Origin of the sequence: Lichenicoccus roseus (genome assembly GCF_005844085.1) — a bacterium.
In the GTDB taxonomy this organism is placed as follows: Bacteria; Pseudomonadota; Alphaproteobacteria; order Acetobacterales; family Acetobacteraceae; genus Lichenicoccus; species Lichenicoccus roseus.
On record NZ_VCDI01000001.1, the window covers coordinates 685,045 to 913,425 of the forward strand.

Genomic DNA, 228,381 nt, shown 5'->3' on the forward strand with positions numbered 1-228,381 from the left:
CATGGTCGAGGAGCCGACCTCGCCCGCCACCAGGCGCTGCCTGAAATAGCCGATGCTGATATACAGCCACGCGTCGACGCAGAGATCGGTGCAGATCGTGTGCACGCGCTGCATGACGTGGAACGCTTCCGCCATGAAGTCGTGCGGCTCGATCTGCGTGGTCAGCGGGTTGTGCACCAGCCCGAAACTCTCGACGAACTCGCGCGAGCGCGCCTCCCAGTCCACGTCCGGATAGGCCAGTACGTGTGCGCTGAAGGTGCCGGTGGCGCCATTGATCTTGGCGAGATATTCGAGCCCCGCCACGGCGCGCAACTGGCGCTGCAGCCGGTAGGCGAACACCGCGATCTCCTTGCCCAAAGTCGACGGCGTCGCCGCCTGCCCGTGCGTGCGCGTCAGCATGGCGACGTCGCGCCACTGCACCGCCATGCCGGCGAGCCTCTCCTGCACCGCCTGCACCTGCGGTTGCCAGACCTCGCGCACCGCGTCGCGCAGCATCAGGGCGTAGGCGATGTTGTTGATGTCCTCGGAGGTGCAGGCGAAATGCACGAACTCGCGGTGCTGCTGCAGGGGCGTGCCGTCGAGCTGCTCCTTCACGAAATACTCGACCGCCTTCATGTCGTGGTTGGTGCGGCGCTCGATCTCCTTGATGCGGGCGAACGCGCCGGCGTCGAAGCTCTCGTACAGCGCGCGCAGCCGGGATGCCGTCGCCGCGTCCGCCGGCGGCAGTTGCGCGATGGCCTCGATGCCGGCCAGGAACAGGAACCACTCCACCTCGACGCGCACCCGGTTGCGCATCAGCGCGAACTCCGAGATCCGCTCCGCGAGTGGCCGGGTCGCCGAGCGGTAGCGGCCGTCGAGGGACGTGAGCGCGGTGGCGGCGAACTCGTCCTGTGCCGTCGCGTCCTGCACCGTCGATTTCACCATGACCCTGGCCCTCCTGTGCGCCGGGCGCAGCAGTAGCGCATCGCCGGCAGCCAACCAAGGCACCCGGGCCCTTGCCAGGACTCCGAAGAAGATACACAAGATTCCAACAGGTTAGTTGGAGCACAATGGTTCCATCGCCGCCCGCCGCGGAGGTCCAGGCGGTCGCCCTCGCCGCCGTCGCCGCCATCTCGACCGGCGTCCTGGTCCGGCTCGCCTACTGGCGGCGCCTGCTGCGCCGGAAATGGCTTGCCCGGGCATTCCGGCAGGACGTCGCGCAGCCACCGGGCGGGACCGGCCGGCAGTCCGGCGCCGATTACGAACAGCACTGCGCGGTGCTGCTGCGCAAGGCCGGCTGGCAGACCGTGCTGACCGCCGGCAGCGGCGACCAGGGCTCCGACATCCTGGCGCGGCGGCGGCGGCGGGTGCTGGTGGTGCAGTGCAAGCACCACGCCCGTCCGGTCGGCAACCGCGCCGTGCAGGAGGTCTTCGCGGCGCAGCGGCATCACGACGCGCACCTCGCCGCGGTGGTCTCGAATGCCGGCTTCACCCGCGCCGCCCAGGCGCTCGCGGCGACCACCGGCGTGCGCCTGCTTCACCATCGCGACCTCGGCACCCTCTGACCGAGGCCATGCAAACCTTCTTGCACCCTGAACGAAACAGGAACAAAGTGCGCTGGCCCGAACGTAGGGTTCTTGCGTTGCCGGGGCGCCGGAGGGATTGGATCATGGTCGACAATGTCATCGCCTTCCCGGCGCCGGTGGTGCCGTTGCGCATCGCCACGTCCCCGCGGATGGGAACGCCACGGGAGGAACCGCCCCTGCTCGCCGTCGAGCATGACGGGCGGGTCTATTCGCTGGCGACCCTGCTGGCGCGCCTGCCGGACGCGCTGCTCGACGAGCTCGACGAGCTGGTGCCGCAATCGGCCCAGCAGGCCTGGGATCTCGTGGTCAGGCGGTGGCCGAGGATCGCCCAGGCTGCGGTGGACCGCGGATAGACTTCGCATACAAAGCCTGTGGGTCGGGGCATCATCGCAGGCGGGGCCGGCGGAGACGGGGACAGCGGAGACGGGGCGCATGTTCGGCAGTACCATCCTCGACGTGCTGCTGGCGGTGGTGTTCACCTTCCTGGGCGTGAGCCTCGCCGCCAGCGCGGTGACCGAGGCGATCGCCTCGATGTTGCGGCTGCGGCAGAGCACGCTGCTGGACGGCATCTCCCGCCTGCTGAACGACCCCGATTTCGACGGGCTCGCGCGGGACGTCTACGATCACGCGCTGGTCGATCCGCTCGCCTGCGTGCGCACGCGACAGGCCTCGCTCACGAACCGGCCTGCGTTCATCCACCCGCGCGACTTCGCGGTGGCCCTCACCGACGTGCTGCGGGATCGGCACCCTGGCGGGCCCGGCGGGGCTGACCTCGCCGGCTGCATCGCCACCGTGCCCGACGACAAGCTGCGCGGCGCCCTGCAGACGCTGCTGCGGCAGGCCGACGGCGACCGGCTGCTGTTCCAGGCGGCGCTCGCCACCTGGTTCGACGGCTCGATGATCCGGCTCAGCGGCTGGTATCGGCGGCGCACCCAGATGATCTCGTTCCTGGCCGCGTTCGCCATCGCGGCGATGCTCAACGCCGACGTGCTGCACGTCACCGCCGAGGTCTGGCAGCGGCCGGCCATGGTCAACCTGCTCAATGCCGGCCTCAGCCACGACACCATCACGCTGCAGAACGCCCTCGCCCGGCTGGATGCGAGCAGCCTGATCGGCTGGGACGGCTGGAGCGGCGATCCGCGCGATGGCTGGCCCGGCGTGCTGACCATGCTGTCCGGCTGGGGGATCGCGGCGGCGGCTTCGCTGTTCGGCGCGCCGTTCTGGTTCGACACGCTGCAGCGGCTGAGCTGGATACGCGGCGCCGTGCCGGTGGCGGCGCGGGCGGACGGGCTGCCCTATGGCTCCCTGGCGTTGCCGCATGCCAAGCTGTCGCCTGGATCGGAGTAGGAGCGCAGGCATGGCGGGACGGTTCGGACTGGATGGGCTGCGCGTGCCGCCGACGCCGCCGATCGCGCGGCGCGGCTTCGTGATGACCTCGCTGATGACCGGCCTGACGCTGGCCGCCCGGCACGCCGAGGCGGAGACCATCCATACCAGCCCGGCCGGGCTACTTGCGGGCGAGGTGCAGGTGCCGGTCGCTGACGGCAGGCTGCCCGCCTATGCGGCCCGACCCGATGGCGCCGGACCATTTCCGACCGTGCTGGTGATCGAGGAGATCTTCGGCGTCCACGAATACATAAAGGACGTCTGCCGGCGGCTGGCAAAGGCCGGCTATCTCGCGGTCGCGCCCGAGCTGTACGCCCGCCTAGGCGACCTCTCGAAGATGACCGACCCGCACCAGATCGTGCGCGACGTCATCAGCCGGGCGCCGGACGCCACCCTGCTGGCCGATCTCGACGCCACCGCCAGCTGGGCTTCCGGCAACGGCGATGGCGATGCGCGGCGGCTCGCGGTGGTCGGGTTCTGCCGCGGCGGGCGCGACACCTGGCTGTATGCCGCGCATAATCCGCGCCTGAAGGCGGCAATTGCCTGGTACGGCCCCCTCGGCGGCGAGACCAGCGCGATCCAGCCGCACAACGCCGGCGAGATGGCCGGAAAGTTGAACTGCCCGCTGCTTGGCCTGTACGGCGGCGCCGACCCGAGCAGCACGCCGGCGCAGATCCACGATGCCGAGCAGCAGGCGCATGCCGCCGGGCGCACCGTCGAGATCGTGGTGTATCCCGACACCCCGCACGGCTTCCACGCCGACTACCGGCCGAGCTACCGGCAGGGTCCGGCGGAGGATGGCTGGCGCCGCATGCTGGCCTGGCTGCACCGATACGGCGTCGGCTGAAGCGGCCCGGCATGCCGCTTGCCGATCTCTACCGCGCCTACATCGGATGCCTGAACCGGCAGGACTGGCCCGGCCTCGGACGCTTCGTGGCCGAGGATGTCGAGCATAACGGGCGGCGGCTCGGACTGCCCGGCTATCGCGACATGCTCGTGCGGGATTTCACCGACATTGCCGACCTGCGCTTCGAGATCGGGATGCTGGTCTGCGAACCCCCGAACGTGGCGGCCCGCCTGCTGTTCGACTGCACACCGGAGGGACAATTCCTCGGCCTGGCCGTCGACAGGCGCAGGATCACCTTCGCGGAGAACGTGTTCTACGTCTTCCGCAACGACAGGATCGCCTCGGTCTGGTCGGTGATCGACAAGGCGGCGATCGAGGCCCAGCTCCCCAGGCGCTGACCTGCCCGGACAAGCCTAGATCGCCATGCCGCCGAACTTGCGCAGCGACTCGGCAAGCTCTCGATGGTCGCGTGCGTAGGTCGCCAGCGGGATATCCGCCACGGTTGCTTCCCAGGCCTGCCGGATCGCCCGCACGCCGGCGCCCGGCCCGCCCGGATGCGCGATGATGCCGCCGCCGCCGAGATACATCAGGTCGACGGTGCGGCCGGTGCGCGCATAGGTTTCCGGCGCCTGGCCGCCCCATTGCCCGGAACAAACCACCGGTAGCGCCCGGTCGCTCGTCGACAGCAGCGGCGTCGAGCAATCCCTGAACGACTGCACGAAGCTGTCGTCCGGCTCCCAGTATTTCGCCCCGATGCCGTTGATCTGGAACTGGTCGATACCGAGCAGGCGCCACAGTGTCTGGTAGACGCTGAAATCCATGCCGAGGCCGGGATGCCGGGTCAGGATGTCCCAGCCGGCACGGTGCGCATGCAGCACCAGCCGCGAGCGGCGGCGCAGGAAGGCGAGGCCGCCATAGCCGACCGAGTTGATGTTGATCACCGCGGCAGTGCCGCCGGCATCGGCCACCAGGTCGTGGTGCCGCAGCATCCGTTCCGGATCGGCCGACGAGATGCCGAACGCATACATCACCCGGCGCCCGGTGCGCTGCTCATGGTCGCGCAGCACCGGCATCACCGCCCTCACCCGCGCCTCGAGCGGCGAATAGGCCGGGCTCATCAGCTTCTCGTCGTCCTTGATGAAATCGACGCCGGCCTCGACAAGCTGCCGGGTTATCGCCGCACCCTCCTCCGGCGACAGGCCGAGATTCGGCTTGATGATGGTGCCGATCAGCGGCCGCCCGTGGACGCCGGAAACCGTGCGGGTGCCCTCGATGCCGAATTGCGGGCCCGGATGCGCCCGGATGAAGGCAGGCGGCAGGCGCAGGCCGACGATGCGTATGCCGGTCAGTCCCTTGACCGAGAACACCCCGCCGAGCGCGATCGTCACCAGCGCAGCGATGTCGGTGCCTACCACGTCGAGCGGGAACTCGATGTCGACGTCGGCGCGCCGATACGGACCCGCCACCCCGTCCGGCTGCGGGAAGCTGGGCGCCCCCGCGTCCGGCAACGCGCGAACAGCCGCGACCCGCGCTGCACATCGCACCTTGAGGTCGGCGGTTTCCCCCGGCAGATCCACGAAGGTGCCGGTGGACTGGTCGCTGGCGATCTTGGAGGCCAGGGCAAGCGGGTCCCCCGCCGTCTCGATCCGGTAGGTCACGGTAATGCTGGCATCGTCGCGCATCACGGGCGCTCCTGTTCGAGCCGAGGAATTGACGATCTGGTATAATGAGCATACATCAGAAGGAGAAGCCCCAGGTCCTCGATGGACGGTTCCTTGCCGATGCCCCTGCCACTGCCGTCCCAGGCGCGATGAGCGAGACCGAACGCATCACCCGGCGGCGTCTCTCCGACGAGGTATTCGACCGCCTGCGCGCGATGATCGTCAGCGGCGAGCTTGGTGTCGGTGATGCGGTGCCGTCCGAGCGCGAGCTGATGGACCGCTTCGGGGTCGGCCGGCCGGCGATACGCCAGGCGATGCAGGCGCTCAGCAACATGGGCCTGATCACCATCTCGCATGGCGAGCGCGCCCGCGTCTGCGACCTGACCGCGGAGAAACTGTTCCAGCAGATCGACCTGCCGGCGCAGATGATGCTGTCCTCGTCGCCGAGATCGCTCGAGCAGCTGCTCGAGGTGCGCGTGTTCTTCGAACGGGGCATGGCGCGGATTGCCGCCGAACGTGCCACGGCGGAGGATCTGCACTGTCTGCGCGGCTGGCTGGAGCGGCAGCGCGCCTCCCTCGACGACATCACCGTCTTCGTGCGGCACGACATGCGGCTGCATATCGAGATCGCCCGCATTTCCGGCAATCCGATCTTCCTCGCCACCTGCCAGGCCCTGCTCGGCTGGGTGCGGCACTACCACATCGAATTGCTGCACTGGTCGGGCAAGGAGAACGTGACGCTCGCCGAGCATGACGAGATCCTGTCGGCGATCGCGGCCCACGATCCGGCCCGGGCGGAGGCGGCGATGGTGCGTCACCTGCAGCGATCGAGCACGCTGTATGTGCATGCGCATCCGGATGCGGTGTCGCCCGCCCGTCAGCCGAGCTGAACCGCCGCTCCGGACGCCGCACTCTCATAGGCGGCATGCACCAGCGCCAGCGTCTTCAGGTTGTCGCGCCCGCTGGTATCCGGCGTCGTGCGTGCCCGGAGCGTCCGCACCCAGTGGCGCTGGATGTTCAGCACGCTCTCCTGGATGTTGTGCCAGGGCCGCGAGGCCCAGGGCAGCAACGGCGGCGAGACATCCTGCTCGGAGGTCCCGTCCGATCCGGTGACGCCCAGCCGGTAGTCCTGGGTCAGCCGCAGCGAGCCCTCGGTGCCGTCGATCTCGATGAAGGTCTCGGGAAACGGCTCGCGCGCCAGCCGCGAGGCGTAGGAGCAGTCGACCACCGAGACGGCGCCATCGGCATGGTCGAGCAGCATGGTGGCGACGTCCTCGCCGCGGATCGCCGGATTGATGCGCTGGGTGCGCGCCGTCAGCCGCGTGGCATCACCAAGCAGGCAGCGCGCCACATCCAGTATGTGGATGCCGAGATCCTCGATGATGAAGCGTGCGCCGGTGGCGAGATAGGGCTGCCCGCTGAACACGTCGTAGCCGGAACGGAACGAGATCCTTCCCCAGAACGGCCGCCCGATGCTACCGCTCGCCAGCACGTCGCGCACAGCCAGGATCGGCGTCTGCCAGCGGAAATTCTCGTGCACCATCAGGGCAATGCCGGCAGCCTCGGCGGCGTCCACCATCGCGCGGGCGTCTTCCATCGATGGCGCGAACGGCTTCTGGCATACCACCGGCACGCGGTGTCGCGCGGCCTGCTCGACCAGATAGCGATGACTGGGCGGCGTGGTCGCGATGTCGACGAAATCCAGCGCCTGCGCGGCGAACATGGCCTCGGCATCGGTGTATCGGGCGGCGATGCCGAACTGCTCGCCGACCAGGGCCAGCCGGGCCGGATCGCGATCGCAGAGCGCGACGATCGCGACGTCGTCGATGTCCGCCCAGGCATGCAACTGGTTCACGGCAAAGAAGCCGCACCCGATCAGCGCACCGCGCAGCCTCGTCCCGCCGGCGCCCTGCCCGCTTACCGGCACGGCTTCAGGTGATGCGCTGGATGCTGGCGGCGAGTTCGGCGGGCTCGAATACCCGCTTCCAGTCGGGCTGCATCAAGGCCGGCTTGCCGAAGGTGATCGCCTTGTTGCAGGCGTCCGAGAACACGCCGTCAACTTCCTTGAAGATGACTGCGCCGAGCACGTTGATATGGCCAAGCAGGAAGTCGCGCGCCGCCTCGTGCGGTACGCCACGGGCGACCACCTCGTCCATCGCCTCGCGCATGACGTCGAGCAGCGTCGCCGCCACCGTTTCCGAAAGGCCGGGTTCCAGCAGCGCCATCTGCTCCACCGTGACACGGTGCGAGCGCATCACCGGCGCCCAGATCGCGCGCGCGACCTCCTCGCCGATGGCGTAGTGCGCCTCCGGACCCTGCATCAGCGCATTTACGATATGCTGCTTCGCATGCAGGCCACCGAAATGATCGTGCCGTGCGGCAGGCTCGCTCTCGTCGTTGAAGATCGGCGGGTGGCACGGGTGGGTGACGAAGTACGTCAGGTCGTCGCGCTTTGGCAGGTGGCCGGCGAACGGGGCGGCGGCGTCCAGCACGACGACGATGGTGCCGGCCTTGAGCTTCGTCTCGATCGAGGCCGCGACCTTGCCGATTGCGGTATCCGGCACCGCGAGCACGACCATGCCGGCGCCATCGAGCGCGGCATCGACATCCAGGCAGTCGAGGCCGAGACCGGACTTCAGACGCTCGCGGCCAAGCTCGCTGACCTCGACATGGCGCACATCGAAGGTGGTGGCCTTGAGATTGTGGGACAGCCGGTAGCCCATCTTGCCGCCGGCACCGAAGAGCGCGATCGAGGTCATGGAGGTCCTGCACGAAAAAGCGGTCCTACTGTCTCCCGCAACTGGTATAATGAGTCAATGGCATGATGACAGGCGTTACCTGCCTGGCTGGTATTGTCATTGGCCGAGAGCCCGGTGCAGGCGCATCCTTCTGGAAGTAAATCATCTCCGTCATAGAGGAAGTCTGCCAGTGTCCAGTCCCCGCCTCCTGAGTTATGCAGCGTTCACCCTCACGGCCTGCCTGTTGCTGTCGCCTGCCCTGGCCCGGGCGCAGACGCTCGATAGCGGCGTCGGCATCGGCCCGAGCCAGCAACTCTCCACGCCGCCGGACTCCGACCCGATCAATCGGCCGGGCGCGATGCAGCGCGCGGTGAAGCAGCGGCGCGCGAATGCCATGCAGTCGCGGAGCCGCCAGAGCACGCCGGCGACGACCGGATCGACGACGGCGCCACGCTGAGGATCTCGCCGGCGAGGCCTTGACCGAAGCAGGCCGCCGCCGGACAAACCGCCATGCAGCGCATCTTCTCCGGCATCCAGCCCACCGGCGTCCCGCACCTCGGCAACTACCTCGGCGCGATACGGAACTGGGTATCGCTGCAGGATGGCCACGAGTGCCTGTTCTGCCTGGTGGACCTGCATGCGATCACAGTATGGCAGGAGCCGTCCCTGCTGCGTGAGCAGACCCGCCTGCAGGCAGCCGTCCTGATCGCCGCCGGCATCGACCCTGACCGCCACATCCTGTTCAACCAGTCGGCGGTCAGCGCCCATGCCCGGCTTGCCTGGATCTTCAACTGCATCTCGCGCATCGGCTGGCTGAACCGCATGACGCAGTTCAAGGATAAGGCCGGCCGCGATCGCGAGGCAGTGTCATCCGGACTGTATGTGTATCCGAACCTGATGGCAGCCGACATCCTGACCTACCATGCGACCCGGGTTCCGGTGGGCGACGACCAGCGCCAGCATCTCGAACTGGCGAACGACATCGCGCAGAAGTTCAACCACGACTACGAGGTAGCGTTCTTCCCCGCCATCGAGGCGCTGGTGCCTCCGGGTGCGGCGCGGGTCATGAGTCTGCGTGACGGCACCCGCAAGATGTCGAAGTCGGATCCTTCCGAGCAGAGCCGGATCACGCTGGTCGACGATGCCGATGCCGTCGCGCAGAAGCTACGCCGGGCCAAGACCGATCCGGCCCCGCTGCCCGATACGGTGGAAGGCCTCGCCGACCGCCCCGAGGCACGCAACCTAGTCGAGATTTATTCGGCACTTGCCGGCACGACGCCCGGACAGGTGCTGGCCGAACACGGCGGCAGCGGCTTCGGGCCGTTCAAGGAGGCGCTGACCGCCATCGTGGTCGCGGCAGTGTCACCGATAGCGAACGAGACGCGCCGGTTGCTCGACGACACCACCCATCTCGATCAGGTGTTGCGCGGCGGTGCGGAGCGCGCGAATGCCATCGCCGAACCGATCGTCGCCGCGGCCGAACGCATCGTCGGATTTCTCAAATGAGGCAGGCGGTGCACTATGTCGTGGTGGAGACGCGCGGAAAGGGGTTGCGCGACATCACGGCGCCGATCGCGGACTGGGTGGCCATGCAGGCGATGCAGACGGCGCTGCTGACGATCTGGTGCAGGCACACATCGGCATCGCTGACTGTGCAGGAGAATGCCGATCCCACCGTGCGCGAGGATATCAATCGATTCTTCGATGCGCTCGTGCCGGAAGGCAACGGACGCTACGTCCATGACGACGAGGGCCTGGACGACATGCCTGCCCACCTGAGAAGCATGCTGACCCAGACGCAGCTGAGCGTGCCGGTTGCCGACGGTGCGATGGTGCTCGGCACCTGGCAGGGGATCTATCTCTTCGAGCACCGGAAGCGGCCGCACCGTCGCGAACTGGTGCTGCACCTGCTCGGGGACTGAAGCGACCGGGGCAAGGCGGATGCCAAGCCCCGGTGTCAGACCTAGCGGCTCTTCTTGTACAGCTTGCTGGCGATCTCGAAGATCTCCTCCGGAGCGTAGTCCGGCGCGAAAGCTCCATAGTTGCCGTCAAGCTCGGGGATCTTGCCACCCTCCGGCATTCCGTCGACGATCTCGAGGTTGCCGGGCGGATCGCCGGGCAGTGCGACCTCGTCGTTGGACCAGACGCCGGCGGCTTCCTTGTAGTCGTCCGGGCTGAAGCTGTAGAGGCGACGGTGGCTGCCTTCCTGCAGGTACTTCTGGCACTCCGGCACGCGGTCGAGATTGATGTTCGGCGTCGGCAGCATCTTCTCGATCGACACGCCGGTAATCTTCTTCAGCGCCAGGGCGTAGGCATGGGCGTGCACCGAACCGCGCACCAGCAGGTAGCCACAGACCTCACGGCCAGTCGGCTCGGTCATCGTCTCGTACACGCGCAGCTTGTGGATGCGAGCGCCGCACTCGAGATGGAAATTATGCAGCAGATCGATGATCAGGTTACCGGTCGTCGTCACCATGTCCATGTTCCAGGACGCGGCGTTGCTGTTCATCGGCATGGCGCCGCCGCCGTTGGCGAGGAAGCTGCCGGCAAGGCGGACATCCTGCATCTCGGCAAACGGAGCCTTGGAGATGTCCACGTTCGGGGTGTCGTCTCCAGGACCGTTGTTCAGCATCGAGACGCCGGTGCTGACCAGCTCCACATGGCCGAGTTCCTCGGCGAAGATGCTCGAGACCAGGCTGTAGAACGGCCGCAGCTTGCTCTTGTTGCGGAAGTTGAAGCTCTGGAACATGTAGTTCCCGAGCGTCGACATCTCGCCATACTTGCCGCCGAGCAGTTCCTGAAGGGCGGCCGCCGCGTTGGGCTCCGGCTTCTTGGGCTCCGGCAGGGCAGCCTGAAGCTTGTCGATGCGCATGAACATGAGCGTAATCCTGTCGCGGTTTCGACAGGGCTACGGTTCGAGGCGGAGCGGGTTGCCCGGTGGACCGGACACGATCTGCAAGGCGCACGCACCATTGCGTGACACAGTCACGCCTGCGAGCGGGATCCGGTCAGGATCCGCGCGTGATGCGCGACATGGTCCTCGATCACACCCTGGATGAACCAGTACGAGTGGTCGTAGCCGGGATGCATCCGCAGGTTGAGCGCCTGTCCGGCACCCTCCGCCGCCGCTCGCAGCGCCTCCGGGTGAAGCTGCGGCGCCAGCCACTGGTCCGCCTCCCCCTGGTCGACCAGGATCGTCGTCGGATGGGTGTGGCCGGCTTGCAGCAGAAGGGTCGCGTCATGCCGGGCCCATGTCGCGCGATCCGGCCCAAGATACCGGCTGAACGCCTTCTCGCCCCAGGGTGCCGCGGCGGGATGGGCGATCGGCGCCAGCGCCGACACCGACTGCCAGCGTGTCGGATTGGCGAGCGCCAGCGTGAGCGCGCCATGCCCGCCCATCGAGTGGCCGACGATGCCACGCCGCGCCGGCTCGATCGGGAACGCCTCCTCGACCCATCCCGGCAGCTCGTAGGCGACGTGGCTGGCCATCCTGTAGTGGTTCGACCAGGGTGCCTCGGTGGCGTCGAGATAGAAGCCGGCGCCGGTGCCGAAATCCCAGCTCTCGTCCTCGCCCGCGATGCCGGCGCCGCGCGGGCTGGTGTCCGGCGCCACCACGGCGAGGTTGTGGCGGGCGGCAAAGCGCAGGATGCCGGCCTTGGTGACGAAGGTCTCCTCGTTGCAGGTCAGGCCACCGAGGGCATAGAGCGCCGCGACCTTCGCGCCATCGAGCGCCGCTTGCGGAAGGAACGCGGCGAACCGGGCGGGCAACCCGAGGGCAGCCGACGGTGCCTCATAGAAGCCGATCCGCCCGCCATGGCAGGCATGCTCGGAACGGGTGGTGATGGCGGACATCAGAATACCACCACGGAGCGGATGCTCTCGCCGCGTGTCATCAGGTCGAAGCCCTCGTTGATCTGCTCCAGCTTCAGGCGGTGGGTGATCAGCGGATCGATCTCGATGCGGTTGTCCATGTACCAGTCGACGATCTTCGGTACGTCGGTGCGGCCGCGGGCGCCGCCGAAGGCCGAGCCGATCCAGCGCCGGCCGGTAACCAGCTGGAACGGCCGGGTCGAGATCTCCTGCCCGGACGAGGCCACGCCGATGATGGTGGAGACCCCCCAGCCGCGATGGCTGCATTCCAGCGCCTGGCGCATCAGGGTCGGGGTGCCGACGCACTCGAAGGAGAAATCCGCACCACCGCCGGTGAGCTCGACCAGATGACCGACCACGTCGCCATCAGGGCCAAGATCCTTCGGATTGACGAAATGCGTCATGCCGAAGCGGCGGGCCATCTCCTCGCGTGCGGGGTTGATGTCGACGCCGACGATCATTCCGGCGCCGACCATGCGGGCGCCCTGGATGACGTTCAGCCCGATGCCGCCAAGGCCGAACACCACCACCGTGCTGCCGGTCTCGACGCGGGCGGTGAACAGCACCGCGCCGATGCCGGTGGTCACCCCGCAGCCGATATAGCAGATGGTGTCGAACGGCGCGTCCGAGCGCACCTTGGCGAGGGCGATCTCCGGCAGCACGGTATAGTTCGCGAACGTCGAGCAGCCCATGTAGTGCAGGATCGGCTGGCCCTTGAACGAGAAGCGAGAGGTGCCGTCCGGCATCAGGCCGCGCCCCTGCGTGGAGCGGATCGAGGTGCACAGGTTGGTCTTGCGGCTGAGGCAGCTTTTGCACTGCCGGCATTCCGGCGTGTACAGCGGTATCACATGGTCGCCCGGCGTGAGCGAGGTGACGCCGGGGCCGACCTCGACCACCACGCCGGCACCCTCATGGCCGAGGATCGCGGGAAACAGGCCCTCGGGATCGGCGCCCGACAGGGTGTATTTGTCGGTATGGCATAGGCCGGTCGCCTTGATCTCGACCATCACCTCGCCCTCGCGCGGGCCTTCGAGTTGCACGGTCTCGATCCGCAGCGGAGCCCCCGCCTCGAACGCAACTGCCGCACGCACATCCATCGCTTCCGCTCCCGGCCAGACCCTGCGGCGGAGCAGACGCCGAGGCTGGCCCCGCCGTCAACGCACGCACGCGAGAAAGCCAGCTTCTTGCCCGCGGCGATCGGTCCGGGCCACCATCGCCGCATGATCGTCGAGCGAAACGCCGGTGCCCTGCAACTGCTGCGCGAGAGCGTGCGGCCACTGCTGATCCTGTTCGCCTGGGACCTGTTCGTCGTCGGCGCGTTCCAGCTGGCGCACCGGTCCTGGATGGACCAGCCGGCGCTGCCGGTGACGCTGATCGGCTCGGCGCTGATCCTGTTCATGAGCGTGCGCAACAATGTCGCCTATGCGCGCTGGTGGGAGGCGCGCACGCTCTGGGGCGCCATCGTCAACAACACCCGCTCGTTCGCGCGCCAGGCCGAGACCCTGGCCGAGGGCCGTCCCGACCTGACCCGTGCGATGATCGCCTATGCGAAGGCGCTGCGCGGCGCGCTGCGTGGTGCCGATGCGAGTGCCGAGATCTCGCCGCTGCTGACACCGGCGATGGCGGAGCTTGTCCTGGCCCGCAACAACAAGCCGAACGCCATCCTCTACGAGATCGGCCGCGAGATCAGCCGCAGCGTGCGCGTGCAGCATCTCGACGGGGCGGTGCATGCCGGGATCGACCGCATCCTGTCGGATCTCGCCAACGCGCAGGGCGGGCTGGAGCGCATCCGCAACACCCCGCTGGCGATCCAGTTCTCGATCTTCCCCGGCCTGATCGCCCGCGTGTTCTGCGTGCTGCTGCCGATGTCGATGGTGCAGGAGCTTGGCTGGATCACCCCGTTCGGCTCGACCCTGGCCGGGTTCCTCTACATCGCGCTCGACAAGATCGGCGCCGACCTGGAGAACCCGTTCCAGGAGAGCGTGCACGCGGTGCCGATGGCCGCGATCAGCCGGACCATCGAGATCGACCTGCTGCAATCGATCGGCGAGCCTGCGCCGGCGCCTGTCGTGCCGGAGCACGGGGTGCTGCGTTAGTCATTCAGGCCATGGAGCAACACCGGATTTCACTACCGGCATAGGCACTGGATGATATCGAGCCGCTGATCCTCGCCCGGGTGTTTCCGTGAACGAAGACCGGACCATGCTCCGCAGCAGTATGCCCGGACCGCCAGCCCGACAGGTCACCTCTCAAGCTTGGCGCATCACCACGGCCGGTGCCCGGCCCTCGACTGCCTCATCCAGGTAGCGGGACAGGTTCTGCCGCAGGTCGGAGTAGGAACACGGATCGGCTCTGGGCCAACCCTGCCACGTTCCATACCGAAGTCGATACTGCGTCTCGAAGCCGACGGAGACCCCGGTGCTACTCCGGCTCCAGGTCGCGCTGCACCACCGGCTGGCGCAGCAGCGTGTCGATCTCCATCGCGTAGTCGAGCGCGGTATCCGCCTGGAAATGCAGTTCCGGCACGCCGCGCAACCGCAGTTCGTGGCTGAGCTGCGAACGCAGGAACGGCGACGCGCGCTTCAGTGCGGGGATCACCGCATCGACGTCGCTGCGCCCGAGCCGCGTGACGAACGCGGTCGCCTGCTTCAGGTCCGGACTGATCCGCACCTCGGTCACCGTGATCTGCACGCCGGTCAATTCCGGATCGCGGAACTCGACGCGCCGGAACAGGTCGGCCAGCACGTGGCGGATTTCCTCGCCGACCCGCAACTGCCGCTGCGTCGGACCGGCCGCCGCCCGGCTCTTGCCGCGCTTCGCCGGAGCCTGAGACGAAGCAGGGGCCGGCCTGCCGGCCGGCCCCTTGGTTTCCGTACGACCGCGCGACGCCTTGCTCATCAGGCCGGAACGAGCTCCATCTCGTAGCACTCGACCACGTCGCCCTCGCGCAGGTCGTTGAACCCCGCGAACGACAGGCCGCACTCGTAGCCACGCGCCACTTCGCGGACATCGTCCTTGAAGCGCTTGAGCTGGCTGAGCTCGCCCTGGTGGACGACCACGTTCTCGCGCAGCAGACGAACGCCGCAACCGCGCTTGACCAGGCCCTCGGTGATGTAGCAGCCCGCCACCTTGCCGGTCTTGGTGATGTCGAACACGCGACGGATCTCGGCGTAGCCGAGGAACTTCTCGCGATGCTTCGGCGCGATCTTGCCGCGCACCAGTTGCTCGATGTCGTCCGACACCTGGTAGATGATCGAGTAGTAGCGGATATCCACGCCCTCGCGCTGGGCGAGATCGCGCGCCTGGCTGGTCGCGCGCACGTTGAACGCCACGATCACCGCGTCCGATGCCTTGGCAAGCTGGATGTCGCTTTCGGTGATCTGGCCGACGCTCGCGATCAGCACGCGAACCTTGACCTCCTCGTGCTCGAGCTTGAGCACGGTGGCCTGGATCGCCTCGGCCGAGCCCTGCACGTCCGCCTTGACCAGGACGGCGACTTCCTTCTGCGCACCCGCCTGGATACGCGCCAGCATCTGGTCGAGGGTGCCGCGCGCCGCCACGTGTCCAGCCGCCTGCTTCTCCTTGATCTTGCGCTGGCGGAACTCGCTGATCTCGCGCGCCCGCGCCTCGTTCTCGACCACCACGAACGGCTCGCCGGCACCCGGCACGCCGGTCAGGCCGAGCAGCTCTGCGGGCACCGACGGCCCCGCCTCCTTGATCGGCTTGTTCCGGTCGTCGAGCATGGCGCGTACCCGGCCCCACTCGGCGCCGGCCACCACGATGTCGCCCTGGCGCAGGGTGCCGTTCTGCACCAGCACCGTCGCCACCGGGCCACGGCCGCGATCAAGCCTGCTTTCCACCACCGAGCCTTCACCCGGCCGCGCCGGGTTGGCGCGCAGCTGCAGGATCTCGGCCTGCAGCAGGATGGCCTCCTCGAGATCGGCGAGACCTTCACGCTTGGTGGCGGATACCTCGACATCCTGGGTGTCGCCGCCCATCGCCTCGACCACGATGTCGTGGCTGAGGAGTTCCTGGCGCACCCGGTCCGGGTTGGCGCCGGGCTTGTCCATCTTGTTGATGGCCACGATGATCGGCGCGTTCGCCGCCTTGGCATGGCGGATCGCCTCGATGGTCTGCGGCATCACGCCGTCGTCGGCCGCCACCACCAGCACCACCACGTCGGTCACCGAAGCGCCACGCGCACGCATCGAGGTGAACGCCTCGTGGCCCGGGGTGTCGATGTAGGTGATGTAGGCGCCGGTCTCCAGCTCGACCATGTAGGCGCCGATATGCTGGGTGATGCCGCCCGCCTCGCCCGCCGCCACGTCGGTCGCCCGCAGGGCATCGAGCAGCGAGGTCTTGCCGTGATCGACATGGCCCATGATGGTGACCACCGGGGCACGCGGCGCAAGATCGGTGTCCACGTCGACCACGCCCTCGATGCCGATCTCGACATCGCTGTCGGCGACACGACGCACGCGGTGGCCGAACTCCTGGACTACCAGCTCGGCGGTGTCGGCATCGATCGACTGTGTGACGGTCGCCATCACACCCATGCGCATCAGCGACTTGATGACGTCGCCGGTCCGCTGCGCCATGCGGTTGGCAAGGTCCTGCACGGTGATGGTCTCGGGCAGGATCACGTCGCGCACCACGCGGACCTGGTCCGAGCGCAGCCGCTCGAGCTCAGCCTGGCGACGCTCGCGATCGCGCTGGCGACGCACCGAGGCAAGCGAACGGGTCTTCTCGTCCTCGCCCTCGATGGCGGCCTGCACGTCGATGCGTCCGGTACGGCGTCCGTCGCCGACCTTCTTGGGCGCGACCACCGGAACCTTGCGCGCCGGCAGCGCGGCACCCGGACGACGGGGCGCCCCGAAGCGACGGCTCTCCTCGTCCTCGGGACGACCCGGCTTCAGGCGGAGCGTCTCGGCGGGCGCGCTGGTGGTGTCGGCGCCGCTGCGGGAGACGGACGCCGGCACCGGCGCCATGGTGGCGCGCTCGGCGAGCGGACGAACGCCCTCGACGCCCTGGCCGCGGGGAATGATCTGCACGCCGGTGCGGGCGGGCGCGGGACGCGGCGTTGCGGCCGGGGTGCCCGTCGCTTCGCTGGCCGCAGCCTGCTCTGCCGCTTCCTGGTCGGCGGCCTCGTGCGCGGCAAGGCGCTTCGCCTCGGCCGCCTCGTCACGCTGCCGCGCCTCGGCGTCGGCTGCCTCGCGAGCCTGTTCCTCCGCCAGACGACGCGCCTCGTCCTCGCGGCGACGCGCTGCCTCGGCAGCAGAGAGCACCGAGATCTTTTCCTGCTCGCGCTTCTGCTCGGCCTCGCGGCGCGCGGCTTCCCGCTGCTGCTCCTCCAGGACGCGCTGGCGGGTGGCAAGCTCGGAGGCGGTCAGGGCACGACCGGCACCTGCCGGACGTGCAGCCGGAGCGCCCGCACCGCGCGAAGAGGCCGGGGTCTGTCCCGGGGTGCCAGGGGCCGGGGCAGGTCCGGGGCCGCGCTTCTTGCGCACCTCGACCTGCACGACCTTCGAACGGCCATGGCTGAAGGACTGCCTGACCGATCCGGCATCCACCGTGCGTCCCAGCTCCAAGCGGCTGGCCGGCCGAAGCGAGAGACGCCCCTTGGCCTGATCCTGATCGTTGCCTTCGCTCATAGTCCCGCCTGTTCCAACCTGTCCGTGGGATCGTCCCGCCGGACCGGGGCAGCCTCGCCGGCCAACCCCGCATAACGTCCATTCTCTGCAACCAGCCGCTGGGCCAGAGCCCCGGCTGCCACAGCCACATGTCCTACATGGTCACGGCCGAACACCGCTCCCAGCCTCTGTCCGGTCATGATCGCCACGACCGGCAGATCGCGTGCGCCGGAAAGAAGGCGCGCGCGCTCGTCCGCGCTGCCGTCCGACGCCTGGACGACAAGGCCGGCCTTGCGGGCCGTTATCCACTCGCGAGCCTTCGTGTAGCCGCTCACAGCCTGGCCCGCACGCCGTGCAAAGCCGAGGAGATCGGCGATGCGGTGCAGCAAACCATCCTGCAGCATGATGGCAAGATCGGGAGGGATCGTCACCGGGCCGCGTGCGGCACGTGCGAACGCCCCTCGCTTGCGGGCGGTTTCTAGCACATCCCCCCTGGCACTCAACCACATTCCCCGTCCGGGCAGACGTGCGGCGAGGTCGGGGGTCAGCACCCGGTCAGGCGACAGCACGAAGCGGATCATTCCGTCCGGGCTACCCCGATCGCGTGTGACGATGCAGCGGCGCAGCGGGCCGCGCTCGCTGTCGTTCTCCGGCCCGGTATCCGGCTCCGGGCCCGCATCGTTCCGATCGGCCTCAGACGTGATGCTGCTCCCCGCTCTCGGTCGCCGCGGCATCGGTCCCTTCGGTCCCGGCTTCGGCTTCTGCCGATGCCGCGCCCTCTTCTCCGTCGAACCAGTGGGCCCGCGCCGCCATGATGATCTCGTTGGCCGCCGCCTCGTCGATGGCATCGGCGCCGAGGATTTCGACCAGCTCGTCGCCGGCGAGATCGGCCAAGTCGTCGAGCGTCTTCACACCCTTCTCGCCCAGCATCACCAGTGCCTGCACCGAGAAGCCGCCCATCTCGGCGACCTCGTCGGTCACGCCCAGCTCGACCCGCTTCTCGTTCAGGGTCTCGTCCCGACGGGCCAGGAAGCCCTCGGCGCGACGGATCAGCTCCTCGGCCACGGTCTCGTCGAAGCCCTCGATCTCCGCCAATTCCTCCGGTGCGACGAAGGCCAGTTCCTCGACCGTGTTGAAGCCTTCGGTCACCAGCAGCCCGGCGATCACGTCGTCCACATCGAGCGCCTCGACGAATTGCCCGGAACGACGGCGGAACTCCTCCTGGCGGCGCTCGCTCTCCTCTGCCTCGGTCAGGATGTCGATGTCCCAGCGGGTAAGCTGGCTGGCGAGGCGCACGTTCTGGCCGCGACGGCCGATGGCGAGGCTGAGCTGCTCGTCCGGCACCACCACCTCGACGCGCCCGGCCTCCTCGTCCATCACCACCTTGGTGACCTCGGCGGGCGCAAGCGCATTCACCACGAAGGTGGCCGCCTGCGGGCTCCACGGAATGATGTCGATCTTCTCGCCCTGCAGCTCCTGCACCACCGCCTGCACGCGCGAGCCGCGCATGCCGACGCAGGCGCCGACCGGATCGATCGAGCTGTCGCGCGAGATCACCGCCATCTTGGCGCGTGAACCCGGGTCGCGCGACACCGCCTTGATCTCGATGATGCCGTCGTAGATCTCCGGCACCTCCTGGGCGAACAGCTTGGCGAGGAACGCCGGGTGCGTGCGGCTCAGGAAGATCTGCGGGCCACGCGGCTCGTCGCGCACGTCGTAGATGTAGGCGCGCACCCGGTCGCTGTTGCGGAAACTCTCGCGCGGGATCAGCTCGTCGCGACGCAGCAGCGCCTCCGCGTGGCCGATCTCGACCATCAGGTTGCCGTACTCGGTGCGCTTGACGGTGCCGTTGACGATCTCGCCGACACGGTCCTTGAACTCGTCGTACTGCCGCTTGCGCTCGTACTCGCGCACACGCTGCACGATCACCTGCTTGGCGGTCTGCGCCGCGATGCGCCCGAAATCGATCGGCGGCAGCGGGTCGACGATATGCTCGCCGACCTGGATCTCCGGCTTGAACTTGCGCGCGATATGCACCGGGATCTGCGTCTCGTCGTTCTCGACCGTCTCCACCGCCTCGGTCCAGCGCGTCAGGCGCACATCGCCGGAGCGCCGGTCGATGGTGGCGCGGATATCCTTCTCATGGCCATACTTGGCGCGACCGGCCTTCTGGATGGCCTGCTCCATCGCCTCGAGCACTTCCTCGCGGTCGATCGACTTCTCGCGTGCGACCGCATCGGCGACCAGCAGCAGTTCGGGACGTGAGACGGCGGTGTCCATGGGATTTTCCCTCTCGTATCGTCTGGTGCGTATCGGCTAGTGCGTCTTGGGCAGCCGGGACGGCGATTTGCGGCCCGGCTTTCCGGCAGGCGCCGGTTCGGCATCGGCCTCGACATCAGGTCCCGCGACCTTGTTCATCCGCGCCGAAGCCTCGATCAGCGCATCCGTCAGCACCAGCCGGGCGCGGCGCAGTTCACTGAGCGGCAGCGCAACCTCGGTGCCATCGTCGAGACGCATCCGCCCGACACCATCCTCGCCACCCAGCACGATGCCGGCGAAGCGCTTGCGCCCGTTGATCGGGATGTTGACCTCGGCACGTGCCTGATGACCGGCGTACCGGTTCCAGTCCTTCAGGCGGGTCAACGGCCGATCGATCCCGGCGGAGCTTACCTCGAGTTCCCATTCCCCGGGGATCGGATCCTCGACATCCAGCACCGCGCCCACCGCACGGCTGATCGCCTCGCAATCGCCGACGCCGATCAGGGTGCCGTCGGCGCGATCGGCCATGATCTGCACGGTCGGCCGATCCCGTCCGAGCACGGCAACGCGCACCAGCTCGAAACCCATGTCGGTGATCGCCGGCGTGATCAGCTCGGCGATGCGAGCTTCCAGTCCGACGAGATGAGGCGGTTCATGATCCAAGGGTGCGCGATTATCCGGGGCAGTAGGGTTGGCCAAAGCAAAAAAGGCGGCCTTTTCAGGGCCACCCTCCGGGAGATACGGAAGATCAGGATTGCGGGTTATCTAGTCCCGTGGGCCCGGCGTGGCAAGAGCCTGATCAAGACCCCGGTAGCGGTAGGCCAGCACGGCCACGATCCAGGCCGCGATGAACACGCCGATCACGATGAAGCCGATGCTGCCGAAATTGTCGTTCATCCGGTCCATCCCCTGCCAGAACCAGCCGGACAGGCCGAACTCGTTGCCGATCAGGCCGAGTGCCTCGATGCCGCCGATCAGCACCGCCACCACCACCGATACCAGCGTGATCACCAGGTTGTAGTACAGCTTGCGGATCGGCTTGATGAAGGCCCAGTCGTAGGCGCCCAGCATCAGCACGCCGTCGGTGGTATCGACCAGGGACATGCCGGCGGTGAACAGCGCGGGCAGCACCATGATCGACCAGACCGGGATCCCCTGTGCCGCCTGCGTCGCAGAGATGCCGAGCAGCGCCACCTCGGTCGCGGTGTCGAAACCCAGGCCGAACAGGAAGCCCAGCGGGTACATGTGCCAGGAGCGGGTGACCAGGCGGAACAGCGGCCGGAACAGCCGTGCCAGCAGGCCGCGGCTGTTGAGCAGGATGTCGAAATCCTCCTCCACGAAGTGCCCGCCCGCGCGCACGTGTCGCCAGGTGCGCCACACCGACGCCAGGATCACCAGGTTCGCCGCCGCGATGGCAAACAGGAAGAGGGCGGAGACGCAGGTGCCCACGATGCCGCCCACCGCCTTGAACCGGTCGAGATGATGCCCGAGCGCGGTGGCGGTCGCGGCGACGCCGGCAGCCGCCAGGACCACCACGGTGGAATGCCCCAGCGAGAAGAACAACCCGACGCTGACCGGCCGCCTGCCCTCCTGCATCAGCTTGCGGGTGACGTTGTCGATGGCCGCGATATGATCGGCGTCCACCGCATGACGCAGGCCGAAACCGTAGGCCAGCAGGGCGGTCCCGAGCAGCAGCGGATGGTGCCAGAACACCAGCAGCGCCCAGCCCCAGACGGCGAGGTTGACCAGCGCGAGCAGGCTGTAGAGGCCGATGATGGACGCGCGCAGCGAATGCTGCGGCTGCCGCCGCTCGTCGAACACGGACCTGATCAGGGTCAACATCAGCGTCTCCAAGCCAGCCGGGCCCGGACGGAGCTACCGTCCAGCCCGGCCAACGCCACGCGCCAGCCGCCGTTCGGCAAGGCGCGCAAGGTGCACGAACGGCAGCCCGAGCAGCAGGTAAGCCGCGCCGATCAGCAGCCCGGTGCCGAAATAGTCGAAATAGGTGGTCGACAGCCGGACGTAGGTCGAGCTCAACTCGGTGAGGGTGATCACGCTGACCAGCGAGCTGTCCTTCAGCAGGGATATGAAGTCGTTGGTCATCACCGGCACCACCAGCCGGAACGCCTGCGGCACCACCACGTATCGCAGCGCCTGCATCTGCGTCATGTTCAGCGCCACCGCGGCCTCGACCTGGCCGTGCGGCACCGACTGCAGGCCGGCGCGATAGTTCTCCGCCTCGTAGGCGCCGTAGTTCAGGCCGAGCGCCACCACCCCGGCCACGAACGGTTCGAGCCGGATGCCGAGCCCGGGCAGCCCGTAGAAGATGAACAGGATCTGGATCAGCAGCGGCGTGCCGCGCACGATCTCGACATAGAGCATCGCGAGGATGGCGAGGGGACGCGGGCCGTAGCGCCGCGCGATCGCCAGCACAAGGCCTACCGCCACCGCGAGGACCATGGCGCAGGCCGAGACCAGCAGGGTCAGGCCGGCGGCGCGCGCCACCAGCGGCAGGAAGCTCGCATAGCGGCGCAGCCGGTCGCCGAGGCCGGGGATCGGTGCGGTCGCCTCGAGATAATGCCGCCACGCGGTTGGCGGCTCGACAGGTCCCGGACCGTTGGCAGGCGCGAGGTTCCAGCGCCGCAGGATGCGCTGCAGGGCGCCGTCGTTCTGCATGTCGCGCAGCGCCTGGTCGACCTCGCCGCGCAAGGCGTCGCTGCCGCGTGCGAAAGCGATGCCGTAGGCCAGGGTGCCGACCGGCGCGCCGACCAGCTTCAGCCTGGGATCCGGGGCGGCGTAGTAGAGCGCGATCGGCCAGTCGAGCAGCACCGCGTCGAGGCGGTGCGCGACCAGATCCGAATAGGCATTGGTCTCCTCGTCGTAGTAGCGCACCGCGATCTGCGGCTCGCCCTGCAGGATGCGGTCGGCGAGGCTCGCCTTCAGCGTGCCGACGACATGGCCATGCAGCGCATCGAGGCTGTCGAGGCCCGACTGGCCGCGACGCACCACGATCTGCTCGAAGGTCCGGTAATAGGGGATCGAGAAATCCACCGCCTGCCGGTGTTCCGGGGTGATCTCGATGCCGTCCATGGCGGCGTCGTACAGGCCGCGCTGCAGGCCCGGGATCAGCCCGTCCCAGTCGTTCTGCACCATCACCGGATCGCGCCCGATGCGGTGCGCGATCTCCGCCATGATGTCGGTCTCGAAGCCGGTGAGACGCGACGGCGCCGCCGGATCGTGGAATACGTACGGCGCGCCGGACTGCGCGTCGGCGCCCCAGTGCAGGTCCGTGGCGTCGGCCGGGAGGGTTGCCAGCAGCAACAGGCAGCAGGCTGCCAGCAGCGTCCTCACAGGAAATGCTTCAGGAAACGACGCGTGTCGGCATGCGCGGGCGCGGCGAACAACGCGGCCGGCGTCGCGATCTCGACGATGCGGCCCTGCTGCATGAACGCGATGCGATCCGACACCGCGCGGGCGAAGCGCATCTCGTGCGTCACCACGATCTGCGTCATGCCGTCGCGATCGAGCTGGCGCATGACCTCCAGCACCTCGTCGGTCAGCTCGGGGTCCAGCGCCGAGGTCGGCTCGTCGTACAGCATCACCCGCGGCTCGGAGGCCAGGGCACGCGCGATCGCGGCGCGCTGCTGCTGCCCGCCGGAGAGGGTCGCCGGATAGCGGGCCGCCATGTCCGCGAGGCCTACCTTGTCGAGCAGCGCCCGGGCCCGCGTCTGGGCCTGCTCGCGCGGCAAGCGCTGCACCACCCGGGGCGCCAGCATGACGTTGTCGAGCACGGTGCGGTGGGCGAACAGGTTGAACCCCTGGAACACCATGCCGACACCGGCGCGCAGCCGGTGCGCCTGCTCCTCGTCGGCGCGGCTCCAGCGTCCACGCTGCCGGTCGATGCCGATCCCGGCCACGCTGACGCTGCCCGCATCCGGGATCTCGAGCAGGTTCAGACAGCGCAGGAAGGTCGACTTGCCGCAGCCGGACGGGCCGATCAGCGAGACCAGTTCCCCCTCGGCCACGTCAAGCGAGATGCCTTGCAGCACCGCGGTGCCGTTGAAAGCTTTGTGTATGTCGTGTGCCCGAACGATGGCCGGCCCGGATCCCTCCAGGCCGGCGGCATCGCTCAAGTCAGTCTGCCAAGAGCGGCCGGATCAGGCCGCCTGCGCCATGCCGCGCAGCACGTACTGCAGGATGCCGCCATGCCGGTAGTACTCGACCTCGTCGAGCGTATCGACCCGGCAGACCACCGGCACGTCCTGCCGGCTGCCGTCGGCACGGGTGATGGCGAGCGTCAGCGTCATGCGCGGGGTGATGGCGCGAAGCCCCTCGATCGAGACGGTCTCGTCGCCGCGCAGACCAAGCGTCTCGCGTGTGGTGCCCTCCTGGAACAGCAGCGGCAGCACGCCCATGCCGACCAGGTTGGAGCGGTGGATGCGCTCGAAGCTTTCGGCGATCACCGCGCGGATGCCGAGCAGCACGGTACCCTTCGCCGCCCAGTCGCGTGACGATCCCATGCCGTATTCCTTGCCGCCGAACACCACCAGCGGTACGCCTTCCGCCTTGTAGCGCTCGGCCACGTCGTAGATCGCGCCCTGCTCGCCGGACGGGTAGTGCTTCGAGATGCCGCCCTCGACCCCCGGCACCATCTCGTTCTTGATGCGGATGTTGGCGAACGTGCCGCGCATCATCACCTCGTGGTTGCCACGACGCGACCCGTACGAGTTGAAGTCGTGCTGCAAGACCTGGTGCTCGCCGAGATAGCGCCCGGCGGGCGAACTCTTCTTGATCGAGCCGGCCGGCGAGATGTGGTCGGTGGTGATGTTGTCGCCGAGCAGCGCCAGCACCCGCGCGTTGTGGATGTCGTTGATCGGCGCCGGCTCCATGGTGATGCCCTCGAAGTAGGGCGGGTTCTGCACGTAGGTGGAGCCGCCGTCCCAGAGATAGGTCTCCGAGCCGGTCGCCACCTTCAGCGCCTGCCACTCCTTGGTGCCACGCCCGACCTGGCCGTAGCGCTCGATGAACTGCTCGCGCGATATGGAGGTCGCCATCAGGTCGGCGATCTCCTTGTTGGAGGGCCAGATGTCACGCAGGTACACCGGCTTGCCGTCGGACGAGGTGCCGAGCGACACCGTGGTGATATCCTCGCGGATGTTGCCGAGCAGCGAGTAGGCCACCACCAGCGGCGGGCTGGCGAGATAGTTGGCGCGCACGTTCGGGCTGATGCGGCCCTCGAAGTTGCGGTTGCCGGACAGCACCGATACCGCGACCAGCTTGTTGTTCTCGATGGCATCCACGATGGCGTCCGGCAGCGGACCCGAGTTGCCGATGCAGGTGGTGCAGCCATAGCCCACGGTGTTGAAGCCGAGCGCGTCGAGTTCCGCCGACAGGCCGGCGCGGTCGAGATATTCGGTCACCACCTGCGAGCCGGGTGCCAGCGACGTCTTCACCCACGGCTTCGGATGCAGCCCCAGCGCACGAGCCTTGCGCGCCACCAGTCCCGCCGCGATCAGCACCGCCGGATTGGAGGTGTTGGTGCATGAGGTGATCGCCGCGATCACCACGTCGCCGTGGGTGATCTCGTAGTTGGAGCCGGCGACGGCGGCCCTGGTGGACACGTCGTTGGCGGCGACCCCGAGGCTCCTGGTCAGCTCGGCGTTGAATGCGGTGGCGGCATCCTTCAGCGCCACCCGGTCCTGCGGACGCTTGGGTCCGGCCAGCGACGGCTCGATGCTGCCGAGATCGAGTTCCAGCGTGTCGGTGAACACCGGATCGGGCGTGGCGGCGGTGCGATACATGCCCTGCGCCTCGAGATAGGCGCGGGTCAGCTTGATGCGATGCTCGTCGCGGCCGGTCTGGTGCAGATACTCGATGGTAAGATCATCCACCGGGAAGAAGCCGCAGGTCGCGCCGTATTCCGGCGCCATGTTGCCGATGGTGGCGCGGTCGGCGACCGGCAGGTGGTCCAGTGCCGGGCCGTAGAACTCCACGAACTTGCCGACGACGCCCTTCTTGCGGAGCATCTGCGTCACCGTCAGCACCAGGTCGGTGGCGGTGGCGCCCTCCGGCATGCGGCCGGTCAGCTTGAAGCCGATCACGTCGGGGATCAGCATGGCGATCGGCTGCCCGAGCATGGCGGCCTCCGCCTCGATGCCGCCGACGCCCCAACCGAGCACGCCCATGCCGTTCACCATCGTGGTGTGGCTGTCGGTGCCATAGAGGGTGTCCGGATAGGCGAAGGTCTCGCCGCCGACGCTGCCGGTCCATACCGCCTGGGCGATGTATTCCAGGTTCACCTGGTGGCAGATGCCCGCACCCGGCGGCACCACCGAGAAGTTCTCGAACGCCTCCTGGCCCCAGCGCAGGAACGCATAGCGCTCGCCGTTGCGCTCGAACTCGGTCTCGACGTTGCGCTGCAGGCTGTCGGCGGTGCCCGAGTAGTCCACCATCACCGAGTGGTCGATGACCAGATCGACCGGCACCAGCGGGTTGACCTTCTGCGGATCGCCGTTGAGGCGGGTGATGCCGTCGCGCATGGCGGCGAGGTCGACCACTGCCGGCACGCCGGTGAAATCCTGCATCAGGATGCGGGCCGGCTTGAACGGAACCTCTTTCGTGGAGCTTCCCGCCTTCAGCCAGTCGGCCACGGCGTGCGCGTCGGCTACCGAGTAGGAACGGCCGTCCTCGAAGCGCAGCACGTTCTCGAGCAGGACCTTCAGGCTGACCGGCAGCCGGGTGACATCGCCGATGGTGGCCTGGGCTTCGGGAATGGAGAAATAGTGGTAGGTCTTGCCCTCCACTTCGAGCGTCTTGCGCGTGTGCAGGCTGTCGTGACCGACCGACTTCATTCTGTTCCCCTCCGAGGGCGTGCGACGCCTGCAGTGGGGCGTCATGGGCTGCGGCCCGTTGCCGGGTCTCGAACCGCTTGAACATAAACCTACCGGCAGGCGAGACAAGCGCTGCGGCCGGACTGCCACCGTCGGGACTGCAGGCATCCGGGCTGGTCGTGTTCCGGGGCGAGCGACTGGTGCTCGACGGGGTCGACCTGCAGTGCGCCCCCGGCGGGGCGGTGCTGCTCACCGGGCCGAACGGCGCCGGCAAGTCGACCCTGCTTCGCGTGCTGGCCGGATTGCGCGCCGCCGATGCCGGCAGCCTGTCCTGGAACGGCATCCCGGTGGCCGATGACCTGCTCGCCCATGCCGGCCGGGTCGCCTATCTAGGCCACCAGGACGCACTCAAGCCCGGCCTCACCCTGGAGGAGAACCTGCAGCTGGCGTGCATCCTCGGCGGCGGCGATCTCGAGGCCGCGCTGGCCGCGGTCGACCTCGTGCCGCTGCGGCAGGTGCCGGCCCGCCTGCTGTCGGCCGGCCAGAAGCGGCGCGCCGCCCTCGCCCGCGTGCTGCTGCTGCAGGCGGCGATCTGGCTGCTGGACGAGCCCAGCCTCGGCCTCGACCGGCACGCCGTCGGGCTGCTCGGCGAGCTGCTGTCGCGGCATCGCGCCGCCGGCGGCCTGGCGGTGGCGACCACCCATGTGCCGTTGCCGCTACCGGACGCCGCCATCCTGGCCCTCGAGACGGTCGTCACCCAGGATGTGCTGGAACCGCTGGCTTGACCTCCCCCGTGCGTCGATTCCGCGCGCTGGTGGCGCGCGACCTCCGCCTCGCGTTGCGGCACGGCGCCGATACGCTGGGCGCGGTGCTGTTCTTCCTGCTGGCCGGCAGCCTGTTCCCGCTTGCCCTCGGCCCGTCGCCCGAGCTGCTGCGACGCATGGCCCCGGGCATCGTGTGGGTCTGCGCCCTGCTCGCCGCCCTGCTGCCGCTGGACCGGCTGTTCGGCGCCGAACTGGAGGATGGCGCGCTCGACCAGCTCATGCTCAGCGGCCTGCCGGCGCCGGCGATCGCACTCGCCAAGATGGCGGCGCACTGGCTGACCACCGGCCTGCCGCTGCTGCTGGCGGCCGGACCGCTGGGGCTCATGCTCGGCATGCGCCTTGCAGTGCTGCCGCTGCTGCTGGCCGGCCTTGGCCTCGGAACGCTGGTGCTGTCGCTGATCGGCGGGATGGCGGCCGCCATCGTGCTGGGTGCGCGACGGGGCGGCGTACTGCTGCCGCTGCTGGTGCTGCCGCTGGCGACCCCTGCCCTGATCTTCGGCGCCGCAGCCGTCGATTCCGCACAGGCCGGGTTGAACTGGAGGCCCGACCTGCTGTTGCTTGCGGCGTTCCTCGCCGGCGGCCTGCCACTCTGTCCGCTCGCGGCCGGGGCGGGACTACGGGCGGCGGTCGAGTGAGCCAGGGTCGCATGCTGCTCGCGGGACGAGAACAAAAAGGGATCGAAACGGATCATGGATCGGGTTTCATTAACCTCGCTCCTGTATCCATCATGACCGTGACCAAATGCCTTAGCCAAACGACCTCAACCTAACCCAACAGCTTCAGGAGCCTTCGCCATGCTGATCGAGACAATCCTGGACCAGAAAGGTCGCGACTGCGCGACGATCCGGCCGGACGCGCCGGTCTCCGCCGCCGTCGCCATCCTGTCCTCGCGCCGCGTCGGCGCGGTCGTGGTCGAGGATCTGAAGGGCGCCATCGTCGGTATCTTCTCGGAGCGCGACCTGGTCCGCCTGCTCGCCAAGCGCGGCCGCGACGCCCTGGACCTCAAGCTGCGCGAGGCCATGACTTCGCCGGTGATCACCTGCAAGCCGTCCGACCGGATCGACCAGGCGCTGGCGATCATGAACAACCGCAAGGTGCGGCATCTCCCGGTGGTCAGCAACGGCAGCCTGGCCGGCATGATCAGCATCCGCGACATCGCCCGCGTGCAGCTCTCCGAGAAGGAGAACGAGGCCGCCGTGCTACTGGACATCGCGCGCCTGCACGGCTGAACTGAAGGCTCCCACGCAGCAAGGAGCCAGATGATGTCCGGATCAGCCCCGGAGCCGTCGCAACTGACCCCGGATCAGGCGCTCGACCTGCTGCGCGAGGGGAACCGCCGATACCGCGCCGGTTCGCCAATCCAGCCGGAAGCAATCAGCCCGGAACAGCGGCTGGCCCTGGCCAAGGCACAGCAGCCGTTCTGCGTGCTGGTCGGCTGCTCCGACAGCCGGGTCCCGCCGGAACTGCTGTTCGGCCGCGGCCTTGGCGAGCTGTTCATTGTCCGCAACGCGGGCAACGTGGTCGATCTCGCGGCGATGGGCAGCATCGAGTACGGCGTCCTGGTGCTGGGGGTGCCCCTGATCGTGGTGCTCGGTCACGAGCGCTGCGGCGCGGTCAAGGCGGCGCTCGACGTGGTCGAGAACGACACCATCTACCCGGGCAGCATCGGTCAGATGATCGAGCCGATCATCCCGGCGGTGCTGCAGGCGAGCCGCCCCGGCGTCACCGAGGGGGACGACCTGCTCGACCGGTCGGTGCGTGCCAACGTGCGACGCATCGTGCAGCGCCTGCGCACCACCGAGCAGATGCTGATCGAGCCGCAGCGCGAGGGCCGGCTCAAGATCGTGGGCGCCCGCTACGACCTGGACGACGGCAACGTGGAATTCTTCGACTAGGCCGGCGCGCCGGATGCCGATCCCCACGGCAAGCCTCCGGGGGGATCGCATCTGCATCATCGGGTTCGGGGCAGCGTTCCTCGCCTTGCCCAAAACAGTCGACGGATCGCCTCGCCTCTGCAAGAAGCAGCCTGCCACCAGGCCTCGTGCAGCCGTTCCGGAGACGTCCCCTGTTCCAGCTTGATCCGCACGCAGCTCCCTCGCCGTGCGACCACGTGGCCTCCGAGAAGCCGCTACGCATCCTCGTCACCGGCGCCGCCGGCCTGCTCGGCGCCGAACTGGTCGGCCTGCTCGCCGATCGCGGCCACTCGGTGGTCGGGCTGGTACGCCGTAATCGGGAGTTGGCGCGAAACGACCGCACCCCGCTTGCCGTCGGGCAATGGTCCGGCGCCGCCCCGGCCGACGGCTGCATCGCGGTGCTGTCCGGCGATGTCAGCCAGGACCGCCTCGGCCTGTCTCACGACGAGTACGAGGCGCTCGCCGGCTCGCTCGACCTGATCATCCATTGTGCCGCGGTGGTCGGGTTCAGCCTGGATCCGGACGCATACCGATCGGTCAACGTAGGCGGCGCCCGCACCGTGATCGCGCTGGCCGAGCATGGCACCCGGACGGCAGGGGTCGAGGCGATCCCGCTGCTGCATGTGAGCACCGCCTATGTCTGCGGCGAGCGCAGCGGCGCCATCGGCGAGGACGATCTGGACGTCGGGCAGCACTTCGCCAACGGCTACGAGTCGAGCAAGGTCGAGGCCGAGCAGCTGATGCACCAGGCCCGCGCGCGCGGTGTTCCGGTGGCGATTGCCCGGCCCTCGATCGTGGTGGGCGCCTGGAGCGATGGCGCCATACGCAGCTTCGAGAACATCTATGCGATGATTAGGCTGTTCGCGCAGGGCCAGGTCCGCACCCTGGTCGCGACCGAGGATGCCACCCTCGACCTGGTGCCGATCGATCATGTCTGCGCCGGGCTGGTCGACATCGCCGAGCGGATGCCCGACGCCGCCGGGCAGACCTTCCACCTGGTGGCCGAGCGCCCGATACCGGTGGCGTTGCTGACCCGGCTGGCCGGGCATTATCCGCAATACGAGGTTCCGCGTCTGGTCTCGCCGGCGGAGTTCCGCCCGGACATGATCGGCGAGGCCGAACGCTGGCTGCACGACCAGGTCAGGCTGTCTTTCGGCAGCTACCTGTGCCGGGACCCGCGCTTCGCCGCCGCCAACCTCGAAGCCCTGTCGGGACGGCGTTGCCCGCCGACCGATGCGCTGTTCCTTCGCCGCCTGGTGGATCACTGCATCCTGGCCGGCTTCCTGCGCAGCGGCGGCAACCGCCGGTCACGCAGCAACCGCAGCGAAGCCGCACTGGCCTGAAGGCTGCCTGCTCAGGCCTCGCGGTACCAGAGCAGGATCACGCCGACCAGGACGAAGCAGAGCGGCCACGTCCAGCCGGCGATGCGGCTGCCCTTGCCCGGCAGCCGCAGCTCGAGCCAGCGGGCCCAGCCTGCTGCGATGCCGGCGATGGCCAATGGCGTATGGGTCAGCTCGATCAGCATGGCGTCCTTGACGTTGGCGATCTGGTGGCTGTGGGTGAGAAGCAGCGCACCGCCGGCCGCGACCATGAGCGGGAACACCAGCGCTGCTCGCTGGCTGCGCAGCCGGCCCGTGCGCACCGCCCACTCGAACAGGGCGAACACCAGGATCAGCACCACGAAGATGCGGTGCTGCAGCACCTCGACGTCGCGGAATGCCGCCATGAAGTCCTCGTCGCCAAGCGGCCAGACCTCGGGATCCGAGCGCAGCAGCAGGAACAGCGCGAGGCCGATGAACACCAGCGGCCAGTGCCGTGCCCAGCGCAGCCAGGGACGCCGCGCGCTCGCCTGGCTGAGGAGCGCCAGTCCGCCGATCAGGATCACGAACAGGCCGGCCCAGTGGTGGTTGTATTCCGACCAGGCGATGTCCTCGGCGTTGCGCGGCGGCAGCACGCCGTCGCCCGGCACACTCGCTGGCGACACCGCCTGGTGATGCTGCTGCGCCTCGCGGTCCAGTTGCGCCTGCAGTTCGGGGATCGCCAGCGCGTCATGGTCGGGCGAGGCAAGGCGTGGCCAGACCGGGGCGTTGCGCTGCAGGATCTCCTGCCAGGTGACACGGTCCTGGGTGAGATCGACCGCCGGCGGCACCGAGGTCAGCGAGGCTGCTGCAAAGAAGATCGAGAAGCCGATGCCGATCTCGACCTCGGCGAACCGCTTCATGCGCACCACCGAGGCCCGTGGATCGCGGCGCAGGCGCTCGGTCACCAGGAAGTTGGCCGCGCCAAGGGCCAGCAGCATGCCGAACATGGCGATCTTGGCGCCGACCATGACGCCGAAGGCGGTGCCGTAGAAGGCCGGCAGCGAGCCGATATAGACGATGAACATGGTCGTGCCGGACAGCAGGATGCAGCCGACGCCTGCCATCGACAGCCGCGAAAAGCGGGCACCCACCAGGCGCCAGCCAGCGCCGTCCTGCACACGCGCCAGCGCCAGCACGAAGCAGGGGATACCGCCGATCCAGATCGCGGCGCCGAGCTGGTGCAGCCATTCCACCGCAAGCAGCAGCAGGCTCGGCTGCAGCCGGGCGGCGGCATGCGTGGTCATCGTCGCAGCAGCCAGCTCGACCGCGCCGAGCGCCAGCAACACCAGTCCCGTCGCGCGGTCCGGCGCGCCGCGCGTTGCCAGCAGCAGGACGATCAGCGCGGCGCAGGCGACCTTCACCAGGGCGGCAACCGCGAAATTTGCCTGCATGACGTCAAGGAACGGCAGGTCCACGGTCTGCATCAGCACCGCGACCTGCAGCCCGTTGCCGAGGATCTCGACCACCGTCATGGCAACGGCGCTGTACAGGGTGATCCGGGTGGCGCCGCGCAGGATCGCATCACCCTCGGCGAGACGGTGCGCGAACGGTCGTGCCAGCAGCACCAGGAACAGCACGCCGCCCAGGGTCATCGACTGCGCGACGATGGTCAGCCCGTGCAGGACGATGCTCAGGTAGCCGAAAAGATCGACCAGCAGCGACATCTGGCGGCTTCCGTCGGCTCAGTGGGCGCCGGCTGCGACGCTGAACGGCACGTCGCCACGGGTGATGTGGCCATCGAGCGCCAGCGCCTGCCAGCGCAGCGTGTAGTGGCCGGGCGCAAGATCGACCTCAGCATCGAGCGCGTTGGCCTCCGCATGCGTCGATTGCCGGAGCACCATCGGCTTGGCGGACGGCCCGACCAGGGTCAGACGCGATCGCTTGTGGTCGATGCGCGAATTGTAGTGGAAGCTGAGGGTCTGGTGGCCAGCCGGCATCGTGCCGTCCGGCTTCGGCGTGCTGTCGATCAGGATCGCATGGGCGGCCGCCTGCAGCGACAGGCCGGAGACGAGCATCGCGACCAGAGCCGCGAGACGAACGAGACGCAGAGTCATGCAGATAATCCCGGGCTGTCGAGGAGAGCGGCCGGCATGTGCCGTGGCGACGCGTCTAGGACAGATGCTCTGCCGTTGGAACAGCCGCCCGTCGGCCCGGCTTGGTTTCCTCCTCGTGTGTGGCCCGATCCTGGCGAATCCAACCGGGGCCGCCGCCCAGGGCCTGGTGGCGCCGGTCGCCGCGCGCTGCATCAGTTCGCCGTTCGGATGGCGCCACGCGGTCGGGCCGCACGCGCCGGCCGGGATGCATGACGGCATCGACTTGCCGGCCCCGGCCGGGGAATGGGTGCATGCGGTAGCAGACGGTACCGTAAGCCACATCAGGCGACGCGGCATCGGCGGGCTGCAGGTGTTCATCGTGCACCCGGGCGGCCTTACATCGCTCTACGCCCATCTCGGCAGCGTCACGCCGGCGCTCGCGGAAGGCCGCACACGTGTCCGGGCGGGCGACGCGATCGGCAGGGTCGGACGCTCCGGCGTGACCTACGGGACGCATCTGTTCCTGGCGCTGTTCGCGGCGGGCCGGGCGGTCGACCCGAACCTGCTGCTGCGGCTGCCGCGCTGCTAGACCAGCGCGGTGCCGGAGGCGCTAGATGTAGTGCTCCGCCAGCGGCGCGAAGCCGTTGAAGCGGGTCGAGCAGTAGGTCGAGACATAGGCGCCGGTCGACAGCAGCTCGACGCGCTCGCCGCTGGCAAGATCCAGCGGCAGACGGTAGTCGCTGCGCTCGTACAGGATATCGGCGCCGTCGCAGGTCGGGCCGGCAATCGCCACCGGGCCGGTGCGGCCGCCATCATGCGGCGTGCGCATCTGGTAGCGGATAGACTCGCCCTCGGTCTCCGCGAGACCACCGAACCGGCCGATATCCAGGTAAACCCAGCGCTTGCCGCCGTTGGCCTGGCTGCTGTCGCCGCGACGGCTGACAAGCACCACCTCGGACGACACCACGCCGGCATCGCCGACGATGTACCGCCCCGGCTCGACCAGAAGCTCCGGCAGCGCGTTGCCGAACGCCGCCGTCAGCGCACGGGTGATCGCGAAGGCGAACTCGTCGATCTCCGGCACGTCCTCGCGGTAGCGGGTCGGAAAACCACCGCCGAGATTGACCATGCGGATGTCGAGCCCGGCCTGCACCAGGTCGGTGAACAGCATGCCCACCCGGCCGATCGCCGCCTCGTAGGCGTCGGTGGTGGTCTGCTGGCTGCCGACATGAAAGGACAGGCCGAACGGATCGAGGCCAAGCTCGCGCGCCTGCAGCATGAGGGCGTGCGCGTGCTCGACGGTGGTGCCGAATTTCCGCGACAGCGGCCACTCGGCGCCGGCGTTCTCGACCAGAATGCGGCAATAGACCCGACTGCCGGGCGCATGACGCGCCAGCTTGTCGAGTTCCTCGGCGCTGTCGAAGGCGAACATCGGCACGCCGGCTGCGTGCGCCCGGACGATCGACGACACCTTCTTGATGGTGTTGCCGAACGAGATGTCGGAGGCACGGGCACCGGCCTGCAGGCAGAGCTCGATCTCCTCCCACGACGCGGCGTCGAACGACGAGCCGAGCGAGGTCAGGCGCTCCAGCACCGGCATCGCCGGGTTGGCCTTCACGGCGTAGTAGATGCGGGCCAGCGGAAGTGCGGCATGCAGCTCGCGATAGCGCTCTTCGACGCGATCGACATCGACCACCAGGCACGGCGTCGCCGGAGCCTGGACAGCAAGATATTGGGCGATTTTCGGAGTCATCGCGCCCTAGCTCCCATCTGTGTCATCCACCTTTTTCAAAGGCGATGGACGAGTTGCGAAACGGTCGAACGGACCAGCGAACCAAGACTGGGGCCCATGACGGGGTCCCGATTGCCAGAACGCTTGACGTCGTTGCGTAACCTCAGAGGGCCAGTGGCACGTGCGTTGCTGCGTGAGGGTCGATATGGGACCAGTTGCCCCTCGATGCAACCGGAAATCGTGCTCGCGACTTCATACCTTACAAGCGCATAGCGCATCCTCGAGGGGCGCCAGCACGGGAGGCCGCTTTTGCAGACCACCGGAAGTCTTCAGCCCGATCGCACGCGGGTCGATCAACAGCAGGGAGATGCCGGGCACGACGCCCAGGCCCACGCCCCGACCGCCCGTGAGCAGCAGCTCGGCCGCCACGCCAGCGTCCCGACGCAGATCCCGTGGAGCGGGTGGAAGATGGTGCTGAAGCGCACTTTCTCCGAGATGATCTCCGACCGCATCGGCCTCGCTGCCGCCGGTTGCGCCTTCTACGCGACGCTCGCCCTGTTCCCGGCGATCAGCATGCTGGTCTCGATCTACGGCCTTGCCTTCGATCCGCAGACCGTCGAGCCGCAGATGCAGGTGCTGAAGCACCTCCTGCCGGGTCCCGCCTACGAGCTGATCGGCGACCGTATCCACACGCTGGTGAGCAAGCCGCATACCACGCTGACCATCAGCCTGATCATCAGCGTCATGATCACGCTGTGGTCGTCATCGGCCGGCACCAAATCGATGCTGGCGGCGCTCAACATCGCCTACGAGGAGAAGGAGAGCCGGTCCTTCATCCGCTACCAGCTGACTGCGCTCGGCATGACCCTGGGTGCGATCATCGGCGCGGTGCTTGCACTCGCACTGGTGGTATTCCTGCCGGCGGCACTCGACTTCATCCCGGCGCAGTTGGGCCTTGCGGTGATCGAGGCCCAGACGCAGTTCCTGATCCGGATCGGCAGCCCGCTGGTGATGGTGATCTTCGTCGCCGCCGCCTTCTCGACCCTCTATAAATTCGGGCCGTCCCGGCAGGAAGCGCGCTGGCACTGGATCACGCCCGGCTCCGTGGTCGCCACCGTGCTCTGGCTGATCGCCTCGGCGGGATTCTCCTACTATGTCGGCCACGTGGCCAGCTACGACGCCACCTATGGACCGCTGGGCGCGGTGATCGGCATCATGATGTGGTTCTTCGTGACCGCCTACGTCGTCCTGCTCGGTGCCGAGTTGAACGCCGAACTCGAGATGCAGACCGCGCAGGACAGCACGACCGGGGCCGCCAAGCCGATGGGACGGCGCGGCGCCTACGTCGCCGACCACGTGGCCGACGGCTAGGAGAACGGCTTCCGGCGGGTCAGCGTCCGGAGTTCGCGATCGCCTGGCTGCTGGTGTCGCCGTCGGGTGCCTGGGCAACCTCGACCGGCAGTTCGGACGGCAGGATGCGCTTCACCGTGACGGTATTGACCCCGTCCTCGACCATGCCGATGCGCTGCGCCGCCGCCCGCGACAGGTCGATGATACGGTCGGGACCGGCATACGGGCCTCGGTCATTCACCACCACCACGACCGAGCGGCCGGTGTTCTCGGAGGTCACCAGGACATGGGTGCCGAGCGGCAGGGTACGGTGGGCGCAGGTGAGCTGCGCCGAATCGAAGCGGTCGCCGCTTGAAGTCCGGCGGCCCTGAAAGCCGCGCCCGTACCAGCTCGCAAGACCGCTCTCGGTGAAGGCGTTGCGCGCCACCGCCGCTGCCAGCCGGGCCTGGCGGGCCAGGGCGGCATGCACGGAACCGGTCCAACTGGTCGCATGGAACGGAGAGGCAGCCGCCGCGATCGGAGCGGTCGTCACCTCCGGCAGGGCCGCATGGGCGCCTGCCGGGCCCAGGGCACTCAGCGCGAGCGCCCCGCAGGTGGAGAGGAACATGGCGCGCCCGACCCGAAGGGCGCGGCTGATACGGGTCTCGACGGTCACGGTCCGGTGATCTCCTGCAGTGTTGGAGTATTAGACAAGCACCTAATCCAGAAGATCAAGCTTAAATCGGCACAGACCTGATCGCCGGCGGTGTCCGGCACAGCATCGGTGCCGTGCTCCAGACCCTGCGGCGGCCAGAAAATTCGCCAATGCCCACGACATGATCCTGGCAGGCAAACATTACTCATGCGCTGACAGCATGTATTTTGTGCAGCGCAAGAAGCTTAGTTTCCCAGGTGTCACACTGTGACAAATCGGCATGCATAGCCCTGGAGGCCATGCCGGCACGCTGTGGCTGCGGCGCATCCCTCCCCTGCATCACCGGGCTCGCCGCTTGGACAGCGGGACGCGACATGCTAACCGCCCCGTGATGGGCCCGCCTCTTATCGCCGTCCTGAACGGACCGAACCTGAACATGCTCGGCCTGCGCCAGCCTGCCATCTATGGCCGGGCGACGATGGACGATCTGGAGCAGGTCTGTATCCAGGCGGCTGAGCGCCTGGATGTCGCCATCGACTTCCGCCAGACCAACGGCGAGGGTGAATTGATTTCTTGGGTGCACGAATGCCGGGGCCGGGCGCGGGGAATAGTGATCAATCCGGGGGGCTACAGCCACACGTCGATCGCGCTGATGGACGCGCTGATGGCGGTGGAGCTGCCGGTGATCGAGGTCCACATCTCGAACATCCACCGGCGGGAGGAATTCCGCCGGCACTCCTACGTTTCGCAGGCAGCGCTGGGCGTGATCTGCGGGCTTGGGGTTCGTGGCTACGCGCTGGCGCTGACGGCAATGGCGGACACAATACTGGACGAGGACGATCGATGAGCCGCCTGCTGCTGGACGCGGAAACCATCCGTGCCCTGGCCGACATCTTGACCGAAACCGGCCTGACCGAGATCGAGATCGCCGAGAAGGACAGTCGCATCCGGGTTGCCCGCGCGCCGGCCACCGTGCAGGCGTTCGCGCCGGCACCGGTCGCCGCGACGCCCGCCACCGCACCGACGGAGCCTGTCCAGGCAGCGGCCACCGACCCGGCGCGGCATCCCGGCGCAGTCAAGAGCCCGATGGTCGGCATCGCCTACCTGTCGCCGGAGCCGTCGGCGCCTGCCTTCGTGGTCGAGGGCCAGCAGGTCGCGGCTGGCCAGACCCTGATGCTGATCGAGGCGATGAAGACCTTCAACCAGATCAAGGCGCCCAGGGCCGGCACCCTGCGGCTGCTGCTGGTGGCGTCCGGCGCGCCGGTCGAGTTCGACGAAGTCCTCGCGGTGATCGACTGATCTTGGCCCCGGTCATGTTCGAGAAGATCCTGATCGCCAATCGCGGCGAGATCGCTCTGCGTATCCTGCGCGCCTGCCGCGAACTTGGCATACGCACGGTGGCGGTACATTCGACCGCTGACGCGGACTCGATGCATGTCCGGCTCGCCGACGAGAGCGTCTGCATCGGGCCGCCGGCCTCGCGCGACAGCTATCTGAACGTTGCCGCCATCCTGACCGCAGCCACCATCACCGGGGCCGATGCGATCCATCCCGGCTACGGGTTCCTGTCCGAGAATGCCGACTTCGCGGAGACGGTGGAGGCGCACGGCCTGACGTTCATCGGCCCCTCACCCGCGCACATCCGCATGATGGGCGACAAGATCACCGCCAAGGCGGCGATGCGCTCGCTCGGCGTGCCGCTGGTGCCGGGATCGGACGGCGCGTTGCCGGATCTCGAGACGGCACGTACGGTCGCGGCCGAGGTCGGCTATCCGGTGCTGATCAAGGCCGCAGCCGGCGGCGGCGGGCGCGGCATGAAGGTCGCGGCCTCCGAGGCCGAGCTGGAGGAGGCCTGGCGCGTGGCGCGCACCGAGGCCAAGGCCGCGTTCGGCAACGACGAGGTCTATCTGGAGAAGTACCTGGACAAGCCGCGCCATATCGAGCTGCAGATCCTGGCCGACATGCATGGCGCCGTGGTGCATCTCGGCGAACGCGACTGCTCGCTGCAGCGGCGGCACCAGAAGCTGCTGGAGGAGGCCGGCTCACCGGCACTCTCGCCCGCCGAGCGGGATGCCATCGGGGAGACCGCGACGGCGGCGCTGCGCACGCTCGGCTACCGGAATGCCGGCACGCTGGAGTTTCTCTACCAGGACGGCCAGTTCGCCTTCATCGAGATGAACACCCGGCTTCAGGTCGAGCATCCGGTCACCGAGATGGTCTGCGACATCGACCTGGTGCGCGAGCAGATCCGCATCGCCGCCGGCGCCCCGCTCGGCTACGGCCAGTCGGACGTCCGCTTCAGCGGCCACGCCATCGAGTGCCGCATCAATGCGGAGGATCCGGAAACCTTCATGCCGACCCCGGGCCGGGTCGAGATGTTCCACCCGCCGGGCGGCCTCGGGGTACGCATCGACAGTGCGCTTTATGCCGGCTACGTCGTGCCGCCCTACTACGACAGCATGGTGGCGAAGCTGATCGTGCACGCTCCGACCCGCGAACAGGCGATCAGCCGTATGGAGCGCGCGCTGGACGAGTTCGTGATCACCGGCATCCGGACGGTCATTCCGCTGCACAAGCGGATCCTGGCCGATCCCGGCTTCCGCTCGGGCGACTACACCATCCACTGGCTCGAGCAGTTCGTGGCCCGGCAGAACACCTGAGCGTTCTGCCTCCCGGCAGCCGGAGCCGGGGCCATTAAGGGAAAATCAATCCGTCGCCGCTAGGCTTCCTGACGACGCCATCCGGCGCTGGCGACCGTTGCCTGCGATCGTGGCGATCACCAGCAGGTGCCCGCGCATGTTCGGCTTGTTCTCCTCCAAGACTGCCCGCGACAATGCCAGCAAGGCGGAGTGGCTTACCTCGCTCTCGAACCATGCCGGCGTAGGCCTGTGGGACGCGGTGCTTTTCGCCGGCGATGCCATGCATGCGAAATCGTGCTGGACCTGGTCCGCCGAGTTCCGCCGGCTTTGCGGCTTTGGATCCGTCGCGGAGTTTCCGGATGTCGTGCAGTCCTGGTCGGACAAGCTGCACCCCGACGACTCCGCCCGCGTATTCGGCCTCTTCGGCGCTGCGCTGGCGAAGGGCAGCCTCTACGAGGCGACCTACCGGCTGCGCGTGCGCGATGGCTCGTATCGCTGGTTCCTCGCCACCGGCGGCGTGCTCCTGGGTTCCGACGGCAAGGCGCGCCGCGCCTCCGGCTCGCTGGTCGACATCCACGAGCTCACCGTGTCGCAATCGACGCAGCGCGCGGCCCGCGGTGCCATGGCCGGCAGCTTCCAGACCAGGGTCAGCAGCCTTGTGGCCGCGCTGTCGTCGGCGGCGACCGGCCTGGAGGCCAGCGCGCGGACCATGACCGCAAGTGCCGACCAGGGCAATGCGCAGGCGGCGACCATGGCCACCGCCTCCGCGGCCGCAAGCGTCGGCGTCTCCACGGTAGCCGCTGCCGCCGAGGAACTGGCCGCGTCGATCGGCGAGATCAGCCAGCAGGTGGCGCACTCGGCGCGCATCACCACGCGCGCCGTAAACGACGCCCAGCGTACCGACGTGATCGTACGCGCACTGTCGGACGGCGCGCAGAAGATCGGCCATGTCGTCGGCCTGATCACCAACATCGCCGCCCAGACCAACCTGCTGGCACTCAACGCCACCATCGAGGCGGCGCGCGCCGGAGATGCCGGCAAGGGCTTTGCGGTCGTCGCCTCCGAGGTAAAGAACCTGGCCAGCCAGACCGCCAGGGCCACCGACGAGATCGGCACCCAGATCGCCCAGATCCAGGCTGCTACCGAGGAGGCCGTCGTTGCCATCCGCGGCATCCTGGCGACCATCGAGGAGGTGAGCGCGATTGCGGTGAATATTTCCGCCGCGGTCGAGGAACAGGGTTCGGCCACCGCCGAGATCGCACGCAACGTGCAGCACACCGCGCAGGCGGCGCGCGAGGTGACCACCAACATCGATGGCGTCACCGCGACGGCAACCCGTAGCGGCAGCGCCGCGAACGAGGTGCTCGCCTCGGCTGCCAACTTCTCGCGTCAGACCGAGCGGCTCAGCTCCGAGATCGAGAGCTTCGTGGCTGAGATCAGGGCCGCCTGACCGCGGTCAGGCGGCGGCGCGTCCTATTCCTCGTCGTACCGGACCAGGGCGGTGACCGGGATGCCGAGCTTGCTGCGGCCGTTCAGGAAGCCGAGTTCGATCAGCACGGCCGATGCGACGACATCGGCGCCGACCTTCTGCAGCAGCTTGATCGCTGCGGCCAGGGTGCCACCGGTGGCGAGCAGGTCGTCGACCACGACCACGCGCTGACCCGGCTCGATGGCGTCCTCCTGGATGTGCAGGCTGTCGCTGCCATACTCCAGCTCATAGGTGAGCGAGACGGTGCGGCCGGGCAGCTTGCCCGGCTTGCGCAGCATCACGAAGCCGCAGCCCAGCTTGCTCGCCAGCGGCGCCGCGAGCAGGAAGCCACGGCTCTCGACGCCGGCCAGCAGGTCGGGCCGCCCAGGCGCCACCGCCCTCGCCAGACGTCCGAGCGCCACCTGCCAGGCATCCGCATCGCGCAGCAGGGTCGAGATGTCGCGAAACATCACGCCCGGCTTCGGGAAGTCCGGAATGCTGCGGATGTGCTGCTTGAGGTCCATCATGGGCTGGGATCCGTGCGTCCGTGCGTGTGCGGGCCTCTACAGACAACGCCCGTCGGCGGCAAGTTCCGCCGCCGACGGGCGTCCGGTCAGGCCGCCTCGCCGGTAAAGCTGGTGATGCCGACCTTCTCGGCCACCAGGGCCGCAAGCTGGGCGCGCCGAAACGGCTTGCCGAGCAGGGTGGCGGTGTCGGCAAGCGCCCCGTCGGGCGCCCCTTCGGCATCCGAGTAGCCGGACATGAAGATGACCTGCAGGTGTGGATGGATCTGCCGGGCCTGCTCCGCCAGGGCGCGGCCGTCCATGCTGCCGGGCAGCACGATGTCGGTCAGCAGCAGGTCTAGCGGCCGATCGCGCAATCCGATGACGCGCAGCGCCGCATCCGGGTCCGCCGCCTCGCTGACCCGGTAGCCGAGCTCACGCAGGATCTCGGCCGCGATCTCGCGTACCGCCGGATCGTCCTCGACCACCATGATGCTCGGACGGGTGCTGGCCGGCGGTGCCGACGGACGCCTGGCCGCCAGCCGCACCGGATCGGAAGCCGCCGGGATCGCTGTCGCGGGCGGAAGGTAGAGCGCCACGGTGGTGCCCTCGCCGGGCCGGGACCGGATCACGACGGCACCGCGGGACTGCCGGGCGAAGCCGAACACCATGGCCAGGCCGAGTCCGGTACCACGCCCCTCCGGCTTGGTGGTGAAGAATGGCTCGCAGGCACGTGAGAGCACCTCGCTGCTCATGCCCTGCCCGGTATCCGACACGGCGACCCGAACGTAGTCGCCCGGCTCCAGGTCGAGCGACCGCGCCTGCAGCATATCCAGTGCCTCATCCGCCGCCTCGATGGACAGCACGCCGCCGGCAGGCATCGCGTCACGGGCATTCAAGGAGAGGTTCAGCAACGCGCTTTCGAGCTGGGCGATGTCGACCGCCGCCGGACGCAGCTGCGGCGTCACGGCGACATTGATGGCGATCGCCTCCCCGATGACCGGACGGAGCAGCGACTCCAGCCTTGGCAACGCCACCGAGAGCTCGACCGCCGTCGGTGCATGCGGCTCACGCCGAGCGAAGCCGAGCAGCTGCCGGGTCAGCGCCGCACCGTTTTCCGCCGCCTGGACCGCACGCCGGACCTGCTCGGCAGCCGCCTGCGACCGCTCGCTGCCGGCGCCGAGCAGATCGCCCGGCAGCATCTCCAGGCTGCCAAGAATGACGGTGAGCAGGTTGTTGAAGTCGTGCGCGATGCCACCGGTGAGCTGTCCGACCGCCTGCATCTTCTGCGCGACGCCCAGCATGCGCTCGGCCTGGATGCGCTCCGTCATGTCGGTCAGCGCCAGCACGAAGCCGCCGCCCTGCATCAGCGTGCGGCGGATTTCGATGTTGCGCTCGATGAGGCTGCCGATTGCGACGCCCGCCGATGCGCGTGCTCCGGCGGGCTGCCCACGGCGCTGCGGCACCGCACGCTCGTATACGACCGGGGTCCGCCCCGGATCGGGCAGGTCGCGGCGGATTTCCGCCAGCGGCTCGAGAAAGGCACCGTTGCCGGCACAGAGATGGCTCTCCAGCGCGTCGTAGCTCAGGCCCTGCTGCAGCAGGGCGGCCGGCAGATCCAGCATCTGCCGCAGCCGCATGTTCCAGTTCAACAGCCGGCCGTCGGCGCTGAACACCGCGACCCCCTGGCTCAGGCTGTCCAGGCTGCCGCGCAGCTGTAGCGCCAGGGTGCGCTGCTCGCTTTCCGCCCGCTTCAAACCGCCCCAAGCACGGCGCAGCATGAGCCAGGCGACAAGAAGTCCGCCCACTCCGGCCACCGCGACCGCGGCGGCAATCCAGCGGACCATCAGGAAGCCCCGCGAGATCGCGTCGACCAGGCGCTGGCGATGACCCTCCAGCTGATCGCGCAAGGTCGCGACCTGATCCGCGACCTCGCGCACCAGTGGCATGCCGTGCCGGATATGCTGTTCGAGAAGCAGTGATGGGGCCATCCCGGAGCCGCGCAGCGACACCTCCTGCGCCAGCACCGCCTGCCGTTGGCCGATGAGCAGGATCAGCGTGGCGACCTGCGGATAATCCTGGTCCCTGCCGCGAGTCGCATCGTCCCAGCCGCGTGGTGCCTGGGTGGACGCGAGGTCCGACAGCCGTGCCAGCAGGACCGTGGTCCTGAGGTCGGCAGCCCGGTAGGCGAGCATGTCCGGGCCGGCGCCATCGAGCAGGTAGGCCTGCTGGCTGCGCTCGGCATCCCGTAGCGACACGCCGAGCCGCTCGACCAGGTGAATGCGATCGGAGGCACGAAAGGCGGCCAGGCGCATCTGCTGCGATACGACCGATACGTGCCAGCCCCAGATGCCGAGCGACACCATCAACAGGATCAGGGCGACCGGGCTGAACCATCTCAGGCTCTGCATAATCGATCCACGCATCCGCCCTCCTGAGCGCCGAGGTAGGAACAGACCCGTCCGGTATCTCGATGGCGGCAGGCTAGCCTATAACAAAACGGACAGCACCTCGAAAGTTGTCTTGACTGATCTAGAGCAGTTGGAACGTCCGCCGGCTGATCCGCGGCCCGAGTCCAACCGGGCGCGGGCGGTAGCGGCTGGCGAACAGCATGCCGAGGCAGCCCAGCAGCATCATCGCTGCCATCGGCAACATGGTGCGGTCGCTCATCACCCCGATCACCAGGCCCGCCGCGGCGCCGAGGGCGTACTGCAATGTCCCGATCAGCGCCGAGGCGGCGCCGGCATGGTGGGCGTGCCGGGCGAGCGCGCCCACCGTGCTGGTAGGGCCGGTCAGGCCGAGGGCGCCAAGGCAAAGCATGACGCACAACAGCACCGGCAGCGCGCGGGTCTCGTGCAGCAGGCCGAGCAGCAGCAGCATCAGGCTGCCGGCGATCGCGACCAGGATGGCGCCGCTCAGCACCCGGCGGGCGCCGTAGCGCTGCACCAGCGGGCCATTCAACTGCGAGGCCGAGATCATCGCCATCGCGTTGACCCCGAACAGCATGCCGAACTGCGGCGGCGTCAGGCCGAACAGGCGGATGAACACCACCGGGGCGGCGCCAAGATAGGTGAAGGTGACAAAGGCGCCGGCGGCGTTGACCATCGCGTGGCTGATGAAGCTGCGCTCCCGGACCAGCTCGAGCGTGTGGCTGAACATCGAGATCGGCGACAGCGAGATGCGCCGTTCGCGCGGCAGCGTCTCTGGCAGCGTGCGATGCACCAGCAGCATGCAGAACAGGCCGTAGAGCGCGGAGGCCCAGAAGATCGAGCGCCAGGAGGCGACGCTGAGCACCAGCCCACCGAGGGTCGGCGCCAGCACCGGCACCACGCCCATGATCAGGATCAGCCGCGAGATCATGCGGGCCGCGAGATGCCCGTCCGAGAGGTCGCGCACGCAGGCGCCGGGCACCACGAGGCTGGCAGAGGCGCCAAGGGCGGCAAGCAGGCGGAAGGCGGAGAAGCTCCAGATCCCCGGCGCCAGCGCGCAGCCGACCGAGGCGAGCGTGTAGATCGCGGTGCCGACCAGCAGCGGCCCGCGCCGGCCGAAGCGGTCGGACAACGCACCTTGCCAGAACTGGCCGAAGGCGAGGCCGACGAACCAGATCGCCAGCGTCGCCTGCGCCGATCCGGCGCCGCCGCCTAGTTCGGCCTGCATGATCGGAAAGGCCGGCAGGTAGATGTCGGTGGAGACCGGGCCTACCGCGACCAGGATGCCGAGCAGGGCGGCGACGAGGCTGGTGCGACCGTTGGCGGTGTCGAGCGGCCGGGCCTGGGCAAGGCGCATGAGGAGCGGCGAGGCCGCTGCGGAAGAGTTGGCCATGGCAACATCCGGAAGAGGACGGCGCCGACTATGCCATGCCCGGCGAGAGCGATGCTAGCGAAATGCTGCAGTGCGGAAAAACAGCACGAGGCCTAGAAATCCAGACGCCACGAACAGTCCGAGCCCAAGCAGCACCTGGGTGCCGTGGCCGATGCCGATGCCGGTACCGAGCAGCCCGAAGATGATGGTCTGCGGCAGGCTACCGAGCAGGGTGGCCCCCAGGAACGGCAACACACGCACGCCGAGGAAGCCGGAGAACAGGCTGACCATCAGACTGCTGCCGACCGGAAGCAGCCGCAGGGTGAGGATCGCGCTGAACGGGTTGGCGGCGATGAAGCCGTCGAGCCGCGCCAGCCGGCCACGCAGCAGGCGCCGCCGGACCCAGTCGCGTCCGATCGCGCGGGCCCAGAACAGGTCGGCAAGGCATCCGGCCAGGGTGGCGAGGGTGGTCAGCACGGTGCCCCACACCAGGCCGTAGGCGAAGCCGCCGGCGAAGCCCACCGCCTGGCGCGGCAGGCCGACCGCACACACCATGGTTCCGACCGCCAGGAAGATCAGCCTGCCCTCGAGGCCGCGCTGCAGTACGCCACCTTGCAGCAACGCGTGGTTCAGGCCCGGCAGGGATCGCAGCAGGATGCCGGCGAGCAGCAATCCGCACAGCAGCATGGCAGCCTTGAAGAGCGATCGCCCGACCCCGGCGCCGGACTGCAGCCCAGGTACCCCGGCGAGGCTGCTGCTGCCGGCTCCACTATTCGTGCTCTCGAAATTCGGCATGGGGCGCGGTAGCATCTCGGTGTTCGAGGCGACAAGACGCCCACTGCCGCGCTTACATTATGGCACGCGTATGACGAAGTGTGCACGAGGTGGGCGGCAGCAGGCTGAATGCCGGTACCGCCCGGTGTGATGACCCGATCCGTTGCGACAACGAGGAACCGGAATGCCTTCAGACGCGGTGCTGCTCCAAGGCGGCCTCGAACTCGGCGGTGGCGACCGTCCCGCCACGCTGGCGACCCGCAACGCCCATCTGGTGTCGCTCTGGCTGTTCACGCTGTGCGGCATGCTGCTGGTGATGATCGCGCTCGGCGGCGCCACCCGGCTGACCGGCTCCGGGCTTTCCATCATGGAATGGCGGCCGGTGACCGGCATCATCCCGCCGCTGACCCATGCGCAATGGGAGCATGAGTTCGCCCTCTACCAGACCATCCCGCAGTATCGCATCCTGCATGACGGCTTCGGCCTCGCCGGCTTCCAGCGCATCTTCTGGCTGGAGTGGATCCACCGGTTCTGCGGCCGCCTGATCGGTCTCATGCTGTTCGTCCCGCTGCTGGTGTTCAGCCTCAACGGCACCATCGGCACGCGCCTCGCCATCCGCCTCGCGCTGCTGTTCGTGCTGGGAGGGCTGCAGGGCGGCATCGGTTGGTTCATGGTCGCCTCCGGCTTCGATCCGGACAGCACGCGGGTGGAGCCGGTCCGGCTGGTGCTGCACCTGTGCTTCGCCTTCTCTCTCTATGCCGCGATCCTGTGGACCGCGCTCGGAGTTCGGACACCCAGGCCGGCTGGACTGGACGCTGGACGCGGCGTCGCCTGGACGCGCGGGCTGGCCATCGCCTCGGCGGTGCTGATCGCGCTGGCCATCGTCGCCGGCGGCTTCACCGCGGGCACCCATGCCGGCTTCACCTACAACACCTACCCTGACATGGACGGCCACCTGCTGCCGCCGCACTACGCCAGGCTGGTGCCGTTCTGGCGCAACCTGGTCGAGAACCTGGGGACGGTGCAGTTCGACCATCGCGCGCTCGCCAGCCTGTCGGTGGTGGCGGTCGCCCTCACCCTGCTGGTCGGGCTGCGCTCGACGCTGCACAAGCCCGCGCGCGACGCGCTGATGCTGCTTGGCTGGGGGGTACTCGCGCAATATGCGCTTGGCGTCACCACGCTGCTGCTGGTGGTCCCGGTCTGGGCCGGTACCCTGCACCAGACTTTCGCAGCCGTGCTGCTGACGCTGCTGATCGTCCTGCTGCACCGGTTGCGCCGCCCCGCCGCCTTCTGACCAGGCCGCCATGACGGCGACCAGCCGCGGCGGTTTCGCTGCCCTGTTCTGGTGCCAGCTGCTTGCCGCCTTCAACGACAACGTGCTGCGCAACGCGCTGATGGTGACCGCCGTCTGGGGCGAGGGTGCCCGGCACGGCCACGGCGGGCTGCTGGTGACGCTCGCTGGCGGGTGCTTCGTGCTGCCGTCGCTGGTGCTGTCCGGTCTCGGCGGCGCGCTTGCCGACCGGCTCGACAAGGCCCTGCTGGCCGAGCGGCTGAAGCGCTGGGAACTGCCGGTGGCCGCACTTGCCGGTATCGGCTTGCTGCTGCACAGCCTGCCGTTGCTGTTCCTGGCACTGCTGGGGTTCGGCGCCGTCGCCGCCCTGTTCGCGCCCGTGAAATACGCCATCCTGCCCGAACTGCTCACCCTGCCCCGGCTGCCGCTCGGCAATGCGCTGGTCGAGGGCGCCACCTTCCTGGCAATCCTGGCCGGCGGCCTGTGCGGGACCCTGCTGATTGCGCCGCAGGATGGCAGCTTCTCAGGCGCGATGCCGGTCACCGGCGCACTGCTCACCGCCGCAGTGCTCTGCTGGCTGTCGGCACGCCTGCTTCCCGCCCTGCCCGCCGCCCAGCCGGACCTGATGCTGCCGCGCCGCCCGATACACAGTTCATTCGCTCTGCTGGGTCGGTTGCGGGAGCACCCGCCGCTGTGGCGTGCCAGCCTGTACGGCGCCTGGTTCTGGCTGACCGGCACGCTGGTGCTGGCGATGCTGCCGGTGGTCGTACATGACCGGCTCGGTGGCGGCACCGGGATGGCGGCCGGCGCGCTGCTGGCATTCTCGCTCGGCATCGCTGGCGGCAGCCTGCTTGCGGCACGGCTGGTCCGCCGCCATCCCGGATTGTCGCCGTGCCGGCCCGCCACCGTCGCGATGGGTCTGCTGTTGCTGGACCTCGGGCGCCGGGCCGGGGACCCGTCCCTGGCGGCGCATCCGATGGCGGCGGCAACCGCCCTGGCGGAACTGGTCCTGCTCGCCGCCGCCGCCGGTCTGTTGATCGTGCCGGCGATGACGATGCTGCAGCTCTGGTCCTCCGACCTGCAGCGGGCCCGCCATGTCGGCGGCGGCAACGTGCTCTCGGCGCTGGCGATGCTTGCCGGAACCGCCGCCGCCACAGCCGGCCAGGCGATGGGGCTGACCGCCACCGATATCCTCGGCCTGCTCGGGGTTGCCTGCCTGCCCGTCGGGCTGCTGATGTCGGCGCCGCGCGAAGAGACCCTGGTCCCCGCCTCCGGCACCGCTATATCTTCGAGCGAACATACTTCCAGGAGCCTGCCCTTTCATGAACGCGCTCACGCCCCTGGTCGCGACCGACCGGCTTTTCTTCGATCGCCCCGGCTCCCAGCTCGATCGCGAGGCGGCAGGTCGGCTGCTGGCCGGCGCCCTGGAGGGCACCGATGACGGCGAGCTGTTCCTGGAATATCGCGAAAGCGAGATGATCTCGCTCGATGACGGGGTGATCCGTTCGGCGAGCTTCGACACCTCGACCGGTTTCGGCCTGCGCGCCGTGCTGGGCGACGAGAGCGCGTACGCGCATTCCGACGAGCTGAGCGAAAGCGCCCTCGCCCGCGCAAGCGCCACCGTGCGCATGGTCCGCGCCGGCCGCAGCGGCACCGCCGCCGACACCCCCCGCGCCACCAACGCCCGGCTCTATTCGGACGCCAATCCGCTGCACGAGGCGCAGTTCTCCGAGCGTGCCGCCCTGCTCTCGGCGATCGACGCCTATGCACGCGGCAAGGATAGCCGCGTCGTGCAGGTCTCGGCGTCGCTCGCCGCGGAATGGCAGGCGGTGCAGATCATGCGCGCCGACGGTCATCGGGTCGCCGACCTGCGGCCCCTGGTGCGGCTCAATGTCAGCGTCGTGGTCGAGAAGGATGGCAGGCGCGAGGCTGGCAGCTACGGGCTCGGCGGGCGTTTCGCCTACTCGCAGATCCTGAACGAGACCTCCTGGAAGCACGCCGTCGACGAGGCCTTCCGGGGCGCCCTCGTCAATCTCGACAGCCGCCCGGCGCCGGCCGGCGAGATGGAAGTGGTGCTCGGCAATGGCTGGCCCGGCATCCTGCTGCACGAGGCGGTCGGGCACGGGCTGGAAGGCGACTTCAACCGCAAGGGCAGCTCCGCCTTCTCCGGCCTGGTCGGCAAGCGGGTGGCCTCGCCGGGCGTGACGGTTGTCGATGATGGCACCATCGAAGGCAGGCGCGGCAGCCTCACCGTCGATGACGAGGGTACGCCGACCAGCCGCACGGTGATGATCGAGGACGGCATCCTAACCGGCTTCATCCAGGACCGCATGAACGCGCGCCTGATGGGCGTCCCTGCCACCGGCAACGGTCGCCGCCAGTCGTATGCGCATTCACCGATGCCGAGGATGACCAACACCGTCATGCTGGCCGGCTCGCACAGCCCCGACGAGATGATCCGCTCGGTGAAGCGCGGCCTGTATGCGGTGAATTTCGGCGGCGGCTCGGTCGACATCACCTCCGGCAAGTTCGTGTTCTCGGCCAGCGAGGCCTACATGATCGAGGACGGACGCGTCACCGCCCCGGTACGCGGCGCCACGCTGATCGGCAACGGTCCGGACGCGATGACCAAGGTCAGCATGATCGGCAACGACCTCGCACTCGATCCCGGCATCGGCACCTGCGGCAAGAACGGCCAGGGCGTGCCGGTTGGCGTGGGCCAGCCGACCCTGAAGATGACCGGGCTGACGGTGGGAGGAACCGCGGGCTAGCGCCACGCAGGCCTGACCTCACGCACGCGAAACTTCCGCAAATCGGGGTAGCGGCTTATTAACGGCTTCATGCCTCGTGCCGCCCTTCCCATGGCCTCGTCCGCTGCCAGCGGCCGGAGTCTCAGTCTCGGCCAGATGCCGCTCTGGATGATTCTGCTGCTCGGGGCGCTGAGTGCGGTCGGGCCGCTCTCGACCGACATGTATCTGCCCGCCTTCCCGACCCTGGACGCCGCTTTCGGACGCGGCGCCGGCTCGGCGCAGATCACCCTGGGAGCCTGGTTCGCCGGGCTCGCCGTGGGGCAGTTTACCCAGGGGCCGTTCTCGGACCGCTTCGGCCGCCGCCTGCCGCTGCTGGTCGGCATGAGCATATTCACCTTGGGCTCTGCCGGCTGCGCGCTGTCTCATGACTTGTGGAGCTTCACCGCCTTTCGCTTCATTGCCGCCCTCGGCGGGTCCTCCGGCATGGTGATCCCGCGCGCGGTGGTGCGCGACGTCGCCACCGGGCCGCAGGGCGCCCGCATCATGTCGCAGCTGATGCTGGTGCTCGGCGTGGTGCCGATCCTGGCGCCGACCCTGGGCGGGCTGGTGCTGAGCATCGCTTCCTGGCGCTGGATCTTCTGGATCGCCACCGCCTACGGGGTCGTCAGCATCACGGCCGTCGCCACCTGCCTGCCAGACACGCTGCCGGTCGAGCAGCGGCTCAGGCTGCCGGCGATCGAGGTGCTGCAGCGCTATGTCAACATCGTCCGCGACCGCTCCTTCCTGTCCAACACCTGCATCTGTGGCTTCGCGACCTTCACCATCTTCGCCTACCTGTCCGGTGCGCCGGTCGCCTTCGAGCGAATTCTGCATTTTTCGCCAGCCGGGTTCGGCGTCATGTTCGGGATAAACGCCGCCTGCTACATCCTGTGCACGCAGATCAACGCGCATATCGTGCATCGCGTCGGTGTCGGCGCGTTGCTGGACTTCGGCATCTGGCTGCTGACCGGAGCCGCCCTCGTGTTCCTGGTGCTGGTGCTGACCGGTGTCGCCGGCGCGGGCCAGCCGGTCGCATTCGTTTCGGTTCCGATCGCGGTGCTGTTGGCCTCGATGGGGTTCATCACGCCGAACGCAGCAATGTTCGCGCTGGCAAGCCATGCGCGGCATGCCGGCAGCGCTTCGGCGTTGCTCGGCACGCTGCAATTTAGCCTGGGCTCGCTGAGCGGCATCGCGATGGGCATCCTGGCGACGAACAGCCTGCTGCCGATGGCGGCAGTGGTCTGCTGCGGCGCCTTGGGCATCACCCTCGCCAACCTCGGCCGCAAACGGCTACCGGCCTCGACCTAGTTTACGCCTTCGCCGGTTGCCGACTGGATGCTCCCGGCATCGCCTGCCCTGTCGATCGGGGTCATGATCGCATCACCATATCCCGGCGTGTCGCCCTTGCTCGGCCAGCACGGTCCACGCGGGGAGTTCTTGCGGCGCCGTTCGCGGTGTCCGGCATGTTACTCCTGCCTAAGGCATACGGAACCGGTTCGTCCCTTGTAGCGATTGTCCACGACCCCAGGCGTCACCCGCGACTGCGGAACTGCAGGCAACCATGCCAGCCTGCGGCCTTGACCAACACGTGCTGCGTCATGGCATCCTTGATGCGAGCGAGGGATTACTTGTCCGTGTCGGACTGGATGCTGTACATTCCATCCGGCGCCACGCTTACGACCCTTGCCCGGATTGGCCCGGCATCTTTTGCAAACTCGATGGTCAGGTCCGCGCTCAGCTGAATGTCCAGGCTGCTCTGGATCATGGCGCCCCCTTCGAAAGGTCGTCGACCGGAACCGTGACAGCCACCTGCTCGGGTAGCTTCAGAACCGCAGTGACGTTCCTGAGCTGGAACCGCTCGAACCGTCGACGCTCGCGGGCGTCCAGTTTTATGGCTGTCAGGAACCGGCTGATCCCTCGAACAATGTCGCAGTCCCGGTTCCGATACCGCCTGACCCCGTCAGCACGATCCGACTGGCCGACGTCGCATGATCAGCGACCAGAACGACCTGTCCCGTGGCGCGTGCCGATCGTGCCATAGCGCCCGACACCCCCTGTCTGGAGCGGGCAATCTCATGGGTAGTGACGCTCTGCTCCTTTATGGCAGTTGCCATGGAGGTCGTGTTGGAAGCCATTTGATCGGGAACGCAATCGAGCGGTTCAGAAAGAAGCCCTCCAGGATCGAGACCAGGGAGGCGATGATACCGAAGCCGAACATACAGACCCGACCGGTCGCATAGGCGGCCGCTCCAATTGTTCTGTCGAGGTCCAAGAGTCTGATGTTGCATGCCAGATCCTCTGCTAGATGGCGCTGGACAGCGTCGCCAACGGAGTTGAGCACGCCGCTAGGCGACCGCGTCGACGGGGCGGTGCAGGTAGGCGGGGTCAATGTCTTGCCGATCCATGTCGCGGCCGTCTTGCTCAGCCACCCCGGGGTCGCTGCCGCAACCGTGCGGCTGATGCGCCCCTCCGAGGGCATCAGGCTCAAGGCGTTCGTCGTAGCCGAGGATCCCTTCGGAAATCAGGTAGTCCTGCGTGCCGAACTCGAGGCACTCGCGGCCGTCGAGCTTGCAATCGCCGAGCAGCCGCGGGCCTCCACCTTCGGCCCGGTGCTGCCCGCAGGGGACATGGGCAAGGCGACGGACTGGCAGATCACGCAGGTTGTGGACTAGCCTGCAGACAGCAGGCCAGCTCGAATTCGGGCATCTGGCACTCTGCCAGATCTGTAGAGTGCTGAGGACATCGGAAACGACAAGTGCGGGGATGCTGTGAGACAGGTCGCCAACCCGAACGAAAGCCAGGCAGCGGACGCGGAGCCCATCGTACTCGGTCTCGATCGGCTCACCGTCCAGCAGGTCGCCTCTTACGCTGACCGGCGAGGCCATGTGCCGGTCGAGATGCCGCCCGAAGTACGCCTGCGCATCAACCAGTCCAACCAGCTCAAGCATCATCTGATCGCCACGAAGCAGCCGATCTACGGCGTGACGACCGGCTTCGGTGACAGCGCCGCGCGCCAGATCAGCCCTGCGAGAGCGGCGGCGATGCAGGCGAATCTCATCCTGTATCATCTGAACGGCAGTGGCGCCGAAGCCGATGCAAGGACGGTGCGCGCCACGATGCTGATCAGGGCGAACTGTCTCGCGCGTGGCTATTCCGGCATCCGGCTCGAGGTGATCCGGTTGCTCGTCGATTGCATGCAGGCGGACATCCTGCCGGTAATCCCGGAGCGTGGATCGGTCGGGGCCAGCGGTGATCTCGTTCCGCTATGTTACATGGCAGGCATGCTGACGGGTATCGGCGAGGTAGACTGGAATGGCGGAAGGGTGGGCACGCGGCAGGCCCTTTCGGCCTGCGGTCTGGAGCCGGTCGTGCTGGAAGCAAAGGAGGCCCTGGCGCTGATCAACGGCACCTCGTTCATGAGCGCCTATGCGGCTCTGGCTGTCGCGGCGGCTCATCGGCTGGCCTTGATCGGCGACCTATGCACGGCACTTTGTGTCGAGGCCATGGCTGGCAACGTCGGCGCCTTCGACGCGATCATCCACCTCCAGAAGCCGCATCCAGGCCAGGTCGAGAGCGCCAGGCGAGTGCGCCGCCTGCTTGATGGATCGACCAGCGTCGTTACCGCAACGCAGCTTGCGGAAGCAGGCCCCGTCCTTGGTGAGCGTGGCTTCGTGGAGCTTCCCCGGCAGGTCCAGGATCGCTACTCCATACGCTGCGCGCCACATGTGCTGGGTGTCCTCCACGATACGCTGGCATGGGTTGATCGCTGGATCGAGACCGAGATGAACTCGACCAACGACAATCCATTGTTCGATCCGGCGTCGGGGACAGTCCTGAGTGGGGGGAATTTCTATGGCGGCCACGTCGGGCAGGCGATGGATGCCCTGAAGATCGCGCTGGCCAGCGTCGGCGATCTGCTGGATCGACAAGTTGCCCTGGCAGTCGACGAGAAATTCAACAACGGCCTGACCGCAAACCTCATTCCACGCCTTGATGATGAAGACCAGGAAGCCGGTTTGCATCACGGGTACAAGGGCATGCAGATCGCTTGCTCCGCACTTGCCGCGGAAGCCTTGAAGACGAGCCTGCCCGCAACAGTCTTCTCCCGGTCTACGGAGTCTCACAACCAGGACAAAGTGAGCATGGGAACGATTGCCGCGCGGGATGCACGTTCGGTTGTAGAACTGGTCCGGAACATCTGTGCGATCCATCTCCTGGTTTCATGTCAGGCCATAGACCTACGTGGTGCGGAGCGCCTCGGGGCGGCCACACGGTCAGCCTACGGACTGATCAGGAAGCTCGCCCCCTTTCTCGATCACGACCGACGTCTCGACCACGACGTTACTGCGGTTCTCAAGCTGATGGACTCCGGAGAGCTCGACCGCATCGCAGCTTAGCCAGGCGCGCGGTGGAAATGAGATTGCCGGTGTGTCCACAGCCGGATCCCGGGGGGCGCCACAGAAATCCCCAGCATCAGGTCGCACGCGCAACGGTTTGGTCCCGCCGGTCGATTGCGTTGGGCACGGTCGGCCCAGGCCGCCTCGACCTGCTTTTCGTCTTGGGCCATGCGGTCACCAGACGTCCGACCGACCGCACTCGTTGCGGCGTCACCAGCACCCGCGCCTGCATCCAGACCATCGCCGCCGGCCATCCGGATGCGTTCTGGCCGTCACTTCCGGGGACGCCGGCAAAGCCGGGACTTCGGTCTACGGATCGGGCGCCGATCCCGCGTGGGAGCCATCCCGACCCCGACGCTCCAAAATCTCCAAGGAAGCATGACCTCGATCATGACCGGATGCGGATCCAGCCGGACCGAAGCTCGTCCGGCACTGGCTCCGCCAATGCCTCGCCGCGAATTGGCCTGGCGCTCATTGTTGAACGCAGCAGGACGTCCGAGTTGTCGCTCCTGCGGGATCGCTTTCGACCGAAGCCTGTCCCGGTCGGGACGGTGGATCGAACCCGGACCATCCTGTCCCGATGCCGCCTTCGTTTGTGGCCGCTGGCATGACGGGGCAAGGTGCGGCGCATAGCTCAACAGACGGAAAGCCGTTACTTCAGGATGTCCCACGCCAACCTCGACACCGACGCGACGCCGCCGGTGCGCCTGCTGTCGCATCCCGGCCTCTCGTTGCTGCTGCTCAGCCGGGGCGGCTCGTCGCTCGGCTACCAGATGCAGGCGGTCGCGGTCGGCTGGCAGATCTATGAGCTGACCCATCGAGCCTTCTCGCTCGGCCTGCTGGGTCTCGCGCAATTCGCACCGATGGTGCTGCTGATCTTCGTGGCCGGCCATGTCGCCGACCAGTTCGACCGCAGGCGGGTGGCGGCGCTTTGCCAGTGTGTCGAGGCGCTTGGCGCCACGGTGCTGGCGGCGGGCTCCCTGCTGCATTTCCTCACACCCGGCCTGATCTATGCGGTGGTGGCGCTGCTGGGTGCGGCGCGCGCCTTCGAGGGACCTTGCATGCAGGCGATGCTGCCATCCCTGGTGCCGGCAGCCCTGTTCCCGCGCGCGGCGGCGCTGTCCTCGTCGATGCTGCAGACCTGCACCATCGTAGGACCTTCGCTGGGTGGCCTGCTGTACGGTCTCGGTGCGCCGGTGCCGTATGTCGTCTGCACCGCCATGTTCCTGGTCGCCGCCTGCATGAACGGCCTGGTCCGCATGGAGAGCCCGCCCCGCCCCGCTCGCAAGGTCGATCTCGATGCCGTGTTCGGCGGCATCCGTTTCATCCGCGCAAATCCCGACATCCTCGGCGCGATCTCGCTCGACCTGTTCGCGGTGCTTCTCGGCGGCGCCACCGCGCTGTTGCCGGTCTACGCGCACGACATCCTGCATGCCGGCCCGGTGGCACTCGGGCTGCTGCGTGCGGCGCCGGCGATCGGGGCGCTGGCGGTGTCTCTGGTGCTTGCGCGGCGGCCGATATCCGGTGGTGCGGGCAGGCTGATGTTCGCAGCGGTGGCGGTGTTCGGCATTGCCACCATCGTGTTCGGCGTATCGCGCTCGCTGCCGCTCTCGATCGGCTGCCTTGCGGTACTGGGCGGGGCGGACGTGGTCAGCGTGGTGGTGCGCTCGAGCCTGGTGCAGCTGCGTACGCCGGAGGAGATGCGCGGCCGGGTGTCGGCGGTGAACATGCTGTTCATCGGCACCTCCAACCAGCTCGGCGAATTCGAGAGCGGCAGCCTGGCGGCGCTGGTCGGCGCGGTGCCGGCGGTGGTGCTGGGCGGCGTCGGCACCTTGCTGGTGACGCTGCTCTGGATGAAGCTGTTTCCGACACTGCGCCGGCTCGACCGGCTGGAAGCGTCCTGATGCAGCACGCAATCAATCTGATACTTGGCCTGATCCTGGCGCTGTTCCACCTGGCCATCGCAGCGATTGCAGTGATCGAGGGCGTGTTGCGCAGCGTGCTGACGCCGATGGGCCTCGGCCATGGAGCCGAGAACGCGATCATGCTGGTGTTCGCGGTGCTGCTGGTGGTGGCAGCGATCCGGCTGTTCGGACGTATCCTGACGCTGCTGCTGATCGTCGTGCTGGCGCTCACGGTGCTGCATATCCTGCTGCCCGGGATCGGCAGGTCGGCAGGGTGATCGATCCGGATCAGCCCGGTCAGGCGGCGATCCCCACGGCCTCGATCGGCCCGGCCTGCGTGGCATCCCCCGACCGGGCCGCATCGAGGCGATCGTCGGCCACGAGGCGCCAGCGACGGCATTTATCACCCCCCACCATGAACAGCGCCTCGTCGACCGGCCGTGCGAAGATGTACCCCTGCAGCTCGTCGATATGAGCCTCCACCAGGAATTGGCGCTGCGCCTCGGTCTCGACGCCTTCGGCGGTGACCTGCAGACCCAGCGCGTGTCCAAGCTGGATGACGGCGCGGACGATCGCGGTAGCCTTCTCGCTCTGCCCGATCGCTGCCACGAAGGAGCGGTCGATCTTGATGCGGTCCACCGCGCATTGGTGGAGATGACGCAGCGAGGAGAAGCCGGTCCCGAAATCGTCGAGCGCGATCCGCAGCCCGCCGGCCCGAAGGCAGGCAAGCTTGGCGGCGATGCTTTCATTGTCCTCCAGCAGCGCGGTCTCGGTGATCTCGAGCTCGATCCTGCCCCTGGCGACTTCCGATGACCGGATCAGCTCGAGCACGCTGGCGACATAGCCCGGATGCCGCAGTTGCACCGGGGACACGTTGAGCGCGACGGTGAGCATCGGCCAGCGCGCCGCGAATGCGAGCGCGTTGCGCAGGACCCATGCGCCAAGCGGGATGATCAATCCGGTCTCCTCGGCGATTGCGATGGTGTCCTGGACCGGGATCGCTCCACGTACCGGATGCTGCCATCGCAGCAGCGCCTCGACTCCCCTGGCGACATCGTCGATACCGACCTTGACCTGGTAGACAAGTCGCAGTTGATCACCGCCTTCGAGCGCCGCCTCGAGATCGGCACGCAGCCGGTCGCGATCGAAGGACGCCCGGTCCAGTTCCTCCGAGAACAGGCGGTAGCCGTCGCGTCCCGCGGATTTCGCGGCGTAGAGCGCGATGTCTGCACGACGCATGAGCTCGTTCGGATCGCAGGCTCCCGCCGGACCAAGAGCAAGGCCGATGCTCGCGCTGACATAGGCCGGTCCGGCGGACAGCAGGAACGGCAGCCGCGTCACGTCGATGATACGGCGGCAGAGCTGGTCCAGCGCGGTCTCGCCGGGACGGTGCCGCACCAGCATCGCGAACTCGTCGCCGCCGAATCGCGCGACGGTGGTGTCGGGCTCGACGAGCGTCAGCAGGCGCGCACCGAAGATGCGCAGCAGCTGATCACCGGCGATGTGGCCCATCGTGTCGTTGACCAGCTTGAAGCGGTCGAGATCGATATACAGCAGCGCGAACTTCTCGCGGCTACGCAGCAGGTTGCCAAGCCGCACCCGGAACAGGTCGCGGTTGACGAGCGTCGTCAGGGTGTCGTGCGTCGCGGCATGCTCCACCGCCTCCTTCATCTGCAGGATGCGCCGGATCGCCCTGCTCTTTTCGCCGAGTGCGTTGTTGGCAGGCACGGCGCACAGGAAGATCGAGACGAGGAACGGCTGGATCATGCCGTGGCTGAGCAGGATGCTACGCGATGAAAGCAGAACGAAGGGTCCGTACTGGTGGATTGTCAGCGCCGCAGCGATCAGCGAGGTGATCAGGATGGACGCGAAGACCCACGGTGGCCCGGCCCGGAACGCCGTCAGGATGAGGATCGGATAGATCAGCATGAAGGTGGGGGAATGCGGCAGGGAGAACGACACGGCGGCAAGGGAGGCGGTCCCGGCCAGGAGCAGGCATCGCTCGACAGGCCCGGCGTCGCAGGGATACGAGCGGCTGCCGCCGGCGAAGCAGAGCAGAAGAGCCGGCGTTGCGAGAAGCAGGCCGAGACCGTCGCAGAGCGTCCACTGCAGCGCCTCGGTCAGGCACGCAATCAGGTTGCCGCTGTCAGGCTCGATCATTTCCCCGATGCCGGCCTCGATTGCAGCGGAGGCGAACGCGACGGTGCCAAACGCGATCAGCCGGCGGAAGCGCGAAAGGTCGATCCTGGCGCCGCAGAACCGGCGGGTGAGCACCGCCGCGATCAGGCTGACAACGATGTTGAGGCTCGCATCGACGATCACCTCGAAGGTCCCGAAGCCGCAGAACGCGTTGACGGCGAGGTTCACCGACAGGCACGCAGCGAGTACCGGGATTGCGAGGCGCCACGGCAGCAACAGCAGGGCGACGACGAGGACGCCGTTGGCTGGCCAGAAGGCGGTGCGGTTGTTGGTGTCGATGCATGCGAGCCGGGTTACGAGCACCAGGACCGTGAAGATCGCGACCAGCATCAGCGACGCGCGACGCCGGTTCGGAAGACTCGACGCTCGGTAGGGCCGCCATCTGTCTCTGGACATGCCAGCCTCGTGGTCCGGGATCACGAAGTATCGCAGCGAGTGCTTGAGATCGGGTTAACCCGGGCAATGCGACGCGGCAGGATGGCCTGCCCGAACGCGAGTGGCGCGACCTTGAACCGGCTTCAGCCAACAAGGCGCTGCGTATTGCGCCCATCCGGGCTCGCCAGGCTACACCAGGCCGGCGCTGCTCGGTTGTCTGGTCGCCGCCACGATCACCACCTCGGACGACGCCGAGGTCCACGTCCGGGCTACGCCTTGCAGGCCGATCATCCTCTGCTTGATCGGGTAAAGGTCGGCAGATCTCCAGCCAGCCTGTCCCATCCTGCGGCATCCTCCAGCCAGGAATGGTGGGTCGGCGACACGGCGTCGGGATCATCGAGGCTGATGGTGGTGACGTCGAGGCTGCCGGGTTCGCCGGTCCTGCGATAGGTCAGCGGCGATCCACACCGGCCGCAAAAGGTCCTGGTCACGCCCGGAGACGAGACGTATTCGACCGGCGTTCCGCTGGTGAGAACGAAACACCCGGCCGACACACCGATGAATGCGAGGCGCGGCGCCGACGACGCGCGCTGGCAACTCCGGCAGTGGCAGATCACGCTGCCAAGCGGTTCACCCTGGATGGCGTATCGCACGGCGCCGCACAGACATCCGCCTTCGAGCACCCGCTGGTCGCCCATGTCCTACTCGCTCTCCGGATTGAACATCTGCACCAGGTCCGAAAGGTGGCCGAGCTCGTGCAGGTTCATCCCCTCCGGCGCCACCAGACGTTGCCCGCCGCGGGCGATGCGCCGGGGCAGGATGGCCTGCTCGAAGCCGAGCTTCTGCGCCTCCTTGAGGCGGCTCTCAGCCTGCGACACCTGGCGGATCTCGCCCGACAGCCCGACCTCGCCGAAATAGACCGAGCCGGCACTGGTCGGCTGGCCGGTCGCCGCCGACACCAGGGCAGCGGCCACCGCGAGGTCCGCCGCCGGCTCGCCGATGCGCAGGCCGCCGGCGACGTTGAGGAACACGTCGGAGCCGGCGAGCTTCAGGCCGCAGCGCGTCTCCAGCACGGCGAGCAGCATCGACAGCCGCGCGCTGTCCCAACCGATCACCGCGCGTCGTGGCGAGGAGCCGCCCGTCGGCGACAGCAGCGCCTGGATTTCCAGCAGCACCGGCCTTGTGCCCTCGAGGCCTGCGAACACCGCCGACCCGGCAATGTTGCCGCGTCGTTCCGCCAGGAACAGGGCCGAAGGGTTCGGCACCTCGGCCAGACCCCGGTCGGTCATCGCGAACACGCCGATCTCGTCGGTGGCGCCGTAGCGGTTCTTGGCGGCGCGCAGGATGCGGAACTGGTGACCCCGGTCGCCTTCGAAATACATCACCGCATCGACCATGTGCTCCAGCACGCGCGGGCCGGCGAGTGCTCCCTCCTTGGTCACGTGCCCGACCAGCACCAGCCCGAAGCCGCGCTGTTTGGCGAGCCGGATCAGCTCGAAGGCGCAGGCGCGCACCTGGCTTACGGTGCCGGGCGCGCTGTCGATGGTGTCGAGCCACATGGTCTGGATGCTGTCGATCACCACCAGGGCGGTGTCGCGCTCGGCCTCCAGGCTGGCGGCGATCTCGGTCACGTTGATCGCCGCCGCCAGTTCCAGCAGCGGCGCCGTCAGGCCAAGCCGGCGGGCACGCAGCCGGAGCTGGTCGACCGCCTCCTCGCCCGAGATGTAGAGTACGCGGCGACCGCCGGGCTCGCGGCCCATGCTTGCCGCCGCCTGCAGCAGCAGCGTGGACTTGCCGATGCCGGGATCGCCGCCGACCAGCACCACCGAGGCCGGAACCAGCCCGCCGCCAAGCACGCGGTCAAGCTCGGCAATGCCGGTGGTGATGCGCGGCGGCGGCTCGGCCTCGCCCTCGAGGCTTACGAACTCGATGCCGCCGGCACGCGGCTTGCCGACCCGCGACGCGGTGGCGCGCGGCTCGACGCTCTCCTCGACGATGGTGTTCCACTCGCCGCACGCCTCGCAGCGCCCGGTCCATTTTGGATACACAGCGCCACAGGTCTGGCAGACGAAGCGCGCGGTGCGTTTAGCCATGCCGGCGTCCCACGGTCAGCGACGCAACTCCATGGAGATCGGCCCCTCGCGCCGGCCATGGGTGAACTGGTCGACCAGCGGGTTGCCGCTCTCCAGCAGCGATGCCGCCGGGCCCTGCCAGACCAGCCTGCCGCGGTAGAGCATCGCCGCCGCATCGCCGATCCGGGTTGCGGACGCCATGTCGTGGGTGATGGCGATCGCGGTGGAGCCGAGCGTCCTGACGCACTCCACGATCAACCCGTCGATGACCGCGCCCATGATCGGATCGAGCCCGGTGGTCGGCTCGTCGAAGAACAGGATCTCGGGCTGGGCGGCGATCGCACGCGCGAGGCCGACCCGCTTCTGCATGCCGCCGGACAGCTCCGAGGGCGACAGCAGGCCGACACTGGGATCCAGCCCGACCTGCCGCAGCACGTCACCCGCCTTCTCGCGGGCGTCGCGCCGGTTGATCTGGCGGCGTGCCATCAGTCCGAACGCCACGTTCTCCCAGACCGTCAGGCTGTCGAACAGGGCACCGTTCTGGAACAGCATGCCGATGCGGCGATTGACCGCCTCGCGCTCGCGCCGGCGCAGCCTCAGCACGTCGACGCCGTCGACTTCGATGCTGCCGGCATCCGGCTCGATCAGCCCGAGGATGCAGCGCAGCAGCACGGACTTGCCGCTACCCGAGCCGCCGATCACCACCATCGAGGTGCCGGATGCGACATCGAGATCGATGCCGTCGAGCACCTGCTTCGAGCCGAAGGCCTTGCGCAGGCCGCGGATGCGCAGCTTCGGGGTGCCCTGCGGCGGCGTGACCGCGCCGCTCATCGCGAAAAGAACATCTCGGTCAGCATGTAGTCGAAAGCCAGCACCAGGATCGAGGCGGCCACCACCGAGGCGGTCGTCGCCGAACCCACACCCTGCGCGCCGCCGCGGCTGTGGTAGCCGTTGTAGCAACCCATCAGGGCAATCAGGAACCCGAAGACCGCCGCCTTGACCAGCCCGACATTGACGTCGATCGGCTGCATGACGCTGAAGGTGTTGGCGATGTAGGCGTTCGGGCTGAACCCCAGCTTCACCACCGAGACGATGAAGCCGCCCAGTACGCCGAGGATGTCGGCCACCACCACCAGCAGCGGCAAGGCCAGCGTGCCGGCCAGCAGGCGCGGGGTGACCAGGTATTTCATCGGATTGGTGGACAGCGTGCCGAGGGCGTCGATCTGGTCGGTGACGCGCATGGTGCCGATCTCGGCCGCCATCGCCGAGCCGACCCTCCCGGCGACGATCAGCCCGGCCAGCACCGGGCCGAGTTCCCGCACCACGGACAGCACGACGATGCCGGCGATGGCGCTCTGGGCGTTGTAGCGGGCGAAGCCGGTGTAGGACTGCAGCGCGATCACGCCGCCGGAGAACAACGCCGTCAGCGCCACGACGGGCAGCGAGAAGTACGCGAACTCGACGAAAGCGCTTAGGAAGTTGCGCCAGTAGAACGGCGGCCGGAACAGGTGCGAGACGGCGGCGAGGGCGAACAGCGCCAGCGAGCCGGCGGCCCGGACGAAGCCGAGCACGATCGCACCAAGCGAGGCGACCAGAGACAGCACTCCGCTCACGCCCTAGGACAATCCCGACTTGCAGGCGCGGGCTCGGTCGACCTGGAAGACCTCCGGCGAAGCCGGACGGCCGCTGCCTGAGCCGGTCATCCGCCGGTTGGGGCTACTAAGCGACCGGGTGACCGCATTGGGCGACGTGAACATGCGGACGGCCTATAGCCCGATCGCGCCAGTGCCGAAACCCCGTCGGGCTCGGCCCTGCCGGCGTCCGCACCCCACATGCCGTCAGCGATCGCCGTAGCCGTCCGGGTGGGCCTCGCGCCAGGCGAAGGCGGTGGCGACGATGTCGTCCAGGCGCTCGAACCTGGGCTCCCAGCCGGTTTCCCGGCGCAGCCGCTCGCTGAGGGCGACCAGCTTCGGCGGGTCGCCGGCGCGGCGCGGGCCGATCGAGTAAGGCACCTGCCGGCCGCTGACGCGCTCGACGCTGCGTATCACCTCGAGCACGGAATGGCCGTGGCCGCTGCCGAGGTTGTAGGTGACGCTGCGATCGCCGAGCTGCTCCAGCGCCCGCAGATGCGCCGTGGCGAGGTCGCTGACATGGACATAGTCGCGGATGCAGGTTCCGTCCGGGGTGTCGTAGTCGTCGCCGTTGATGGAAAGCCCGGCGCGACGCCCCAGCGCGGCATCGATCACCAGCGGGATCAGGTGGGTCTCCGGGGTATGGTCCTCGCCGGCCCGGCCCTGCGGATCGGCGCCGGCGGCGTTGAAGTAGCGCAGGCAGGCGCTGCGCAGGCCATGCACCCGGTCCGCCCAGGCCAGCGCGCGCTCCAGCATCGCCTTGCTCTCGCCATAGGGGGAGCCGGGCTCGACCGGCGCATCCTCGGTGATCACCTGCTGACCCGGACGGCCGAACAGCGCCGCCGTCGAGGACAGCACGAAACGCCGGACGCCATGCCGGATGCAGGCATCGATCAGGCGGAAGCCGAGGCTCGAATTCTCCATGAAGTAGTGCATCGGGCGCAGCATGCTGTCGCCGACCAGCGACAGCGAGGCGAAGTGCAGCACGCCTTCCCAGCTTCCCTCCGACAACACCCGCTCGATAAGGCCCGTGTCGGCAAGGGTGCCGCGTATCAGCTCGACCCCGCTCGGGATGGCGGCCGCGTGGCCGAGCGACAGGTCGTCGAGCACCGTCACCCGGTCGCCGCGATCCGCCAGCGCCAGCACCGCGTGGCTGCCGACATAGCCGGCGCCACCGGTGACGAGGTAACGCTTGCCATCCGCCATCGAACTTAACTCCCGTCCGCCTGGCCGACCGTCCGGCCCATACTGGTGATCTGATTGTCTGGCCGTGGCAGGCTGGCCGCAGGCGCATCGGGGGGCGCTTCCAACTGCCCCGGGCCTCGCCTATGGTCCCATCTTCAACACGTGGTTTGTAGAAATGTCACGTAATTCGTCGGCTAACCTGGTCCGCAAGCGAATCCTCGTCACCGGGGGAGCCGGCTTCCTCGGCTCGCACCTGTGCGAACGGCTGGTGCGGGACGGCGCGGACGTGTTGTGCCTCGACAACTACTTCACCGGCCGGCGCGACAACATCGCGCACCTGCTCGGCCAGCCGAACTTCGAGGTGCTGCGGCACGACATCACGGACTCGATCAACATCGAGGTCGACGAGATTTACAATCTCGCCTGCCCGGCCTCGCCGGTGCACTACCAGTATGATCCCGTGCAGACCACCAAGACCTCGGTACTCGGCGCCATCAACGTGCTGGGCATCGGCCGGCGCACCGGCGCGCGGGTGTTCCAGGCCTCCACCAGCGAGGTCTACGGCGACCCGACGGTGCATCCGCAGACCGAGGACTACCGGGGCAACGTCAACCCGCTCGGCCCGCGCGCCTGCTACGACGAAGGCAAGCGCTGCGCCGAGACGCTGTTCTTCGACTATCGCCGCCAGCACAATCTCAGCATCAAGGTGGTGCGGATCTTCAATACCTACGGCCCGCGGATGCACCCCGACGATGGCCGCGTGGTGTCGAACTTCATCACCCAGGCGCTTCGCGGCGAGGACATCACGCTGTACGGCGACGGCGGCCAGACCCGCGCCTTCTGCTACGTGAGCGACCTGATCGAGGGCTTCGTGCGCATGATGGCGAGCGAGGACGACATCACCGGGCCGATCAACATGGGCAACCCGCACGAGATCCCGGTGCGCGAGCTGGCCGAGCGGGTGCTGGCGCTGACCGGATCGCGCAGCCGGATCGTGTTCCGCCCGCTGCCGCAGGACGACCCGATGCAGCGCTGCCCCGACATCAGCCGGGCCCGGGAGCTGCTGGGCTGGACGCCCGCGGTCGGGCTGGAGGACGGGCTGCAGCGCACGATCGCCTATTTCGATGCCCTGCTCGGCGCCGGCAAGGCGTCACTGGATGCCTGAAGGGCGCCAGGAGAACCGGGTCCCGACCTCGAGAACCCAAGCCTTGCAGGAAAGGAGCGAGCCGTGCGCGTAGCGATGATTGGCGGTGGCTATGTCGGTCTGGTCTCCGGGGCCTGCTTCGCCGAGTTCGGCGTCGAGGTCGCGGTGGTGGAGACCCATCCCGGGCGCCTGGAGAGCCTCCGCCAGGGCCGTATTCCGATCTACGAGCCCGGCCTCGACACTCTGGTCGCCGCCAACATCGCCGCCGGCCGGCTGTCGTTCGGCGACGACATCAGAGAGGCCGTCGCCGGCGCCGAGGCGGTGTTCATTGCGGTCGGCACGCCGCCGCGCAACGGCGACGGCCACGCCGACCTGACCTACGTATTCGCCGCCGCCGAGCAGGTGGCACAGGCGCTGTCCGGCTATGCGGTCATCGTCACCAAGTCGACGGTGCCGGTCGGCACCAGCCGCCGGATCGCCGAGATCGTGCGCCACGCCCGCCCGGACCTCGAGTTCGATGTCGCCTCCAACCCGGAATTCCTGCGCGAGGGCAGCGCGATCGCCGACTTCATGCGGCCCGACCGGGTGGTGATCGGCACCGACGTCACCCAGGACGGCGGCAGCGAGCGTGCCCAGGAGGTGATGCGCCGGCTGTACCGGCCGCTCTACCTGATCGAGGCGCCGATCCTGTTCACCAGCCTGGAGAGCTCCGAACTCATCAAGTATGCGGCCAACTCTTTCCTGGCGATGAAGATCTCGTTCATCAACGAGATGGCCGACCTGTGCGAGCGCGTCGGCGGCGACGTGCACGACGTGGCGCGCGGCATCGGCCTCGATGGCCGCATCGGGCGCAAGTTCCTGCATGCAGGACCCGGCTATGGCGGCTCGTGCTTCCCGAAGGACACGCTGGCGCTGATGCGCATCGCCCAGGAGGCCGGCGCCTCGTCCCGGCTGGTCGAGGCGACGGTGCAGGTCAACGACGCCCGCAAGGCAAGCATGGGGGCCCGCATCATGTCGGCCTGCGGCGGCAGCGTGCGCGGCAAGACCATCGCCGTGCTGGGCCTCACCTTCAAGCCCGAGACCGACGACATGCGCGACGCGCCGTCGATCCCGATCGTGCACCGGCTGGTCGAGAACGGCGCCGCGGTGCGTGTCTATGATCCGGTCGGCATGGAGGCGGCCCGCGCGTCGATGCCGGAGCGCGTCACCTACTGCGCCGATGCGCTGGACGCCGCGCGGGATGCCGACGCACTGATCCTGGTCACCGAGTGGAACGCGTTCCGGGCGATCGCGCCGGCGCGTCTGCGCGACCTGATGCGTGGCCGCATCGTGATCGACCTGCGCAACGTGTACGACCCCGCCGCGATGGCGGCGGCGGGCCTGGACTACAGCTCGATCGGCCGGCCATCACGCGGCCAGGCCAAGACCCTGGAGGCGCAGGTCGGCTGAGCGGAGCCTCGCCTACTCCGCCATCCAGCGATCCATCACGGTATCCACCGGGATCGCGATACCCCCGAGGGCGCGTATCTGCGCGGTGCAGACCACGCCGAGCGGTCCGGCGCCGACCAGGAAGAGCGCGCCCTCGAACGGCACCGACAGGGTTTCTAGCACTTGGTCCAGCCGGTCGAGCGCCTGCCCGCCGGCGCGCAGTGCGGTCGGGGTTTCAAGCCGGTCGAGTGGCGCCGGCAGCAGCCAGGTCCTGGTCTCGGCGATGCGGCAGAAGCGTGCCAGCCGATCCGCGAGATCGGGATGGCAGCCGACATGACCGAGGAAGGGAAGACCTTCCAGCAGCGGCCGGAGGAACGGCATGGCGTCGTGCAGCGCGAGCATGATGTCGGATGCGGCAAAGTGGCGGTCGGGCCGTTGCAGAACCACGCTCTGCAGCTCGGCGAGAAAGCCGAACGATTCCGGTTCCGCGTCAAGCAGCGCGGTGTCGGGGAGACCGACCACGTCCGCCTGCAGCAGGCCGGCCAGCAGGAGGCTGGCAAAGCGCTGGGCCGCGACCGGGCCGGCGCTCTCGATGGACGTTCCGAACCAGCCCAGCCAGACCGAGTTGGCAACCGCGGAGAGCTCGTCCGGGTCGAGCCGCAGGGCCGCCTGCCGGCTGGCATAGGTAGCAAGCCGGGCGTCTGCCGGTGACAGCAGGATCATGCCGAGCGGACGCCGGCGCGCCAGGCTGCGCTCCAGCAGCGTCGCGAGGCCCGCGGCATCGAGCCAGCGTGGCGAGCGGGAGAGCGTGGCACGCTGCGCCAGCATTGCGCGGCGGTCGTGATGCAGGGCGAGCCTGGCGTTGGCGAGATGGACGTAGGGCGCGAACGGCGGCGGCACTTCGCTGGCCAGGGCGCGCAACAGCGGCTCGCTGCCGAGCAGCTCGTGATGGCCGCCGGTCAGGCTGAGGGCGCTGGTGTAGTTCCAGAGCGCGCTGTCGCGATGCCCCAGGACGGGAGCCGCGATCCGCAGGTGCGGCAGGGCGGCTCGCAGGTCGCCGGCTGCGCTGAGCCTGGTGGCGATCCGGCTGTGCAATTCGGCATCGTCCGGCGTGGCGGCGAGGAGCGACTGCTCGGCGAGCGCCAGGCGTCCGGCCTGCTCCGGATCGGCGGCGGCGCCCGGACTGTCGGCGAGCTCGAGCATGAGCTGGCAGAGTGGCGCGATATCCGGCCAGAGGTCGAAGGCCCGTCCGCAGGCGATCATCGCCGCGCTGACCTCACCGTGCGCCGCCAGCAGGCGCGCCCGCTGGAACCAGGCGCCGGCATCCGCCGGGTCGGCTTCGAGCAGGGCATCGATCAAGGTCGACGCCTCGGAATGCGCCCCATGGGTGACGAGGGCTGCCGCATCGGCCAGACCAGCTCCGACCGGCCGGCGGGCCGCCGGCGAACGCTTACGCGGCATACCCTGCCCGGGCGCATGCGGCAGACAACTCTGCCGCTCCGCTAAACGGAGCAATCTCCTGCTGCATGCAGCATCCTCATCGAGCGGGCACCCCCGGCGCTGGGGTCGGTTATGATCCTACAACATGAGCGGGCAACCTGCAGAACCATGTTGTTGATGGAATGATGAGTAAGGAATGTGGCTCCACAGTTGATTTGCGGGCGATACCGGCATTCCTGGTGATTACTTGTGCGCAGGCACTCTGACGTCGCGCCATTCGTTACTTTAGTGATATGGTTCTCTCAGCCGCAGGTGTGGTCACTGGATCGACATGACCGACGTGTTTACGCCTCAGCCCGTCTCCGCCACAGGCGACGATCTCGTCCAGGGTATCACCGACTATGCAATCTATCGGCTCGACCCCGACGGGATCGTACTTACCTGGAACACGGGCGCTGAGCGGCTCAAGGGTTACGCCGCCAGCGAGATCATCGGCAACTCCTATGCACGCTTCTTCATGGACGAGGATGTCGCGCGTGGCTTGCCGGCGGCCGGCCTGGCAATCGCCGCCAGGCTTGGCCACCATGCCACCGAGGGGTGGCGCGTCCGCAAGGACGGCAGCCGGTTCTGGGCCAGCGTCGTGATCGACCGGCTGCAGGACGCCAGTGACCAGTGCTGCGGCTTTGCCAAGATCACCCGCGACATCACCGACAGCCGGATCTACCAGGAGGCGCTGCGGCAGAGCGAGCAGCGCTTCCGGCTGCTGGTCGACAGCGTCGTGCACTATGCGATCTTCACGCTCGATCCGGACGGCTGCGTCACCAGCTGGAACCTGGGTGCCGAGCGTGCCAAGGGCTACACCCGCGACGAGATCCTCGGCGAGCCCTATGCACGCTTCTTCACCGACGAGGACCGCGAGGCCGGCCAGCCGGAGCAGACGCTGGCGGCGGCGCGCCGGGACGGGCGGCACGAGGCCGAAGGCTGGCGGGTGCGCAAGGATGGCAGCCGCTTCCTCGCCAATATCGTCGTCGACCTGATGCACGACCGGGATGGCAGCTTCGTCGGCTATGCGACCATCAACCGCGACATCACCGAGAAGCACGCGCTGGAGACTGCGCGCGAGCAGCTCTACCAGTCGCAGAAGATGGAGTCCGTGGGCCAGCTGACCGGGGGCATCGCGCACGACTTCAACAACCTGCTGACCGCGGTGAGCGGCAGCCTGGCGCTGGTGATGGCGGCCAGCACCGATGCGCGGGTGCGGCGCCTGATCGAGGTGGCACAGCGTGCGGCCGATCGTGGCGGCAAGCTGACGCACCAGCTGCTGGCGTTTTCTCGGCGGCAGATCCTGCAGCCGCAGACTTCGAACCTCAACACGCTGATCATGGCGTTCGAGATCCTGTTCCGCCGTGCGGTCGGCGAGACCATCAACCTGCATTTCGCGCTCTGCCAGGAGCTTTGGCCGAGCGATATCGACCCCGCGCAGTTCCAGTCGGCGGTCCTGAACCTGGTGATGAACGCGCGCGACGCCATGCCGAAGGGCGGCGCGCTCGGCATCGAGACGCGCAACGTGGAGCTGAGCATGGCGGACGCGATCCGGGTGCGCGAGATCGCGCCGGGTCGCTACGTCTGCGTCACCGTGCATGATTCCGGTACCGGCATGACATCCGAGGTGCGCGAGCGCGCGGTCGAGCCGTTCTTCACCACCAAGGATGTCGGCGCGGGCTCTGGGCTGGGTCTGAGCCAGGCCTACGGGTTTGCCCGGCAGAGCGAAGGCCAGATCGAGATCGAGAGCACGCCCGGCACCGGCACCTCGGTCAGCCTCTACCTGCCGCATTCCAACACGATCTTTGTCGAGGAAGTTGAGATGGACGCACCACCGGTCGAGACCAGCAACGGCACCATCCTCGTCGTCGAGGACGATCCGGACGTCCTGGAGATCGCCGTCGCCGCGGTCGAGAGCTTCGGCTACAGGGCGCTGGCTGCACGCGATGGCGCCGAGGCGCTGTCGATCCTGCTGTCGGAGAAGCCGGTCGATCTGCTGTTCACCGATGTCGTCATGCCGAAGGGGCTGAGCGGCGTGGATCTCGCCCGCGACGCCCGCCTGCTGCAGCCGCGGATCCCGGTGCTGATGGCCTCGGGCTACCCGCGCGAGGCCATCCAGGAGCGCGAGGACAACAACGAGAACATGGCGTTCATCGCCAAGCCCTACACGCTGACGGCGCTGAACGAGAAGCTGGACGTGCTGACGCGGCAGGGGGCGGGGTGAGACCGCAGGCCGCGACGCCGGCGCCCTGTTCATGCGGCAACCTCTCCTGGCTCTGGCGGTTCTTGCCCTCCTGATCCCGAGGGCGTACGCCGCTCGGTCCCCGGGGACACTGGATGTGAGGGACTACGGCGCCGCCTGCGATGGCGTGGCGGACGACCATGCGGCGCTGGTCGCGGCGCAGGCGGCGGGGCAGAGGATGCGCGCCGCCGAGATCGTCATACCGGCCGGCTGCCGGCTCAACCTCGCTGGCAAGCTCGTCTACACGGTCGACACCAACTCCTGGCGCTTCGGGGCCGGCTCGCGGATCATCTCGGGCGGCATCCAGGGACTGCTCGATCAGACCGCGACCAACGAGGTGACCTACTCCAAAGCGACGTCCCTCGATGCAAACGAGAACAACGTCGCAGCCTATGGGCTCTACAACATCTCGAAAGGCCTAGCGTCCTACCAGAAGAACGGTTTCTACAGCCGGGTCACGTCGCTTGACCCGTCATCCTACAGGATCGGCACGCTGACTGACCTGATGAACTACGGCAAGGACTTGGTCGGATACGAGGCGCAGGTATCGGCCGGCCCCGGGAACATGGTGGCCAGGCTCTATGGCTACCACACCCAGGTGACCTTCCCCGCCGGATCGGATGGCAACTCGTGGGCTGCGGAACTCGAGACCTCGAACGCCGGCGCCTATACCGCCCAGCAGGGCAAGGCCGGATCGAAGGGCGCCCTGCACCTGACCGATGTCGGCCCGAACGACATGACGGTCGGACTCGACATCGACGCGTCTCCCGCACGCTTCGAAAATGATATCACCGCCTGGCAGCGCGGCACGCGATCCGACGGATGGTTCCTCTATTATGGCACCACACCGACCGCCGACATGGCGCTCGACCCTGTGTTTGGAGTTGCCCACGACGGTCACATCGTCGCTCCAAGCGCAACCGTTCCCCGCTTCAACGGAGCCACCCATTTTGACGGACCCATGACACTTGAAAAGACTGCCGTCTTTGCTGATACGCGACAGATTGGAAACCAGAAATTCACCGCTGGGCACTATCAGTATCTGTCCAGCCAAACCGGCGTCGTAGCACGTGGCCATGACGCTCGCACCGCGACCGTTCTAGAAAATCAGGTAAATGTAATCACCATTTGTCCCGCGGGCACTGGGGTTCTACTCCCGAGGGCACCCACGGCTGAAGCGTCCGTGCGGATCGTTGTTCTGAACAGATCTGGCGTTACCTGCCTGATCTACTCCACATTCGGCTCGCAAATTGAGAACGCCTCCTCTGGAGGCAGCATCGTTCTCGCATCCGGCAAAGACGTAAGCTTTACAAGCGCCGGGACGACACGCTGGTATCAGTAGTGCCAGACTTCTACAAATCTACTATCGTTATGGAGTAAACGGCTTGAGGCGTTGCGACAGGACCGCGCGCATGATGAAGAGCCATTGATCAAACGCAATGTCCCAGCGATCCGGCCGTCCGCCAAAATGGTCCAGCCGAGCTAGCCACGTGTGCTCGTTTAGACGCTCTACCTCTGCGGCGTCGCCCTGACGCAAATGCTGATGGACGACAACCAGATCCGCTGGACCGTGGCGTCGAAGCGCACGCCCTAGATCGACAATCACTACCGGGTCAGCATTATCTAGGTCCTTATATGCAAAGACCTTGAGGCCGTCATCAAGAGTCTCACGGAAGAAACGCAGGTAGAGAGTAGTCTGCTCAAGCTGCCTCTTCAGCAACTCCTCGACGTTCGCTCCGGAATCGACGCGCACATGCGCATGGCGACTGAGGCCGTAGCGGCGCTCCTCAAGATAATACAGTCCAGAAATGGAGACGATGCTGTTGTACTGCTCATCACCCAGCCCGGAAAAGTTGTTATCGAGAGCTTCAATCAGGCGGACGATGTGGGTTCCACCCCACCGGAATAGCCCCAAAGGCTCAGCACCAAATCGACGTTGAAGCAAGCCCACTTCACAATCGTGCCCAAGGCTTTCGAACATCGAGACGACCTCTCGATCTGATTTTTCTAGATCAGCGGGCATCACTTGGCACGCCTTCACGAGCGACCCGATTACTGTCCGGGTGCAAAAGCGTCTTTCCGACATGAGAAAGGATGTCGACCAAAGGCTGGATGTTAAACTCTTCTCGCCGTAATATTGTATCTCGGTAGTCAAGCCCCGCAATAAACTCCAGCGATCTTTGGAATAGCGCGCTGCTCGATCTAGCCTCTTGCCATAAGACCGCTTGGCCGTGGTTCTCGAGGACCGTCGCATAAGAGAATAGCGGCAAAAAGCTCGCAATGAAGAAAGGGAGCTTAAAGACGTCACCCATCCAGCTACTCGAGGATTGCCAATGCGCACCGGCATTTGCCGCGGAGGATCGGAGACGCGTAACCTGATCGAGGTCCGGCAATGACGCATCATACGAGTCGGGAAGAACGTCATCGATGACGATCACACCCTGGGGTTTCAGAAACGCAATCGCATTAAAAAGATCGCGCAGCGTCTGTTCGCAGGTGTGAAGCCCGTCGAGGTAGATGACGTCGTAGGTTTCCTGCCGCTTTGCCACTTCGGTGAAGAACCTGTCGCTGGTCATCTCGTAAAAGGTAACCTTGTGTTCGATGGCAAAGGCGTTCACGTCGAACAAGAACTTTGGGTCGACAGCCACCTTTCGCTCGGCCCGGACGCTGTTGAACGTTTGACCCTGGTTGACGCCGATCTCCAGATAGGAAGGCTCGGGAAAGAGATTGAGAAAGGCGGTGATCACGTCGGGTCGCGCGGCCATGATTGTTTCCTCTGTAAGACGAAGGCTGCGAATTGCCCTGCCCGGGCGCCGACGCCGCGCTCGTCGTCTCGTGTCGTGCAGGCGGGGTTGGAGCGGGCAGTCCCGGATATGCCATTACGATCCTGGCCGCCGGCAATGGTTACACTTGTATTCGATCGATCTCGTCGAAAAGGCTGACTAGGTCTGCGTCGGTCGCCGTGAAAGCCTGCAGACCCTGGTTAGCCTCGCGAACAGCCTGCAGCCGTTCCAGGTAGATGAAGCGTTGATCGAAGGCGCCGCTGACGTGAGCCTGCACCCAGTTGAAGCCTACGGAGGCCACGACCGTGCCCAGCTCTGAGAAAACCGACCCGTGCAGACCGGAGCCTGCTTCTCCGACAATGCAGCTTGCGGAACGATACAACGCTGCCTGTTGGGCAAACCCAAGCTCCTCCGGCCGCACGATATCGAAGCCGCGGGACTGCGCGATCCGCTCGAACGTCTCGCGGGCGGCAAACACTCTTCCGTCGCTAAAGGATGCGCGCGACAGGCAGATCCTGCGCTTCCGCGTAATCTGGATGGTGTCTGCAAGACCGCCATAGAAGTCGCGCACGATGCTGTGCATCGAGTAGCTCCCATTATGGCCGAAGCTCGGCAGACAGAGCCGCCGGCACAGAATCGCATCGTCCTGCTCCGAGTAGAAGCGAAGGCGGTCGGGGCCAACCCCGCAATACGCCTCCAGCATTCGCGGCACCCAGGGGGGAGTGTCGGACGGCAGCAGAATTGGAAGTTCCAGCAAGACCGGACCGAGCAGCTGCTGCGCGATCATCAGCCGCGGCAGGAAATCGAGTATCCAATGTCCGTACGTCGGATTCCCGGCCCCGGTGATCATCAAGAGAGGCTCGTCGACTGTCACCCGATGGCCCCGCGGGTGATCGAGTGGATTGCCGGGATAATTCTCGTTGAGCCGATTCATCGCGACGTCGGAAGTGTGGGTCCGCTCGCGGACGAACCGCTCCCCGGAGAACAGGTAGCCTGAACCGCTGATCTCGATGTCCCGCAGGAAGTAGCAGCCGATGGGCGGGATCGCGACCGCTGGAATACCCCCGGACCACTCCCACTGCGCGTCCGGCTGGTTTTCCAGTTTCAGCCACCGGTCGGTCGCCCGGGCCTCGGAAGCCGCATCCAACACGGCAAAGCCCCGCCAATCGCGCAGGCAGTCGAGCAGCGGGCAAGCAGGGGCGAGTTCCGTGACGTCGACGGTCTCGACATGCCTCATGCAATGATCTCTGGGACAAACCGGAACCAATGAGAAAGACCGATTACCCGACCGGGATGGGCTGCCATGTTATCAGCGAGGCCGAGAGAAAGTCATAGGTCACGTCCCCCGAGTATGCGGGAGACTACCACTCATAGAGGCCGGCAATTCACCATTTTCTCCAAGTGGTGGAAGATGCCGGTTAAGCAACTATCCCGCGATAATCTTGCTGGATCGATGCTGATATTCATTCATCCAGACACTTCTAGGCACGGGATCTGCGCCAATCACCACTTGGGCGGTCGATCACCCCCCATGCACATGGTCCAGATCCGCAAACCGCGTGAACTCGCCCTCGAAGAAAAGATCGATCTTGCCCGTGGGCCCATGCCGCTGCTTTTCCAGCAGCAGCTCGGCCTTGTTGTGCACCTGCTCCATGTCGCGCTGCCATTTGTCGAGCGCGGTCTGGTACTTGTCCTCGCTGTCATACGCCATCTGCTTCGGCGCGCGCTGCTGCAGGTAGTACTCGTCACGATACACGAACATCACCGCATCCGCATCCTGCTCGATCGATCCGCTTTCGCGCAGGTCCGAGAGCTGCGGCCGCTTGTCCTCGCGGCTTTCCACCGATCGGCTCAACTGGCTCAGCGCCAGCACCGGCACCTCCAGCTCCTTGGCGATCGCCTTCAGCCCCTGGGTGATCTGGCTGATCTCCAGCACCCGGCTTTCCGGCTTCGTGCCCACCGAAGGCCGCATCAGCTGCAGGTAGTCCACCACCACCAGGCTCAGCCCCTTGGTGCGCGCCAGCCGCCGGCAGCGCGTGCGCAGCGCGGACAGCGTGATCGCCGGGGTGTCGTCGATATGCAGCGGCAGGCTCTGCAGTTCGCGCGATACCTGGATGAAGCGGTCGAACTCCTTCTGCCCGATCTCGCCGCGCCGGATGCGCTCGCTCGAAACCCGGCTCTCCTCGGACAGCAGCCGCGTCGCCAGCTGCTCGGCACTCATCTCGAGCGAGAAGATCGCCACCGATCCCTTCGGCTGCACCTGGCCACTCTTGCCACCGCCATGCAGCGCCTCCCACTCGCGCGCCTCGCGCATCAGCGCCCGCGCGGCGCCGAAGGCGATCTTGGTGGCGAGAGCCGTCTTGCCCATCGCCGGCCGCCCGGCCAGGATCAGCAGGTCGGACGGATGCAGCCCGCCGGTCTTCTTGTCGAGATCGCGCAGCCCGGTGGTCAGGCCCGCCACGTCGCCCTGGCGATGGAACGCCTTCTCGGCAATGCTGATCGCATCGGTCAGCGCACGCTCGAAGGTGACAAGGCCGCCTTCCTGGCCCTTCTCGGTGGCGAGCCGGAACAGCGTCTCCTCGGCCGCCTCGATCTGCTTGCTGCCGTCCAGCTCCGGCGTCTGCCCGAAGGCGTTGTTGACCACGTTCTCGCCGATGTCGATCAGCTGCCGGCGCAGCCAGGCATCGTGGATCGCCCGGCCGTACTCGCCGGCATTGATGATGCCGACCATCGCGGTCAGCAGCTGCCCGAGATAGGCAACGCCGCCGACCTCGTCGAGCACTCCGGAATGCTCGAACTCGGCCCGGAGCGTGATCGCATCCGCAAGCTGCCCGGCCTCGACGCGCCGGGTGATGGCCTGGAAGATCCGGCCATGCAGAGGGTCGGCGAAGTGGTCCGGCGACAGGAACTCGCTGACCCGGTCGTACGCCTTGTTGTTGGCCAGCAGCGCGCCGAGCAGCGCCTGCTCCGCCTGCAGGTTGGACGGCGGCAGCCGCTGCGACAGGCCGAACAGGCTCTCGCGCTTCGTCGATTCGATCTGGTTCACGCGCTGACCCTAGCCCCTTGTCAACAGTAAGGCACGGGCTCTGCCCGCGGCCCGCTGGGGCCGCAGGCCCCCAGACCCCAATCAGGATTGCAAAGGCTCGCCTTTGCTGGGGTCGAGGGGCGACGCCCCCCGCCTTGCCTTGATGCTTACTGCCTGCGGGGCTCGGCACGGCCTGTGGATAACGGGGACGGCACTGTATATCGGGGACAACTACCCGCCGGCGCGTATCCGGGCCAGCGTCGCGGTGGTGGACTGCTCCGCGACCAGCCCCGCCAGCACTACCCGTCCGCCTGCGGCCTGCACGAAGTCGGCGCCGACCACGGTGGCGAGCGTGTAGTCCCCACCCTTCACCAGCACGTCGGGCGACAGCGCCTCGATCAGCACGAGCGGCGTGTCGTCGTCGAAGCTCACCACGCAATCGACGTGGCGGATCGCCGCCATCACCTGGGCGCGCGCGGCAAGCCGGTTGACCGGCCGCGCCGGGCCCTTCAGGCGGCCGACGGAGGCGTCGTCGTTCAGCGCCACCACCAGCCGGTCGCACTCGGCGCGCGCGGTGGCGAGCAGGGCGACGTGGCCGGGATGGATGATGTCGAAGCAGCCGTTGGTGAAGCCGACCCGCAGGCCCTGCGCCTTCCAGCGCGCCACCAGCGCACGGGCGTGCGCGAGCGTCGACAGCGCCGGCACCGCGCCATGCTCGCCGAACGCCTCGTCGAGCAGCAGCAGCTCCTGCATGACCTCGGCAATGTCGGCGGTTGCGGTGCCGAGCTTGCCCACCACCACGCCGGCGGCGGCATTGGCGATCCGCATCGCCTGCGCCAGCGTCTGCCCGGCGCCGCGGGCCAGCGCCATGGCGGCGATCACGGTGTCGCCGGCGCCCGATACGTCGAACACCTCGCGCGCCCGCGCCGGCACCGACAGCGCAACACCATCCCGCTCCACCAGCATCATGCCCTTGTCCGAGCGGGTCGCCAGGATCGCGCCGGCTTCGGCCTGCCGCATCACCTTGCGCGCGGCGGCCTCCACCTGCGCCTCGTCGTCGATCGGCAGGCCGGCCGCCGCGGCCAGCTCGCGTGCGTTCGGGGTGATGCAGTCGGCGCCGCGATAGCGCGAGAAATCGTTGGTTTTCGGGTCCACGAACACCGGGATACGCCGGCGGTGGGCGCCTGCGATCGCATGCGCGACCAGATCCTCCGAACAGACCCCCTTGCCGTAGTCGGACAGCAGCAGCACCTGCGCCTCGCCGATATGGCGGTCGATGGCGGCTTTCAACGCCTCCGCCTCGTCGGGCTGCAGGGCCAGGCGGCTCTCCTCGTCGGCGCGCACCACCTGCTGGTGCGAGGCGATGTAGCGTGTCTTGCAGATGGTCGGACGCGCCCCGCTCTCGACCAGCGCGTCCAGCACGCCGCCCTGCGCCGCCAGGATCCGGCGCAGCCCGGCGCCCACGGGATCGCACCCGACCAGCCCGACCACCACGGCACGGCCTCCGAGCGAGAGAATGTTGCTGGCGACGTTGCCGACGCCGCCGGCCATCTCGCGGGTGCGGGTCAGGCGCAGCACCGGCACCGGCGCCTCCGGCGAGATCCGCTCCATCTCGCCGTAGACGTAGCGGTCGAGCATGACGTCGCCGACGCACAGCACCCGGATGGCGGAGAAGTCCATCATGCCCCGAAGCTGTCCACCATTGCGGCGAGACCCGGCTGGCGCGCGGTACGCAGCCGGGCCGCCTGCAGCACGGCGCGCGCGTTGCGGATCGAACGATCCAGCTCGGCATTGACGATCACATGGTCGAACTCCCGCCAGTGCGAGATCTCGTCGCGCGCCGAGCGCATGCGGCGGGCGATCTCGGCCGGATCGTCGGCCGCCCTCGAGCGCAGCCGCTGTTCCAGCACGCCGAGGGAGGGAGGCAGCACGAACAGGCTGACCACGTCGTCCGGCAAGGCGGCGCGGAGCTGCCGGTGGCCCTGCCAGTCGATGTCGAACACCATGTCGCGTCCGGACGCCAGGGCATCCTCGACCGGCCCGCGCGGGGTGCCGTAGCCGCGCCCGAACACCATCGCCCATTCGAGCAGCGCGCCGGATCCAGCCATCGCCTCGAACTCGGTCATGCTGCGGTAGTGGTAGTGCACGCCCTCGACCTCGCCGGGCCGCGGCGCCCGTGTGGTGACGCTCACCGAGTGCGACAGCTCCGGCTCCGAAGCCCGTAGCGCGTTGGCGATGGTGCTCTTGCCGGCCCCGGAGGGCGCCGAGATCACCAGGCAGACACCACGCCGCTGAACAGCCATCCCTGCCATGACCTGGTCCTCGCCGCCACGCTGCGGCTTCTATCAGCATGGCGGGATGGTGCGAAGCCTCGGCTGGCCCGCATGCGGGCTAGGTCTTGATCAGCATGACCTGGGAACTCGGCAGCTCGATCACCCGCTCCGGACGGTCCGCGAGGTACTCCTGGAACGCCTCCCGCACGCCGTCGAGGTAGGAATAGTCGTGGCTGAGGATGACGCCGCCGGGCAGCATGCGGGGGTAGAAGAACTCCAGGCAGGCCCGGGTGCCCTCCTTCAGGTCGACGTCGAGATGCACGAAGGAGAAGCGCTCACCGCTGCACGAAACGTTCGCGCCGGTGAACAACCCCTTGTGGAACACGATGTTGGGCTGGTCCGAGAGGTAGCTCCGTACCGCCTCCAGGGAGGCCGCGTAGTGCCCCTTGCGCATTGCCCGGCGCTCGTCGCGGTCGGGTTCCGGCAGGCCCGCGAAGGTGTCGAACAGATGCAGCTGTTCCGGCCGGCCAGCGACGCTGATCAGCTTGGCCGAGCAGCCCTGGAACACGCCCACCTCGGCCATCACGCCGCCGACCGCGCGCTGGGCGGCGGCCAGCGAGGTGATCATGAAGGCCTCGTTGCCGCTGAGCAGCGACTCCCGCTCGCTGCGGACCCGCCGGATGATGTCGAGGCGGCTGCGCTGCTTGTGGCCACCCATGATGACGAGCTCGACCCGGCTGAGCGTCCCGACGGTGACGCGCCGGAGCAGCCGGGAGCGCGCGAACAGCCGGTGCATCGTCGCCTGCGGCACCAGTCCTGCCAGCTTGCGAGGCGGCCGTGGGGCCGAGGCCTGATTGCCGTGACCGGGCTGGGTCGGGATGGCAGACGCCATGCCGTCGGGCGCGCGGGTCGCCGCGGGCCGGTTCGAGGGTTTGCGAAAGATGGGAAGCACTCCAGGCTGCGGTGATCGGCGCGCACGCGATCCAACGCAGCGGTCCGGACCGGTTCTGCTCCTGATCGGGTCGGAGGGCAGAGCCCGGTTTTAGAAGTCCGGCGCCCGGCGTCCAGCAAATAAGAATTCACATTCCGCGGCTGCGCGCTGCGCGGGCGGATCCTCTGCCTTGGATCAGTCCAGCACCTTCAGCGCCTGGGCCAGGTCGGCCACCAGATCCTCGGCATTCTCGATCCCGACGCTGAGCCGGATCAGCCCGTCCACCACACCGGCGCGGGCGCGCAATTCCGCCGGGACGCCCGAATGGGTGGTCGAAGCCGGGTGGCAGACCAGAGATTCGGTGCCGCCGAGGCTGACCGCCAGCTTGAAGATGCGGAGCGCGTTCAGCACCGCGAACGCCTCTGCCTGGCCACCCTTGATCACGATGCTGAAGGTCGAGCCGGCGCCGGTCGCCTGCCGGGCGTGCACCGCAGCGGCAGGATCGTCGTCCTTCAGCCGGTTCAGGGCGTGCAGCCGCTCCACATGCGGGTGCGCGCCGAGGAACCCGAGCACGATCTCGGCATTTCGGGCTGCCTCGCGCATGCGCAGGCCAAGCGTCTCCAGGGAACGGCCGATCAGCCAGCAGGTGTTGGGGTCGAGCTGGGTGCCGATGGCGCCGCGCAGCAGCCGGATCGGCCGCAGCAGCGCCGCCGCGCCGAGCGCCGCGCCGCCGATCAGGTCGCTATGGCCGCCGATATACTTGGTGAGCGAGTACAGCACGATGTCGACGCCGTGCAGCAGCGGCGCCTGGAACACCGGCCCGAGCAGGGTGTTGTCGCAGACGATCAGCGGGGCGTGGTCCTGGCGCGCGGCGATGAGGTCCCGCACCTTCGCCACCAGGGTGAAATCGACCAGCGTGTTCAGCGGGTTGGACGGCGTCTCCAGCATGATGATGGACACCCGCCCACGGGCGCAGGCGCGCTCCGCGGCGGCCTCGATGGTGTCCTCGTGCAGCCCGTCGGTGAAGCCCTCGGCGCCGATGCCCCAGCCAGCGAAGGTGCGCATCAGCAGCGTCTCGGTGCCGCCGTAGAGCGGCTGGCTGTGCAGGATGACGTCGCCGGGCTTGACGTAGGCGAGCAGGGTGGTGGCGATCGCCGACATGCCGGCGCTGAACAGCAGCGCCTGCTCGGCGCCCTCGAACACCGCGAGGCGTTCCTCGACGATCTCGGTGTTGGGATGGTTGAAGCGCGAATAGACCAGTCCGGCGCCCCCCTGCGGCACCGGCTTGCGGCCGGCCACCACGTCGAAGAAGTCGCGGCCCTCCTCGGCGGAGCGGAACACGAAGGTCGAGGTCATGAAGATCGGCGGCTTCACCGAGCCCTCGGACAGCGCCGGATCGTAGGCGTAGCCGAGCATCAGGGTCTCGGGATGCAGCACGTGGTCGCCCAGGGTGCGGTGGCGGCTGCGGTCTTCGGCCATGAGGATCCCCTGATTGTTATGGCACGGTACTCTAGCGTGAACCGCCCGCATCCCGCAGCGTCAAACAGGCGAACCAGAAAGAGACCCTGACGATGGAACACAGATTTCTTGGCCGCTCCGGCTTCAAGGTGCCGGTGCTGAGCCTGGGCACCGGCACCTTCGGCGGCGGCAACGAGTTCTTCAAGGCCTGGGGCGACACCGACGTGCAGGGCGCGACCCGGCTGGTCGATATCTGCCTCGAGCACGGCCTGACCATGTTCGACAGCGCCGACATCTACTCCAAGGGCCTGGCGGAGGAAGTGCTGGGCGGCGCCATCAAGGGCCGCAGGGAGAAGGTCATCATCTCGACCAAGGCGACCTTCCGCTTCGGCGACGACCCGAATGACGTCGGCTCCTCGCGCCACCACCTGATCCACTCGGTCGAGCAGTCGCTGCGTCGTCTTGGCACCGACTATATCGACCTGTTCCAGCTGCACGGCTTCGACGCCAGGACCCCGGTCGAGGAGACGCTGAACACGCTCGACGACCTCGTCCGCGCCGGCAAGATCCGCTATCTGGGGGTGTCGAACTTCTCCGGCTGGCACCTGATGAAGTCGCTCTCGGTGTCCGAGCGCTACAACCTGTCACGCTACGTCGCCAACCAGACCTACTACTCGCTGATCGGCCGCGACTACGAGTGGGAGCTGATGCCGCTCGGCCTGGAGCAGGGCGTCGGCGCGGTGGTCTGGAGCCCGCTCGGCTGGGGCCGCCTGACCGGCAAGATACGCCGTGGCGAGCCGCTGCCCGCCGGATCGCGCCTGCACGTGACCGCCGCCAACGGGCCGCCGGTGGCCGACGAGCACGTCTACAAGGTGGTGGACGCGCTGGACCGCGTGGCCGAGGAGACCGGCAAGACGGTGCCGCAGATCGCACTGAACTGGCTGCTGCAGCGCCCGACGGTGTCCAACATCATCGTCGGCGCCCGCAACGAGGAGCAGCTGCGGCAGAACCTGGGCGCGGTGGGCTGGAACCTGACCCCGGCGCAGGTGGCCGCATTGGACGAGGCCAGCACGGTGACCCTGCCTTACCCGTTCTGGCACCAGGCCGGGTTCGGCGAGCGCAATCCGACGCCGGTCTGAGACGACGTCAGGCGGCGGTCTTGCCTTGTGCAAAGGCCGCCGCCGCAGCGATCTGCTCCTCGGTCGGCGTCTGCCCGGTGTAGAGGATGAACTGCTCGACCGCCTGCACGGTCTGGATCTCGGCACCGGTCACGACCCGCTTGCCGAGCACCCGCGCTGCCTTGATGGTCGGGGTCTCCGACGGCAGCGCCACCGCATCGACCACCACGCGCGCCGCCTCGATCATCGCCTGCGGGAAAGCGAGATCATCAACCTCCGGCCCGCCCTCCATTCCGACCGGAGTGACATTGATCAACATGCCCGCTTCCGCATCGGCAAGCCCGGACGCCCAGCGATAGCCGCACGCCTCCGCAAGCGCAGGGCCGGTCGTCTTGTTGCGGGCGACGATGGTGCCGTTCCGGAAGCCGTTGTCGCGCAAGGCCGAGGCCACCGCCTTCGCCATGCCACCGCTGCCGGTCAGCAGGAACGGGATGTCGCGGTCGATCGGTGTCTCTGCGACGAGCCGCACGATGGCGATGTAGTCGGTGTTGTAGGCGTGCAGGTGGCCAACCGTATTGACGATGGTGTTGACCGAGCCGATCGCCTCCGCAGACGGATCGAGGCTGTCCAGCATCGGGATGCAGGCTTCCTTGAACGGCATCGATACAGCGCAGCCGCGAATGCCGAGCGCACGTATGCCGTGGATCGCGCCCTCGAGATCGCGCGTGCTGAACGCCTTGTAGACGTAGTCCAGCCCCAGCGCCTCGTAGAGATGGTTGTGGAAGCGGGTGCCGAAATTGCCCGGCCGCGCCGACAGCGACATGCACAGCTTCGTCGTGCGGTTGATCGACAGCTTGCTCATGACGCGCTCAGGCGCTCCGCTGCAGCTTGAAGGACGCCCATTCCTCGCCGACCGCGCTCGCCAGGTGCGCGACATCGGCCTCGCTGTGCAGCGGCGTCGGCGTCAGGCGCAGGCGCTCGCTGCCGCGCGGAACGGTCGGATAGTTGATCGGCTGCACGTAGATGCCGTGCCGCGACAGCAGCCGCTCCGACATCATGCGCGTCGCCACCGGGTCGCCCACGATCACCGGCACGATATGCGACGGATTGTCGAGGTGCGGCACCCCCTCGCGCTCCAGCGCCCGGCGCACCTGCGACACCCGCAGCTGGTGCAGCGCACGCAGGTCGTCGGCATCGCGCAGCGCACGGATGCTTGCGATGGCGCCTGCCGTCAGAGCGGGCGGCGGCGCGGTGGTGAAGATGTAGCCGGACGCGAACGAGCGCACGTAGTCGCACATGGCCGCCGAGCCCGCGATGTAGCCGCCGACGATGCCGAAACCCTTGGCCAGCGTACCCTCGATGATGGTGATGCGGTCGGCAACGCCGTCTCGTGCGGCAATGCCCGCACCATGTGGGCCATACAGCCCGACCGCGTGCACCTCGTCCAGGTAGGTCATCGCGTCATGCCGCTCGGCGACGTCGCACAGTTCGGCGATCGGTGCGATGTCGCCATCCATCGAGTACACGCTCTCGAACACCACGAATTTCGGCGCATCCGGCGGCAGGTCGTCCAGCCGGCGCTCCAGGTCGCGCGGATCGTTGTGGGCAAAGATCTGCCGCTCGGCGCGGCTGTGCCGGATGCCCTCGATCATCGAGGCATGATTGCCGGCATCCGACAGCACGATGCAGCCCGGCACCCTTGCCGCGATGGTGCCCAGCGTCGCCCAGTTCGACATGTAGCCGGAGCCGAACAGCAGCCCGGCCTCCTTGCCATGCAGCCGGGCCAGCTCCTGCTCCAGCAGCACGTGCTGGCTCGAGGTGCCGGAGATGTTGCGGGTGCCACCGGCGCCGGCGCCGAGCCGGTCGATCGCCTCGTGCATGGCGGCCAGCACGGACGGGTTCTGGCCCATGCCGAGATAGTCGTTGGAGCACCAGATCGTCACCTCGCGGGTGTCGGACTGCGCCCCGTGGTCGCGGGCGTTCAGCAAGGTGGCGCGCGGGAAGTCGCCGGCATGGCGCTCGAGCTCCGCGAATACCCGGTAGTTGCCTTCGGCGCGCAGCCGGTCGAGTTGCCGGCGGAAGAAGGCTTCATGGTCCATGGCGGGCGAACTCCCTGTCCCGGCCCCGGACGGTCCTGGGCAAGGCGCCAGATCTGATCATCGACCGGCGGCTGTGCAAGCCGGCTGCATGCTGCCCGCGACATAGCAGGCGATCATGCGCCGCGCCTCCGCCACCACCGCCTCGGGATCCAGGCCCTCGCGCAGCAGCACCGGCGCCGCCTTCATCGCCTGCAGCACCATCGGCGCCATCCGCGCCGCCTGCGTCGCCGGCAGGCCGGTCGCGGCCGCCAGGATCAGGCCGACCTTGTCGCGGATCGAGGCCCGCAACGCCTTGCGCAGCAGCGGGCCCTCGTTGCGTTCGTCGGCCAGCGCCACCGCCGCGTCGCGATAGGGGCGCTGTTGCAGTCCGCTGGCGACCAGCGCCTCGGCCAGCGCCTCCGGACCGAGCAGCGGCGCCTGCAGCACCAGGACATCGAGGGTGTCGAGCATGCTGTCGGCGTAGCGACTGAACACCGCGTCGGCCAGCAGGTCCTTGTTCGGAAAGAAACGATACAGCGACCCGATCGCGGTGCATGCCGCCGAGGCGATCTCGGTCATCGTCGCCGCGTCGAAGCCTCTCTCGGCGAACACGGCGGCGGCGGCGTCAAGGATCGCGGCGACGCGATCGCGGCCACGCCGCCGTGTCGGCAGCACACCGGTCCTGGCGGTTGACATTTGCGAGGATACCCTCAAGTAGAAAAGGCGAGACGATCCTCGCATAACATGAAAACCAGGAGCCGCCGATGCCCGAACTCGACCCGGCCAGCACCGCCCTCGTGCTGATCGACCTGCAGTGCGGCATCGTCGGCATGGACTGCGCGCCGCGCACCGGTGCGGCGACCGTTGCCGCCGGCAAGGCGCTGGCCGACCGCTTCCGTGCCGCCGGTGCGCCGGTGGTGCTGGTGCGCGTCGCCTTCGCGCCGGACTTTTCCGATGCCCCTCCGGGCAAGGTCGATCGGGCGCTCCCGGCACCTCCCGGCGGCCTGCCCGCGACTTGGTCCGATCTCGTCGCCGGCCTGGCGCAGCCGGGCGACCTGCTGATCACCAAGCGGCAATGGGGCGCCTTCACCGGCACCGAGCTCGACATCGTGCTGCGTCGCCGCGGCGTGCAGACCATCGTGCTCGGCGGCATCGCGACCAATTTCGGGGTGGAATCGACCGCCCGGCATGCGTGGGAACTCGGCTACGACGTAGTCATCGCGGAGGATGCCTGCACCACCATTGCCTCTGACCTGCATGACTTCGCCATCGCCCACGTGCTGCCGCGCGTGTCCCGCATCGTCCAGGCATCGGAGATCGAGCTGGCATGATGCATCCGGCCGCGATCCGCGACTGGCCGCTTCCGGGACAGGTGGCGCTGCTGGTCGCGCTGTCGGTCCTGCTGGTGCTGCCGCTGGCGGCGGCGCGGCTGCCTGCGGCGCTGCTGCTGGGCCCGATGTTCGCCGCTGCCGTATTGGCCGGCGCCGGCGCGACCTTCCGGGTACCGCAGACCCTGTTCGTGGCGGCGCAGGCCACGGTCGGCTGCATGATCGCCCGCACCCTGCCGCTCTCGCTCGGCGGGGAGATCCTGCGCCACTGGCCGGTGTTCGCCGGCGGCGTTGTCTCGGTGGTGCTGGCCGCAGCCCTGCTCGGATATTTGCTGATGCGCTGGCGCGTGCTGCCCGGCACCACTGCGGTGTGGGGCTCGATGCCCGGCGCGGCCATGGTGATGGTGCTGATGGCGGAGGCGTATGGAGCGGACATGCGCATGGTCGCCGTCATGCAGTATCTGCGCGTGGTCGCGGTGGCGCTGGTCGCGACGCTGGTCGCACGCCTCTGGGTGCCGGCCGGTGCGGCGGCGCATGTGGATGGACCGCACTGGCTGGCCGCGGTGCCCCCGATCGGCCTCGCGGAGACAGTCCTGCTCGCCGCCGCCGGCATCGGGCTCGGCCGGCTGCTGCGCATCCCGGCCGGCGCCCTGCTGGTACCGATGTTCGCCGGCATGGTGCTCAAGGGTTGCGGACTGATCGCCATAACGCTGCCGCTGCCATGGCTGGCGGCCGCCTACGGGCTGCTCGGCTGGACCATCGGGCTGCGCTTCAGCGCCGACATGCTGCGCGGCGTCGCGACGGCGCTGCCGCGCATCCTTGGCTCGATCCTGGCGCTGATCGCCGTCTGCGGCGGCTTCGCGGTACTGTTGCACCGCGTGGCCGGGATCGCACCGCTGACCGCCTACCTCGCCACCAGCCCGGGCGGCGCGGACTCGGTCGCCATCATCGCCGCCGGCGCGCATGTCGACATGCCGTTCGTGATGGCAATGCAGATGCTGCGCTTCCTGCTGGTCCTGCTGGTCGGCCCGACGCTGGCGCGATTGCTAGCGGGGCTGCACAGGCCGGCCCCAGAGGCCGAGGCAACGCCGTCTTCCAAGATCTTCGATGAAACGATTCAAGAGTATACAAGGTAGAGCTTGAAGCTGCGGATCCGCTTCCGGTGGTGAGCAGACCTTCGTCCAGGGACTACGAAGTTCGTCCTCGACCGATGCCGGTCGCTCAGGAAGCTGGGCACTGAACCTGGAAGCAGACACTCGTTACCCGGACGAGGAACCCACCGCCGCAAGAGGGACATCGAAATTAGCGGCCATCCTGAAAGGCAGACGCAGTCCCAGGCAGGGCAGGAAGCCCGCCTGCCCTGACGCCCGCATCGAGTCAACGCGCCCGAGCGGCGCCCAAGTTCAGGTGCGAAATGATTGGACCTGCGACCGCGTGTGGATTCTCCCGCGCCGGGAAGTGGCCCACCCCGTGCAGCACCAGACGATGGTAGCCGTTCGTGAAAAAGCGCTGCTGGCCTTCAGACTCCCCGGGCGGGTCGCAGAAATCCTCCGCCCCCTGGATCATCAGCGCGGGAACGGCCAGCAGTTCGCAGCCGTCGACCTTCTCCCGTAGTCGGGCATGGCGTGGATCAAACGCCTCCGTCTTCCAGCGGCTCCGATACCCATGAAGCGTGATTGCCGCCCAGTCCGGGTTCTGGAAGCTACCCGAGACGGCAGCGAAGATGCTGTCGTCGAACCAGTCCGTCGGACCCCACGTATCCCACTGCATGCGGGCGAAGCCCACAGGATCGGCGCGGACGGCCTGGGCTCCTCCGTCCGTAGCCATGAACCACTGGTACCACCAGCGCCGGCTTTGCTCGAACGTCGGTACGGCGAAGCGCCCCCGGGGTGCGTAGCCGATGGCGAGCGACGAGATCGACGCCACTCGCTCTGGAGCGACCGCTGCCAGGATGTACGCGGCACGACCGCCCCAGTCGTGTCCCACGACGGCGAACCGCCCCCAGCCCAAAGCGTCCGCCAGATCGAGCACGTCGTGCGCGATCGCGACGCCGCTCCCGTCGCGCAGGGTGTCGCTGGACAGAAAACGAGTCGCGCCAGAACCGCGAAGCCAGGGCGCTACCCATCTGTAGCCCTCGGCCTCAAGGGCTGGGGCAATGGCGCGCCAGGCCGTCGCATCGTCGGGCCACCCATGCAGGAGGAACACAGGTCGTCCATCCTCCGGACCGCCGGTTTCGAACGCGATTTCGAGAACAGGAGTCCGGATGGTCTTCACTACGGTCGCCTTCCGCACGCTGATGCCAGAGCATGGCGGTTTCCGGCGGACGTGGACATGGGTCAGGCGTCCTCGACGCCCGGCTACAGGCCGATCGCGGCGTTCTCCGCCTCACCGGCGAGCCAGTAGCCGCGGGCGTACGAGGCAGCCGCGAGCGCCTGTATCCGGTCCGGGGAAGGTGGCCCGTGCGGGGCATCTCCTACCGGGCAGCCGACCTCGCGGAACAGCCCGGCGATGCGCCGCGTCGCAATCAGCAGCACGTCTGCCGGCACATCGCCCTGATTGCGCAAGGCGTGCGGGACGCCGGCTGGAATGTCCGCGACCTGCCCGGCGCCGACCGCCTGCCAGGCCGCCTTGCCCACCGGCCCGATCCACGCTTCCAGCACGCCGCCCAAGCCGTAGATCACCTCGCGGTCGGCGTGGCAGTGCATCGGCACCATGCCACCCGGCGGCACTTGCACGCGCATCAGGCAGGGATCGTCGTCGCCGGGCCCGCACTCGGCGAGGACCTGGATGCGGATGCCGAGCACGTCGACCTCGTCGGCCGCGGCTGCCGCTTCCCGGGCCGGGACGGGACGCGGCGCTGCGGGCGCCAGCAACTCGATGCCGTGGCGCGGCGCGGCCTGCACGAGCCGGGCAATGTCGGCCTCGTCCATCGTCGGGCCGCCTTTCGGCATCGGGCGGCCGGCAGCCCGGACGAAGTCGTCGAAGCCGCCGGGCGTGCACAGCACCAGGAAACGCGTCTCCTGCGCACCCGTATTGCCCAGGCGGTGCGGACGACCCCGCGGCAGCACGACCGCCTGCCCGGGCCCGACGTTCATGGCCCGCTCCTCCGTCTCGACCCGCAGCGTGCCGGCGAGCACGAGCACCGTCTCGTCCTCGTTCCGGTGCACGTGCGGTGGCGTCCAGCAGCCCGGCGGATTGGCGACGAGCAGCATCGAAAATGCGCCTGCCATCGCCTCCGCGGAGACGAGGACGTTCACCGCTGTGCCGGCAAACAGGATCGCGCCATCGCGCCGGGTCTGCTCCGTCATGCTGTCCATCTCATGCTTCCTAATTCCGTTGTGGCGACCGACGGTGCGGAGATCGCGCTTCGGCTGGCGCGTGGCGAGCCCTTGTGGTCTCATCCGCCCATGAACGGGGCTCATGTCTCCGAGCGGGACCTGCGGCTGTTCCTGGTGCTCGACGCGGTGCTGGCGGAGCGAAGCGTCACACGCGCCGCGGCCCGGCTCGGGGTGACGCAGTCTGCTGTCAGCCACTCGCTACGCAGTCTGCGATCGAGGCTGGGCGACCCGCTGCTGGTGCGTACCCCCACCGGCCTGGAGCCGACGCCCCTGGCGCAGAGCCTTCGCCCGGACCTGCGCTCCGGACTGGACGCTTTGGAGCGGTTGCTGCGGCACCAGCAGCACTTCGACCCCGCGACCTCCACCCGCAGCTTCTCGCTGGCGACGCCGGACCACCCACAATTCACCATGATCCCGGAGTTCATCGGGTATCTCCGGCAGACGGCGCCGGGGGTGGACGTGTGCATCCGCGCGATCGGCCCGGGCCTGCCGGAAGAGATGGCGAGCGGCCGGCTTGACCTGGTGCTGGCAGGCGCCGAGGCGGAGGGGATCCTGGGCCTGGACCGGGAGGTGATGCGCCAGCGGGTGATCGACGAGCCGTTCCGCTGCCTGCTCCGGCGCGGCCACCCTGCGTTGGCGCGGCCGCTCGACCTGCAGGCCTACGTCGCGCTGCCGCACGTATTGGTCAGCACCACAGGCGGCAAAACCGGGATCGTGGACGAGGCGCTGGCTGTGCGGGGCCTGCGCCGCCGCGTTGCCGTGACCGTGCCGAGCTTTCCGGCTGCGGCCTACATCGTGGCGTCCTCCGACCTGATCGCCACCCTACCGCAAGCGGTCGCGGAACGGGCCGAACGCCTGGATGTGGAACTCAGGCCGCCGCCGCTGGAGCTGCCCCGGGGCGTGGCTTACCTCTGGTGGCACCCTCGCTTCCAGCACGACCCCGGCCACACCTGGTGGCGCCGCGCCCTGGCCGGGGCGCTCTCGCCATTCCGATGTGGCGACGCCTGACGTGCCCGCTGCTGCACCGTCAAGCGCCAGGACCTTCAAGGGTATCCTTGCAGAAAGCTCGGCTTCGATGTCGGCTGAACGCGCGGCTGTGACGACAGGGGGCGCATGGCCGCAGCCTGCTGCCTGGAACAGGAACGTCCGCGCCGGAAATGGACCCGTGCAGGTCGGGAGCGGACCAAGTCTACGTGAAACAGAGGTCTGCCACGCACTGGCTTGCCGTCAGGTCATACCACATCCGAACGCCGCTACCCGCACCGGCGAGATCCGCAACGTCTACTGGATAGATGTTCGCGCTCGGCAGGCACTAGCCATGGCGTCATGCGACAATCAGGAAAGCGCAAGCGCCCGCACGCCGATGTCGCGGCGCCACACGCCGTCCGGCCACTCGATACGCGCGATCCCGGCGTACGCCGCATCCCGCGCATCGGCGAGGCTTGCTGCCGTCGCGCACACGCTCAACACGCGCCCCCCCGCACCGCGCAGCACGCCCGCCGCATCCAGCGCAGTCGCTGCCTGGAACACCCGCACGCCGGCGATCGCCTCGGCGGCCTCGATGCCGGCAATCGCGCCGCCGGCCGCAGGCTTGCCCGGATAGCCGCGCCCGGCCAGCACCACCGCGACCGCGGCCTCGTCGGAGAAGCGTAGTCCAGCGTCCGCGAGGCGCCCCTCGCACATGGCGACCAATGCTGCCAGCAGGTCACTCTGCAGCCGCAGCAGCAGCGCCTGCGCCTCCGGATCGCCGAAGCGCACGTTGTATTCGATCAGCTTCGGACCCTGCGCGGTGAGCATCAGGCCGGCGAAGATGACGCCGCGGAACGGCGTCCCGCGTCGCGCCAGCACCGCAAGCGCCGGACGCACCAGCAGGTCGAGCGCGCGCTCCTGCGCCTCCGCCCCGAAGCCGGGCGGCGGCGAGATCGCCCCCATGCCGCCGGTGTTGGCGCCGGTATCGCCCTCGCCGATCCGCTTGTGGTCCTGCGCCGCGCCGATCAGCACCGCCTCGGTGCCGTCGCAGAAGGCGAACAGCGAGACCTCGTCGCCCTCCAGGCACTCCTCGATCACCAGCGAGGCACCCGCCTCGCCGGGGGCCGCGTGCTCCATCATGTCGGCGATCGCCGCCTCGGCTTCCGCCAGGTCGCGCGCCACCACCACGCCCTTGCCGGCGGCGAGCCCGTCCGCCTTGACCACGATCGGCGCCCCGCGCCGGCGCACGAAGGCATGCGCAGAGGCGGCATCGGTGAAGCACTCCCAGCGTGCGGTCGGGATGCCGGCCTCGTCGCAGATCTCCTTGGTGAAGCTCTTGCTGCCTTCGAGCCGCGCCGCGGCCTGCGTGGGTCCGGCGCAGGCGATGCCGGCTGCGGCACAGGCGTCGGCGAGGCCCGCCACCAGCGGCGCCTCCGGGCCGGGCACCACCAGGTCGATGCGCTCGGCCTGTGCGAAGGCGACCAGGGCCGGCACGTCGTCGGCTGCGATGGCGACGTTGCGGCCGAGGGAAGCGGTGCCCGGGTTCCCGGGGGCGATGAACAGCGAGGCCAGCAACGGCGAGCGATGCAGCGCCGCCGCCAGCGCATGCTCGCGCCCGCCCGATCCAACCAGCAGTACACGCATCGCCATCCCCACTCCCTGTGCCCGGCGATGCTACCAAGCCGACATGCTGCAGGCTAACCTGCGCCGATGGATACGCCCGCGCCGCTTTCGAACCTGCCCGAATTCTCGGTCTCGGAAATCTCGGGGGCGATAAAGCGGCTGCTGGAAGGCTCCTTCGGGCGGGTGCGGGTACGCGGCGAGATCACCGACTACAAGCGCTACCCGTCCGGCCACCTCTATTTCTCGCTCAAGGACGAGGGCGGCAAGATCTCCGGCGTCTGCTTCAAGAACTCCGTACGCGGGCTCGGGCTGGTACCGGAGAACGGGCTGGAGGTGGTGGCGACCGGACGGGTCTCCGCCTATGGCGAGCGCTCCTCGTACCAGCTCATCGTCGAGCGCATGGAGTATGCCGGCGAAGGCGCGCTGCTGGCCCGCATCGAGCGGCTGCGCGTGCGGCTTGCCGAGGAAGGCCTGTTCGACGCCGACCGCAAGCGGGCGCTGCCGGTGCTGCCGGCGGTGATCGGCATCGTCACTTCGGCGCAGGGCGCGGTGCTGCAGGACATCCGCACCACCCTGGCGCGGCGTTTTCCGCGCCGGCTGCTGGTCTGGTCGGTGCCGGTGCAGGGCGAGGGCGCCGCCGCGCGCATCGCCGCCGCCATCGCCGGCTTCGACCGGCTTACCGGCAGAGGGGGCATTCCCAGGCCCGACGTGCTGATCGTCGCCCGCGGCGGCGGCAGCCTCGAGGACCTGATGGCGTTCAACGACGAGGCCGTGCTGCGCGCCGCCGGCGCCTGCCGCATCCCGCTGATCTCCGCCGTCGGCCACGAGACCGACACCACGCTGATCGACTACGTCTCCGACCGTCGCGCGCCGACCCCGACCGCGGCGGCGGAACTCGCGGTTCCGGCGCGGGCCGATCTCGCCGCCGACCTCGCGCACCGCGCCGCCCGCCTGATCAGCGCCCTCAACCACCTGGTGCAGCATCGCCGGCGCCGGCTCGACGCTGCCGCCCACGCGCTGCCCGACCTGCCGAACCTGTTGGGGACGGTGCGCCAGCGGCTGGACGATCGCGGCTACCGGCTGTCGATCGCGCTGCCGAACCTGGTCGCCGCCCGGCGCAACGCCCTGGTGCTGGCCGAGCGGCACATGCCGTCCCCGGTGGCGCTGATCGCAACCCGTCGCAACGGGGTGGTGCTGGCGGCGCGTGGCCTCGCCACCGCCCTGCCCCGCCTGGTGGCGCTGCGCCGCACCGGCCTGATCACCGCCGAACGCCACCTGCACCCGCCCCGCGCCCGCATCGCCGCCGGCCATGGGCGCATCGGTCTGGTGGGCAGCCAGCTGGACGCCGCGCTGCGACGGGCGATCGGCCGCAGCCAGGCAACGCTGCTCGGCCGGCCGGTCTCGGCCTCGCCGCTGCTGGCGCTGCTGCGGCAGCGACGCACGCAGATCGACAGTCTCGAGGCACGGCTGGAAGGCGCCAACCCGATGGCGCTGCTGTCGCGCGGCTATGTGCTGGTGCGCGACGATGCGGGGCGCGCAGTCACCCAGGCGGCGACGCTGCGCACCGGCATGCGTCTCGACCTGGTGTTCGCCGACGGCGAGCGCGGCGTGAAGGTCGAGCCGGCGCCGGGCCGCCAGGGCGCGCTGGGGATCTGAACGTCAGGCTGCGGCGACCGATGCGAGGCCGGTCTGGCCATGGCGATCGTGCAGCGGCAGCAGCGCGGCGCCAAGTCCGGCGGCGCGATCGCCGCTGGTCCCGTGCAGCAGGGCGGCGGGCTTGCGGGACGGCGGCGTGGCGGCCTGCAGCATCGGCTCCAGCCGCTCCAGCAGCGCCGCGATCAGCGCGCGCGGCAGGTTGCCGTCGAGAATGATCGCGTGCACGTCGAGCACCATCGCCATCGACAGCATCGGCATCACCAGAGCATCGGCGCAATCCTGCAGCCAATTCTCGACCAGATCCGGATGGTCGCGCATCACCGCATGCAGTTCGACCGCACCGCCGATGCTGATGCCGTTCGCCTGCAGGTGACGGATCAGCGACGACCCGGACGCGCGATCCTGCAGCGTCGTCGGCAGGCCACGGGCCGGGCGGTTGGCGGCGAGCGACGAGCGCGGCACCGGGATCAGGCCGATATCGCCGGCCTTGCCGGTAACGCCGCGGCGATATTCGCCGTCGAGCACTGCGCCGCCGCCGATCGAGCTGTTGATATAGATGCAGGCGAAATCGTCGAGCCGGCGGCCATGGCCGTGGAACAGCTCGGCGATTGCCACCGCCGCGCCCTCGCTCTCGACAAGCAAGGGCAGATCAAGCAACGGCTGCAGCTGTGCCGCGAGATCGTAGCCCAGCCATGACAGCGCGTCGGCTGCATCGCGTCCCCCGGGCCCGTCCGCGCCCTTGACGCTCTGCACATCGGGACGCAGTTCCGAGCCAGGCTGGCCGCTGCGCCAGGTGCCGATATTGAACGGCATCGCAAGGCCGACGCCGACCAGCCGATCGCGGCGATCCTTCGGCACCGCGCGCCTTACCTCGCCGACGCCGCGGAGCGCGAGCGCGATCGCCTCCGCGGGCTCGGGAAACAGGCATTCGTACCGGCGATGCTTCAGCACCGCGCCGGTGAGATCGACCAGCAGGGCATCCACCGAGCGCCGTCCCAGCTTGATGCCGATCGAGTAGGCGCCACCGGCTTCCAGCCGCAGCAGCGTAGCGGGCTGTCCGCGCTGGCCCATGCGGCGGCCAAGACTGCTGATCAGGCCCTGGTCGGCGAGTTCGAGCACGATCTGGCCGACGGTGTTCTGGGTGAGGTTCAGGTTGCGCGCCAGTTCCGCCTTGGAGGCTTCGCCGAGGCGACGCAGCCAGGTCAGCAGGCGGCGTTCGTTGAAGCGCCGGACGGCACTCGAGTTGCTGCCCTGCCGGGTGACGGTTGACGCGAGCTCGGGATGCTCGTCGCCGGTGTTCTCCGTTTCATTCATCAGGACGCCCATTCGCCGGTCTTGTCGCCGGCCGGCTCCCCTGATGGCATCTCGCAACGCGCCACGGAAGCCGAATTCTTAACTCCCGGTGAATTAGTTAACTTGACGCCGGGGGTCTGGCGTGGGACCACGGCTGCGAACGGTATGGTTGCGCTGCGGTGGGCCGCGTCGACCGGAATGATCGTCCATCGCGCCGTGGGGTCAATCCGGTTTCGTTGCCTTTCCGGCCCAGTGTGGCGGGAAGATCACAGCCAGACAGACGTTTCTCGTGTAGATCAAGACCGCAAGAAGACTTTTGGAGGAAACCATATGTCTGGCTACAACGGGGCGAAGTCCCGGACCGGGTGGCGTGCGCGCCGCGACCTGCTTCTCGCCGCCGGCGCGATGATCGGCTTCGCTTCGGCGCCCGCACTGGCGCAGACTCTCGACAGCGGATCCGGCCTCTTCGCCAGCCAGAAGCTGTCGAACACCCCGAGTGCTAACTACGGCATGGCACCGCTGCCCGCTCCCGAGGCGCTGGTACCGCAGGTGAACCAGTATCTCCGCCAGTACGGCACCGCGGTGCTGCTCGACAACGTCGACGAGTTCGACGGCAACATCACCGGCGCCAAGACCGGTTCCGCCAATGCCGGCCAGTACGGCCTGGAGTGGGATCAGGACTGGAACGTCCTCGCTGGCATTCCCGGCTTCGAGACGCACGCCGTTGCAGTCGGCCGCTACGGCATTCCCGACAGCCGCATCTTCGGCGACAACCTGAACCCGAGCCAGGAGATCTACGGCGCCGGCGGCAACACCGCGATCCATCTGGTGTTCTTCTACGGTGAAGAGACCGCGGCGCATGGTCGCTTCAACCTCGCCTTCGGCCGCTTCCCGTCACAGAACGACTTCGACTCGTCGCCGCTGAACTGCAACTTCCAGAACAACTCGCTCTGCGGCAACCCGAAGGCGTTCGGCGACAACGTCTCGAACTCGTCCTACCCGGATGCGAACTGGGCGTTCCGCCTGCGTGTCCGCCCGGTCAGCCAGGTCTACGTCCAGTCCGGCATCTTCTTTACCGAAGACAACATCTACAACGCGACCAACGGCTACCGTTCCGGCTTCCACCTCGACAGCTCGCACATCAACGGCGAGTACTTCCCGGTCGAAGTCGGCTTCGAGCCGGCCTGGGGCGCGGACAAGCTGCCCGGCCACTACAAGGTCGGCTTCGGCTACGACAACAACAACCATGCCTCCAACTACATCGACCAGAACGGCGCTCCGATCCCCTACACCGGGCTGCCGGCGCAGGAGCGTAAGGGCGGCACCATCGCCTGGGTCTCCGCCGACCAGATGGTCTATCGCAACGGCCCGGGTGCTACCGACGGCATCATCGTGAAGGGCGACTACGTCCATAACGATCCGCGCTACTCGACGCGTGCGGACCAGTTCACCATCATGTCGCTCGATCGCGACTTCTGGCATGCACGTCCGTTCGACACCATCGGCCTGCTGTTCAACTACACCAAGGTCGCGGGTTCGCTCGGCAAGCTCGAGGCACTGCAGCAGGAGCTCGGCGAGCCGATCATCGGCACCGGTGGCACCTTCGTCAGCAACAACGACCCGTCGATCCCCAACGGCGTCCAGAACTACACGATGGACATCGAACTCAACTACCAGATCCACGTGTTCCGTGGCGTGACGTTCGCACCGGATTTCCAGTACTTCATCCGTCCGAACGCACAGAAGAACCTGCCGGACGCAGCCCTGCTCGGCTTCAAGAGCCATATCGAGCTGTTCTAAAGGCAGACACTCTCACCTAGACTTCAGCCGGGCTGGTCTCGTACCTGCCCGGCTTTTCCTTTTTCAGGCCCGGGAGATCAATCCATGCGCTTGAGCGCCTGCACATTCGCGGTCCTTCTGGGAGGGAGCTCGCTATCCGCCTTCCCGGCAGCGGCCAGGGCCGACACGACACTGACCATCGCTACCGTCAACAACGGCGACATGGTGGTCATGCAGAAGCTCTCGCCGGAGTTCGAGCGCACCCATCCGGGTATCCACCTGAACTGGGTGGTGCTCGAGGAGAACGTGCTGCGCCAGCGCGTCACCACCGACATCGCCACCCGTGCCGGCCAGTTCGACATCATGACGATCGGCAACTACGAAGTGCCGATCTGGTCCAAGCAGAACTGGCTGCACCCGATCACGCCGGCCGCCGGCTATGATGCGGACGACCTGATCAAGCCGGTACGCCAGGGCCTGACCTACAAGGGCAAGCTGTACGCGCTGCCGTTCTATGCGGAAAGTGCGATGACCTATTACCGCACCGACCTGTTCAAGCACGCCGGGCTCACCATGCCGGCCGCGCCGACCTACCAGCAGATCCGCGAGTTTGCCGACAAGATCAACGACCCGTCGCACCAGATCTATGGCATGTGCCTGCGCGGCAAGCCGGGCTGGGGCGAGAACATCGCCTATTTCACCTCGCTGCTGAACACCTTCGGCGGCCAGTGGTTCGACATGACCTGGCACCCGATGCTGGACAGCAAGCCGTGGCATGCCGCGGTCAACTACTATGACGGCATCCTGAAGGCCGACGGCCCGCCGGGCGCCACCTCGAACGGCTTCAACGAGAACCTCGCCCTGTTCGCGTCCGGCCATTGCGGCATGTGGATCGACAGCACGGTCGCCTCCGGCCTGCTGTACGACAAGAAGCAGTCGCAGGTCTCGGACACCGTTGGCTTCGCGCCGATCCCGAAGGGCCCGTACGGCCGCGGCCCGACCTGGCTGTGGAGCTGGAACCTCGCCATCCCGGCCTCGTCGAAGCAGATCGACGCCGCCGAGAGCTTCGTGACCTGGGCGACCTCGAAGGAATACATCGCGCTGGTGGCCAAGCAGAATGGCTGGGTGGCGGTGCCGCCGGGCACGCGTGCCTCGACCTATGCCAATCCCGAGTACCAGAAGGCAGCGCCGTTCGCGTCCTTCGTGGAGAAGGCCATCGAGACCGCCGATCCGAACGGCCAGACCGCCGGGCCACGGCCCTATCGCGGCGCGCAGTTCGTCGATATTCCGCAATTCCAGGCGATCGGCACCCAGGTCGGGCAGACCCTTGCAGGAACCCTGAGCGGGCAGCAGAGTGTCGACCTTGCGCTGCACGCGGCGCAGGCCAGCACCACCCGGACCATGCGCCAGTCTGGTTACCTGAAGTAGGACCGAGCCCCGAAGTTGGGCATGGTCGTCTGGAACAAGGCGCTGTCCGGCGCGGCGACGGGGAAATATATCCCGAGGGAACAAGGCCCGGAATGGGCCGGAGGAGTGCGTTCAGGATGTCGACCACCATAGCCACGCCGACGCCAGGGCGCAGGTTCGCCCGCAAGACGAGTCGCAGCGGCGTGACCCTGCCGCTGATTGCCCCGGCGGTCGTCATCCTGCTGATCTGGTCGATCGTGCCGCTGGTGATGACCCTGTGGTACTCGTTCCAGCACTACAACCTGGTCGACCCCACCCAGACCGGCTTCGCCGGTTTCGACAACTATCAATATCTGCTCACCGACCCCGACTTCTGGTCGTCGCTGATCAACACGCTGATCCTGGTCGGCGGCGTGCTGCTGATCACGGTGTGTGGCGGCACCCTGCTCGCGGTGCTCTACGACCAGGACTTCTTCGGCCGCGGCGTGGCGCGCCTGCTGGTGATCGCGCCCTTCTTCGTCATGCCGACGGTGTCCGCCCTGGTGTGGAAGAACCTGATGCTGCACCCGATCTACGGGGTGGTGTCATCGCTTCTGCGCGGGGTTGGCATCACCCCGGTGGACTGGTTCTCCCAGGTCCCGCTGCTCACCGTCGTCGGCATCGTGTCGTGGGAGTGGCTGCCGTTCGCGGTGCTGATCCTGCTGACCGCGGTGCAGTCGCTCGACCACGAGCAGCGAGAAGCGGCCCGCATGGACGGCGCCGGCGCCATCGCCTCGTTCTTCTATATCACCCTGCCGCATCTGCGCCGCGCCATCGGCGTGGTGGTGATGATCGAGATGATCTTCCTGCTGACCATCTTCGCCGAGATCATCGTCACCACCTCCGGCGGCCCCGGGGTCGCCACCACCAACCTCGCCTTCCTGATCTATGCCCGCGCACTGCTGCAGTTCGATGTCGGTGGCGGTTCCGCCGGCGGCGTGATCGCCATCATCCTGGCCAACATCGTGGCCTTCTTCCTGGTGCGCTCGTTCGCCCGCAACCTGGAGGTCTGAGCCGTGCGCCCATCGATTGCCAAGAAGATCGCCATCGCCCTGCTTGGCTGGGGCATCGCGATCGTCATGTTCTTTCCGATCTTCTGGATGTTCATCACCGGCTTCAAGTCGGAGGTGGATGCGGTTTCCACCCCGCCGCACCTGTTCTTCCACCCGACCCTGCAGAGCTACGCCGAGGTGCAGAGCCGCGCGAACTACTGGCTGTTCGCGATGAACAGCGTGATCATCTCGGTGGGCGGCACGGTACTCGCCCTGCTGCTCGCCATCCCGGCGGCGTACGTGATGGCGTTCTTCCCGACCCACCGCACCCGCGGCACCCTGCTGTGGATGCTGTCCACCAAGATGCTGCCGCCGGTCGGCGTGCTGATCCCGATCTACCTGATCCTGCGCGCGACCGGCCTGCTCGATACCCGCACCGGCCTGGTGCTGATCTACATGCTGATGAACCTGCCGATCGTGGTCTGGATGCTGTTCACCTTCTTCAAGGAAGTGCCGCGCGAAATCCTGGAGGCCGGACGCATGGACGGCGCCGGACGGATGGGAGAACTGCGCCACGTGCTGATGCCGCTGTCACTGCCGGGCATCGCCTCCACCGGACTGCTGTCGCTGATCCTGTGCTGGAACGAGGCGTTCTGGTCGCTCAACCTGACCTCCTCGAGGGCGGCGCCGCTCACCGCCTTCATCGCCTCGTTCTCCTCGCCGGAGGGATTGTTCTTCGCCAAGCTCTCGGCCGCCTCGACGCTGGCGGTGGCGCCGATCCTGATCTTCGGCTGGCTCAGCCAGCGCCAGCTGGTCCGCGGCCTGACCTTCGGTGCGGTGAAGTAGGTCGGGTGGTGGACCGGACGCGCGTCGCCCCATATTCATGAGACACGACTTTATCCATCCATAAGAAGGCCGGCCGAAGGTCGGGGAAACTCCATGGCGACTGTTGCCCTGCGCGACCTGCGCAAATCCTACGCCAACCACGAGGCGATCAAGGGCGTCACCCTTGATGTCGAGGATCGCGAATTCGTGGTGTTCGTCGGCCCGTCCGGCTGCGGCAAGTCGACTCTGCTGCGCATGATCGCGGGGCTCGAGGAGATCAGTGCCGGCGACCTGCTGATCGACGGCAAGCGCGTCAACGATGTCGGCCCGGCCCAGCGCGAGCTGGCGATGGTGTTCCAGTCGTACGCGCTCTATCCGCACATGACGGTTGCCGACAACATGGGCTTCGCCCTCAAGCTCGCCGGGGTGAAGACCGAGGAGCGCAACGCCAAGGTCGCCGAGGCCGCGCGTATCCTGCAGCTCGAGCCCTACCTGCAGCGCAAGCCGGGCCAGCTGTCCGGCGGCCAGCGCCAGCGTGTCGCGATCGGCCGCTCGATCGTGCGCAACCCGAAGGTGTTCCTGTTCGACGAGCCGCTGTCCAACCTCGACGCGGCGCTGCGCGGCCAGATGCGCATCGAGCTCGCCCGCCTTCACGAGCAGCTCAACGCCACCATGATCTACGTGACCCACGACCAGGTCGAGGCGATGACCATGGCCGACAAGATCGTCGTGCTGCAGGCCGGCGTGGTCGAGCAGATCGGCTCGCCGCTGGAGCTTTACCACCATCCACGCAACGTGTTCGTGGCCGGCTTCATGGGCTCGCCGCGCATGAACCTGCTGCCGGCGACCGTGACCGGCGCCGACACGAACGGCGTCGCCATCTCCGGCCCCGGCGGCATCAGCGTCATCGTGCCGGTCGAGCCGGGCAGCCTGCGCGCCGGGACCAAGGTGACGTTCGGCATCCGCCCGGAACATCTGACGGTCGATCCGAACGGCACCCTCAACGGCCGCGCCATGATCGCCGAGCGGCTCGGCGGCCTGACGCTGCTGCATGTCGAACTGCAGGACGGCACCCTGCTGGTGGTGCAGACCGACGGCGCCGATGCGACCCGCCTGCACGAGCCGGTGCGGCTGTCGATCTCCGCGCCGCACGCGCATGTGTTCGGCCCGGACGGGCTCTCGGCGGAGCATCTGCGGCGCAATCCGCTGACCGTCTGAACGGCGGCGGGGAGCGCCATCCTCCCCACGTGGATCCACCTGCATCAGATCCAGCCGGTTGTGCTAGGACCGGGACGTACCTGACCAGGAGGTCCCGGCGATCGCGATGTCGAAGCACGACACCCAGCCTGAAGACCTGCCGTCGTCGAGGCCGGTTTGGACCTGAGCACGCAACACGACCAGCCGCGTCCGGTCCCGATCGTCGGGATCGGGGCATCCGCCGGTGGCCTTGAGGCGATCGAGGGCTTCTTCCGCGGCATGCCGGCCGATCCGGACCTCGCCTGCGTAATCGTCACGCACCTCAACCCGCAGCGCGAAAGCCTGCTGCACCAGATCGTCGCCCGCTATACCAGCCTGCCAGTGGAGGTGGCGGCGGACGGCGTACAGGTCGAGGCAAACCGGGTGTATGTGCTTCCCGCCGACGCCCTCCTCAGCATCGTGAACGGGCGTCTCGCGATCAGCCGCCCGAGTGCAGGCCGCCGCGAGCGCCATCCGATCGACATCTTCTTCAGCGCCCTTGCCCTGGACCGCGGCGAGTTCGCGGCGGGCGTCGTACTGTCAGGCGGCGACGGCGACGGCGCCCTCGGCATCAAGGCGATCAAGGAGCGCGGCGGCCTGACCATGGCCCAGGTGGCCGATGGCTACGGTCCGCAGCATCCCAGCATGCCCGACACCGCGATCGCGACGGGACTGGTGGATTTCGCCCTGCCGGCGGAGGCCATGGGCGCGCGGCTGGCGGCATTCGCCCGCAGCCTCCTGGTCGAGGCCCCCGGCGAGGTCGGCCCGCTCGGCACGCCGGCCGCAGCCGCAGGGTTGCGCCAGGAGATCTGCGGCATCCTGCGCAACCAGGTCGGCCATGACTTCAACGGCTACAAGGACAAGACCTTCCTGCGACGGGTGCACCGCAGGATGCAGGTGCAGCAGGTCGACACCCTGGAAGCCTATGTCGAACGGCTGCGGCAGGATCCGCAGGAAGTCGGCGCCCTGTTCCGCGACCTGCTGATCAACGTCACCAACTTCTTCCGCGACGCCGAGGCGTTCGCATGCCTTGCCGAGCTGGTGATCCCCAGGCTGTTCGAGGGCCGCGGCGCCGACGCGACGGTGCGCATCTGGGTGCCGGGCTGTTCCACCGGGGAGGAGGTCTACTCGATCGCCATCCTGGTTCGCGAGCACATGGACACGCTGTCGGCACGGCCGCTGGTGCAGATCTTCGCCACCGACATCGACGATCACGCGCTCGCCGTGGCGCGAGCCGGGCGCTATCCGGAGGCGCTGCTGGACAGCGTGTCGCCCGAGCGCAGGACGCGCTTCTTCGAATCCGGCGGCGGCAGCTATCTGGTTGCCAAGGATGTGCGCGATCTGTGCGTGTTCTCGCCGCACAGCGTGATCCGGGATCCGCCGTTCTCGCGGATCGACCTTGTCTCCTGCCGCAACCTGCTGATCTATCTCGGCGCCGACACGCAGGCGCAGGTGATCCCGATCTTCCACTATGCGCTGCAGCGCGGCGGCTACCTGTTCCTCGGCACCTCGGAGAATGTCGGGCAGTTCGGAGAGCTGTTCACGCCGATCGAGAAGAAGCACCGCATCTTCCGCAGCCGCGAGAACAGCCATGTGGCGCGCAGGCTGCCGCTGGTGCTGAAGGGCCTGCGCGGCCAACCGGTGTCCGGCGATCAGGCGAGGACACAGCCGCGCAGCGGCGCTACCTGGCGGCAGGCGATCGAGAGCCAGGTGCTCGAACGCTTCTCGCCGCCGCATGTGGTGGTCACCCGGGACGGCGACGTGGTGCACTACTCCGCCCGCACCGGCAAGTATCTCGAGGCGGCGGCCGGCGTGCCGACGCGGCAGCTGCTGACCCTGGCGCGCAAGGGTTTGCGGTTCGACCTGCGCTCAGTGATGCGCGAGGCGGTCGAGTTCAACCGTACCGCCACCTGCAGCGGCGTCGTGGTCGAGGGCGATGACGGCCGCCTGCAGACACTCACGCTGATCGTGGATCCGCTGCCGCACCACGGCGAGGAAGAGGCGCTCTACCTGGTGCTGTTCGCCGATGTCGGGCCGACCCTGAGCCGGGAAGAAGCCTCCGACCGGGCCGGGGCGAACCGGGACGGAGCGACCGTGCAGCTCGAGCACGAATTGCGGGACACCCGCGAGCGGCTGCAATCGCTCATCGAGGAGTACGAGACCGCGCTGGAGGAGTTGAAGTCCTCCAACGAGGAGCTGGTCTCGGTCAACGAGGAGCTGCAATCCACCAACGAGGAGCTCGAGGCCTCGAAGGAGGAGCTGGTCTCGCTGAACGAGGAGCTGCAGACCGTCAACGGCGAGTTGCATGCCAAGCTGGAGGCGCTCGACCGCGCCAATGGCGACCTGCAGAACCTGTTCGAGAGCACAGCGGTCGCGACCATCTTCCTCGACTGCCACCTCGCGATACGCAGCTTCACGCCGGCGGTGACCAGGGTGTTCAACATCCTGCCAGGCGACCGCGGGCGGCCGATCACCGACCTGTCGGCGCGGCTCGACCTGCCGGGCTTCGTGCAGGATATCGCCGCCGTGTTCGCTACCGGCCAGCCGCTCGAGCGCTCCGCGGGCCAGGCCGGACAGGCGGCGCACTACATGGTCCGGCTGGCACCCTATCGCGACCTGCAGCAGGTCATCGAGGGAGTGGTGGTCACCTTCATCGATGTCACCAGCCTCACGCAGGCGGAGGCGCAGCAGCGGGTCCTGGTCGCCGAGCTTCAGCACCGCACCCGCAACCTGCTGGCCATCGTGCAGGCGATCGCCCACCGGACGCTGGGCAGGGGCGGCTCGCTGGAATCTTTCACCGCACGGCTGTCGGCGCTGGGCCGGGTGCAGGGGCTGATCAGCCACGCGACCGACGAGCAGGTCGACCTGGCGGAACTGGTCCGGCTGGAACTGCAGGCACACGGAGCGGCGGAAGGGCGGAACGTGGCGATCGACGGGCCGCCGGTGGCGCTCACCGTCGAGCGGGTGCAGACCTTCGCGCTGGCTTTGCACGAGCTGGCCACCAACGCGGTCAAGCACGGCGCCCTGCGGGCCGGAGCGCCGGACAGCGTGGGGCGGCTCGATATCGCCTGGACGGTCGAGACCATCGACGGGTCGCGGCGGCTGTTGCTGGACTGGCGTGAAAGTGGCGTTTCGATCGAGACCGGCGAAACGCCCCGCGGTTACGGGCGGGAGCTGATCGAGCGGGCGCTCACCTTCACCCTCAAGGCGCAGACCCGGCTGGAATTCGGCAGCGATGGCGTGACCTGCCATATCGAGATGCCGCTGGCGATGCGACCAAGCGAAGACGCCAGCGTTACCGGGGCTCAACAGTAGCGATCGGACCGGCCTTGGCTCAGAATGGCTTGCTCAGCGGCCGCCGGGTGCTCGTCGTCGAAGACGACTTCCTGATCGCCGAGGCGCTGTGTGCATCGCTGGAATTCGCCGGTGCCGTGGTGGTCGGGCCGCTGGGAAGCGTCTCGGACGCGATCCGGCTGCTCAGGCAGGACGATCCCGCCATCGACATCGCGGTGCTCGACGTCGATCTGCACGGCGAGAAGTCGTATGCGGTCGCAGACGTGCTGGCCGAACGAGGCGTGCCGTTCCTGTTCACAACCGGCTACAACGTGGATGCGGTCGATGTCGCCTACCGCGACTACCCGCGCTGCGAGAAGCCACTCAGCGAGCGCGCCCTGTTCGCGGCCCTGCAGCCGATGACCGGCTGAGCCGCCTCAGCGCAACAGGGCGAGCAACTCCAGCACGATCCCGATCAGCGCCGCAAACCAGGCCAGGCTGCGCAGTATGGTCAGGTTCAGGGCATAAAGCGGCACATACAGCGCTCGCGACACGACATAGAGCCAGGCGCCGGCCAGGGTGGTCTCGCCGGTCCGGCCGAGCGCCACCGCAGCGAGCAGGGCAGCGGCGAACAGCGGGAACGTCTCGAGGAAGTTCGCCATCGCGCGGCGCAGGCGGGCCGGCGCGCCATACAGCACCTGCGGCTCGTTCTGGTGGCTGGCCGCCCAGGCGAGCTGCAGCAACCCGATCACCACGGCGACGCCAAGCAGGCGGAGTTCGGTCAGGCCTTCAACCGGGGATACAGAAGTCATCGGGTCACGCACTCGAGTTGTCGGTGGGGCGGTCAGGTCCGGACATGGCTGGAGCAAGCGGCGCCGGAATGCAAACATCCTGCTTTCGATCCGAGTCGAGACAGGCATGATGTTCCGAGCCGCCGCCTCTTGTAGCGAACCGCGGCGGCTTGCCGCTCTCGGCCTCGTCGTGGCCCTGGCCGGCTGTGCCGCGCCGCCACCCGCACCCCTCCCGGTCGCCGCTGCCCCGCACGTCGCGGCACCGGCGCCGGCCTCGCAGCCATCCCAGCAGTCGACGCCTGTCCCGACCCTGAACCCGAACACGAGTCCAGGCCCGGGCATCCCCCCATCCGCGTCGCTCGACGAGAACGGTCACCCGATCTTGTTCAACGATCCGCCGGCCTCGCCGGACACCCCGCTGTGCGGCCGCGAAGCCCGCGAGCGCAACGCCATCGGGGCACAGATCCAGGCGGCGCGGGTCGCATCGAGCGGGGTCTGCTCCAGCTTTGCCTGCTACGACCCGCTGACCGCGACCTATATCGGCGCCGACGGCTACACCCACGTCTGCCGCTAGAGCGTGATCGATCATGCTCCGCCTGTCGTTCGGTAGAGCCGCTCGATCCGACATACGGCATCGTGAGGTGATCCCACCTGATCGGATGCCGCTCCAGCCCACCCACGCGGCCATTGATGCCGCGAAGGGTCGCCTCCATCTGCTGACCTGAAGTTCGCAACCAGAGGCGCGACGCATGGCCAGCTCCTACCAAGCTTCATTCGACGATATCCGGACGCCCGGTCCCGCCGGCATTCCCGCGGCCGAGGCGGCGCGCCGGCTGGCGCGGCTGCGGCGCATCGCCTGGGTGATGGATGGCGCCTTCCGCCTGCCCGGCAGCCGGTTCCGGTTCGGCCTCAACAGCATCATCGGATTGCCGCCCGGGGTGGGAGACGCGGCGCTCGCCGCGGTCTCGCTCTACATCGTCTACGAGGCTCGCAAGCTGGGAGTGCCGGGACCCGCTATCGCCCGCATGCTCGGCAACATCGCAATCGAGGCAGCCGCCGGCAGCATCCCGATCGCGGGCGACCTGTTCGACGTGGCGTTCAAGGCCAACCTGCGCAACATGGATATCATCGACCAGCACGTCCGCTCCGCTCGCTAGGTCCGCCTACAGGTACGGCAGCATCAGGCGCGCCGCAGAGTCACGAATGCGCACCGGGAACGAGCGTTGCCCGGTGCGCTCCGCTTCATAGCGTTCGTGCCGGTGGGCGCAGATGAAGGCGTCCAGTTCACGTGCCAGCTCGGTGTCGTGCACCTCGACGTTGAGCTCGAAGTTGAGGCGCAGGCTCCGGACATCCTGGTTAGCGCTGCCGATGAACGACCATTTCTCGTCGACCACCATCAGCTTCGAGTGGTTGAACGGCGGCTCCGACAGCCAGATACGCACGCCGGCGTCGAGAAGCGGGATGTTGTTCGGGGTCCGCGCCCAGTCGATGGCACGGTGGTTGCTCTCCTTCGGCAGCACCAGGTCGATGGTCACGCCGCGCATCGCCGACATCGCCAGCACCGTCAGCAGGCGCTCGTCAGGCAGGAAATACGGCGTCATGATCCGGATGGATGACCGTGCCAGCGCGATGCCCTGCATCATCGCGAACTCGATCTTCTCCAGGTCGGCATCCGGACCCGATGTCACCACCCGGCAGAATGCCGCGCCGACTACCGGCGGATCGGCATAGAACGCTGCCTCGTCCAGATCCTCGCCGGTGGTAAACGACCAGTCCTTGGCGAACGCCTCGGTCAGCTGGTGCACCAGCGGGCCCTCGATGCGGAAATGGGTGTCCGACACCGGATGGCGCGGCCGGATGCGCAACACGTTCTCGGCGGCGATGTTCATGCCGCCGGTGAAGCCGACGCAGCCATCCAGCACCAGGATCTTCTTGTGGGTGCGCAGGTTGATGAACGGCATGCGCCAGGGCAGCGTCGAATGCATGAAGCGCGCCACCGGGACGCCCCTGCGATGCAGCTCCTTGGCGGCGCCGCTGGCGAAATAGCCGCTGCCGATGCCATCGACCAGGATGCGTACCGCTACCCCGCGCTGCTGGGCGGCAGCGATCGCCTCGATGAAGCGGGTACCGATACGGTCGGCCCGGAAAATGTATGAACACAGCAGTAGGCTCTGCTTCGCCTGCTCGATCGCCTCCAGCATGACCGGGTAGGCGTCGTCGCCGTCGTGGAAGCAGCGCACCTTGTTGCCGGGCAGCAGCGGCCGGCCGGTCAGCCGCTCGACGGCCCGGACCAGCGGCGCCAAGTTGCCCTCGATCACCGGCGCATCGACCCCGGCGCCACGGCGGCTGCTCCAGGGACGCACGTTGCTCAGCCGCTGCGCCAGCCGGCGAACCCGGTTGATGCCGAACATCAGGTACAGCAGGCCACCGAAGATCGGCGCCAGCCACGAGAGGCCGATCCAGCCGATCGCCGCCCCGATCTCGCGCTTGGTGCGCAGTGCGTGCAGGGTGACGCAGATCGGGATGACGATGCGGAGCGGCCAGAGCACGTCGTCGAACAGCCTGGCGACGTCGCTCATGGCGGTATCCCCGCTCAGGACCGCTTGCCCGGTTGCCGGCGGACGCCGTCAACCGGATGCAAACCAATCCCTGGCATGCTGGGGAACAGGACGGGCGGGGAGATCGATCTTGTCATCGTCGCAACGATGCCTGTTGCCGGACGATCCGGCCAGGATGCCGCGGATCGAACCTGCACTCCCCGGTCGCACTGTGGCGCGCCGGACGCAGGGCACTGTGGCGCAGATGCGTGGCACGGCCATCGAGAACCAGGTCTGCCTGGCGCTGCAGAGGCGCGGATGGGCAGTGCTGCAGCGACGGGCGGCTACCTGCTGTGGCGAGATCGACATCGTGGCCGAGCATCCGCCGAGCAACCTGATCGCCTTCATCGAGGTGAAGTCGCGCGCGACTTTGTCGGACGCGGCCTGTGCGCTGTCGCGTTGCCAGCGCGCACGGCTGATCGCAGCCGCGGGCATCCTGCTAAGCCAGCATCCGGAATGGGGCGACCGCGGCATCCGCTTCGACCTTGTCGCGGTCGACGGCGCGGGCCGCATGCGGCGCATCACGGATGCCTTCAGGATCGGCGATCGCTGAGGCCGGGCTTTCGCGGGACGAGAGTCGGCTGCTAGTCGTCAAGCGCGCAAGGAGGCCGAAAATGGCGTGGACACTGGCCCGTCTGGAAGCTCTGGACCGCGAAGACGGCCTTTCGGCGTTCCGCGACGAGTTCCGCCTGCCGGAGGGCGTCGTCTATCTCGACGGCAACTCGCTGGGACCGCTGCCACGCGGGACCCCGGGCCGCATCGCCGCCGTACTGGAGCAGGAGTGGGGCGACGGCCTGATCCGGTCGTGGAACGATGCCGACTGGATCGGCCTGCCGGCGCGTGTCGGCGACCAGATCGCCGGCCTGGTCGGCGCACCGGCCGGCAGCGTGCTGGTGGCGGACTCCACCTCGGTCAACCTGTTCAAGCTGCTGGCGGCCGGCCTCGCCCTGCGTCCGGAGCGGACGGTCATCCTGACCGAGGACGGAAACTTCCCGACCGACCTGTATGTGGCCCAGGGCCTGGCCCGGCATCTCGGCGACCGCCACACGATACGCAATTTGCCGCCGGAGGCGCTGGTCTCGGCGCTGCGTCCCGATGTCGCGGTCCTGCTGCTGACCCATGTGAACTACCGCACCGGCGCACTGCACGACATGGCGGCGCTGACCGGGGCGGCCCATCGCAACGGCACGCTGGTGCTGTGGGACCTTGCGCATTCGGCCGGCGCGGTTCCGGTGGATCTCGCGGGCTGCGACGCCGATTTCGCCGTCGGCTGCGGCTACAAGTTCCTCAACGGCGGACCGGGGGCGCCTTCCTTCCTGTATGTGGCGCCACGACTGCAGGCCGGCATCCGCTACCCGATCACCGGCTGGCTTGGTCATGCGGAGCCGTTCGGCTTCCATGCCGACTTTTGGCCGGCTGCTGGAATCGGCGCGGCGGCCATCGGCACCCCCTCGATCCTGGCCCTCGCGGCGCTGCAGGTCGGCGTAGAGATCGCCCTGCGTGCGCCGATGCGGGCGGTGCGGGAGAAATCTTGCCGGCTGGGCGACATCCTGATCGAGCTGGTGGCGCAGGAGTGCCCGGACCGGCAACTGGCGCTCGCCACCCCGCGCGAGGCGGCCCATCGCGGCAGCCAGGTCTCGTTCCGGCATCCCGACGCCTATCCGGTCATGCAGGCGCTGATCGCACACGGCGTGATCGGTGATTTCCGCACCCCCGACATCCTGCGCTTCGGTCTCACCCCGCTGACGATCCGCTACGCCGACCTCTGGCGGGCCGTGTCGGTGCTGCGCGACGTTCTGGAGAGCGGCGAATGGCGGCGTGAGGTGCACCGGGCGCGCCGCCTGGTCACGTGAAACCACCCGGCTAGTATTCACGCCTGTTTATGATTGAATTTTGAATACCACTGATCTAGGGTGTTGTTGAGATCAGGGGGGGGGGACAGACGATGCTCGAATCCAGCGTGGTCGAGGTCGACGGCGTCTTCGTAGGCGCGGCGATCCTGCATGCCAGAACGATGCGGTGCAGCTTCTTCGCCACCCACGAGCGGGTCCGCGCCCTGCATGGCTGCACCATGCCGGATCTGGACGCCGTGCGACGCCGGGCGGCCGAGCAGTTCCGCGCTGCCGGGCGTCCGCACCCCCAGGCGGCTGGGCTTCAGACGATGCCGCCGCCGCCGCCCGCGCGCTTCGGCCGCCTGCCCGCGCAGGCCTGCCGGTAGCCGCTGGCGCGATAGGCGGCGAGCGGTTCGATCGCCGCACCCTTGCGGAACCGCGCAGTGGCCAGGATGGGCGCCACATCGGTGGTGAAGGCGCGTTTGAGGACCTGGTTGGCCATCATCGCGTCATTGCCCTCCTGGTATTCCGACAGCGCCATGCGATCGACCAGCAGTGCCTGGGCATAGGCGCGCTGGATCTCGATGGCGGACGAGATCAGGCTCTCGATCGGGTCGGTGACGTTGTGCGACTGGTCGATCATGTAGGCGGGTGCCACGTCGAGCCGGCCCGCCCGCTCCGCGTCCACCAGTTCGTGGAAAACCAGAAACAGTCGGAACGGGTCGATCGCGCCGGCATCGAGATCGTCGTCTCCGTACTTGGAATCGTTGAAGTGGAAGCCGGCCAGCTTGCCGGCATGGATCAGCCGGGCGACGATCATCTCGATGTTCACGTTCGGCGCGTGGTGGCCGAGATCCACCAGACAGCGCGCCTGCGGGCCGACCGCCTGCGCCGCCAGCAGCGACGAGCCCCAGTCCTGGATCACCGTCGAGTAGAACGCCGGTTCGTGGATCTTGTGCTCCAGGAACAGCGTCCAGTCCGGTGGCAGGCTGGCCGCGACCTGCTGCACGCTGGCGATGTAGCGCTCGAAGGCCTGGCCGAAGTGGGACTGGCCCGGAAAGTTGGAGCCGTCGCCGATCCAGATGGTCAGCGCCTTCGAGCCAAGCGCCTCGCCGGCGCGGATGCAGTCGATATTGTGCGCGATCGCCTGCGCGCGTACCGCCGGATCGGTGTGCGACAACGAGCCGAACTTGTACGAGAGCGGATGCGCCGCGTGCGCCGGGTGGTCCTGGAAGGTGTTCGAGTTCACCGCGTCGAAGCCGACCCCGAGTGCCTCGGCATGCGCGCGCAAGGCTGCATAGTCCGGCACCTCGTCCCACGGGAAATGCGGCGAGATGGTTGGCGTGGCGCCGGTCAGGCTGTTGATGACGGCGCAATCCTCGATGCGGTCGAACACGCTGGCGGGTTCGCCGTCGCCGGGGAAGCGGGCGAAGCGGGTACCGCCGGTGCCGGTGCCCCAGGACGGCACCGCAACCGAGAAGCGCGCGACCTGGGCGGTGACCTGCTCGATGTCGATGTCGCGCCGCGCCAGCTTCTCGCCGAGGAACTCGTAGTCCCGCGCAGCCTCGGCTTCGAGTGGACGGTTGAGCCCGGCACGGTAGTCACGGTCCACCGGACGGATATGGCTGATCTGGTTCATCGGGCGCCCCTCAGCGGGAGAAGGCCGGCGCGTGGCCGGCATCGACGTTCAGGATGTTGCCGGTCGACTTGCCGGAGCGGGCTTCGCTGGCAAAGAAGGCAATGCCCTCGGCGATATCCTCGGGATAGACACCACGCTTGAGCATCGAGCGCTCGATATAGACGCGCTCGAGATCCTCGCGGCTGGTGCGGTTCGACGCCGCGCGCTGGTCGCCCCACTCGCCCTCCCAGATGCGCGAGCCGCGCAGCACCGCATCCGGATTGACCACGTTGGAGCGGATACCGTGCGGCGCGCCCTCCAGTGCCAGGCAGCGCGAGAGATGCACCTCCGAGGCCTTGGCGACGCAGTACGCCGACGCACCCGGCGAGGCCACCATCGCGTTCTTCGACGCCACCAGCACGAGCGAGCCGCCGGTGCCCTGCTGCTTGAGCAAGCGGAACGCCTCGCGGGTGACCAGGAAATAGCCGGTCGACAGGATCGACAGGTTGCGGTTCCACAAGGCGAGGCTGGTATCCTCGATGGCGGCCGCCGACGCGATGCCGGCGTTGGACACGCAGATATCGATGCCGCCGAAGGCCACCGCCGCATCGGCATACAGGGACACGACCGCCTGCTCGTCGGTCACGTCCACCCACAGCCCGACAGCGGCATCGGGCCCGTGGCTGTGTCGCAGCGCGGCCTCCGACGACGCCAGCACCTCGCGGTCGATGTCGCAGATCACGATCGCGGCGCCCTCGTCGGCAAGCCGGCGCGCGGTTGCCATGCCGATGCCGCCGGCGCCGCCGGTGATCAGCGCCACCTTGCCGGCGAGCGGCTTCGGGCGGCCCATCCGCTGCAGCTTGGCTTCCTCGAGCAGCCAGTATTCGATGTCGAACGCCTCCTGCTCCGGCAGGCCGCGATACTCCGAGACCGCGGACGCGCCGCGCATGACGTTGATGGCGTTGGTGTAGAACTCGGCGGCGATGCGGGCGGTCGCGCGGTCGGCGGCGAAGGTGACCATTCCGACGCCCGGTATCAAGTACACCACCGCGTTCGGGTCGCGCATGGCGGGCGAGTCCGGGCGCCGGCAACGCTGGTAGTAGGCGGCGTAGCCCTCGCGGTAGGCGGCGATCGCCGGCGCCAGCCGCGGCAGGATGTCGGACGCCTGCTCGCGGGCGGGATCGAACGCGATCACCAGCGGCGCGATCTTGGTGCGCAGGAAATGGTCCGGGCACGAGGTGCCGAGCGGCGCCAGTTCCGACAGTGCCTGCGAGCATACGAAGTCGAGTACCGCCGGACTGTCGTCGAAATGTCCGATGCGGGTTGCGACCTTGCCGTCCCCGGCGGGCGTGGCGATCAGGCCGCGTATCGCCGGCATGATCGCGGCCGCCACCGCACGCCGTGCATCCGGCGGCAACGCTGCGACCTTCTCGCCTTTGAACGCCGGCTTCCCGGCACTCTGCCGGGCGAGCCAGGCGGTGGCGTGGTTGATGGTGTCGATGGTGGTCTCGTAGCACTCCTTCTGGGTGCGTCCCCAGGTGAACAGCCCGTGCGCTTCCAGCACGACACCACGCGCCTCCGGGTTCTCGTCCACGAACTCCTGCAGCCATAGTCCGAGTTCGAACCCCGGCCGGCGCCATGGCACCCAGCCGATCGTGCCGCCAAAGATCTCGCGGGTCAGGCGCCGGCTGTCGGCGGACGCGGCGATGGCGATGATCGCGTCCGGATGCACATGATCGACATGCGGCCACGCGATCAGCCCGTGCAGCGGCGTGTCGATCGAGGTCGCGCGCGGGTTGAGGTTGAAGGTGAGATGCGGGTACAGCCCGACCATCGCATCCTCCTGCTCCGGACCGCGATAAAGCGCCTTCGCTTGCAGCAGCTTGTCCATGTAGAGGGTGGAGAAGCCGTCCAGCTTCATGCTGCCGATATCGCCGCCCGAACCCTTTACCCACAGCACGGTGACAATCTCGCCAGTGAGCGGATCGGTCATCGGCAGCTTCGAGGAGGTGTTGCCGCCGCCATAGTTGGTGACGCGCTTGTCGGAGCCCAGCAGGTTGGAGCGGTAGAGCAGCAGCGCCTCTGGCGACAGGGTGGCCGCGTGGGCATCCTCCCAACGATTTTCGAGCAGCGCGAGGCCGGATGTGGCGGTGTCCATGGGGGGCTCCGAGCGATCAGCAATACACACTCCCATGCCGATCAAGATCGATCAAGACCGACCATCAACACTCAGGGACGCTTGACGACGCGCCGGTCTGCAAGCAACCTGATCATACTTGCATTGGAACTGGTCCCACCGTGCTCGAGCGTGAGCGTCACAGACTTATCCTCAGGACGGCGGAAGAACGCTCGGTGGTGAGCGTGCCGGACCTGTGCGAACTGCTCGGCGCATCCGAGGCAACCATCCGGCGGGACATCGCGGGCCTGGCGGAACGCGGCGAGGTGCGCCGCGTGCGTGGGGGTGTCGAGGCGCTGCAGCCGCGCTACGAGCCGCATCTGGTGGGCACCCCGTTCGTGTTCAGCCAGGATGTGCAGGCAGCGCAGAAGCGCGCGGTGGCACGCGCGGCCGCGTCCCTGATGCAGCGCGGAGAGAGCCTGATCATCGGCGGCGGCAGCACCACCTTCTGCCTCGCCGAGTTCCTGGAGGACCGGGAGCTCGACATCATGACCAACTCGTTCCCGCTGGCCTCGCACCTGGTCAGCCACAGCCGCAACCGGATCACCCTGCCCGGCGGCACCGTCTATCGCGAGCAGTCGATCGTGCTCAGCCCGTTCGACGACGCGACCCAGCATTTTTGGGGCCGCAGTTTCTATACCTCGTGCTACGGGCTCAACCGCTTCGGCATGATGGAGAACGATCCGCTCATCGTGCAATCGCAGAACAGGCTGCTGGCCAGCGCGGAACGTGTCGTGGTGCTGGCGGACAGCCGCAAGCTGCGCCAGTACTCGTCGATGATCGTCATCCCGCTGGCGCGCATCGCAACCATCGTCACCGACTGGGAGGCGCAGCCTGACGAGCTGCAGCCCTTCAGCGACGCCGGGATCGAGATCATCGTCGCAGCCGCCGAGGTGGACGCGCCAGCCCGGCAGGTCGCCTGACGCACTCATTCAGCAAGGCCGTCGCAAGAACGGCCTGGACAGGGAGAACATGGACATGAACAGACGAGACCTTCTGGCGGGCCTGACCGCGATCGGCGGCCTTGCAACCGGGAGCCTGCTGCTACCAGCCGGGGCGCGCGGCGCCGGGCGCCCGGTGCGTATTGCCATCGTCGCCAAATCGCTCGGCAACGGCTTCTTCAATGCGGTGCACCTGGGCGGCGACCAGGCCGCCGCCGCCATCGCATCCGCCGGCGGCAACAGGATCGAGGTGATCTTCACCGGGCCTACCAACACCGCCGCCGAGAACCAGATCGACGTGATCAACGCCCTGATCGCGCAGCATGTCGATGCGATCGCGATCTCGGCGAACGATCCGGACGCGCTGGTGCCGTCCTGCAAGCGCGCCATGCAACGCGGGATCAAGGTGATGGCCTACGATTCCAGCGTCGCGAAAGAGGGCCGCATCCTCTATCTCGCCGACGCTACCGACCAACAGGCCGGCGATGCCTGCCTCGATCTCGCCGCCGACGCCTGCAGCGGCCATGGCAAGGTCGCGATCCTGTCGGCGACCGCGACCTCGACCAACCAGAATTCCTGGATCGCGGCGATGAAGGCGGACCTGCCGAAGCATCCCGGCCTTGACCTGGTGACCGTGGTCTACGGCGACGACCTCTCCGACAAATCGTATCGCGAGGCAACCGCGCTGCTGCAGAAATACCCCGACCTTGCGGTGATCATCGCGCCCTCGACGGTGGCGATCACCGCCGCCGCCAAGGCAGTGGACGATGCCGGCAAGACCGGAAAGGTTTTCGTCACCGGCCTTGGCCTGCCCAGCGAATGCGCCGGCGCGGTCGAGAAGGGCACCATAAAGAGCTTCGCGATCTGGAACCCGGTCGATATCGGCTACGCGGTGGTCGAGATCGCCAACACCCTGGTCGCGGGCAAGGGCGGCCCCGGCAGCAGCATCACCGCCGGCAAGCTGGGGCCGATCGCGTTCGATGCCGACGGCAACGGCACCCTCGGCAAGCCGACGACGTACGACAAGAGCGACATCGCGGCGGCGGCCAAGCTCTTCTAGGACCATACGGTGCAGCCGATCCTGTCGCTCGACGGCGTCGCGAAATCGTATGGCGGCGTGAAGGCGCTCACCAGCGGGGCACTCGACCTGTATTGCGGCCAGGTCACCGCCCTGCTCGGCGAGAACGGCGCCGGCAAGTCGACGCTGGTGAAGATCATCACCGGGATCGTCCATGCGGACGGCGGCACCATCACGCTCGACGGCAAGCCGGTCGTCATCGAGAGTGCCGAGCATGCGCGCAGCCTGGGGATCAGCGCGATCTTCCAGGAGCCGGTGGTGTTCGACGCGCTCACGGTGGCGGAGAACATCTTCATCACCGGCCGGCCCTTGAAAGGAAGATCGGTCGACTGGCCGACGATGATGCGGCGCTCGCGCGAGATCCTGGCCGAACTCGATCCGTCCATCGATCCGGCAATGGTGCTCGGCAGGCTGTCGGTGGCGCAGCGCCACCTGGTGCAGATCGCCCGCGCGCTGTCGAACGACGCGCGCATCGTCATCATGGACGAGCCGACCGCCGCCTTGTCGCATCGGGAGGCGGAAGAGCTGTTCGCCATTACCCGGCGCCTGCGCGACGAGGGCCGCGCGATCCTGTTCATCTCGCACAAGTTCGAGGAAGTCTTCGCCCTGTGCGATCGCTACGCGGTGTTCCGCGACGGCGCCGGCGTCGGACAGGGCACGCTGCAGGGAATGAGCAGCGAACGGCTGATCACCCTGATGGTCGGCCGACCGGTGGACCAGGTATTCCCCAAGCAGGTGGTGGCGATCGGCGAGGAAGTGCTGCGCGTCGAAGCCCTGGGACGTTGCCTCGAATACGAGAACGTATCATTCGACGTGCGCCGCGGCGAGATCCTCGGGGTGTACGGCTTGATCGGCGCCGGACGATCTGAAGTCATGCACGCGCTGTTCGGGACGGCGCCGGCGGAGACCGGGCGCATCGTGCTAAACGGTGAGACGGTCAGCATCCGCTCGGCGCAGCAGGCGATCGCCCACGGCATCGGCCTGGTGCCGGAGGATCGCCAGCGGCAGGGCGCGCACCTGCGGCTGGCGATCGGCGACAACATCACCCTGCCCTCGCTCGGCCGCACCACCCGCGGCGGTTTCCTCAGTGCGCGGCGGGAACGCGAACAGGCGGCGCCGCTGGCCGAGCAGCTCGGCGTCAAGATGTCCGGCTTGCGCCAGCGGGTCGAGGACCTGTCGGGCGGCAACCAGCAGAAGGTGGTGATCGCCAAGTGGCTGGCGACCGCGCCGCGCGTGCTGATCCTGGACGAGCCGACCAAGGGCATCGATGTCGGCGCAAAGGCGCAGGTGCACCGGCTGATGGGCGAGCTCGCTGCGAAGGGCGTCGCCATCATCATGGTGTCGTCGGAACTGCCGGAAGTGCTCGGCATGGCGGACCGCATCATGGTGATGCGGCGCGGGCTGGTACAGGGCATCGTGCCGCGCAGCGAAGCGACCCCGGAGCGGATCGTGAAGATGGCCACCGATGCCTGAGAGTTTCCTTCGCCTGCTGCGTACCCGCGAGGCCGGCCTGCTCGGCCTGAACCTGCTGCTGCTGGCGGCGATCGCGCCGTTCTTCCCGGCTTTCCTGCGGCCAGGCAGCCTGGCCGGCCTGCTCGACGACACCGCGTTGCTGATCCTGCTCGCACTCGGCGAGATGCTGGTGCTGCTGACCCGTGGCGTGGACCTGTCGATCGCGGCCAACCTCGCCTTCACCGGCATGGTGGTGGCGCTGCTCGACCAATACCATCCGGGGCTCGGCCTGGCGCCGGTGCTGATCCTGTCGGTGCTGATGGGCGCGGCCCTGGGGGCGGTCAACGGCCTTCTGGTCTGGCGGCTGCGCATCCCCTCGATCGTGGTGACCCTCGGCACCCTCTCGATCTATCGCGGCGCGGTCTATCTCGCATCCGGCGGCAGGTGGGTGAACAGCAACCAGATGTCGCCGCAATTCCTCGCCTTCGTGCGCCTGCAGCTCGGTGGCGTGAGCATGCTGTCCTGGATCGCGATCGCCTGCGCGGTGCTGGTGGCGCTGTTCCTGCGGCGCAGCGTGCGTGGGCGCGACCTCTATGCCGCGGGGAACAATCCGTCGGCGGCGCTGTATGCCGGCATCGATGTCGGCGTGATGCAGTTCAGCGCGTTCCTGATCGCGGGCGCCATAGCCGGCCTGTGCGGCTATCTCTGGGTGTCGCGGTATGCGGTCGCCTACACCGATGTCGCCAGCGGCTTCGAGCTGCAGGTGATCGCCGCCTGCGTGATCGGCGGCGTATCGATCTCAGGCGGGGTCGGCAGCGTCGCCGGCGTGGTGCTCGGCGCCCTGTTCCTCGGCATCATCAAGAACGCCTTGCCGCTGGTCGGTGTCTCGCCGTTCTTCCAGATGGCGGTAAGCGGCGTGGTCATCACCGGCGCGGTGCTGATCAACGCACGCGGCACGCAGGCCTCGGCCTTGCGCATCCTCGAGCGGCGGCCCGCGTGAGGATGCATCCATGAGCGACGTCAGCCTGTCCGCCCGATCGAAGGCGCGCGTGACGCGGCGTCCGTGGCACGCGCTGGTCCGGTGGGAAACCCTGCTGGTGCTGGCGATCCTGGTCGACTTCGCGATCAACGCGCACGCCTCGCCGTATTTCCTCGATCCCTGGACGCTGTCGGACGTGACCGTCAGCGTCGCCGAAAAGGCGGTGGTGGCGCTCGCGATGGCCTTCCTGGTGATGGCGGGCGAGATCGATATCTCGGTCGGCGGCATCATTGCACTGGCATCGGTGTCGATGGGCCTGGTGGCGCGCGCCGGGCTGCCGCTGCCGCTGGTGGTCGCGAGCGGGATCGCCACCGGACTGCTCGCAGGTTGCGTCAACGGGGCACTGGTCACCATCGGCCGGGTACCCTCGATCGTCGCCACGATCGGCACCATGACCCTGTTCCGCGGCATCGCCTACGCCGTGCTCGGCGACGGCGTGCTCAAGACCTACCCGCCGGGTTTTGCCTGGCTCGGCCAGGGTTCGGTGGCGGGACCGGTCTCGTTCGAACTGGTGCTGTTCGTGGCGCTCGCCGCGGTGGCGATCGTGCTGCGGCACGCCACCGCGTTCGGTCGCCGGGTGGTGGCGACCGGCAGCAACCCCGAAGCCTCCCGGATGTCCGGCATCGCCACCGACCGGCTGCGCTTTGCCTTGTTCGTGGCGGTCGGCACCGCCGCCGGCCTCGCCTCGGTGCTGCTGACCTCGCGCCTCGGCTCGACCCGGCCGTCGATCGCGCAGGGCTGGGAACTCGAGATCATCACCATGGTGATCCTCGGCGGGGTCGCGATCGAAGGCGGCATCGGCACCATCCCCGGCGTGGTGCTGGCGGCGATCCTGATGGGCCTGGTGACCTTCGGGCTCGGCCTGCTCAACGTGCCCGGCATCGTGATGTCGGTGGTGACCGGCACCATGCTGATCGTCGTGGTGGCGGTGCCGGCGGCGCTTCGGCGGTACGGTGGCGGGCGGCAATGATGGACAGGCGCGAAAAGATCGCATTCCGCATGCAGCTCGATCCCGGCAAGCGGGCCGAGTATCGCGCGCGGCACGATGCGCTATGGCCCGAACTCGCCGCACTGCTGCGCGAAGCCGGCATCGGCGACTACAGCATCTTCCTGCACGAGCCGACCGACAGCCTGTTCGCCGTGCTGCGCCGTGCGCGGGATCACCGCATGGATGAGCTGGCCGGGCACGAGATCATGCAGCGCTGGTGGCGGCACATGGCCGACATCATGCGGACCGATGACGCCGGCCAGCCCGTCACGGAGCCGTTGCCGATGCTGTTCCACCTGGAGTGACGGTCTCGATGCCAGGAGCCGCGGAGATATCCTGGAGAGCCGGCGATCTGCTGGTGGTGCTCGATATCGGCAAGAGCAACGCCAAGCTCGTGCTGCTCGATCCAGTGAGCGGCATCGAAATGGCCTCGATGCGCTGGCCGAATGCCTCGCGGCCGGGCCCGGTTCGGCAGCTTGACCTGGCCGGCCTGACCGGCTGGCTGTTGTCGTCGCTGGCAGCCCTGCCGGAGCGTCACCGGATCGCTGCGATCGTGCCGGTCGCGCACGGGGCTGCCTGCGTGATGCTCGACCACGAGGGCGAAGCGCTGCTGGCGCCGGACTACGAGGACACGGTGCTCGACGACGCCTCCGGACTCTATGACGGCCTGCGCGATCCTTTCGAACTCAGCCTGTCTCCCGCACTCCCGGTCGGCCTCAATCTCGGCCGGCAGATCCATCACGTGCAGCATCGGCATCCCGGGCTGTTTCGCCGCGTCGCCTGCATCCTTCCGTACGCGCAGTACTGGGCCTTCCTGCTGTCCGGCATCGCGGCCAGCGAGGTGACGTCGCTCGGCTGCCACACCGACCTCTGGTGGCCGCAGCAGAACCGGTTTTCCGCCCTGGCGATCTCGCAGGGTTGGGACCGGTTGTTCGCGCCGCTTCGCCCGGCGAAAGACAGGCTCGGACCGGTCCGGCCGGAGATCGCCGCGCGCTGCGGTCTGCCGGGGGACTGCGCGGTGCTCTGCGGCATCCATGATTCGAACGCCTCGTTCCTGCGCCATCTGGTGCATCGAGGAGGCGCCCACCGCTCCGGGCGCTTCGCGGTAATCTCGTCGGGCACCTGGACCGTCATGCTGGCCAGCAACGTCGACGCCCGCGTGTTGCGGCCACAGCGCGACATGCTCGGCAATGTCGACGCCTTCGGGGCGCTGGTCGGCACCGCGCGCTTCATGGGCGGGCGTGAATATCTCGGCGTGGCCGGCGATGCGGGCGTACCGCCGGACTGGGAGGGCCTGCATCATGCGCTGGCCGCGAACGCCCTGGTGTTGCCGTCGTTTGCGCTCGGCGGGCAGTTCCCGGGGCAGGTGGCCGAACTGATGAATGCGCAATCCCTGGATCCGGTGTCGCGTGCGTCTCTCGCCACCTTCTATGTTGCGCTGCTGACCGACGTGGCGCTGGATCTGCTCGGCGCCGGCGGTGACCTGATCATCGACGGTCCGCTGGCCAGCAACCCGCTTTATCCCGCCCTGCTCGCCGGGCTGCGTCCCGACTCCGCCATACTGCTCGGCGAGGATGGCGCCGGGTCGGCCGGCGGCGCGCGCTGCCTGCTGCTCGGCGTCGCGGCCGAGCCGCCCGCCCTGCGACCGGTATCGCCCGGTGACGGAGCGTTGGTGCGGGCGGCCCGCGCGAGGTGGCGGGACGCCATGCAGAAGCGATGAGCGTGCTCTGGTGCCAGGGCATGTTCGCGAGCGGCTCGACCTGGCTCTACAACGTGGCGCTGGCCATCGCGACCGACCTGGATGGCGGCCGTCCGCCGCACGGCCGTTTCGTATTCGACCTGTCCGATACCGCCGGGTTGGAGAACGATGCCGTCCGACACGTGGTCAAGGCGCACCAGGCACGGCACGGCGTCGAGGCGGTGGCGGTGCGGTCCGACGCAATCCTGGTGACCCTCCGCGACCCACGCGATGCGGTGGTGTCGATGATGCTCTACCAGGGGTTCTCGTTCTACCGCGCGTTGCTGAACGTCCGCTACGCCGCCGAAGCCTGCATGCTGCTAGCCGCCCAGCGCCAGGCGGTGACGCTGCATTACGAACTCGGCTTCATCGACGATCCGCAGACGGTAGGCGGGATCGCGCGACATCTCGGTGGCTCGCTGCCGGTGCAGCGGCGCGACGAGATCTTCCGATCCACGCGACGGCCGGCGGTCGAGGCCTTCATCGCCGAACTGGAGCGTCAACCGACCACCATCACCGACCGCTTCGGCGATGTCTTCGACCTGGCGAGCCACTGGCATCGGCATCATGCCGGACGCACCGGCGAGATCGGGCGTTGGCGCAGGATGTTATATCCGGCCCAGGTGACCGGCATCGAGACGGAGCTACGCGGCTGGATGGAGACCTTCGGCTACGCGCCCCTGCAGTCGATTCTGCCGCGGGACGGACGCAGGACCGGCCGGTAGTTGGTGTTCCGGCGTGCATCTGGTCCAGGCCGGTCCGGGTCAAATTAACCGGATCTTGAGTGACGCCTCGTATGCTTCCCATCGATCGAGAAGCTCTGATCGGAACATGGCGGGAAAGTAGAGATGCGACCCGAAAACTCTCGCGCCTGCCGTGCAGCAGCCGTCGACGACACGCTGCACCAGACGTGCCTGGTGCTGCAGGCCGACGATGCCAGCACGTTCGAGCTGGCGCCGGTGTCGCTGTGGCTGGAAGATCTGAGCGCGGTCCGCAAGCTGCTCGAAGACTGGACCAGGGCCGGGATGGTCAGTGTACGCGATCATGTTGCCGCCGATCCCGCGCGCCTTGCCAGCCTGCGGGCCGCCATGGTGGTCCTGAAGGTGAACCGCAGGACGCTCACCCTCTATGAGGCACGAGATTCCACGCACCTGCTGGAGAACCTTCGCCGCGTGTTCGATGAGGAAACGGTGCCGGCCCTCCTGCACTCCGTGGAGGCTCTATGGGACAGCCGCACCGGCTTCTCGACCAGCGCCATCAACACCACGCTCGGCGGCCGACGGCTGGAAATCCAGTTCTGCGGCAATATTCTGGCCGGGCATGAGGAGAGCTGGGACCGTGTGCTGATCGCCGCGGAGGACGTCACCGGGCTGCAGGAAGCCCGGCGCGAAGCGGCCAGTGCCGCCGCCTATGCAAGGGGACTGTTCGAGCATTCGCCGGTTGCGCTGATGGTGAAGGACTTCAGCGGGGTGAAGCGCCTGCTCGACACCGAGGTGGCGCCTGGATGCCTGGATCTGGGTCTCTTCATGGATACCAGCGAGGATTTCCGGCTGCGCTGCATCGAGGCGATGCGGATCATGGACAGCAACCGACAGAGCCGTCGCCTGCTCGGGACTGCGGATGCCGGAACCAGCACTGGCCGTCACATTGATCTGTTGCACAGCAATTTCGCATCCACCCTCCGTGACCGGGTGATCGGGCTCTGGAACGGAGAATTGTTCCAGGAACGCGAGACAACTTTGACCCGCCTCGATGGCAGCAGGATCCACGTGCACGAGCAGGTGTCGGTGCTGCCCGGCCATGAGCGCGATTGGGCGCTGGTCCAGGTGGCATGGCTCGATATCACCGCTCGCAAGGCGGCTGAACTTCACCTTGCGCAACTGCGGGATCATGATGCGCTTACCGGCGTATTTGGCCGCGCCTACTACAACCTCGAACTGCTCAGGCTTTCCTGCTTCGACATCGGTCCGGTCAATGTGCTGGTCGCCGACCTCGATGGGCTGAAGTCGGCAAACGACGATCGCGGCCACGCGGCCGGGGACGTCTTGCTGCAGCGAGCCGGTGCGCTCCTCGCCAAGGTCTGCAGGACAGGATGGACTATCGCCAGGACCGGCGGAGACGAATTCGTCATGCTGATGCCGGCGCCGCGACAGCACGATCTGGTCGATGTGGTGCTGGAAATTCGCGACCGTCTCCGGGCGGACAATATCCTTTGGCCGGCACCGGGACTGAGCCTGTCGATCGGGGTTGCCACGCGTATCTCGGGTGAGGCGCTCGCCGATACCGTCAGCCGTGCGGACGCCGGCATGTATAGAGAGAAGCGCAAGCACCACAAGGAACGTCGGTCAGACTCGACCCCTTCCTACGAGGAGGCAAAAGGCGGTCTGACCGCGGCGGCAGGACGGTAGCAGCCGCGTAGAGGAGTGGACCTCTACGGACGTGTGGCGTCGACGGGAACGCCCTGATGCTCCTGGTCGTAGGCCTGCGCCTTCTGACGTACGCTCTTGCGATACTGGTGACGCTTCCACATTCCGACCGCGCAGCCACCGGCAGCGCCGGCCACGCCATGATGCGCAAGGTGACCACCAACCGCGCCGACGGCGCCGTACTTCAAGCAACCGCCGGGCTCTGCCTGGGCGATCGCCGGCGACAGGCTGCCGGCCAGCAGGGTGACTGCGGCAAGGCGGCGAAGGGGAGAGTGCGTCATATGCTCTTGATCCTCTGGGAACAGGTCGAACCTGCCGCGACAACCAGGGGCGCGACGGGCGCTCAACGACGCTTCGACGAGACGGTTCCAGAGTTTTGCACACCGTGACGGACAATCTGCGCCGGTCCCCGCGGCAGCCACAAGACCGGGCTGTCGCCGCCGGCCGCCCGGTCGGTGTGCAGAGGTATCAGCTCTCCGCTTCGGCCGGGGTCACAGACTCCTTTTTCGGCCGGCGGCGGACCGGCTTTGCGACGGCGGCCGGCGGCTCCGGCGTCTCGGCCGGTGCGGCGGCGGCGCGCTTCATTTCCTTGTTCTGCTCACGCAACCGCGCGACTGTCCGCTCGAGCTTGATGACGTGCGCTTCGAGCTCGGCCTTGTTGCGCTTCGGCGCAGCTTTTGCGGCGGCGGTGGCCTTGGTGGTCCTGGTCGCCTTGGCCGGCGTTGCCTTGACACGGTTCTTCACGCCGGGCGGACGACCCGGACGCCGCTTCGGGGCAGCGTCTGCGACCGTACGGGAAGTTGCGGATCTGCTTTTCACTGCTGCGCGCGCCATGGTGCCCGATTCGATTTGTTGATCGCGGAAAATACGCGGTTCAGTCTCATTGCTTAAATCCGCACGAAGAGCAAGAAATCTCTGCGCTTCGGTCAAGGACATCGGTTGAGGCAAGTAATGAACTGAGCTGCCGGCGACGGCTTGTTCGAGCGGCGACCGCTCTCCGGCGGTCCGGGCGGGATCGCCGGAGAGCCGCCATTCCCGCCTGCCGGATATCCAGGTTTGCAGTTCCGCCAACGATCTTTGGGAGGGCAGCGAACACCGCCGCCATGAATGGTGGCGCGGGAGAAGCCGCTTCAGGCGCCGAACGACGCCAATTCGTGGTCCTGCAGAAGAACGACGCCAGTACGATCCGCAAGCTGACGCGCAGCCTCGGTATAGCGGCTCCTCGAGACGATCGCAGCCAGGTCGCTGCGCTGCTTCTCGCGCGCCAGACAGGCATCCTCGACGGCCTGGACGTCCACCGGCTCCGATGAGACGTGGCATTGCAGTGCCAGGAGCCGCGCACCGCGACGGGCAATGACATCAGGCTCGCGGTTGCCGCCGGGCGGCCGCGTGCGCGCATCCCAGCCGGCAAGCCGCAACATCGAAACGCAACGGCTCTTGTAATCGGCGAGTGCGCCCGGAGCGGCTGCGGCGCGAGCCGGCTGCAACGGACGATCCGGGAGCTTCGCCTGCGATGCCATCGCCACTTCATCCGGGGCACCGCGATATTGCATCGGCCGTACCCCAGGGCCGGCCGGGACAGGCGCCAGCTCGGTGTCCGTCATCCGCTCCGCGAAGGCTGCCTGCGCCCGCGCCCGCAGACGCCACGTGATGAAGGCGAACAGCGCCAGCAGGCTACAGAGCAGGCCGAAAAATAGGAACGCCCCGATTACCCGCCCGATCCGCTCGCTACGCAGCAGCGCAGCCGTCGGCATGATCGGCGTGAATGCCGGGGCAAGCGACGGCAGCACCGAGCCTGGCGCCGGAGTTGCGGTCGGCGCGGGCGACGGGCCAACCGGAGTGGCTCGCGGCAACGGAACTGCGGGCGGCTGAATTGCCGGGGGTTGCACCGCCGCAAGCGGGCCGGGCCGGGCCGGCGCAGCGATGCGCGGAATCGCATGCCAGGCCCGCACCGCATCATGCAAGCGGCCGTCGATCTGACGTATCCGGTGCTCCGGGTGGTGGTGCTCGGAAGCGGTGGCGACGCGGCGTGCCGGCGCTGCTTGCCTGGCTGCCCTCGCATCGAACTCAGCCTGCATCAGCGAGCCGTTGAAGTACAGCGGCGGCTGGCCGGCCCGTGGGTCCCGACGGCGCAGCAACAGGAGATGCGGTTCGCTGCTGGCGATCCAGTCCCATTGCTCGCCACGCCGGATGGTGAAGCAGCGACCCGCCCTGCGGATATGATGGCGCCATGCCGGACTGCGGGCATGACGGCTGTCCAGGGCGAGGGTGGCGAGCGGATCGACGCAGGCAACCCCCGCCGAGAGGCTCCGATAGTGTTCAGCTGCTTCCGACGGGAGCGATATCAGGAGCGAGGCGCCGAGGACCAACCGGATCGAGCAGCGTGTCTGCGCCAGCCTATGGAACCGTGCCATCATGACGGATTGCTGAAAGTTCCGCTGTTTGTGGGACGACGTTGCCAGATTGAGACGGTTGCGTAAATCCCGGATCAACAACCCTCGCATGAGCCTCTGGCCGGCAATTCAGGCTTCTGGCGAAAGCATGTCTTATCAGTTGGATAGCAACCGGCTCATCCCGGACGGGGCAGCGGCCAACCGGATGCGGGCAACCCTCAGACGCGTCGTCGGGCCGGCGCCTCCCAATCCAGCACCGGCCCTATCGGCACGATACGGTTCGGGTTGATGGTCGGATGGCTCCCATAGTAATGGCCCTTGATATGGTCGAAATCGACCGTACCGGCGATGCCGGGCGTCTGAAATAGCGCACGTGCGTAGTCCCAGAGTTCCGGGTAGTCGATCAGCCGGCGCAGGTTGCACTTGAAGTGGCCGACGTAGACCGCATCGAAGCGGAACAGCGTCGTGACGAGCCTGATATCGGCTTCCGTCAAGCGCTCGCCGACCAGGAAACTCCGCCGCGAGAGGCGCTCCTCGAGCCAGTCCAGGCTCTCGAAGAGGCTGTGGACGGCCGCTTCGTAGACACCCTGGCTGGTTGCGAAGCCGGCCTTGTACACGCCGTTGTTGACGGTGTCGTAGACGCGCGCGTTGACGTCGTCGATCTCGCGCAGCAGCGCGGCCGGGGTGAAGTCCCCAGGCGTCGCACCTACTCCGTCGAAGGCGGAGCCGAGCATGCGCAGGATTTCCGAACTCTCGTTCGAGACGATGGTGCGACGCTGCCGATCCCACAGCACCGGCACGGTGACGCGGCCGGTATAGTCCGGCTTCGCGCGTGCATAGACCTGATGCAGGAAACCGGCGCCTTCCGGATCGGCGATCACGCCCGGACCGTCCTCGAACGTCCAGCCTTGCTCGCCCATGATCCAGTGCACCACGGACAGGCCGATCATATCCTCGAGCCCCTTCAGGCGTCGCATGATCAGGGTGCGATGCGCCCATGGGCAGGCCAGCGAGACATAGAGATGGTAGCGCCCTGCCTCGGCCTTGAATCCGGTGCTGCCATCCGGCGTGACGCGATCCCTGAACCGGCTGCTCTCACGCTCGAAACGGCCGTCCCTGGTCTCGTACCACCGGTCCTGCCAGACGCCGTCGACAAGAAGACCCATGCTAAAGCTCCTTCGGTGGTCACCCATCGGCGCGTGCGACAGGTAGGTCAATTCCAGCGCCTGCCCGAGGGCGACCTCACGCAGATTGGCGCCGGCCGCGTGACCGCCCTCGGTCTGCCCGGAATACAGGAGCGGCGAATGCGGCTGCTGCATGGTCCATGCGATCGTCACTGGTGGTGGTGGAGATGAACGGTTCCGGATAGGCAACGCCCGGCCCAACTGTCTGCAGCGGCGAGATACAGGCCAGGAATTAGCCCCGGGGCCGACACCGAGACGCTGCCGTATTTTCCGACCCGCGAGGCGCCCGCCCCCATGGTCTCGAAGTTCAGCATGTCCAGCAACGGATGCCGAGCCGGCGCGCCGAGATGATGCGGCGCGTAAACAGGTCGCGTCCGACCGCGGCAGGATGATCCAGGGCGCGCTGCCGGCCGGTCTTGAGCGTCGCCTGGCGCCAGTCCGGGCCGAATTCGCCGCCGCCGCGAATGTTGGCGAGAACTCAGACGCCGCCACGACGCATCGAACTGGGCGGGTAGCGATTCGATCCACGTCGCCTGGCCCGATGCGGCGTCGGCAAGCCAGAGCGTGCTCAAGTCGATAAAGCCGGTCATGCCGAGGAAGGCACGGTCGTCGCGCGACGAGGCGCCGGCAATATCTACGGCGACATCGGCGGGCAAGGCAATACGCCGCGCGCGCCACCCCGGCGCCGCTGCGGCTGCATCGTCGGGCGTGAACACCCAGCCCCGGCCGCGGACGTTGTCGCCTGTTTCGGCCACAACCGCATGCGCGGTCACCGTCGCGACGGCCGGATCGCCACCAGCGACCCGGCGGCGATCGGCTCGCCGCCGTGCGGTGTCCAGGCCTAGCCAATCCTGACCAGCGGCGGCCATCCACCAGCCCCTTGACGGTGGCGCGCGGCGGCAGGTCGCGAGGCTCGATGCCGTTCGCGGTGACCTGCACATATTGCTTCTCGAAGAAGCTGATATCGCGCTCGATCAGCGAGTATCCGGCGCCGTCGCCATTGACGAAGGTCCGCGGCGCGACGCCGCCATCGTGGCTGGTATCGCGGAACAGTTCGACCGCCGCCGACAGCGGTGGGCCACGCGCAAGGCGCTTCACCACGAACGGATGGCCCGCGTCAGTCATGCTGGCCCCGCCCTTATCGCCGGTCCCCGGTCGCGCACGACGAGCAGCGTCGTCTCGTCCTGCAGGTCGACGCTCTGCTTGCTGCGCGGCCATACGAAGCCACCGGAGGCGGGCGGCACGAATTTCCCATGGGCAGGGTCGAAGCCGGGTTGGCGGCGCGGCGGCGACCTGCACGGCGAGCCCCAGGACCATGTCGGCCCGGGGCGTGAAATGTGCCGGGTGCATCGTGATCCCGGACGTTGCGAAGGGCTGTCGTTGGTGAGCCGCCGACGATTGCCGCTCCGCGACGATCCGTAAACCTGACACCGGTGCGTCCCGATCGTTGCGACCGGATTGCCGGGTGGCCCAGGACGGCTATGGTGCGATCACGTACAAGACGAAGGACGCGTCCCGGCATGGCTGCAGGATATCAGACGGGCGCGCGGTCTCCGGCACCGGACGTCGTCGACCGGCGGGCCTGGCATGTGGTGGCAGCCTGCTACCTCGGCTGGATGCTGGACGCGTTCGATTTCTTCATCATGGCGTTCGTGCTGGACAGCGTGGCGCGGAGCTTCGGCGTGCCGATCTCGGCAACCGCCTTCGCGATCACCCTGACGCTGGCCTGCCGGTTCCTCGGCGCGCTGCTGTTCGGCCGGCTCGCCGACCGCTACGGCCGGCGGCCGACGATGATGGTCAATGTCCTGTGCTACGCGGTGCTCGAACTGCTGTCCGGCTTCGCCCCGAGTTTCACCATCTTCCTGATCCTGCGCGGCCTGTACGGGATTGCGATGGGCGGCGAGTGGGGCGTCGGCGCCTCGCTGGTGATGGAGAGCATTCCAGGTCGCTGGCGCGGGCTGGTGTCCGGCCTGCTGCAGACCGGCTACCCGACCGGATACCTGCTGGCGTCGGTCCTGTTCCTGGCGGAGCCGCTGATCGGCTGGCGCGGCATGTTCATCGTCGGCGCCTTTCCGGCGCTGCTGGTGCTGTATATCCGGCGCAGCGTGCCGGAGAGTCCCGACTGGCTATCGCGCGGCGAGGCCGTGCACCACGAGTCTCTGTTCGGGGTGCTGCGACGGAATATCGGCCTGTCGATCTTCGCAATCTGCCTGATGATGGGCTTCAATTTCCTCTCGCACGGCTCGCAGGACCTTTATCCGAAGCTGTTCCTGGGCCGCCAGCAGCACCTGTCGCACAACGAAATCAGCCTGGTCATGATCATCTTCAACCTGGGTGCGATCGTCGGCGGTCTGTCGACCGGCCTGCTGTCACAGCGGATCGGACGGCGCTGGGCGATCGGCATCCTGGCGATGCTGGCGCTGCCGGTGATCCCGCTCTGGATCTTCTCGCACGGGCTGGTATGGCTGGCGCTTGGCGGCTTCCTGATCCAGGTCTGCGTGCAGGGCGCCTGGGGCGTGGTGCCGGCCTACCTGAACGAGATCTCGCCGGCGGCGATCCGGGCCACCTTCCCGGGCGCGGTGTATCAGCTCGGCAACCTGCTCGCCTCGCCGAACGCCAACATCCAGGTGTGGCTGGCGCAGCGCCTCGGCACCGGCATCGGGCCGGCGATGGCCTGCGTGGTCGGCCTGGCCGCGCTGGTGATCACGCTGCTGGTCGCGGTCGGGCGCGAGGCCCGGGACGTACGCATGGGCCATGACCGGCTGGACGACGAGCGAGAACGGTCGCTGAGTTCTGGAACGGCCTCGATCAGAAGCTGACCCAGCCGATCCGGTGCATCCAGGCGACCTGTTCGGTTTCAAGCACCAGCCGCCTGGCGGCGGGGTCGAGCGTCGAGAGTTCGAGCCGATGCTGGTTGGACTTTTCCAGCAGGCCCGCAATGGCGGGCGCCCGCCCGACGGGCTCGTCATCGCCTGCGATCGTGCGCAGCCTCAGCAGCACGCGGTCGCCCGGCCCGATCGGCTGATCCGGCGAGACGACCAGCAGCGATCCCTCGCGCAGCACCGGCTCATAGGTGTCGGTGTCCAGGCGGACGGCGTAGGAGCCGGGATCGGTCTGGACCGGGATCGTGGTCTCGTCGCCCTGGTCGGGGACGCTGGCCTCATGGCCAAGGCGGGAGTATGCCAGCAGGCGTAGCCGGCGGGCGCCCCGTGGCGGACGGCCCGAACTGAGCGCGCGCGCGCCACCGACCAAGGCGGTGAAATTCTCCAATGTCGCCCCGGTCGCCGCCAGCACGCGGCTCAGGCTCTCGGTGCTCGGCCAGCGCAGCCTGCCATGTGGCGTGGCGCGTTTGGACCGGTTGAACGCAGTCGGGTCGAGCCCCGCCGCGCGGGCCAGGCCTGATGGCGACAGACCCTTCTCGGCCGCCAGGGTATCCAGCGCCCGCCAGACATCCTCGTGCGTCAGGCCCACCCGCGTCGCGCCCTCAGGCATCCGCCTTCAGGATCTCGCTCGCGTGCCGCGCGATGCCGGCGGTGGTGATGGCGTAGCGCCCGTCATCCCGCAGCGTGGCGAGATCCATGCCTGCCAGCCGCTCGAGGCAGGGCTGGTCCTTCAGATCAGGCGGACGGCCATGATCGCCCACCAGCGTCAGCCGGTGCAGCGCCGAACGGCAACAGGTTTCGAGATAGGGCTCATCCCACATGCGCCGGAAGATCGTAGTCCTTGGCTGGCAAGGCAAGGCCCAGGGTCCCGCATGGCAAGTCCTGGTGTCCGGCAGGGCAAGATGGCTTCCATCTTCGGCCGGCTTGCGGCACCAGAAGGGGATGCAGTCAACTCCGCTTTCCACCGCCCTCCTGCACCGGGTGGATCCCGAACGGGCGCACCAGCTCGCCATCGCCGGGCTGCTGCTCGGCCTCGGCGGCCATCACGACGGCGCCAGCGACCCGGCGCTGGCGGTCGAGGCGATGGGGCTGCGCTTCGCCAACCCGATCGGCATCGCCGCCGGCTTCGACAAGGACGCCAGGGTGGTGCGCCCGCTGGCGCGTCTCGGCTTCGGCTTCGTGGAGGCCGGCACGGTGACGCCGCTGCCGCAGTCGGGCAATGCGCATCCGCGCCTGTTCCGGCTGCCGGAGGACGGCGCCATCATCAACCGGATGGGCTTCAACAATCGCGGCATCGACGCGGCTCTTGCCCGGCTGGCGAGGCTGCGCCGGGTGCCGGGCGTGCCGGTCGGGCTCAATCTCGGCATCAACAAGCAGGGCGCGGCGCCGCTCGACGACTATCCGATGCTGGTCCAGGCGGCGTCGCCGCTGGTCGACTACCTGGTCATCAACCTCTCCTCGCCCAACACTCCCGGCCTACGCGACCTGCAGCAGCCGGACCGGGTAGCCGGGCTGCTGCAGGCGATCGCGCCGGCGCGCCGGACCCGGCGGCCACTGCTGGTCAAGCTGTCGCCCGACATCGCGCCGGGTGGTCTTGCCGACCTGGTCGAGGCGGTGATCGCCGGTGGTGCGGACGGCCTGATCGTTACCAATACGACGCTGGCGCGGCCGGAATGGCTGCGCTCGCACCATTCACGGGAGAGCGGCGGCCTCTCCGGCGAGCCGCTGCGGGCGCGCAGCACGGCGATGCTGGCGGCGGTGGCGCGCATCGCGAAGGGCCGCCTCGCCCTGGTCGGCTGCGGCGGCATCGCCAGCGCGCAGGATGTGCTGGACAAGGTGCGGGCCGGCGCCGACCTGGTGCAGCTCTACACCGGCTTCGTGCAGCATGGCCCGGGGCTGGTGGCCCGGATGCTGCGCGACCTTCCGCCGCTGCTGCGCCAGCAGGGGTTGGCCCGCCTGGCCGACGCGAAGGGAACCGCCCTGTGAGCAGCCAGACAGACCAGCCCGCTCCGATCCGCCATCTCGATCGGCTGTCCTCGATCGCCGGCAATTATGACGGTTACATCGTCGATCTATGGGGCGTCGTGCATGACGGCGTGACCCCCTACCCCGGCGCGATTGCCTGCCTGCAGCGCCTGCGCGAGGCCGGCAAGCGCGTCGTGCTGCTCTCCAACGCGCCGCGGCGGGTTGCACCGGTGCAGGCGGGGCTGCGCCGGATGGGGCTGCCCGACGACAGCTATGACGGCATCCTGACCAGCGGCGAGGCTACCCGTGTCATGCTGGAGCAGCGCACCGACCCCTGGATCGCTTCTGTCGGGCGCAGGGTGCTGCATCTCGGTCCGGAGAAGGACGCCAGCGTCTATGCCGGGCTCGATCTCACGCTGGTGACCGCCCCCGGCGATGCCGACCTGCTGCTCAATACCGGCCCGGACGACGACAGCGCCGAGGATGTGCTCGCGATCTACGCACCGCTGCTGCGCGCCTGCGGCGAGGCCAGGGTGCCGATGCTCTGCGCCAACCCGGACCTGGAGATCGTACGCGGCGGCAAGCGGATCGTCTGCGCGGGCCTGCTGGCGAGCCAGTATGCCCAGCTCGGCGGCCAGGTACGCTCGATCGGCAAGCCGCATCCCGAAGTCTATGCACAGGTGCTTGACATGCTCGCAGTGCCGCGGGACCGGGTGCTGGCCGTGGGCGACGCACTCGCCACCGACATCGCCGGCGCAAAGGCTGCCGGGATAGCCTCATGCTGGGTGCTCGGCGGCATCCACGCCGAAATGATCGGCGACAACATGGCGCTCGCTGAGGCGGAAGCAGGCAGCGCCGGTCTCGCCCCGGTCGCCACGATCCCCTCGCTCGGATGGTGACTTCCGAACGAGGAGGGTACCCGGAATTTTCTGCTGCCGGATGAGGGCCGGCCTCGGGCCCACGCCCGCCGCGACCCTCGGATAAGCGGAGCGGAGCGGCCAACTTTTCGCGAGCACCGGAGCGATACGTCGGATCGCCAGCCGCAGGGATTTAAGGAAGCCCTCTCAGGCGTGGCCGGCTACCCGGGATAGGCGGATCGGATCGATGCTCAGCGAGGCGAGCGCGCGCCGCCACTTGTTGTCGTGCTCGCTGCCGAACACGATCGCCTCGGTCGCCGGGGCGGACAGCCAGGCATTCTGCTGGATCTCCTCCTCGAGTTGGCCCGGCGCCCACGTCGCATGACCGAGCGCCAGCAGCGCATGACGCGGACCGGCGCCGTCGGCGATCACCCTCAGCACGTCGAGGCTGGCGGTCAGCACGATACCGTCATCCACCGCCAGGCTGCCATCCCCGGTCCAGTCGGCGCTGTGCAGCACGAAGCCGCGGGAATTCTCGACCGGACCGCCGGCGCACAGCGCAATGCGTCGACGCGGCGGCACGGGCGCCACACCGAGCTGCTCGAGCAGGTCGTCGAAGCCGGGCTGGCCGAGGCGGCGGTTGACGACCAGCCCCATCGCGCCATCCTCGGCGGAGTGCGCGCAGAGGAACACCACGCTCTGCGCGAACGGCGAAGACACCAGCGCCGGCATGGCAATCAGCAGGCGGCCGGTCAGGCTGGCATCGGGATCTGGCTGCAGTGGGAACATGCCTCAGATGTGGCAGGATGCCGGTGCTGTGCAAGCGCCGCGTGTGCAACAGAAGCGGATCAAGGCCATGCCCTTTACGCTCGCCTTCCGGACCGAGCCGGTTCCCGGCATCCCGCCGCCGCCTGCAGAACCCGCCCAGCCGCGTCGCCGGCCGGTCGACCTGCCGCAGGACCGGCACGAGCATTTCGGCACCGGGGAGGCGGCGCTGACCCGGGTGCTGGAGCTGCTGCCGGCGCCGCAATGGCTCAACCTGCGCCTGTTCGGGCCAGACGGCCGTCAGATTGCCGATCAGGCGGCGCTGGCACGCATGGTGGCGGAGGCGACAGGGCGGGTTTCGCCGCACCGGTCGTAGGCGCCCAACCCTGACCGCCGCCTTGCGTTGCTCCGCCGCAAGGTCGTGCGACATCGAGCAAGCCGGCCGCAATCAGGAGACGAAGCGTGGCATTCACGACCGAGGCAACGACTATCGCCGGCCGCAACGGCCATGTGGACACCGGCGACGGCGTGCTCTCGCTGGATCTCGCCGTGCCCAGGCCCGATGGAACGCCATCCAATCCGGCCGCGACGAATCCGGAGGCGCTGTTCGCCGCCGGCTACTCCGCCTGCTTCGGACAGGCGGTGCTGGCGGCAGCGGAGCTCGAGCATCTCAAGCCGGAGAATGTCGCCGTCACCGCGGTGGTGACCCTGCAGACCGAGAACCGCGATTTTCGCCTTTCGGTGATACTCAGGACAAAGATCGACGGCGTCGATCGCAAAGCCGCCGAGACGCTGGTGCAGCGGGCGCACGAGTTGTGCCCGTATTCGAAAGCCACGCGGAACAACATCCCTGTCGAACTGGAAGTCCTATGAGCCAAGCAGCCCAGACCATCCTGGTCACCGGAGCCACCGCCGGTTTCGGCCGCGCCATCGCACAGCGTTTCGTGCGCGACGGGCATCGCGTCATCGCCACCGGCCGCCGCCAGGACCGGCTGCAGGCGCTGGCCGGTGAGCTGGGTGACCGGCTGCATCCGCTGGTGCTCGACATGACCGACGCCGGATCGCTGGCGGCGCTGCCGGGCAGCCTGCCGGCCGAATGGCGCGAGATCGACGTGCTGGTGAACAATGCCGGGCTGGCACTTGGCCTGGGCCCGGCCCAGGATGCGAAGCTTGCCGACTGGGAGCAGATGATCGCGACCAACGTGACCGGCCTGGTGCAACTCACCCACGCGCTGCTACCCGGCATGGTGGCGCGCGATCGCGGCCACGTGGTCACCATCGGCAGCGTCGCGGGCGAGTATCCCTATCCCGGTGGCAACGTCTACGGCGCTACCAAGGCGTTCGTGCGCCAGTTCGTGCTGAACCTGAAGGCCGATCTCGCCGGCACCGGCGTGCGGGTCACCGACGTCGAGCCCGGCCTGGTCGGCGGCAGCGAGTTCAGCCAGGTGCGGTTCGGCGGGGACGCGGCCAAGGCGGCGAAGGTCTACGAGGGCACCACGCCGCTGACGCCGGATGATATCGCCGAGAGTGTCGCCTGGGTGGTCGGGCTGCCGGCGCATGTGAACATCAACCGGATCGAGCTGATGCCCACCTGCCAGTCCGCAGGCCCGTTCCAGATCAAGCGCCAGAGTACCGGAGGCTGAGGTCATGCCGCATCCGGAGCTGAAGGCGATCCTGGAGCGCTATCGCATCGATGACGGCGACGGCTTCAGGCTTGCCGACCACGATCCCGACGACAAGGGAGGCGTGGATTTCGGCAAGGGCGCAGGCGAGGCCTTGCTGGCGGTCGCCGTCGAGCGGCTATCGGAACTGCAGCAGCTGCTCTACGCAGATGCAAGCTGGTCGGTGCTCGCGGTGTTCCAGGCGATGGATGGCGGCGGCAAGGACGGCACCATCAAGCGGGTGATGTCCGGGGTCAACCCGCAGGGCGTGGCGGTGCATTCCTTCAAGCAGCCCGGCCCGGTCGAGCTGGGCCACGACTTCCTCTGGCGTATCCATCAGGCGCTGCCGTTGCGGGGCCAGATCGGCATCTTCAACCGCAGCCACTACGAGGAGGTGCTGGTCACCCGGCTGCACCCGGAGGTGATCGACAAGCAGCACATCCCCGAGGAGCTGCGCGCCGGCGAACGCTTCTGGAAGCACCGCTACCAGGATATCAGGGCGTTCGAACGCTATCTCGCGCGGCAGGGCGTCGTGGTGCTGAAGTTCTTCCTGAACATCTCGAAGGAGGAACAGCGCCAGCGGCTGCTGGCACGCCTCGACGATCCAGGCAAGAACTGGAAGTTCTCCGAAGCCGACCTGAAGGAGCGCGCCCTGTGGGATGGCTACCAGGAAGCATACGAGGGTGCGATCCGCGAGACGGCCCGTCCGAAGGCGCCGTGGTTCGTCGTCCCCGGCAACCATAAATGGTTTGCCCACCTGGTCGTAGTGCAGGCGATGATCGACGCGCTTGAAGCACTCGATCTGAAACCGCCCTCCCCAGCCAGCCGGAAGGTGCTCGACGCTTCCAGGCATGCTCTCAAGGGCGAGAAGTAGCGCTCCGGCCGTGCATTCGGACATGACAACGCCGGCCCTGTCTTGTGACGGGGCCGGCGCTGCCGATGTGTTTTAGCAGATGGACTAGTTGGCGGCCTCCGACTCCCGCTCGGATCCACCGCCCTCGTCGCCCTCGCTCTCCGCGGCCTGCGGCACGGCGACGGCCTCGACATAGTCGAATGCCAGCTTGCCGTCGCGCAGGCTGACCTTGACCGAACCACCCTTGACCAGGCGGCCAAACAGCAGCTCCTCGGCGAGCGGCTTCTTGATGTGCTCCTGGATGACGCGGGCCAGCGGCCTTGCACCATACAGACGGTCGTAGCCCCGCTCCGCGAGCCACTCCTTGGCGGACGACGACAGCTCGATGGTGACGTTGCGGTCGGCGAGTTGCGCCTCGAGCTGCAACACGAACTTCTCGACCACCTGAGCCACGATCTCCGGTGTCAGGCCGGCGAACGGGATGATTGCATCCAGACGGTTGCGGAACTCGGGGGTGAAGATGCGCTTGATCGCCTCCTCGTCCTCGCCGGCTCGATTGTCGCGTCCGAAGCCGATCGCCTCGCGGGTCAGGTCGGCAGCACCCGCATTGGTCGTCATGATCAGGATGACGTTGCGGAAGTCGACGGTCTTGCCGTTGTGGTCGGTCAGCTTGCCGTGGTCCATCACCTGCAACAGGATGTTGTAGAGGTCCTGGTGCGCCTTCTCGATCTCGTCGAGCAGCAGCACCGCGTGCGGATGCTGGTCGATGCTGTCGGTCAGCAGGCCACCCTGGTCGAAGCCGACATAGCCCGGTGGCGCGCCGATCAGCCGCGAGATGCTGTGCCGCTCCATGTATTCCGACATGTCGAAGCGGATCAGCTCGATGCCCAGCGTGGAGGCAAGCTGCTTGGCCACCTCTGTCTTGCCGACGCCGGTCGGACCGGAGAACAGGTAGTTGCCGATCGGCTTCTCGGCGTCGCGCAGCCCTGCACGGGACAACTTGATCGCCGCCGACAGCGCCTCGATGGCGCGATCCTGGCCGAACACCATCGCCTTGAGATCGCGCTCGAGCGAACGCAGCGTCTCCTTGTCGTCGGCCGACACGCTCTTGGGGGGAATACGCGCGATCTTCGCGACGATCTCCTCGACGTCGCGCAGCGTCACCGTCTTGCGGCGCTTGCCCTCCGGCAGCAGCATGCGCGAGGCGCCGACCTCGTCGATGACGTCGATCGCCTTGTCCGGCAGCTTGCGGTCGTGGATGTACTTGGCCGACAGCTCGACCGAGGCACGGATCGCCTCCTCGGTATAGCGGACCTTGTGGTGCTTCTCGTAGTTGGCCTTGAGGCCACGCAGGATCTTCACCGCATCCTCGACCGACGGCTCGTTGACGTCGATCTTCTGGAACCGGCGAACCAGTGCACGGTCCTTCTCGAAGTAGGTGCGGAACTCCTTGTAGGTGGTCGAGCCGATGCAGCGCAGCGTGCCCTGGGCCAGCGCCGGCTTCAGAAGGTTGGACGCATCCATCGCGCCGCCCGACGTGGCGCCTGCGCCGATCACCGTGTGGATCTCGTCGATGAACAGGATGCCGCCAGGGTTGTTCTCGAGTTCGGTGACGACTGCCTTCAGCCGCTCCTCGAAATCGCCGCGATACCGGGTGCCGGCCAGCAGCGCGCCCATGTCGAGCGCATAGATCGTCGACTTCGCCAGCACTTCCGGCACATCGCCCTCGACGATGCGCTTGGCCAGGCCCTCGGCGATGGCGGTCTTGCCGACGCCGGGATCACCGACATAGAGCGGGTTGTTCTTGGTGCGGCGGCACAGGATCTGGATGGTGCGCTCGATCTCCTGGTCACGCCCGATCAACGGATCGATCTTGCCGGCCAGCGCCTTCTTGTTGAGGTTGACGCAGTAGGCCGACAGCCCGTCCTGGTTCTTGCCGCCCCGTCCACGCTCCTCGCGCTCGCCTTCCGGACCGTCGCCACCGCCGCTGCCGCCGCCGGCCGACCCGGTCGCCGGGCGCTGCGACGAACGCCCCGGCGCCTTGGCGATGCCATGCGAGATGAAGTTGACGGCGTCGAGCCGGGTCATGTCCTGCAGCTGCAGGAAGTACACCGCATGGCTCTCGCGCTCCGAGAAGAGTGCCACCAGCACGTTGGCGCCGGTGACCTCGTCGCGTCCCGAGGACTGCACGTGGATCGCAGCACGCTGCACGACGCGCTGGAAAGCCGCCGTCGGCTTCGGCTCGCTGGCGCGTTCCGATGCGAGGCCGGCGAGATCCTTGTCGAGGAACTCGGTCAGGTCGCTGCGCAGCTTGTCGAGATCGACCCCGCAGGCGCGCAGCACGGTCGCGGCGTCCCCGTCGTCGACCAGGCCAAGCAGCAGGTGCTCCAGGGTCGCATATTCGTGTCGACGCTCTCCGGCCAGCGAAAGGGCCCGGTGAAGCGTCTGTTCAAGATTGCGGGACAACATGGATGACGCTCCTTCCGATCAGGCCAGCCCGATAACGCACCGAGGACACCCTGACGCAGTTCAGGCGATATCTTTGGAGCGTTTGGCAGCGAAGGCCAGAGAAAACGCCCCGATGAAGGGGCTGGACTCGAAATGGGGAGGGCCGAACGGTCCGCAAAGGGCCGGTGGCGCACATGACGCGCAATCAATCGCAACCCTACCCCTGCGCATTGACGCGACAGTGGGCGTGGCCGACGCGGTCAGTCCTTCTCGATCGTGCACTGCAGCGGGTGCTGGTTCTGGCGCGCCAGATCCATCACCTGGGTGACCTTGGTCTCGGCGACCTCGTAGGTGAACACGCCGCAGACACCGACACCGCGCTTGTGAACGTGCAGCATGATGCGGGTGGCCTCCTCCCGGGTCTTCTGGAAGAAGCGCTCCAGGACGTGGACGACGAACTCCATCGGCGTGTAGTCGTCGTTCAGCATCAACACCTTGTACATCGCGGGCTTGCGCGTGCGTGGACGCGCCTTGACGACGACCCCGGTATTCGGGTTGCCGTCGCCCGGCGGGTTGCCCTGATTGTTCTTGTCGGTGTCGCTCATCCTCATGCCGAGATAAGGCCGCTGATCGGGGCCCGCAAGCATCGCAAGCGCCGTAGGGCTGGCTCGATCGTGCTGCGACGCATTCTGCATGCCTCCGTTATATTGGGATTTCTCCAACTCTTGGAAGCGTCGCCGTGCAGCACGTATCGATGGCGTAGCGGCCACAGTTCTGCCACCGCGCCAGACTAGGCGGCCAAGCCCTTATGATTGGGGGAGAATCCTGTGGACGCGACGGACTGGGCCAGATTACGGTAACGTCATCACGCCGATGCGAGGCAGCCGGAGATCGGCGTTGCGGGTGGGGTAGGACCAGGCTTTTGCTCCAGGTGCCCAGGCAATGCCGCGGGTGATGGGGCAGCGGGAGACGGCGCATGGCTGCAGACACGACCTCACCTGTGCGCCGGTTCGGGCTCCGCTCGCTGATTGCGGCGGCCCTCGGATGCACGGTGTCGCTGCAGGCCGCCCCGGCCCGTGCCCAGTATGTCGGCCAGGTCAGCTCCTTCGTGATGGACGCCCAGACCGGCCAGGTGCTGCAGCAGTATAACCCCGACCTGCAGCGCTACCCGGCCAGCCTCACCAAGCTGATGACGCTGTATCTTGCCTTCCAGTCGCTGCGCGCCAACCGCATCAATCTCGACCAGGCGGTGCCGGTCTCGCTGCATGCCTCCTCGATGGAGCCGTCCAAGCTCGGGCTGGTGCCCGGGACCTATGTGACCGTCGAACAGGCCATTCTCGCCCTGGTCACCAAGTCCGCCAACGACGCCGCATGCGCGCTGGGCGAGATGATGGGCGGCGGCGACGAGCGGCGCTTCGCCCAGGTCATGACCCAGCAGGCCCGCCTGCTCGGCATGAGCAACACCACCTTCCGCAATGCCTCCGGCCTGCCCGACCCCGAACAGGTCTCGACGGCGCGCGACTTCGCGATCCTGGCCCGCAGCCTGATCCGCGACTTCCCGGAGCAGTATCACTACTTCTCGGTGCCGGCCTTCATGTTCCATGGCCGCTACATCGGCAACCACGACCCGATGCTGCGCAGCTACCCCGGCGCGGACGGCCTCAAGACCGGCTACACCGCCGATGCCGGGCACAACCTCGTGTCCTCGGCGGTGCGCGGCAATGTCCGGCTGATCGGCGTAATCCTCGGCGCGCGCAGCAACCCGCAGCGCAGCGCGATGATGACCAACATCCTCGATGCCGGGTTCCAGCGCGAAGGCGTGCCGATCGAGGCGCGGCCGGCGGTGCGGCCGCTGGCGACCGGCATGACCCTGGTGTCGGCCGACAGCGCACCGCGCGGCTGGCTCGGGCGGCATGGCCGCCGTCACGCCGGGCGGACCCGGCTGGCGACCCATCTGACAATCTTCCGTCGTGGCCACGGCCTGCATGCCCTGCATCTGGCGCGTTACACCCTGGTCGGTGCGCGCGTGCATCTGGCCGGCGCACATTTCCGCCGCGGTCCGGGCCATGGCCGCCATGCAGCGCGCCTGCGCCTGACCGATGCCCGGCCGGGGGGGCACGTCGCCGACCTGGCGGATGGCTGACCGGTCCCGGAGCCGCGTCCTGTACTGACACCGCGACCTCCACCCGACGCCGCGACATCATTGTGTCAGCGGCCTTGCGTTGCGCCTGCCGCCCGATCATTTTCGTAGTCGGCCAGGGTATCTCCCTCGGCGGGCAGGGCATGGCGGCGTCGAGGCCGCCGCAACGCGGGAGTCTGGATCATGGATGGTGAAGCGGAGGGAAGGCGCATCATCCTGCATCCGGCGGAGCATTTCGCCGGCATGCGCGAAGCGGGGCGCCTCGCCGCCCTGACGCTGGACATGATCACACCGCATGTGAAGCTTGGCGTGACCACCGGCGAGCTCGACCGGCTGATCCACGAGTTCACCCTCGACCACCACGCGACGCCGGCTACGCTGAACTATCGCGGCTATCCGAAGTCGAGCTGCATCTCGATCAACCACGTGGTCTGCCACGGGATACCCGGCGATCGTAGGCTGCAGGAAGGCGACATCCTCAATATCGATGTCACCTCGATCCTTGACGGCTGGTACGGTGACAGCAGCCGGATGTATGTGGTGGGCCAGATACCCCGCCGCGCCGCGGTGCTGATCGACGTGACGTACGAGGCCCTGCAGCGCGGCATCTCCGCGGTGCAGCCGGGCCGTACGCTGGGCGATCTCGGCCACGCCATCCAGTCCTATGTCGAGCAGCAGCGCTTCTCCGTGGTGCGAGATTTCTGCGGCCACGGCATCGGCCAGCGCTTCCACGAGGCGCCCAACATCCTGCATTTCGGCAGGCCGGGCGACGGCATCGTGCTGGCGCCGGGGATGTTCTTCACCATCGAACCGATGGTGAATGCCGGCCGTCCGGACGTGAAGATCCTCGATGATGGCTGGACCGCAGTGACCAGGGACCGCAGTCTGTCCGCACAGTTCGAGCACATGATCGGTGTGACGGAGGACGGATGCGAGATCTTCACCCTTTCCCCGGCAGGGTTGCACAAGCCGCCATACCTGCAGGATCCCTGATCCGCCGCACCACCCTGCTCGCGCTGGCGGGGCTGCTGGCGGTTCCCATGTCGCCGGAGCGGGCACGCGCCGCCGATCCTCTCGCTTCCGGGGGCGGCAGCCCGGTCCATGACCCCGCGGCGCCAGTTGGCGCGCGGCACGGCATGGTGGTGACCGCCCAAGCACTGGCCTCCAGGGTCGGGGCGCAGGTTCTGGCCCAGGGCGGCAATGCCGTGGATGCCGCGGTTGCAGTCGGCTACGCGCTTGCCGTGGTCTATCCGGTGGCCGGCAACATCGGCGGCGGCGGCTTCATGACGCTGCGCCAGCCCAACGGTCACGCCGTCTTCCTCGACTTCCGCGAGCGCGCGCCGCTCTCCGCCACCGCCACCATGTTCCAGGACGCCGACGGCAAGGTGGTGCCCGGGCTGTCCGAGAGAGGCTGGAAGGCGGTCGGGGTGCCCGGCAGCGTGCTCGGGTTCGAAACGGCACTGCGCGACTATGGCAGCCTGCCGCGCGCCACCGTGATGGCGCCGGCGATCGGCCTCGCCCGCGACGGATTCGTACTTGGCCCCGACGACGTCGCGCTGCTGGACACGACCACCGCCGGCTTCAAGGCGGATCCTGCCTCACGCCGGGTATTCCTGCGGCCGGACGGCACCCGGTGGCAGGCCGGCGACCGGCTTATCCAGGCCGACCTCGCCCGCACCCTGGAGGCGATCAGCGAGCATGGTCCGCAGGCATTCTACGATGGCCCCACGGCGCGCGCGATCGTGGATGCCAGCAGCCGCGCCGGCGGCCTGCTCTCGATGCGCGACTTCGCCGCCTACAAGGTGCGCACGCTCAAGCCGCTGACCTGCACCTATCGCGGCTTCCACGTCGATACCGCACCACCGCCCTCGGGCGGCGGCGTCGCGCTGTGCGAAATCCTGGAGATCCTGTCCGGCTACGACATGGCAAGGCTGGGCTTCCACACGCCGGCGGCGATCCAGCGCGAGGTCGAGGCGATGCGGCACGCGTATTCGGACCGCCAGGGCCTCGGCGATCCACAGTGGGTGCACGACCCGGTGGCCCACCTGGTCGACCCCGCCTACGCGGCGGCGATCCGGCGGGCGACGCCGACCGACCGTGCGACGCCTTCGGCCGCCCTGGTACCGCTGGCGGCGGCGTCGGCCGTCAGGCAGGCGCAGGATGCGGGTCCGCACGAAAAGCAGGAAACCACGCACTACTCGATCATCGATCGCAACGGCGAGGCGGTATCGGTGACCTACACGCTGAATGGCTGGTTCGGCGCGCAGGTGATGGCGCCGGACACCGGCGTCATGCTCAACGACGAGATGGACGACTTCGCCAGCAAGGCGGGGGCCGCGAACATGTACGGCCTGGTCGGCAGCGCAGCCAATGCGGTGGCACCCGGCAAAACGCCGCTGTCCTCGATGTCGCCGACCATCCTCTCGCGCAACGGGCACGTGGTGATGGTGATCGGATCCCCCGGCGGCTCGCGCATCCCGACCATCACGCTGTCGGCCATCCTGGGCGTGGTGGATTACCATCGCACCATCCAGCAGGCGATCGACGACGGCCGGATCCACGAACAGTGGCGTCCGGAGCCGGTCGAGGTCGAGCGGGGTGCGCTGCCCGCCGCCACCATCGAGGCGCTGAGCCACGAAGGCTACGTCTTGCAGCCCCATGCCCCCTGGGGCTCGGCGCAGGGGATCCTGGTGGGCGGACCTGCCCTTGGCGCCGGTCCGGTCGATGGCAACCTGGTCTACGGCGGCATCGACCGCAGGCATCCCGGCGCGGCAGCGATCGGCGAGTAGCGCCGCCGCCGGGGAGGGTCATTCCGCATGGTGCATCAGGTGACGCAGCCTCGGAACATCGCGCAGCAACGGCACATCGCGCAGCACCTCGCCGCTCCCCTTGATGATCAACTCGATGGCGACGGCCAGCACGATCAGCAGGCCGATCCAGGCGATCCAGCGGTAGCGCTCCAGCAGGCGCGCCACCAGCGAGGCGGCCGCCCCCATCAGAAGCACCGAAACCGCGAGTCCGGTCACCAGGATCCAGGCATGCTGCTTGGCGGCCCCGGCCACCGCCAGCACGTTGTCCAGGCTCATCGAGAGGTCGGCCAGGACGATCCTGAGGACGACCCGGCGCAGGTGGCCCGGCCGTGCGGGGACGCCCACGGCCGCTTCTCCCGCAGGCAGCCGCGCCTGCCCGCTGAATTCCCGCATCATCCGCCAGCACACCCAGAGCAGCAGCAGGCCGCCCGCCAGCGTCAAGCCGATGATCTGCAGCAGGCGGAGCGCCAGCAGGGCGAACAGGATGCGGATGATCGTCGCCGCCGCGATGCCGAACAGGATGGCGAGACGACGCTCCCGCGCCGGCAGGCCCAGCACCGCGAGGGCCACCACCACGGCATTGTCGCCCGCAAGGGTGACATCGATCAGCAGCACCTGCGTCAGGATGAGCAGGTCTGTCACCATCTGGTGCGTCAAGGGGCGCAGGCTCCGGGAACTGACGGATTAAGGACTTGGACCCTACCCCTGGGATGGCCAGGGCGGGGCGGCGACCGCCATGTTGCATCGGTCCGACGCACGGTGCGTCCTGGCGCCGATGCGCCGAGCGTAATTTGGCGCACCGCGCAATTTTACTGTAATCAAGGCTGAGCCGGGCTTTGCCCCCGGGAGGCTGTGTCCATATAAGGCTCGCTGTGTGTACCGTCATCGTCTGCTCCTTGCCCGGCCAGGCTTGGCCACTCCTGATCGCCGCGAATCGCGACGAGCGGCTCGACCGTCCCTGGGAGTCGCCGGGCCGGCACTGGCCCGAGCAGCACAACATCGTCGGCGGCTATGACGGCCTGGGTCACGGCACCTGGCTGGCGGTCAATGATCGCGGCGTTGCAGCCGCGGTATTGAACCGTGTAGGCAGCCTGGGGCCGGCCCCGGGCAAGCGGTCCCGCGGCGACCTGCCCCTGCTGGCGCTTCGCCACGAGACCGCCGAGGCCGCACTGGCCGAGATCGTGGCGCTCGATGCCGGCGGCTTCCGGTCGTTCAACATGGTGCTCGCCGATCGATCGCATGCCTACTATGTCTGCGGCCTTGGCTATGGCCATCCGGAAGCGACGCAGCTCAGCGAGGGCATGCACATGATCGCGACCGCGGGGCCCGACGACATGCGGATCCCGCGCATCGCCCGCCACCTGCCGCGATTCCAGTCGGCTGCCATGCCGGAGCCGCCGGACTGGAAGAACTGGATCCCCCTGCTGTCCGATCGGTCGCTGCCGGCCGGCAGCGAGCTCAACATTCCGCCGCGCTCCGGCTTCGGCACCAGCAATGCCTCGCTCGTCGCGGTGCCTGCCGACCCGGACGCCAGTCCGAACTGGATGTTCGCAGCCGGCCCGCCGGATCGGGCGCCGTTCCAGCCGGTGGCCTTCAACTAGCCCAGCCTCCGGGCTCCAACGCCCTGGCTCGCGTGCGTCCCGCCCCGGTCGCGTTCATGCAGACAGGGTGCTATACCGCGCCGCGCACCGAAGGGCGTGATGACAGGTAAGGTACACGCATGGCCCGCCGCCGACAGCTCTACGAGGGAAAAGCCAAGATCCTGTTCGAGGGGCCGGAGCCGGGAACGCTCGTTCAGTATTTCAAGGACGACGCAACCGCCGGCAACGGGGCCAAAAAGGGCATCATCACCGGCAAGGGCGTGCTGAACAACCGGATCAGCGAGCACCTGATGCTGCGCCTGCACGAGATCGGGGTGCCGACCCACTTCGTCCGCCGGCTGAACATGCGCGAGCAGCTGATCCGCGAGGTCGAGATCATTCCTCTCGAGGTGGTGGTGCGCAACGTCGCCGCCGGCAGCCTCTCGACCCGGCTCGGCATCCCCGAGGGTACCCGTCTGCCGCGCTCGATCATCGAATACTACTACAAGAACGACAGCCTGAACGACCCGATGGTGGCCGAGGAACACATCACCGCGTTCGGTTGGGCTTCGACCGCCGACATGGACGACATGGTGGCACTCGCGTTGCGCATCAACGACTTCCTGTCCGGCCTGTTCCTGGGCGTCGGCATCACCCTGGTCGACTTCAAGCTGGAGTTCGGCCGGCTGTGGGAGAACGAGGACATGCGGCTGGTGCTGGCGGACGAGATCAGCCCGGACAACTGTCGCCTGTGGGACTCCAAGACCAACGAGAAGATGGACAAGGATCGCTTCCGGCGCGACCTCGGCCGGGTCGAGGAAGCCTACCAGGAGGTCGCCAAACGGCTTGGCATCCTGCCCGAGGCTGGCAACAACGATCTCAAGGGCCCGGAGGTGATGCAGTGAGAGTGCACCGGAGGGTCCTGCCGTGAGAGTCAAAGTCACCGTCATGCTCAAGGAGGGCGTGCTCGATCCGCAGGGCAAGGCGATCGGTCATGCGCTGCATACGCTCGGCTTCGGCGAGGTCGGCGACGTGCGCGCCGGCCGGGTGATCGAACTGGAGCTCGACGAGACCGATCAAGGTCGGGCGCTGTCACGCGCCGAGGCGATGGCGCAGCGGTTGCTGGCCAACTCGGTGATCGAAACCTTTGCGGCCGAGGTGCTGGCATGAACATGAAATTCGCGACGTTCCTGGTCGCCGGGGCTTGCATTCTGGCCCTCCCGCCGGCTCCCGCGCACGCCCAGCGGGTCTCGATGATGGCCGGCGGCAAGTTCCTGCAGATCTGCAGCGCGCCACGCGGCGTACCGGCCTGCGATGCCTACATAGCCGGCATGGCGGACAGCTTCGCTCTGATCCAGAAGCTGGCTGCGCACACTCCGGCGGACGCGAGCATGAAGCTGCCGGTCTGCATTCCAACCGCGACCGCGACAGCCGAGATACGTGGCCACGTGGTGTCCTGGCTGAAGGAGCATTCGGACCGGCTGCAGGCCCATGTCGGGGAGGATGTCTACGAGGCGCTTCGCACATCCTACCCGTGCAGCAACTAGGACGGTCGGGCTGATGCGGGCCGGCATCGTCGTCTTCCCCGGCACCAACCGCGAGCGCGACATGGCGATCGCCTTGCAGGGAGCCACCGGCACGCAGGCGGTCATGCTGTGGCATCGCGACACCGTGCTGCCGGCGCTCGACCTCGTCGTGCTGCCGGGCGGGTTCAGCCATGGCGACTATCTGCGCTGCGGGGCGATGGCGGCACATTCACCGATCATGACCGCGGTGCGCAGCTTCGCCGAGGCCGGCGGCCATGTGCTCGGCGTCTGCAACGGCTTCCAGATCCTGACCGAGGCGGGATTGCTGCCGGGTGCGCTGCTGCGCAACGCCGGCCTGCGCTTCCTCTCGCATGACTGCCACCTGCGGGTGGAGCGCGAAGGCACGGCGTTCACCCGTGGCTGGTCGGCCGGCGATGTGTTCCGCGCGCCCCTCGCCCATGGCGACGGCAACTACGTCGCCGACCGCGAGACCTTGGAGCGGCTCGACGGCGACGGCCTGGTCGCGTTCCGCTACAGCGATGCGGCGGGCCGGGTCGATGCCGGCACCAACCCGAACGGCAGCGCCGGCAACATCGCTGGGGTGTTCAGCCGCAATCTTCGCGTGCTCGGCCTGATGCCGCATCCGGAGGATCTGGTCGATCCGCTGATGGGCGGCATCGACGGCAAGCCGCTGTTCGACGGACTGGTGCAGGCGCTCGCGGCATGATCAGGCAGGTAGACCAGGCGCTGGCACGCGAGTTCGGGCTGACGCCTGACGAGTACCAGAACGTCCTCGCCATCATGGGCCGGGCGCCGAGCCTCACCGAACTCGGCATCTTCTCGGTGATGTGGTCGGAGCACTGCTCCTACAAATCCTCCCGTGCCTTCCTGCGCACCCTGCCGACCACCGCGCCCTGGGTGATCCACGGTCCCGGCGAGAATGCCGGCGTGGTCGACATCGGCGAAGGGCTGGCTGCCATCTTCAAGATGGAGAGCCACAACCATCCCTCCTTCATCGAGCCGTACCAGGGTGCGGCCACCGGCGTCGGCGGCATCCTGCGCGACGTGTTCACCATGGGCGCGCGCCCCATCGCCAACCTCAACGCGCTGCGGTTCGGCAGCCCGGACAACCCCGCCACGCGCCGGATCGTCGACGGGGTGGTGCGCGGCATCGGCGGCTACGGCAACTGCGTCGGCGTGCCGACGGTCGGCGGCGAGGTCAACTTCCATCCGGCCTATGACGGCAATCCGCTGGTCAACGCGATGACCGTGGGTATCGCAAGGCAGGATCGCATCTTCCTTTCGGCCGCCGCCGGCATCGGCAATCCGGTGGTGTATGTCGGCAGCCGCACTGGCCGCGACGGCATCCACGGCGCAACCATGGCGTCGGCCGAGTTCGACGAGGACGCGCAGGCCAAGCGCCCGACGGTGCAGGTCGGCGACCCGTTCGTCGAGAAACTGCTGATCGAGGCCTGCCTGGAGCTGATGCAGACCGATGCCATCGTCGCCATCCAGGACATGGGGGCCGCCGGCCTGACCTCGTCCTCGGTTGAGATGGCGGGCAAGGGCGCGGTCGGCATCGACCTCGACCTCGACGCGGTGCCGCAGCGCGAGCGCGGCATGACCGCCTACGAGATGATGCTCTCCGAAAGCCAGGAGCGCATGCTGATGGTGCTGCGCCCGGACCGCACCGAGGTGGCGCAGGCGATCTTCGAGAAGTGGGAGCTCGATTTCGCCATCATCGGCACGCTGACCGATACCGGGCACATCGTGGTGCGGCACAAGGGGCGTGTCGAGGCCGACATCCCGCTCGGGCCGCTTGCCGAGCAGGCGCCGCTCTATCATCGCCCGACTGCGCCGACGCCGCTGCGTGAACCTCTCGGTCCGGTCTCCGACCCGGTCGGCATCGAGGCGGCTCTGGTGCGGCTGGTCGGCTCACCCGATTGCGCCTCCCGGGCCTGGATCTGGGACCAGTACGACAGCACCGTCGGTGGCCAGACGGTTCGCCGGCCAGGTGCCGCGGACGCCGCCATCGTGCGCGTCGAGGGTACCCGCATCGGCCTCGCGCTGACCACCGACTGTACCCCGCGCTATGTCGCCGCCGACGCCCGCACCGGCGGCGCGCAGGCGGTGGCCGAAGCCTGGCGCAACCTGACCGCGACCGGAGCGCGGCCGCTGGCGATCACCGACAACCTCAACTTCGGCAATCCGGAAAAGCCCGAGGTGATGGGGCAGTTCGCCGATGCCGTCAGCGGCATGGCGGAAGCCTGCCTCGCCCTCGACTTCCCGGTCGTGAGCGGCAACGTTTCGCTCTACAACGAGACCCGTGCGCCCGACGGCAGCACCGTATCGATCCTGCCGACGCCGGCGATCGGCGGCCTCGGCGTGCTGGAGGATGCCGCGACCGCGGTGGGCCTGGCGCTGGCGCCCGACCTCGACCTGGTGCTGATAGGCGAGACCGCCGGCCATCTCGGCCAGTCGCTCTGGCTGCGCGAGGTGCACGGACTGGAGGACGGGCCGCCGCCGCCGGTCGATCTGGTGGCCGAGCGCCGCCACGGCGATTTCGTGCGCGCGCGCATCGCCGCGGGGGAGGTGGCGGCGTGCCACGATGTCTCCGACGGCGGCCTGCTGGTGGCGATCGCCGAAATGGCGATGGCCGGCGATACCGGTATCGCGCTGGATGTGCCGCAATCCGGCATGGCGCCGCATGCCTACTGGTTCGGCGAGGACCAGGGCCGCTACCTGCTCGCCGTCCGCGATGGCGACGCCTTGATCAGGGCTGCGCACGCAGCTGGTATTACTGCGCGCAAGCTTGGACAGTCCGCCCGGTCCGGTCGCAATACGGGTTTGATTCTGTCGAGTGGCGCTACAATATCGCTTGCGCGGCTGCTGGCGGCACATGCACGCTTCTTTCCGGAATTCATGGATCCGGCGGGTCCCGTCAAACGGTAGCGTCCGCGGGTGACCGAAGTCTTTGCCTGACCTAGCCTTGACTGACAGGGAACCAACCTCATGCCGATGGCTGCCAACGAGATCGAGACGCTGATCCGGGCCGCACTGCCGGATGCCAGCGTCACGATCGAGGATCTCGCGGGCGACGGCGACCATTACGCCTGCAAGGTGGTGAGCGAAGCCTTTCGCGGCCGTTCGCGCCTGCAGCAGCACCAGATGATATATGCCGCCCTGCAGGGGCATATGGGTGGTACCCTGCACGCCCTGGCCCTGCAGACGAATGCTCCTGCCGCCTGAAGCAGGCCGGGTATCCGCTTCCTGGATACCGGTTGCGACAAGCTTGCCGACCACGAGGAATTATCAGATGTCCGACGCCGTCTTCGATCGCATCCGCAGCGAGATCAACGCCAACCCGGTGATGCTCTACATGAAGGGCGACGCGATGTTTCCGCAATGCGGGTTCTCGGCCCGCGTGGTGCAGATCCTGTCGCACATGAAGGTCCCGTTCCAGACCGCGAACGTGCTCGAGGATGCCGGCCTGCGCGATGGCATCAAGGCATTCTCCAACTGGCCGACCATCCCGCAGCTCTACGTCAAGGGTGAACTGGTCGGCGGCTGCGACATCGTCACCGAGATGTACCAGTCCGGGGAACTCGAAAGCCTGTTGGCCGAGCATGGCGTCGTGCCGGCTTCGGCCTCCGCTTCCGCGTCGGCCTGACCGGCCGGTGGCGCCATGGGCAACCTAGCGCCACACGCGCTCGGACGGGTCGCCGGCCGCAATGCCGCGACGACCCGGACGACGCTGCTTGAAGCGGGCGCCTACTGGTTCGCCCGCAAGAGCTACGACCACGTCAATGTCCGCGAGATCGCCGATCGCGCCGGTGTCGCGCCGGCGCTGATCAACCGCTACTTCGGTTCAAAGGCGCTGCTGTTCAGCGAACTGCTGGCCGAAGCCGGGCACGCCGCCAACCCATTGGATGGCGACATTTCCAACCTCGGCGAGCGGCTGGCCGCGTTCATGCTCGCCGACCCGGACGTGGCACGCGACCTGCCCGGCGGGTCCAGCCTGATGATCCTGCTGCACTCGATCGCCAGCATCGGCGTGCAGGACCTGGTTGTGGACCAGGTGCGGCAGCTCGCCACCCAGAGGCTGGTCGACATGCTGGAAGGCGCGGAACGTGAACAGCGGGCTGCCCTGATCTTCGGCTACCTGATCGGCTGCCTGATGATCCGCCAGATGGTGCCGCTTACCGCAACCACCACCCTCTGTCTCGCCGATGCCATCCAGCACTGCGTGGAGGTTCGGCCCTGATCCGGCAATGTCGGGTCTCGGGATGCTTTACCTCGGACGCCCGCCTGTCGTAGTCCTGCGGTATGCACGGCAAGAGCTGCCGCCATGCGCCCAGCTATCGAGGCGCGGCTGCTTGCCGGACCGGAGAGACAGAATGTCGTTACGCTTGATTGCGATCTGCGCCCTGATCGGCATCGGGGTCGTATCCGGCCTCTCCACCTTCCCCGCCAAGGCGCAGCACGTGGTCACCGACTACGAGGCGCGCAAGCTGACCCTGGATGCGCTGACCGCGGTGCCACGGCCGGTCTATCGCCCGGTCTTCAGGCCGGTCGTGCGGCAGGCGATGGCGATGCGACGCATCCGCCACGCCGGCGGGGTCAGTCGCGCGATGCATGCCAGCTACCGCCACCACTCCAGCATACATGGCGGCTTCCGCCGTCATCGCTGACCGGTCGGCCCGATCGTCAAGCCGGTAGCAGCGCGGCGCTGGGCCGGTCCGGCGCCATCTCGCCACGCAGGCCAGGCTCGCCCAGGTCCGGGCCGTCGCGCGGCGGCCCGATCAGATAGCCCTGGATCAGCGAGCAGCCGAGCGAAAGCAGCAGTTCGAGCTGCGCCTCGGTCTCGACCCCTTCGGCGACGCATTCGAGCCCGAGATTGCGGCACATGTCGGCGATCGTGCTGACGATCCCACGCGCCGACCCGCTGGTTGTGATGTCGGTCACGAAGCTGCGGTCGATCTTGATCTTGTCCGGCTTGAGGCGATGCACGTGGCTCAGGCTGGAAAAGCCGGTGCCGAAATCGTCCAGGGCCACCCGGGTGCCAAGCTCGCGAAGGGTGCGCAACGCCTCCGCCGCCTGCTCGAAATCGCGCATCACCGCCGTCTCGGTGATCTCGAACTCGATCCGGCGGGGTGCCACGCCGCTGCTCCGGACGATCTTCCGCACCGCAGCCATGGTGGCGTTCGAGCCCACATCGAGAGCCGACAGGTTGAACGAGAGGGACAGCGTCTCCGGCCAGGCCGCGGCGGCCTGCAGGGCCCTTGCGAGCAGCATCTCGGTCAACCGGCCGATCTGCCGGGCCTGCTCGGCGACCGGAATGAAGATCGCGGGACTGACCAGACCAAGGGTCGGGCTCCGCCATCGCGCCAGCGCCTCGTAGCCGATGGTTCGACGCTCAGGCACGTTGCGTATCGGCTGGTAGACCAGCCACATCTCGCTTCCCAGGTCCGCGTGCCGGAGCGCCTGCTCGATCCTGCTGGTTTCGCGTATGCGGATGCCGTGCTCCCGGTTGAACATCACCGCCCTGCCGTTGCGGCACTGCTTGGAATTGTAGAGGGCGTAGTCGGCCCGCTCGAACAGCTGGGTCGCGGTCGAGGCGCCATCCGGATACGACACCAGGCCCGCGGACGCCGCCACCTCCGCCAGGATATCCGGCGCGAGATAGGGACCCTGCAGCAGCGCGCACAGCCGCTCCCCGAAGGCGAGGATCTCGTCGTCGGTCGGATTTCCCATCAGGATGGTGCCGAACTCGTCGCCACCGAGCCTGGCCAGCAGTACCGAGGGTCCGGCGAGCTTGCGCAGGCGCTCACCGACTTCCGCCAGCAGCTGGTCGCCCCTGGCATGCCCGTGCACGTCGTTGACGCCCTTGAACCCGTCCAGGTCGCAGAGCGCCACCGCGAAGCGCGTGCCCGACCGCGCCGCCTCCGCCAGCACGCGGTCCAGGTCGGCAAGGAAGCGGCGCCGGTTGGGCAGCCCGGTCAGGCTGTCGAGGTTGGCGAGGATGAAGTTCTCGTCACTCAGGCGCTGGGTTTCCGCCTGCCGCGCGACCAGCTGGCGCTGCGAAACGATGAGCCTCGCGAAGTCCGAGTAGTTCCGCAGCAGGATGAAGACCATCCCCGCCGTCACCAGCAGCAGGTTGACAGCGACTGCCACGAAGACCGGATTCATCGTCAGGCAGAAGAAGATTGCATACGGAACGATCACGATCGCGGTCAGCAGCAGGGCCGCGCTGCGAAGGTGCATCAGGCAGAAGATGCAGCTGATCACGGTGATCGCCATGTAGAAGGCGACGTGGCATTGCGCATAGGCGTTGCCGTACGGGAACAGGCTGAGCGACCAGGCGGTGAAGCCCATGCCGAGGACCGCTACCAGCCTGAGTGTGCTACGCAGCTGCCGGACCGCCTCGCACCCGTCTATCTCGCGGCGCGATCGCCGCAGCCAGACCACGACCCGGACGGCGCAGGCGGTGCAGCCGACCAGCGGGATCACCACGGCGAGGAATATCGGCGCACGATGCACGTGCGTCGCGGCAAGCAGCGCGGTATTGACGATCAGGATCGCATACAGGACCGGGATCTGCCGCGAGAAGGCGGCAAGTTGCGACAGCGCCAGATCCGGATCGTTCACCGGCAGCGACAGACCGGCCCGCAGCGCGACCCACCGGCTCCCAATCGCGGCGATCGCGCGGGCGACGGGACCGGCCGGAGCTTTGCCATCGATCTGCATGCGGCGCAGCCTAGCCGTGTCGGTTTAAAGCCCGGTTAACAGCCGCCTGAGTAGTTTCCGATGGTTGGCGAACGGCCTGCAGGCAGGAAGGATAGGCGTGCCGCATGACCGGGTGTACCGCCCGTTCCAGGCCGCAGTCACGGCCGGATGCGCACGCTTCGACCGCGTCCACCAGCAGGGCCCCGGAGCGGCTCATCGGAGCAGCCCCGGGGGCGGCAACGTCGTGGCATCAGCGTCAACAAGGATTATCCCGCATGACATTTCGCCCGCTGCACGACCGCGTCGTGGTTCGCAGGATCACCGCGCTGGAGAAGACCGCCGGCGGCATCATCATTCCCGACACCGTCAAGGAGAAGCCGGTGGAGGGCGAGATCGTGGCGGCGGGCCCCGGCGCGCGCAACGAGGCCGGGGCGATCGTTGCCCTCGATGTCCATGCCGGCGACCGGGTGCTGTTCGGCAAATGGTCCGGGACCGAGGTCAAGATCGACGGCGAGGACCTGTTGATCATGAAGGAGAGCGATCTCCTCGGCGTCATCGAGGGGCCGCACGCCCTCGCAAAAGTCGCCTGATCGCGAAATAGGAAGCACAGACAATGGCAGCCAAGGACGTACGCTTCGGCGACGACGCTCGCAGCCGCATGTTGCGCGGCGTGGATATTCTGGCCGATGCGGTGAAGGTCACGCTCGGACCCAAGGGCCGCAACGTGGTGATCGACAAGAGCTACGGCGCACCGCGCATCACCAAGGACGGCGTCACCGTCGCCAAGGAGATCGAGCTCTCCGACAAGTTCGAGAACATGGGCGCGCAGATGGTGCGCGAGGTCGCCAGCAAGACCAACGACATCGCCGGTGACGGCACCACGTCGGCGATCGTGCTGGCGCAGGCGATCGTGCGCGAGGGTGGCCGCGCGGTGGCCGCCGGCATGGCGCCGATGGACCTCAAGCGCGGCGTCGACAAGGCGGTGGCAGCCCTGGTCGAGGAACTTGCCAAGCGCACCCGCAAGATCACCACCGAGGCGGAGACCGCCCAGGTCGGCACCATCTCGGCCAACGGCGAGGCCGATATCGGGCGCATGATCGCCCAGGCGATGCAGAAGGTCGGCAACGAGGGTGTCATCACCGTCGAGGAAGCCAAGGGCATGGAGACCGAGCTCGAGGTGGTCGAGGGCATGCAGTTCGACCGCGGCTACCTGAGCCCGTACTTCATCACCAACGCCGAGAAGATGACGGTCGATCTCGACAACCCGTACATCCTGATCCACGAAAAGAAGCTGGCGGGTCTGCAGGTGCTACTGCCGTTGCTGGAAGCCGTGGTGCAGTCCGGGCGTCCGCTGCTGATCATCGCCGAGGATGTCGAGGGTGAGGCGCTCGCCACCCTGGTGGTCAACAAGCTGCGCGGCGGCCTCAAGGTCGCGGCCGTGAAGGCGCCGGGCTTTGGTGACCGAAGGAAGGCTATGCTTGAGGATCTCGCGGTCCTGACCGGCGGCCAGGTGATTTCCGAGGATCTCGGCATCAAGCTTGAGAACGTGACGCTCGACATGCTCGGTCGCGCAAAGCGGGTGCTGATCGAGAAGGAGAACACCACCGTCATCGAGGGTGCCGGCGCCCCCGACCTGATCAAGGGCCGCTGCGAGCAGATCCGCGCGCAGGTCGAGGAGACCACGTCGGACTACGATCGCGAGAAACTGCAGGAGCGGCTGGCGAAGCTCGCCGGCGGCGTCGCCGTGATCCGCGTCGGTGGCTCCACCGAGGTCGAGGTGAAGGAGCGCAAGGATCGCGTCGACGATGCCCTGCATGCAACGCGCGCCGCCGTCGAGGAGGGCATCGTGCCGGGTGGCGGCGTGGCGCTGGCGCGGGCGAGCCAGATCCTGGCCAGCCTGAAGTCCGACAACGAGGACCAGAAGGTCGGCATCGAGATCGTGCGCCGCGCGGTGCAGGCGCCGTTGCGGCAGATCGCGGCCAATGCCGGCGAGGATGGCGCGGTGATCGGCGGCAAGATCCTGGAGAATGCCGAGTACAGCTACGGCTATGACGCGCAGACCGGCGTGTTCAAGGACATGATCGCGGCCGGCATCATCGATCCGACCAAGGTGGTGCGGGTGGCCCTGCAGAATGCGGCATCGGTTGCGGGCCTGCTCATCACCACCGAGGCGATGGTCGCCGAGCGGCCCGAGAAGCGCACGCCGTCCGCACCGCAGGGCGGCGGCATGGGTGACATGGACTACTAGAACAAGGCCGGCTCGTCTCGAGCCGGTAGACTTGCTCTAGCCGATCGATCTGGCTGAGCCTTGCTCCCCCGCCCCGGACGAACCGCAACTCGATCAGCGGCTCGCCCGGGGCGTCTTGCATCCGCCAGCCCGGCGCCGTCGTAACTCGACGACACGCTGGGATGGTGCCGTGCCGATTACGAGCCGACGGACCTGCGCGCTGGCGCTGCTTGCAGGGGCGGTGCTGGCGATCGCATCGCAGCCGGAGCCTGCCCTTGCTCATGTGAAATGGTTCTGCACCATCGTCGACGTATCCAGCCCTCCGCTCGGCCTGCATCATGTCGTCTCGGTATTCTTCGTGCAGATCGGGAGCGGCTTCCTCCTCCTGGTGGCTGCAGGCGTCTATGCCGATGGCTGGATCGCGCGCGTCTGGCCGCGTTCGCTGTCATCCGGCGCGGGGCTGCGCAAGGTCGAGGATCTGCTCGTGCGAGGCGGCGTCGGCCTCTACTGCCTCTCCCTTTGGAACCGCGCCGCAGTGGTCCCCTGGGGCCATGCCGGCGCCATCCTCACTCCGGAACTACTGGATCGCGACCACCTCGTCGGCACGATGCAGATCGCGATCGCCATACTGGTGCTCTGGCGCCGCACCTGCCCGATCGCGGCACTGCTGCTGGCCTTGCTGTTTGGCCTCGGGATCGTCCGCTACGGTTTGTTCCACATGACCGACTACGTTTATTTTCTCGGCTTCGTCTTCTATCTCGGGCTGAGTGATACGACCGGTCGCTGGCGGGCGGCGCGACTGCCGGTGCTCACCGGGGCGCTCGGGTTCAGCCTGATGTGGACCGCGATCGAGAAGTTCCTGTATCCGCAATGGACGGCGCAGATCCTGCTGCTGCATCCGGACATCACGGCCGGCCTGCCGGTCGCGAGCGTGATCGTCGTCGCGGGCTTCGTAGAGTTCAGCCTGGCCTTCTACCTGGTGATCGGTCGCGGCCTGCTGCGGGTCGCGGCGCTGGCATTCATGATGGTCTTCGTCAGCGCGATCCCGGAATTCGGCCGCCTCGACAGCGTCGGGCACGTCCCGATCATCGCCACGCTGCTGGCGATATGCCTGCGCGGCGCATCGCCGATGCAGAACGCCATGTGGCTGCGCGGCTCTGGTCCTGCGGTCAACATGGTTGCGGCCAGCATGCTCTACCTGGTCGCGTTCTCGATGATGACCGCTCTCTACTACACGCTGCAGCTCAGTGGGGCCCGTGGGTGACCCCGTCTCCGCTGGGCCAGGCTTCAATTTTGCCGGACCGGACGAACCGCCGCCACTGCCCCGCGTGGAAGTTGCGTGGTAGCTGCCAGGGCGGCGGTCCGGTCCAGGATGGGTGACGCAGCGGGCGATGAACGAACGTCGATCAGGGCCCCCGGCTCATGAAACCAATGGTCACGGAGCCCGGCCTGATGGAGTTCCCGCACGGGCAACGACCTCGAAGTCGGTGCGCCTGGCGCTGCAGCAGCCCATCTTCGAGACGGCATTCCGAAAGACCCGTACGCCGATGGTGTTCGCCGATCCCACCCAGCCCGACTGCCCGATCGTGGAAGCCAACGCCGCCTTCAGCACCCAGACGGGATATGCGAACGATGAAGTGCTCGGCCGCAACTGCCGGTTCCTGCAGGGCCCGGACACCGATCCCGCGGCGGTCGCACGCATACGCTCGGCGATCCGCGAGCGCCGCGCGATCACCGAGGAGCTGTACAACTACCGGCGCGACGGCTCCGGCTTCTGGAACGCACTCCACATAAGCCCGGTCTTTGCGGAGGACGGTGCGCTCCTGTATTTCTTTGCCAGCCAGATCGACGTCAGCGAGCACCGCGAGATGATACGGCGCCAGTCCCGCCGCATCGAGAGCATTGGCGCCCTCTCGTCGGGCGTCGCGCACGAGTTCAACAACCTGATGACGGTGATCCTGGGCAGTGTCGAGCTTGCGACCGCGCGTGTTGCCGACGACCTGCAGCGCCGCCATCTCGAACGTGCCGGCTGGGGCGCGCAGCGTGCCGGCATGCTGGCTGGCCAGCTGTTGTCGCTGTCCAGCCGGCAGGAGAGCCACGACCGGGCGCTCGACCTCAACCAGGCGATGCGCGGCATGGCGGACCGGCTGGCCCGGAACTTCGGGCCCCGGATGCCGATCGAGCTCGCCCTGCAGGCTGCGCCGGCCCCGGTGCGACTCGATCCGGACCAGCTCGAGCGGGTCATGGTCGAATTGATACGCAACGCCGTGGATGCGATGCCGGCGGGCGGACGCATCGTCATCCGGACGGCCCGGTTGACGCTGGCGGAGGAGACCCAGCTGTTCAATGGCCAGGGGGCAGTGGAACTGGTCATCGAGGACGAGGGACCAGGAATGCTGCCGGAAGTGGTCGAACGGGCAACGGAGCTGTTCTTCACCACAAAGGATGCCGCCCTCAGCAGCGGGGTCGGGCTGTTCGTGGCCCTGGACTTCGTCGACAAGGCCGGCGGCCGGATGCAGATCGACAGCCGTCCCGGTGCCGGGACCCGGATCCGGCTGCTGTTCCCGTTCAGTCGCGACTGAGCATCAGCTTCGGTCTGGTGTCAGCCACGGGGGATGCGTCCCTCGAGCGGGTAGGCGGGATCGTTGTAGCCGGGCGTCGAGGGATGTCCCGGCGTCACCAGGCGGTCGACCAGGGCCTCGTCCTCACCGGTGAAGCGGTAGTCCAGCGCGCCGGCATAGTCCTCCCACTGCTCCAGGGTGCGGGGTCCGGCGATGGCGCCGGTAATCAGCCGGTTGTTCAGCACCCAGGCGGTGGCGAACTGGCCGGGCGTGATGCCACGCACCCTGGCGTGCGCCGCGATCTCCTGTGCGGCCAGCAGGCTCTCCTCGCGCCACTCGGTCTCCATCATGCGCTTGTCCTGCCGCCCGGCGCGGCTGCCCTCGTCCGGCGCGGCACCCGGCTTGTATTTCCCGGTCAGCACGCCACGCGCCAGCGGACTGTATGGAAAGACGCCGAGGCCCAGATGCGCGCAGGCCGGCAGGTGCTCGACCTCGGGCATCCGGTTGAGCGCGTTGTAGTAGGGCTGGCTCACCACCGGGCGACCGATGCCGGCTGCGTCGCATAGCCGCGCGATCTCCGCGACCCGCCAGGCGCGATGGTTGGACACCCCGAAATGCCGGATGCGGCCGGAACGCACCAGGTCTGCCATGGCGCCCACCACCTCCTCGAGCGGCGTCGCATGGTCCTCCTTGTGCAGGTACAGGATGTCGATGACTTCGGTGCCGAGCCGCCTCAGGCTGGCCTCGACCGCGGTGAAGGCATAGCGACGCGAGAGGCCGCGCGCGTTCGGCCCTTCGCCCGTGGGGTTGGCAAGCTTGGTGGCCAGGATCCACCAGTCGCGGGCGTGGGCGATGGCGCGCCCGACCACGCGCTCGCTCTCGCCGGCATTGTAGACGTCGGCGGTGTCGATGAAGTTGATGCCCTGGTCGTGCGCCCGGGCGACGATGCGGGCGCTGTCCGCCTCGCTGGTGGCGCCGCCGAACATCATGGTGCCGAGGCAGAGCGGCGACACCATCAGGCCGCTGCGGCCGAGGTTGCGATACTCCATGGTCATGCTCCGGTGGCCTGGTGCCGCTTGAGGTCGTCGAGCTCGCAATGCTCGAGCGCGCCGATCTCGGTCGCCTCGAGCACTACCTGCGGCGCCTTGCCGGCGAGGAACGCTTCCTGCCAGCGCGGCGCGCACAGGCACCAGCGATCACCAGGCTGCAGGCCGGGAAAGCCGAAGGCCGGCATGGGCGTGCCGAGATCGTTGCCGCGCGCACCGCTGAAGGCGAGGAACTCGGCGGTCACGATCGCACAGACCGTGTGGCTGCCCAGATCGGCGGCGCTGGTGGCGCAGCAACCATCCCGGTGGAAGCCGGTGAGCGGCTGCATCGAGCAGGTCTGCAGCGTCCCGCCGAGAACGTTGCGTGGCTCGGGGCGCCGCTCCGGCCGGCCGCTTCCGGTACTGTCCAACGGCATGTGGCTCTCCATGATGAGAAGCGAAGGGGATGATAGGGTAATGACGTGGCCTGGCATTCCGGGTTGCGACTCGGGCGCCGACACGCGCGGGCGACCGGGCCTGGCTTAGGCGGAAGATTGGCGGATGCGGTTCCTGCACACTTCGGACTGGCAGATCGGCAAGGCATTCGGCTTCGCCGACGATGCCACGCGGGCGGTGCTGCACGACGAACGGCTCGAGGTGATCGGCAGGCTCGGCCGGCTCGCCCAGGCGCAGGGTGCGACGGCTGTGCTGGTGGCCGGCGACGTCTATGACGTGGCGGACCCCAGCGACCGCACGCTGCGGCAGCCGATCGAGCGCATGCGGCAGTTTCCGACGCTCGAATGGCATCTGATCCCGGGCAACCACGACCCGCACACGCCGAACGGCCCGTGGGACCGGCTGCAGCGCGCCGGCGTGCCGCCGAACGTGCATCTGCATCTCGCCCCGCAGGCGCAGGCGGTCGGCGATGCCGTCCTGGTGCCTGTGGTACTCACCAGGCGGCATGCGCTGGGTGACCCGACCGCCGGCATGGACGCCATCGCGACCCCGGAGGGCGCAATCCGGCTCGGTCTCGCGCATGGTTCGCTGCGCCAGTTCGGCGCCGAGGACAGCACCACACACAACCTGATCGCCTTCGATCGCGCCGATCGCGCCGGGCTGGCCTACCTCGCCCTGGGGGACTGGCACGGCGGCCAGTGCTTCGGAAGCGGGGATACCGGCAGCCGGAGCTGGTATTCCGGCACCCCGGAGGTCGACGCCTTCGATACCGGGGGTTGGGGCGGCGGCGAGGCGCTGCTGGTGCAGATCGACGGTCCGCGCGCGCTGCCGGACGTCACCCGGCACCGCGTCGGGCGCTTCAAATGGCGGCGGGAGGCCGCGACGCTGCACTCCATCACCGACATCGACCTGCTCGAGACCAGGCTGCGCAACCTGCAGCCCGACCTCAGCACGCTGCTGGTCAGCCTGCGGGTCGAGGGGGCGCTGTCCCTGGCGGCGCGCGAGGCCTACGAGCGCCGCATCCGGGGCGACGCCGCCAGCGCCTTGCGCGCCCTGCGGCTCGACGACGGCCGCCTGCAGCCGGAGCCGTCGACCGCCGACCTGGAGGCGATCGACCAGGGCGGCTTCGTGCGTGTCGCCGCCGAACGGCTGGCGCGGATGGCGGCCGATCCGGCCGAACTGCGCAGGGGCATCGCGGCGCAGGCGCTGCAGCGGCTGTATGTGCTGCACATGCGACGCGCGGGCGAGACGGAGGCCGGCGCGTGAGGATCCGATCGCTCGAACTCACTGGCTTCCGCAAGTTCGACCGCCCGGTCCGGATCGAGGGCCTCGCGGACGGCATGAACGTGCTGTCGGCGCCGAACGAGTTCGGCAAGTCGACCCTGCTCGACGCCATACGCGGGGTGCTGTTCGAGCGGCACAGTTCGAACGCGGCGGCGGTGCGCAGCATGCAGCACTGGCGCGGCAAGACCTCTCCGGTGGTGGCGCTCGGCTTCGAATGGGCGGGCGGCCTGCACCGGATCGAGAAGCGCTTCCTGCACCGCGAGCCGTATGCGCGCCTCACGCTGCCGGACGGCATTCGCCACGAGGGCGACGCCGCGGAGGAGGCGCTGCAGGCTCTGCTCGGCTTTCGCCCGCCCGGCAAGCAGGGCGCCAAGGCGGAGGATGCCGGGATGTGGGGCGCGCTGTGGGTGGCGCAGCGGGAGTCTGTGCGGCAGCCGGAACTGAACGACCTCGCACGGGCGACCATCCATGCCTGCCTGGAGACCGAGCTCGGCACGCTGACCGGCGGTGCGCGCGGCCAGGCGCTGCTCGCCGACGCCCGCGCCGAACTGGGCCGCCTGCTCGACGGCAACGGCCGGCCACGGGGCCGCTACAAGGAGATCTCCGGCCTGCTCACCCAGGCCGAGGATACCCAGCAGGCACTGATCGAGCGGCGGCGGCAACTGGATGACGATCTCGACGCCCTGCAGCGCCAACGCCGCACGCTCGCCGCCGCCAGCGATGCCGACGAGGCGGCGCGGCTGGAAGCCGACCTGTCGGAGGCGCGGCGACGGCGCGATGCGGTATTGCGCTACGAGGATCTGCGCCGGCAGGCCCTGACCGACCTGAACCTCGCCGAGGGGCGGCAGCAGGCGGCGATGGCCGAGACCCTGCGCCGGCAGCAGCGCGGCGAGACCCTGGCCCAGGCGATCGCCGAGGCGGCGCGCCTGCAGGCGGTGGTGGCGGAAGCGCAGGCGGAATTGGCTTCTGCCGACGAAGCGCTGGCGCAGGCCTCGGCGTCGCTTGAGCTGGCGGTACAGGCCGGGACGGCGGCGATGCTCAGGCTGCGGCAGGCCCGCACGGTGTCCGAGCTGGCGCTGCGGGCGGCGGCGATGACGGCGCTTGGGGACCGGCTGCAGCGGGCCGAGGCGGCGCAGGCGGTGGTCAACGAGCTTGCCGGCGAACTTGCCGCCATGCGCGTGGATGCGGCTGCGGTGCAGGCGGTGCACGCCGCGGCGCGCGAGGAGCAGCGGTCGCGGGCAGTGCTCGATGCGCAGGCCACCCTGATCGAGTTCGAGCTCGAGCCGGGCGCGACCGGCCTGCTGGTCGACGGCGAGGCGGCCACTCCGGGACGCTCGGCGCGCCGCCTGGTAGAGCCTGCCGAGATCATCATCCCCGGTTACGGCCGCCTGCGCATCAGCCCGGCGATACGCGACCGCGACAGGATGCAGGACGCCATCGCGCAGTCGGTCGAGCACCTGCGCGCGGCGCTGGCGGCGATCGGCGCATCGGACGCGGACGATGCCGAGCGACGGCTGCAGCGCCGGCACAGCTGCGAGCAGCGGCTGGCGCACGCGCGCGGCGAACTCGCGCTGCAGACGCCGGCCGACCCTGGCCACGGCCTCGCGGCCGGTCTTGATCCGTTGCGCAACCACCTGCAGGCGTCGCGCAGCCGGCTCGCCGCCGAGCTGTCCGAAGTGGAGATGGCATCGGTGCCGGCTCCGGAGATCGCCGAGGCGGAGCTGCGGACGGCGCAGGCGTCGGAGACGGCGGCAACCGAGATGACGCAGGGCGCTCGGGCGGCGCTTTCGGCCCCTCAGGCCCGGCGGCTGCGCTGCTTCGAGACCCTGGCCGGGCAGAGCGCGTCGCTGGAGGCCGTGCGCGAGAGCGTGGCGAGGCTGCAGCGCGAGATTGCCGAGGCAGCCGGGGAGGAGCCGGACGCGGCGCTGGCGGACCGGCTGGCGCAGTCGGCGCAGGCCCTCGAGAGGCAGCGCGAGCTGGCGGCGCGGGCCGTGGGCGAACAGCCCGCCGACACGCTGGACGCCGTCAATGCGCGCATCCAGCGCTACGAGCAGGCGATCGTGCAGCAGCGCGACGCGGTGCGGCGCCTGCAGCAGGACATCGCGGTGCTGCAGAGCCGGATCCAGCAGCAGGAAGGCGCCGGCATCGACGAGCAGATCGCCACCGCCGCCACCGCCTGCGACGACCTGCGGCGCGAGTACGAGGGGCTGCAGGCGGAAGCCGAGGTGCTGACGCTGCTGCGCGATACCCTCATCGCCAGCGAGCGCGAGGCCAAGGAACGCTACATGGCGCCGGTGGCGGCGCGCATCACGCCCTACCTGCGCGGCCTGTTCCCCGGCACCAGCGTCACCTGCGACGAGGAATTCCGCATCACCGGGCTGGGCCGTGGCGGCAGCACCGACGATGCGGTCGACCGGCTGTCGGATGGCACCCAGGAGCAGATCGCGGTGCTGTCCCGCCTTGCCTTCGCCGACATGCTGCTCGATCGCGGCAAGCCGGCGATGGTGATCCTGGACGACGCCCTGGCCTATTCGGACCGCGACCGCCTGGAGCGGATGTTCGACCTGCTGACCCAGGCGGCGTCGCGCATGCAGATCCTGGTGCTGACCTGCCGCGGCGAGTTGTTCACCCGGCTGGGCGGGCACCGCGTCGAGCTGGTGGAGACCACGCCGGCTTCGTGACGGCCCCGGCTTCCCGGAGCCGGCATCGGCTCAGGAAGTCTCGTCGCGTCCGCGTATCTTGCGGCCCAGCGCCAGTTCGGTGACCACGCCGTGCAAGGTGCGCAACTCCTGCTGCGTGACCTCGCCACGCTCGAACAGGTGTCGCAGGTTGCGCACCATGCCGGGGCGCTTCTGCTCGTTGCGCAGGAAGCCGCACTCGTCGAGCTCGGCGGTGAGGTGGCGGATGAAGTTCTCCAGCTCGCCCTTGTTGGCGATATGGCTCTCGTTGGTCATCAGCGTGCGCGGCGGCGTGCCGTCATCGGCCATCCACCATTCGTAGGCCATGATCATCACCGCCTGCGCCAGGTTGAGCGACATGAAGCCCGGGTTCAGCGGATAGCGGATCAGCGCGTCGGCGCGGGCCATGTCGTCGTTATCGAGGCCGGCGCGCTCCGGACCGAACAGGATGCCGCAGCCGAGGCCCCGGCCGGTGATGGCACGCAGCTCGGCGGCGCCGCCACGCGCGGTCAGCACCGGCTTCACGATATGACGCGGTCGTGGACAGGTGGCGAACACGTGGTGCAGGTCGGCGACCGCGCCGTCGACATCCTCGTGCACCGAGGCGGCATCGAGGATGCGGTCGGCCCCGGACGCCGAGCGCCAGGCGCGCTCCTGCGGCCAGCCGTCGCGGGGCTTCACCAGGCGCAGGTGGAACAGGCCGCCATTGGCCATCGCGCGCGCCACCGCACCGACATTCTCGGCGAGCTGCGGACGCACCAGGATCACCACCGGACTGTTGCCGATCGGCGCGAGGTCGGCGCCGCCGTCCCTGCCCGTCATGGCCAACCCGTCATGGCCGGGCCATCAGGCGCGGCGCCATGTCGTTCCGGTCGGATTATCCTCCAGCACGATCCCCTGCCCCGACAGCTCGCCACGGATGGCGTCGGCGCGTGCGAAGTCGCGGCTCTTGCGGGCTGCGATGCGCTCGGCGATCAGCGCCTCGACGGCGGCGTCGGCGTCCTGGCTGCCGCCCTGCCGGAACCAGTCGTGCGGCGCCTCGCCGAGCAGGCCGATCAGGGCGCCGGCTTCACGCAGGCCGGCCGCCGCCCGCGCGTCGCCGGCCAGCGCGGCATCCGCCAGCCCATGCAGCACCGATATCGCGAGCGGCGTGTTGAGGTCGTCGCACATGGCTCCCAGGAACGCCTCCGGCAGATCGCCCGGCGTGGTCGGAACCGCCTCGTGACGTTCCAGCGCACGGTAGAACCGGTCCAACGTGCGACGCGCCTCCGACAGGCCCGGGCGCGTGAAGTTCAGCACCGAGCGGTAGTGGGTGCCGAGCAGCAGCAGGCGCAGCGCCTCGGCCGGCGCCTCGTCGAGGATCTCGCGGACGGTGTGGAAATTGCCGAGGCTCTTGGACATCTTCTCGCCGTCGACCAGCAGCATGGCGTTGTGCAGCCAGACGTTGGCGAAGCCGGTGCCGGGATAGCCGCACAGGCTCTGCGCGCGCTCGTTCTCGTGGTGCGGGAACAGCAGGTCGCTGCCGCCGCCATGGATGTCGAAGCTGCCGCCGAGATATTCGTGCGCCATCGCCGAGCATTCGATATGCCAGCCCGGACGCCCGCGCCCCCACGGGCTGTCCCAGCCCGGCAGGTCCGGCGTCGAGGGCTTCCACAGCACGAAGTCGCCGGCATCGCGCTTGTACGGCGCCACCTCGACCCGGGCGCCGGCCAGCAGTTCCTCCGGATCGCGCCCGGACAGCCTGCCATAGTCGGGGAAACTCGCCACCGAGAACAGCACGTGGCCCTCGGCGGCATAGGCGTGGCCCGCGCCGATCAGGCCCTGGATCAGGGCGATCATCTCGCCCACGTGACGGGTCGCGCGCGGCTCGTGGTCGGGTGCTAGATTGCCGATCGCGGCGAGGTCGGCGTGGAAATCCGCCGTGGTCCGCGCCGTCAGCTCGTCGATGGCGATGCCGCACTCGCGGGCGCGGGCGTTGATCTTGTCGTCCACGTCGGTGATGTTGCGGACAAAGGTCACGCGCGGGTAGAGCCGGCGCAGCAGCCGCACCAGGATGTCGGCCGCGACCATGGCGCGCAGGTTGCCGATATGGGCGAGGTCGTAGACCGTCGGCCCACAATAATAGACCCGCACATGCTCCGGATCGAGCGGCACGAACGGCACCTCGCCGCGGGTCAGGCTGTCATGCAGCCTCAGGATTGGCGACGCGGAGCGGGACATGCGCGCTTTCTGCGTCAGGGCGGCCCTGCGTGCAACAGCAGGCCTCGGCGGCGTATCGGGTTTCCCATTATACCCTGCCCGCATGCACGTCGCGATCACCACCCTGCTGCTGATGCTGGCCACCACGGTCAGCAGCCTGCTGTCGCGCGCCTCGCGGCTGCCGTTGCCGCTGCCGCTGCTGCAGATCGGCTTCGGGGCGTTGATCGGGCTGTCCGGACACGGCCTGCGGCTCGATCCGGCAGTGTTCATGCTGCTGTTCATCCCGCCGCTGCTGTTCGCCGACGCCTACCTGATCCCGCTGCGCGAGCTGCGCCGGCTGCAGGGCATCGTCCTGGCCCTCGCCCTTGGGCTGGTGCTGTTCAGCACGCTGGGCTGCGGCTGGTTCATCCACTGGCTGCAGCCCGAGGTGCCGCTGGCCGCCGCCTTCGCGCTCGCCGCGGTGCTGTCGCCCACCGACGCGGTGGCGGTCGGTTCGCTGATGGAAGGACGCGGCGTGCCGCGCCGCCTGCTGCATATCCTGTCCGGCGAGGCGCTGCTGAACGATGCCACCGGCCTGGTCTGCTTCCGCTTCGCGGTCGCCGCCGCCATGGCGCACAACTTCTCGGCGACCCAGGCTGGCCTCACCTTCCTGGTGGTGGCGGCGGGCGGGGTCGCGGTCGGGCTGCTGCTCGCCTTCATCACGGTGCGCGGCATCGAGTGGCTGATGGCGCGCGACCTCGACGAGCCCGCCACCCACGTCACCCTGATCGTGCTGCTGCCCTTCGCCGCCTACATCGTCGCCGATCGCCTCGACGTGTCGGGCATCCTCGCCGCCGTCGCCGCCGGCCTGCTGGTGAAGCGCTACAACAACCGCGTGCTGAACAGCCGGCTGCGCGCCAGCCACGCCGTGGTGTGGCCGATGATCAGCTTCCTGTTCAACGGCATCATCTTCCTGCTGCTGGGCGTGCAGCTGCCCGGCATCGTGCGCGACGCGGTCGCACTCAGCCACCAGCACGGGCTGCCCTTGTGGCGGCTGCCGGCTACCATCGTGCTCATCACCCTGTCGCTGACCGGCCTGCGCCTGCTCTGGATCCGGCTGATGCTGCTGGTGCGGATCGCGCGGGCGCGGCTCAGAAGCCAGGCATTCGTCCGGCCGCAGCACCGGGTGACCGCCGCCATGGCGGTCGCCGGGGTGCGTGGCGCGATCACCCTGGCGGCGGTGCTGTCGCTGCCGATCGCGGGCGACGGCCAGGCGGGCTTCCCGTATCGCGACGTGCTGGTCACCGAGGCCGCCGGGGTGATCATCTGCTCGCTGCTGCTGGCCAGCCTGCTGCTGCCGGTGCTGCTGCGCGATATCCGGCTGCAGACCCCCGATCCGCTGCCGCGCGAGGTCGAGGCCGCGCGGGTGGCGCTGGCGCAGGCCGCCATCGCAGCGGTCGAGCAATATCGCGAGCGCGCCACCGACGACGAGGCGGTGGAGATCGCCGACGCGATGCTATCCGAGCAGTTCGAGCGGCTGGCGCGGCTGGAGCGGGCCCCGGAACTCGAGGATGGACCGGACCGCGACAGTCTGCTGCGCCGGCACCGGCGCTCGGCGGCACTACGGCTGCGGGCGCTGCGCACGCGCCGCGACGTGCTGCAGAAGCTGTGGCGCAGCCAGGAGATCAACAGCGAGGCGGTGCAGGAAATCGAGCGCGAGCTCGACAACGAGGAGACCATGCTGCTCGACGAGGCGCGGCTGGTCGCCCGGACTTGACAGTGCTGGACTTGTCAGAGCGTCACCTGGGCGACCGGTCGCCGACACTCGCAGGACATGCCGGCGCGCTGCTTCGGCTGGCCCTGCCGATCGCGGTCTCGCTGCTGTCGCAGATGGCGATGGGAATGACCGACAGCATCCTGCTCGGCGGCCTTGGCGCCGGCGCGCTGGCCGCGGGCGGTCTCGGGGCCGGGCTGTTCTTTACCTTCATGGTTGTCCTGCAGGGGGTGCAGATGGCCGCCAGCGTTCGCATTTCGCAGACTTCGGGAGCCGGCGCCGGCGGTGCCGGTGCGATCGTCGCCTCGGCGCTGCTGCTGGCGCTGCTGATGAGCCTGCCGTCGATCGTGCTGCTGGACCGGGTCGGCTGGCTGCTGCACCGGCTAGGCGAACCTCCGGTCCTGGCGCACGACGTCGCAAGCTACCTGGATGTACTGCGATGGGCCGCGCCCGGGGCGCTGGTGGGGCTCGGACTGATGCGCGCGGTGCTGCCGTCCCTTGGTGCCGCCGGCCTGCTGCTGCGCACGATGCCGGCGATGGCGTTGCTCAACGGCCTGCTCAATTACGGCCTGATCCACGGCCTCGTGCTGCATGGGGTGCGGCTGCTGCCGCGTCTCGGCTTCGTCGGCTCGGCGCTTGCGACCACGCTCACGCTCTACCTGTCCGGCGGAATACTCGGTCTGCTGCTGCTGCGACGCCCGGGGATGCGCGCCATGCTGCACCCGTTCCGGCCGCGGCTCACCGAGTGCCTCCTGCTGCTGCGTCTCGGCGCGCCGATCGCGCTCACCATCGCCGCCGAGGTGCTGCTGTTCCAGGTCGCCGGGCTGATGGCTGGCCTGCTCGGTCCGGCGGCGCTGGCGGCGCACCAGATCGCGCTCAACGTCGCATCTACCACCTTCATGCTGCCGCTGGCCTTGTCGCAGGCGACGAACGTGCGCGTCGGCTACTGGACCGGCGCGGGCCGGCCCCGCGAGGCGCGACGCAGCGGCCTGGTCGCGATCGGGCTCGGCGTCCTGGTGATGGGGGTGCTCAGCGCGCTGCTGCTGGCCCTGCCGCAGACGATCGCGCATGCCTACCTGGATCCGGCGCAGCCGGCCAATGCCCCGGCGCTGCGGATCGTCGTCACGCTGCTCGGCATCGTCGCCCTGTTCCAGATCGCCGACGGGGTGCAGGCGGTGGCGCTCGGTGCGCTGCGCGGACTGGGCGACACCGCCGTGCCAATGGTGATTGCCACCGCCTGCTACTGGCTGATCGGCTACCCGCTGTGCAGGCTCGCCGCCTTCCGCTTCGGGTTGGGTGTGCCTGGGCTCTGGGGCGGGCTCGGCTGCACCCTCGGCTGCGTTGCCGTTGTGGCCAGCCTGCGCTTCATGCACCGGACCAGGCTGGGTGCGCCGGCCGTGGAGGTAGCTGCCTGATGAATGACTTTTCCGCCGGACGCGAGGCGCCGGTGCCTTTCAACCTGCGCCTGTTGCCGTTCATCGTGGCGGCGACATTCTTCATGGAATATCTCGACACCACCATCATCGCGACCGCGCTGCCCAGCATGGCGCATGATTTCCATGTCGGCCCGAACGAGCTCAGCCTGGGCCTGACCGCCTACATGCTGACGCTGGCGGTGTTCATCCCGATCAGCGGCTGGGTCGCCGACCGGATGGGATCGCGCACCGTATTCGGCGCCGCGGTGGTGGTGTTCACCGTGGCCTCGGTGCTGTGCGGCTCTGCGCCCGGCCTGTATTCCTTCACCGCCGCCCGCGTGCTGCAGGGCATCGGCGGCGCGATGATGGTCCCGGTCGGCCGCATGATCGTGGTGCGCAACACCGAGCGCCACCGCATGATGCAGGCGATCTCGACCATCACCTGGCCGGGCGTGGTGGCGCCGGTGGTGGGCCCCTCGGTCGGCGGCTTCATCACCACCTACGCCTCCTGGCACTGGGTGTTCTTCCTCAACGTGCCGTTCGGCATCGCGGCGCTGGCGGCGGTGATCGCGTTCGTGCCGCAGCAGCGCGCCGAGGGGCGCCGCCCGCTGGACATGCCCGGCTTCCTGCTTAGCGGCGCGGCGCTCAGCCTGCTGCTGTACGGCACCGAGGCGGCCAGCCATCGCGACCAGCGTCTTGGCCCGGCCCTGCTGCTGATCCTGGCCGGACTGGGACTCGGCGTGCTCACCGTCCGGCATCTTCGTGGCAGCCGCCATCCGCTGCTGTCGCTGGGCGCGCTGAAGGTGCCGACCTACTCGGCCACCATATTGTGGGGATCGGCGAACCGCGCCGCGATTGAGGCGGTGCCATACCTCTCGCCGCTGCTGTTCCAGATCGGCTTCGGCCTGTCGCCGTTCCGTTCAGGGCTGCTGCTGCTGGCCACCGCGACCGGCAACCTCGGCATGAAGCTGTTCACCACGCCGGTACTGCGGCGGTACGGCTTCCGCACCACCCTGCTGTGCAACGGCGTCTTCGCGGCCTGCGCCATCCTGGCACTCGGCACGCTGGTGCCCGCCACGCCGCTGCCGATCATGCTGGTGCTGCTGTTCGCCTACGGCGTCGGGCGCTCGATGCAGTTCACCACCATCAACACGCTGGCGTTCGCCGACGTCGACGACGGCCAGAAGGGTCCGGCCTCGACGCTGCAGAGCGCCGTCACCCAGATGATGATCGGCATGGGGATCGCCTTCGGCGCGCTCTGCCTGCGTGGCGCGGCCTGGCTGCGGCACGAGGATGGCCGCGCCTTCACGACGGCGGATTTCCACTGGGCCTTCGTGGCCGCCGCCCTACTGATGCTCGTGTCGCTCTCGGGTTACGTACGCCTGCCCGCCGATGCCGGCAGCGGCATCGGCGGTGCCGTCAGGAGCCGGTAGCATGATCTCGCCCAGGCCGGCCGGGGCCAGGTCGGTCCGGTTGTAGACCAGGAACAGCCACGACGCCGACGAGGCTCCCAGCGCGACGCCCAGCGGCGTCAGCAGGCCGACCAGGACCGCGATCGCCCCCTGCGACGTTTGCAGCCAGGGCAGCGAGGGCGTGAGCATGTGGGCAAGCAGGATGATCCCCAGGGAGGCGGCGACGATCGGCAGGATGGTCACCACCGAGACCGTGCCGATCCTCCAGAACTGCCATCGCGTCGCCGACAGGCTGCAGCGGGCAAGATGACCGGTGGCGCCGAGCGCTACCTGCGGAAACACCAGGATCAGCCGGATCGCCAGCACCACGCCGAGGATCTGCAGGACCGGGATGAGCACGATGCGTCCCGGCATGGTGGCGAGCAGGAACAGGCCGACATCGGAGATCGTCCCGACCGCGGTCAGCCAGAGTGTGAATCGCACGACGCGCCCGACCGGGCGTAGCGGCAGCAGCTCGGTGCCCTCTCCGAGCAGCACGAAGCGATGCATGGCGATGGCCAGCGGCGCAGCGATGAGCGACCGGGCGAAGCTCACCGCGATCGAGGTCATCAGCACCTCGATGGCGGCCGGACCGATGCCACCCGCCACCGGGCTCGCGCCGACACGCGAGACGAACAGCAGGCACTCCAGCAGGGTCCCGGCCAGCAGGGTGATGAGGAATGCGGCCGGCATCCGCCGCAGGCCGAGCCCGGTGCTGCGCCAGGATTGCCGGGCGGTACGCAGTATCCGCGGACGCCGGCGCGTCACCGTGTGCGACATTCCGGACCGGGTGCCGGCCTCAGGAGGTGGCCGAGGTCAGGCCGCCTCGCGGCGGCGCAGGTGCGGCCGCGTCAGTTCCCACACGCGCAGGCCCTGCAGCGCCAGCGACGCCATGCTCGGCAGCAGCCTGGGCTGCATCAGCTGCTGGTTGAGTTCGCCCATGCGCCTGGCGTTCTCGTTGACGCAATCCTCGACGAAGCGCTGGAACGAGAAGCCGTCGAGAAACATGTTGGCCTGGGTGACTGCGAAATCCTTGCCGTCGTTGGCCTCCTGGCCGCGGTTGACCATGCCGAACAGCCGCTTGCCGGCGCGGGCGTAGAAGCGTGCCGACTTCATCGCGCGGCGCGGGCCGCCGAGGCCGCGACGCTTCTCGCGCCAGGCCATGTAGTTGATGAAGAACACGATGTGCCGGGTTTCCTCGAACATCAGCGTGTCGAAGATCTCGAACATGCCCTCCGGCAGGAACGACGATTCGCGCGCGGTCTTGAAGGCGCCGAAGCCGAGGAATGCGTCGAGGCACTCGCCGAAGCCGAAATCGATGAAGGCGGTCTCCAGGTCGGCGGGAAACTTCTCCATCGGCTGCTCGTGCGCATCGATGCCGTAGCGGTCGATCATCACCTTGATCAGCCTGGCATGCCTTGCCTCCTCGATCCCCTGGATTCGCACCGCCTCGCGCACGATCGGATCGGTGATCTGCGGTGTGAAGGCATCGACGATGGCGCCGGCGCGCCGCTCGGTATGGTAGACCTCCTGCCAGAACGGCACCCCCCGCAACCGAGCCAGCTCCACGTCGGTCAGCTCCGGCCAGGGCAGCGTTTCCGGGTCGAAGGTCTGGTGGGTGTCGATGAAATCCTGGCAGAACAGCGCCTTGTGCGCCTCCGAGCCGGCCTGCAGCGTCATCTTCCGTTCCCTTGCTCTCCGCGAGGGAACATGCGCCCGACTGCTTCAAGTTCCAAGATGGGGGGATGCCGCACTCGCTCCGGCCCAGGGCTCGATGGCATCATCGCGAAGGCCGATTGCGATGCGATGGCGCTGCCGGCCCGGCAGGATGGCGGGGCTGTTCGTCAGCTCGGTCGTCGCCCCTTCAGGAGAGAAGTGCCACTCGTTACGGAGGTGTTGCAGCGGTCGAGCCTCGTGCGGCGGCCGAGATTCTCAGCACGGATGTCGACCTGCGCCGTGCGCACCCCCTGGGGCAGGAACTGCTTGTACGGAAAGTCCGTGCCGAGCATCAGCAGCACGTCGCAGGCGTGCATCGCGGCATAGCCCGATGAGAACCCGATGAAGCCGGTCAGACCAACATCGTAGGGGTTGTCGTAGTCGACATGCTCCTTCCCGCCCAACGCATGCACGATCGGGCTCTTCAACGTCTCCGCCAACGCCATCAGGCCCTCGTGCGCGCCGGCGCATCGAGACCCGCTGCTGACAGGGCGCATCCACCATGGAGATTTATATTTGACATAAGGCAACGTGTTTCGGCGGGAGCGATACTGCGAAAACCTGACGAGAACTGGTCATCCTCAAGAAGATCGAGGTGATTGTCATGTCGTTCCGGCGATTGCGCGCGGGACCTAGAACACCATGTTGACCGCAAGGTCGGGCGTAATCGACCGGGTCGTGTTGTGGCCATCGAACGGCACGATGACGCCAAGGATCGCGCCCTGGGTGGCGGACCAGTTGTATTCGGCCGCCGGTCCGACGTTCCAGGTCCCGGATGCGCCTTCGCTGCTGACATACGGCACGGCACCGTCCGCGACGCGCCCCCTGATGTCGGTGCCGTCGGCCCAGACCCGGTAGATGTCCAGTGCCAGCACCCAGCGCTGGGTGAGGCCGAGTTCGAGCGAGGTGCCGGCATTGCCCGAGAAGCCGACCCGCGCACGCCCGGCAAAGCCGGCGGGGGTGTCGTACACGCTCGTGCCGCTGACCGGAACCGTCGCGAACGGCTGCCGTCCGACTGCCCACAACCGGATCCTGAGCGGGTATCGTGGCTCCGGCTTGACCTCGGATTGCGCCACGAAGCCGAAGCGCAGCAACCAGGCTCCGGAGCCGACGCCATCCTGCGTGCGGCTCAGCCGGTCATAGTCACCGGTCGGTATGCCGACTCCTAGGAAGCCGGTGACGGCCGGGATGAAACGCGGCTTGTCCGCATCCAGCACCCGGTATTGCAGCTCGATCGGCAGGTCGCCGGCCTTGATCCCGCTGGTGGCGCCATCCTTCCCGAATCCCCAGGCGAAGTCAGGCAACGAATAGATCGAGAGCCGGTTGGTCAGTCCATATTTGAGCAGGGTCGATTGCGAGAGGGAGTTCTGCGGGTCGATCGTCTGCACGTGGCCGTGGCTGTCGTACCTGCCGACTTCGTCGACCCCCTCGAGATAGGGCTCGATCGCCATTTCACCTGCTTCGGCCTCCGCGCCGGACGGCGAGAACAGGGAGCCGGTATACCACTGCTCGGGCGGCGAGGCGGACGACGTGGCGGCTTCGGCACACCCCGGAGCGAGTGCCACCGCCACGAGGGCGGCGGCGGGTCCGAGCCAGCGCATCGGCCTCAGTCGCGGCGCTCGAGGATATCGCGTGTCAGGGTAATAGACGGAATGGTTGCGGGCATCAGGATCGGCGGGGTGCGGCGCAGGCTCCACCAGCCGAGCGCCAGCAGCGCCGCGATCAGCGGGATGGTGGCGACCGTGATGGTGCCGTCCGGATAGTCGAACGCCATCAGCACCAGCACGGCGGCGAGGAAGCCGAGCGAAAGCCAGGAGGTGAAGGGTGCGCCCGGCATGCGGAAGGTCGGCGCCTTCACCTCGCCGCGACGCACCGCGCGGCGGAACATGATCTGGCTTGCCAGGATGAAGCCCCAGGTGCTGACGATGCCGAGCGCCGAGATGTTGAGCACGATCTCGAACACCTGGCTCGGCACCACGTAGTTCAGTACGACGCCGACCAGGTAGATCCCGACCGTCATCAGGATGCCGCCGGCGGGCACGGAATGGCGGTTCATGTAGCCGAGGAAGCGCGGCGCGGAATCGCCCAGCGCCAGCGCGCGCAGCACCCGGCCGGTGGAATACAGGCCGGAATTCAGACTCGACAGCGCCGCCGTCAGCACCACGATGTTCATGATGGTGCCGATGCCGGGCACGCCGAGCGTCTGGAAGAAGGTGACGAACGGGCTGGTGCCGGCCTTGTAGGCGGTCCAGGGCAGCAGCAGCGTCAGCAGCACCACGGCGCCGACATAGAACAGGGCGATGCGCCACATCACGCTGTTGATCGCGCGCGGCACCACGTTCTCGTAGTCCTCGCATTCGCCCGCCGCGGTGCCAACCAGCTCGATTGCCGAATAGGCGAACACCACGCCCTGCACCAGCACCAGTGCCGGCAGGATGCCGTGCGGGAAGAAGCCACCGTTGTCGCTGATCAGGTGCAGCCCGGTGGTATGGCCGCCGACCGGCATGCGGACACCAAGGATGACGGCGCCGGCGATCAGGAACAGCGACAGCGCCACCACCTTGATCAGCGAGAACCAGAATTCCATTTCGCCAAAATACTTCACGCCGATCATGTTCATCGAGGTGACAATGAACAGCGCCATCAGCGCGAACACCCACTGCGGCACGTCGGCGAAAGTGCCCCAGTAGTGCATGTAGAGGGCAACGGCGGTGATATCGACGATACCGGTCATTGCCCAGTTCAGGAACGACATCCAGCCGGCGACGAATGAGGCGCGCTCGCCGAGGAACTCCCGCGCATAGGAGACGAAGCTGCCGCAGGTCGGACGGTGCATGACCAGTTCGCCCAGCGCGCGCAGGATCAGGAACGAGAACACGCCGCAGACCAGGTAGACGATGGCGAGCGACGGACCGGCCGCCTGCAGGCGTGAGCCGGCGCCGAGGAACAGTCCGGTGCCGATGGCGCCGCCGATGGCGATCATCTGCACCTGACGGTTGCCGAGGCCCTTGTGGTAGCCCTCGTCCTGCGCCGCCACTTCCTCGGGATCTGTCCCAGCCGCTACGGATTGATCCATTCTTTGGTCGGCCTCTCGAAATAAAGTGGCAGCAAGCTTCTTGGTCGCACATCAGGCGCGAATTGACAGCACCAATTGAAGCCGGCGGCGAGACTTTCCGCAAAATCTCCGGTCATCGGTCGGCGAGACCCGGGCCGCCGCCCGGATCACATGGCCTTCCCCGGCCACGTGATAACGGAGTTCCATCGTAATACTCTGAACGTAATGATAAACAAGTCCATCATGTATTTGACAATAGTCAGGCTCGCTTCTACTGCCGACAGCAAGCAGGGAGGAAGGGTCGATGGGCTGGGACTGGAAGTCGATGATGGCGACTGCGGCTTGCGCTGCCCTCTCAATGGCGGGCGCGAGCAGGGCCTTGGCTGATCCGGTGAGCATATTGTTCGTCGGGGACAGCTTCACGCATGGGCGATACCCGCCCGCCCTGAACTACAATGCAGGACCCGGCAATGCGCCCGGCGGCGCGCTGGTGCACGACCTCCTCTGCCCGTCGCTGCCATGCACCGGCGCCGAGGCTCAGCCGCGCATCCTGCCGACGCCGGCCAACACGCCGGGCGCCACGACGCTCGGGAAGCTCGCCTTCTTGCAGGCAAATCCGTCCGCGCAATATACCGAGGTCGGACCGTTCGGCGGGGTCGCCGGGATCTTCCTGCAGCTGACCCGGGAGGTCGGCCTGGATTACGACGTCTCGCTGGTCGCGGTAAGCAGTGCAACGCTGACCGGTTACGCGAACAACAGCGGCAACGAGAAGGGCGATCTGTCGCTCATCACCAACCCGAAATTCACCGATGTGGTGCTGCAGGAACAAAGCTTCGCACCGCTGCCGCCGACCATCGACGTCAACGGCACGCTGGTGCCGACGCGCGGCAATCCGGCGGGCTTCAAATCCTCGGTCACGGCCCTGATCGCCGACATCGATGCGGCGGATCGGGCGGCGGGGCGTCCCCTCGCCCGCATCATCCTTGCCCAGACGCAGGCGCTCGCCTCGTATGGCTACACCAGCAACAACCCGAGCCTCCCGTTGTTCGGCATCAGCACGCCGGTGCAGAAGGGCGGCAATCCGGCCTATGCGCCCTATGTCGGCGATCGTGATCCGATCGATGCGATGACCTCCGGCCTGCACGCCGCCTACGACACCGTGGCGAGTTCGTACAACGCCGCATATCCCGCCAACAGCCACGTCGCGGTTTCACCGGACGGCGATGCGTGGGCGACGGCAATCCGCGACCGCTTCGCGCAGCGCGACCCGTTCCTTCCGGATCAAGCCGCGCCAGTCGATCTGTGGGATGGCGATCCGCTGCTCGCCTGCTGCGAAACCCCGATCGGGTATCATCCGAGCAAATACGGTGCCTATCTCGATGCCCTGACGTTGCTCGGTCGCATTACCGGGAAGTCGCCACTGCTCGCGGTTGCAGAGTATGACCCGCGCAATCGGAACTACGCGGGCTCGGCGTCGCATGCACTCGGGATTTCCCCCACGACCGCCCTTGCGCTGGCCGCGGCGGCTGCCGAGACACTGGTCGCGGATTCGTTCGGGCCACCGACGCACTGATCGACGCAAGGCGACCGGCGTAGCGATCCGCCGGTTCAGGCAATACCGGACAAAGCTGCCGCCTGCGCCGCCCGTCGGCGGATCTCCGCCACGTCCGGTCCCCGGCCGTCGGTGGCGACCGGCGGCACCAGCCAGGAGCCGCCGACGCAGGCCACGAACGGCAGCGCCAGCCATTCGGCGGCGGACGCCTCGTCGACGCCGCCGGTCGGACAGAAGCGCACCCGGCCGAACGGCGCCGACAGCGCACGCAGCGCCTTGATGCCGCCAGACGCCACCGCCGGGAAGAACTTGAAGCGGTCGAGGCCGAGATCCAGCCCGCGCATGATGTCGCCGGCATTCGCGATGCCCGGCAGGAACGGCACGCCGCTCGCGATGGCGGCGCGGCCGAGGCCCTCGGTCAGGCCGGGGCTGACGATGAATCGCGCGCCCGCCTCCAGGCTGGCTTCGAGGTCGTCCTGGTTCAGCACGGTGCCGGCACCGACCACCGCCCCTTCGACCTGCGACATCTCGCGTATGACATCGAGGGCGGCCCCGGTGCGCAGCGTGACCTCAAGCACGCACAGTCCGCCCGCCACCAGCGCCTCGGCGATCGGACGCGCATGGGCGGCGTCCTGGATCACCAGCACCGGTATCACCGGCGACAGCGCCATGATGCGGTCGATCTCCGAGCCGCCGGATCCTGGACCCGCGTGGGGCGTCCCCCCGTGAGGCGTCCCCCCGTGAGGCGTCCCCCCGTGAGGCGTCAGTGCCGAGATCATGCGTATGCGTGCTCCATCGCCGTCAACATCGCCGATGCGCCATGCTCGGCGCTGTCGACGCCGTGACGCATGAAGGCGAACAGCTCGCGTCCGGTGCCTTCTGTCGCAACCGGCGGCGACACCGGCGCGCGCATCGCAAGCTCGGGTGCCGCGACCAGCACGTCGAGGGTGCCGTTCAGCGCGCAGAGCCGGATCACGTCGCCCTCGCGCAGCCTTGCCAGCGGACCGGATGGCAGCGCCTCCGGAGTGATGTGGATCGCAGCCGGGACCTTCCCGCTGGCGCCCGACATACGGCCATCGGTGACCAGCGCCACCCGGTAGCCGCGATCCTGCAGCACGCCGAGCGGGGGCGTCAGCTTGTGCAGCTCCGGCATGCCGTTGGCGGACGGTCCCTGAAAGCGCACCACCACCACCACGTCGCGATCGAGCTTGCCCGCAAGGAAGGCGGCGACCACGTCGTCCTGGTCCTCGAAGATCGCGACCTCGGCCTCGATGGTCCAGCGGTCATGGTCCACCGCGCTGGTCTTGATGATGCCGCGCCCGAGATTGCCCTGCAGCAGCCGCATGCCGCCATCCGAGCGGAACGGGTGGGTCGCGGAGGTGAGGATGCTCCGGTCGGCCGAAGCCGGCAGCGGCTCGCTCCAGTCCAGCCGGTCCGCCTCCAGCTTCGGCGTGCGGGTGTAGGCGGCAAAACCGTCAGGCGACACCGTCATGATGTCGTCGTGCAGCAGGCCGCTCTCCAGCAGCGTCGCGATCACGTAGCCCATGCCGCCGGCGGCCTGGAAATCGTTCACGTCGCCGGAGCCGTTCGGATAGATGCGGGCCAGCAACGGCACTGCCGACGACAGCCGGTCGAGATCCTCCCAGTCGATGACGATACCGGCGGCGCGCGCCATCGCCGGCAGGTGGATCGCAAGGTTGGTCGAGCCACCGGTGGCGACCAGTCCGACGGCGGCATTGACGATCGCCTTTTCGTCCACGCAACGGCCGAGCGGGCGGTAATCGTTGCCGTCCCAGCCGATCTCCACCAGCCGGTGCATCGCCGCCCGGGTCAGCTCCTGGCGCAGCTTCGTGTTGGGTGGGACGAAAGCGGCGCCGGGGATGTGCAGCCCCATCACCTCCATCATCATCTGGTTGGTGTTGGCGGTGCCGTAGAAGGTGCAGGTGCCGGCATCGTGGTAGGAGGCGGCCTCGGCCTCGAGCAGCTCCTCGGTTCCGACCACGCCCTCGGCGAACCGCTGCCGTACGCGCTGCTTCTCCTTGTTGGCGAGGCCGGAGGGCATCGGTCCCGCCGGCACCAGCACCATCGGCAGATGGCCGAAGCGCAGCGCCCCGATCAGCAGGCCGGGCACGATCTTGTCGCAGATGCCGAGCAGGGCGGCGCCCTCGAACATGCCGTGGCTGAGCGCGATCGCGGTCGACAGTGCGATGGTGTCGCGGCTGAACAGCGACAGCTCCATGCCCGGCTGGCCCTGGGTGATGCCGTCGCACATCGCCGGAACGCCACCGGCAACCTGTGCGGTGGCGCCCTTCTCGCGCGCGAACAGGCGCATCTGGTCGGGATAGCGGCCATAGGGCTGATGCGCCGACAGCATGTCGTTGTATGCGGTGACGATGCCGATGTTCATCGAGCGACCGCCACGGATCGCGCGCTTGTCCTCGCCGGAGGCGGCGAAGCCGTGCGCGAGATTCCCGCACTGCAGGCGCGGCCTGGCAACGCCGCGCTCGCGCTGCCGGCCAATCAAGTCGAGATAGCGCCGCCGGGTCGTCGCTGAACGGCGGACGATGCGGTCGGTAACCTCGGCAAGGACAGGATTCAGGGACATGAAAGATCGCAGCAGCCAAGTCGCACGTTGTGCATGCCTATGCCCCCGATGCTTCCGTCATGCCGCTAGTGCGACGCAGTCTCCCGAAAAACGCGTATACTGGTTATATTGCACCTGACGACCGGCGCAAGAGCCGCCTGCGGAACGATCGTCAGCTCGCCGCCATGCGCAGCCGGCCGGCGACGCGCTCGCGGCCCATCAGCGGCAGCAGGTCGCTCAGCTCTGGTCCCTTCTCTTCCCCGGTCAACGCCAGCCGGAGCGGCAGGAACAGTGCCTTCCCCTTGCGGCCGGACGGCTCGCGCAGGCTGTTGGTCCATTCGTGCCAGGTCTCCCGGTGCCACGGCTCCTCGGGCAGCAAGTCGAGCGCCTGGGTCAGGAACGCGCCTTCGCCTTCCAGCGGCGGCGGCACGATGCTGCCGCCGACGACGTCCCACCAGTGCCGGGCCTCGTTCAGCATGTCGACATTGCCGCGCACCACCGACCAGAATTCCGGCGTGGCGCCGACCGGCAGCCGCGCCGACACCGCCTCGAACGGCATTGCGTGCATGGTGCGTCGGTTCAACGCGAGCAACTGCCGCGTATCGAAGCGCGCCGCCGAGCGCGAGATATGCGCAAGGTCGTAGGTTGCGGCGAGTTCGTCCAGGCTGAGCGGATGCGGATCCTCGGAACTGCCGAGGCGCGCCAGATAGGACACGAGCGCCGTGGCCTCGATGCCATCCTGCCGCAGCGCGCGCAGCGACAATCCGTCGAAGCGCTTGGACAGCTTGCCGCCCGCCTCGTCGAGCAGCAGCGGCAGATGGCCGAAGCTGAACCGGTGGGGCGACGCGCCCAGCGCCATGGCGATGTCGACCTGCACACCGGTGTTGGTGACGTGGTCCTCGCCGCGCACGATATGGGTGATGCCGGTCTCGAGATCGTCCACCACCGAGGCGAAGCTGTACAGGATCGTGCCGTCGGCGCGGATCAGCACCGGATCGGAGATCGCCGGCAGCTTCACCTGGGTGCGGCCGAGCACCAGGTCGTCCCACATGACGGTGCCGTCGGTGAGCCGGAAGCGCCAGTATGGCACCTTCCCGTTGGCCTCTGCGGAGGCACGCTGCTCGGCGGTGAGACGCAGCATGGCGCGGTCATAGACCGGCGGCCGGTGCTGGCGGATGCGCTGCTCGCGTTTGGCGCGCAACTCCTCCTCGCTCTCGAAGCACGGATACAGCCGGCCCGACGCACGCAGCCGCTCAGCCGCCGCCTCGTAGGACGCCAGCCGCTCGGTCTGGCGGAAGCTTTCCTGCCACTCAAGGCCGAGCCAGGTCAGATCGTGCCTGATGGCATCGACATGCTCCTCCTTCGACCGGGTGCTGTCGGTGTCGTCGATGCGCAGCTGGAAGGTGGCGCCATGCCGTCGCGCGAACAGCGCATTGGCGACCGCCTGCCGCGCGTTGCCGACATGCAGCAGGCCGGTCGGGCTGGGTGCGAAACGCAGCTTCACGACGCGTGGCCCCCGCGCTCGTCCTCGTCGGGCTCCTCGACTTCCTCGTCGTCGTCGAGGTCTTCCAGCACTGCGTCGGGATCGACCGGCTCCTCCAGGCGCGGATCCAGCGTGCGCCAGTCGCGCTCGATCTCGGACGCCGGATGCGCCACGAAGTCATCGAGTTCGTTGGCGGACTTCCAGCCCTGCTCGCCGGCATCGACGACTTCCGCGTCCTCGCCATAGGCGAACCACGACGCCAGCACCTCGCGCGATGCCGTACCCGGCACCCGGCAACGCTCGACGCTGTCGCGCACGTAGGCGCGCGCGAACGCATTCGCATGCATCATGGTCGGGAAGCCCTTGACCTCCTCGACGATGTTGTCCGCCGACGCCCCGGAGAGATCGAGGATGCGCACCACGAAGCCACCTTCCGGTGCGAACAGGTCGCTCATGCTACGGCTTTCCCATTGCTCCGCTGCGACGCACGGCGCAGCAGGAATTCGCGACCGACCTTGACGCTCTGCCGGTCGCCATACGAAACGATGTCGGCGGTGGCGTAGGTTTCCGACCAGGTGTCGGGAATGAACGAGCCGGTGCCGACCACGTCGATCGGCGCCGCCGCATCCGACATCACCTGGCACTTGTCGACGCCGAAACCCGACGAGGCGACGATGCGGACGCGGTCGAAGCCCGCCGCATCCAGCGTCTCGCGCATGCGCCAGATCGCCGCCGCCGATACCCCGGTGCCGACCAGGTAGCGCAACTCGGTCTCGGACCGGTAGCGCCGGATGGTGCCGGGCGTGTGCCGCTCCAGCACGGCGTAGCTTTCCTGCGGATCCAGCCCCTCGAGGTAGCGGCCGCCATGGGTGTCGAGCCGTACCGCGATGCGACCGGCCGCCGCCATTTCAGGATAGCGTCGGCAGACCTCGATAGAGTCGGTGACCTCGCGGCCGAAATAGTCCGACAGCACGGTGAGGTCGGCATCCGGAAAGGTCTCGTGGAACATCTCGGCGGCGCGCAGCGTGCTGCCGGCATAGCCGATCAGGGCGTGCGGCATGGTGCCGAACCCGGCTGACGCTCCGTAGTAGCCCGCGGTGGCGTCGGTCGAATTGCCGACGAAGCCGAGCGCGCCTTCCTTCTGTGCGGCCCGGCTGCCGACGGAGGCCGCATAGTCCATCATGTCCTGCATCTCGAAGCCGGCGCAGTGCCGCGCCTGCATGGCCAGGAAGCGCGCCTTCGGCAGGCCGAGGCACATGCGGTAGGCGTTGTGCGCGGCGACGCAGGCCGGACCCAGCTTCTGCAGCAGCAGCGTCTCGAGATCGACCAGATGCAGGAAGCTGCCGGTGATATACAGCAACGGCTCGCCGGCGCCGACCCAGGCGCCCTCCTCGAACATGGTCTCGCACCGCACCTCGATGCCGCGCGCGGAGGCGACCTGCGCCAGCCAGTCGGTCAGCAGGCGCGGCGCCGACAGCACCGGCCGGCGCAGGAACAGTGCGTAGGTGACCGGCACGTCGCCGAAGCGGGCCAGGATGGCGCGGGTTCGATTGAAATAGACGTCGGTGCGCGCCGTGATGGTCGCGTCGTCGGTCGCTTCGAGCTCGGGCCTGTTCAAGTGCCGGTTTCTCCAGTCGAGGCCCCCGCGCGCCGGCGCGAGGTCAGCTCGTTCGCAATCAGGAAGGCCAGCTCCAGCGACTGCTCGGCGTTCAGCCGCGGGTCGCAGAAGGTCTCGTAGCGGTTGGATAGATCGGCCTCGGTAAGCTGGAACGCGCCGCCGACGCATTCGGTCACGTCCTGGCCGGTCATCTCGACATGCACGCCGCCCGGCACCACGCCCTCGGCGGCGAACACGTCGAAGAAACCGCGCACCTCCGACAGAATGGCGTCGAACGAGCGCGTCTTGACCTTGGACGAGGTCGAGATGGTGTTGCCGTGCATCGGGTCGGACAGCCAGGTGACGCGCCGGCCGGCCCGGGTCACCGCGCGCAGCAGCGGCGGCAGGTGGCGGCGCACGCCCTCGGCCCCCATCCGGCTGATCAGGGTGATGCGCCCGGGCTCGTCCCACGGGTTCAGGATGTCGAGCAGCCGCAGCAGGTCGTCAGCATTGCTGGAGGGGCCAACCTTGATGCCGATCGGGTTGCGCACGCCGCGCAGGAACTCGACATGCGCACCATCGACCTGCCTCGTGCGGTCGCCGATCCACAGGAAATGCGCCGAGCAGCCGTACCAGTCGCCGGTGGTGGAATCGACACGCGTCAGCGCCTGCTCGTACGGCAGCAGCAGCGCCTCGTGGCTGGTGTAGAACTCGGTCTCGTTGATCTGTGGCGCGGTCGCCAGCCCGCATGCGCCCATGAAGCCAAGCGTCTCGTCGATGCGCTCCGCCAGATCCTGGTAGCGGGCAGCGAGCGGCGAACGCTCGACGAAGCCCAGGTTCCAGCGATGCACCTGATGCAGGTTGGCATAGCCGCCGGAGGCAAAGGCGCGCAGCAGGTTGAGGGTACCGGCCGACTGGAAGTAGCCGGTCTCCATGCGTGCCGGGTCGGGCACCCGCGCTTCTGCGGTGAAGTCCGGACCGTTGATGATGTCCCCGCGATAGGACGGCAGGCTGACGCCTTCGACCGTCTCATGGTCGGACGAGCGCGGCTTGGCGAACTGCCCGGCCATGCGGCCGAGCTTCACCACCGGCACCTTGGCGCCGAAAGTCAGCACGACGGCCATCTGCAACAGGACACGGAAGGTGTCGCGGATGATGTCGGCGGTGAACTCGCCGAAGCTTTCGGCACAGGCGCCGCCTTGCAGCACGAAGGCTCGTCCCTCGGAGGCAAGTGCCAGCTGCTGCTTGAGCCGCCTCGCCTCGCCGGCGAATACCAGCGGCGGATACCGGCGCAGCCGGGCCTCGACCGCCTCCAGCGACGCCGCGTCCGGATAGCTCGGTGCCTGCCTGATCGGGGCGCCGCGCCAGCTTCCGGGCGTCCAGGTCGTCAGGGCAGCCGGGGTGGTCTGTACGGCGGGAGAAGCGGGCGCGGACGGCACGGGGATGACGGAGGCAGGCGACGCGCTCATCGATCGGTTCCGGTTTGAAAGGGGCGCCTTTATCTCTCCATTCGCGCGCCAGGGCAAAATCAGGCCGGTGATGCGACCCGGCGGAATGTCAGGTTGATCCGGCAGGCTCCGGCCAGCCGATGCTCGCCGGCCGCCAGGGGGGCGACGGCGTGAAAGGCCAGCCGCGAGGCGCCGCCCCAGACCACGACGTCGCCGCTCTCGACCCTCACCTTGCGGGTCGGGGCGTTGCGCTGCAGGCCGCCGAACAGGAAGGTTGCGGCCAGCCCGAGCGAGACCGAGACGATCGGCGCGGCAAGATCGAGCTCGTCACGATCCTGGTGCAGCGATAGTTTCGTACGCGGCTCGTAGCGGTTGACCAGGCAGGCGTCGGGGGCGAGCGCGTCATAGCCCGCCGCCATCGCCGCCTCCCGTGCGACGCTACCGAACAGGGACGGCAGCTCCGGCCAGGGATGTCCGGTCAGCGGATCGATGCGGTCATAGCGATAGCCGCGCGCGTCCGAGATCCAACCCACCTTGCCGCAGTTGGTCATCGCCACCGAAAGCATGCCGCCGCCGCGGGTCGCCATGCGCCTGAACGGAGACTGCGCCGCCACCGCCAGCGCGGCCGCAAACAGGGCGGCCTCATGCTGCAGGACGTGTCCATGTAGCAGCCAGGCACCGTCACCGAGCTGCTCGCGCGCCGGCAGCGGTGGCCCCAGGCCGGCGAACAGGTCGGTCAGGGACCCTCGGGACCGGAAGCCCCAGTCGCGCCGGCCACCCTTGTGCGCGTGCGCAGGGTCACGAACTCCTCGGCGGAGCTTGGATGGATGCCGATGGTGCGATCGAAATCGGACTTCTTCAGCCCCGCCGTCACCGCGATCGCCAGCCCCTGCATGATCTCCGGGGCTTCCTCGCCGAGCATGTGCGCGCCGAGCACCACCTGGCTGGCCTGGTCCACCACCAGCTTGATGGTGGTCTGCCGGTTGCGGCCGGTCAGCACGTGCCGCATCGAACGGTAGCGGGCGGTATAGATGTCCGCCGGCGCGCGCTCCGCCGCCTCGTCCTCGGTCAGGCCGACGCTGGCGAGCGGCGGGCTGAAGAACACCGCCTTAGGCACCGTGTCGAAGCGCCACTCCCGGGTGCTGCCGGAGAACAGCCGGTCGGCCAGGATGTGGCCCTCGGCGATCGCCACCGGGGTCAGGTTCTGCCGGTTGGTGACGTCGCCGATCGCAAAGATCGACGGATCGTCGGTGGTCCCGCCATCGTGGGCGATCACCCGTCCGCCCTCGTCGGTCTTCACCGCGGTCCGCTCCAGACCGAGGCCCGACACGTTCGGCTGCCGCCCGACCGCGAAGAACACCATGTCGCTGGCGATCTGGTGCCCGTTGGCGAGGGTCAGCTTCAGGCCCGACCCATCACGCTCGATCCGGTGCACCGTCGTGCCGCAATGGCGCACGATGCCGCGCTCGGTCATCGCCTCGTCGAGCGCCCGGCGCATGTCCATGTCGAAGCCGCGCAACGGCAGGTGCTGGCGGTAGACCATGGTCGCCTGGGAGCCGAGCCCGTCGAAGATGCCGGCGAATTCGACGCCGATGTAGCCGCTGCCGACGATGGTGATGCGGTCGGGCCTGGCCTTGAGGTGGAACGCGTCGTCCGAGACGATGCCGAGCTCGTGGCCCTCGATGCCCGGCTGCGCCACCGGCTTGCCTCCGGTCGCGATCACGATCCGCTCGGCAGTGACCCGGCGTGGCTCCGCATCGGGTGCCAGCGGGCCGGGGCCGATCAGCAGGGTGTGGGCGTCCTCGAACCGCGCATGGCCGGTGAACAGGGTGACGCCGGCGGACTCCAGCAGGCGCACGTAGATCCTGTTCAGGCGTCCGATCTCGCTGTCCTTGTGCGCGATGAAGGCGGCCCAGTCATGGCGGCCCGGCGTGATATCCCATCCGAAGCCCCGGCTGTCCTCGGCCCAGTGGCCGTACTCGGTCGCCTGCACCATCAGCTTCTTGGGTACGCAGCCGAGATTGACGCAGGTGCCACCCCAGTGCCGCGATTCCGCCACCGCTACGCGGGCGCCGTGGCCGGCGGCGATGCGGGCGCAACGCACGCCCCCCGAGCCGCCGCCGATCACGAAAAGGTCGAAATCATAGGCCATGCTGCTCTGTCCCGCCGTCGCCGTACCGAGTGTCAGCGCTCGGCGAACGCCTTCTCGACCACGTAGGCGCCGGGAGCGGCATTGTTGCCCTCGTCGAAGCCGCGCGCGACCAGCAGGCGCTCGGTGTCGGCCAGCATCTCGGTGCTGCCGCAGATCATCACCCGGTCATGTTCCGGATCGAGCGGCGTCAGGTCGAGGTCGGTGAAGATCTTGCCGCTCTCGATCAGGCTGGTGATGCGGCCGGTGGTCTGGAACTCCTCGCGCGTCACCGTCGGGTAGTAGGTGAGCTTGGCGGCGACCTCCTCGCCGAGGAACTCGTGCTGCGGCAGTTCGTGGCGGATGTGGTTGCAATAGGCGAGTTCGCCGGAGTGCCGCACCGTATGCGTCAGGATCACCCGCTCGAAGCGGTCGTACACCGCGGGGTCCTTGATCAGCGCCATGAACGGCGCGAGGCCGGTGCCGGTGGCCAGCAGATACAGGTTGCGGCCGGGGCGGAGGTTGTCCACCAGCAGGGTGCCGGTCGGCTTGCGGCCGACCAGGATGGTGTCGCCCTCGCGCAGATGCGCCAGCCGCGAGGTCAGCGGCCCGTTCGGCACCTTGATGCTGAGGAATTCAAGGTGGTCCTCGTAGTTGGCGCTCGCCACGCTGTAGGCCCGAAGCAGCGGCTTGCCGTCGACCTCGATGCCGATCATCGCGAACTGGCCGTTCTCGAAGCGCAGGCTGGCGTCTCGGGTGCAGGTGAAGGAGAACAGCCGGTCGGTCCAGTGATGCACCGACAGCACTGTCTCGGCGCTCAGATGACCGTAGGTCTTGCTCGGCGGGGCGATCACCTGGGTATCGTCGAGCGCCGCATCCTGATGGCCGTCATTGCCCTCAGCCTTGCCCGCGGCCATGCCGTCCGGTGCAAGGGCCACACGGGAATGCAGGCTATGGGCAGGCGACATCGGATCGGACATACGCAGGAGTACTCCCGGGCGGGCGTGGTTTAGCGTGGCGGCTGATTTATGCGCGGCGCAGGCGTACTTCCATAGCCGAGTGCACATGGCAGACCCGGACACCCTGGCAAGTGGCACTTGTCAGGGTGCGCTGCAGCATTTGTGCAACCCTTGCCGGCCGGTCGGAGATTGAAGCCGGGCGATGCGAGCCATATGGTCCCCGACCATGACACCCAGAACCATCCTCTGCATACGGCACGGCCAGTCGACGGCGAACGTGGCGTGGGAAAACGACGCCGAGGACCCGCTGCAGATCGATGCGCGGCTCACCGCCAAGGGCGAGGCGCAGGTGCGTGCCGCCCGGGAGCGGCTGCGGCACGAGCCGGTCGAGCTGGTCATCACATCGCCGCTGACGCGGGCGCTGCAGACCAGCACCGGCATCTTCGCCGACCACCCGAACCGGCCGCCGATCCTGGTCGAGCCGCTGCATCGCGAGTTCCAGGAGAACAGCGGCGATGTCGGCCGCCCTGCCTCGCTGCTCGCCAGGGAGTTCCCGCACCTGTCGCTATCGCACCTGCCGGAAGTCTGGTGGCACGCCGAGGGCGAGCCCGACCATCGCGGCATCCATGTCGAGCCGCCGCATCGGCTGCAGGATCGGCTGGCGCGGTTCCGGGCGCTTCTCGCAAGCCGCCCCGAGCGCACCATCGCGGTCGTCGGCCATGCGACCTTCTTCTGGCACCTCACCGGCGAGATGCTGGAGAACTGCGGCGTGGCGCGGCTGCAACTGGATGCAGGATCAGCCGCCCGGGCGGGATGACCAGCCCTGATCCAGACAGGGTGGCTCATGCGGAAGCGGTGCGGCTGCTGCTGGGGTCCGACTGCCCGGTCTTCGCACCCGGCCATGTCTGGCTCGCCGGCGCCGGCCCAGGCGATCGCGGGCACCTCACCCTGCATGCCCTGTGCGGCCTGATCCAGGCCGACGTCATCGTCTATGACGCGCTGGTCGATGCCGGCGTGCTGGACCTCGCGCCCGTCCATGCGGTGCGCGAGTTCGCCGGCAAGCGCGGCGGCCGGCCGTCGATCCACCAGACCGACATCACCGGCCGACTGATCGCCCTCGCCCGGCAAGGGCGGCGTGTGCTGCGGCTGAAGGGCGGCGATCCCTATGTATTCGGACGCGGCGCCGAGGAGGCGGTGGCGCTGGCGGAGGCCGGCGTGCCGTATCGGGTGATCCCCGGCCTGACCTCGGGCCTCGCTGGCCTGGCCGCGGCAGGCATCCCGGCGACGGTGCGCGGCATCAACCAGGCCATCGTGCTGGCCACTGGTCACAGCGCCGAGGGCGAGGCCGACGCGATCGCCTCGCTCGACTGGGCGGCGCTGGCACGGCTGGACCAGCCGATCGTGCTCTACATGGCGACCCGGACGCTGGACGAGATCGCCGGCCGGCTGATGAGGGCCGGCATGCCACACGACATGCCGGCGGCGGCGATCGCGCAGGCGGCAAGCCAGCACCAGCAACTCCGGGTGGCGACGCTCTCGACCCTGGCAGCGTCGCTGCGCGAGGTGCCGATCCCGACCCCGGCACTGATCGTGATCGGCCGCATCGTCACCATGCGGGACGTGCTGGCCGAACTCGCCGGCACCCTGGGCTAGGGCCTGATCCGATCGATCATGCCCTGCTTGTCGTTCGAGAGAGCACCCTCAGCCGCTAGAGCCTGATCCTATCGATCAGGCTGAGCTTGCCGTTTGCTAGAGCAGCTTTATCCGCCCGATGGCATCGCAAGGCGATGCCACTCGGTCGGATGCTGCTCTAGGCTTCCGAAGCCGCCCCACGCTGCCACAGCACATCGGCACGGCCATTGTCGTTCAGGTGCCGGGCCAGCACGAACAGGTAGTCAGACAGCCGGTTGAGCAGCCGGATCACCGCCTGGTTGACCTCCTCGGCAGCCGCCAGCGTCACCACGCGACGCTCCGCCCGGCGGATCACCGTGCGCGCCACGTGCGCCTGCGCCGCCGCCATGCTGCCCGCCGGCAGCACGAAGCTATCCAGTGGCGACTGGTGCTCCAGCAGCGAGGTGATCTGCGCCTCGATCAGCGCCACCGGCCGGTCGTCGATGCGCAGCGTGGCGCCCATCGGCCCGGGGACGCACAGGTCGGCGCCGACATCGAACAGCAGGCTCTGGATACGCACCAGGACGGCATCCTGCGGGTGCTGTGATCCGAGTGCCGCGCGCAGCACGCCGAGGATCGCATTGGCCTCGTCCACCGTGCCGTAGGCCTCGACACGCAGGCTGTCCTTGCGCTGCCGGCTGCCGTCGCCGAGCGAGGTCTGGCCGGCGTCGCCGCCGCGCGTCACGACGCTGTCGATGCGCAGGGTGCGGCCGGTCATGGCTTGTCGACGGTCTGCAGGACCTCGAAACCCTCGAACTGCGGCGGCCCGAGATAGGATGGCCGGCGCGCGGTCTGGCCGGCATCGCGATGCGCCTGGCGGAAGGCGTCCGACTGCGTCCAGGCCTCGAACTGCTCCTTGGTGGCCCACACCGTATGCGATGCGTAGAGCACGTGGTCCTCGGCGGCAGGACCGCGCAGCAGGTGGAAGACCTCGAAGCCGGGCACTTCGCGCAGCCGGGATTCCCGGGTCAGCCACATCTGCTCGAAATCGTTCTCCGAGCCGAGCGCTACCCGGAAGCGGTTCATGGCGATGAACATGGCGATGATCTCCTGGTGCCGAAACATGAACGGCCGCTGCCCCGCGAGAGGCAACGGCCGCAGATGTCGTAGCGGTTGCCGGGGTTAGGAAGCGTCGGCCTTGTGGTGGTGCATCATGTGGTGGTGATGCATCGTACCCGTGCCGGCGAGTGCCTTGGCGCGGTCCAGGTGCATCTGGATGGTCGGGATGGTCTGGGTCGCGAAGTTCTTCAGGTCCGGATCGGTGCCCGAGGACGCCTCGGTCTGGAACGCCGCCAGCACCGCCTCGTGACCCATGATCTGGCCCTGCAGGTAGTCATGGTCGAACTTGCGGCCGTGCTCGCCCTGCAACTTGGTGAGCATCGCCTGCTGGTCGTCGTTCAGCGTGGTCGGCACGGTGCCGCCCTTGGCGGTGACGAGCTGCTTGAGTTGGTCGTCGTTGGCGGTGTGGTCGGAGATCATCTTCTCGCCGAACGCCTTGATCGCCGCGCTGTGCGAGGAGGTCTCGGCCAGCTGGCTGGTCTGGATCTCGTTCATGCCGCCCTGGGCCGCGGTCTGGATGAAGGCCGCGTCGTTGGCGGCGATCGGCGGTGGGGCAGGCGGCGGCGGCGGGGGAGCCGGCGGCTTGGTGTCGGCGCAGGCGGCGAGGGGCAGGAGCGCCAGGGCAAGGCCCCAGCGAGCGTAACGGTTCATCGATTGGAGTTCCTCTGGAAGGGAGCGATCCGTGGCAAGTGCTGCAACGTCATAACGCGCACGGCGTTTGCACGCCCGCGGACAAAACCGGCTTTGTCTCGAAACTGCACCAAAATCAACCGTTTTCAGTTACATCGGCGTCAATGCGTCTCGCGCATGCGCTCCACCGCCTGCACCAGCGCCCTGCGAATGCCGGGCTCCAGGGCCGAGTGCCCGGCATCCGGCACCACGTTCAGCTTTGCCGCCCTCCAGCATGCGGCAAGGTCGAAGGCGCTGCGGGCCGGGCAGATCATGTCGTAGCGGCCCTGCACGATCTCGCCTGGAATCCGGGCCATCCGGTCCATGCCGGCGAGCAGCCCGGCCGGCGGCAGGAACAGCCGGTTGGCGAAATAGTGCGCCTCGATGCGGGCCAGGCCGAGCGCCGCCCGGTCGCGGGCGAAGCCGAGTACGGTGGCGGGCGTCGGCAGCAGGGTCGAGCAGGTGCCTTCGTACATCGACCAGGCTCGCGACGCCGGCAGATGTATCGCCGGATCGGGATCGGTCAGGCGCGAGAGGTAGCCGCCGAGCAGGTCGCCGCGCTCCTCCTCCGGCAGATGACCGGCAAAGGCGGCGTGGGCGTCCGGGAAGATCTGCGCCAGGCCATACAGGAACCAGTCCAGCTCCTGCGGGCGGCCGAGGAAGATGCCGCGCAGCACCAGGCCGGTGACACGATCCGGATGCGCCTGGGCGTACGAGAGGCCGAGCGTCGAACCCCAGGAGCCGCCGAACAGCAGCCAACGCTCGATGCCGAGCAGATCGCGCAGCTGCTCGATGTCGCGCAGCAGGGCGGGCGTGGTGTTCGTGCCGATGCTGCCCTGCGGCCGCGACCGCCCGGCACCGCGCTGGTCGAACAGCACCACGCGCCAGTGCGACGGATCGAAGAACCGGCGATGCACCGCGCCGGCGCCGGCACCCGGGCCGCCATGCAGGAACAGGGCGGGACGGCCATGCGGGGCACCGATCTGCTCCCAGTAGATCGAGTGGCCACCCTCCACGGCGAGGTAGCCGGTCTCGTACGGTTCGATTTCGGGAAACAGCTCGGCACGCGCCATGCCACGACTATACGCATCCCCGCAGACGCAGCTAGAAGCGCCGCCATGCCGGAGAGTGCAGCACCGTCCCGCGCCTGGCTCGCCACCGGCGCCCTTCTCGGCCTGCTGACGGTGGCAGGCGCGGCGCTGGCGGCGCATTTGCCCGACCGCCTGCTGGCGCCGGATGGCCGTGCGTCGCTCCGCGCCGCGGTGCAGGTCATCGGCTGGCACGCCGCCGCCCTGCTGGTCGCCGCACTATGGATGCGAGACGCCGGGCGGCGCTGGATCGTGCATGGGGCGTGCCTCTGCCTGCTGCTCGGCACCGTCTGCTTCTGCGTCGGCGTCGCGGTGCCGGCACTGCGCGGGCCGCATCTGGGCAGGCTCGCCCCGACCGGCGGCACCCTGCAGATGGCCGGCTGGCTGCTGCTGGCCCTCTCGACGCTCGGGCGGCCTGGCGGCAGGAGGGTGTGATCGAGGGGATCCGCTCGGCCTATCTCGCCGACGAGTTGACGCAGCCGGTGCTGGCGGAGGAGCTGCAGCGGCTCGGTGTCGCGGTCACCGGGTGGCACGGCCTGCTGGCGCTGTCGCCCGATACGCCGCGCATCTCGACCTGGGCGCTCGATGTGTGGACCGCGCCCGAACTGGTCGAGTGCGCCTCGATCGGGCTCGCGGCCTCCGCCATGCGGCAACGGCAACGCAACTGGAGCCTGTATCCGGCCGCGCATCACCGTCGCTGCGCGCTGATCGCGGAGCGCCTGCCGCCGGTGAAGGCGGCGGCGTTGCGGTTCCCGGAACCGATGCCGACCGCGCCGCTCGGAGCCTGGACCCTGCTCGCGCCCGATCGGCTGCTGCTCAGTGCGACCAAGACCAGCCCGTTCGTGGGCGGCGCCTGCCGCTTCGTCGAGGACCGCACCGGACCACCCTCGCGCGCCTATCTCAAGCTGTGGGAGGCCTGCACCCGCCTCGGCGCGCATCCCGGGGCGGGCGATCGCTGCCTCGATCTGGGCGCGGCGCCGGGTGGCTGGAGCTGGGCGCTGGCGCAGCTCGGCGCCGAGGTGATCGCGGTCGACAAGGCGGATCTGGCGCCGCAGGTGGCGGGCCTGCCGAACGTGACGCTCAGGCGCGAAAGCGCCTTCGGCCTCGATCCACGCCAGGAGCCGGAGACGGACTGGCTGTTCAGCGACGTGATTGCCTACCCGGAGCGGCTGCTCGGCCTGGTGACGCGCTGGATCGAGGTCGGCCGCACGCGGCGGATCGTCTGCAGCGTCAAGTTCCAGGGTGCCACCGACCATGCGGTCGCCGACCGCTTCGCCGCCATCCCGGGGGCGACGCTGATGCATCTTGCGCACAACAAGCACGAGCTCACCTTCCTCTGGCGGCGGCCTCCTGCCTGAGCGGGGAGCGTCGATCGATCATCGCCTCCACGGCAAGGCGGATGCGGCCGGCGGGGTCCGGGCCGCCGGGTTCGCCGGACCGCCGGTCGTGCACGATCATGCCGGTCTCGACCTCGAACACCAGCAGCCTGCCGTCCGGCATCACCCCGCAATCGAGACCGAAATAATCCAGCCCGACGCGTTGCCCGAGCGCATGCAACGCAGCCCGGGCGCGGGCCGGGAGGACGGTCTGCGGAGTGGCAAGGAAGCGATCCTCCTCCGCACCCTTGGCTGCGTCCTGCTCCATGCCGGCATTGTAGTACCAGACCGCCCAGTTGTGATGGATGCCCAGATGCAGCGGATAGGGTGTCCCGTCGACAAAGACGAAACGAAACTTGCGCCATTGGCCGTCCGGGCTGCGATAGTCGATGAACGGCGACACCGTGAAGCCGAAAAGCCCCTGGTGCCGGCGATCGTAGTCCGCCAGCGCCTCCGTGCCCGTGATCCGCTCCAGGCCGCTCCCGGCGTGCGAACCGATCGGCCTGATGATCAGAGGAGGACCGATCGGGGCCGGATCGCCCCACTGTCGCGTGACATGCTCCGGCACGATCGCATCGGGCAGTCCGCGCAGCAGGGTCGCGGCCCCTGCCCGGCTCAGGCCGCCAACGCGTGCGCCCTGGTTGATCACCGGGGCTGCGATGCAGTCGGCGAGCGCATCGGCAGCGGCCAGCGCCGCGACGTGCCGCGCATCCTCTGCGATGGCGATGAAGACGCAATCGAACGGCATTGCGGCGCGAAGCTCCGGCGGCAACGCAGCCTCCGGGTCCGCCAGCACGCGCCGCGGGTCGGTGATCCAGAGCGTGTGCAGCAGGGTGGTGTCGTCGAACAGCCGGTCGAGCGGCAGGTTGGCCTGGAAATCCCCCGGCACGCACAGCATCAGCACCGAGCGCTTCGCCGGCCGGCGGCAGGGGCGTGTGAAGAAGGCACCCTCTGCCAGCGCCATCTGCAGATGGAGCAGCGCCGCCGTCCGGTCGCCCAGGGCCTGGCAGGTCTCCCAGAGCACGCGATGCGCGTCGCGCCTGGATGCCGGCACCTGGGTCGCCGCTTCAAGCAGCGTCCGCGAGTGCTGCCATCTCGCGCGCTCGTCGCCGGGATCGATCGTGCCTTGCATCCCCGGCCCCCTCGCTGCCGGGGCCAGTCTAGTGGGGCGCTGGTTAAGCGGGCATGAACGCGTCGGTCAGGAGCGCGCGTCCCACTTCCCGAGCAGATCGACCACCGCCTGCGACGACATCGTGCGGGCGTTGCCGAGCGTCAGCGTGCCGTCCGGGTTCAGCAGCTTGCCGTCGGGGGTCACGATCAGCACGGTCGGGACCGCCTTGATCACCACGCCGTAGCGCTTCGCGATGTCCATGTTGGCGTTGAGATGATCGACGTTGACGGACACCGGCACGAAGTTCTGCGTGATCCAGCCCTGCACCGGGGCGAGCTGCATCACGCCGGCCAGCATCCGGCAGTCCGGGCACCAGTTGCCGCCGAAATCGATCAGCAGGCGCCGGCCGGACTGATGGGCCTTGCGCACCGCCGCATCCACGGCGTCGTGGGCGGCCGCCGGCGCGTCGTATGGATGCGCGACCGGAGCAGGCTGGCCGGGCGGCACCTGCGGTGGCGCGGTCAGCGCGCGCGCGGGGCCGGCAAGCGACAGGGCCAATGCGGCCGCGGCCAGGATCGGGAAGGTCTTCACGTCGTTGTCTCCAGGCTCAGTTCAGGCCGGCGCATGCCAGATCGCCTTGGACACATCGAGGCGCCCCGGGATCAGGTGCTGTGCCGCGAAGGTATCGGCGATCTGCTGCTGCTCGGCCACCACGTCCGGCGTCATCGGCGAGACGCCGAAGCTCAGCCGGTTGATCGCGCGCCGCACCACGTCGAGCGGCAGGCCGGTATCGGCGGCAAGATACTGGCTGACATTCTCCTTGTGCGCCTGCGCCCACCGGTCCGACCGGTCGAGCTGCCGCAGCGTCTCCTGCACAAGGTCCGGATGCGCCGTGGTGAAGGCCCGGTCGGCCAGCAGGAACTGCCGGTTCTGCACCAGGCCCTGCGCGGTGGTGAGGAGGCGCGGACTGGAGCCGACCTCGACCGAGGATAGATACGGGTCCCAGATCGCCCAGGCATCGACACGGCCGGTATCGAAGGCCGGCCGCCCCGCCGCCGGCGGCAGGTAGACCGGGTTGATGTCTGCGGACGTCAGGCCGGCATGCTGCAGGGCGCGCAGCAGCAGCCAGTGCACGTTGGAGCCGCGATTGAGCGCCACCGACTTGCCCTTCAGGCCGGCGACGCTGGTGATCGGGCTGCCTTTGGGCACGATGATCGCCTCGCCCTGCGGCGCCGGCGGCTCATGCGCGACATAGACGATCCGGCTGCTGGCAGCCTGCGCGAAGATCGGCGGAGTGTCGCCGGTGATGCCGAAATCCAGTGCCCCCGACCCCATCGCCTGCAGCATCTGCGGACCAGCCGGATGCTCGCTCCACTCGACGCGGTCGCCACTCCTGGCCAGCGCCTGTTCGAGATAGCCGGTGTGCTTGAGGATGATCAGCGTGCCGTAGCGCTGGTAGCCGACCCGGATGGTGCGACCGCCGGCAGCCCGCGCGGACCGGACGAACGGCGCCGAAAGGCCCGCGCCCAGCGCAGCCCCAAGCAACGCGCGCCGCCCGACCGATGAAACCGGCCGGGGGACAGGGGCCCCGCTTATGAGGGGATTGTATTGATCCACGGGGCGATACACCTTCAGGCGCGAGATACACGTGTCCGGGTCGTGATTGGCCGGAAATTTCCACCGATGCAAGGGTAGTTCGTCTTGTCCCAAGCCGCTGAAGCCGCCGATGTCCTGTGGTTCCTGCCGACCCACGGAGACGGGCGCTATCTCGGCTCGCAGACCGGCGCGCGCCACGTCACGCTGAGCTATCTGAGCCAGATCGCGCAGGCTGCCGACGATCTCGGCTATTTCGGCATGCTGCTGCCGACCGGAAAGTCCTGCGAGGATAGCTGGGTGGTGGCCTCCGCGATGATCCCGCTGACCAAGCGCGTGCGCTTCCTGGTTGCAGTCCGCCCCGGCCTGTCGGAGCCATCGATGACGGCGCGCATGGCGGCGACCTTCGACCGGCTCTCCGGCGGCCGGCTGCTGGTCAACGTGGTTACCGGCGGCGATCCGAGCGAGCTGGCCGGGGACGGCGTGTTCCTCGACCACACCGCGCGCTACGAGGCGACCGACGAGTATCTCACCGTCTGGCGGCGCATGCTGGCCGGCGAGACCGTGCAGTTCGAGGGCAAGCATCTCAGCAGCAAGGGTGGCAAGCTGCTCTATCCGCCGGTGCAGGCACCCTACCCGCCGCTCTATTTCGGTGGCTCCTCCGATGTCGGCCAGCGCGTCGCGGCCGACCATGTCGACGTCTACCTGACCTGGGGCGAGCCGCCGGCGGCGGTGGCGGAGAAGATCGAGCAGGTCCGCCGTCTCGCCGCCGAGCGCGGACGCACGCTGTCGTTCGGCATCCGGCTGCATGTCATCGTGCGCGAGACCGAGCAGGAGGCCTGGGACGAGGCGTCGCGGCTGATCAGCCACGTCAGCGACGAGGATGTCGCGAAGGCGCAGAAGGCGTTCAGCGGCTTCGACAGCGTCGGACAGACCCGCATGGCGAAGCTGCACGGCGGGTCGCGCGAGAACCTGGTGGTGAGCCCGAACCTTTGGGCCGGGGTAGGCCTGGTTCGTGGCGGCGCCGGCACCGCGCTGGTCGGCTCTGCGCAGCAGGTTGCCGACCGCATGAAGGAGTACATGGCGCTCGGGATCGACCGGTTCATCCTGTCGGGCTATCCGCACCTCGAGGAGTGCTACCGGTTCGCCGAGCTGGTGTTCCCGCTACTGCCGCTGAAGGCAACCACCGGGATCGATCGCGGCGTGGCCCGCAATGCCGGTCCGTTCGGCGAGGTGATCGCCAATGTCAGCGCACCATCGCACCGGGCCGCCGCCAGCTAGGGGATTCTCGCTCAGTCCTCGAGCTTGCGGGCCTCGTCCGGCAGCATGATCGGGATGCCGTCGCGGATCGGATAGGCCAGGCCCGCCTTCCGGCTGATCAGCTCGCCAGCATCGCGGTCGTAGGTCAGCTCGGTCTTGGTGACCGGGCAGACCAGGATCTCGAGCAGCCGCGGATCGACCGGCGTCGGCCGGGCGGGGGTCGCGGTATCAGCGGTGCTGTCCGACATGGTCTTCGTGTGCCTCCTCTAGGACCCTGACCGCAGCCGGGTCAGGCGGAATGTGGGCCGTTCCCGCCGTCTGGCTCGTGACCGGCCATTTCCAGCAGAGCCTGTAGTGTCTGCGCACGGTCGGCCAGCGTGACCGCCTCCAGCAGGGCCTGCTTCTCGGGTGGCGGAAACGGACAGATCATGCTGAGCGTGGTGATCAGCGTCTCGTCGTCCATCTGTTCGATGGCCTCCCAACGAGCCTCGAAGCCGCGCAGCGAGAAATAGTGCCTGAGCGACCGCAGCAGCTGTACGCGGTCGAACGCCACCGGACCGGGCTCGACGAGATCGGCGGCGAAGGGCCGGAAGTCGGGACGCACCTGCCGGTAGCCGTTGCGGACATCGACCTCCTGCCAGACCCGGAAGCGGGCGACGCCGAACAGGCTGATCGAGAAGGTGCCGTCCTCGCGCTCCGCGAAGGAGGCGAGGCGGCCAACGCAGCCGACGCGATACAGCGGTGCCGGGCGCGGCGGAAGGTTCTGCCGAAGGCCCATGGCCAGCTCGTCATCATCGTCCGTATCGCGGCTGCCCGGTATTTCCTGCGGCTGGATCATGCCGATCAGCCGGCGCTCGCGCAGCGCGTCATCGACCATGGCGAGATAGCGAGGCTCGAAGATGTTCAGCGGCAGCCGTCCGCGGGGCAGCAGCAGGGCGCCCGGCAGCGGGAAGACTGCGAGTTCGCCTTCGAGATCCTCGAGACCAACCGCGTTCAGGCGCGGCAGCCTGCGATGGCCGGATGTCTGGACCATCGGCTAGCTGAACAGCATGGCTGACATCCGGCGCCGGGACGAGAGCGTGACCGGATCATCGAAGCCCCAGGCCTCGAAGAACCGGATCAGCTGCAGCCGCGCCGCGCCCTCGTTCCAGCTGCGGTCACGGCGCATGATTTCAAGCAGGGCGTCCGCCGCCTCCTGCCGCTGCCCGGCGCCGTTGAGGGCGGTCGCGAGGTCGTAGCGCGCGGGGTGATCGTCGGCATCGGCGGCGATACGGGCACGCAGACCGTCGAGCCCATCCGCTGCGCGGCGCCCTTCGGCCGCAAGCGCGATGGCGCTACGCGCGCCGGTGATCTCGGCGTGGGTCGCAATCTTCGCCGGCACCTGTTCGAGCGCCGCAAGCGCCTGCTCCTCGTCGCCCATCGCCAGCAGCGCACGCGCGAGGCCGCCCCACGCTGCCGGGCTTTCCGGCTCCTGCTCGAGGGTAGCGCTGAACAGGGCGGCCGCCTCTTCCGCCTCGCCGGCCTCGAGCGCCACGCGGGCCTCTCCCAGCGTATCGGCGGCGGGCATGCTGCCGCCGGCTACTTTCAACAGCCCCTCGACGAAGCGCTTGATCTCGCTCTCCGGCAACGCACCCTGGAACATGTCGAGGATCTGGCCCTGCCAGAAGGCGGCGACGGTGGGTACCGACTGCAGCGGCAGGCCGACCTGGGTAAGCTGCTGCACCAGGGCGCGATTCTGGTCGATGTCGATCTTGACCAGCTTGATCCGGCCGCCCGCCGCCCGCGTGACCTTCTCCAGCGCCGGGGTGAGCTGCTTGCAGGGGCCGCACCAGGTGGCCCAGAAATCGACCAGCACCGGCAGCGCACGGGAAGCTTCTATGACCTCGGCCATGAAGCTGTTCTGGTCGGCGTCTACGATCATGTCATCGATGGAAGCGGCGGGGCCACGGCGGATCATGTCGGGGTCGGCGGCACCGCGGGAAGCAGATCCGGGGCCGGCAGAAGGGGTGGCTGACGGCCGGGCGCCGGCGGGGACGGCGCGGCCGGGAGCGGCCTTGTTCTGGCCGATGATGTAATCCATGGGCACACCCGTTCCTGGTCTGTCGCATCGAGGCGTCGCGAATGCGCTCTAAGATTGGCCTCCGGCGCCGGTCTCGCAAGCGGCTTATGGCTCCGATTTTCCGCACGCCCGCCCCTTGCGCCTGTCCTCCGGACGTCATAAAAGCCCGCACCGTTCGGAGCGCGGGCGTAGCTCAGGGGTAGAGCACAACCTTGCCAAGGTTGGGGTCGAGGGTTCGAATCCCTTCGCCCGCTCCAGGTTTTCAGCGAGATATCCCAAACGTATGGCGAGTTCGCCTTGAGGTGAACCGTCGCGCTTTTCGCGGCCGCTGAACCACACGCAGCGCGTCAGGCGGCCTAATGTCATTGCCGCGATTTCCGTCGTCCTCGACCTGTCCGTGATGAAGCAGGGCTGGCCGCCATACGCTTGGCTTTACGACTTCCTGCCGGTCATGGCGATGCTCGCGTTCAACATCTATGTCCCGTCCAACGCCGATACGGTGGATGTCGTCCATGCTGCGGAAAGTTTCCCCTCCGGCGTGAAGCGGATCATGCTGACGGCTCAGTCCGGCAGTAGGCTGCAGTCGCCGCTCATGGTCTGGTGCCGCAACACGCTCTGAGCGAGCGCCGTGCGGCGATCGCCGCCAGCGACGACGAGGGCAAGACTACGTCGTTCGTAATCGAGCTGACCCGTTGGGGGCTTGTTAACAGGCTGGTGCGATACTGCTGAGGTCAGCATGACGGCGGCGATGTGTCGCCACGGTGCCTGCCCGGGGATCTTCACCGCGATGTCGTGGCGTCTGCTGCCCACCGTGGCCGGATTGCTTCTCCTCGTGCTGGGGATGAATGTCTGCCACGCCGAGGACGTAGCGGCGGGTGCGGGCATCGCCAGCGGCGAACGGTGGGACCGCCTGGCCGATCCTGTGTTCCGTCACGTCGTCCAGGATGTCGAGCTGTCTGAGATGCTGCTGCCGGTCGTGCTGGCCGAGGACGCAACCGGCGCGCTGTGGGTCGGCGGCCAGAACGGGCTGTCGCGCTGGGACGGCTACCGCGCGCACGACTACAGCAGCGACCAGGCCGGCACCGACGGCCTGCTCGACCACGATGTGCTGGCGATCCACCGCGACGGCGCCGGCAGGCTCTGGGTCGGAACCAGTGCCGGAGGGCTCGCCCGCTTCGATTTGGGCCATGACCGTTTCGTTCCGGTGCCCCTGAGCGCGGAGCCGGATGCACAGCGGGTCGCCAGCCTTGCTGACGACGGCATCGGCGGCCTTTGGGTCGCAACGAATGCCGGCCTGTTGCACCTGGATGCCGCCGGAGGGGTCGTCTCCCATCTGCGCCACCATGCCGGCCAACCCGGCAGCCTCCCCGATGACAAGGTGCTCTCGGTGCTGCTGGACCACAGCGGCGCGTTGTGGGCCGGCACCGTGAACGGGCTGGCCCGCGCGGAGGACGGCCGCGGGCACTTCACTACGGTACCGCTGCCGGTCGCCGCTGGCGTGGTACCCGAGGTGACGCGCCTGTTCGAGGACAGCCTGCATCGCATGTGGATCGGGACACGGCAGCACGGCGCCTTCGTGGTTGGCCCGGATCACGCACCAGCCCGCTTCATCGCCATGACCGGCCGGATCGGCAGGCAGGACACGGCGATCGAGATCTTCGCCATCGCCGAGATCGCGCCTGGGCGGATCTGGCTCGGGACCTTCGGGCACGGCATCGTCCAGGTTTCGGGCTCCACGCTGGACACCAGCCGCATCGTCCGGGATCCGCTGCTGCCGGACAGCCTGGACACGAACACGATCCTGTCCTTGCATCTAGACCGGTCAGGGATCGTCTGGATCGGGACCAACCTGGGGCTCAGCCAGTACATCCCCAACAACGGCGGCATCACGACGGTCTTCGGCAGGCTGGGACGCATGTCCGGGCTGAGGGATTCCGATTTCTACAGCGTCATGGTGCAGCCGGACGGCAGGGTCTGGGCCGGCGGTGCCACCGGCGGCATCGACATCCTTGACGCCGCCGGTGGCAGTGCCGGCGGGATGGAAGCGCAGCGGATCTTCAGCCTCGCCCGCGCCCCTGCCGGCGGCACGCTGGTGGGCACCCGGAGCGGGCTGTTCCTCGCGGATGCAGCCGGGCGCGAGATCGCCAAGCTGGAGGTGCCGACTCGGCGCGCGATGTCCGCCGCCTTCGCCCTGTGCACGCTGGATGGAGCGGTCTGGCTCGGGGGCGGCGATGACGGGCTGTGGCAGCTGCACCTGGCCCCGGATGGTCGCGTCACCGTGCTGCGGCACGAGACTGCGCCGCGTCTGACCAACTCGACCGTCTTCACGATCCAGCCGGGTCCGGTCGGCACGCTGATGGTCGGGACCGAGAACGGCTTCAACCTGCTTGATCGCGCATCGGGAGCCATCGAGCGCATCTTTCCCGATCCGGTCTCGCCGACAGGCCTCAGCGCCGGGCACATCGTGAGCTCCCTGCTCGACCGCAACGGCCGGCTTTGGCTCGGCACCAACAACGCGGGCATCAACGTCATGCTCGGCCGCAACAGCGCCGGGCGGCCGGTCTTCCGCCACCTGAGCGTTGCGCAAGGCCTGCCGAACTCGGACGCGAACCAGCTGCTGCTCGATCACGCCGGCCGCGTGTGGGTGAGCACCGACAACGGCCTGGCGGTGATCGATCCCAAGACCTTCGCGGTGCGCGCCTTCCGGGGTGCGGACGGCCTGGCCATCACCCAGTACTGGAGCCACTCGGGCGACGTCACCGCGCAGGGCGAGATCGTGTTCGGCGGCGTCGGCGGGCTCACGATCATCCGGCCCGACCGAATGGTGGACTGGCGCTACGAGCCGCGCGTGGTGGTGACCGAGGTGCGGGCGGGCGGCCAGCTGGTGCCTGGCGACCTCACGGCCCCCGGACGGGTGGTGACAGTCCCCCCGGGTGCCGACAGCCTGTCGGTCGAGTTCTCGGCCCTGGACTACTCGGCGCCCCTGCTCAACCGCTACCGCTACCGCCTGGAAGGCTATGACGACGCCTGGGTTGAGGCCGATGCCGGGCATCGGGTCGCGTCGTACACCAACCTCCGCCCCGGCAGCTACCGGCTGAGGCTGAGCGGCTCCAATCGCAACGGACACTGGACCAGGCAGGAAGTGGCGCTGCAGATCTCCGTGCTGCCGGCCTGGTACCAGACGATCTGGTGCCGCATCGCGGAGGCGATACTGGCCTTGCTCTGGGTTGTTGGCATCGTACAGGGGAGGACAGTGATGCTGCGCCGACGCCAGCACGATCTGGAACGGCAGGTCGACGGGCGCACCGCGGAGCTTCTGGCCAGGACAGAGGCACTCACCGAAAGCCGCCAGCTGCTGCACCGGTATGCCTATTTCGATACGCTCTCCACGCTGCCGAACCGCCGTGCCTTCAACGAGGCCTGCCAGACGATGATCGAGGAAGCTGCCCGGACTTCTGCCGGCTTTGCCATGGTCCTGATCGATCTGGACGGCTTCAAGTGGGTCAACGACACCATGGGTCATGATGGTGGCGACCGGTTGCTGGTCATCGCCGCGGAGCGGATGGCGGCGGTCCTGCGGGCCGGGGATTTCGTTGCCCGGCTGGGTGGCGATGAATTCGCGCTGCTATTGGGCGACGTGCGGAACAGGAGCGCAGTGCATGCGATCTGCGACCGGATCGTGATCGGGATGGCGCAGCCCATGATGATCGGCGAGACGCGCGTGGTGATCGGGGCAAGCGCCGGTGCCGCGATGTTCCCCGAACACGGCCTTACGCAGGACGATCTCTTCAAGCACGCCGATGTCGCGCTCTACAAATCGAAGGCTGCCGGCAAGGGCGTCTGGAGCTGGTTCAGCAACGACATGATGGAGCCGTCGGAACCTGTAAGCGTGATGCCCGAGATAACCGTTGCGATCCACGGTGACGCGTGACGGTCAGGCCTGCGCCGTGACTGGCGCCAGATCGGCGACGAGGGTGGCCGGCATCGCATGCGGATGATCCAGTCCAGGCAGGACAACCAGAATCCTGCCGGGCGAACCAGATGGGACGCGATTGCCGTGCCACCGAAGCCCCCGCCCCTCGTAGCCGGCCTGGCGGTAGGCGCCCGGACGCTTCCGATGGAAGGGGCGGACGGCTCGCTGGCGCTGCCGAGATGCTCTGGCATGGAAGGTCTCTGAAAGTTGCCAATCCTACGGCAGTGGCTTTGGATCCCATCGTCCGCCTCAGCCAGGCAATAGGACGCAAAACGTGGGTTGACCTTCATGGCTGGGGTCTTGGGTCGCCCTCGACGTTGTCCACCACGTGCATATTCTGCTGACAGGCCTGGGATCATCCTGTCGACGACGATCAAGGTGGCAATCGGGTCCCGTAAGCCTGGCGCGATGATGCAGGGACGGCATCGGCTAGGCTTGAGCCAGCCCGATTGCGATCTTCTGCTTTTTTGACAAGCCGTCCGAGACGATTGCGTAGGACTGGCCGATGTAGGTCCTGAGATCGTCATCAGATAGACCTGGGCTTGCGTAGTGCTGGATCCATTTCAGGCCGCGAGACGCGAGGTAGGGCGCCGGACGCAGGCCCGGCTGCTCCCTGAGGATCTCGTAGGCGATCGCGCTGACCTTGAACGTGAAACTCGGACTCTCCTTCGATGGTCTGCAGATCGCGAACACCTTTCCACCCACCTTCCAGACATGCGATCCGCTCCACTGGACACCCTGCGTCGTGCAAGGCTGCAACGCGCAGAATGCGTTGAAGTCGTCAGGTGTCATGCCGCTTGCGCCTGCAGGCGCAATGGCCTGATGACCGGATCGACCTGGCCAAGGAAGCAGTCCAGATCTAGCGCGATTGCGAGCGGAACGTCTTTCCAACGCCCGATCTTGCCAGGCGTGACAACGGTGGTGGTGACGGTGTGGATTGTCACGGGCATCGCAAGCCTCCGGACCGAAGACATACTATCGAGCAACGGTTGACTACCAGTACGCTAACCATCCCCGCTGCTGGCGCTCCCGATCCCGCGGCGCTCCTGAGCGCCCCAGCGATGGCGACCGGTCAGGAACGTCACCCAGCCGAGTGCCGCACCGACATGGCGCAGGATCTGGAACGAGAATGGCTCGAGCAGTATTGCGAGTAGTCCGCGCGGCAGGCTGAGTGCGGCCGGATCCCCGATCCAGCGTCGGTACAGCCGCATCGACCAGGCGCCGAAGGCCAGGTCGATCGCGAGCTTCGCGCCGATCACCGAGAACACCGCCTCCAGCAGCGACACCCGCCCCTCCGCGATATAGGCCAACAGCAGCACGGTGCCCGCGAGCCCGTAGAGCGGCTGCAGCGTATCGATCGCCTTGACCGGCAGCATGGCGGTGCCGGTATGCCCGTAGCGCCGGTTGCCGACCATGTGGCGATACCAGAGCTGCGTCTGCAGGAAGCCGCCGAACCAGCGCCGGCGCTGGCGGAGGAAGGCGCGGAAGCTGTCGGGGGCGTCGGTCCGGCCGTGCGCACCCCCGATCACCGCGGTATGGCAGATCGTTCCCGTGTTGCCTGCATGATCGCGCAGACGGTGGGTGAGCTCGTAGTCCTCCACCAGGGAATCGGGGTCGAAGCCGCCCACCGAAAGCAACGATGAGCGCCGGTAGCAGCCGAATGCGCCCGAGATCAGCAGCAGCCCGTCGGCACGCATCCAGGCGTAGCGCGACAGGAAATTGCGGACATATTCGTAGGTCTGGAACCATTCGAGCACGCGCCCCTGCACCGACGGCCCGCAGAGCGGCGTCAGCACCCCTGTCGCCGCCACCAGGTGCGGGTCGGCTGCGAAGGCGCGCGCCATGGCTGCAAGCGCCGGCGGGTCGAGCAGCGTGTCGGCATCGACCGTGACCACGAGGTCGGACGCCGCCAGCGCGCACGCCGCGTTGAGCGCCCGCGCCTTTCCGCCGCGCGGAAGACGCAGGCAACGCAGCGCGGGATGGACGGGGCTGGGCTCGCTGAGTTCTCCCTGTCGCGCGTCGAGACCGTACAGGCGTGCGAGAACGCCAACCGTGCCGTCGGTCGAACCGTCATCTGCGATCACGATAGTCTCTGCCGGCGCCGTCTGCGCAAGCAGGGCGGCAATGGTGACGGCGAGGCTCGGCGCCTCGTTGTGCGCGGCTACGATCACGGTGATGGTAGGCCACGCACCGTCGAGGGTTGCGGAAGGCTCGTGCCGAGGCTGTTCGATGCGGATCGTGCGCATGAACACGAAGGTGAGCAGCACCGTGTCATAGAAGATGTAGACGATACCGGCCGACCAGGCGAACAGGCCACCGCCGCCCACGAAAGCGCGCATGACGAGCCCGCACCAGAGCAGGAGAGCCGCCGCGTGGATGGCGATGCCGGCCGGGCCGGCGGGTGGCCGATGGGTGCGGGGCGAGACGGCTGCCCGAACCCGGGCAAGCGCGTCGTGAAGGGGAGCAACGATCATGGTAAGCGTCTTGCCATGAATTACGTCTGGCGCGGAGACTTGGCGAGCATGGAGGGATCAATCGTGGAGCGATACACGCGGGTGGCCATGCTGCTCCACTGGAGCGTCGCCCTCCTCATATTCGTCAACGTGACGCTTGGCTGGGGGGTCGGGCTTCTCGCCGATGACTGGGTGCGACCGGCGATCAACCTGCACAAGTCGATCGGGCTTACGGTGCTCGCGCTCGTCGTCCTCCGGATCCTGTGGCGACTGACGCACCGGCCACCGCCGCTTCCGGCCGGCTACCCCAGGCTCGAGCGCATGGCGGCGCACGGGGCGCATGCGCTACTCTACGTGGTGATCCTCGGCCTGCCGGTCTCGGGCTACCTGCACGACTCCGCGTTCTCGCAGGCGGCCCGGCACCCGCTTACCCTGTTCGGCCTGATAGAGATCCCTCGCCTGCCCGCCTTCATGGCGCTGGACGCCACCACCAAGACCCACGTGCACGCGTTCTGGTTCGGGGTGCATGTCTGGCTGGGCTACGTGCTCTACGTGCTGCTGGGGCTTCACGTCGCAGGCGCCCTGAAGCATCAGCTCGTGGACCGGACGCCGGAGTTACGGAGGATGTTCTCATAGCGCCGGATGAATGGTGGCACGGGCGCATTGGCGCAAGCCCGGCTATCGTCCACCACGCTTACGAACCACGAGGACGCTGCGATGATCTGCATCAGGCTGGCCTATTCCGACCCGGGCAAGGCCGCGGAGCGAGACCTTCACCTGGCAGCGCACAAGGCCTTCCTGCGCAGCGGCCGGCTTCTTATCCTGCAGTCCGGCCCGGTCTTCGATGCCGAAGGTCAGCAGGCCGGTGCGCTCGTCGTCGCGGAGACCCCGGATCTGGCCACCATGCGGGAGCTCTGTGCCGAGGATCCGTTTGCCGTGCACGGCATCTATGACAGGACCCTGTTCATGGAGTGGCGGCTGACGCTTGGCCAGATCCCGCAGATCGAGGCGGCCGGACCCTAGGGCGGCCTCGGTCGGGCCCTGACCGCGGGCTGGCGACGCGCCGCCTTCGCGGACCGGTCGCGATCCTGGACGGGTCGCGAAGGCGCCGGCCCGGTGCTGCCACGCACCACGACATGCGACGAGAACAGGACGTGCCGCGTCGGCGCATGCCCGTTCTCGATCAGATCGAGCAGAAGCTCCGCTCCCTGCGACCCGATCTTGCGCCCGGCATTGTGCAGGCTGGTCAGCGGCGGCGACAGCAGGCCCATGAACGGCAGGTCGTTGACGCCGGTGACCGAGATCTCGTCCGGGCAAGCGATCCCGGCCGCTTTCAGGGCAACCAGGGCGCCGACGGCGAGCAGATCGTTGAAGCAGAGGAACGCGGTCCAGCGCATGCCGTCCGCGATCAGCCGCTTCATGATGCGTTCGCCTTCCTCGACGTGATAGGCGTCCGCCTCGATCACATCGAACTGGCAGTGCGCTGCCTTCGCCAGCTTGGTCCCGGCCATGAAACCGGCCAGGCGGTTGTGCGCCGTCGATGCCGCCAACGGGGCGGTGATGTAGGCAATCCTCCTGTGCCCGAGGTCCAGCACATGCTCGACCAGGGCGCGCACCCCCTTCTCGTCATCCATGGTGACCGATGAAAGCTCGGCATGGCGTGGGTCGCGCAGCACCGCAACAGTCGGGATCCCCAGCTTCAGGCAGAGGTCCGCGGCAGGATCCTTGATATCGAAGCTGGCCACCATCAGTCCGGCGACATGCCGGCGGCTCATGATCTCGATGATCGAAAGCAGCTTTTCCGGCTTGTAGTCCGAGCTCGCGACGAAGGTGACGAAATCGTCCTCCGCGACGCGCTCCTGCGCGGCGGCGATGATCGGCGCAAACAACGGATCGCTCAGGTTCGGAACCACCAATCCGACCGTGCCGGTGCGCTGGGTGCGCAGGCTGGTTGCCAGTGGATTCGGGCTGTAGCCCAGCTGCTCGGCGATCAGCTCGATCTTGCGCACCATCTTGCCGGAGATGCGGTGCTCGGCCTTCGGATTGAGCGCTCTCGAGGCGGTCGAGACGTGTACGCCGGCCTTCGCCGCGACGTCGAGGATCGTCACCCTTGGCTGCCGGTTGGGCCTGTTGCCGGTCGGAATGCTCATCGTGCTCAGCTGCCTGCAAGGTCGTCGGCGCGGGGTCGCGCGGTGCTGCGGCGAACCACAATGGCTCATGTAGGACAAATTGCGCAAACTTGCCATCCAAACGCAGACGACCGCCGCCCCGGCGATTGTGCGATGCACGATAATCGGATGAGCCACGATCGTCCGGTCTGCTGCCACGCCTGCAAGAACTGCCGGCAATCGTCGCGGGCCGCTGCAGGACCTTTTGTGCGCAAAGGATTGCCCTTGACTCGAATTTTGACCGGACCTAACGGTGACGCACCTTGCTCGGGAACAGGGCGCGTGGCGTTTCCGACCACCCTTGCGGGTGAGCGGAGCCTGGGCCTTTCGGCCGGCCCGATCATGCGGCGAGAAGCCGCACTGGAGAGATTGAGTGGATCAGCAGGACATTGCCCGGCCCCGTATTGCCTTCCTCGGCACCGGCGCGCAGGGGGCCTCGATCGGGGCCGATTTCGTAGCGGCTGGCCACGACGTGACCTTCGTCGAGCAGTGGCCGGACCATGTGGCGGCGATCCGCGAGAACGGCATCACCGTCAACCTGCCGAAGCGCTCCTTTAATGTCCGGGTGCCGGCGTTGCATCTGTGCCAGCTCGCGGAGGTCAGGCAGCCGTTCGACATCGTCTTCATCGTGATGAAGGCGTACGACACCAAGTGGGCCTGCCAGCTGATCGAGCCCTATCTTGCGCCGGACGGGCTGGTGGTCGGCCTGCAGAACGGCATGACGCACGAGGATATCGCCGCCGTCGTCGGGCGGGAACGGACCATCGGCGCCGTCATCGAGATCGCGTCGAACATGTTCGTCCCGGGCATCACCAACCGCGAGAACGATCACGATACTTCCTGGTTCGCGATGGGCGCCCTCGATCCGAAGACGCAGGAGCGCGTCGAGAGTGTTGCCGATCTCCTGCGTTGCACCGGCACCGTCGAGGTCACCGACGACATCCGGTCCGCCAAGTGGATGAAGCTGGTGGTCAATGCCGCCGAGCTCATCCCGTCCGCGGTCGTCGACCTGCCGCTGGCGGACGCCGCGCGCGATCCAGGCATGCTGGAAGTCATGCGGGAAGCCGGATACGAAGCCATGCGCGCGGCCCTGGCGGACGGATCGAAGATCGTCTCGATCATCGGCATGCCACCGGTCACCACCAACGATCCCGAGCGCTATGTCGACCAGATCTTCGAGAAGGTCCTGACGACGTTCTCCAGCCAGGACACCCTGACCACGTCGCTGCAGGATTGGCGCAAGGGCCGCCGGGCGGAAGTCCGGGAAGTCAACGGATGGGTCGTCGATATCCTGGCCGCCCACGGCCAGACCGCGCCGATGAACCAGCGCGTCGTCGAGGTGGCCCTCGAAATCGAGCGCGGGACACGCGAGCTGACGACGGCCAATACGGCTGTCCTCGTCGAGGCCCTGCACAAGGTGCGTTCGAACGCCTGAGCCAGGCTTGCTGAAAACAATAAACGGGGAAACGGGTCCATGTTGAACTGGATTGCATCGGCGAGGTTTCGGAGCGCGCTGCTCGCCGGTCTGGGTGTGGGTGCAGCACTCACGACGGCTCCGGTCCGGAGCGTTGCCGCGGAGGCCAAGGGCGGCAAGCTCATCCTCGGTATCGACGAGACCGCCTCGGAATACTGGTCCGAGTATCTGCAGGGTGCGCACGACATCGCAGACTCGCTCGGCAAGAGCCCGATCGTGCTGACCAGCAACTACCAGGGAGACCAGCTCCTCGCCCAGCTCGGCGCCACCTACGCCGCCGGTTGCCATGATTGCGCGCTGGCGACCGACCCGTCCTCGAACGCGTTCGTCAAGGCCGTGGTGGCCCGATCGGCACGGTCGAAGGTTCATGTGGTGACGTTGTGGAACCGCCCGGAAGACATCCATCCGTGGGACACCTTCCCGCAATACTGGGTCGCCCATACCTCGTTCGACGGCGTGATGTCGGGCTACGACCAGGCGATGGCACTCTGCAAAGCGCTTGGCGGCAAGGGTGAAATCGCCGCCATCGAGGGCGTTCCGTCGACCCCGCCGGCCTACCAGCGGATCCGCGGGCTCAAGAAGGCGCTCGCCGAATGCCCGGGCCTCAAGCTGGTCGATACCCAGGTCGGCGACTGGCAGGAGACCAAGGCCCAGGACATCACGCGGGCCTGGCTCGCACGCTACGGCAGCGACCTGAAAGGCATCTTCGCATCGAACGACTCCATGGCGCGCGGTGCCGTGGCAGCGCTGCGTGACAAGGGGCTGAACGGCAAGACCCTCGTGACCGGTTCGGACGGATCGAACATCGCGCTGGAAATGGTCAAGAGCGGCGACATGCTGGTGACGATCTGGAACGATCCGGTACTGCAGGGCGCGGTCTCGATGTCGCTCGCCTATGCGGCGGCGATCGGCGACATCGACCCGGAAAAGCTTACCCACGCGCAACGCGACTTCTACCTGAAGGAGGAGCCGGTCACCAAGGACAACGTAGACAAGTTCCTGGCTCTGAAGAAGTCGCAGCCGAAGTACACCTACGAGGACATCAAGAAGGATTTCTGGAAGGACTCCGCCGGCCAGATCCCCCAAGGTGCCAATGACAACAAGTGACCCGACCGCGCGGGTGGCGGCCGTGTCGGAGGGCTCCGGGGGTAGCGCCCGGAACGGCCTGGTTGCGCGCCTGAGTTTCCTGCGCAACCACACCGTCTGGTCGCGTCTCGGCGGCCCGCTCACCGCACTGGTCGTTCTTGCGGTCGCGTTCCAGCTTATCAGCGGGTCTTTCCTGACGGTCGCGAACCTGCGTTCCGTCGTCGAGGCTGCCGCGGTGCCGGCGATCGTTGCCGCCGGCATCTCCTTCGTTCTCATCATGGGGGCGATCGATCTGTCGATGGAGGGCGTGATGGCGACCGCCAGCATGGTCGCCGCCCTCCTGGTCGCGAACGGCGTCAACGGCAACCACTACGGCGTCCTCGGGCTGCTGGCCGCCCTGCTGGTCAGCGTCGGCTTCGGGCTGTTCAGCGGCGTCCTGAATGCGATCATGCGCATGCCGTCACTGATCGTGACGCTCGGCACGTGGTTCATCGGGCTGGGCCTTGCGGCGGTGCTGTTCCCCCAGCGCGTCCCGCAGATCAAGGACGGGCTGTTCCTTGCAATCGCCCAGGTCAGGATCCTGGATTTCAGCCTCACGGTCTACATCGCGATCGCGATGGTCGTCCTCGCGCAACTGGTCCTCACCTTCACGAGGCTGGGCCGGATGATCTACGCCATCGGCGGGGAGGAATTGCTGCTGGCGGCGTCCGGTATCGCGGTCAGACGCTACAAGATCGCCGCGTTCGCGCTCAGCAGCCTGTTCGCAGGGATCGGCAGCCTGCTGCTGTCCGCCCAGCTGGGCAGCGGCAACACCGATATCGGTAGCGGACACCTGTTTCCGGCGGTCAGTGCGTCCGTGCTTGGCGGCACGGTGCTGACGGGCGGCCGCGGCGGAGCAGTGCAGTCTGCCCTCGGCGCACTCATTCTCGAGGTCCTGAGCAACGGCCTGATCCAGATCGGCGCCGGGCCGTACACGCGCAACATCATCAGCGGAGCGATCATCCTCGCCGCCGTGGCGATCGGCGGCTGGAACCGCCGCGCGATGCTGAGGGTCGTCAAATGATCGGCTCGCTTGCACTGCGCGGCGTGCGCAAGGCGTATGGCCCTGTCGTCGCCCTGGAGGGACTGGATCTCGAGCTGCGGGTCGGCGAAGTCGTCGGGCTGGTCGGCCAGAACGGCTCTGGCAAGTCGACGCTCCTCAAGATCCTGTCCGGGCTGGCCAGTCCGGACCGCGGCGAGATCCTGCTGGATGGGGAGCCGATCCTGCTCGACTCCGCCGCCGCCGCGGCGCGGTACGGGATCGGCATGGTGCACCAGGAACAGTCGCTGATCCCGAACCTCACGGTCGCCGAGAACATCTTCCTGGACAAGGCGCACGCGTCGAAGCGCTTCGGCCTGTACAACTGGCCGGCGCTGAACCGGGCGGCTCGCCTGCAACTGCAGAAACTCGGTGTCGACATTCCGACCAACAAGCGGGTCGAGGATCTGCGCTTCTCGGCACGACAGCAGGTCGAGTTCGCCAAGGTGCTGGCCATCGAGGAGATGGTGGACCGGCCGCCGCTGATCCTGTTCGACGAGCCGACATCGCTGCTGACGCCGGACGAGATCCAGGCGCTGTTCGCCCAGATCAACCGGCTGCGGGCACGCGCGAGCATCGTGTTCGTGTCGCATCGCCTGGAGGAGGTCCTCGAGATCAGCGACCGCGTGGTGGTGTTGACCGACGGCCGGAAGGTTGCCGAGCGGACAAAGCAGTCGATCGATCGCGAAGAGCTTTACGAGTTGATGGTCGGGCGCCAGCGTGTCGATCCGTCCATCCAGCACCGCGATCGCCATGTCACCGGCGCCGCGCCGCTGCTGGAGGTCGACCGGCTGGCGAGCGAGCCGCACTTCCACGGCATCAGTTTCAAGATTGGACGTGGCGAGATCCTCGGGATCGCCGGCGTGCTCGGCTCGGGCGCCGAAGAACTCTGCCGGGCCCTGTTCGGCGCCATCAAGCCGGATGCCGGCACCATCGCTTTCAATGGCGGTGCGTCGGGTCCCGGCAGTCCACGCGCGGCGGTGCAACTCGGCATCGGATACCTGCCTTCGGACAGGCGGTCGGAGGGAATGCTGCCAGGCCGGTCGATCACCGAGAACGCCGTGATCACCTATGGTGGCCAGTACGGCTGGAAGTCCTGGCTGCTCAGCAGGCGCAAGGAGCGCGAGGCCGCACAGCGGTGGATCCGGCGCCTCAAGGTCAAGATGGACAAGGAGGGCGCGCCGATCTCCAGCCTGAGCGGCGGCAACCAGCAGAAGGTCATCCTGGCGAAGTGGCTGCTTGGGAGGAACCTGCGGCTGCTGCTTCTCGACCATCCCAGCCGGGGGCTTGATCCCGGGGCGCGCGACGATCTCTTCGAGGTGGTGCGCGAGCAGGTCGACAAGGGCCTGTCGGTCATCTTCGTCGCCGACACCATTGCCGAACTTCTCGAACTGTCCGACCGGATCATCGTGATGCGCGATGGCGAGGTCACGGCCGAGTTCAATCCGGCCCTGGGCGCCTTGCCCAGGGAAGAGGATATCGTCGCGGCAATGGTATGACCGCGCAGCCGGTCGAACCAAACGGTTCCAGGCCCGTACGTCATCGCGTAGCAGAAGGGCTCGCAGTATGATCGGAGACCGGCTCCAGCTCATCCGGAGCTTTGCCCCCCTCGCCTTCCTCATCCTGCTGGTGGCGGCCAGTGCGGTGATCGCGCCCGGAGTCCTGCAGCCGGACTCCATCATCGGCTTCATCTCAGATGCGGCGCCGGTAATCGCCCTGGTGATCGGCGGCACGTTTCCGATCCTGGCCGGCAGCATCGATCTCTCGGTCGCCGGCGTCGCCTCCGTCACCGGCGTGCTGGTCGTGGTGCTCAACCCGGTGTTCGGTCCCTGGACTTCGCTCGTCGTCGTCCTGGTTGCGATCCTGTTCGGCGCGATGCAGGGGTTCGTGCACACCTGGCTGCAACTGCCCTCCTTCATCGTCTCGCTGGCGACACTCAGCATCCTGTCCGGACTTGCCCTGCTGCTGTCGAACGCCACCGCGGAGCCGGTTCCATCGGACGACATCCTGGTCGGCATCCTGGGCAACAGCGTCGCCGGCATCCCGAACACCGCCATCCTGCTTGTCCTGATCGTGGCGGTGCTGAGGCTGGCGATGCGCTTCACCCGCTTCGGCCGCGACGTCTATGCCCTGGGAAGCGGCGAGCGGGCGGCGTTGATGTCCGGGGTCAACGGGTTTGTCACCCGCACCCTGCTGTTCGCCATTTCCGCCGGCTGCGCCGCGATCGCCGGCCTGTTCCTGATCTCGGTGACCTCGTTCAGCTCGCCGACGCTGGCGGGAAACCTGCTGCTGTTGTCGATCGTCGGCGTCGTGCTGGGCGGCACTGCGATCTCCGGCGGCGTCGGTGGCCTGTTCGCCGCCGTGGTCGGTGGATTGATCACCGCCTGGCTGCGCATCGTCGCGGTCATCATCGGCGTCGCACCGACGGCGCAGAACATCATCTTCGGGTTGACCGCACTGATAGCGGTCGCCCTCACGACGGAACGCAAGAAGCTCGGCGTCATCAAGTGACCGGCACCGGGCGGCAAGCATAAGGATACAGCATGAACAACGAAAAGCTCGCGCTGCTGACCGGTGCAGCCGGCGAGGTGGGCCGCGCGACTGCCAGGCGGTTTGCGGAAGACGGATGGTCGCTGGTGTTGTGCGACCGTATCCCCGAAGTCGAGCGGCTCGCGGACGGGCTGGCGGCGGAATTCGGCCGCACCTGCATCGGCGTCGTGATGGACCTGACGCGTGACGAGGAGGTCGATGCAGCCGTCAAGGTGGCGGCGGATACGGACATTCCGCTTGGCTTCGTCGGCCTGATCGCGGCGATCAATCACCAGGCGGTCAGCATCGAGGGCTTGGACATGGCGGTTTGGGACCACGTGCACAACGTCAACCTGCGCGCCAACGTCAAGTTCGTCAGCGCCACCGTGCCGCTGCTCCGCAAGGGAAGCGATCCCTCGATCGTGCTGGTGTCCAGCTTCTGGGGACGCGAGGGGCATCCGTTCTTCAGTCCGTACTGCGCCTCGAAAGCCGCCCTGATCTCGCTGACGCAGAGCGTGGCGGCAGAACTTGCGCCGGACATCCGGGTCAACTGCGTGGCCCCGGGCAACATCAACACGCCGATGCACTTCGACGCGCTGGCGATGGAGGCCGGCAAGCGGGGGATCACCGCGAAGCAGATGCAGGATGTGGAGTGGGCCAAGATCCCGATGCGGCGGCCCGCGGAGACCACGGAAATCGCGTCGGCGATCCACTTCCTTTCAACGCCCGATGCTCGGTACTTCATCGGCGCCACGCTGGATGTCAATGGCGGCTGCCGCTTCACCTAGCGAATTACTCAACGGCTGCCTCCATAAAAAAATACCGGGGAAACCGACATGAAACGCCATCTGATAGCAATCGCGGTCGCCGCGGTCCTGGGTTCTGGCCATGACGCCTCCGCGCAGACGGGTGCCGCGTCCGTAAAGGGCGTCGGCGTCTCGGTCGCATCGCTCGGCAATCCCTATTTCACGGCGGCGGACGCCGGCATCCATGCCAAGGCGAGCGAGCTGACGCCGCAGGCCAGGGTCACGATCGTCGCGTCGGAGTATGATCTCAACAAGCAGTTCGACGAGATCGACAACTTCATCGCGTCGGGCGACTCCATCGTCATGGTGAACGCCGTAGATCCGGTCGCGGTGCTGCCTGCAATCAAGCGGGCGCAGAAAGCCGGCATCGTCGTCGCCGCTTTCGATGCCGCCGCACGGGGGGCGGATGTCACCGTCATGACGAACAACATCAAGGCCGGCGAGATTGCCTGCCAGTATATCGTCGACCACCTGAAGGGCGGAGAGGGCAAGGTCATCATCCTCAACGGTCCGCAGGTCTCGCCGATCGCGGACCGCGTCAAGGGCTGCCACGCGGTGCTTGCAAGACATCCCGGGATCACGGTGCTTTCCGACAACCAGAATGCCCTGGCCTCGCGGGATGGTGGCTTCGCGGTCGGGCAGAGCCTGTTGACGAAGTTCCAGGCGGTCGACGCCGTGTTCGCCGTCAACGACCAGAGCGCGATCGGCTTCGAGCTGGCGGCAAAGCAGGCGCACCGGACCAGGCTGTTCATCGCCTCGGTCGACGGCGCGCCCGATATCGTGGACGAGATCAAGGACAGGAACTCATTGATCAAGGCGTCTTCGGCGCAGGATCCGTTCGGGATGGCCGGCCGTGCCTACCAGCTTGCCGTCGAGATCGCCGAAGGACGCCATCCGCGCGGGCAGGTCATCCTGCTGGATCCCACCCTGCTCACCGCGGGAAACATCGCCGACTACAAGGGGTGGAAGACCGCCGGGTAGGCTTCGCTCAGGAACTGCTCCCGCTATCGGCGCTCGAAGCCCGACGCGAGGTCCGCCGGCTGCCGAGCGCATCGAGGGCGTCGGCGTTGTCCCGGCCCCAGCGATAGAGCAGTTCGACCGGCTCCACGAAGCGATGACCGAGCGCGGTCAGCCGGTATTCGACCGCGGGCGGAATGGTGCTCTCGACGTGGCGCGTCAGCAGCCCGCTCTTCTCCATCTCGCGCAAGGTCTGGGTCAGCATCTTGCGGGACACACCGGGCAGGCTACGCTGCAGAACACCGGTCCGCGCAGCACCGTCATGGCGCGCATGCAGCGTATGCAGGATCATGCTGGTCCATTTGGTGGCAAACAGTTCGAGCGTGCGTCGCGGCGCGCAGTCCTCGCGCCATTCGATGTCTTCGCTGCCAGCCTTCACGACGGTTACCTTCAGGTGCCTATGTTCCAGATTGGTTCCGTCTGGACTGCGCGCAAGCGGTCGCCTAGCTGCAGGGCCTGACTGGTAGAGGAAAGCATGTCATGAGCAAGACGGCCCTGGTTGTGGGTGCAAGCGGCATCGTCGGCAGCGCCACCACGAAGCGACTGCTCGACGAGGGCTGGTCTGTCCACGGTCTGGCACGCCGGCCGGACCGGCAGCCTGGCGTCACGCCGGTCGCTGCCGATCTGCAGGACGCCGCCGCCACCAAGGCTGCCCTCGCCGGCCTGAAGCCGGATGCGGTGTTCATCACCACCTGGCTGCGACAGGCCACCGAGGCCGAGAATATCCGCGTCAACGGCGGCATGGTGCGCAACCTGCTGGACGGCCTGCAGGGCGCCGGGGTCGGACATGTCGCGCTGGTGACCGGGCTGAAGCATTATCTCGGCCCGTTCGAGGCCTACGGCAGGGGCGCGGTGCCGGCGACCCCGTTTCGCGAGGAGCAGGGCCGGCAGGACGTCGAGAACTTCTACTACGCGCAGGAGGACGAGGTCTTCGCGGCAGCGAAGCGGGACGGCTTCACCTGGAGCGTGCACCGGCCGCACACCATCATCGGCAAGGCGGTCGGCAATGCGATGAACATGGGCACGACCCTTGCCGTCTATGCGACGCTGTGCCGCGAGAGCGGCCGGCCGTTCCGCTATCCCGGATCGCCCGCGCAGTGGAACGGGCTGACCGACATGACCGATGCCGGCCAGCTTGCACATCACCTGCTGTGGGCGACGGTGACGCCGGCGGCGGCGAACCAGGATTTCAACATCGTCGACGGCGACATCTTCCGCTGGAGCTGGATGTGGGAGCGCATCGCACGGTATTTCGGACTCGAGGCGGCGCCGTTCGACGGGACGATCATGCCGCTGGAGCAGCAGATGGCGCAGGATGCCGATGCGTGGCGCGCCATCGCAACACGTGACGGCCTGGCCGAGCCCGACCTCTCGCGGCTCGCCTCACCGTGGCACACCGATGCCGATCTCGGCCGCCCCTTCGAGGTCGTTACCGACATGTCCAAGTCGCGGCGCCTCGGCTTCACCGGCTACGTCGCTACCGACGACGCGTTCTTCGCCCTGTTCGACCGCCTGCGCGCCGATCGGCTGATCCCATAGCCTGCCGCCCGCTCCCCGGCCTCCGGGGAGCGGGACCGGGCTCAGCTCGGCTGGGCTTCGTTCACCCTGACGAGGATCTTCAGGTCGCGACCGCTCGGGTCGAGCAACGCCTCGAAGCCCTTGGCAACGACGTCGTTCATTCCGATCTCGGCGGTGACCACCTTTTCTACCGGGAAGCTGCCGGACTCGATCATCGCCACGATCCGCGGCCAGATCTGCACCGGGTAGCACCAGGTCGCCTCGATGCTGATGTCCTTCAACGCCCACAGCATCGGATCGACCTGCGCGAGCCTGGTATGCAGGCCGACCTGCACCACCACGCCCTGCCGACGCACCGCCTTGGCGCAGGCGTTGAGCGAGGCCTCCGCGCCCACGCATTCGAGCGCCGCGTCAACCCCGGCGCCGCCCTCCGAATGCTGCCTCGCCACTTCCGCCACATCGGCCTGGTCGGGATTGACCGGCACCACGCCCGGGCACAGCGCCGCCGCCTTGGCGAGGCGCTCGGGATTGCGCTCCGACACGATGATGACACTGGCGCCCGCCGCCTTCGCCGCCAGCACCGCCAGCGCGCCGATCGGTCCGGCGCCGGAGATCAGCACGCTGCCCCCCGCCCGCAGGCGGCTGCGATCGATGGCATAGACGGCGACCGCGGCCGGCTCCACCAGGGCGCCCTGCGCATCGCTCAGGGTGCGCGGGATCGCGATGACGTTGCGGGCATCGACCACTGCCTGCTCGCCCATTCCGCCCCACGCCGCCGACAGGCCGATCACCCCCAGGGTTTCGGAAAGATGCAGCAGGCCGCGCTTGGCATAGAAATCGTCGTCCGGCGCCATCAGCGGCTGGATCGAGACGCGGTCGCCGGGGCCGACATGCGTCACCTCGCTGCCGACGCGCACCACCCGGGCGGAGAATTCGTGGCCGAGGATCTGCGGCAGCGTGGCGCCGGTCAGCTTGTTCGGCTCGATCGGGGTCACGATCGGACCGGCGATGAACTCGTGCAGATCAGTGCCGCAGATGCCGCACAGCAACGGCTCGATCAGTGCCTCGTGCGGCTTGAGCTCGCCTTCCGGCGCGGCGATGGTCTCGACCCGGATGTCACGCTTGGTATGGAAACGTACAGCTTGCATCTCGATAATTCCTACTGGACCGTGTAACCGCCATCGCAGACGAGGCTTGCGCCGGTGACGAAGCGCGCCTCGTCCGAGGCAAGGAAGAGCACGCAATTGGCGATGTCGACCGGTTCCGCCAGCGGCAGCGGGTGCTTGGCCTGCATCATCGCAAGGTAGGATTCGTATCCGCCCGGATAGGTCTCCCCCGCCTTGATGAACAGCGGCGTCTTGGTCGAGCCGGGATGCACGCAGTTTACCCGGATGCCGTAGGGCGCATAGCAGATCGCGTCCGTCCTGGTCATCGACAGGATGGCGCCCTTGGTGGCGTGATAGGGCGGCAGGTCGTCGTTGCCGATCAGCGCGTAGATCGACGAGAAATGCACGATCGCACCGCGCCGGGCCTGCATCATGTGCGGCAGCACGTGCTTGCTGCACAGGAACGGGCCGCGGACATTCACCGAGAAGACCTGCTCCCATTCCGAGACGGCGAGGTCGTGGGTGAGCTTGTTGGCACCGGGGATAGCCGCATTGTTCACCAGGATGTCGATGCCGCCGAACCGTGCCACCGTCTCCGCGACGGCGCGGGCGACATCGTCCTCCTGCGTGACATCGACGCGGATCGAGTAGGCGTCGTAGCCGGCCGCGCGCATGGCGCCGGCGGTCTGCTCCCCGGCCTCCTGCTGGATTTCGAAGATCGCGACGCGGGCGCCTTCCTGTCCGAAGCGATGGCAGGTGGCCTCGCCGATGCCGGTGCCGCCGCCGGTGACGATGGCGACCTTGCCTTCGAGACGTCCCATGTTCGTCGTCCTCCCATTGTCGCCGTCAGGCCCGGTTGTCCATTCTCTTGAGGAACGGGTTGATCCGGACCTGCTCCCAGATCCCGGCCGCATGGAAGGGATCGTTGCCGCTGAAGGCCTGGACCTGCTCGATCGTGTCGGCCTGCACCAGGAAGAAGCTGCCGATCATCGTGCTGTGGTCGTCCTGCACCAGCGGGCCGGATATGACGATGTCGATCGGCTTGCTGGCGAGATACGCCTTGTGCGCGTCGTAGTGCGCGAGCCGGGTCTCGACCATGCCGGGCTTGTCCAGGCAATGAACGACGAAATGCATATCTGTGCTCCTATCCGACCGAATAGCCGTGGTCGGCCATCATGAGATGTCCGGTGACGCCGGATGCCGCGTCCGACAGCAGGAAGCCGACCACCGCCGCGATCTCCTCGCGTCGCAGCAGCCGCCCGGTCGGGATGTCGGCAAGCCAGGCCTGCATGACCTCCGGCCGCGAGCGGCCGACATCGGCCAGCATCTCGGTGTCGGTGTAGCCCGGGCCGACGGCGTTGACGCGCACCCCGGACTTCGCCCATTCGACCCCGAGCGAACGCGCCATGTGCGCGACACCTGCCTTCGAGACGTCGTAGCTGACATGCCGCTCCGGCCGGGAAATCCCGACCCCCGAGATGGAGGAGATCAGCACGACCGCCCCCTTCCCCTGCGACAGCATCGGACGCGCGAAGGCCTGCGTGGTAAAGAAGACGGCATCGAGATTGAGCGCCATCACGCGGCGCCAGTCCTCGGCGCTGTGATCGACGGCCTGCCGCTCCAGGCTGATGCCGGCATTGGCGACCAGTGCATCGACCCGGCCGTGGCGGGCAACGATCTTGTCCGCGGCAGCCCCGACCGCCGCCACGTCGGTGACGTCGAACACCAGCGCCTCGGTCCCGAGCCCCTCATCCGCAAGCCGTCGCGCCGTCGCTTCGACCTCCGGATTGAGGTCGGTCAGCACGACCGTGGCGCCCAGTGCGCCGAGCTGGCGGGCGATGGTCTCGCCGATGCCGCGCGCGGCACCCGTCACCACCGCGACCCTGCCGTCCAGTCGATAGAGGTCGGCTCCAAGCTGTGCCATTTCCATGTTTCCTTCAGCGCCTCGCGTAGCAGGCTGCCGCGAAGACTATGACCACGCCCTTCAGGATGATCTGGAACTGCACCGGCAGACCGATCAGCAGGACGATGTTGCCAGCCAGCGCGAGCACGATGCTGCCGGCGATGACCCCGGCGACGTTTCCCCGGCCACCCGACAGGGCGAAACCGCCGAGCACGGCCGCCACGATGCTGTCGAGCTCGAAGCCGCGGCCGACCCAGTTGTCGACGATCTGCGCGTAGCCGCCCAGGACGATGCCGGCGATCGCCGCCAGGCAGCCCGAAAGCATGTAGGCGCCGATGACGATCGCATCGACCGGATATCCCAGCAGCCGGCCCGTCATCGGGTTGCCGCCGGTGATGACGACGCGCCGGCCGAGCGTGGTGCGGTGCAGGACCAGCACCAGCGGCAGCGCCACCGCGAGCAGCACCGGCAGGTTCATCGGGATGAAGCCCCAGGTGCCGGCGCCGATGCGGTGCAGCAGCGGCGGCATCAGGCCCGACGGCGCACCGTGGGTCCAGGCGAAGCGCAGTCCCTGCAGAACGATCATGGTGGCCAGCGTGGCGAGGAACGGCGACACGTTGCGCTTGACCACCAGCAACCCGTTGACCAGCCCGGCACACATCCCGATCGCCAGCGATAGCAGCACGATCGACGGGATGTCGGCATCATGGCCGCTGAAACTGGTCGCGACGACGGCGGCGGTCGCCATCACCGAGGACACCGACAGGTCCAGGCCGCGTACCAGGATGACCATCGCCTGCCCGCAGGCGACGATGGCGAGCGGCACGATCTGCAGCACCAGGTTGGACAGGTTGCCGCGGCTGAAGAAGGAGGGCGCCGCCACCGCCGCGACGAGCAGGAACACCACCATGAACAGGTAGATGCCGTAGCGCGACAGCAGCGACGTGAAGCCGGGTGGCATGATCCTGCCGGCAAGCGGCGCCTTCGCCGCACCCACGCCGCGTGCCTTTGCGAGCAGCGAACCGTTCACGAGCGCCTCCCGCGTTCGACATGGATCGACACCGCGGCCATGATGATCAGCCCCTCCGCGACAAGCTGGATCTGCGTAGGGACGTGCAGGAAGTTCAGCAGGTCGTTCAGGATCGCCAGCAGGTAGGCGCCGAGCAGCGTGCCGAAGATCGAGCCGCGGCCGCCGCTCAGCGCGATCCCGCCGACCACGACCGGCGTCACCGAGGCCAGGGTGTAGTCGGCGCCCGCATAGGGCTGTCCGGAGCCGAAGCGCGAGACCAGGTAGATCGCGGTCACCGCGGCGAAGAAGCCGGAGGCGCCATAGACCAGCAGGATGACCCGGCGCACCGGCATCCCGAGCAGGCGCGCCGCCTGGCTGTCGTCGCCGACGGCGTAGATCGTACGGCCGGTATTGGTGTAGCGCAGGAACGCCGCCACCAGCACGAAGATCAGCGCCGTGGCGGCGCCGCCCACCGAGATGCCGGCGACGCGTCCGTAGGCGAGGCTGTCGAAGCCGTCCGGGATGCTGCCGATCGGCGCACGCGTGTAGAGCAGCGCCACGCCCTGCAGGATCGCACCCATGCCGAGCGTCACGATAAGCGGGTGCACGCGCAGCCAGACCACGCCGCAGCCATTCAGCACGCCGAGCAGGGTGCCGCCGGCGAGGATGCCCAGGCACACCGGGAGCACCATGGCGCTGTTGCCGTCGATCAGGCCGGAAGTCAGCACCGAGAGCAGGCTGATCATCGAGCCGACCGAGAGGTCGATGCCGCCGGTCAGTACGGTCAACGACTGCCCGAGCGCCACCAGGGCGAGATCGGTGGCCTGCTCGAAGACGTTGGCGAAATTCTCCGGCCGCATGAAGCGGTCGGTGACCACCGCGCCGACGACGATGATCGCCAAGATCAGGGCCAGCACCATCAGCAGGCGAAGCATGTCCGCCGAGGGGCCGCGCCGGACGCGACGCGGCGTGGCAGGCGGTGTCAGGATGGTCGCGGACATGCTGCCTCCTCAGGCCGCGTGGCGGTGATGGGTGGCGAGGTCGACGACGGCTTCCTCGGTAATCTGGCCGGGTTCCAGCACGCCGGGCATCGACCCCTCGCGCATGACGTAGACGCGGTCGGACATGCCGACGACTTCCGGCAGTTCCGAGCTGATCATCAGGATCGCGACGCCACGCGCCGCCAGCTCGCGCATGATGCGGTAGATCTCGGTGCGTGCCCCGACATCGACACCGCGCGTCGGCTCGTCGAGGATGAGCACGCTGCGGCAGGTATGCGCCCAGCGCGCGATCAGGGTCTTCTGCTGGTTGCCGCCGGACATGGTGGCGACCGGATTGCCTGGTCCGAAGCAGGCGATGCGGAATGCCTCGATATCGGCGTCCGCGATCGACCGCTCGCGCGCGGATTGCAGCATCGGGCCGGCCGAGACGCTGTCCAGGCAGGCGGCGGTGACGTTGACGGCGACATCCTGCAGCATCGCCAGGCCCTCGCCCTTGCGGTCCTCGGTGACGAAGCCGATGCCCTGCCGGATGGCGATCGCCGGCGTCATCCGCCTGAACACCCTGCCGCCGATCGCGACGGTTCCTGCCTCCATCGGCAACCCGCCGAAGATTGCCATGGCGAGTTCCGACCGGCCGGCACCCACCATGCCGGCCAGCCCGGTCACGATACCGGCGCGAAGCTCGATCGAGGCGCCGCGCACGCGACGGCCGAGCCTGATGTCGGACGCCTGCAGCACCACCTCGGCTGCCGCGACATCGGCCGCATCGGCGCGTGGCGGAAAGAACTGCGTGACGTCGCGTCCGACCATCAGCGTCACCAGCCGGTCGCGGTCCACCTCGCCGACCGCGTGGGTCGCGATCCACTGGCCGTCCTTCACCACCGTCACGCGGTCGCAGAGCGAGAAGATCTCCTCCAGCCGGTGCGAGATGTAGATGATCGCAACCCCTTCGTCGCGCAGCAGCCGCAGCCGCTCGAACAGCGCTTCCACCTCCTGGCCGGCGATCACCGCCGTCGGCTCGTCCAGGATCAGAAGCCTGGGCCGGTCGACCAGGGCCTTGGCGATTTCCACCATCTGCTGGTCGGCCACGGTCAGCTCGCCCACCAGGCGCCACGGCTCCAGCCGCACGCCGAGGCGCGCCATGAGCTCGGCCGCCGCCCGCTCGGTGGCGGCGTGATCGACCGCGCGCAGGCGGTTGCGGCGGTAGTGCCCGATGAAGATGTTCTCGGCCACCGACAGATGCGGGAACAGCACGAATTCCTGGTAGATGACGTGGATCCCCGCTGCCTTGGCGGCCGCGGGCCCGGTCCAGCGAACCGGCTTGCCGTCGAGCGACATCTCGCCCGCATCCGGAGCCTGCGCGCCGGCGATGATCTTGGTCAGCGTCGACTTCCCGGCGCCATTCTCGCCGACCAGCGCATGGATCTCGCCCGCATGGACGTCGAGCTGCATGTCGGAGAGGGCCTGGACGCCCGGGAAAGCCTTGCTGATATGCCGGACGCTCAGCATCGGCACGGCCCTAGTGCGGATAGTCGATATGCGCGGTGGACGGGCTGTAGTTCGGCCCCAGATCATTGGTGATCAGCATGTCTGGCGCGCCGTTCGGCACCACCAGGTCGGTGATCGGCAGGTCGCCCCTGATAGACGCGGTCTCGTCGCCCGGGGTGACGGCGATCTGCGAATTCACCGTCACCACGCAGGGCAGCGGCGTGCCGGCCAGCACCTTGAGCGCGACCGAGATGGCGAGCCTGTACTGCGACGGCGGATCGCCGACCTCGAGCATCGGCACCTTGTACTTGATCGCCATCTGCAACGCGCCGTTGATGTCCGCCGTGGTGTGCATCGGGATCTCGCCCGGCTTGAAGCCGGCCTCGACGAAGGCCTCGATCGAGCCGGGCACCTGCAGTCCGTGCGCCGACCAGACCGCGTTGATGGAGTGGCCGTATTTCGCGATCACCGCCTGCATGACCTGCTTGGCCTTCACCGGGCTCCAGTCGGAATAGACGGTGTCGAGGATGTGGATGCCCGGATACTGCTTGAAGATCTCGAGCGCGGGGTTCATGCGGTTCTCGTTCGGGCTGGAACCGGCCTGGCCGCCCAGCATCACCACGTTGCCCTTGCCGTGCAGCTTCTCGACGATCCACTGCGCCCACAACCGCCCCATCTCGGGATCGGAGGCGTTGATGTAGGTGACGAAATGGTCCGAGGAGATCCGGCGGTCCAGCATGATCACCGGCACGCCGCGCTTCATCGCCCTGGTGACCACCGGGTCGAGCGCCTTCTCGGTATTGGCGCTCACGATCAGCAGGTCAACGCCCTGCGAGACCAGATCCTGCACGTCGGAGACCTGCTTGGCATCGTCATGCCCGGCATCGGTGATGATGAGCTTCTTGATCACATCCTTGTGGTCCTGCGCGCCCTGCTTGAGCTCGTCGAGAGCCACCACCCGCCAGCTGTCGCCGAGGCCGGCATTGCTGAACCCGATGACGTAGGGGCCCGCTTTCTTGAAGGCGCTGGTGTCGCGTATGCAGCTGGTCAGGGCAGGGTTGAACAGCTCCGTCCTCGGAGCGCCCTGATATCCCTCGGCAAGTGCCGCAACCGGCGTCGTACCGCAGAGAAGAATGCTGCAAAGCACCAATCTGGTGGATTTCACTCTGGGACCTCCCGGGTCGGACTTTCGTGTTCTGGTCAGCGTCTGATGACACCAGCTCGCTTGCGCAGACTTCGTTGAGCGCGACCATAGGTATCCGGCCGGGACTGCAAAATGCCGATTTTATCCAGATTGGATATATTGCGGCTGTCCGGGCGCTGCCGTGGCGCTATCGTTTGCGCAATGCGGCCGCAAGGTCGAGGGTCGTGACGTGTCGGCCGAGGGATGAGGGAACACCGCTCGATGCAGTCTGAGTTCGTCTTCAGCGGATTGCCGATGCGCGTGCTGTTCGGTGCCGGCACGATCTCGCGTCTTCCCGAGGAAGTGACCCGGCTGGGCATGCGCCGTCCGCTGGTGGTGTCCACGCCCGAGCAGCGCGACCAGGCCGAAGGCGTCATCGCGCGCCTGGGCGAGGCCAGCAGCGGCGGTTTCTTCGGCGCCCGGATGCATACGCCGGTCGCGGTGACCGAGGAGGCGCTGGCGGTGCTGTCCGAGCGCCGTGCCGACGGGCTGGTCGCCTTCGGTGGCGGCTCGACGACCGGGCTGTCCAAGGCGCTGGCGCTGCGCACCGACCTGCCGCAGATCGCCATCCCGACCACCTATGCCGGATCGGAGATGACGCCGATCCTGGGCGAGACGCGCGACGGCGAGAAGCACACGATCCGCTCCGAAAGGGTGCTGCCGGAAACGACGATCTACGATGTCGAGTTCACCACCGGCCTGCCGGTCGCGATGTCGGTCACCAGCGGCCTGAACGCCATCGCGCACGCCGTGGAGGCGCTGTATGCACCAGACCGCAACCCGATCATCTCGCTGATGGCGGAGACCGCGACGGCAGCACTGGTGCGCGCATTGCCTGCCGTGATCGAGCGTCCGGACGATATCGGCGCGCGCACCGAGGCCTTGTATGGAGCCTGGCTGTGCGGCGTGGCGCTGGGCGCGGTCGGCATGGGGTTGCACCACAAGCTCTGCCACACCCTGGGTGGCAGCTTCGACCTGCCGCATGCCCCGACCCATGCGGTGGTGCTGCCATACGCCCTGGCGTACAACGCAGCCGCGGCCCCGGAAGCCGTCGCCGCGCTGCGACGGGTGATGGGCGAGGGTGACGTCGCGGTCGCGCTGCACCGCTTCGGCCAGCGGATCGGCGCCCCGTCCTCGCTGGCGGACCTCGGCCTCGACGAGGGCAACCTCGATCGCGCCGCCGACCTTGCCGCGGCCCGGCCCTACCCGAACCCGCGGCCGATCGAGCGCGGTGCGATCCGCGCGCTGCTGGACGATGCATACCACGGACGGCCGCCCGGCACCTCGGCCGGCGCCGCCGGTTGAGGGAGAGCAAGCGATGTCCCTGAAGACCGAGAGTTTCGACGAGGCCAGCGCGACGCGGATCGTGATCGAGCGCAATGCCGGCTGCCCGGACCCGCGGCTGCGCGAGATCATGGCCGTGCTGGTCCGCCACCTGCACGAAGCAGTCCGCGAGCTGCAGCTCACCCAGCAGGAATGGCGCGGCGCGATCGATTTCCTGACCGCCACCGGGCAGATCTGCTCGGACCGCAGGCAGGAGTTCATCCTGCTTTCCGACACGCTGGGCGTCTCGATGCTGGTCGATGCGATCAACCACCGCAAGGCAGAGACCGCGACGCCATCCACGGTGCTCGGCCCGTTCCACGTGGCGGATGCGCCGGCGATGCAGTCGGGCGACACCATATCGCGCGACGGCCGCGGCAGCCCGCTGGTGGTGCACGGGGCGGTGCTGGATATCGACGGCCGGCCGATCGAGGGAGCGACGCTCGACGTCTGGCAGACGTCCGAGGACGGCTACTACGACACCCAGGATCCGACCCAGCCCGACATGAACCTGCGCGGCGTGTTCCAGTCCGGCGCCGATGGCGGCTTCTGGTTCCGCAGCATCGTCCCGGCCTCCTACCCGATCCCGAGCGACGGTCCGGTGGGACGGATGCTGAAGGCGCTCGCCCGGCACCCGATGCGTCCCGCGCATATCCACTTCATCGTCTCGGCGCCGGGATACCAGCCCGTCACGACGCATATCTTCGTCGAGGGTGACCCGTATCTCGAAAGCGACGCGGTGTTCGGCGTGAAGGATGCCCTGGTCCTGCCGTTCCCGATGGTCGACGACACCGCACGCGGCGAGCGGTTCGGCGTTCCGTCGCGCCACCATGAGGCGGAAGTCGTCATACGCCTGCAGCCGGTCCCACAGGTCATCCAGGTTGAAAACACGATGAACAGCATTCGGACGCTCGGCTGGATCGGACTCGGCAAGATGGGCACGCCGATGGCGACGCGGCTGGTCGAGGCCGGTCACAGCGTGCACGTCTATGATGTCTCCGGCGACGCCACTTATGCGCTGCGCGATGCCGGCGCCCTGGTCGCCGCAACGGCGCACGATGTCGTGGAGGCGGCCGATATCGTCTTCACATCGCTGCCCAACGACGCCGTGCTGCGCGACCTGCTCACCACCCCGCACGGGATCGCCTCACGGCTTGCCGGAGGCAAGATCCTCGTCGAGACCAGCACGGTGTCGCCGTCGGCGTCGGCGGAGGTCGCGCGCGCCATCGAGGCGACCGGTGCCCTCTACGTGCGCAGCCCGATCTCCGGCAGCACCGCGACGGCGGCGGATGGCAAGCTGACGGTGCTGGCCTCCGGACCACGCGCGGCCTACGAAACGGTGCGGCCGGTGATGGAGGGGTTCGCGACCCGGTTCTTCTATGTCGGCGCAGGCGAGGAAGCGCGCACCCTCAAGCTGGTGATCAACATGCTGGTCGGGGCCACCTCCGCACTGGTGGCAGAGGCGTTGGCATTCGGCCAGAAGGGTAATCTCGAGGTACGGCAGATGCTCGAGGTGATCAACGAGAGCGTCGTGGGCAGTCCGCTAATCGGCTACAAGAGCCAGATGCTGGAGCGGCACGATTTCACGCCTGCCTTCACCGTCCAGCAGATGATCAAGGATTTCGACCTTATCATCGATGCGGCCCGCGGCTTCATGGCTCCCGTATACCTGACGGCGTTGATCCGTCAGCAGTACGAGGCAGCCAACGCGCAGGGCCTGGCAGAGCAGGATTTCTTTGCGCTGCTGCACCAGTACGAAGCACAGGCCGGACTTCTGCAGAGCCCTGCCGCCGCGCGGCCCTGAGACCGGATTGCCAGGGTGAACGACCTCGAGCGACTGCGGTTGATCGATGTGCTGGACCAGCTCCGGGAACCCTGGCACGGGCTGTTTCCGGAGCAGCAGGGCGATGCCGCGGCGCAGATCGTGCAGCATCTGGTGCGTTCCGACATTCGCGGCGAGATCGTGACGGCCTCGGCGCTCGCGCAGGCCGGCTACGCTCCCTACACGACATCAATGCGGAAGATCGACGAGCTGCTGGCCAGCGGCGTGATCGTCCGGGTCAAGCGCAGCGCCACCGGAAAGTCCTTCGCACTCCGCCCGAGCCCGAAATTCCTCAAGCGCTACGACGATTACCTGCTGAAGGTTAAGGCCATCCTGGCGGCGACCCTCGGCCGGCGTATCAACGCCGAGGAGCCGGACAGCTATTATTTCGGCGCACCGCTCGCCAGCCAGGTGCAGCGGCCGACCTCGCTCTCCCGCAAGGACGGCGGCGACCGGCCCGACATGCGGTTCCTGCTTGCCGACGACAACTATTTCATCGCCATGCAGAACCTGTGGGGCGACTTCAGGAACGATTTCGGCTCCAGGCGGGACATCGAACTGGCCCGCCTGCCGCAGCTCTACCAGCTTACACTCGAGAACGCGCAGCGCCCGGTGTCCCGCTACCATCTCACCGCGCTGAATATCCCGTGGATCGGCGAGTTTGCCAGCAAGGGCCTGATCCGTCCGATCGACGCCGAGCTGTCTTCCCTGCTGCTGAACAAGGACGACTTCCACGAAAGCTTCTGGGCCGCCGGGCAGTATGGCGGCAAGCAGTACGGCATACCGGTCTACTGCACCATCGAGACGCTGGCCCTGCGCCGGGACCTGTTGCAGGATGCCGGACTGCCGCCGCCCGCGACATTCGACCAGGTGATCAATGTCGGCCGCGCGCTGCACGCTCCGAGCCATGGGCGCTACGGCATCGTCTGGAACGCCGGACGCGGCATGCCGATAGCGTCGACATTCCTGTTCCTGCTGGCCGATTGCGGCGAGCATCTGGTTCCGCGCAGCCAGGCCGGCGATCCGGGCGCCACCCCGCATCTCCCGGTCGAGGCCAGCCTGCGCGTGCTCGACTACATGCACCGGCTGGTCGAGATCTCGCCGCCGGACGTGACCGCGCTCGACTGGGAGTCGAGCTTCGACATATTCCTGCGTGGCGACGCCGCGATGACCTATTGCTGGAGCATGCGCAGTGCGCGCTTCGAATACGACACGCGGTCCCGCGTCAAGCGGCGGGTGAGTTATCTTGCCCATCCGGCCGGCCCGCACGGACACAGCACCGCCCCGCTCGGTGGTTTCGTGCTGACCATCCCGGTCAACCTCCCCGACGACCAGTTGCACTCCGCGGTGGAGGCCATGGCCTGGATGATGGCGCCGGACTCGGTCAGGAGCCATGTCAAGAACGGGCTGCCGTTCCTGCCGCGTTTCAGCGTCGTCTCCGATCCCGAGGTGATGCTGTCCTCGCCGATCGTGAACTTCGTCGAGAAGGTCGCGGAGAAACACATGCTCGACGCCTGGGCACGGCCGGCGATCCCGCTCTACACCAAGCTCGAGGCGATCCTCGGCACCGAGATCCACGACGCCCTCACCGGCCGGAAATCCGACCGCACCGCTATCGACGCAATACGGCTCGGGTTCGAACGCCTGCAGCAGCCGGCACGGCGAGGCGGCGCGGCCGGTCCGGTACGGCTGCATCCGGCGCCAGGTGCCCGCCGATCGAATTCACGGCCGGTCGCGGCCAGCTAGGGAGACACCGAATGAATCCGGTCAACGTGGCCCTTGTCGGCTTCGGCTGGTGGGGCCGAAAGATGTCGAGCCTGATACGCAGCCAGTCACAGGCCCTACGCCTGGTCGCGGTTGTCGAACCCGATATCGAAGCCGCGCGCAACGCGCTGGCCGGGACCGGTATCGGCGTGCATGCCGGGCTAGCGGAGGCACTCGGTCCCGAGGTCGAGGCGGTGATCCTGGCAACCCCGCACAGCCTGCACGAGCAGCAGATCGCCGCCTGCGTTGCCGCCGGCAAGCACGTGTTCTGCGAGAAGCCGCTGGCCTTGACGCGGGCGGGTGCTGCGGAAGCGGTGCGACGCTGCCGGGAGGCCGGGCTGGTGCTGGGAATGGGCCACGAGCGGCGCTTCGAGCC

At 68.0% G+C, this 228,381-nt stretch carries 212 protein-coding genes, 1 tRNA gene and 2 pseudogenes (2 of these 215 cut by a window edge); 112 read left to right on the forward strand and 103 right to left on the reverse strand.

Annotation, left to right across the window (positions count from 1 at the left end; genetic code table 11):
* On the reverse strand, window positions 1–924 hold the 5' portion of the coding sequence (purB, locus tag FE263_RS03030) for an adenylosuccinate lyase (RefSeq protein WP_138324450.1). 477 nt of this gene lie to the left of the window's left edge; only the first 924 of its 1,401 coding nucleotides appear in the window; it begins with the start codon at window positions 922–924; the stop codon falls past the left edge of the window.
* 125 nt (window positions 925–1,049) lie between these two features.
* Between purB and FE263_RS03035 the strand changes: the two genes are divergently transcribed.
* The 5 genes from FE263_RS03035 to FE263_RS03055 all read left to right on the forward strand — a co-directional run bounded on the left by FE263_RS03035 (window position 1,050) and on the right by FE263_RS03055 (window position 4,196).
* Entirely contained in the window at window positions 1,050–1,544 is a 495-nt protein-coding gene (locus FE263_RS03035) for a restriction endonuclease (RefSeq protein ID WP_138324451.1), read from the forward strand.
* A 104-nt stretch (window positions 1,545–1,648) separates the two neighbouring features.
* A complete protein-coding gene (locus tag FE263_RS03040; protein WP_138324452.1) occupies window positions 1,649–1,918 on the forward strand; it encodes a hypothetical protein in 270 nt (89 codons plus the stop codon).
* 79 nt (window positions 1,919–1,997) lie between these two features.
* Window positions 1,998–2,912, forward strand: coding sequence for a hypothetical protein (locus tag FE263_RS03045; RefSeq protein ID WP_138324453.1), 915 nt, complete (start codon window positions 1,998–2,000; stop codon window positions 2,910–2,912).
* A gap of 10 nt (window positions 2,913–2,922) precedes the next feature.
* Window positions 2,923–3,798: a dienelactone hydrolase family protein gene (locus tag FE263_RS03050; protein WP_138324454.1), complete on the forward strand. Its 876-nt coding sequence runs from the start codon at window positions 2,923–2,925 to the stop codon at window positions 3,796–3,798.
* Between the two features lie 11 nt (window positions 3,799–3,809).
* Window positions 3,810–4,196, forward strand: coding sequence for an ester cyclase (locus FE263_RS03055; RefSeq protein ID WP_138324455.1), 387 nt, complete (start codon window positions 3,810–3,812; stop codon window positions 4,194–4,196).
* A gap of 15 nt (window positions 4,197–4,211) precedes the next feature.
* Here FE263_RS03055 and oiaX read toward each other — a convergent pair whose 3' ends face one another.
* On the reverse strand, window positions 4,212–5,480 hold the full coding sequence (oiaX, locus tag FE263_RS03060) for a 3-oxo-isoapionate-4-phosphate decarboxylase OiaX (RefSeq protein ID WP_138324456.1): 1,269 nt from the start codon (window positions 5,478–5,480) through the stop codon (window positions 4,212–4,214).
* A 44-nt stretch (window positions 5,481–5,524) separates the two neighbouring features.
* Between oiaX and FE263_RS03065 the strand changes: the two genes are divergently transcribed.
* Complete coding sequence (locus FE263_RS03065; protein WP_205880237.1) at window positions 5,525–6,349, forward strand: transcriptional regulator NanR; 825 nt, start codon at window positions 5,525–5,527, stop codon at window positions 6,347–6,349.
* Here the strand turns inward: FE263_RS03065 and FE263_RS03070 are convergent.
* Complete coding sequence (locus FE263_RS03070) at window positions 6,337–7,386, reverse strand: Gfo/Idh/MocA family protein (RefSeq protein ID WP_240758957.1); 1,050 nt, start codon at window positions 7,384–7,386, stop codon at window positions 6,337–6,339. The two genes, FE263_RS03065 and FE263_RS03070, sit on opposite strands and share 13 nt — an antisense overlap.
* A gap of 4 nt (window positions 7,387–7,390) precedes the next feature.
* Window positions 7,391–8,218: a phosphogluconate dehydrogenase C-terminal domain-containing protein gene (locus FE263_RS03075; protein WP_138324457.1), complete on the reverse strand. Its 828-nt coding sequence runs from the start codon at window positions 8,216–8,218 to the stop codon at window positions 7,391–7,393.
* Window positions 8,219–8,387: 169 nt separating this feature from the next.
* Here FE263_RS03075 and FE263_RS03080 point away from each other — a divergent pair, with 169 nt between their 5' ends.
* Genes FE263_RS03080 through FE263_RS03090 form a run of 3 tightly spaced genes read left to right on the forward strand, consistent with a single transcriptional unit; the run spans window position 8,388 to window position 10,119 of the window.
* Window positions 8,388–8,654: a hypothetical protein gene (locus FE263_RS03080; protein ID WP_138324458.1), complete on the forward strand. Its 267-nt coding sequence runs from the start codon at window positions 8,388–8,390 to the stop codon at window positions 8,652–8,654.
* 53 nt (window positions 8,655–8,707) lie between these two features.
* Complete coding sequence (gene trpS, locus FE263_RS03085) at window positions 8,708–9,703, forward strand: tryptophan--tRNA ligase (protein ID WP_138324459.1); 996 nt, start codon at window positions 8,708–8,710, stop codon at window positions 9,701–9,703.
* On the forward strand, window positions 9,700–10,119 hold the full coding sequence (locus tag FE263_RS03090) for a secondary thiamine-phosphate synthase enzyme YjbQ (protein WP_138324460.1): 420 nt from the start codon (window positions 9,700–9,702) through the stop codon (window positions 10,117–10,119). The genes trpS and FE263_RS03090 overlap by 4 nt, the downstream gene beginning before the upstream one ends.
* Window positions 10,120–10,160: 41 nt before the next feature.
* Here the strand turns inward: FE263_RS03090 and FE263_RS03095 are convergent, their stop codons facing one another.
* From FE263_RS03095 to FE263_RS03105, 3 genes are all read right to left on the reverse strand, one after another.
* Entirely contained in the window at window positions 10,161–11,075 is a 915-nt protein-coding gene (locus FE263_RS03095) for a manganese catalase family protein (protein ID WP_138324461.1), read from the reverse strand.
* A gap of 107 nt (window positions 11,076–11,182) precedes the next feature.
* Window positions 11,183–12,049: an S-formylglutathione hydrolase gene (gene fghA, locus FE263_RS03100; protein WP_138324462.1), complete on the reverse strand. Its 867-nt coding sequence runs from the start codon at window positions 12,047–12,049 to the stop codon at window positions 11,183–11,185.
* Window positions 12,049–13,164 carry an S-(hydroxymethyl)glutathione dehydrogenase/class III alcohol dehydrogenase gene (locus FE263_RS03105; protein WP_138324463.1) on the reverse strand — a complete coding sequence of 372 codons (1,116 nt, stop codon included), beginning with the start codon at window positions 13,162–13,164 and terminating at the stop codon, window positions 12,049–12,051. The genes fghA and FE263_RS03105 overlap by 1 nt, the downstream gene beginning before the upstream one ends.
* Before the next feature lie 123 nt (window positions 13,165–13,287).
* On the opposite strand from FE263_RS03105, the gene FE263_RS03110 reads away from it, so the two are divergent.
* On the forward strand, window positions 13,288–14,163 hold the full coding sequence (locus FE263_RS03110) for a bestrophin family protein (protein WP_138324908.1): 876 nt from the start codon (window positions 13,288–13,290) through the stop codon (window positions 14,161–14,163).
* A gap of 325 nt (window positions 14,164–14,488) precedes the next feature.
* Here FE263_RS03110 and rbfA read toward each other — a convergent pair whose 3' ends face one another.
* The 9 genes and pseudogenes from rbfA to acnA all read right to left on the reverse strand — a co-directional run bounded on the left by rbfA (window position 14,489) and on the right by acnA (window position 26,807).
* Window positions 14,489–14,965 (reverse strand): 30S ribosome-binding factor RbfA, encoded by a 477-nt coding sequence (gene rbfA / locus FE263_RS03120; RefSeq protein ID WP_138324464.1) that lies wholly within the window; start codon window positions 14,963–14,965, stop codon window positions 14,489–14,491.
* Window positions 14,965–17,718: pseudogene (gene infB, locus FE263_RS03125) on the reverse strand (translation initiation factor IF-2). Before infB ends, rbfA begins: the two are co-directional and overlap by 1 nt.
* A complete protein-coding gene (locus FE263_RS03130) occupies window positions 17,715–18,401 on the reverse strand; it encodes an RNA-binding protein (protein WP_276611169.1) in 687 nt (228 codons plus the stop codon). The pseudogene infB and the gene FE263_RS03130 overlap by 4 nt, the downstream one beginning before the upstream one ends.
* The gene (nusA, locus tag FE263_RS03135; RefSeq protein ID WP_138324467.1) at window positions 18,391–19,977 is read right to left on the reverse strand and encodes a transcription termination factor NusA; all 1,587 of its coding nucleotides are present in this window, start codon (window positions 19,975–19,977) and stop codon (window positions 18,391–18,393) included. Before nusA ends, FE263_RS03130 begins: the two co-directional genes overlap by 11 nt.
* 36 nt (window positions 19,978–20,013) lie before the next feature.
* Window positions 20,014–20,619 carry a ribosome maturation factor RimP gene (gene rimP / locus FE263_RS03140; protein WP_138324468.1) on the reverse strand — a complete coding sequence of 202 codons (606 nt, stop codon included), beginning with the start codon at window positions 20,617–20,619 and terminating at the stop codon, window positions 20,014–20,016.
* 102 nt (window positions 20,620–20,721) lie between these two features.
* Window positions 20,722–21,798, reverse strand: a complete 1,077-nt coding sequence (locus FE263_RS03145; protein WP_138324469.1) for a HoxN/HupN/NixA family nickel/cobalt transporter — start codon at window positions 21,796–21,798, stop codon at window positions 20,722–20,724.
* A gap of 33 nt (window positions 21,799–21,831) precedes the next feature.
* The gene (locus FE263_RS03150) at window positions 21,832–23,307 is read right to left on the reverse strand and encodes an ABC transporter substrate-binding protein/permease (RefSeq protein WP_138324470.1); all 1,476 of its coding nucleotides are present in this window, start codon (window positions 23,305–23,307) and stop codon (window positions 21,832–21,834) included.
* Window positions 23,304–24,089, reverse strand: coding sequence for an amino acid ABC transporter ATP-binding protein (locus tag FE263_RS03155; protein WP_408886136.1), 786 nt, complete (start codon window positions 24,087–24,089; stop codon window positions 23,304–23,306). The genes FE263_RS03150 and FE263_RS03155 overlap by 4 nt, the downstream gene beginning before the upstream one ends.
* Before the next feature lie 24 nt (window positions 24,090–24,113).
* Window positions 24,114–26,807, reverse strand: coding sequence for an aconitate hydratase AcnA (gene acnA, locus FE263_RS03160; RefSeq protein WP_138324471.1), 2,694 nt, complete (start codon window positions 26,805–26,807; stop codon window positions 24,114–24,116).
* 83 nt (window positions 26,808–26,890) lie between these two features.
* On the opposite strand from acnA, the gene ccmA reads away from it, so the two are divergent.
* The 5 genes from ccmA to FE263_RS03185 all read left to right on the forward strand — a co-directional run bounded on the left by ccmA (window position 26,891) and on the right by FE263_RS03185 (window position 30,866).
* Window positions 26,891–27,571 (forward strand): heme ABC exporter ATP-binding protein CcmA, encoded by a 681-nt coding sequence (ccmA, locus tag FE263_RS03165; protein WP_456306564.1) that lies wholly within the window; start codon window positions 26,891–26,893, stop codon window positions 27,569–27,571.
* 8 nt (window positions 27,572–27,579) lie between these two features.
* Window positions 27,580–28,245: a heme exporter protein CcmB gene (gene ccmB / locus FE263_RS03170; RefSeq protein WP_138324911.1), complete on the forward strand. Its 666-nt coding sequence runs from the start codon at window positions 27,580–27,582 to the stop codon at window positions 28,243–28,245.
* A 159-nt stretch (window positions 28,246–28,404) separates the two neighbouring features.
* Window positions 28,405–28,839 carry a CBS domain-containing protein gene (locus FE263_RS03175; RefSeq protein WP_138324472.1) on the forward strand — a complete coding sequence of 145 codons (435 nt, stop codon included), beginning with the start codon at window positions 28,405–28,407 and terminating at the stop codon, window positions 28,837–28,839.
* Window positions 28,840–28,872: 33 nt separating this feature from the next.
* Entirely contained in the window at window positions 28,873–29,505 is a 633-nt protein-coding gene (locus tag FE263_RS03180) for a carbonic anhydrase (protein WP_205880238.1), read from the forward strand.
* Between the two features lie 215 nt (window positions 29,506–29,720).
* A complete protein-coding gene (locus FE263_RS03185) occupies window positions 29,721–30,866 on the forward strand; it encodes an SDR family oxidoreductase (RefSeq protein WP_171033901.1) in 1,146 nt (381 codons plus the stop codon).
* 11 nt (window positions 30,867–30,877) lie between these two features.
* Here FE263_RS03185 and FE263_RS03190 read toward each other — a convergent pair whose 3' ends face one another.
* Both FE263_RS03190 and FE263_RS22005 read right to left on the reverse strand, forming a co-directional pair.
* Window positions 30,878–32,548, reverse strand: a complete 1,671-nt coding sequence (locus FE263_RS03190) for a copper resistance D family protein (protein ID WP_138324475.1) — start codon at window positions 32,546–32,548, stop codon at window positions 30,878–30,880.
* A gap of 18 nt (window positions 32,549–32,566) precedes the next feature.
* Window positions 32,567–32,938 carry a copper resistance CopC family protein gene (locus FE263_RS22005; protein ID WP_171033902.1) on the reverse strand — a complete coding sequence of 124 codons (372 nt, stop codon included), beginning with the start codon at window positions 32,936–32,938 and terminating at the stop codon, window positions 32,567–32,569.
* A gap of 115 nt (window positions 32,939–33,053) precedes the next feature.
* On the opposite strand from FE263_RS22005, the gene FE263_RS03200 reads away from it, so the two are divergent.
* Window positions 33,054–33,506: a M23 family metallopeptidase gene (locus FE263_RS03200; protein WP_171033903.1), complete on the forward strand. Its 453-nt coding sequence runs from the start codon at window positions 33,054–33,056 to the stop codon at window positions 33,504–33,506.
* Window positions 33,507–33,527: 21 nt separating this feature from the next.
* Here the strand turns inward: FE263_RS03200 and FE263_RS03205 are convergent, their stop codons facing one another.
* On the reverse strand, window positions 33,528–34,670 hold the full coding sequence (locus FE263_RS03205; RefSeq protein ID WP_138324477.1) for a type III PLP-dependent enzyme: 1,143 nt from the start codon (window positions 34,668–34,670) through the stop codon (window positions 33,528–33,530).
* A 288-nt stretch (window positions 34,671–34,958) separates the two neighbouring features.
* Here FE263_RS03205 and FE263_RS03210 point away from each other — a divergent pair, with 288 nt between their 5' ends.
* Complete coding sequence (locus FE263_RS03210; protein WP_240758958.1) at window positions 34,959–36,020, forward strand: YihY/virulence factor BrkB family protein; 1,062 nt, start codon at window positions 34,959–34,961, stop codon at window positions 36,018–36,020.
* 19 nt (window positions 36,021–36,039) lie between these two features.
* Here FE263_RS03210 and FE263_RS03215 read toward each other — a convergent pair whose 3' ends face one another.
* Complete coding sequence (locus FE263_RS03215) at window positions 36,040–36,654, reverse strand: septal ring lytic transglycosylase RlpA family protein (RefSeq protein WP_240758959.1); 615 nt, start codon at window positions 36,652–36,654, stop codon at window positions 36,040–36,042.
* Window positions 36,655–37,024: 370 nt separating this feature from the next.
* On the opposite strand from FE263_RS03215, the gene aroQ reads away from it, so the two are divergent.
* The 4 genes from aroQ (at window position 37,025) to FE263_RS03235 (ending at window position 40,722) form a co-directional block, all read left to right on the forward strand.
* The gene (aroQ, locus tag FE263_RS03220) at window positions 37,025–37,480 is read left to right on the forward strand and encodes a type II 3-dehydroquinate dehydratase (protein WP_138324915.1); all 456 of its coding nucleotides are present in this window, start codon (window positions 37,025–37,027) and stop codon (window positions 37,478–37,480) included.
* Window positions 37,477–37,932 carry an acetyl-CoA carboxylase biotin carboxyl carrier protein gene (locus tag FE263_RS03225; protein WP_138324478.1) on the forward strand — a complete coding sequence of 152 codons (456 nt, stop codon included), beginning with the start codon at window positions 37,477–37,479 and terminating at the stop codon, window positions 37,930–37,932. Before aroQ ends, FE263_RS03225 begins: the two co-directional genes overlap by 4 nt.
* Window positions 37,933–37,946: 14 nt before the next feature.
* Window positions 37,947–39,293 carry an acetyl-CoA carboxylase biotin carboxylase subunit gene (gene accC / locus FE263_RS03230; protein WP_138324479.1) on the forward strand — a complete coding sequence of 449 codons (1,347 nt, stop codon included), beginning with the start codon at window positions 37,947–37,949 and terminating at the stop codon, window positions 39,291–39,293.
* A 136-nt stretch (window positions 39,294–39,429) separates the two neighbouring features.
* Complete coding sequence (locus FE263_RS03235; RefSeq protein ID WP_171033904.1) at window positions 39,430–40,722, forward strand: methyl-accepting chemotaxis protein; 1,293 nt, start codon at window positions 39,430–39,432, stop codon at window positions 40,720–40,722.
* A gap of 23 nt (window positions 40,723–40,745) precedes the next feature.
* Here the strand turns inward: FE263_RS03235 and FE263_RS03240 are convergent, their stop codons facing one another.
* The 4 genes from FE263_RS03240 to FE263_RS03255 form a co-directional block, all read right to left on the reverse strand.
* On the reverse strand, window positions 40,746–41,264 hold the full coding sequence (locus FE263_RS03240; protein WP_138324917.1) for an adenine phosphoribosyltransferase: 519 nt from the start codon (window positions 41,262–41,264) through the stop codon (window positions 40,746–40,748).
* An 89-nt stretch (window positions 41,265–41,353) separates the two neighbouring features.
* Window positions 41,354–43,669: a response regulator gene (locus FE263_RS03245; protein WP_138324480.1), complete on the reverse strand. Its 2,316-nt coding sequence runs from the start codon at window positions 43,667–43,669 to the stop codon at window positions 41,354–41,356.
* 106 nt (window positions 43,670–43,775) lie between these two features.
* Window positions 43,776–45,065: a multidrug effflux MFS transporter gene (locus FE263_RS03250; RefSeq protein ID WP_240758960.1), complete on the reverse strand. Its 1,290-nt coding sequence runs from the start codon at window positions 45,063–45,065 to the stop codon at window positions 43,776–43,778.
* 54 nt (window positions 45,066–45,119) lie between these two features.
* Window positions 45,120–45,854, reverse strand: a complete 735-nt coding sequence (locus FE263_RS03255) for a TVP38/TMEM64 family protein (protein WP_138324481.1) — start codon at window positions 45,852–45,854, stop codon at window positions 45,120–45,122.
* A gap of 268 nt (window positions 45,855–46,122) precedes the next feature.
* On the opposite strand from FE263_RS03255, the gene FE263_RS03260 reads away from it, so the two are divergent.
* The 8 genes from FE263_RS03260 (at window position 46,123) to FE263_RS03295 (ending at window position 56,477) form a co-directional block, all read left to right on the forward strand.
* Window positions 46,123–47,112, forward strand: a complete 990-nt coding sequence (locus tag FE263_RS03260) for a COX15/CtaA family protein (RefSeq protein WP_240759014.1) — start codon at window positions 46,123–46,125, stop codon at window positions 47,110–47,112.
* Window positions 47,113–47,122: 10 nt separating this feature from the next.
* Complete coding sequence (locus tag FE263_RS03265) at window positions 47,123–48,550, forward strand: MFS transporter (RefSeq protein ID WP_138324483.1); 1,428 nt, start codon at window positions 47,123–47,125, stop codon at window positions 48,548–48,550.
* Entirely contained in the window at window positions 48,432–49,880 is a 1,449-nt protein-coding gene (gene tldD / locus FE263_RS03270) for a metalloprotease TldD (protein WP_138324484.1), read from the forward strand. The genes FE263_RS03265 and tldD overlap by 119 nt, the downstream gene beginning before the upstream one ends.
* Before the next feature lie 147 nt (window positions 49,881–50,027).
* On the forward strand, window positions 50,028–51,206 hold the full coding sequence (locus tag FE263_RS03275) for a multidrug effflux MFS transporter (RefSeq protein WP_240758961.1): 1,179 nt from the start codon (window positions 50,028–50,030) through the stop codon (window positions 51,204–51,206).
* Window positions 51,207–52,231: 1,025 nt separating this feature from the next.
* Window positions 52,232–52,570, forward strand: a complete 339-nt coding sequence (locus FE263_RS03280; protein WP_138324486.1) for an AMP-binding enzyme — start codon at window positions 52,232–52,234, stop codon at window positions 52,568–52,570.
* A gap of 96 nt (window positions 52,571–52,666) precedes the next feature.
* Entirely contained in the window at window positions 52,667–54,295 is a 1,629-nt protein-coding gene (locus tag FE263_RS03285; RefSeq protein ID WP_138324487.1) for an HAL/PAL/TAL family ammonia-lyase, read from the forward strand.
* A gap of 662 nt (window positions 54,296–54,957) precedes the next feature.
* Entirely contained in the window at window positions 54,958–56,199 is a 1,242-nt protein-coding gene (locus tag FE263_RS03290; protein ID WP_138324488.1) for an MFS transporter, read from the forward strand.
* The gene (locus FE263_RS03295) at window positions 56,199–56,477 is read left to right on the forward strand and encodes a hypothetical protein (protein WP_138324489.1); all 279 of its coding nucleotides are present in this window, start codon (window positions 56,199–56,201) and stop codon (window positions 56,475–56,477) included. The genes FE263_RS03290 and FE263_RS03295 overlap by 1 nt, the downstream gene beginning before the upstream one ends.
* 19 nt (window positions 56,478–56,496) lie before the next feature.
* Here FE263_RS03295 and FE263_RS03300 read toward each other — a convergent pair whose 3' ends face one another.
* The 6 genes from FE263_RS03300 to galE all read right to left on the reverse strand — a co-directional run bounded on the left by FE263_RS03300 (window position 56,497) and on the right by galE (window position 63,682).
* Window positions 56,497–58,794 (reverse strand): bifunctional diguanylate cyclase/phosphodiesterase, encoded by a 2,298-nt coding sequence (locus FE263_RS03300; RefSeq protein ID WP_138324490.1) that lies wholly within the window; start codon window positions 58,792–58,794, stop codon window positions 56,497–56,499.
* Between the two features lie 266 nt (window positions 58,795–59,060).
* The gene (locus FE263_RS03305; protein WP_138324491.1) at window positions 59,061–59,471 is read right to left on the reverse strand and encodes a GFA family protein; all 411 of its coding nucleotides are present in this window, start codon (window positions 59,469–59,471) and stop codon (window positions 59,061–59,063) included.
* A gap of 3 nt (window positions 59,472–59,474) precedes the next feature.
* The gene (gene radA / locus FE263_RS03310) at window positions 59,475–60,866 is read right to left on the reverse strand and encodes a DNA repair protein RadA (protein ID WP_138324492.1); all 1,392 of its coding nucleotides are present in this window, start codon (window positions 60,864–60,866) and stop codon (window positions 59,475–59,477) included.
* A 15-nt stretch (window positions 60,867–60,881) separates the two neighbouring features.
* Complete coding sequence (locus FE263_RS03315; protein WP_138324493.1) at window positions 60,882–61,676, reverse strand: ABC transporter ATP-binding protein; 795 nt, start codon at window positions 61,674–61,676, stop codon at window positions 60,882–60,884.
* Window positions 61,673–62,458: an MlaE family ABC transporter permease gene (locus tag FE263_RS03320; protein WP_138324494.1), complete on the reverse strand. Its 786-nt coding sequence runs from the start codon at window positions 62,456–62,458 to the stop codon at window positions 61,673–61,675. Before FE263_RS03320 ends, FE263_RS03315 begins: the two co-directional genes overlap by 4 nt.
* A gap of 225 nt (window positions 62,459–62,683) precedes the next feature.
* Entirely contained in the window at window positions 62,684–63,682 is a 999-nt protein-coding gene (gene galE / locus FE263_RS03325; RefSeq protein WP_138324495.1) for a UDP-glucose 4-epimerase GalE, read from the reverse strand.
* A gap of 154 nt (window positions 63,683–63,836) precedes the next feature.
* Here galE and FE263_RS03330 point away from each other — a divergent pair, with 154 nt between their 5' ends.
* Window positions 63,837–64,826 (forward strand): UDP-glucuronic acid decarboxylase family protein, encoded by a 990-nt coding sequence (locus FE263_RS03330; protein WP_138324496.1) that lies wholly within the window; start codon window positions 63,837–63,839, stop codon window positions 64,824–64,826.
* 75 nt (window positions 64,827–64,901) lie between these two features.
* Window positions 64,902–66,254, forward strand: a complete 1,353-nt coding sequence (locus tag FE263_RS03335; RefSeq protein ID WP_138324919.1) for a UDP-glucose dehydrogenase family protein — start codon at window positions 64,902–64,904, stop codon at window positions 66,252–66,254.
* Window positions 66,255–66,266: 12 nt separating this feature from the next.
* Here the strand turns inward: FE263_RS03335 and FE263_RS03340 are convergent, their stop codons facing one another.
* Window positions 66,267–67,694, reverse strand: coding sequence for a hypothetical protein (locus FE263_RS03340; RefSeq protein WP_138324497.1), 1,428 nt, complete (start codon window positions 67,692–67,694; stop codon window positions 66,267–66,269).
* Window positions 67,695–68,004: 310 nt separating this feature from the next.
* Here FE263_RS03340 and FE263_RS03345 point away from each other — a divergent pair, with 310 nt between their 5' ends.
* Both FE263_RS03345 and FE263_RS03350 read left to right on the forward strand, forming a co-directional pair.
* Window positions 68,005–69,939: a hybrid sensor histidine kinase/response regulator gene (locus tag FE263_RS03345; RefSeq protein WP_138324498.1), complete on the forward strand. Its 1,935-nt coding sequence runs from the start codon at window positions 68,005–68,007 to the stop codon at window positions 69,937–69,939.
* 115 nt (window positions 69,940–70,054) lie between these two features.
* A complete protein-coding gene (locus tag FE263_RS03350; protein WP_138324499.1) occupies window positions 70,055–71,299 on the forward strand; it encodes a hypothetical protein in 1,245 nt (414 codons plus the stop codon).
* A 27-nt stretch (window positions 71,300–71,326) separates the two neighbouring features.
* Here FE263_RS03350 and FE263_RS03355 read toward each other — a convergent pair whose 3' ends face one another.
* The 8 genes from FE263_RS03355 to FE263_RS03390 all read right to left on the reverse strand — a co-directional run bounded on the left by FE263_RS03355 (window position 71,327) and on the right by FE263_RS03390 (window position 80,448).
* The gene (locus FE263_RS03355) at window positions 71,327–71,938 is read right to left on the reverse strand and encodes a hypothetical protein (protein WP_138324500.1); all 612 of its coding nucleotides are present in this window, start codon (window positions 71,936–71,938) and stop codon (window positions 71,327–71,329) included.
* A gap of 31 nt (window positions 71,939–71,969) precedes the next feature.
* Entirely contained in the window at window positions 71,970–72,722 is a 753-nt protein-coding gene (locus FE263_RS03360; protein ID WP_138324501.1) for a class I SAM-dependent methyltransferase, read from the reverse strand.
* Between the two features lie 139 nt (window positions 72,723–72,861).
* Window positions 72,862–73,977 carry a glycosyltransferase family 61 protein gene (locus tag FE263_RS03365; RefSeq protein WP_138324502.1) on the reverse strand — a complete coding sequence of 372 codons (1,116 nt, stop codon included), beginning with the start codon at window positions 73,975–73,977 and terminating at the stop codon, window positions 72,862–72,864.
* A 285-nt stretch (window positions 73,978–74,262) separates the two neighbouring features.
* Window positions 74,263–75,786 carry a replicative DNA helicase gene (locus FE263_RS03370; RefSeq protein WP_138324503.1) on the reverse strand — a complete coding sequence of 508 codons (1,524 nt, stop codon included), beginning with the start codon at window positions 75,784–75,786 and terminating at the stop codon, window positions 74,263–74,265.
* A gap of 210 nt (window positions 75,787–75,996) precedes the next feature.
* Window positions 75,997–77,445: a D-glycero-beta-D-manno-heptose-7-phosphate kinase gene (rfaE1, locus tag FE263_RS03375; protein ID WP_138324920.1), complete on the reverse strand. Its 1,449-nt coding sequence runs from the start codon at window positions 77,443–77,445 to the stop codon at window positions 75,997–75,999.
* Complete coding sequence (gmk, locus tag FE263_RS03380) at window positions 77,445–78,077, reverse strand: guanylate kinase (RefSeq protein ID WP_138324504.1); 633 nt, start codon at window positions 78,075–78,077, stop codon at window positions 77,445–77,447. Before gmk ends, rfaE1 begins: the two co-directional genes overlap by 1 nt.
* Window positions 78,078–78,156: 79 nt before the next feature.
* Entirely contained in the window at window positions 78,157–78,990 is an 834-nt protein-coding gene (locus tag FE263_RS03385) for a TylF/MycF/NovP-related O-methyltransferase (protein WP_138324505.1), read from the reverse strand.
* A gap of 174 nt (window positions 78,991–79,164) precedes the next feature.
* On the reverse strand, window positions 79,165–80,448 hold the full coding sequence (locus tag FE263_RS03390; protein WP_138324506.1) for a cystathionine gamma-synthase family protein: 1,284 nt from the start codon (window positions 80,446–80,448) through the stop codon (window positions 79,165–79,167).
* Between the two features lie 92 nt (window positions 80,449–80,540).
* On the opposite strand from FE263_RS03390, the gene FE263_RS03395 reads away from it, so the two are divergent.
* Window positions 80,541–81,566, forward strand: coding sequence for an aldo/keto reductase (locus FE263_RS03395; protein ID WP_138324507.1), 1,026 nt, complete (start codon window positions 80,541–80,543; stop codon window positions 81,564–81,566).
* Window positions 81,567–81,573: 7 nt separating this feature from the next.
* Here FE263_RS03395 and FE263_RS03400 read toward each other — a convergent pair whose 3' ends face one another.
* From FE263_RS03400 to FE263_RS03410, 3 genes are read right to left on the reverse strand one after another with little or no spacing between them, the layout of a single operon-like run.
* A complete protein-coding gene (locus tag FE263_RS03400; protein ID WP_138324508.1) occupies window positions 81,574–82,407 on the reverse strand; it encodes a shikimate 5-dehydrogenase in 834 nt (277 codons plus the stop codon).
* A 7-nt stretch (window positions 82,408–82,414) separates the two neighbouring features.
* Entirely contained in the window at window positions 82,415–83,644 is a 1,230-nt protein-coding gene (hemA, locus tag FE263_RS03405; protein WP_138324509.1) for a 5-aminolevulinate synthase, read from the reverse strand.
* A 57-nt stretch (window positions 83,645–83,701) separates the two neighbouring features.
* The gene (locus FE263_RS03410) at window positions 83,702–84,319 is read right to left on the reverse strand and encodes a TetR/AcrR family transcriptional regulator (protein WP_171033905.1); all 618 of its coding nucleotides are present in this window, start codon (window positions 84,317–84,319) and stop codon (window positions 83,702–83,704) included.
* A 68-nt stretch (window positions 84,320–84,387) separates the two neighbouring features.
* Here FE263_RS03410 and FE263_RS03415 point away from each other — a divergent pair, with 68 nt between their 5' ends.
* Window positions 84,388–84,954 carry a hydrolase gene (locus FE263_RS03415; protein ID WP_138324511.1) on the forward strand — a complete coding sequence of 189 codons (567 nt, stop codon included), beginning with the start codon at window positions 84,388–84,390 and terminating at the stop codon, window positions 84,952–84,954.
* On the forward strand, window positions 84,951–86,087 hold the full coding sequence (locus FE263_RS03420; RefSeq protein WP_240758962.1) for an AbrB family transcriptional regulator: 1,137 nt from the start codon (window positions 84,951–84,953) through the stop codon (window positions 86,085–86,087). The genes FE263_RS03415 and FE263_RS03420 overlap by 4 nt, the downstream gene beginning before the upstream one ends.
* Window positions 86,088–86,328: 241 nt before the next feature.
* Here the strand turns inward: FE263_RS03420 and FE263_RS03425 are convergent, their stop codons facing one another.
* Both FE263_RS03425 and FE263_RS03430 read right to left on the reverse strand, forming a co-directional pair.
* A complete protein-coding gene (locus FE263_RS03425; RefSeq protein ID WP_138324512.1) occupies window positions 86,329–87,225 on the reverse strand; it encodes an alpha/beta fold hydrolase in 897 nt (298 codons plus the stop codon).
* 83 nt (window positions 87,226–87,308) lie between these two features.
* The gene (locus tag FE263_RS03430) at window positions 87,309–88,268 is read right to left on the reverse strand and encodes a cupin domain-containing protein (RefSeq protein WP_171033906.1); all 960 of its coding nucleotides are present in this window, start codon (window positions 88,266–88,268) and stop codon (window positions 87,309–87,311) included.
* A 90-nt stretch (window positions 88,269–88,358) separates the two neighbouring features.
* On the opposite strand from FE263_RS03430, the gene FE263_RS03435 reads away from it, so the two are divergent.
* Window positions 88,359–89,297, forward strand: coding sequence for a LysR family transcriptional regulator (locus tag FE263_RS03435; RefSeq protein ID WP_171033907.1), 939 nt, complete (start codon window positions 88,359–88,361; stop codon window positions 89,295–89,297).
* 327 nt (window positions 89,298–89,624) lie between these two features.
* Here FE263_RS03435 and purD read toward each other — a convergent pair whose 3' ends face one another.
* Window positions 89,625–90,902: a phosphoribosylamine--glycine ligase gene (purD, locus tag FE263_RS03440; RefSeq protein ID WP_138324922.1), complete on the reverse strand. Its 1,278-nt coding sequence runs from the start codon at window positions 90,900–90,902 to the stop codon at window positions 89,625–89,627.
* Between the two features lie 66 nt (window positions 90,903–90,968).
* Here purD and xseA point away from each other — a divergent pair, with 66 nt between their 5' ends.
* Window positions 90,969–92,537 carry an exodeoxyribonuclease VII large subunit gene (gene xseA, locus FE263_RS03445; RefSeq protein ID WP_138324515.1) on the forward strand — a complete coding sequence of 523 codons (1,569 nt, stop codon included), beginning with the start codon at window positions 90,969–90,971 and terminating at the stop codon, window positions 92,535–92,537.
* Between the two features lie 3 nt (window positions 92,538–92,540).
* On the opposite strand, the gene FE263_RS03450 is transcribed toward xseA, so the two are convergent.
* On the reverse strand, window positions 92,541–93,851 hold the full coding sequence (locus FE263_RS03450; RefSeq protein WP_171033908.1) for an ROK family protein: 1,311 nt from the start codon (window positions 93,849–93,851) through the stop codon (window positions 92,541–92,543).
* 309 nt (window positions 93,852–94,160) lie between these two features.
* On the opposite strand from FE263_RS03450, the gene FE263_RS03455 reads away from it, so the two are divergent.
* From FE263_RS03455 to FE263_RS03485, 7 genes are all read left to right on the forward strand, one after another.
* Window positions 94,161–95,630 carry a carbohydrate porin gene (locus tag FE263_RS03455; protein WP_240758963.1) on the forward strand — a complete coding sequence of 490 codons (1,470 nt, stop codon included), beginning with the start codon at window positions 94,161–94,163 and terminating at the stop codon, window positions 95,628–95,630.
* Between the two features lie 84 nt (window positions 95,631–95,714).
* Window positions 95,715–97,037 carry an ABC transporter substrate-binding protein gene (locus FE263_RS03460; protein WP_138324517.1) on the forward strand — a complete coding sequence of 441 codons (1,323 nt, stop codon included), beginning with the start codon at window positions 95,715–95,717 and terminating at the stop codon, window positions 97,035–97,037.
* A gap of 116 nt (window positions 97,038–97,153) precedes the next feature.
* On the forward strand, window positions 97,154–98,068 hold the full coding sequence (locus FE263_RS03465; protein ID WP_138324518.1) for a carbohydrate ABC transporter permease: 915 nt from the start codon (window positions 97,154–97,156) through the stop codon (window positions 98,066–98,068).
* A 3-nt stretch (window positions 98,069–98,071) separates the two neighbouring features.
* Window positions 98,072–98,893, forward strand: a complete 822-nt coding sequence (locus FE263_RS03470) for a carbohydrate ABC transporter permease (RefSeq protein WP_240758964.1) — start codon at window positions 98,072–98,074, stop codon at window positions 98,891–98,893.
* A 93-nt stretch (window positions 98,894–98,986) separates the two neighbouring features.
* Window positions 98,987–100,090, forward strand: a complete 1,104-nt coding sequence (locus FE263_RS03475) for an ABC transporter ATP-binding protein (protein ID WP_138324519.1) — start codon at window positions 98,987–98,989, stop codon at window positions 100,088–100,090.
* Between the two features lie 156 nt (window positions 100,091–100,246).
* Complete coding sequence (locus FE263_RS03480; protein ID WP_205880240.1) at window positions 100,247–103,423, forward strand: CheR family methyltransferase; 3,177 nt, start codon at window positions 100,247–100,249, stop codon at window positions 103,421–103,423.
* A 14-nt stretch (window positions 103,424–103,437) separates the two neighbouring features.
* Window positions 103,438–103,812, forward strand: coding sequence for a response regulator (locus FE263_RS03485; RefSeq protein ID WP_205880241.1), 375 nt, complete (start codon window positions 103,438–103,440; stop codon window positions 103,810–103,812).
* Between the two features lie 6 nt (window positions 103,813–103,818).
* On the opposite strand, the gene FE263_RS03490 is transcribed toward FE263_RS03485, so the two are convergent.
* Window positions 103,819–104,193, reverse strand: coding sequence for an MAPEG family protein (locus FE263_RS03490; protein WP_138324521.1), 375 nt, complete (start codon window positions 104,191–104,193; stop codon window positions 103,819–103,821).
* A gap of 106 nt (window positions 104,194–104,299) precedes the next feature.
* On the opposite strand from FE263_RS03490, the gene FE263_RS03495 reads away from it, so the two are divergent.
* Together FE263_RS03495 and FE263_RS03500 are read left to right on the forward strand one after the other, a co-directional pair.
* The gene (locus FE263_RS03495) at window positions 104,300–104,746 is read left to right on the forward strand and encodes a hypothetical protein (RefSeq protein ID WP_138324522.1); all 447 of its coding nucleotides are present in this window, start codon (window positions 104,300–104,302) and stop codon (window positions 104,744–104,746) included.
* 175 nt (window positions 104,747–104,921) lie between these two features.
* Window positions 104,922–105,329 carry a DUF4112 domain-containing protein gene (locus FE263_RS03500; RefSeq protein WP_138324523.1) on the forward strand — a complete coding sequence of 136 codons (408 nt, stop codon included), beginning with the start codon at window positions 104,922–104,924 and terminating at the stop codon, window positions 105,327–105,329.
* Between the two features lie 6 nt (window positions 105,330–105,335).
* On the opposite strand, the gene FE263_RS03505 is transcribed toward FE263_RS03500, so the two are convergent.
* Entirely contained in the window at window positions 105,336–106,751 is a 1,416-nt protein-coding gene (locus FE263_RS03505) for a phospholipase D-like domain-containing protein (RefSeq protein ID WP_138324524.1), read from the reverse strand.
* Window positions 106,752–106,905: 154 nt separating this feature from the next.
* Between FE263_RS03505 and FE263_RS03510 the strand changes: the two genes are divergently transcribed.
* The 3 genes from FE263_RS03510 (at window position 106,906) to FE263_RS03520 (ending at window position 108,987) form a co-directional block, all read left to right on the forward strand.
* The gene (locus FE263_RS03510; RefSeq protein WP_138324525.1) at window positions 106,906–107,322 is read left to right on the forward strand and encodes a YraN family protein; all 417 of its coding nucleotides are present in this window, start codon (window positions 106,906–106,908) and stop codon (window positions 107,320–107,322) included.
* Window positions 107,323–107,383: 61 nt separating this feature from the next.
* Window positions 107,384–108,622, forward strand: coding sequence for a kynureninase (gene kynU, locus FE263_RS03515; protein WP_138324526.1), 1,239 nt, complete (start codon window positions 107,384–107,386; stop codon window positions 108,620–108,622).
* 92 nt (window positions 108,623–108,714) lie between these two features.
* Entirely contained in the window at window positions 108,715–108,987 is a 273-nt protein-coding gene (locus tag FE263_RS03520) for a hypothetical protein (protein WP_138324527.1), read from the forward strand.
* Here the strand turns inward: FE263_RS03520 and rhaI are convergent.
* Together rhaI and FE263_RS03530 are read right to left on the reverse strand one after the other, a co-directional pair.
* On the reverse strand, window positions 108,924–110,240 hold the full coding sequence (gene rhaI / locus FE263_RS03525) for an L-rhamnose catabolism isomerase (protein WP_138324528.1): 1,317 nt from the start codon (window positions 110,238–110,240) through the stop codon (window positions 108,924–108,926). The genes FE263_RS03520 and rhaI overlap by 64 nt on opposite strands.
* A 10-nt stretch (window positions 110,241–110,250) precedes the next feature.
* Window positions 110,251–112,377, reverse strand: coding sequence for a bifunctional rhamnulose-1-phosphate aldolase/short-chain dehydrogenase (locus FE263_RS03530; protein ID WP_138324529.1), 2,127 nt, complete (start codon window positions 112,375–112,377; stop codon window positions 110,251–110,253).
* Window positions 112,378–112,517: 140 nt separating this feature from the next.
* Here FE263_RS03530 and FE263_RS03535 point away from each other — a divergent pair, with 140 nt between their 5' ends.
* From FE263_RS03535 to FE263_RS03575, 9 genes are all read left to right on the forward strand, one after another.
* Window positions 112,518–113,318 (forward strand): DeoR/GlpR family DNA-binding transcription regulator, encoded by an 801-nt coding sequence (locus tag FE263_RS03535; RefSeq protein WP_138324530.1) that lies wholly within the window; start codon window positions 112,518–112,520, stop codon window positions 113,316–113,318.
* Between the two features lie 55 nt (window positions 113,319–113,373).
* Entirely contained in the window at window positions 113,374–114,396 is a 1,023-nt protein-coding gene (gene rhaS / locus FE263_RS03540) for a rhamnose ABC transporter substrate-binding protein (protein WP_138324531.1), read from the forward strand.
* 9 nt (window positions 114,397–114,405) lie between these two features.
* Window positions 114,406–115,887: a sugar ABC transporter ATP-binding protein gene (locus tag FE263_RS03545; protein WP_138324532.1), complete on the forward strand. Its 1,482-nt coding sequence runs from the start codon at window positions 114,406–114,408 to the stop codon at window positions 115,885–115,887.
* Window positions 115,880–116,866, forward strand: coding sequence for an ABC transporter permease (locus FE263_RS03550; protein WP_138324533.1), 987 nt, complete (start codon window positions 115,880–115,882; stop codon window positions 116,864–116,866). Before FE263_RS03545 ends, FE263_RS03550 begins: the two co-directional genes overlap by 8 nt.
* 10 nt (window positions 116,867–116,876) lie before the next feature.
* Complete coding sequence (locus FE263_RS03555) at window positions 116,877–117,875, forward strand: ABC transporter permease (protein WP_138324534.1); 999 nt, start codon at window positions 116,877–116,879, stop codon at window positions 117,873–117,875.
* Window positions 117,875–118,198 carry an L-rhamnose mutarotase gene (locus tag FE263_RS03560; RefSeq protein ID WP_171033909.1) on the forward strand — a complete coding sequence of 108 codons (324 nt, stop codon included), beginning with the start codon at window positions 117,875–117,877 and terminating at the stop codon, window positions 118,196–118,198. Before FE263_RS03555 ends, FE263_RS03560 begins: the two co-directional genes overlap by 1 nt.
* Window positions 118,199–118,206: 8 nt before the next feature.
* The gene (locus tag FE263_RS03565) at window positions 118,207–119,613 is read left to right on the forward strand and encodes an FGGY-family carbohydrate kinase (RefSeq protein ID WP_138324535.1); all 1,407 of its coding nucleotides are present in this window, start codon (window positions 118,207–118,209) and stop codon (window positions 119,611–119,613) included.
* Window positions 119,610–120,356 (forward strand): sulfotransferase, encoded by a 747-nt coding sequence (locus tag FE263_RS03570; protein ID WP_138324536.1) that lies wholly within the window; start codon window positions 119,610–119,612, stop codon window positions 120,354–120,356. Before FE263_RS03565 ends, FE263_RS03570 begins: the two co-directional genes overlap by 4 nt.
* 123 nt (window positions 120,357–120,479) lie before the next feature.
* A complete protein-coding gene (locus FE263_RS03575) occupies window positions 120,480–122,039 on the forward strand; it encodes a GGDEF domain-containing protein (RefSeq protein WP_138324537.1) in 1,560 nt (519 codons plus the stop codon).
* A gap of 50 nt (window positions 122,040–122,089) precedes the next feature.
* Here FE263_RS03575 and FE263_RS03580 read toward each other — a convergent pair.
* The 5 genes and pseudogenes from FE263_RS03580 to FE263_RS03600 form a co-directional block, all read right to left on the reverse strand.
* Window positions 122,090–122,338, reverse strand: a pseudogene (locus tag FE263_RS03580) (hypothetical protein); the annotation flags it as partial.
* Between the two features lie 187 nt (window positions 122,339–122,525).
* Window positions 122,526–123,128 (reverse strand): hypothetical protein, encoded by a 603-nt coding sequence (locus tag FE263_RS03585; protein ID WP_138324538.1) that lies wholly within the window; start codon window positions 123,126–123,128, stop codon window positions 122,526–122,528.
* A 59-nt stretch (window positions 123,129–123,187) separates the two neighbouring features.
* Window positions 123,188–124,474, reverse strand: coding sequence for a restriction endonuclease (locus tag FE263_RS03590; protein WP_171033910.1), 1,287 nt, complete (start codon window positions 124,472–124,474; stop codon window positions 123,188–123,190).
* A gap of 194 nt (window positions 124,475–124,668) precedes the next feature.
* Window positions 124,669–125,769, reverse strand: coding sequence for a glutathione S-transferase family protein (locus FE263_RS03595; protein ID WP_456306561.1), 1,101 nt, complete (start codon window positions 125,767–125,769; stop codon window positions 124,669–124,671).
* 14 nt (window positions 125,770–125,783) lie between these two features.
* Window positions 125,784–126,503: a hypothetical protein gene (locus FE263_RS03600; RefSeq protein ID WP_138324540.1), complete on the reverse strand. Its 720-nt coding sequence runs from the start codon at window positions 126,501–126,503 to the stop codon at window positions 125,784–125,786.
* Between the two features lie 73 nt (window positions 126,504–126,576).
* Here FE263_RS03600 and FE263_RS22010 point away from each other — a divergent pair, with 73 nt between their 5' ends.
* Window positions 126,577–127,056 carry a hypothetical protein gene (locus tag FE263_RS22010; protein ID WP_171033911.1) on the forward strand — a complete coding sequence of 160 codons (480 nt, stop codon included), beginning with the start codon at window positions 126,577–126,579 and terminating at the stop codon, window positions 127,054–127,056.
* A 98-nt stretch (window positions 127,057–127,154) separates the two neighbouring features.
* Complete coding sequence (locus tag FE263_RS03605) at window positions 127,155–128,453, forward strand: MFS transporter (protein ID WP_138324541.1); 1,299 nt, start codon at window positions 127,155–127,157, stop codon at window positions 128,451–128,453.
* Here the strand turns inward: FE263_RS03605 and FE263_RS03610 are convergent.
* Together FE263_RS03610 and FE263_RS03615 are read right to left on the reverse strand one after the other, a co-directional pair.
* Complete coding sequence (locus tag FE263_RS03610) at window positions 128,443–129,126, reverse strand: S24 family peptidase (protein ID WP_138324542.1); 684 nt, start codon at window positions 129,124–129,126, stop codon at window positions 128,443–128,445. The two genes, FE263_RS03605 and FE263_RS03610, sit on opposite strands and share 11 nt — an antisense overlap.
* Window positions 129,119–129,337: a hypothetical protein gene (locus FE263_RS03615; protein WP_138324543.1), complete on the reverse strand. Its 219-nt coding sequence runs from the start codon at window positions 129,335–129,337 to the stop codon at window positions 129,119–129,121. The genes FE263_RS03610 and FE263_RS03615 overlap by 8 nt, the downstream gene beginning before the upstream one ends.
* Window positions 129,338–129,458: 121 nt before the next feature.
* Here FE263_RS03615 and FE263_RS03620 point away from each other — a divergent pair, with 121 nt between their 5' ends.
* Window positions 129,459–130,502 (forward strand): quinone-dependent dihydroorotate dehydrogenase, encoded by a 1,044-nt coding sequence (locus FE263_RS03620; RefSeq protein ID WP_138324544.1) that lies wholly within the window; start codon window positions 129,459–129,461, stop codon window positions 130,500–130,502.
* A 26-nt stretch (window positions 130,503–130,528) separates the two neighbouring features.
* Window positions 130,529–131,380, forward strand: a complete 852-nt coding sequence (locus FE263_RS03625) for a TIGR01459 family HAD-type hydrolase (protein ID WP_138324927.1) — start codon at window positions 130,529–130,531, stop codon at window positions 131,378–131,380.
* Between the two features lie 165 nt (window positions 131,381–131,545).
* Here the strand turns inward: FE263_RS03625 and FE263_RS03630 are convergent, their stop codons facing one another.
* The gene (locus FE263_RS03630; RefSeq protein ID WP_138324545.1) at window positions 131,546–132,127 is read right to left on the reverse strand and encodes a YqgE/AlgH family protein; all 582 of its coding nucleotides are present in this window, start codon (window positions 132,125–132,127) and stop codon (window positions 131,546–131,548) included.
* 67 nt (window positions 132,128–132,194) lie between these two features.
* On the opposite strand from FE263_RS03630, the gene FE263_RS03635 reads away from it, so the two are divergent.
* From FE263_RS03635 to FE263_RS03650, 4 genes are all read left to right on the forward strand, one after another.
* Window positions 132,195–132,479, forward strand: coding sequence for a hypothetical protein (locus FE263_RS03635; protein WP_138324546.1), 285 nt, complete (start codon window positions 132,195–132,197; stop codon window positions 132,477–132,479).
* A gap of 86 nt (window positions 132,480–132,565) precedes the next feature.
* Window positions 132,566–132,976, forward strand: a complete 411-nt coding sequence (locus FE263_RS03640; RefSeq protein ID WP_205880242.1) for an Ohr family peroxiredoxin — start codon at window positions 132,566–132,568, stop codon at window positions 132,974–132,976.
* Entirely contained in the window at window positions 132,973–133,746 is a 774-nt protein-coding gene (locus FE263_RS03645) for an SDR family NAD(P)-dependent oxidoreductase (protein ID WP_138324548.1), read from the forward strand. The genes FE263_RS03640 and FE263_RS03645 overlap by 4 nt, the downstream gene beginning before the upstream one ends.
* A 4-nt stretch (window positions 133,747–133,750) precedes the next feature.
* A complete protein-coding gene (locus FE263_RS03650; protein ID WP_138324549.1) occupies window positions 133,751–134,638 on the forward strand; it encodes a polyphosphate kinase 2 family protein in 888 nt (295 codons plus the stop codon).
* A gap of 84 nt (window positions 134,639–134,722) precedes the next feature.
* Here the strand turns inward: FE263_RS03650 and clpA are convergent, their stop codons facing one another.
* On the reverse strand, window positions 134,723–137,086 hold the full coding sequence (clpA, locus tag FE263_RS03655) for an ATP-dependent Clp protease ATP-binding subunit ClpA (RefSeq protein WP_138324550.1): 2,364 nt from the start codon (window positions 137,084–137,086) through the stop codon (window positions 134,723–134,725).
* 239 nt (window positions 137,087–137,325) lie between these two features.
* Window positions 137,326–137,670 carry an ATP-dependent Clp protease adapter ClpS gene (gene clpS, locus FE263_RS03660; RefSeq protein ID WP_138324551.1) on the reverse strand — a complete coding sequence of 115 codons (345 nt, stop codon included), beginning with the start codon at window positions 137,668–137,670 and terminating at the stop codon, window positions 137,326–137,328.
* Window positions 137,671–138,041: 371 nt separating this feature from the next.
* On the opposite strand from clpS, the gene FE263_RS03665 reads away from it, so the two are divergent.
* The 3 genes from FE263_RS03665 to ggt all read left to right on the forward strand — a co-directional run bounded on the left by FE263_RS03665 (window position 138,042) and on the right by ggt (window position 141,994).
* Complete coding sequence (locus tag FE263_RS03665; RefSeq protein ID WP_138324552.1) at window positions 138,042–139,208, forward strand: D-alanyl-D-alanine carboxypeptidase family protein; 1,167 nt, start codon at window positions 138,042–138,044, stop codon at window positions 139,206–139,208.
* 180 nt (window positions 139,209–139,388) lie between these two features.
* Window positions 139,389–140,198: a type I methionyl aminopeptidase gene (map, locus tag FE263_RS03670; RefSeq protein WP_138324553.1), complete on the forward strand. Its 810-nt coding sequence runs from the start codon at window positions 139,389–139,391 to the stop codon at window positions 140,196–140,198.
* A complete protein-coding gene (gene ggt, locus FE263_RS03675) occupies window positions 140,135–141,994 on the forward strand; it encodes a gamma-glutamyltransferase (RefSeq protein WP_240758966.1) in 1,860 nt (619 codons plus the stop codon). Before map ends, ggt begins: the two co-directional genes overlap by 64 nt.
* 18 nt (window positions 141,995–142,012) lie before the next feature.
* Here the strand turns inward: ggt and FE263_RS03680 are convergent, their stop codons facing one another.
* A complete protein-coding gene (locus FE263_RS03680) occupies window positions 142,013–142,660 on the reverse strand; it encodes a YjbE family putative metal transport protein (RefSeq protein WP_138324929.1) in 648 nt (215 codons plus the stop codon).
* Window positions 142,661–142,887: 227 nt separating this feature from the next.
* Between FE263_RS03680 and FE263_RS03685 the strand changes: the two genes are divergently transcribed.
* The 10 genes from FE263_RS03685 (at window position 142,888) to FE263_RS03730 (ending at window position 149,812) form a co-directional block, all read left to right on the forward strand.
* Window positions 142,888–143,616 carry an NRDE family protein gene (locus FE263_RS03685; protein ID WP_138324554.1) on the forward strand — a complete coding sequence of 243 codons (729 nt, stop codon included), beginning with the start codon at window positions 142,888–142,890 and terminating at the stop codon, window positions 143,614–143,616.
* 119 nt (window positions 143,617–143,735) lie between these two features.
* The gene (gene purC, locus FE263_RS03690; protein WP_138324555.1) at window positions 143,736–144,500 is read left to right on the forward strand and encodes a phosphoribosylaminoimidazolesuccinocarboxamide synthase; all 765 of its coding nucleotides are present in this window, start codon (window positions 143,736–143,738) and stop codon (window positions 144,498–144,500) included.
* Window positions 144,501–144,522: 22 nt separating this feature from the next.
* Window positions 144,523–144,765 (forward strand): phosphoribosylformylglycinamidine synthase subunit PurS, encoded by a 243-nt coding sequence (gene purS / locus FE263_RS03695; RefSeq protein WP_138324556.1) that lies wholly within the window; start codon window positions 144,523–144,525, stop codon window positions 144,763–144,765.
* A complete protein-coding gene (locus FE263_RS03700) occupies window positions 144,762–145,142 on the forward strand; it encodes a Rap1a/Tai family immunity protein (protein WP_138324557.1) in 381 nt (126 codons plus the stop codon). Before purS ends, FE263_RS03700 begins: the two co-directional genes overlap by 4 nt.
* A gap of 13 nt (window positions 145,143–145,155) precedes the next feature.
* Window positions 145,156–145,848, forward strand: coding sequence for a phosphoribosylformylglycinamidine synthase subunit PurQ (gene purQ, locus FE263_RS03705; protein WP_138324558.1), 693 nt, complete (start codon window positions 145,156–145,158; stop codon window positions 145,846–145,848).
* Window positions 145,845–148,073 (forward strand): phosphoribosylformylglycinamidine synthase subunit PurL, encoded by a 2,229-nt coding sequence (purL, locus tag FE263_RS03710; protein ID WP_138324559.1) that lies wholly within the window; start codon window positions 145,845–145,847, stop codon window positions 148,071–148,073. The genes purQ and purL overlap by 4 nt, the downstream gene beginning before the upstream one ends.
* Window positions 148,074–148,133: 60 nt before the next feature.
* Entirely contained in the window at window positions 148,134–148,370 is a 237-nt protein-coding gene (locus FE263_RS03715; protein ID WP_138324560.1) for a BolA family protein, read from the forward strand.
* A 67-nt stretch (window positions 148,371–148,437) separates the two neighbouring features.
* Entirely contained in the window at window positions 148,438–148,791 is a 354-nt protein-coding gene (gene grxD, locus FE263_RS03720) for a Grx4 family monothiol glutaredoxin (protein ID WP_138324561.1), read from the forward strand.
* A 15-nt stretch (window positions 148,792–148,806) separates the two neighbouring features.
* Window positions 148,807–149,385: a TetR/AcrR family transcriptional regulator gene (locus FE263_RS03725; protein WP_138324562.1), complete on the forward strand. Its 579-nt coding sequence runs from the start codon at window positions 148,807–148,809 to the stop codon at window positions 149,383–149,385.
* A gap of 133 nt (window positions 149,386–149,518) precedes the next feature.
* Window positions 149,519–149,812, forward strand: a complete 294-nt coding sequence (locus FE263_RS03730; RefSeq protein WP_138324563.1) for a hypothetical protein — start codon at window positions 149,519–149,521, stop codon at window positions 149,810–149,812.
* Window positions 149,813–149,828: 16 nt separating this feature from the next.
* On the opposite strand, the gene FE263_RS03735 is transcribed toward FE263_RS03730, so the two are convergent.
* Complete coding sequence (locus tag FE263_RS03735) at window positions 149,829–151,868, reverse strand: putative bifunctional diguanylate cyclase/phosphodiesterase (RefSeq protein WP_138324564.1); 2,040 nt, start codon at window positions 151,866–151,868, stop codon at window positions 149,829–149,831.
* Between the two features lie 254 nt (window positions 151,869–152,122).
* Between FE263_RS03735 and FE263_RS03740 the strand changes: the two genes are divergently transcribed.
* The 4 genes from FE263_RS03740 (at window position 152,123) to FE263_RS03755 (ending at window position 156,656) form a co-directional block, all read left to right on the forward strand.
* Complete coding sequence (locus FE263_RS03740) at window positions 152,123–152,437, forward strand: co-chaperone GroES (RefSeq protein WP_138324565.1); 315 nt, start codon at window positions 152,123–152,125, stop codon at window positions 152,435–152,437.
* Window positions 152,438–152,460: 23 nt separating this feature from the next.
* On the forward strand, window positions 152,461–154,095 hold the full coding sequence (gene groL, locus FE263_RS03745) for a chaperonin GroEL (RefSeq protein ID WP_138324566.1): 1,635 nt from the start codon (window positions 152,461–152,463) through the stop codon (window positions 154,093–154,095).
* 169 nt (window positions 154,096–154,264) lie between these two features.
* Window positions 154,265–155,338: a hypothetical protein gene (locus FE263_RS03750; RefSeq protein WP_138324567.1), complete on the forward strand. Its 1,074-nt coding sequence runs from the start codon at window positions 154,265–154,267 to the stop codon at window positions 155,336–155,338.
* Window positions 155,339–155,561: 223 nt separating this feature from the next.
* Window positions 155,562–156,656 (forward strand): PAS domain-containing protein, encoded by a 1,095-nt coding sequence (locus FE263_RS03755; protein ID WP_171033912.1) that lies wholly within the window; start codon window positions 155,562–155,564, stop codon window positions 156,654–156,656.
* Window positions 156,657–156,676: 20 nt separating this feature from the next.
* Here the strand turns inward: FE263_RS03755 and FE263_RS03760 are convergent, their stop codons facing one another.
* Entirely contained in the window at window positions 156,677–157,684 is a 1,008-nt protein-coding gene (locus FE263_RS03760) for an aldo/keto reductase (protein WP_138324569.1), read from the reverse strand.
* A gap of 2 nt (window positions 157,685–157,686) precedes the next feature.
* Window positions 157,687–158,097 carry a DUF2237 family protein gene (locus tag FE263_RS03765; RefSeq protein ID WP_138324570.1) on the reverse strand — a complete coding sequence of 137 codons (411 nt, stop codon included), beginning with the start codon at window positions 158,095–158,097 and terminating at the stop codon, window positions 157,687–157,689.
* A 124-nt stretch (window positions 158,098–158,221) separates the two neighbouring features.
* Here FE263_RS03765 and FE263_RS03770 point away from each other — a divergent pair, with 124 nt between their 5' ends.
* Both FE263_RS03770 and FE263_RS03775 read left to right on the forward strand, forming a co-directional pair.
* Window positions 158,222–159,382, forward strand: a complete 1,161-nt coding sequence (locus FE263_RS03770) for a metallophosphoesterase family protein (RefSeq protein ID WP_138324571.1) — start codon at window positions 158,222–158,224, stop codon at window positions 159,380–159,382.
* Window positions 159,379–162,081: an AAA family ATPase gene (locus FE263_RS03775; protein ID WP_138324572.1), complete on the forward strand. Its 2,703-nt coding sequence runs from the start codon at window positions 159,379–159,381 to the stop codon at window positions 162,079–162,081. The genes FE263_RS03770 and FE263_RS03775 overlap by 4 nt, the downstream gene beginning before the upstream one ends.
* A gap of 30 nt (window positions 162,082–162,111) precedes the next feature.
* Here FE263_RS03775 and FE263_RS03780 read toward each other — a convergent pair whose 3' ends face one another.
* Window positions 162,112–162,900, reverse strand: a complete 789-nt coding sequence (locus FE263_RS03780) for an RNA methyltransferase (RefSeq protein ID WP_138324573.1) — start codon at window positions 162,898–162,900, stop codon at window positions 162,112–162,114.
* Window positions 162,901–162,924: 24 nt separating this feature from the next.
* Window positions 162,925–164,298 carry a cysteine--tRNA ligase gene (cysS, locus tag FE263_RS03785; RefSeq protein ID WP_138324574.1) on the reverse strand — a complete coding sequence of 458 codons (1,374 nt, stop codon included), beginning with the start codon at window positions 164,296–164,298 and terminating at the stop codon, window positions 162,925–162,927.
* On the opposite strand from cysS, the gene FE263_RS03790 reads away from it, so the two are divergent.
* From FE263_RS03790 to FE263_RS03800, 3 genes are read left to right on the forward strand one after another with little or no spacing between them, the layout of a single operon-like run.
* The gene (locus FE263_RS03790) at window positions 164,297–166,033 is read left to right on the forward strand and encodes a Na+/H+ antiporter (protein WP_138324575.1); all 1,737 of its coding nucleotides are present in this window, start codon (window positions 164,297–164,299) and stop codon (window positions 166,031–166,033) included. The two genes, cysS and FE263_RS03790, sit on opposite strands and share 2 nt — an antisense overlap.
* A gap of 2 nt (window positions 166,034–166,035) precedes the next feature.
* Window positions 166,036–167,445, forward strand: a complete 1,410-nt coding sequence (locus FE263_RS03795; protein ID WP_205880243.1) for an MATE family efflux transporter — start codon at window positions 166,036–166,038, stop codon at window positions 167,443–167,445.
* Window positions 167,445–168,878 (forward strand): MFS transporter, encoded by a 1,434-nt coding sequence (locus tag FE263_RS03800; protein ID WP_138324576.1) that lies wholly within the window; start codon window positions 167,445–167,447, stop codon window positions 168,876–168,878. Before FE263_RS03795 ends, FE263_RS03800 begins: the two co-directional genes overlap by 1 nt.
* Here FE263_RS03800 and FE263_RS03805 read toward each other — a convergent pair.
* The 5 genes from FE263_RS03805 to FE263_RS03825 form a co-directional block, all read right to left on the reverse strand.
* A complete protein-coding gene (locus tag FE263_RS03805) occupies window positions 168,792–169,664 on the reverse strand; it encodes a hypothetical protein (RefSeq protein ID WP_138324577.1) in 873 nt (290 codons plus the stop codon). The genes FE263_RS03800 and FE263_RS03805 overlap by 87 nt on opposite strands.
* A 48-nt stretch (window positions 169,665–169,712) precedes the next feature.
* Window positions 169,713–170,576 (reverse strand): hypothetical protein, encoded by an 864-nt coding sequence (locus FE263_RS03810; protein WP_138324578.1) that lies wholly within the window; start codon window positions 170,574–170,576, stop codon window positions 169,713–169,715.
* Between the two features lie 164 nt (window positions 170,577–170,740).
* A complete protein-coding gene (locus tag FE263_RS03815; protein WP_205880244.1) occupies window positions 170,741–171,109 on the reverse strand; it encodes a hypothetical protein in 369 nt (122 codons plus the stop codon).
* A gap of 135 nt (window positions 171,110–171,244) precedes the next feature.
* Entirely contained in the window at window positions 171,245–172,213 is a 969-nt protein-coding gene (locus FE263_RS03820) for a hypothetical protein (protein ID WP_240758968.1), read from the reverse strand.
* Window positions 172,214–172,218: 5 nt separating this feature from the next.
* The gene (locus FE263_RS03825) at window positions 172,219–173,688 is read right to left on the reverse strand and encodes an amino acid permease (protein ID WP_138324579.1); all 1,470 of its coding nucleotides are present in this window, start codon (window positions 173,686–173,688) and stop codon (window positions 172,219–172,221) included.
* A gap of 370 nt (window positions 173,689–174,058) precedes the next feature.
* Here FE263_RS03825 and FE263_RS03830 point away from each other — a divergent pair, with 370 nt between their 5' ends.
* Complete coding sequence (locus FE263_RS03830) at window positions 174,059–175,240, forward strand: hypothetical protein (RefSeq protein WP_138324580.1); 1,182 nt, start codon at window positions 174,059–174,061, stop codon at window positions 175,238–175,240.
* Between the two features lie 35 nt (window positions 175,241–175,275).
* Here the strand turns inward: FE263_RS03830 and eda are convergent, their stop codons facing one another.
* From eda to FE263_RS03875, 9 genes are all read right to left on the reverse strand, one after another.
* Window positions 175,276–175,890: a bifunctional 4-hydroxy-2-oxoglutarate aldolase/2-dehydro-3-deoxy-phosphogluconate aldolase gene (gene eda, locus FE263_RS03835; protein WP_171033913.1), complete on the reverse strand. Its 615-nt coding sequence runs from the start codon at window positions 175,888–175,890 to the stop codon at window positions 175,276–175,278.
* A 104-nt stretch (window positions 175,891–175,994) separates the two neighbouring features.
* On the reverse strand, window positions 175,995–177,824 hold the full coding sequence (gene edd / locus FE263_RS03840; RefSeq protein ID WP_138324582.1) for a phosphogluconate dehydratase: 1,830 nt from the start codon (window positions 177,822–177,824) through the stop codon (window positions 175,995–175,997).
* 151 nt (window positions 177,825–177,975) lie between these two features.
* The gene (gltX, locus tag FE263_RS03845) at window positions 177,976–179,307 is read right to left on the reverse strand and encodes a glutamate--tRNA ligase (protein WP_138324583.1); all 1,332 of its coding nucleotides are present in this window, start codon (window positions 179,305–179,307) and stop codon (window positions 177,976–177,978) included.
* Complete coding sequence (locus FE263_RS03850; RefSeq protein WP_138324584.1) at window positions 179,304–179,741, reverse strand: hypothetical protein; 438 nt, start codon at window positions 179,739–179,741, stop codon at window positions 179,304–179,306. Before FE263_RS03850 ends, gltX begins: the two co-directional genes overlap by 4 nt.
* On the reverse strand, window positions 179,738–180,904 hold the full coding sequence (locus FE263_RS03855; protein WP_138324585.1) for a beta/alpha barrel domain-containing protein: 1,167 nt from the start codon (window positions 180,902–180,904) through the stop codon (window positions 179,738–179,740). The genes FE263_RS03850 and FE263_RS03855 overlap by 4 nt, the downstream gene beginning before the upstream one ends.
* Window positions 180,901–182,352 (reverse strand): class II 3-deoxy-7-phosphoheptulonate synthase, encoded by a 1,452-nt coding sequence (locus tag FE263_RS03860; RefSeq protein WP_138324586.1) that lies wholly within the window; start codon window positions 182,350–182,352, stop codon window positions 180,901–180,903. Before FE263_RS03860 ends, FE263_RS03855 begins: the two co-directional genes overlap by 4 nt.
* 59 nt (window positions 182,353–182,411) lie before the next feature.
* A complete protein-coding gene (gene alkB / locus FE263_RS03865; RefSeq protein ID WP_138324587.1) occupies window positions 182,412–183,071 on the reverse strand; it encodes a DNA oxidative demethylase AlkB in 660 nt (219 codons plus the stop codon).
* On the reverse strand, window positions 183,068–184,483 hold the full coding sequence (gorA, locus tag FE263_RS03870; protein WP_138324588.1) for a glutathione-disulfide reductase: 1,416 nt from the start codon (window positions 184,481–184,483) through the stop codon (window positions 183,068–183,070). The genes alkB and gorA overlap by 4 nt, the downstream gene beginning before the upstream one ends.
* Before the next feature lie 32 nt (window positions 184,484–184,515).
* A complete protein-coding gene (locus FE263_RS03875) occupies window positions 184,516–185,439 on the reverse strand; it encodes a ferredoxin--NADP reductase (protein ID WP_240758969.1) in 924 nt (307 codons plus the stop codon).
* Between the two features lie 205 nt (window positions 185,440–185,644).
* Here FE263_RS03875 and FE263_RS03880 point away from each other — a divergent pair, with 205 nt between their 5' ends.
* Window positions 185,645–186,235 (forward strand): histidine phosphatase family protein, encoded by a 591-nt coding sequence (locus FE263_RS03880; RefSeq protein ID WP_138324589.1) that lies wholly within the window; start codon window positions 185,645–185,647, stop codon window positions 186,233–186,235.
* Window positions 186,236–186,255: 20 nt separating this feature from the next.
* The gene (cobA, locus tag FE263_RS03885; protein ID WP_240758970.1) at window positions 186,256–187,071 is read left to right on the forward strand and encodes a uroporphyrinogen-III C-methyltransferase; all 816 of its coding nucleotides are present in this window, start codon (window positions 186,256–186,258) and stop codon (window positions 187,069–187,071) included.
* A 157-nt stretch (window positions 187,072–187,228) separates the two neighbouring features.
* Here the strand turns inward: cobA and FE263_RS03890 are convergent, their stop codons facing one another.
* The 4 genes from FE263_RS03890 to pip form a co-directional block, all read right to left on the reverse strand.
* Window positions 187,229–187,807, reverse strand: coding sequence for a cob(I)yrinic acid a,c-diamide adenosyltransferase (locus tag FE263_RS03890; protein WP_138324591.1), 579 nt, complete (start codon window positions 187,805–187,807; stop codon window positions 187,229–187,231).
* On the reverse strand, window positions 187,804–188,127 hold the full coding sequence (locus FE263_RS03895; protein WP_138324933.1) for an antibiotic biosynthesis monooxygenase family protein: 324 nt from the start codon (window positions 188,125–188,127) through the stop codon (window positions 187,804–187,806). Before FE263_RS03895 ends, FE263_RS03890 begins: the two co-directional genes overlap by 4 nt.
* Before the next feature lie 84 nt (window positions 188,128–188,211).
* Window positions 188,212–188,799 (reverse strand): DUF4142 domain-containing protein, encoded by a 588-nt coding sequence (locus FE263_RS03900; protein WP_138324592.1) that lies wholly within the window; start codon window positions 188,797–188,799, stop codon window positions 188,212–188,214.
* Between the two features lie 140 nt (window positions 188,800–188,939).
* The gene (gene pip / locus FE263_RS03905; protein ID WP_138324593.1) at window positions 188,940–189,890 is read right to left on the reverse strand and encodes a prolyl aminopeptidase; all 951 of its coding nucleotides are present in this window, start codon (window positions 189,888–189,890) and stop codon (window positions 188,940–188,942) included.
* Window positions 189,891–189,935: 45 nt separating this feature from the next.
* On the opposite strand from pip, the gene FE263_RS03910 reads away from it, so the two are divergent.
* Both FE263_RS03910 and FE263_RS03915 read left to right on the forward strand, forming a co-directional pair.
* On the forward strand, window positions 189,936–190,340 hold the full coding sequence (locus FE263_RS03910; protein ID WP_171033914.1) for a DUF423 domain-containing protein: 405 nt from the start codon (window positions 189,936–189,938) through the stop codon (window positions 190,338–190,340).
* The gene (locus FE263_RS03915) at window positions 190,340–191,263 is read left to right on the forward strand and encodes an SAM-dependent methyltransferase (RefSeq protein ID WP_138324934.1); all 924 of its coding nucleotides are present in this window, start codon (window positions 190,340–190,342) and stop codon (window positions 191,261–191,263) included. Before FE263_RS03910 ends, FE263_RS03915 begins: the two co-directional genes overlap by 1 nt.
* On the opposite strand, the gene FE263_RS03920 is transcribed toward FE263_RS03915, so the two are convergent.
* From FE263_RS03920 to FE263_RS03930, 3 genes are all read right to left on the reverse strand, one after another.
* Complete coding sequence (locus tag FE263_RS03920; RefSeq protein WP_138324595.1) at window positions 191,232–192,413, reverse strand: ATP-grasp domain-containing protein; 1,182 nt, start codon at window positions 192,411–192,413, stop codon at window positions 191,232–191,234. The genes FE263_RS03915 and FE263_RS03920 overlap by 32 nt on opposite strands.
* 66 nt (window positions 192,414–192,479) lie before the next feature.
* Complete coding sequence (locus FE263_RS03925; RefSeq protein ID WP_138324596.1) at window positions 192,480–192,983, reverse strand: thioredoxin family protein; 504 nt, start codon at window positions 192,981–192,983, stop codon at window positions 192,480–192,482.
* A gap of 21 nt (window positions 192,984–193,004) precedes the next feature.
* Entirely contained in the window at window positions 193,005–193,937 is a 933-nt protein-coding gene (locus FE263_RS03930) for a sulfonate ABC transporter substrate-binding protein (RefSeq protein WP_240758971.1), read from the reverse strand.
* A 156-nt stretch (window positions 193,938–194,093) separates the two neighbouring features.
* Here FE263_RS03930 and ssuD point away from each other — a divergent pair, with 156 nt between their 5' ends.
* A complete protein-coding gene (gene ssuD / locus FE263_RS03935; RefSeq protein WP_138324597.1) occupies window positions 194,094–195,266 on the forward strand; it encodes an FMNH2-dependent alkanesulfonate monooxygenase in 1,173 nt (390 codons plus the stop codon).
* Between the two features lie 11 nt (window positions 195,267–195,277).
* On the opposite strand, the gene FE263_RS03940 is transcribed toward ssuD, so the two are convergent.
* From FE263_RS03940 to FE263_RS03950, 3 genes are read right to left on the reverse strand one after another with little or no spacing between them, the layout of a single operon-like run.
* Entirely contained in the window at window positions 195,278–195,493 is a 216-nt protein-coding gene (locus FE263_RS03940) for a Trm112 family protein (protein ID WP_138324598.1), read from the reverse strand.
* A gap of 41 nt (window positions 195,494–195,534) precedes the next feature.
* Window positions 195,535–196,278 (reverse strand): LON peptidase substrate-binding domain-containing protein, encoded by a 744-nt coding sequence (locus FE263_RS03945; protein ID WP_138324599.1) that lies wholly within the window; start codon window positions 196,276–196,278, stop codon window positions 195,535–195,537.
* Between the two features lie 3 nt (window positions 196,279–196,281).
* Window positions 196,282–197,325, reverse strand: a complete 1,044-nt coding sequence (locus tag FE263_RS03950) for a tetratricopeptide repeat protein (RefSeq protein WP_138324600.1) — start codon at window positions 197,323–197,325, stop codon at window positions 196,282–196,284.
* A 161-nt stretch (window positions 197,326–197,486) separates the two neighbouring features.
* On the opposite strand from FE263_RS03950, the gene FE263_RS03955 reads away from it, so the two are divergent.
* The 3 genes from FE263_RS03955 (at window position 197,487) to FE263_RS03965 (ending at window position 201,235) form a co-directional block, all read left to right on the forward strand.
* Window positions 197,487–197,561: transfer RNA gene (locus tag FE263_RS03955), tRNA-Gly, on the forward strand.
* Between the two features lie 140 nt (window positions 197,562–197,701).
* Window positions 197,702–197,923, forward strand: a complete 222-nt coding sequence (locus FE263_RS03960) for a hypothetical protein (protein WP_138324601.1) — start codon at window positions 197,702–197,704, stop codon at window positions 197,921–197,923.
* A 168-nt stretch (window positions 197,924–198,091) separates the two neighbouring features.
* Entirely contained in the window at window positions 198,092–201,235 is a 3,144-nt protein-coding gene (locus FE263_RS03965; protein WP_171033915.1) for a ligand-binding sensor domain-containing diguanylate cyclase, read from the forward strand.
* Between the two features lie 471 nt (window positions 201,236–201,706).
* On the opposite strand, the gene FE263_RS03970 is transcribed toward FE263_RS03965, so the two are convergent.
* Genes FE263_RS03970 through FE263_RS03975 form a run of 3 tightly spaced genes read right to left on the reverse strand, consistent with a single transcriptional unit; the run spans window position 201,707 to window position 203,751 of the window.
* Window positions 201,707–202,069 carry an MmcQ/YjbR family DNA-binding protein gene (locus FE263_RS03970; protein WP_138324603.1) on the reverse strand — a complete coding sequence of 121 codons (363 nt, stop codon included), beginning with the start codon at window positions 202,067–202,069 and terminating at the stop codon, window positions 201,707–201,709.
* Complete coding sequence (locus tag FE263_RS22015; protein ID WP_171033916.1) at window positions 202,066–202,227, reverse strand: hypothetical protein; 162 nt, start codon at window positions 202,225–202,227, stop codon at window positions 202,066–202,068. The genes FE263_RS03970 and FE263_RS22015 overlap by 4 nt, the downstream gene beginning before the upstream one ends.
* 54 nt (window positions 202,228–202,281) lie before the next feature.
* On the reverse strand, window positions 202,282–203,751 hold the full coding sequence (locus FE263_RS03975; RefSeq protein WP_138324604.1) for a glycosyltransferase family 2 protein: 1,470 nt from the start codon (window positions 203,749–203,751) through the stop codon (window positions 202,282–202,284).
* Between the two features lie 48 nt (window positions 203,752–203,799).
* On the opposite strand from FE263_RS03975, the gene FE263_RS03980 reads away from it, so the two are divergent.
* The gene (locus FE263_RS03980; protein ID WP_205880245.1) at window positions 203,800–204,366 is read left to right on the forward strand and encodes a cytochrome b; all 567 of its coding nucleotides are present in this window, start codon (window positions 203,800–203,802) and stop codon (window positions 204,364–204,366) included.
* An 81-nt stretch (window positions 204,367–204,447) separates the two neighbouring features.
* Window positions 204,448–204,753, forward strand: a complete 306-nt coding sequence (locus tag FE263_RS03985) for a YciI family protein (protein WP_171033917.1) — start codon at window positions 204,448–204,450, stop codon at window positions 204,751–204,753.
* Here the strand turns inward: FE263_RS03985 and FE263_RS03990 are convergent.
* The gene (locus tag FE263_RS03990) at window positions 204,750–205,880 is read right to left on the reverse strand and encodes a LacI family DNA-binding transcriptional regulator (RefSeq protein WP_171033918.1); all 1,131 of its coding nucleotides are present in this window, start codon (window positions 205,878–205,880) and stop codon (window positions 204,750–204,752) included. The two genes, FE263_RS03985 and FE263_RS03990, sit on opposite strands and share 4 nt — an antisense overlap.
* A 391-nt stretch (window positions 205,881–206,271) precedes the next feature.
* Here FE263_RS03990 and FE263_RS03995 point away from each other — a divergent pair, with 391 nt between their 5' ends.
* The 7 genes from FE263_RS03995 to FE263_RS04025 all read left to right on the forward strand — a co-directional run bounded on the left by FE263_RS03995 (window position 206,272) and on the right by FE263_RS04025 (window position 213,852).
* The gene (locus FE263_RS03995; RefSeq protein WP_205880246.1) at window positions 206,272–207,333 is read left to right on the forward strand and encodes a ketopantoate reductase family protein; all 1,062 of its coding nucleotides are present in this window, start codon (window positions 206,272–206,274) and stop codon (window positions 207,331–207,333) included.
* A gap of 39 nt (window positions 207,334–207,372) precedes the next feature.
* On the forward strand, window positions 207,373–208,479 hold the full coding sequence (locus FE263_RS04000) for a sugar ABC transporter substrate-binding protein (protein WP_138324608.1): 1,107 nt from the start codon (window positions 207,373–207,375) through the stop codon (window positions 208,477–208,479).
* A 22-nt stretch (window positions 208,480–208,501) separates the two neighbouring features.
* Complete coding sequence (locus FE263_RS04005) at window positions 208,502–209,521, forward strand: ABC transporter permease (RefSeq protein WP_171033919.1); 1,020 nt, start codon at window positions 208,502–208,504, stop codon at window positions 209,519–209,521.
* The gene (locus tag FE263_RS04010) at window positions 209,518–211,035 is read left to right on the forward strand and encodes a sugar ABC transporter ATP-binding protein (RefSeq protein ID WP_205880247.1); all 1,518 of its coding nucleotides are present in this window, start codon (window positions 209,518–209,520) and stop codon (window positions 211,033–211,035) included. Before FE263_RS04005 ends, FE263_RS04010 begins: the two co-directional genes overlap by 4 nt.
* Before the next feature lie 67 nt (window positions 211,036–211,102).
* On the forward strand, window positions 211,103–212,047 hold the full coding sequence (locus FE263_RS04015) for an ABC transporter permease (protein WP_171033920.1): 945 nt from the start codon (window positions 211,103–211,105) through the stop codon (window positions 212,045–212,047).
* 32 nt (window positions 212,048–212,079) lie between these two features.
* Window positions 212,080–212,853 carry an SDR family NAD(P)-dependent oxidoreductase gene (locus tag FE263_RS04020; protein WP_138324611.1) on the forward strand — a complete coding sequence of 258 codons (774 nt, stop codon included), beginning with the start codon at window positions 212,080–212,082 and terminating at the stop codon, window positions 212,851–212,853.
* 48 nt (window positions 212,854–212,901) lie between these two features.
* Window positions 212,902–213,852 (forward strand): substrate-binding domain-containing protein, encoded by a 951-nt coding sequence (locus FE263_RS04025; RefSeq protein ID WP_138324612.1) that lies wholly within the window; start codon window positions 212,902–212,904, stop codon window positions 213,850–213,852.
* A 7-nt stretch (window positions 213,853–213,859) separates the two neighbouring features.
* Here the strand turns inward: FE263_RS04025 and FE263_RS04030 are convergent, their stop codons facing one another.
* Complete coding sequence (locus tag FE263_RS04030; protein WP_138324613.1) at window positions 213,860–214,267, reverse strand: winged helix-turn-helix transcriptional regulator; 408 nt, start codon at window positions 214,265–214,267, stop codon at window positions 213,860–213,862.
* Between the two features lie 101 nt (window positions 214,268–214,368).
* Here FE263_RS04030 and FE263_RS04035 point away from each other — a divergent pair, with 101 nt between their 5' ends.
* Window positions 214,369–215,427, forward strand: a complete 1,059-nt coding sequence (locus FE263_RS04035) for an SDR family oxidoreductase (protein ID WP_138324614.1) — start codon at window positions 214,369–214,371, stop codon at window positions 215,425–215,427.
* A gap of 41 nt (window positions 215,428–215,468) precedes the next feature.
* Here FE263_RS04035 and FE263_RS04040 read toward each other — a convergent pair whose 3' ends face one another.
* Genes FE263_RS04040 through FE263_RS04075 form a run of 8 tightly spaced genes read right to left on the reverse strand, consistent with a single transcriptional unit; the run spans window position 215,469 to window position 223,078 of the window.
* On the reverse strand, window positions 215,469–216,554 hold the full coding sequence (locus FE263_RS04040) for a zinc-binding dehydrogenase (protein ID WP_138324615.1): 1,086 nt from the start codon (window positions 216,552–216,554) through the stop codon (window positions 215,469–215,471).
* An 11-nt stretch (window positions 216,555–216,565) separates the two neighbouring features.
* Window positions 216,566–217,333: an SDR family NAD(P)-dependent oxidoreductase gene (locus FE263_RS04045; RefSeq protein WP_138324616.1), complete on the reverse strand. Its 768-nt coding sequence runs from the start codon at window positions 217,331–217,333 to the stop codon at window positions 216,566–216,568.
* A gap of 25 nt (window positions 217,334–217,358) precedes the next feature.
* Window positions 217,359–217,646: a YciI family protein gene (locus FE263_RS04050; RefSeq protein ID WP_138324617.1), complete on the reverse strand. Its 288-nt coding sequence runs from the start codon at window positions 217,644–217,646 to the stop codon at window positions 217,359–217,361.
* 10 nt (window positions 217,647–217,656) lie between these two features.
* Window positions 217,657–218,436: an SDR family NAD(P)-dependent oxidoreductase gene (locus tag FE263_RS04055; RefSeq protein WP_171033921.1), complete on the reverse strand. Its 780-nt coding sequence runs from the start codon at window positions 218,434–218,436 to the stop codon at window positions 217,657–217,659.
* A gap of 13 nt (window positions 218,437–218,449) precedes the next feature.
* Window positions 218,450–219,445, reverse strand: a complete 996-nt coding sequence (locus FE263_RS04060) for an ABC transporter permease (protein ID WP_205880248.1) — start codon at window positions 219,443–219,445, stop codon at window positions 218,450–218,452.
* A complete protein-coding gene (locus FE263_RS04065; protein ID WP_205880249.1) occupies window positions 219,442–220,425 on the reverse strand; it encodes an ABC transporter permease in 984 nt (327 codons plus the stop codon). The genes FE263_RS04060 and FE263_RS04065 overlap by 4 nt, the downstream gene beginning before the upstream one ends.
* A gap of 9 nt (window positions 220,426–220,434) precedes the next feature.
* Window positions 220,435–221,934 (reverse strand): sugar ABC transporter ATP-binding protein, encoded by a 1,500-nt coding sequence (locus FE263_RS04070; RefSeq protein WP_138324619.1) that lies wholly within the window; start codon window positions 221,932–221,934, stop codon window positions 220,435–220,437.
* A gap of 10 nt (window positions 221,935–221,944) precedes the next feature.
* Window positions 221,945–223,078: an ABC transporter substrate-binding protein gene (locus FE263_RS04075; RefSeq protein WP_138324620.1), complete on the reverse strand. Its 1,134-nt coding sequence runs from the start codon at window positions 223,076–223,078 to the stop codon at window positions 221,945–221,947.
* 240 nt (window positions 223,079–223,318) lie between these two features.
* Between FE263_RS04075 and FE263_RS04080 the strand changes: the two genes are divergently transcribed.
* The 4 genes in view from FE263_RS04080 to FE263_RS04095 are tightly spaced (at most 15 nt apart) and all read left to right on the forward strand, a layout consistent with a single transcriptional unit that may run on beyond the window.
* On the forward strand, window positions 223,319–224,401 hold the full coding sequence (locus tag FE263_RS04080) for a maleylacetate reductase (protein WP_138324621.1): 1,083 nt from the start codon (window positions 223,319–223,321) through the stop codon (window positions 224,399–224,401).
* A 13-nt stretch (window positions 224,402–224,414) separates the two neighbouring features.
* A complete protein-coding gene (locus FE263_RS04085) occupies window positions 224,415–226,223 on the forward strand; it encodes a dioxygenase family protein (protein WP_138324622.1) in 1,809 nt (602 codons plus the stop codon).
* Between the two features lie 15 nt (window positions 226,224–226,238).
* Entirely contained in the window at window positions 226,239–227,987 is a 1,749-nt protein-coding gene (locus FE263_RS04090) for an extracellular solute-binding protein (protein ID WP_138324623.1), read from the forward strand.
* Window positions 227,988–227,998: 11 nt separating this feature from the next.
* Window positions 227,999–228,381, forward strand: the 5' end (the start) of a protein-coding gene (locus tag FE263_RS04095; protein WP_138324624.1) for a Gfo/Idh/MocA family protein. It continues 619 nt past the right edge of the window; 383 of the gene's 1,002 nt are visible here — the first part of the coding sequence; it begins with the start codon at window positions 227,999–228,001; its stop codon lies beyond the right edge, outside the window.

Bases quoted from the DNA above. Each gene is read 5' to 3' on its own strand.
- FE263_RS03035 (WP_138324451.1), top strand. From the start codon at position 1,050: ATGGTTCCATCGCCGCCCGCCGCGGAGGTCCAGGCGGTCGCCCTCGCC.
- FE263_RS03040 (WP_138324452.1), top strand. From the start codon at position 1,649: ATGGTCGACAATGTCATCGCCTTCCCGGCGCCGGTGGTGCCGTTGCGC.
- FE263_RS03045 (WP_138324453.1), top strand. From the start codon at position 1,998: ATGTTCGGCAGTACCATCCTCGACGTGCTGCTGGCGGTGGTGTTCACC.
- FE263_RS03050 (WP_138324454.1), top strand. From the start codon at position 2,923: ATGGCGGGACGGTTCGGACTGGATGGGCTGCGCGTGCCGCCGACGCCG.
- FE263_RS03055 (WP_138324455.1), top strand. From the start codon at position 3,810: ATGCCGCTTGCCGATCTCTACCGCGCCTACATCGGATGCCTGAACCGG.
- oiaX (WP_138324456.1), bottom strand. From the start codon at position 5,480: ATGCGCGACGATGCCAGCATTACCGTGACCTACCGGATCGAGACGGCG.
- FE263_RS03065 (WP_205880237.1), top strand. From the start codon at position 5,525: ATGAGCATACATCAGAAGGAGAAGCCCCAGGTCCTCGATGGACGGTTC.
- FE263_RS03075 (WP_138324457.1), bottom strand. From the start codon at position 8,218: ATGACCTCGATCGCGCTCTTCGGTGCCGGCGGCAAGATGGGCTACCGG.
- trpS (WP_138324459.1), top strand. From the start codon at position 8,708: ATGCAGCGCATCTTCTCCGGCATCCAGCCCACCGGCGTCCCGCACCTC.
- FE263_RS03090 (WP_138324460.1), top strand. From the start codon at position 9,700: ATGAGGCAGGCGGTGCACTATGTCGTGGTGGAGACGCGCGGAAAGGGG.
- FE263_RS03095 (WP_138324461.1), bottom strand. From the start codon at position 11,075: ATGTTCATGCGCATCGACAAGCTTCAGGCTGCCCTGCCGGAGCCCAAG.
- fghA (WP_138324462.1), bottom strand. From the start codon at position 12,049: ATGTCCGCCATCACCACCCGTTCCGAGCATGCCTGCCATGGCGGGCGG.
- FE263_RS03105 (WP_138324463.1), bottom strand. From the start codon at position 13,164: ATGGATGTGCGTGCGGCAGTTGCGTTCGAGGCGGGGGCTCCGCTGCGG.
- FE263_RS03110 (WP_138324908.1), top strand. From the start codon at position 13,288: ATGATCGTCGAGCGAAACGCCGGTGCCCTGCAACTGCTGCGCGAGAGC.
- rbfA (WP_138324464.1), bottom strand. From the start codon at position 14,965: ATGAGCAAGGCGTCGCGCGGTCGTACGGAAACCAAGGGGCCGGCCGGC.
- nusA (WP_138324467.1), bottom strand. From the start codon at position 19,977: ATGGACACCGCCGTCTCACGTCCCGAACTGCTGCTGGTCGCCGATGCG.
- FE263_RS03145 (WP_138324469.1), bottom strand. From the start codon at position 21,798: ATGTTGACCCTGATCAGGTCCGTGTTCGACGAGCGGCGGCAGCCGCAG.
- acnA (WP_138324471.1), bottom strand. From the start codon at position 26,807: ATGAAGTCGGTCGGTCACGACAGCCTGCACACGCGCAAGACGCTCGAA.
- FE263_RS03175 (WP_138324472.1), top strand. From the start codon at position 28,405: ATGCTGATCGAGACAATCCTGGACCAGAAAGGTCGCGACTGCGCGACG.
- FE263_RS03180 (WP_205880238.1), top strand. From the start codon at position 28,873: ATGTCCGGATCAGCCCCGGAGCCGTCGCAACTGACCCCGGATCAGGCG.
- FE263_RS03190 (WP_138324475.1), bottom strand. From the start codon at position 32,548: ATGTCGCTGCTGGTCGATCTTTTCGGCTACCTGAGCATCGTCCTGCAC.
- FE263_RS22005 (WP_171033902.1), bottom strand. From the start codon at position 32,938: ATGACTCTGCGTCTCGTTCGTCTCGCGGCTCTGGTCGCGATGCTCGTC.
- FE263_RS03205 (WP_138324477.1), bottom strand. From the start codon at position 34,670: ATGACTCCGAAAATCGCCCAATATCTTGCTGTCCAGGCTCCGGCGACG.
- aroQ (WP_138324915.1), top strand. From the start codon at position 37,025: ATGGGCCCGCCTCTTATCGCCGTCCTGAACGGACCGAACCTGAACATG.
- FE263_RS03225 (WP_138324478.1), top strand. From the start codon at position 37,477: ATGAGCCGCCTGCTGCTGGACGCGGAAACCATCCGTGCCCTGGCCGAC.
- accC (WP_138324479.1), top strand. From the start codon at position 37,947: ATGTTCGAGAAGATCCTGATCGCCAATCGCGGCGAGATCGCTCTGCGT.
- FE263_RS03235 (WP_171033904.1), top strand. From the start codon at position 39,430: ATGTTCGGCTTGTTCTCCTCCAAGACTGCCCGCGACAATGCCAGCAAG.
- FE263_RS03240 (WP_138324917.1), bottom strand. From the start codon at position 41,264: ATGGACCTCAAGCAGCACATCCGCAGCATTCCGGACTTCCCGAAGCCG.
- FE263_RS03245 (WP_138324480.1), bottom strand. From the start codon at position 43,669: ATGCGTGGATCGATTATGCAGAGCCTGAGATGGTTCAGCCCGGTCGCC.
- FE263_RS03250 (WP_240758960.1), bottom strand. From the start codon at position 45,065: ATGGCCAACTCTTCCGCAGCGGCCTCGCCGCTCCTCATGCGCCTTGCC.
- FE263_RS03255 (WP_138324481.1), bottom strand. From the start codon at position 45,854: ATGCTACCGCGCCCCATGCCGAATTTCGAGAGCACGAATAGTGGAGCC.
- FE263_RS03260 (WP_240759014.1), top strand. From the start codon at position 46,123: ATGCTGCTGGTGATGATCGCGCTCGGCGGCGCCACCCGGCTGACCGGC.
- FE263_RS03265 (WP_138324483.1), top strand. From the start codon at position 47,123: ATGACGGCGACCAGCCGCGGCGGTTTCGCTGCCCTGTTCTGGTGCCAG.
- tldD (WP_138324484.1), top strand. From the start codon at position 48,432: ATGAACGCGCTCACGCCCCTGGTCGCGACCGACCGGCTTTTCTTCGAT.
- FE263_RS03275 (WP_240758961.1), top strand. From the start codon at position 50,028: ATGATTCTGCTGCTCGGGGCGCTGAGTGCGGTCGGGCCGCTCTCGACC.
- FE263_RS03290 (WP_138324488.1), top strand. From the start codon at position 54,958: ATGTCCCACGCCAACCTCGACACCGACGCGACGCCGCCGGTGCGCCTG.
- FE263_RS03295 (WP_138324489.1), top strand. From the start codon at position 56,199: ATGCAGCACGCAATCAATCTGATACTTGGCCTGATCCTGGCGCTGTTC.
- FE263_RS03300 (WP_138324490.1), bottom strand. From the start codon at position 58,794: ATGTCCAGAGACAGATGGCGGCCCTACCGAGCGTCGAGTCTTCCGAAC.
- FE263_RS03305 (WP_138324491.1), bottom strand. From the start codon at position 59,471: ATGGGCGACCAGCGGGTGCTCGAAGGCGGATGTCTGTGCGGCGCCGTG.
- radA (WP_138324492.1), bottom strand. From the start codon at position 60,866: ATGGCTAAACGCACCGCGCGCTTCGTCTGCCAGACCTGTGGCGCTGTG.
- FE263_RS03315 (WP_138324493.1), bottom strand. From the start codon at position 61,676: ATGAGCGGCGCGGTCACGCCGCCGCAGGGCACCCCGAAGCTGCGCATC.
- galE (WP_138324495.1), bottom strand. From the start codon at position 63,682: ATGGCGGATGGCAAGCGTTACCTCGTCACCGGTGGCGCCGGCTATGTC.
- FE263_RS03330 (WP_138324496.1), top strand. From the start codon at position 63,837: ATGTCACGTAATTCGTCGGCTAACCTGGTCCGCAAGCGAATCCTCGTC.
- FE263_RS03335 (WP_138324919.1), top strand. From the start codon at position 64,902: ATGATTGGCGGTGGCTATGTCGGTCTGGTCTCCGGGGCCTGCTTCGCC.
- FE263_RS03340 (WP_138324497.1), bottom strand. From the start codon at position 67,694: ATGCCGCGTAAGCGTTCGCCGGCGGCCCGCCGGCCGGTCGGAGCTGGT.
- FE263_RS03345 (WP_138324498.1), top strand. From the start codon at position 68,005: ATGACCGACGTGTTTACGCCTCAGCCCGTCTCCGCCACAGGCGACGAT.
- FE263_RS03355 (WP_138324500.1), bottom strand. From the start codon at position 71,938: ATGTTCGAAAGCCTTGGGCACGATTGTGAAGTGGGCTTGCTTCAACGT.
- FE263_RS03360 (WP_138324501.1), bottom strand. From the start codon at position 72,722: ATGGCCGCGCGACCCGACGTGATCACCGCCTTTCTCAATCTCTTTCCC.
- FE263_RS03365 (WP_138324502.1), bottom strand. From the start codon at position 73,977: ATGAGGCATGTCGAGACCGTCGACGTCACGGAACTCGCCCCTGCTTGC.
- rfaE1 (WP_138324920.1), bottom strand. From the start codon at position 77,445: ATGGACTTCTCCGCCATCCGGGTGCTGTGCGTCGGCGACGTCATGCTC.
- gmk (WP_138324504.1), bottom strand. From the start codon at position 78,077: ATGGCAGGGATGGCTGTTCAGCGGCGTGGTGTCTGCCTGGTGATCTCG.
- FE263_RS03390 (WP_138324506.1), bottom strand. From the start codon at position 80,448: ATGGCCGAAGACCGCAGCCGCCACCGCACCCTGGGCGACCACGTGCTG.
- FE263_RS03395 (WP_138324507.1), top strand. From the start codon at position 80,541: ATGGAACACAGATTTCTTGGCCGCTCCGGCTTCAAGGTGCCGGTGCTG.
- FE263_RS03400 (WP_138324508.1), bottom strand. From the start codon at position 82,407: ATGAGCAAGCTGTCGATCAACCGCACGACGAAGCTGTGCATGTCGCTG.
- hemA (WP_138324509.1), bottom strand. From the start codon at position 83,644: ATGGACCATGAAGCCTTCTTCCGCCGGCAACTCGACCGGCTGCGCGCC.
- FE263_RS03410 (WP_171033905.1), bottom strand. From the start codon at position 84,319: ATGTCAACCGCCAGGACCGGTGTGCTGCCGACACGGCGGCGTGGCCGC.
- FE263_RS03415 (WP_138324511.1), top strand. From the start codon at position 84,388: ATGCCCGAACTCGACCCGGCCAGCACCGCCCTCGTGCTGATCGACCTG.
- FE263_RS03420 (WP_240758962.1), top strand. From the start codon at position 84,951: ATGATGCATCCGGCCGCGATCCGCGACTGGCCGCTTCCGGGACAGGTG.
- FE263_RS03430 (WP_171033906.1), bottom strand. From the start codon at position 88,268: ATGGACAGCATGACGGAGCAGACCCGGCGCGATGGCGCGATCCTGTTT.
- FE263_RS03435 (WP_171033907.1), top strand. From the start codon at position 88,359: ATGAACGGGGCTCATGTCTCCGAGCGGGACCTGCGGCTGTTCCTGGTG.
- purD (WP_138324922.1), bottom strand. From the start codon at position 90,902: ATGCGTGTACTGCTGGTTGGATCGGGCGGGCGCGAGCATGCGCTGGCG.
- xseA (WP_138324515.1), top strand. From the start codon at position 90,969: ATGGATACGCCCGCGCCGCTTTCGAACCTGCCCGAATTCTCGGTCTCG.
- FE263_RS03450 (WP_171033908.1), bottom strand. From the start codon at position 93,851: ATGAATGAAACGGAGAACACCGGCGACGAGCATCCCGAGCTCGCGTCA.
- FE263_RS03455 (WP_240758963.1), top strand. From the start codon at position 94,161: ATGTCTGGCTACAACGGGGCGAAGTCCCGGACCGGGTGGCGTGCGCGC.
- FE263_RS03460 (WP_138324517.1), top strand. From the start codon at position 95,715: ATGCGCTTGAGCGCCTGCACATTCGCGGTCCTTCTGGGAGGGAGCTCG.
- FE263_RS03465 (WP_138324518.1), top strand. From the start codon at position 97,154: ATGTCGACCACCATAGCCACGCCGACGCCAGGGCGCAGGTTCGCCCGC.
- FE263_RS03475 (WP_138324519.1), top strand. From the start codon at position 98,987: ATGGCGACTGTTGCCCTGCGCGACCTGCGCAAATCCTACGCCAACCAC.
- FE263_RS03490 (WP_138324521.1), bottom strand. From the start codon at position 104,193: ATGACTTCTGTATCCCCGGTTGAAGGCCTGACCGAACTCCGCCTGCTT.
- FE263_RS03495 (WP_138324522.1), top strand. From the start codon at position 104,300: ATGATGTTCCGAGCCGCCGCCTCTTGTAGCGAACCGCGGCGGCTTGCC.
- FE263_RS03500 (WP_138324523.1), top strand. From the start codon at position 104,922: ATGGCCAGCTCCTACCAAGCTTCATTCGACGATATCCGGACGCCCGGT.
- FE263_RS03505 (WP_138324524.1), bottom strand. From the start codon at position 106,751: ATGAGCGACGTCGCCAGGCTGTTCGACGACGTGCTCTGGCCGCTCCGC.
- FE263_RS03510 (WP_138324525.1), top strand. From the start codon at position 106,906: ATGCCGCGGATCGAACCTGCACTCCCCGGTCGCACTGTGGCGCGCCGG.
- kynU (WP_138324526.1), top strand. From the start codon at position 107,384: ATGGCGTGGACACTGGCCCGTCTGGAAGCTCTGGACCGCGAAGACGGC.
- FE263_RS03520 (WP_138324527.1), top strand. From the start codon at position 108,715: ATGCTCGAATCCAGCGTGGTCGAGGTCGACGGCGTCTTCGTAGGCGCG.
- rhaI (WP_138324528.1), bottom strand. From the start codon at position 110,240: ATGAACCAGATCAGCCATATCCGTCCGGTGGACCGTGACTACCGTGCC.
- FE263_RS03530 (WP_138324529.1), bottom strand. From the start codon at position 112,377: ATGGACACCGCCACATCCGGCCTCGCGCTGCTCGAAAATCGTTGGGAG.
- rhaS (WP_138324531.1), top strand. From the start codon at position 113,374: ATGAACAGACGAGACCTTCTGGCGGGCCTGACCGCGATCGGCGGCCTT.
- FE263_RS03550 (WP_138324533.1), top strand. From the start codon at position 115,880: ATGCCTGAGAGTTTCCTTCGCCTGCTGCGTACCCGCGAGGCCGGCCTG.
- FE263_RS03555 (WP_138324534.1), top strand. From the start codon at position 116,877: ATGAGCGACGTCAGCCTGTCCGCCCGATCGAAGGCGCGCGTGACGCGG.
- FE263_RS03560 (WP_171033909.1), top strand. From the start codon at position 117,875: ATGGACAGGCGCGAAAAGATCGCATTCCGCATGCAGCTCGATCCCGGC.
- FE263_RS03565 (WP_138324535.1), top strand. From the start codon at position 118,207: ATGCCAGGAGCCGCGGAGATATCCTGGAGAGCCGGCGATCTGCTGGTG.
- FE263_RS03570 (WP_138324536.1), top strand. From the start codon at position 119,610: ATGAGCGTGCTCTGGTGCCAGGGCATGTTCGCGAGCGGCTCGACCTGG.
- FE263_RS03575 (WP_138324537.1), top strand. From the start codon at position 120,480: ATGCGACCCGAAAACTCTCGCGCCTGCCGTGCAGCAGCCGTCGACGAC.
- FE263_RS03590 (WP_171033910.1), bottom strand. From the start codon at position 124,474: ATGATGGCACGGTTCCATAGGCTGGCGCAGACACGCTGCTCGATCCGG.
- FE263_RS03595 (WP_456306561.1), bottom strand. From the start codon at position 125,769: ATGCAGCAGCCGCATTCGCCGCTCCTGTATTCCGGGCAGACCGAGGGC.
- FE263_RS03600 (WP_138324540.1), bottom strand. From the start codon at position 126,503: ATGGCCGCCGCTGGTCAGGATTGGCTAGGCCTGGACACCGCACGGCGG.
- FE263_RS03605 (WP_138324541.1), top strand. From the start codon at position 127,155: ATGGCTGCAGGATATCAGACGGGCGCGCGGTCTCCGGCACCGGACGTC.
- FE263_RS03610 (WP_138324542.1), bottom strand. From the start codon at position 129,126: ATGCCTGAGGGCGCGACGCGGGTGGGCCTGACGCACGAGGATGTCTGG.
- FE263_RS03615 (WP_138324543.1), bottom strand. From the start codon at position 129,337: ATGTGGGATGAGCCCTATCTCGAAACCTGTTGCCGTTCGGCGCTGCAC.
- FE263_RS03620 (WP_138324544.1), top strand. From the start codon at position 129,459: ATGCAGTCAACTCCGCTTTCCACCGCCCTCCTGCACCGGGTGGATCCC.
- FE263_RS03630 (WP_138324545.1), bottom strand. From the start codon at position 132,127: ATGTTCCCACTGCAGCCAGATCCCGATGCCAGCCTGACCGGCCGCCTG.
- FE263_RS03635 (WP_138324546.1), top strand. From the start codon at position 132,195: ATGCCCTTTACGCTCGCCTTCCGGACCGAGCCGGTTCCCGGCATCCCG.
- FE263_RS03645 (WP_138324548.1), top strand. From the start codon at position 132,973: ATGAGCCAAGCAGCCCAGACCATCCTGGTCACCGGAGCCACCGCCGGT.
- FE263_RS03650 (WP_138324549.1), top strand. From the start codon at position 133,751: ATGCCGCATCCGGAGCTGAAGGCGATCCTGGAGCGCTATCGCATCGAT.
- clpA (WP_138324550.1), bottom strand. From the start codon at position 137,086: ATGTTGTCCCGCAATCTTGAACAGACGCTTCACCGGGCCCTTTCGCTG.
- clpS (WP_138324551.1), bottom strand. From the start codon at position 137,670: ATGAGCGACACCGACAAGAACAATCAGGGCAACCCGCCGGGCGACGGC.
- FE263_RS03665 (WP_138324552.1), top strand. From the start codon at position 138,042: ATGGCTGCAGACACGACCTCACCTGTGCGCCGGTTCGGGCTCCGCTCG.
- map (WP_138324553.1), top strand. From the start codon at position 139,389: ATGGATGGTGAAGCGGAGGGAAGGCGCATCATCCTGCATCCGGCGGAG.
- ggt (WP_240758966.1), top strand. From the start codon at position 140,135: ATGCGAGATCTTCACCCTTTCCCCGGCAGGGTTGCACAAGCCGCCATA.
- FE263_RS03680 (WP_138324929.1), bottom strand. From the start codon at position 142,660: ATGGTGACAGACCTGCTCATCCTGACGCAGGTGCTGCTGATCGATGTC.
- purC (WP_138324555.1), top strand. From the start codon at position 143,736: ATGGCCCGCCGCCGACAGCTCTACGAGGGAAAAGCCAAGATCCTGTTC.
- FE263_RS03700 (WP_138324557.1), top strand. From the start codon at position 144,762: ATGAACATGAAATTCGCGACGTTCCTGGTCGCCGGGGCTTGCATTCTG.
- purQ (WP_138324558.1), top strand. From the start codon at position 145,156: ATGCGGGCCGGCATCGTCGTCTTCCCCGGCACCAACCGCGAGCGCGAC.
- purL (WP_138324559.1), top strand. From the start codon at position 145,845: ATGATCAGGCAGGTAGACCAGGCGCTGGCACGCGAGTTCGGGCTGACG.
- FE263_RS03715 (WP_138324560.1), top strand. From the start codon at position 148,134: ATGCCGATGGCTGCCAACGAGATCGAGACGCTGATCCGGGCCGCACTG.
- grxD (WP_138324561.1), top strand. From the start codon at position 148,438: ATGTCCGACGCCGTCTTCGATCGCATCCGCAGCGAGATCAACGCCAAC.
- FE263_RS03725 (WP_138324562.1), top strand. From the start codon at position 148,807: ATGGGCAACCTAGCGCCACACGCGCTCGGACGGGTCGCCGGCCGCAAT.
- FE263_RS03730 (WP_138324563.1), top strand. From the start codon at position 149,519: ATGTCGTTACGCTTGATTGCGATCTGCGCCCTGATCGGCATCGGGGTC.
- FE263_RS03735 (WP_138324564.1), bottom strand. From the start codon at position 151,868: ATGCAGATCGATGGCAAAGCTCCGGCCGGTCCCGTCGCCCGCGCGATC.
- FE263_RS03740 (WP_138324565.1), top strand. From the start codon at position 152,123: ATGACATTTCGCCCGCTGCACGACCGCGTCGTGGTTCGCAGGATCACC.
- groL (WP_138324566.1), top strand. From the start codon at position 152,461: ATGGCAGCCAAGGACGTACGCTTCGGCGACGACGCTCGCAGCCGCATG.
- FE263_RS03760 (WP_138324569.1), bottom strand. From the start codon at position 157,684: ATGGAGTATCGCAACCTCGGCCGCAGCGGCCTGATGGTGTCGCCGCTC.
- FE263_RS03765 (WP_138324570.1), bottom strand. From the start codon at position 158,097: ATGCCGTTGGACAGTACCGGAAGCGGCCGGCCGGAGCGGCGCCCCGAG.
- FE263_RS03770 (WP_138324571.1), top strand. From the start codon at position 158,222: ATGCGGTTCCTGCACACTTCGGACTGGCAGATCGGCAAGGCATTCGGC.
- FE263_RS03780 (WP_138324573.1), bottom strand. From the start codon at position 162,900: ATGACGGGCAGGGACGGCGGCGCCGACCTCGCGCCGATCGGCAACAGT.
- FE263_RS03790 (WP_138324575.1), top strand. From the start codon at position 164,297: ATGCGCGCTTTCTGCGTCAGGGCGGCCCTGCGTGCAACAGCAGGCCTC.
- cysS (WP_138324574.1), bottom strand. From the start codon at position 164,298: ATGTCCCGCTCCGCGTCGCCAATCCTGAGGCTGCATGACAGCCTGACC.
- FE263_RS03800 (WP_138324576.1), top strand. From the start codon at position 167,445: ATGAATGACTTTTCCGCCGGACGCGAGGCGCCGGTGCCTTTCAACCTG.
- FE263_RS03810 (WP_138324578.1), bottom strand. From the start codon at position 170,576: ATGACGCTGCAGGCCGGCTCGGAGGCGCACAAGGCGCTGTTCTGCCAG.
- FE263_RS03815 (WP_205880244.1), bottom strand. From the start codon at position 171,109: ATGCGCCCTGTCAGCAGCGGGTCTCGATGCGCCGGCGCGCACGAGGGC.
- FE263_RS03820 (WP_240758968.1), bottom strand. From the start codon at position 172,213: ATGCGCTGGCTCGGACCCGCCGCCGCCCTCGTGGCGGTGGCACTCGCT.
- FE263_RS03825 (WP_138324579.1), bottom strand. From the start codon at position 173,688: ATGGATCAATCCGTAGCGGCTGGGACAGATCCCGAGGAAGTGGCGGCG.
- eda (WP_171033913.1), bottom strand. From the start codon at position 175,890: ATGGCGCTGTCGCCGGTGATACCGGTGCTGGTGATCCAGGACGCCGCC.
- edd (WP_138324582.1), bottom strand. From the start codon at position 177,824: ATGTCCCTGAATCCTGTCCTTGCCGAGGTTACCGACCGCATCGTCCGC.
- FE263_RS03850 (WP_138324584.1), bottom strand. From the start codon at position 179,741: ATGAGCGACCTGTTCGCACCGGAAGGTGGCTTCGTGGTGCGCATCCTC.
- FE263_RS03860 (WP_138324586.1), bottom strand. From the start codon at position 182,352: ATGAGCGCGTCGCCTGCCTCCGTCATCCCCGTGCCGTCCGCGCCCGCT.
- gorA (WP_138324588.1), bottom strand. From the start codon at position 184,483: ATGGCCTATGATTTCGACCTTTTCGTGATCGGCGGCGGCTCGGGGGGC.
- FE263_RS03875 (WP_240758969.1), bottom strand. From the start codon at position 185,439: ATGTCCGATCCGATGTCGCCTGCCCATAGCCTGCATTCCCGTGTGGCC.
- FE263_RS03880 (WP_138324589.1), top strand. From the start codon at position 185,645: ATGACACCCAGAACCATCCTCTGCATACGGCACGGCCAGTCGACGGCG.
- FE263_RS03890 (WP_138324591.1), bottom strand. From the start codon at position 187,807: ATGACCGGCCGCACCCTGCGCATCGACAGCGTCGTGACGCGCGGCGGC.
- FE263_RS03895 (WP_138324933.1), bottom strand. From the start codon at position 188,127: ATGTTCATCGCCATGAACCGCTTCCGGGTAGCGCTCGGCTCGGAGAAC.
- FE263_RS03900 (WP_138324592.1), bottom strand. From the start codon at position 188,799: ATGAACCGTTACGCTCGCTGGGGCCTTGCCCTGGCGCTCCTGCCCCTC.
- pip (WP_138324593.1), bottom strand. From the start codon at position 189,890: ATGGCGCGTGCCGAGCTGTTTCCCGAAATCGAACCGTACGAGACCGGC.
- FE263_RS03910 (WP_171033914.1), top strand. From the start codon at position 189,936: ATGCCGGAGAGTGCAGCACCGTCCCGCGCCTGGCTCGCCACCGGCGCC.
- FE263_RS03920 (WP_138324595.1), bottom strand. From the start codon at position 192,413: ATGCAAGGCACGATCGATCCCGGCGACGAGCGCGCGAGATGGCAGCAC.
- FE263_RS03940 (WP_138324598.1), bottom strand. From the start codon at position 195,493: ATGTCGGACAGCACCGCTGATACCGCGACCCCCGCCCGGCCGACGCCG.
- FE263_RS03945 (WP_138324599.1), bottom strand. From the start codon at position 196,278: ATGGTCCAGACATCCGGCCATCGCAGGCTGCCGCGCCTGAACGCGGTT.
- FE263_RS03950 (WP_138324600.1), bottom strand. From the start codon at position 197,325: ATGGATTACATCATCGGCCAGAACAAGGCCGCTCCCGGCCGCGCCGTC.
- FE263_RS03965 (WP_171033915.1), top strand. From the start codon at position 198,092: ATGTCGTGGCGTCTGCTGCCCACCGTGGCCGGATTGCTTCTCCTCGTG.
- FE263_RS03970 (WP_138324603.1), bottom strand. From the start codon at position 202,069: ATGACACCTGACGACTTCAACGCATTCTGCGCGTTGCAGCCTTGCACG.
- FE263_RS22015 (WP_171033916.1), bottom strand. From the start codon at position 202,227: ATGCCCGTGACAATCCACACCGTCACCACCACCGTTGTCACGCCTGGC.
- FE263_RS03975 (WP_138324604.1), bottom strand. From the start codon at position 203,751: ATGATCGTTGCTCCCCTTCACGACGCGCTTGCCCGGGTTCGGGCAGCC.
- FE263_RS03980 (WP_205880245.1), top strand. From the start codon at position 203,800: ATGGAGGGATCAATCGTGGAGCGATACACGCGGGTGGCCATGCTGCTC.
- FE263_RS03985 (WP_171033917.1), top strand. From the start codon at position 204,448: ATGATCTGCATCAGGCTGGCCTATTCCGACCCGGGCAAGGCCGCGGAG.
- FE263_RS03990 (WP_171033918.1), bottom strand. From the start codon at position 205,880: ATGAGCATTCCGACCGGCAACAGGCCCAACCGGCAGCCAAGGGTGACG.
- FE263_RS04000 (WP_138324608.1), top strand. From the start codon at position 207,373: ATGTTGAACTGGATTGCATCGGCGAGGTTTCGGAGCGCGCTGCTCGCC.
- FE263_RS04010 (WP_205880247.1), top strand. From the start codon at position 209,518: ATGATCGGCTCGCTTGCACTGCGCGGCGTGCGCAAGGCGTATGGCCCT.
- FE263_RS04015 (WP_171033920.1), top strand. From the start codon at position 211,103: ATGATCGGAGACCGGCTCCAGCTCATCCGGAGCTTTGCCCCCCTCGCC.
- FE263_RS04020 (WP_138324611.1), top strand. From the start codon at position 212,080: ATGAACAACGAAAAGCTCGCGCTGCTGACCGGTGCAGCCGGCGAGGTG.
- FE263_RS04025 (WP_138324612.1), top strand. From the start codon at position 212,902: ATGAAACGCCATCTGATAGCAATCGCGGTCGCCGCGGTCCTGGGTTCT.
- FE263_RS04035 (WP_138324614.1), top strand. From the start codon at position 214,369: ATGAGCAAGACGGCCCTGGTTGTGGGTGCAAGCGGCATCGTCGGCAGC.
- FE263_RS04040 (WP_138324615.1), bottom strand. From the start codon at position 216,554: ATGCAAGCTGTACGTTTCCATACCAAGCGTGACATCCGGGTCGAGACC.
- FE263_RS04045 (WP_138324616.1), bottom strand. From the start codon at position 217,333: ATGGGACGTCTCGAAGGCAAGGTCGCCATCGTCACCGGCGGCGGCACC.
- FE263_RS04050 (WP_138324617.1), bottom strand. From the start codon at position 217,646: ATGCATTTCGTCGTTCATTGCCTGGACAAGCCCGGCATGGTCGAGACC.
- FE263_RS04055 (WP_171033921.1), bottom strand. From the start codon at position 218,436: ATGGCACAGCTTGGAGCCGACCTCTATCGACTGGACGGCAGGGTCGCG.
- FE263_RS04065 (WP_205880249.1), bottom strand. From the start codon at position 220,425: ATGTCCGCGACCATCCTGACACCGCCTGCCACGCCGCGTCGCGTCCGG.
- FE263_RS04070 (WP_138324619.1), bottom strand. From the start codon at position 221,934: ATGCTGAGCGTCCGGCATATCAGCAAGGCTTTCCCGGGCGTCCAGGCC.
- FE263_RS04080 (WP_138324621.1), top strand. From the start codon at position 223,319: ATGCAGTCTGAGTTCGTCTTCAGCGGATTGCCGATGCGCGTGCTGTTC.
- FE263_RS04085 (WP_138324622.1), top strand. From the start codon at position 224,415: ATGTCCCTGAAGACCGAGAGTTTCGACGAGGCCAGCGCGACGCGGATC.